The sequence below is a fragment of the Terrisporobacter hibernicus genome (assembly GCF_020809405.1).
GTDB classification, from domain to species: Bacteria; Bacillota; Clostridia; order Peptostreptococcales; family Peptostreptococcaceae; genus Terrisporobacter; species Terrisporobacter petrolearius.
In genome coordinates this window covers 1,326,443-1,557,128 of the sequence record NZ_CP081135.1, presented here as the reverse complement: position 1 = coordinate 1,557,128, position 230,686 = coordinate 1,326,443, and the positions used below count along the sequence as shown (strand labels likewise).

Annotated in this window: 227 protein-coding genes, 1 other RNA gene, 2 pseudogenes, 2 riboswitches and 1 other annotated feature (2 of these 233 cut by a window edge); of the genes and pseudogenes, 186 read left to right on the top strand and 44 right to left on the bottom strand. The window is 28.3% G+C overall.

What is annotated here, in order from left to right; genetic code table 11:
• The 5 genes from JW646_RS07500 to hpt form a co-directional block, all read left to right on the top strand.
• Nucleotides 1-401, top strand: partial view of a single-stranded DNA-binding protein gene (locus JW646_RS07500; protein ID WP_074919563.1) — the 3' portion only. Its footprint begins 238 nt before the window's first position; 401 of the gene's 639 nt are visible here — the last part of the coding sequence; its start codon lies beyond the left edge, outside the window; its stop codon occupies nt 399-401.
• 102 nt (nt 402-503) lie between these two features.
• Entirely contained in the window at nt 504-1,073 is a 570-nt protein-coding gene (locus JW646_RS07495) for a class I SAM-dependent methyltransferase (protein ID WP_206925169.1), read from the top strand.
• Between the two features lie 245 nt (nt 1,074-1,318).
• Nucleotides 1,319-3,091 carry a sigma-54 interaction domain-containing protein gene (locus JW646_RS07490; protein WP_148557067.1) on the top strand — a complete coding sequence of 591 codons (1,773 nt, stop codon included), beginning with the start codon at nt 1,319-1,321 and terminating at the stop codon, nt 3,089-3,091.
• Nucleotides 3,092-3,306: 215 nt separating this feature from the next.
• Nucleotides 3,307-4,620 carry an L-cysteine desulfidase family protein gene (locus JW646_RS07485; RefSeq protein ID WP_228417149.1) on the top strand — a complete coding sequence of 438 codons (1,314 nt, stop codon included), beginning with the start codon at nt 3,307-3,309 and terminating at the stop codon, nt 4,618-4,620.
• A 69-nt stretch (nt 4,621-4,689) separates the two neighbouring features.
• Nucleotides 4,690-5,229 carry a hypoxanthine phosphoribosyltransferase gene (hpt, locus tag JW646_RS07480; protein ID WP_148557069.1) on the top strand — a complete coding sequence of 180 codons (540 nt, stop codon included), beginning with the start codon at nt 4,690-4,692 and terminating at the stop codon, nt 5,227-5,229.
• 83 nt (nt 5,230-5,312) lie between these two features.
• Here the strand turns inward: hpt and JW646_RS07475 are convergent, their stop codons facing one another.
• Nucleotides 5,313-5,933 (bottom strand): DUF488 domain-containing protein, encoded by a 621-nt coding sequence (locus JW646_RS07475; RefSeq protein ID WP_148557070.1) that lies wholly within the window; start codon nt 5,931-5,933, stop codon nt 5,313-5,315.
• Between the two features lie 245 nt (nt 5,934-6,178).
• Nucleotides 6,179-6,424: a binding site (T-box leader), on the top strand.
• Nucleotides 6,425-6,491: 67 nt separating this feature from the next.
• Between JW646_RS07475 and trpS the strand changes: the two genes are divergently transcribed.
• From trpS to JW646_RS07455, 4 genes are all read left to right on the top strand, one after another.
• A complete protein-coding gene (trpS, locus tag JW646_RS07470) occupies nt 6,492-7,511 on the top strand; it encodes a tryptophan--tRNA ligase (RefSeq protein ID WP_074919557.1) in 1,020 nt (339 codons plus the stop codon).
• Nucleotides 7,512-7,709: 198 nt separating this feature from the next.
• Entirely contained in the window at nt 7,710-8,105 is a 396-nt protein-coding gene (locus JW646_RS07465) for a CidA/LrgA family protein (protein ID WP_074919556.1), read from the top strand.
• Nucleotides 8,106-8,126: 21 nt separating this feature from the next.
• Nucleotides 8,127-8,819, top strand: a complete 693-nt coding sequence (locus JW646_RS07460; RefSeq protein WP_074919555.1) for an LrgB family protein — start codon at nt 8,127-8,129, stop codon at nt 8,817-8,819.
• Between the two features lie 409 nt (nt 8,820-9,228).
• Nucleotides 9,229-9,837: an Ltp family lipoprotein gene (locus JW646_RS07455; RefSeq protein WP_228417147.1), complete on the top strand. Its 609-nt coding sequence runs from the start codon at nt 9,229-9,231 to the stop codon at nt 9,835-9,837.
• A 99-nt stretch (nt 9,838-9,936) separates the two neighbouring features.
• Here the strand turns inward: JW646_RS07455 and dapD are convergent, their stop codons facing one another.
• The 4 genes from dapD to JW646_RS07435 form a co-directional block, all read right to left on the bottom strand.
• Entirely contained in the window at nt 9,937-10,650 is a 714-nt protein-coding gene (dapD, locus tag JW646_RS07450; RefSeq protein WP_228417145.1) for a 2,3,4,5-tetrahydropyridine-2,6-dicarboxylate N-acetyltransferase, read from the bottom strand.
• A gap of 26 nt (nt 10,651-10,676) precedes the next feature.
• The gene (gene dapB / locus JW646_RS07445) at nt 10,677-11,420 is read right to left on the bottom strand and encodes a 4-hydroxy-tetrahydrodipicolinate reductase (RefSeq protein WP_228417143.1); all 744 of its coding nucleotides are present in this window, start codon (nt 11,418-11,420) and stop codon (nt 10,677-10,679) included.
• Nucleotides 11,414-12,313, bottom strand: coding sequence for a 4-hydroxy-tetrahydrodipicolinate synthase (gene dapA / locus JW646_RS07440; RefSeq protein ID WP_074919552.1), 900 nt, complete (start codon nt 12,311-12,313; stop codon nt 11,414-11,416). The genes dapB and dapA overlap by 7 nt, the downstream gene beginning before the upstream one ends.
• Before the next feature lie 65 nt (nt 12,314-12,378).
• Nucleotides 12,379-13,377, bottom strand: coding sequence for an aspartate-semialdehyde dehydrogenase (locus JW646_RS07435; RefSeq protein WP_228417141.1), 999 nt, complete (start codon nt 13,375-13,377; stop codon nt 12,379-12,381).
• A 134-nt stretch (nt 13,378-13,511) separates the two neighbouring features.
• A riboswitch (Lysine riboswitch) is annotated at nt 13,512-13,682 on the bottom strand.
• A 267-nt stretch (nt 13,683-13,949) separates the two neighbouring features.
• Here JW646_RS07435 and JW646_RS07430 point away from each other — a divergent pair.
• From JW646_RS07430 to JW646_RS07270, 33 genes are all read left to right on the top strand, one after another.
• Complete coding sequence (locus JW646_RS07430) at nt 13,950-15,143, top strand: L-serine ammonia-lyase, iron-sulfur-dependent, subunit alpha (RefSeq protein WP_148557074.1); 1,194 nt, start codon at nt 13,950-13,952, stop codon at nt 15,141-15,143.
• A gap of 242 nt (nt 15,144-15,385) precedes the next feature.
• Complete coding sequence (locus JW646_RS07425; protein ID WP_228417140.1) at nt 15,386-17,836, top strand: ABC transporter permease; 2,451 nt, start codon at nt 15,386-15,388, stop codon at nt 17,834-17,836.
• 12 nt (nt 17,837-17,848) lie between these two features.
• Complete coding sequence (locus JW646_RS07420; protein ID WP_228417139.1) at nt 17,849-18,514, top strand: ABC transporter ATP-binding protein; 666 nt, start codon at nt 17,849-17,851, stop codon at nt 18,512-18,514.
• Between the two features lie 177 nt (nt 18,515-18,691).
• Nucleotides 18,692-19,165, top strand: a complete 474-nt coding sequence (locus JW646_RS07415; protein ID WP_228417137.1) for a hypothetical protein — start codon at nt 18,692-18,694, stop codon at nt 19,163-19,165.
• Between the two features lie 217 nt (nt 19,166-19,382).
• Nucleotides 19,383-20,078 carry a response regulator transcription factor gene (locus tag JW646_RS07410; RefSeq protein ID WP_148557078.1) on the top strand — a complete coding sequence of 232 codons (696 nt, stop codon included), beginning with the start codon at nt 19,383-19,385 and terminating at the stop codon, nt 20,076-20,078.
• Entirely contained in the window at nt 20,068-21,360 is a 1,293-nt protein-coding gene (locus JW646_RS07405; RefSeq protein ID WP_228417135.1) for a sensor histidine kinase, read from the top strand. The genes JW646_RS07410 and JW646_RS07405 overlap by 11 nt, the downstream gene beginning before the upstream one ends.
• 390 nt (nt 21,361-21,750) lie before the next feature.
• On the top strand, nt 21,751-22,323 hold the full coding sequence (locus JW646_RS07400; RefSeq protein WP_228417133.1) for a hypothetical protein: 573 nt from the start codon (nt 21,751-21,753) through the stop codon (nt 22,321-22,323).
• Between the two features lie 102 nt (nt 22,324-22,425).
• On the top strand, nt 22,426-23,544 hold the full coding sequence (locus JW646_RS07395; protein ID WP_228417131.1) for an amidohydrolase: 1,119 nt from the start codon (nt 22,426-22,428) through the stop codon (nt 23,542-23,544).
• Between the two features lie 167 nt (nt 23,545-23,711).
• Nucleotides 23,712-23,981: a small, acid-soluble spore protein, alpha/beta type gene (locus JW646_RS07390; RefSeq protein ID WP_074919545.1), complete on the top strand. Its 270-nt coding sequence runs from the start codon at nt 23,712-23,714 to the stop codon at nt 23,979-23,981.
• On the top strand, nt 23,968-24,714 hold the full coding sequence (locus JW646_RS07385; protein ID WP_074919544.1) for a class I SAM-dependent DNA methyltransferase: 747 nt from the start codon (nt 23,968-23,970) through the stop codon (nt 24,712-24,714). Before JW646_RS07390 ends, JW646_RS07385 begins: the two co-directional genes overlap by 14 nt.
• A 20-nt stretch (nt 24,715-24,734) precedes the next feature.
• Entirely contained in the window at nt 24,735-25,619 is an 885-nt protein-coding gene (gene hslO / locus JW646_RS07380) for an Hsp33 family molecular chaperone HslO (protein ID WP_074919543.1), read from the top strand.
• 202 nt (nt 25,620-25,821) lie between these two features.
• A complete protein-coding gene (locus JW646_RS07375) occupies nt 25,822-26,181 on the top strand; it encodes a GntR family transcriptional regulator (protein ID WP_228417129.1) in 360 nt (119 codons plus the stop codon).
• A gap of 29 nt (nt 26,182-26,210) precedes the next feature.
• A complete protein-coding gene (locus JW646_RS07370) occupies nt 26,211-26,903 on the top strand; it encodes an ABC transporter ATP-binding protein (RefSeq protein WP_228417127.1) in 693 nt (230 codons plus the stop codon).
• Nucleotides 26,893-27,726 carry a hypothetical protein gene (locus JW646_RS07365; RefSeq protein WP_228417125.1) on the top strand — a complete coding sequence of 278 codons (834 nt, stop codon included), beginning with the start codon at nt 26,893-26,895 and terminating at the stop codon, nt 27,724-27,726. The genes JW646_RS07370 and JW646_RS07365 overlap by 11 nt, the downstream gene beginning before the upstream one ends.
• Before the next feature lie 11 nt (nt 27,727-27,737).
• On the top strand, nt 27,738-28,982 hold the full coding sequence (locus tag JW646_RS07360; protein ID WP_228417123.1) for a hypothetical protein: 1,245 nt from the start codon (nt 27,738-27,740) through the stop codon (nt 28,980-28,982).
• Nucleotides 28,983-29,225: 243 nt separating this feature from the next.
• Nucleotides 29,226-29,378 (top strand): hypothetical protein, encoded by a 153-nt coding sequence (locus JW646_RS20340; RefSeq protein ID WP_408647780.1) that lies wholly within the window; start codon nt 29,226-29,228, stop codon nt 29,376-29,378.
• The gene (locus JW646_RS07350; protein ID WP_228417121.1) at nt 29,375-29,689 is read left to right on the top strand and encodes a hypothetical protein; all 315 of its coding nucleotides are present in this window, start codon (nt 29,375-29,377) and stop codon (nt 29,687-29,689) included. The genes JW646_RS20340 and JW646_RS07350 overlap by 4 nt, the downstream gene beginning before the upstream one ends.
• Before the next feature lie 20 nt (nt 29,690-29,709).
• On the top strand, nt 29,710-30,093 hold the full coding sequence (locus JW646_RS07345; RefSeq protein WP_228417119.1) for a DUF2750 domain-containing protein: 384 nt from the start codon (nt 29,710-29,712) through the stop codon (nt 30,091-30,093).
• A 366-nt stretch (nt 30,094-30,459) separates the two neighbouring features.
• Nucleotides 30,460-30,987 carry a HEAT repeat domain-containing protein gene (locus JW646_RS07340; protein WP_228417118.1) on the top strand — a complete coding sequence of 176 codons (528 nt, stop codon included), beginning with the start codon at nt 30,460-30,462 and terminating at the stop codon, nt 30,985-30,987.
• Nucleotides 30,988-31,137: 150 nt separating this feature from the next.
• Nucleotides 31,138-31,467 carry a hypothetical protein gene (locus JW646_RS07335; protein WP_228417117.1) on the top strand — a complete coding sequence of 110 codons (330 nt, stop codon included), beginning with the start codon at nt 31,138-31,140 and terminating at the stop codon, nt 31,465-31,467.
• 178 nt (nt 31,468-31,645) lie between these two features.
• Complete coding sequence (locus tag JW646_RS07330) at nt 31,646-32,317, top strand: hypothetical protein (RefSeq protein ID WP_228417116.1); 672 nt, start codon at nt 31,646-31,648, stop codon at nt 32,315-32,317.
• 545 nt (nt 32,318-32,862) lie between these two features.
• Nucleotides 32,863-33,096, top strand: coding sequence for a CPCC family cysteine-rich protein (locus JW646_RS07325; protein WP_228417114.1), 234 nt, complete (start codon nt 32,863-32,865; stop codon nt 33,094-33,096).
• A 547-nt stretch (nt 33,097-33,643) separates the two neighbouring features.
• Nucleotides 33,644-33,868: an HNH/ENDO VII family nuclease gene (locus JW646_RS07320; protein ID WP_228417112.1), complete on the top strand. Its 225-nt coding sequence runs from the start codon at nt 33,644-33,646 to the stop codon at nt 33,866-33,868.
• A gap of 11 nt (nt 33,869-33,879) precedes the next feature.
• A complete protein-coding gene (locus tag JW646_RS07315) occupies nt 33,880-34,407 on the top strand; it encodes a hypothetical protein (protein ID WP_228417110.1) in 528 nt (175 codons plus the stop codon).
• A 35-nt stretch (nt 34,408-34,442) separates the two neighbouring features.
• The gene (locus tag JW646_RS07310; protein WP_228417378.1) at nt 34,443-34,658 is read left to right on the top strand and encodes a DUF2185 domain-containing protein; all 216 of its coding nucleotides are present in this window, start codon (nt 34,443-34,445) and stop codon (nt 34,656-34,658) included.
• A 264-nt stretch (nt 34,659-34,922) separates the two neighbouring features.
• A complete protein-coding gene (locus tag JW646_RS07305; protein ID WP_228417108.1) occupies nt 34,923-35,489 on the top strand; it encodes an imm11 family protein in 567 nt (188 codons plus the stop codon).
• A 55-nt stretch (nt 35,490-35,544) separates the two neighbouring features.
• Nucleotides 35,545-35,922 (top strand): hypothetical protein, encoded by a 378-nt coding sequence (locus JW646_RS07300; RefSeq protein ID WP_228417106.1) that lies wholly within the window; start codon nt 35,545-35,547, stop codon nt 35,920-35,922.
• Between the two features lie 654 nt (nt 35,923-36,576).
• Nucleotides 36,577-37,818: a peptidoglycan-binding protein gene (locus JW646_RS07295; RefSeq protein ID WP_228417105.1), complete on the top strand. Its 1,242-nt coding sequence runs from the start codon at nt 36,577-36,579 to the stop codon at nt 37,816-37,818.
• Nucleotides 37,819-38,016: 198 nt separating this feature from the next.
• Nucleotides 38,017-39,186: a MalY/PatB family protein gene (locus JW646_RS07290; protein ID WP_228417103.1), complete on the top strand. Its 1,170-nt coding sequence runs from the start codon at nt 38,017-38,019 to the stop codon at nt 39,184-39,186.
• A 192-nt stretch (nt 39,187-39,378) separates the two neighbouring features.
• The gene (locus JW646_RS07285) at nt 39,379-40,194 is read left to right on the top strand and encodes a transporter substrate-binding domain-containing protein (protein ID WP_228417101.1); all 816 of its coding nucleotides are present in this window, start codon (nt 39,379-39,381) and stop codon (nt 40,192-40,194) included.
• 11 nt (nt 40,195-40,205) lie between these two features.
• A complete protein-coding gene (locus JW646_RS07280) occupies nt 40,206-40,874 on the top strand; it encodes an amino acid ABC transporter permease (protein ID WP_228417099.1) in 669 nt (222 codons plus the stop codon).
• A 14-nt stretch (nt 40,875-40,888) separates the two neighbouring features.
• Nucleotides 40,889-41,620, top strand: coding sequence for an amino acid ABC transporter ATP-binding protein (locus JW646_RS07275; RefSeq protein WP_074919535.1), 732 nt, complete (start codon nt 40,889-40,891; stop codon nt 41,618-41,620).
• Nucleotides 41,621-42,097: 477 nt separating this feature from the next.
• The gene (locus JW646_RS07270) at nt 42,098-43,492 is read left to right on the top strand and encodes an alanine/glycine:cation symporter family protein (protein ID WP_148557093.1); all 1,395 of its coding nucleotides are present in this window, start codon (nt 42,098-42,100) and stop codon (nt 43,490-43,492) included.
• 119 nt (nt 43,493-43,611) lie between these two features.
• Here JW646_RS07270 and JW646_RS07265 read toward each other — a convergent pair whose 3' ends face one another.
• Complete coding sequence (locus tag JW646_RS07265; protein ID WP_228417097.1) at nt 43,612-44,349, bottom strand: glycerophosphodiester phosphodiesterase; 738 nt, start codon at nt 44,347-44,349, stop codon at nt 43,612-43,614.
• Between the two features lie 218 nt (nt 44,350-44,567).
• Here JW646_RS07265 and JW646_RS07260 point away from each other — a divergent pair, with 218 nt between their 5' ends.
• From JW646_RS07260 to JW646_RS07170, 19 genes and pseudogenes are all read left to right on the top strand, one after another.
• Complete coding sequence (locus JW646_RS07260; RefSeq protein WP_083399418.1) at nt 44,568-45,119, top strand: glycerol-3-phosphate responsive antiterminator; 552 nt, start codon at nt 44,568-44,570, stop codon at nt 45,117-45,119.
• A gap of 197 nt (nt 45,120-45,316) precedes the next feature.
• On the top strand, nt 45,317-46,786 hold the full coding sequence (locus JW646_RS07255; RefSeq protein WP_228417095.1) for an NAD(P)/FAD-dependent oxidoreductase: 1,470 nt from the start codon (nt 45,317-45,319) through the stop codon (nt 46,784-46,786).
• The gene (locus JW646_RS07250) at nt 46,773-48,044 is read left to right on the top strand and encodes an NAD(P)/FAD-dependent oxidoreductase (protein WP_334302572.1); all 1,272 of its coding nucleotides are present in this window, start codon (nt 46,773-46,775) and stop codon (nt 48,042-48,044) included. Before JW646_RS07255 ends, JW646_RS07250 begins: the two co-directional genes overlap by 14 nt.
• A gap of 2 nt (nt 48,045-48,046) precedes the next feature.
• Nucleotides 48,047-48,445 (top strand): DUF1667 domain-containing protein, encoded by a 399-nt coding sequence (locus tag JW646_RS07245; protein ID WP_074919529.1) that lies wholly within the window; start codon nt 48,047-48,049, stop codon nt 48,443-48,445.
• Between the two features lie 369 nt (nt 48,446-48,814).
• A complete protein-coding gene (locus JW646_RS07240; RefSeq protein WP_074919528.1) occupies nt 48,815-49,846 on the top strand; it encodes a sugar-binding transcriptional regulator in 1,032 nt (343 codons plus the stop codon).
• 52 nt (nt 49,847-49,898) lie between these two features.
• On the top strand, nt 49,899-50,906 hold the full coding sequence (gene gap / locus JW646_RS07235) for a type I glyceraldehyde-3-phosphate dehydrogenase (RefSeq protein ID WP_018591752.1): 1,008 nt from the start codon (nt 49,899-49,901) through the stop codon (nt 50,904-50,906).
• A gap of 237 nt (nt 50,907-51,143) precedes the next feature.
• Nucleotides 51,144-52,346: a phosphoglycerate kinase gene (locus JW646_RS07230; RefSeq protein ID WP_228417091.1), complete on the top strand. Its 1,203-nt coding sequence runs from the start codon at nt 51,144-51,146 to the stop codon at nt 52,344-52,346.
• Between the two features lie 22 nt (nt 52,347-52,368).
• Nucleotides 52,369-53,124 carry a triose-phosphate isomerase gene (gene tpiA, locus JW646_RS07225; RefSeq protein ID WP_228417089.1) on the top strand — a complete coding sequence of 252 codons (756 nt, stop codon included), beginning with the start codon at nt 52,369-52,371 and terminating at the stop codon, nt 53,122-53,124.
• Between the two features lie 3 nt (nt 53,125-53,127).
• Entirely contained in the window at nt 53,128-54,657 is a 1,530-nt protein-coding gene (gpmI, locus tag JW646_RS07220) for a 2,3-bisphosphoglycerate-independent phosphoglycerate mutase (protein ID WP_228417087.1), read from the top strand.
• A gap of 259 nt (nt 54,658-54,916) precedes the next feature.
• Nucleotides 54,917-56,209: a phosphopyruvate hydratase gene (eno, locus tag JW646_RS07215; RefSeq protein ID WP_018591748.1), complete on the top strand. Its 1,293-nt coding sequence runs from the start codon at nt 54,917-54,919 to the stop codon at nt 56,207-56,209.
• A 227-nt stretch (nt 56,210-56,436) separates the two neighbouring features.
• Nucleotides 56,437-57,858, top strand: a pseudogene (gene pyk, locus JW646_RS07210) (pyruvate kinase); the annotation flags it as partial.
• 224 nt (nt 57,859-58,082) lie between these two features.
• On the top strand, nt 58,083-59,153 hold the full coding sequence (locus JW646_RS07205) for a LacI family DNA-binding transcriptional regulator (protein ID WP_228417085.1): 1,071 nt from the start codon (nt 58,083-58,085) through the stop codon (nt 59,151-59,153).
• A 601-nt stretch (nt 59,154-59,754) separates the two neighbouring features.
• Nucleotides 59,755-60,900 (top strand): acyl-CoA dehydrogenase family protein, encoded by a 1,146-nt coding sequence (locus tag JW646_RS07200; protein ID WP_228417083.1) that lies wholly within the window; start codon nt 59,755-59,757, stop codon nt 60,898-60,900.
• 33 nt (nt 60,901-60,933) lie between these two features.
• Nucleotides 60,934-61,719 carry an electron transfer flavoprotein subunit beta/FixA family protein gene (locus tag JW646_RS07195; protein WP_074919521.1) on the top strand — a complete coding sequence of 262 codons (786 nt, stop codon included), beginning with the start codon at nt 60,934-60,936 and terminating at the stop codon, nt 61,717-61,719.
• 19 nt (nt 61,720-61,738) lie between these two features.
• Nucleotides 61,739-62,761: an electron transfer flavoprotein subunit alpha/FixB family protein gene (locus JW646_RS07190; RefSeq protein ID WP_148557102.1), complete on the top strand. Its 1,023-nt coding sequence runs from the start codon at nt 61,739-61,741 to the stop codon at nt 62,759-62,761.
• A gap of 136 nt (nt 62,762-62,897) precedes the next feature.
• Complete coding sequence (gene kal, locus JW646_RS07185; RefSeq protein ID WP_018591742.1) at nt 62,898-63,302, top strand: 3-aminobutyryl-CoA ammonia lyase; 405 nt, start codon at nt 62,898-62,900, stop codon at nt 63,300-63,302.
• A 187-nt stretch (nt 63,303-63,489) separates the two neighbouring features.
• Entirely contained in the window at nt 63,490-64,413 is a 924-nt protein-coding gene (gene msrA / locus JW646_RS07180) for a peptide-methionine (S)-S-oxide reductase MsrA (protein WP_228417082.1), read from the top strand.
• Between the two features lie 92 nt (nt 64,414-64,505).
• Nucleotides 64,506-64,739 carry a preprotein translocase subunit SecG gene (gene secG / locus JW646_RS07175; protein ID WP_083399417.1) on the top strand — a complete coding sequence of 78 codons (234 nt, stop codon included), beginning with the start codon at nt 64,506-64,508 and terminating at the stop codon, nt 64,737-64,739.
• Nucleotides 64,740-65,045: 306 nt separating this feature from the next.
• A complete protein-coding gene (locus JW646_RS07170; protein WP_074919517.1) occupies nt 65,046-65,417 on the top strand; it encodes a PH domain-containing protein in 372 nt (123 codons plus the stop codon).
• A gap of 73 nt (nt 65,418-65,490) precedes the next feature.
• On the opposite strand, the gene JW646_RS07165 is transcribed toward JW646_RS07170, so the two are convergent.
• Entirely contained in the window at nt 65,491-66,429 is a 939-nt protein-coding gene (locus JW646_RS07165; RefSeq protein ID WP_148557106.1) for an AEC family transporter, read from the bottom strand.
• Nucleotides 66,430-66,649: 220 nt separating this feature from the next.
• Here JW646_RS07165 and rnr point away from each other — a divergent pair, with 220 nt between their 5' ends.
• Entirely contained in the window at nt 66,650-68,809 is a 2,160-nt protein-coding gene (gene rnr, locus JW646_RS07160) for a ribonuclease R (RefSeq protein ID WP_228417080.1), read from the top strand.
• Nucleotides 68,810-69,014: 205 nt separating this feature from the next.
• Nucleotides 69,015-69,410 carry a hypothetical protein gene (locus tag JW646_RS07155; protein ID WP_228417078.1) on the top strand — a complete coding sequence of 132 codons (396 nt, stop codon included), beginning with the start codon at nt 69,015-69,017 and terminating at the stop codon, nt 69,408-69,410.
• Between the two features lie 99 nt (nt 69,411-69,509).
• Here JW646_RS07155 and hcp read toward each other — a convergent pair whose 3' ends face one another.
• Nucleotides 69,510-71,234 (bottom strand): hydroxylamine reductase, encoded by a 1,725-nt coding sequence (hcp, locus tag JW646_RS07150; protein ID WP_228417076.1) that lies wholly within the window; start codon nt 71,232-71,234, stop codon nt 69,510-69,512.
• A 250-nt stretch (nt 71,235-71,484) separates the two neighbouring features.
• Here hcp and JW646_RS07145 point away from each other — a divergent pair, with 250 nt between their 5' ends.
• The 4 genes from JW646_RS07145 (at nt 71,485) to JW646_RS07130 (ending at nt 75,640) form a co-directional block, all read left to right on the top strand.
• The gene (locus JW646_RS07145) at nt 71,485-72,180 is read left to right on the top strand and encodes a M15 family metallopeptidase (RefSeq protein ID WP_228417074.1); all 696 of its coding nucleotides are present in this window, start codon (nt 71,485-71,487) and stop codon (nt 72,178-72,180) included.
• 24 nt (nt 72,181-72,204) lie between these two features.
• Complete coding sequence (locus tag JW646_RS07140) at nt 72,205-72,900, top strand: response regulator transcription factor (RefSeq protein ID WP_148557112.1); 696 nt, start codon at nt 72,205-72,207, stop codon at nt 72,898-72,900.
• On the top strand, nt 72,890-74,014 hold the full coding sequence (locus JW646_RS07135; protein ID WP_228417072.1) for a sensor histidine kinase: 1,125 nt from the start codon (nt 72,890-72,892) through the stop codon (nt 74,012-74,014). Before JW646_RS07140 ends, JW646_RS07135 begins: the two co-directional genes overlap by 11 nt.
• Nucleotides 74,015-74,143: 129 nt before the next feature.
• The gene (locus tag JW646_RS07130) at nt 74,144-75,640 is read left to right on the top strand and encodes a protein adenylyltransferase SelO (protein ID WP_228417070.1); all 1,497 of its coding nucleotides are present in this window, start codon (nt 74,144-74,146) and stop codon (nt 75,638-75,640) included.
• A 54-nt stretch (nt 75,641-75,694) separates the two neighbouring features.
• On the opposite strand, the gene JW646_RS07125 is transcribed toward JW646_RS07130, so the two are convergent.
• Nucleotides 75,695-77,932, bottom strand: coding sequence for an SH3 domain-containing protein (locus JW646_RS07125; RefSeq protein ID WP_228417069.1), 2,238 nt, complete (start codon nt 77,930-77,932; stop codon nt 75,695-75,697).
• A 307-nt stretch (nt 77,933-78,239) separates the two neighbouring features.
• On the opposite strand from JW646_RS07125, the gene JW646_RS07120 reads away from it, so the two are divergent.
• The 10 genes from JW646_RS07120 to JW646_RS07075 all read left to right on the top strand — a co-directional run bounded on the left by JW646_RS07120 (nt 78,240) and on the right by JW646_RS07075 (nt 88,997).
• On the top strand, nt 78,240-79,007 hold the full coding sequence (locus JW646_RS07120; RefSeq protein WP_148557115.1) for an ABC transporter ATP-binding protein: 768 nt from the start codon (nt 78,240-78,242) through the stop codon (nt 79,005-79,007).
• Entirely contained in the window at nt 78,997-80,994 is a 1,998-nt protein-coding gene (locus JW646_RS07115) for an ABC transporter permease (protein ID WP_228417067.1), read from the top strand. Before JW646_RS07120 ends, JW646_RS07115 begins: the two co-directional genes overlap by 11 nt.
• Nucleotides 80,995-81,128: 134 nt before the next feature.
• Nucleotides 81,129-81,800, top strand: coding sequence for a response regulator transcription factor (locus JW646_RS07110; RefSeq protein ID WP_228417065.1), 672 nt, complete (start codon nt 81,129-81,131; stop codon nt 81,798-81,800).
• The gene (locus JW646_RS07105; protein ID WP_228417063.1) at nt 81,797-82,810 is read left to right on the top strand and encodes a sensor histidine kinase; all 1,014 of its coding nucleotides are present in this window, start codon (nt 81,797-81,799) and stop codon (nt 82,808-82,810) included. The genes JW646_RS07110 and JW646_RS07105 overlap by 4 nt, the downstream gene beginning before the upstream one ends.
• 186 nt (nt 82,811-82,996) lie before the next feature.
• A complete protein-coding gene (locus JW646_RS07100; protein ID WP_228417062.1) occupies nt 82,997-83,938 on the top strand; it encodes an ABC transporter permease in 942 nt (313 codons plus the stop codon).
• Nucleotides 83,928-84,839: an ABC transporter permease gene (locus JW646_RS07095; RefSeq protein ID WP_228417061.1), complete on the top strand. Its 912-nt coding sequence runs from the start codon at nt 83,928-83,930 to the stop codon at nt 84,837-84,839. Before JW646_RS07100 ends, JW646_RS07095 begins: the two co-directional genes overlap by 11 nt.
• Nucleotides 84,840-84,857: 18 nt before the next feature.
• Nucleotides 84,858-85,661, top strand: coding sequence for an ABC transporter ATP-binding protein (locus JW646_RS07090; RefSeq protein WP_228417059.1), 804 nt, complete (start codon nt 84,858-84,860; stop codon nt 85,659-85,661).
• Nucleotides 85,639-86,397, top strand: coding sequence for an ABC transporter ATP-binding protein (locus JW646_RS07085; RefSeq protein ID WP_228417057.1), 759 nt, complete (start codon nt 85,639-85,641; stop codon nt 86,395-86,397). Before JW646_RS07090 ends, JW646_RS07085 begins: the two co-directional genes overlap by 23 nt.
• A 95-nt stretch (nt 86,398-86,492) precedes the next feature.
• Nucleotides 86,493-88,082, top strand: a complete 1,590-nt coding sequence (locus JW646_RS07080) for an ABC transporter substrate-binding protein (protein ID WP_228417055.1) — start codon at nt 86,493-86,495, stop codon at nt 88,080-88,082.
• An 81-nt stretch (nt 88,083-88,163) separates the two neighbouring features.
• Nucleotides 88,164-88,997, top strand: coding sequence for a class I SAM-dependent methyltransferase (locus JW646_RS07075; RefSeq protein WP_228417053.1), 834 nt, complete (start codon nt 88,164-88,166; stop codon nt 88,995-88,997).
• 59 nt (nt 88,998-89,056) lie between these two features.
• Here the strand turns inward: JW646_RS07075 and ytaF are convergent, their stop codons facing one another.
• Nucleotides 89,057-89,707 carry a sporulation membrane protein YtaF gene (ytaF, locus tag JW646_RS07070; RefSeq protein WP_074919499.1) on the bottom strand — a complete coding sequence of 217 codons (651 nt, stop codon included), beginning with the start codon at nt 89,705-89,707 and terminating at the stop codon, nt 89,057-89,059.
• Between the two features lie 163 nt (nt 89,708-89,870).
• On the opposite strand from ytaF, the gene JW646_RS07065 reads away from it, so the two are divergent.
• From JW646_RS07065 to JW646_RS07030, 8 genes are all read left to right on the top strand, one after another.
• Nucleotides 89,871-90,767 (top strand): potassium channel family protein, encoded by an 897-nt coding sequence (locus JW646_RS07065; RefSeq protein WP_228417051.1) that lies wholly within the window; start codon nt 89,871-89,873, stop codon nt 90,765-90,767.
• A 58-nt stretch (nt 90,768-90,825) separates the two neighbouring features.
• A complete protein-coding gene (locus tag JW646_RS07060; protein ID WP_228417050.1) occupies nt 90,826-91,479 on the top strand; it encodes a DUF998 domain-containing protein in 654 nt (217 codons plus the stop codon).
• An 88-nt stretch (nt 91,480-91,567) separates the two neighbouring features.
• Nucleotides 91,568-92,029: an SsrA-binding protein SmpB gene (smpB, locus tag JW646_RS07055; protein WP_074919497.1), complete on the top strand. Its 462-nt coding sequence runs from the start codon at nt 91,568-91,570 to the stop codon at nt 92,027-92,029.
• A gap of 231 nt (nt 92,030-92,260) precedes the next feature.
• Nucleotides 92,261-92,610, top strand: a transfer-messenger RNA (tmRNA) gene (ssrA, locus tag JW646_RS07050).
• Between the two features lie 253 nt (nt 92,611-92,863).
• A complete protein-coding gene (locus JW646_RS07045) occupies nt 92,864-93,100 on the top strand; it encodes a hypothetical protein (RefSeq protein WP_228417049.1) in 237 nt (78 codons plus the stop codon).
• On the top strand, nt 93,090-93,701 hold the full coding sequence (locus JW646_RS07040; protein WP_228417048.1) for a hypothetical protein: 612 nt from the start codon (nt 93,090-93,092) through the stop codon (nt 93,699-93,701). The genes JW646_RS07045 and JW646_RS07040 overlap by 11 nt, the downstream gene beginning before the upstream one ends.
• Nucleotides 93,698-93,928, top strand: a complete 231-nt coding sequence (locus tag JW646_RS07035; RefSeq protein ID WP_228417047.1) for an ABC-three component system middle component 6 — start codon at nt 93,698-93,700, stop codon at nt 93,926-93,928. The genes JW646_RS07040 and JW646_RS07035 overlap by 4 nt, the downstream gene beginning before the upstream one ends.
• Nucleotides 93,919-95,622 (top strand): DUF2326 domain-containing protein, encoded by a 1,704-nt coding sequence (locus JW646_RS07030; RefSeq protein ID WP_228417046.1) that lies wholly within the window; start codon nt 93,919-93,921, stop codon nt 95,620-95,622. The genes JW646_RS07035 and JW646_RS07030 overlap by 10 nt, the downstream gene beginning before the upstream one ends.
• Nucleotides 95,623-95,745: 123 nt before the next feature.
• On the opposite strand, the gene JW646_RS07025 is transcribed toward JW646_RS07030, so the two are convergent.
• Entirely contained in the window at nt 95,746-96,918 is a 1,173-nt protein-coding gene (locus JW646_RS07025) for a tyrosine-type recombinase/integrase (protein WP_228417045.1), read from the bottom strand.
• Between the two features lie 29 nt (nt 96,919-96,947).
• Nucleotides 96,948-97,490 (bottom strand): helix-turn-helix domain-containing protein, encoded by a 543-nt coding sequence (locus tag JW646_RS07020; protein ID WP_228417044.1) that lies wholly within the window; start codon nt 97,488-97,490, stop codon nt 96,948-96,950.
• Nucleotides 97,491-97,664: 174 nt separating this feature from the next.
• Between JW646_RS07020 and JW646_RS07015 the strand changes: the two genes are divergently transcribed.
• The 12 genes and pseudogenes from JW646_RS07015 (at nt 97,665) to JW646_RS06965 (ending at nt 111,182) form a co-directional block, all read left to right on the top strand.
• Nucleotides 97,665-97,967 (top strand): helix-turn-helix domain-containing protein, encoded by a 303-nt coding sequence (locus JW646_RS07015; protein ID WP_228417043.1) that lies wholly within the window; start codon nt 97,665-97,667, stop codon nt 97,965-97,967.
• 44 nt (nt 97,968-98,011) lie between these two features.
• Nucleotides 98,012-98,923: a hypothetical protein gene (locus JW646_RS07010; RefSeq protein ID WP_228417042.1), complete on the top strand. Its 912-nt coding sequence runs from the start codon at nt 98,012-98,014 to the stop codon at nt 98,921-98,923.
• A 1,362-nt stretch (nt 98,924-100,285) separates the two neighbouring features.
• Nucleotides 100,286-102,322: a leucine-rich repeat domain-containing protein gene (locus tag JW646_RS07005; RefSeq protein WP_228417041.1), complete on the top strand. Its 2,037-nt coding sequence runs from the start codon at nt 100,286-100,288 to the stop codon at nt 102,320-102,322.
• A gap of 194 nt (nt 102,323-102,516) precedes the next feature.
• Nucleotides 102,517-102,639, top strand: a complete 123-nt coding sequence (locus JW646_RS20125) for a hypothetical protein (RefSeq protein WP_255701561.1) — start codon at nt 102,517-102,519, stop codon at nt 102,637-102,639.
• A gap of 87 nt (nt 102,640-102,726) precedes the next feature.
• Nucleotides 102,727-103,248, top strand: coding sequence for a host-nuclease inhibitor Gam family protein (locus tag JW646_RS07000; protein ID WP_228417040.1), 522 nt, complete (start codon nt 102,727-102,729; stop codon nt 103,246-103,248).
• Nucleotides 103,249-103,301: 53 nt separating this feature from the next.
• Nucleotides 103,302-104,117 carry a Rad52/Rad22 family DNA repair protein gene (locus tag JW646_RS06995; RefSeq protein WP_228417039.1) on the top strand — a complete coding sequence of 272 codons (816 nt, stop codon included), beginning with the start codon at nt 103,302-103,304 and terminating at the stop codon, nt 104,115-104,117.
• 64 nt (nt 104,118-104,181) lie between these two features.
• On the top strand, nt 104,182-104,625 hold the full coding sequence (gene radC, locus JW646_RS06990; protein WP_228417038.1) for a RadC family protein: 444 nt from the start codon (nt 104,182-104,184) through the stop codon (nt 104,623-104,625).
• A 623-nt stretch (nt 104,626-105,248) separates the two neighbouring features.
• Nucleotides 105,249-106,265 (top strand): hypothetical protein, encoded by a 1,017-nt coding sequence (locus tag JW646_RS06985; protein ID WP_228417037.1) that lies wholly within the window; start codon nt 105,249-105,251, stop codon nt 106,263-106,265.
• A gap of 11 nt (nt 106,266-106,276) precedes the next feature.
• Nucleotides 106,277-106,924 (top strand): hypothetical protein, encoded by a 648-nt coding sequence (locus JW646_RS06980; RefSeq protein WP_228417036.1) that lies wholly within the window; start codon nt 106,277-106,279, stop codon nt 106,922-106,924.
• Nucleotides 106,925-107,098: 174 nt separating this feature from the next.
• The gene (locus JW646_RS06975) at nt 107,099-109,060 is read left to right on the top strand and encodes a leucine-rich repeat protein (RefSeq protein ID WP_228417035.1); all 1,962 of its coding nucleotides are present in this window, start codon (nt 107,099-107,101) and stop codon (nt 109,058-109,060) included.
• 66 nt (nt 109,061-109,126) lie between these two features.
• Nucleotides 109,127-109,445, top strand: a pseudogene (locus JW646_RS06970) (JAB domain-containing protein).
• Between the two features lie 681 nt (nt 109,446-110,126).
• On the top strand, nt 110,127-111,182 hold the full coding sequence (locus JW646_RS06965; protein WP_228417034.1) for a hypothetical protein: 1,056 nt from the start codon (nt 110,127-110,129) through the stop codon (nt 111,180-111,182).
• A 90-nt stretch (nt 111,183-111,272) separates the two neighbouring features.
• Here the strand turns inward: JW646_RS06965 and JW646_RS06960 are convergent, their stop codons facing one another.
• Nucleotides 111,273-112,847: a hypothetical protein gene (locus tag JW646_RS06960; protein WP_228417033.1), complete on the bottom strand. Its 1,575-nt coding sequence runs from the start codon at nt 112,845-112,847 to the stop codon at nt 111,273-111,275.
• Nucleotides 112,848-113,182: 335 nt separating this feature from the next.
• Here JW646_RS06960 and JW646_RS06955 point away from each other — a divergent pair, with 335 nt between their 5' ends.
• The 3 genes from JW646_RS06955 to JW646_RS06945 are packed head-to-tail and all read left to right on the top strand — an operon-like array spanning nt 113,183 to nt 115,468.
• Nucleotides 113,183-115,066, top strand: a complete 1,884-nt coding sequence (locus tag JW646_RS06955) for a phage/plasmid primase, P4 family (RefSeq protein ID WP_228417032.1) — start codon at nt 113,183-113,185, stop codon at nt 115,064-115,066.
• Between the two features lie 25 nt (nt 115,067-115,091).
• A complete protein-coding gene (locus tag JW646_RS06950; RefSeq protein WP_228417031.1) occupies nt 115,092-115,268 on the top strand; it encodes a hypothetical protein in 177 nt (58 codons plus the stop codon).
• The gene (locus JW646_RS06945) at nt 115,265-115,468 is read left to right on the top strand and encodes an RNase H1/viroplasmin domain-containing protein (protein WP_228417030.1); all 204 of its coding nucleotides are present in this window, start codon (nt 115,265-115,267) and stop codon (nt 115,466-115,468) included. Before JW646_RS06950 ends, JW646_RS06945 begins: the two co-directional genes overlap by 4 nt.
• A 160-nt stretch (nt 115,469-115,628) precedes the next feature.
• Here the strand turns inward: JW646_RS06945 and JW646_RS06940 are convergent, their stop codons facing one another.
• Entirely contained in the window at nt 115,629-115,772 is a 144-nt protein-coding gene (locus JW646_RS06940; RefSeq protein WP_228417029.1) for a hypothetical protein, read from the bottom strand.
• Nucleotides 115,773-116,481: 709 nt separating this feature from the next.
• Here JW646_RS06940 and JW646_RS06935 point away from each other — a divergent pair.
• Nucleotides 116,482-117,564: a hypothetical protein gene (locus JW646_RS06935; RefSeq protein WP_228417028.1), complete on the top strand. Its 1,083-nt coding sequence runs from the start codon at nt 116,482-116,484 to the stop codon at nt 117,562-117,564.
• Between the two features lie 231 nt (nt 117,565-117,795).
• On the opposite strand, the gene JW646_RS06930 is transcribed toward JW646_RS06935, so the two are convergent.
• The 4 genes from JW646_RS06930 to JW646_RS06915 all read right to left on the bottom strand — a co-directional run bounded on the left by JW646_RS06930 (nt 117,796) and on the right by JW646_RS06915 (nt 120,223).
• Nucleotides 117,796-117,960: a hypothetical protein gene (locus tag JW646_RS06930; protein WP_228417027.1), complete on the bottom strand. Its 165-nt coding sequence runs from the start codon at nt 117,958-117,960 to the stop codon at nt 117,796-117,798.
• A gap of 238 nt (nt 117,961-118,198) precedes the next feature.
• Nucleotides 118,199-118,357: a hypothetical protein gene (locus JW646_RS06925; protein ID WP_228417026.1), complete on the bottom strand. Its 159-nt coding sequence runs from the start codon at nt 118,355-118,357 to the stop codon at nt 118,199-118,201.
• Between the two features lie 46 nt (nt 118,358-118,403).
• Nucleotides 118,404-118,559 carry a hypothetical protein gene (locus tag JW646_RS06920; protein ID WP_228417025.1) on the bottom strand — a complete coding sequence of 52 codons (156 nt, stop codon included), beginning with the start codon at nt 118,557-118,559 and terminating at the stop codon, nt 118,404-118,406.
• Between the two features lie 539 nt (nt 118,560-119,098).
• Nucleotides 119,099-120,223, bottom strand: a complete 1,125-nt coding sequence (locus tag JW646_RS06915; RefSeq protein WP_228417024.1) for a hypothetical protein — start codon at nt 120,221-120,223, stop codon at nt 119,099-119,101.
• Nucleotides 120,224-121,748: 1,525 nt separating this feature from the next.
• Between JW646_RS06915 and JW646_RS06910 the strand changes: the two genes are divergently transcribed.
• From JW646_RS06910 to JW646_RS06890, 5 genes are all read left to right on the top strand, one after another.
• Nucleotides 121,749-123,995: a leucine-rich repeat protein gene (locus tag JW646_RS06910; protein ID WP_228417023.1), complete on the top strand. Its 2,247-nt coding sequence runs from the start codon at nt 121,749-121,751 to the stop codon at nt 123,993-123,995.
• A 262-nt stretch (nt 123,996-124,257) separates the two neighbouring features.
• Nucleotides 124,258-125,037 (top strand): toll/interleukin-1 receptor domain-containing protein, encoded by a 780-nt coding sequence (locus JW646_RS06905; protein WP_228417022.1) that lies wholly within the window; start codon nt 124,258-124,260, stop codon nt 125,035-125,037.
• Between the two features lie 307 nt (nt 125,038-125,344).
• Nucleotides 125,345-126,553, top strand: a complete 1,209-nt coding sequence (locus tag JW646_RS06900) for a TRAFs-binding domain-containing protein (RefSeq protein WP_228417021.1) — start codon at nt 125,345-125,347, stop codon at nt 126,551-126,553.
• 13 nt (nt 126,554-126,566) lie between these two features.
• Nucleotides 126,567-126,971, top strand: coding sequence for a TIR domain-containing protein (locus JW646_RS06895; protein ID WP_228417020.1), 405 nt, complete (start codon nt 126,567-126,569; stop codon nt 126,969-126,971).
• 79 nt (nt 126,972-127,050) lie between these two features.
• Nucleotides 127,051-127,485, top strand: a complete 435-nt coding sequence (locus tag JW646_RS06890) for a DUF4231 domain-containing protein (RefSeq protein ID WP_331478082.1) — start codon at nt 127,051-127,053, stop codon at nt 127,483-127,485.
• Between the two features lie 321 nt (nt 127,486-127,806).
• On the opposite strand, the gene JW646_RS06885 is transcribed toward JW646_RS06890, so the two are convergent.
• A complete protein-coding gene (locus JW646_RS06885) occupies nt 127,807-128,853 on the bottom strand; it encodes an Ig-like domain-containing protein (protein ID WP_228417019.1) in 1,047 nt (348 codons plus the stop codon).
• 495 nt (nt 128,854-129,348) lie between these two features.
• A riboswitch (purine riboswitch) is annotated at nt 129,349-129,447 on the top strand.
• Nucleotides 129,448-129,551: 104 nt separating this feature from the next.
• Here JW646_RS06885 and JW646_RS06880 point away from each other — a divergent pair.
• The 8 genes from JW646_RS06880 to JW646_RS06845 all read left to right on the top strand — a co-directional run bounded on the left by JW646_RS06880 (nt 129,552) and on the right by JW646_RS06845 (nt 137,351).
• The gene (locus tag JW646_RS06880; protein WP_228417018.1) at nt 129,552-130,853 is read left to right on the top strand and encodes an NCS2 family permease; all 1,302 of its coding nucleotides are present in this window, start codon (nt 129,552-129,554) and stop codon (nt 130,851-130,853) included.
• A gap of 524 nt (nt 130,854-131,377) precedes the next feature.
• Nucleotides 131,378-131,896 (top strand): hypothetical protein, encoded by a 519-nt coding sequence (locus JW646_RS06875; protein WP_228417017.1) that lies wholly within the window; start codon nt 131,378-131,380, stop codon nt 131,894-131,896.
• Between the two features lie 116 nt (nt 131,897-132,012).
• Nucleotides 132,013-132,876: an AraC family transcriptional regulator gene (locus JW646_RS06870; RefSeq protein WP_228417016.1), complete on the top strand. Its 864-nt coding sequence runs from the start codon at nt 132,013-132,015 to the stop codon at nt 132,874-132,876.
• A 105-nt stretch (nt 132,877-132,981) separates the two neighbouring features.
• Nucleotides 132,982-133,182: a hypothetical protein gene (locus JW646_RS06865; RefSeq protein WP_148557162.1), complete on the top strand. Its 201-nt coding sequence runs from the start codon at nt 132,982-132,984 to the stop codon at nt 133,180-133,182.
• Between the two features lie 171 nt (nt 133,183-133,353).
• Nucleotides 133,354-134,025, top strand: coding sequence for a response regulator transcription factor (locus tag JW646_RS06860; protein WP_228417015.1), 672 nt, complete (start codon nt 133,354-133,356; stop codon nt 134,023-134,025).
• Entirely contained in the window at nt 134,013-135,149 is a 1,137-nt protein-coding gene (locus tag JW646_RS06855) for a sensor histidine kinase (protein ID WP_228417014.1), read from the top strand. The genes JW646_RS06860 and JW646_RS06855 overlap by 13 nt, the downstream gene beginning before the upstream one ends.
• An 84-nt stretch (nt 135,150-135,233) precedes the next feature.
• Nucleotides 135,234-136,634 (top strand): ABC transporter permease, encoded by a 1,401-nt coding sequence (locus JW646_RS06850; protein WP_228417013.1) that lies wholly within the window; start codon nt 135,234-135,236, stop codon nt 136,632-136,634.
• Between the two features lie 12 nt (nt 136,635-136,646).
• Nucleotides 136,647-137,351, top strand: a complete 705-nt coding sequence (locus JW646_RS06845; protein ID WP_074919471.1) for an ABC transporter ATP-binding protein — start codon at nt 136,647-136,649, stop codon at nt 137,349-137,351.
• An 82-nt stretch (nt 137,352-137,433) separates the two neighbouring features.
• On the opposite strand, the gene JW646_RS06840 is transcribed toward JW646_RS06845, so the two are convergent.
• From JW646_RS06840 to agaV, 3 genes are read right to left on the bottom strand one after another with little or no spacing between them, the layout of a single operon-like run.
• Nucleotides 137,434-138,285 (bottom strand): PTS system mannose/fructose/sorbose family transporter subunit IID, encoded by an 852-nt coding sequence (locus tag JW646_RS06840; protein ID WP_330490404.1) that lies wholly within the window; start codon nt 138,283-138,285, stop codon nt 137,434-137,436.
• Nucleotides 138,266-139,081 carry a PTS mannose/fructose/sorbose/N-acetylgalactosamine transporter subunit IIC gene (locus tag JW646_RS06835; protein ID WP_228417012.1) on the bottom strand — a complete coding sequence of 272 codons (816 nt, stop codon included), beginning with the start codon at nt 139,079-139,081 and terminating at the stop codon, nt 138,266-138,268. Before JW646_RS06835 ends, JW646_RS06840 begins: the two co-directional genes overlap by 20 nt.
• Nucleotides 139,082-139,102: 21 nt before the next feature.
• The gene (agaV, locus tag JW646_RS06830) at nt 139,103-139,579 is read right to left on the bottom strand and encodes a PTS N-acetylgalactosamine transporter subunit IIB (protein WP_228417011.1); all 477 of its coding nucleotides are present in this window, start codon (nt 139,577-139,579) and stop codon (nt 139,103-139,105) included.
• 266 nt (nt 139,580-139,845) lie between these two features.
• Here agaV and JW646_RS06825 point away from each other — a divergent pair, with 266 nt between their 5' ends.
• Nucleotides 139,846-141,012, top strand: a complete 1,167-nt coding sequence (locus JW646_RS06825) for an AraC family transcriptional regulator (protein WP_148557169.1) — start codon at nt 139,846-139,848, stop codon at nt 141,010-141,012.
• Nucleotides 141,013-141,075: 63 nt separating this feature from the next.
• Here JW646_RS06825 and yajC read toward each other — a convergent pair whose 3' ends face one another.
• The 3 genes from yajC to JW646_RS06810 form a co-directional block, all read right to left on the bottom strand.
• Nucleotides 141,076-141,354, bottom strand: coding sequence for a preprotein translocase subunit YajC (yajC, locus tag JW646_RS06820; protein WP_175487700.1), 279 nt, complete (start codon nt 141,352-141,354; stop codon nt 141,076-141,078).
• A gap of 2 nt (nt 141,355-141,356) precedes the next feature.
• The gene (agaF, locus tag JW646_RS06815; RefSeq protein ID WP_228417010.1) at nt 141,357-141,788 is read right to left on the bottom strand and encodes a PTS galactosamine/N-acetylgalactosamine transporter subunit IIA; all 432 of its coding nucleotides are present in this window, start codon (nt 141,786-141,788) and stop codon (nt 141,357-141,359) included.
• A gap of 70 nt (nt 141,789-141,858) precedes the next feature.
• On the bottom strand, nt 141,859-143,037 hold the full coding sequence (locus JW646_RS06810) for an SIS domain-containing protein (RefSeq protein WP_228417009.1): 1,179 nt from the start codon (nt 143,035-143,037) through the stop codon (nt 141,859-141,861).
• A gap of 190 nt (nt 143,038-143,227) precedes the next feature.
• On the opposite strand from JW646_RS06810, the gene nagA reads away from it, so the two are divergent.
• From nagA to JW646_RS06770, 8 genes are all read left to right on the top strand, one after another.
• The gene (gene nagA, locus JW646_RS06805) at nt 143,228-144,367 is read left to right on the top strand and encodes an N-acetylglucosamine-6-phosphate deacetylase (protein ID WP_074919464.1); all 1,140 of its coding nucleotides are present in this window, start codon (nt 143,228-143,230) and stop codon (nt 144,365-144,367) included.
• Complete coding sequence (locus JW646_RS06800; protein WP_228417008.1) at nt 144,367-144,891, top strand: hypothetical protein; 525 nt, start codon at nt 144,367-144,369, stop codon at nt 144,889-144,891. The genes nagA and JW646_RS06800 overlap by 1 nt, the downstream gene beginning before the upstream one ends.
• 55 nt (nt 144,892-144,946) lie before the next feature.
• Nucleotides 144,947-145,795, top strand: coding sequence for a class II fructose-1,6-bisphosphate aldolase (gene fba / locus JW646_RS06795; protein ID WP_228417007.1), 849 nt, complete (start codon nt 144,947-144,949; stop codon nt 145,793-145,795).
• Between the two features lie 112 nt (nt 145,796-145,907).
• Nucleotides 145,908-146,840: a 1-phosphofructokinase gene (gene pfkB, locus JW646_RS06790; protein WP_228417006.1), complete on the top strand. Its 933-nt coding sequence runs from the start codon at nt 145,908-145,910 to the stop codon at nt 146,838-146,840.
• A gap of 372 nt (nt 146,841-147,212) precedes the next feature.
• On the top strand, nt 147,213-148,058 hold the full coding sequence (locus tag JW646_RS06785; protein ID WP_148557174.1) for a methionine ABC transporter ATP-binding protein: 846 nt from the start codon (nt 147,213-147,215) through the stop codon (nt 148,056-148,058).
• Nucleotides 148,048-148,713: a methionine ABC transporter permease gene (locus JW646_RS06780; protein WP_206925271.1), complete on the top strand. Its 666-nt coding sequence runs from the start codon at nt 148,048-148,050 to the stop codon at nt 148,711-148,713. Before JW646_RS06785 ends, JW646_RS06780 begins: the two co-directional genes overlap by 11 nt.
• A gap of 15 nt (nt 148,714-148,728) precedes the next feature.
• Nucleotides 148,729-149,559 (top strand): MetQ/NlpA family ABC transporter substrate-binding protein, encoded by an 831-nt coding sequence (locus JW646_RS06775; protein WP_228417005.1) that lies wholly within the window; start codon nt 148,729-148,731, stop codon nt 149,557-149,559.
• A 5-nt stretch (nt 149,560-149,564) separates the two neighbouring features.
• Nucleotides 149,565-150,347, top strand: coding sequence for a DUF169 domain-containing protein (locus JW646_RS06770; RefSeq protein WP_228417004.1), 783 nt, complete (start codon nt 149,565-149,567; stop codon nt 150,345-150,347).
• A gap of 146 nt (nt 150,348-150,493) precedes the next feature.
• Here JW646_RS06770 and JW646_RS06765 read toward each other — a convergent pair whose 3' ends face one another.
• Nucleotides 150,494-151,630 (bottom strand): SLC13 family permease, encoded by a 1,137-nt coding sequence (locus JW646_RS06765; RefSeq protein WP_228417003.1) that lies wholly within the window; start codon nt 151,628-151,630, stop codon nt 150,494-150,496.
• A gap of 211 nt (nt 151,631-151,841) precedes the next feature.
• On the opposite strand from JW646_RS06765, the gene JW646_RS06760 reads away from it, so the two are divergent.
• Complete coding sequence (locus JW646_RS06760; protein ID WP_228417002.1) at nt 151,842-152,369, top strand: hypothetical protein; 528 nt, start codon at nt 151,842-151,844, stop codon at nt 152,367-152,369.
• A gap of 146 nt (nt 152,370-152,515) precedes the next feature.
• Here the strand turns inward: JW646_RS06760 and JW646_RS06755 are convergent, their stop codons facing one another.
• On the bottom strand, nt 152,516-153,190 hold the full coding sequence (locus JW646_RS06755; protein ID WP_074919454.1) for a beta/alpha barrel domain-containing protein: 675 nt from the start codon (nt 153,188-153,190) through the stop codon (nt 152,516-152,518).
• A gap of 312 nt (nt 153,191-153,502) precedes the next feature.
• Between JW646_RS06755 and JW646_RS06750 the strand changes: the two genes are divergently transcribed.
• The 3 genes from JW646_RS06750 to JW646_RS06740 all read left to right on the top strand — a co-directional run bounded on the left by JW646_RS06750 (nt 153,503) and on the right by JW646_RS06740 (nt 158,069).
• Nucleotides 153,503-154,912: a hypothetical protein gene (locus JW646_RS06750; RefSeq protein WP_228417001.1), complete on the top strand. Its 1,410-nt coding sequence runs from the start codon at nt 153,503-153,505 to the stop codon at nt 154,910-154,912.
• Between the two features lie 132 nt (nt 154,913-155,044).
• Nucleotides 155,045-155,476 (top strand): N-acetyltransferase, encoded by a 432-nt coding sequence (locus JW646_RS06745; protein WP_228417000.1) that lies wholly within the window; start codon nt 155,045-155,047, stop codon nt 155,474-155,476.
• A gap of 598 nt (nt 155,477-156,074) precedes the next feature.
• Entirely contained in the window at nt 156,075-158,069 is a 1,995-nt protein-coding gene (locus tag JW646_RS06740; RefSeq protein ID WP_228416999.1) for a leucine-rich repeat domain-containing protein, read from the top strand.
• A gap of 116 nt (nt 158,070-158,185) precedes the next feature.
• Here JW646_RS06740 and JW646_RS06735 read toward each other — a convergent pair whose 3' ends face one another.
• Entirely contained in the window at nt 158,186-158,746 is a 561-nt protein-coding gene (locus tag JW646_RS06735) for a DUF6143 family protein (protein ID WP_228416998.1), read from the bottom strand.
• Between the two features lie 131 nt (nt 158,747-158,877).
• Between JW646_RS06735 and JW646_RS06730 the strand changes: the two genes are divergently transcribed.
• Together JW646_RS06730 and JW646_RS06725 are read left to right on the top strand one after the other, a co-directional pair.
• The gene (locus JW646_RS06730) at nt 158,878-159,807 is read left to right on the top strand and encodes a DUF362 domain-containing protein (protein ID WP_148557182.1); all 930 of its coding nucleotides are present in this window, start codon (nt 158,878-158,880) and stop codon (nt 159,805-159,807) included.
• Between the two features lie 122 nt (nt 159,808-159,929).
• Nucleotides 159,930-160,241: a phage holin, LLH family gene (locus tag JW646_RS06725; protein ID WP_148557183.1), complete on the top strand. Its 312-nt coding sequence runs from the start codon at nt 159,930-159,932 to the stop codon at nt 160,239-160,241.
• Between the two features lie 231 nt (nt 160,242-160,472).
• Here JW646_RS06725 and JW646_RS06720 read toward each other — a convergent pair whose 3' ends face one another.
• Together JW646_RS06720 and JW646_RS06715 are read right to left on the bottom strand one after the other, a co-directional pair.
• A complete protein-coding gene (locus tag JW646_RS06720; RefSeq protein WP_148557184.1) occupies nt 160,473-161,840 on the bottom strand; it encodes a YjiH family protein in 1,368 nt (455 codons plus the stop codon).
• 13 nt (nt 161,841-161,853) lie between these two features.
• The gene (locus JW646_RS06715; protein WP_148557185.1) at nt 161,854-162,789 is read right to left on the bottom strand and encodes an L-lactate dehydrogenase; all 936 of its coding nucleotides are present in this window, start codon (nt 162,787-162,789) and stop codon (nt 161,854-161,856) included.
• 178 nt (nt 162,790-162,967) lie between these two features.
• Here JW646_RS06715 and JW646_RS06710 point away from each other — a divergent pair, with 178 nt between their 5' ends.
• The 16 genes from JW646_RS06710 to JW646_RS06635 all read left to right on the top strand — a co-directional run bounded on the left by JW646_RS06710 (nt 162,968) and on the right by JW646_RS06635 (nt 179,221).
• Nucleotides 162,968-163,750 carry an IclR family transcriptional regulator gene (locus tag JW646_RS06710; protein ID WP_148557186.1) on the top strand — a complete coding sequence of 261 codons (783 nt, stop codon included), beginning with the start codon at nt 162,968-162,970 and terminating at the stop codon, nt 163,748-163,750.
• 435 nt (nt 163,751-164,185) lie between these two features.
• Complete coding sequence (locus tag JW646_RS06705) at nt 164,186-164,569, top strand: VOC family protein (protein ID WP_148557187.1); 384 nt, start codon at nt 164,186-164,188, stop codon at nt 164,567-164,569.
• A 25-nt stretch (nt 164,570-164,594) separates the two neighbouring features.
• Nucleotides 164,595-165,053, top strand: a complete 459-nt coding sequence (locus JW646_RS06700) for a YdeI/OmpD-associated family protein (RefSeq protein WP_228416997.1) — start codon at nt 164,595-164,597, stop codon at nt 165,051-165,053.
• Nucleotides 165,054-165,374: 321 nt separating this feature from the next.
• Complete coding sequence (locus JW646_RS06695) at nt 165,375-167,243, top strand: sensor histidine kinase (RefSeq protein ID WP_228416996.1); 1,869 nt, start codon at nt 165,375-165,377, stop codon at nt 167,241-167,243.
• Between the two features lie 256 nt (nt 167,244-167,499).
• Entirely contained in the window at nt 167,500-169,458 is a 1,959-nt protein-coding gene (locus tag JW646_RS06690) for an SHOCT domain-containing protein (protein ID WP_228416995.1), read from the top strand.
• A 184-nt stretch (nt 169,459-169,642) separates the two neighbouring features.
• Nucleotides 169,643-170,074, top strand: a complete 432-nt coding sequence (locus tag JW646_RS06685) for a MarR family winged helix-turn-helix transcriptional regulator (protein WP_074919438.1) — start codon at nt 169,643-169,645, stop codon at nt 170,072-170,074.
• A 113-nt stretch (nt 170,075-170,187) separates the two neighbouring features.
• The gene (locus tag JW646_RS06680; RefSeq protein WP_228416994.1) at nt 170,188-170,664 is read left to right on the top strand and encodes a glutathione peroxidase; all 477 of its coding nucleotides are present in this window, start codon (nt 170,188-170,190) and stop codon (nt 170,662-170,664) included.
• A gap of 15 nt (nt 170,665-170,679) precedes the next feature.
• Nucleotides 170,680-171,552, top strand: coding sequence for an NAD(P)/FAD-dependent oxidoreductase (locus JW646_RS06675; RefSeq protein ID WP_228416993.1), 873 nt, complete (start codon nt 170,680-170,682; stop codon nt 171,550-171,552).
• A 26-nt stretch (nt 171,553-171,578) separates the two neighbouring features.
• Complete coding sequence (gene trxA, locus JW646_RS06670) at nt 171,579-171,893, top strand: thioredoxin (protein ID WP_074919435.1); 315 nt, start codon at nt 171,579-171,581, stop codon at nt 171,891-171,893.
• Nucleotides 171,894-172,128: 235 nt separating this feature from the next.
• Nucleotides 172,129-172,848: a response regulator transcription factor gene (locus JW646_RS06665; RefSeq protein WP_228416992.1), complete on the top strand. Its 720-nt coding sequence runs from the start codon at nt 172,129-172,131 to the stop codon at nt 172,846-172,848.
• 2 nt (nt 172,849-172,850) lie between these two features.
• The gene (locus JW646_RS06660; RefSeq protein ID WP_228416991.1) at nt 172,851-174,248 is read left to right on the top strand and encodes a sensor histidine kinase; all 1,398 of its coding nucleotides are present in this window, start codon (nt 172,851-172,853) and stop codon (nt 174,246-174,248) included.
• Between the two features lie 199 nt (nt 174,249-174,447).
• Nucleotides 174,448-175,269, top strand: coding sequence for a MetQ/NlpA family ABC transporter substrate-binding protein (locus tag JW646_RS06655; RefSeq protein WP_148557197.1), 822 nt, complete (start codon nt 174,448-174,450; stop codon nt 175,267-175,269).
• A gap of 72 nt (nt 175,270-175,341) precedes the next feature.
• Entirely contained in the window at nt 175,342-176,304 is a 963-nt protein-coding gene (locus JW646_RS06650) for a methionine ABC transporter ATP-binding protein (RefSeq protein ID WP_228416990.1), read from the top strand.
• A 12-nt stretch (nt 176,305-176,316) separates the two neighbouring features.
• Nucleotides 176,317-176,997 carry a methionine ABC transporter permease gene (locus tag JW646_RS06645; protein ID WP_228416989.1) on the top strand — a complete coding sequence of 227 codons (681 nt, stop codon included), beginning with the start codon at nt 176,317-176,319 and terminating at the stop codon, nt 176,995-176,997.
• A 4-nt stretch (nt 176,998-177,001) separates the two neighbouring features.
• Nucleotides 177,002-178,045, top strand: a complete 1,044-nt coding sequence (locus tag JW646_RS06640) for a uroporphyrinogen decarboxylase family protein (RefSeq protein WP_228416988.1) — start codon at nt 177,002-177,004, stop codon at nt 178,043-178,045.
• A 150-nt stretch (nt 178,046-178,195) separates the two neighbouring features.
• Nucleotides 178,196-179,221: a helveticin J family class III bacteriocin gene (locus tag JW646_RS06635; protein ID WP_228416987.1), complete on the top strand. Its 1,026-nt coding sequence runs from the start codon at nt 178,196-178,198 to the stop codon at nt 179,219-179,221.
• Nucleotides 179,222-179,423: 202 nt separating this feature from the next.
• Here the strand turns inward: JW646_RS06635 and JW646_RS06630 are convergent, their stop codons facing one another.
• Nucleotides 179,424-179,933, bottom strand: a complete 510-nt coding sequence (locus JW646_RS06630) for an L-threonylcarbamoyladenylate synthase (RefSeq protein WP_148557202.1) — start codon at nt 179,931-179,933, stop codon at nt 179,424-179,426.
• Nucleotides 179,934-179,991: 58 nt separating this feature from the next.
• Nucleotides 179,992-180,132 carry a hypothetical protein gene (locus tag JW646_RS06625; RefSeq protein ID WP_187359247.1) on the bottom strand — a complete coding sequence of 47 codons (141 nt, stop codon included), beginning with the start codon at nt 180,130-180,132 and terminating at the stop codon, nt 179,992-179,994.
• A gap of 96 nt (nt 180,133-180,228) precedes the next feature.
• On the opposite strand from JW646_RS06625, the gene JW646_RS06620 reads away from it, so the two are divergent.
• Nucleotides 180,229-180,534 carry a DUF1540 domain-containing protein gene (locus tag JW646_RS06620; RefSeq protein WP_148557203.1) on the top strand — a complete coding sequence of 102 codons (306 nt, stop codon included), beginning with the start codon at nt 180,229-180,231 and terminating at the stop codon, nt 180,532-180,534.
• A gap of 99 nt (nt 180,535-180,633) precedes the next feature.
• Here the strand turns inward: JW646_RS06620 and JW646_RS06615 are convergent, their stop codons facing one another.
• Complete coding sequence (locus JW646_RS06615) at nt 180,634-181,314, bottom strand: Crp/Fnr family transcriptional regulator (protein WP_148557204.1); 681 nt, start codon at nt 181,312-181,314, stop codon at nt 180,634-180,636.
• Between the two features lie 431 nt (nt 181,315-181,745).
• Here JW646_RS06615 and JW646_RS06610 point away from each other — a divergent pair, with 431 nt between their 5' ends.
• From JW646_RS06610 to JW646_RS06525, 18 genes are all read left to right on the top strand, one after another.
• A complete protein-coding gene (locus tag JW646_RS06610) occupies nt 181,746-182,558 on the top strand; it encodes a class I SAM-dependent methyltransferase (protein ID WP_228416986.1) in 813 nt (270 codons plus the stop codon).
• A gap of 11 nt (nt 182,559-182,569) precedes the next feature.
• Nucleotides 182,570-183,094: an FmdE family protein gene (locus tag JW646_RS06605; protein WP_228416985.1), complete on the top strand. Its 525-nt coding sequence runs from the start codon at nt 182,570-182,572 to the stop codon at nt 183,092-183,094.
• 43 nt (nt 183,095-183,137) lie between these two features.
• Nucleotides 183,138-184,235 carry an iron ABC transporter substrate-binding protein gene (locus JW646_RS06600; RefSeq protein ID WP_228416984.1) on the top strand — a complete coding sequence of 366 codons (1,098 nt, stop codon included), beginning with the start codon at nt 183,138-183,140 and terminating at the stop codon, nt 184,233-184,235.
• Between the two features lie 4 nt (nt 184,236-184,239).
• Nucleotides 184,240-185,310 carry a FecCD family ABC transporter permease gene (locus JW646_RS06595; protein ID WP_228416983.1) on the top strand — a complete coding sequence of 357 codons (1,071 nt, stop codon included), beginning with the start codon at nt 184,240-184,242 and terminating at the stop codon, nt 185,308-185,310.
• On the top strand, nt 185,310-186,065 hold the full coding sequence (locus JW646_RS06590) for an ABC transporter ATP-binding protein (protein WP_207647258.1): 756 nt from the start codon (nt 185,310-185,312) through the stop codon (nt 186,063-186,065). Before JW646_RS06595 ends, JW646_RS06590 begins: the two co-directional genes overlap by 1 nt.
• 655 nt (nt 186,066-186,720) lie before the next feature.
• Nucleotides 186,721-189,393 (top strand): bifunctional acetaldehyde-CoA/alcohol dehydrogenase, encoded by a 2,673-nt coding sequence (adhE, locus tag JW646_RS06585; protein WP_083399405.1) that lies wholly within the window; start codon nt 186,721-186,723, stop codon nt 189,391-189,393.
• 198 nt (nt 189,394-189,591) lie between these two features.
• Nucleotides 189,592-189,975 carry a holo-ACP synthase gene (acpS, locus tag JW646_RS06580; RefSeq protein ID WP_074919424.1) on the top strand — a complete coding sequence of 128 codons (384 nt, stop codon included), beginning with the start codon at nt 189,592-189,594 and terminating at the stop codon, nt 189,973-189,975.
• A gap of 180 nt (nt 189,976-190,155) precedes the next feature.
• A complete protein-coding gene (locus tag JW646_RS06575) occupies nt 190,156-191,133 on the top strand; it encodes a beta-ketoacyl-ACP synthase III (RefSeq protein WP_228416982.1) in 978 nt (325 codons plus the stop codon).
• 142 nt (nt 191,134-191,275) lie between these two features.
• Nucleotides 191,276-191,497: an acyl carrier protein gene (locus JW646_RS06570; RefSeq protein ID WP_074919422.1), complete on the top strand. Its 222-nt coding sequence runs from the start codon at nt 191,276-191,278 to the stop codon at nt 191,495-191,497.
• Nucleotides 191,498-191,521: 24 nt separating this feature from the next.
• A complete protein-coding gene (gene fabK, locus JW646_RS06565; RefSeq protein ID WP_074919421.1) occupies nt 191,522-192,457 on the top strand; it encodes an enoyl-[acyl-carrier-protein] reductase FabK in 936 nt (311 codons plus the stop codon).
• Nucleotides 192,450-193,400 carry an ACP S-malonyltransferase gene (gene fabD / locus JW646_RS06560; protein ID WP_228416981.1) on the top strand — a complete coding sequence of 317 codons (951 nt, stop codon included), beginning with the start codon at nt 192,450-192,452 and terminating at the stop codon, nt 193,398-193,400. Before fabK ends, fabD begins: the two co-directional genes overlap by 8 nt.
• Before the next feature lie 25 nt (nt 193,401-193,425).
• The gene (gene fabG, locus JW646_RS06555; protein ID WP_074919419.1) at nt 193,426-194,166 is read left to right on the top strand and encodes a 3-oxoacyl-[acyl-carrier-protein] reductase; all 741 of its coding nucleotides are present in this window, start codon (nt 193,426-193,428) and stop codon (nt 194,164-194,166) included.
• Between the two features lie 9 nt (nt 194,167-194,175).
• On the top strand, nt 194,176-195,411 hold the full coding sequence (fabF, locus tag JW646_RS06550) for a beta-ketoacyl-ACP synthase II (protein ID WP_148557209.1): 1,236 nt from the start codon (nt 194,176-194,178) through the stop codon (nt 195,409-195,411).
• Nucleotides 195,412-195,424: 13 nt separating this feature from the next.
• The gene (gene accB, locus JW646_RS06545) at nt 195,425-195,928 is read left to right on the top strand and encodes an acetyl-CoA carboxylase biotin carboxyl carrier protein (protein WP_228416980.1); all 504 of its coding nucleotides are present in this window, start codon (nt 195,425-195,427) and stop codon (nt 195,926-195,928) included.
• The gene (gene fabZ, locus JW646_RS06540; protein ID WP_074919416.1) at nt 195,929-196,351 is read left to right on the top strand and encodes a 3-hydroxyacyl-ACP dehydratase FabZ; all 423 of its coding nucleotides are present in this window, start codon (nt 195,929-195,931) and stop codon (nt 196,349-196,351) included.
• Between the two features lie 8 nt (nt 196,352-196,359).
• Nucleotides 196,360-197,712, top strand: coding sequence for an acetyl-CoA carboxylase biotin carboxylase subunit (locus JW646_RS06535; RefSeq protein WP_148557211.1), 1,353 nt, complete (start codon nt 196,360-196,362; stop codon nt 197,710-197,712).
• Nucleotides 197,705-198,577, top strand: a complete 873-nt coding sequence (gene accD / locus JW646_RS06530) for an acetyl-CoA carboxylase, carboxyltransferase subunit beta (RefSeq protein WP_148557212.1) — start codon at nt 197,705-197,707, stop codon at nt 198,575-198,577. The genes JW646_RS06535 and accD overlap by 8 nt, the downstream gene beginning before the upstream one ends.
• Entirely contained in the window at nt 198,567-199,367 is an 801-nt protein-coding gene (locus JW646_RS06525) for an acetyl-CoA carboxylase carboxyltransferase subunit alpha (RefSeq protein WP_228416979.1), read from the top strand. Before accD ends, JW646_RS06525 begins: the two co-directional genes overlap by 11 nt.
• 176 nt (nt 199,368-199,543) lie before the next feature.
• Here the strand turns inward: JW646_RS06525 and JW646_RS06520 are convergent, their stop codons facing one another.
• The gene (locus tag JW646_RS06520; protein WP_206925323.1) at nt 199,544-200,599 is read right to left on the bottom strand and encodes an NAD(P)H-dependent flavin oxidoreductase; all 1,056 of its coding nucleotides are present in this window, start codon (nt 200,597-200,599) and stop codon (nt 199,544-199,546) included.
• A gap of 172 nt (nt 200,600-200,771) precedes the next feature.
• Here JW646_RS06520 and JW646_RS06515 point away from each other — a divergent pair, with 172 nt between their 5' ends.
• The 4 genes from JW646_RS06515 to JW646_RS06500 all read left to right on the top strand — a co-directional run bounded on the left by JW646_RS06515 (nt 200,772) and on the right by JW646_RS06500 (nt 204,304).
• Nucleotides 200,772-201,194: a DUF1284 domain-containing protein gene (locus JW646_RS06515; RefSeq protein WP_228416978.1), complete on the top strand. Its 423-nt coding sequence runs from the start codon at nt 200,772-200,774 to the stop codon at nt 201,192-201,194.
• A 220-nt stretch (nt 201,195-201,414) separates the two neighbouring features.
• Complete coding sequence (locus JW646_RS06510; protein WP_148557216.1) at nt 201,415-201,729, top strand: hypothetical protein; 315 nt, start codon at nt 201,415-201,417, stop codon at nt 201,727-201,729.
• Between the two features lie 128 nt (nt 201,730-201,857).
• Nucleotides 201,858-202,997, top strand: coding sequence for a DUF362 domain-containing protein (locus JW646_RS06505; protein WP_228416977.1), 1,140 nt, complete (start codon nt 201,858-201,860; stop codon nt 202,995-202,997).
• Between the two features lie 179 nt (nt 202,998-203,176).
• Entirely contained in the window at nt 203,177-204,304 is a 1,128-nt protein-coding gene (locus JW646_RS06500; RefSeq protein ID WP_228416976.1) for a DUF1648 domain-containing protein, read from the top strand.
• 91 nt (nt 204,305-204,395) lie between these two features.
• On the opposite strand, the gene JW646_RS06495 is transcribed toward JW646_RS06500, so the two are convergent.
• The gene (locus JW646_RS06495; protein ID WP_228416975.1) at nt 204,396-205,970 is read right to left on the bottom strand and encodes a BCCT family transporter; all 1,575 of its coding nucleotides are present in this window, start codon (nt 205,968-205,970) and stop codon (nt 204,396-204,398) included.
• A 284-nt stretch (nt 205,971-206,254) separates the two neighbouring features.
• Here JW646_RS06495 and JW646_RS06490 point away from each other — a divergent pair, with 284 nt between their 5' ends.
• Nucleotides 206,255-207,496: a serine hydroxymethyltransferase gene (locus JW646_RS06490; protein WP_074919407.1), complete on the top strand. Its 1,242-nt coding sequence runs from the start codon at nt 206,255-206,257 to the stop codon at nt 207,494-207,496.
• Between the two features lie 80 nt (nt 207,497-207,576).
• On the opposite strand, the gene JW646_RS06485 is transcribed toward JW646_RS06490, so the two are convergent.
• Nucleotides 207,577-208,263, bottom strand: coding sequence for a lysoplasmalogenase (locus JW646_RS06485; protein ID WP_228416974.1), 687 nt, complete (start codon nt 208,261-208,263; stop codon nt 207,577-207,579).
• Nucleotides 208,264-208,329: 66 nt separating this feature from the next.
• On the bottom strand, nt 208,330-208,947 hold the full coding sequence (locus JW646_RS06480; protein ID WP_074919405.1) for a GNAT family N-acetyltransferase: 618 nt from the start codon (nt 208,945-208,947) through the stop codon (nt 208,330-208,332).
• A gap of 228 nt (nt 208,948-209,175) precedes the next feature.
• Between JW646_RS06480 and JW646_RS06475 the strand changes: the two genes are divergently transcribed.
• From JW646_RS06475 to JW646_RS06465, 3 genes are read left to right on the top strand one after another with little or no spacing between them, the layout of a single operon-like run.
• Entirely contained in the window at nt 209,176-209,991 is an 816-nt protein-coding gene (locus JW646_RS06475) for a hypothetical protein (RefSeq protein ID WP_228416973.1), read from the top strand.
• A gap of 12 nt (nt 209,992-210,003) precedes the next feature.
• Nucleotides 210,004-211,131, top strand: coding sequence for an ATP-binding protein (locus JW646_RS06470; RefSeq protein WP_206925330.1), 1,128 nt, complete (start codon nt 210,004-210,006; stop codon nt 211,129-211,131).
• Nucleotides 211,132-211,133: 2 nt separating this feature from the next.
• Entirely contained in the window at nt 211,134-212,537 is a 1,404-nt protein-coding gene (locus JW646_RS06465) for a vWA domain-containing protein (RefSeq protein ID WP_228416972.1), read from the top strand.
• A gap of 62 nt (nt 212,538-212,599) precedes the next feature.
• Here the strand turns inward: JW646_RS06465 and JW646_RS06460 are convergent, their stop codons facing one another.
• Entirely contained in the window at nt 212,600-213,814 is a 1,215-nt protein-coding gene (locus tag JW646_RS06460) for an MFS transporter (protein WP_228416971.1), read from the bottom strand.
• 143 nt (nt 213,815-213,957) lie between these two features.
• Here JW646_RS06460 and JW646_RS06455 point away from each other — a divergent pair, with 143 nt between their 5' ends.
• Genes JW646_RS06455 through JW646_RS06445 form a run of 3 tightly spaced genes read left to right on the top strand, consistent with a single transcriptional unit; the run spans nt 213,958 to nt 216,299 of the window.
• Nucleotides 213,958-214,605, top strand: a complete 648-nt coding sequence (locus JW646_RS06455; protein ID WP_209006085.1) for an ABC transporter permease — start codon at nt 213,958-213,960, stop codon at nt 214,603-214,605.
• A 31-nt stretch (nt 214,606-214,636) separates the two neighbouring features.
• A complete protein-coding gene (locus JW646_RS06450; RefSeq protein WP_228416970.1) occupies nt 214,637-215,554 on the top strand; it encodes a glycine betaine ABC transporter substrate-binding protein in 918 nt (305 codons plus the stop codon).
• A 13-nt stretch (nt 215,555-215,567) separates the two neighbouring features.
• On the top strand, nt 215,568-216,299 hold the full coding sequence (locus tag JW646_RS06445; RefSeq protein WP_228416969.1) for an ATP-binding cassette domain-containing protein: 732 nt from the start codon (nt 215,568-215,570) through the stop codon (nt 216,297-216,299).
• A 144-nt stretch (nt 216,300-216,443) separates the two neighbouring features.
• Here JW646_RS06445 and JW646_RS06440 read toward each other — a convergent pair whose 3' ends face one another.
• Nucleotides 216,444-216,839, bottom strand: coding sequence for an RrF2 family transcriptional regulator (locus JW646_RS06440; protein ID WP_074919398.1), 396 nt, complete (start codon nt 216,837-216,839; stop codon nt 216,444-216,446).
• Between the two features lie 435 nt (nt 216,840-217,274).
• Here JW646_RS06440 and JW646_RS06435 point away from each other — a divergent pair, with 435 nt between their 5' ends.
• The 6 genes from JW646_RS06435 to JW646_RS06410 all read left to right on the top strand — a co-directional run bounded on the left by JW646_RS06435 (nt 217,275) and on the right by JW646_RS06410 (nt 222,576).
• Nucleotides 217,275-217,826 carry an NADH peroxidase gene (locus tag JW646_RS06435; RefSeq protein ID WP_074919397.1) on the top strand — a complete coding sequence of 184 codons (552 nt, stop codon included), beginning with the start codon at nt 217,275-217,277 and terminating at the stop codon, nt 217,824-217,826.
• A 197-nt stretch (nt 217,827-218,023) separates the two neighbouring features.
• The gene (locus JW646_RS06430; RefSeq protein WP_074919396.1) at nt 218,024-218,479 is read left to right on the top strand and encodes a LytTR family DNA-binding domain-containing protein; all 456 of its coding nucleotides are present in this window, start codon (nt 218,024-218,026) and stop codon (nt 218,477-218,479) included.
• Between the two features lies 1 nt (nt 218,480).
• Nucleotides 218,481-219,185, top strand: coding sequence for a LiaF transmembrane domain-containing protein (locus tag JW646_RS06425; RefSeq protein WP_206925335.1), 705 nt, complete (start codon nt 218,481-218,483; stop codon nt 219,183-219,185).
• Between the two features lie 177 nt (nt 219,186-219,362).
• Nucleotides 219,363-220,736: an MATE family efflux transporter gene (locus JW646_RS06420; protein WP_228416968.1), complete on the top strand. Its 1,374-nt coding sequence runs from the start codon at nt 219,363-219,365 to the stop codon at nt 220,734-220,736.
• A gap of 111 nt (nt 220,737-220,847) precedes the next feature.
• Complete coding sequence (trhA, locus tag JW646_RS06415) at nt 220,848-221,495, top strand: PAQR family membrane homeostasis protein TrhA (protein WP_074919393.1); 648 nt, start codon at nt 220,848-220,850, stop codon at nt 221,493-221,495.
• A gap of 148 nt (nt 221,496-221,643) precedes the next feature.
• Nucleotides 221,644-222,576: a hypothetical protein gene (locus JW646_RS06410; RefSeq protein WP_228416967.1), complete on the top strand. Its 933-nt coding sequence runs from the start codon at nt 221,644-221,646 to the stop codon at nt 222,574-222,576.
• A 58-nt stretch (nt 222,577-222,634) separates the two neighbouring features.
• Here JW646_RS06410 and JW646_RS06405 read toward each other — a convergent pair whose 3' ends face one another.
• From JW646_RS06405 to JW646_RS06395, 3 genes are all read right to left on the bottom strand, one after another.
• Nucleotides 222,635-223,051, bottom strand: a complete 417-nt coding sequence (locus tag JW646_RS06405) for a DUF2871 domain-containing protein (protein ID WP_206925338.1) — start codon at nt 223,049-223,051, stop codon at nt 222,635-222,637.
• A gap of 84 nt (nt 223,052-223,135) precedes the next feature.
• Complete coding sequence (locus JW646_RS06400; protein ID WP_228416966.1) at nt 223,136-224,368, bottom strand: aminotransferase class I/II-fold pyridoxal phosphate-dependent enzyme; 1,233 nt, start codon at nt 224,366-224,368, stop codon at nt 223,136-223,138.
• Between the two features lie 212 nt (nt 224,369-224,580).
• Complete coding sequence (locus JW646_RS06395; protein WP_228416965.1) at nt 224,581-225,060, bottom strand: NADH-quinone oxidoreductase subunit NuoE family protein; 480 nt, start codon at nt 225,058-225,060, stop codon at nt 224,581-224,583.
• Nucleotides 225,061-225,229: 169 nt separating this feature from the next.
• Between JW646_RS06395 and JW646_RS06390 the strand changes: the two genes are divergently transcribed.
• The 3 genes from JW646_RS06390 (at nt 225,230) to JW646_RS06380 (ending at nt 226,892) form a co-directional block, all read left to right on the top strand.
• On the top strand, nt 225,230-225,790 hold the full coding sequence (locus JW646_RS06390; RefSeq protein WP_228416964.1) for a CDP-alcohol phosphatidyltransferase family protein: 561 nt from the start codon (nt 225,230-225,232) through the stop codon (nt 225,788-225,790).
• A gap of 71 nt (nt 225,791-225,861) precedes the next feature.
• Nucleotides 225,862-226,341 carry a permease gene (locus JW646_RS06385; RefSeq protein ID WP_228416963.1) on the top strand — a complete coding sequence of 160 codons (480 nt, stop codon included), beginning with the start codon at nt 225,862-225,864 and terminating at the stop codon, nt 226,339-226,341.
• Nucleotides 226,338-226,892 (top strand): permease, encoded by a 555-nt coding sequence (locus JW646_RS06380; RefSeq protein ID WP_228416962.1) that lies wholly within the window; start codon nt 226,338-226,340, stop codon nt 226,890-226,892. The genes JW646_RS06385 and JW646_RS06380 overlap by 4 nt, the downstream gene beginning before the upstream one ends.
• Nucleotides 226,893-227,018: 126 nt before the next feature.
• Here the strand turns inward: JW646_RS06380 and JW646_RS06375 are convergent, their stop codons facing one another.
• Nucleotides 227,019-228,794, bottom strand: a complete 1,776-nt coding sequence (locus JW646_RS06375) for a MutS-related protein (RefSeq protein WP_228416961.1) — start codon at nt 228,792-228,794, stop codon at nt 227,019-227,021.
• Between the two features lie 217 nt (nt 228,795-229,011).
• Between JW646_RS06375 and JW646_RS06370 the strand changes: the two genes are divergently transcribed.
• Nucleotides 229,012-229,743 carry a MerR family transcriptional regulator gene (locus JW646_RS06370; RefSeq protein WP_228416960.1) on the top strand — a complete coding sequence of 244 codons (732 nt, stop codon included), beginning with the start codon at nt 229,012-229,014 and terminating at the stop codon, nt 229,741-229,743.
• 74 nt (nt 229,744-229,817) lie between these two features.
• On the opposite strand, the gene JW646_RS06365 is transcribed toward JW646_RS06370, so the two are convergent.
• Nucleotides 229,818-230,339, bottom strand: coding sequence for a cob(I)yrinic acid a,c-diamide adenosyltransferase (locus tag JW646_RS06365; protein WP_228416959.1), 522 nt, complete (start codon nt 230,337-230,339; stop codon nt 229,818-229,820).
• Nucleotides 230,340-230,537: 198 nt separating this feature from the next.
• Here JW646_RS06365 and JW646_RS06360 point away from each other — a divergent pair, with 198 nt between their 5' ends.
• Nucleotides 230,538-230,686, top strand: the 5' portion of a protein-coding gene (locus JW646_RS06360; RefSeq protein ID WP_228416958.1) for an Mrp/NBP35 family ATP-binding protein. 676 nt of this gene lie beyond the right edge of the window; only the first 149 of its 825 coding nucleotides appear in the window; it begins with the start codon at nt 230,538-230,540; its stop codon lies off the right edge, out of view.

Here is a 230,686-nt window from a genome sequence, read left to right as displayed (position 1 = left end):
AGAATATTGATAATAAAAATAAACTTGTTTTGACAGTATTTGTTCGCGAAATAAAAGCAATACCAGAAATTGATACAAAGGATCCTAATAGCATTTTCTTAGATGGATATATATGTAAATCACCAATATATAGAAAAACACCGCTGGGAAGAGAAATAACAGATTTGCTAGTTGCAATTAATAGACCTTATAATAAATCAGACTACATCCCATCTATAGTGTGGGGAAGAAATGCTAAATTTGCAAAAAGTCTTAACGTTGGAGATAGAATCCAAATGTGGGGAAGAGTGCAAAGTAGAGTGTATGAGAAAAAGGTAGAAGGTGGTGATTCTGTCAAAAGAACGGCCTATGAAGTTTCTGTATCAAAAATAAAAAAATTTACATTAGGTGACGAAGAATAAAGAATATTACAAATTATAATATATGTATTGAATACTTAATTAGGATTTATTATAATCTAATAATGACTGGAATTATACGAAAAGCTTTATAGGGAGGATAACGTGGAAAGTTTACTATATAATAAATACGAATCATGTTCGGGATTACTTGAATTTTCCGAAGAAGTGCTATCATTTTTAAATAATATAAAACATGATATCGGAAGCAAAGTCTTATTAGTAGGTAAAGTTGGTGAACTAGGCAAGAGGATAAGAGCATTTGGTGTTCAGGTAACTATTTTAGAACATAACAATAGAGAAGAAATTTGCTTTTCTCATGTAATGAATGAGAATTGTACAGTAGTAAGTGGACAGCTAGAACATATGCCTTTCAATGACAATTATTTTGATAAAATTATAGTATTAGATTATTTAAATCATACAGCAAATTGTAATAAGTCTGTAGGAGAAATCAACAGGGTTCTTAAAAACAACGGAGAAGTAATAGTAGAAGATTTAAACTTAAAAGATATAAAAGTAAAATTAAAATATTTTAAACATAGGATTTGTGGAGATAATATACATTATAATTATCCTATTGAAGTACAAGATATATTCAAAAAATTTAACTTTGAAGGAAAGTTAAAAGAAATAGAAAATAAAAGATATATTTATATAGGAAAAAAAAAGTAAAAGAGCTAGAATATAATTAAATAATATAATAAAAGACTAGGTTAACCTAGTCTTTTATTATACTCTAAGAAAATCTACTAATAAGGAGAGATAAAAGTGAAACTGGGCATTAATTTTACAATTGTGGGGGCTGTAATGTTATTTGTAATTCTTATAACTATTCAAATAACATTAAATAGAATATATGTTGTTTTAAAAGAAATAAAATCTTTGTTAAATATAAAAAAAATTAAGGATTGATGAAAATGAATGGTCTAAAAGATATAAAAGATGATATTCAAAATATAGCTGAAGCAATGCTTTCAGTTTTAAATATTGATGTTACTATAGTAGATGAAGAGTTAGTAAGAATAGCTGGAACAGGAATTTATTTAGATAAGATTGGCGAAAGGGTAAATGGATACTCTGCTTTTAAAAAATGCTTAGAAGAACAAGTATTAATTTATATTGATGATTCGGAGCAAAATGATATTTGTAAAATATGTTCTAACAACGGGAACTGCAAAGAGTATGCAGAAGTATGTTGTCCAATTACTCTAGATGGATATTCCTATGGAGTTGTAGGCCTTATAGCATTTAATGAAGAGCAGTCTTCAATAATAACTGATAATGCAAAGGATCTAACTAACTTTTTGGGGAAAATGGCAGACTTAATATCTAATAAATTAAAGGCTCAAAACAAAACAGAAGAATTAGAACTGGAAAAGAAAAAATTAGAGATATTGCTAAATGGTATGAACAAAGCTGTAGTATCTATAGATACTAGAGGTAATATTGATAAGTATAATGTTAAATTTAGAGAAAGCTTTAATATAGATGATGAAAAGTTGGAAAGTGGAAACATTTTTGATCTACTAGACTTTATAAAAAAACCATCAACTTTAGATTTTGAAAAATATAAAACTGGAATTTTCTATTACAAGAAACTAGGAAGAAATTTAAAAGGAATATATAATATTAGCCAAATAGTAGTTAAAAATAAATTAAAAGGATACGTTATTGATTTTATTGAAAACAAAGAAGCAATTAAAAACTATAATAAAATTAATAAAGATTATAAAATAACATTAGATAATATTGTTGGTAGTAGTGAAATAATGGAACATACAAAGCAAAAAGCCTTAATTGCAGCCAAATCAAATTCTACAGTACTAATTACAGGTGAAAGTGGCACAGGAAAGGAACTTTTTGCTAGAGCTATTCATAATCATAGTGATAGAACAGATTATCCTTTTGTAGCGGTTAACTGTGCAGCTATACCAGACAACCTATTGGAAAGTGAATTATTTGGGTATGAGGAAGGCGCATTTACAGGAGCTAAAAAAGGTGGAAAACTAGGTAAATTTGAACTGGCTCATAATGGTACTATATTTTTAGATGAAATAGGAGATATGAGTCTTCACTTACAAGGAAAACTTTTAAGAGTACTACAAGAAAGAGAGCTAGATAAAATTGGAGGAAAGTCCAATATATTTATTGATGTTAGAGTTATTGCAGCTACTAATAAAAATTTAGAAGAGTTAGTAAGAAATGGACAGTTTAGAGAAGATTTATATTATAGATTAAAAGTAATTCCTATAACTTTGCCAACTTTAAGAGAACGTAAAAGTGATATTCCTTTACTAATTGATTATATGATAAAAGAATATGCTCGCAAGCTAAATAAAGATGTAATAGGCATAGAAGAAGATGCTAGTAAGACATTGGTTGATTATACATGGCCAGGCAATGTTAGAGAGTTACAAAACATAATTGAATATAGCATAAATATGTCAAACTCAACCTTGTTAACTTTAGATATTATACCTAACAATATAAAATCAACATATTATGATGAAAAATCACATAAAGAAGAGGAAATAAGAACTTTAGAAGATTTAGAAAAAGAAGAAATAAGAAAAGCCTTTAATAAATATAAACATTATAAAAAGGACAAAGAATTAGTGGCAAAGGCCTTGGGTATATCTAGGGCTACATTATATAGAAAACTTGAAAAATATAACCTAATCTCAAAATGATACAAAAATCTCACTTTGAGATTTTTTTTGCTTATTTTGAGATTTATATAATTGTTTATAATTACATAACCTATAAAAGTATATAAATTTGGCTTGTTAATCTCATTTTTTTATTTTATTGAATTTTAAAAAAGTTGGCACGTAAATTGCTATATTATAATTTGAGAACAATATGAAAATAATAATTTATTTTAAATTACTAGGAGGATTATAAAATGAGAGATTTAAGAACGAATTTAGTTGATATATTAAAGGCTGAAGTAAAACCAGCAGTAGGGTGTACAGAGCCAGTTGCCGTAGCATTAGCTTGTGCAAAAGCAAAAGAGTTATTAGGAGAAGAAGTAGTAAAACATAAAGTATTAGTTAGCCCAAATGTTTACAAAAATGCAATGTGCGTTGGAATACCAGGAACTGATAGATTAGGATTAAAAATAGCTGTTGCTATGGGATTTGTTGGAGGAAAATCTGAGGACGGATTAACTTTATTAGAAGGATTAACTGATGAGCAAGTTAAAGAATCAGAAAGATATGTAGATGAAAATCCAATAAGTATAGAGCCTTTAGAGACTAAGGAAAAGGTTGTTATAGAAGTAAGATTAGAAGGAAAGAACAATACATCAAGAGTTATAATAAAAACTAAGCATGATAACTTTGTATTCTTACAAGCAAACGGCTTAGTATTATTAGATGAAGTGGACGGATTTGCAGAAAAAGCTGAAGCACAAACTACAGAGAAAAAAGAAAACATAATGGACACTATAACTATACAAGAAATAGTTGAAAATGTTGAAAATCTGAATTTAGAAGATATTAAATTCTTATTAGATGGTGTAACAATGAATATGGATATGGCAAAATACGGATTAGAAAATGAAATCGGTATAGGTGTTGGTAGAGGTATAAAAGAATCTATGGAAGAAGGATTATTAGGAGACGGAATAATGACAGAAGCTATGCTTTTAACAGCTGCAGCATCTGATGCAAGAATGGGTGGAGCAAAACTTCCTGTTATGAGTTCAAATGGATCTGGAAACCATGGATTAACAGCAATACTTCCAATAGTTGCTTATAGCTCAAAGTATCCACAAAGTGATGAAAAATTAGCAAAAGCTCTTGCAATATCTCACTTAGTAACTGCATATGTTAAAAACTTTACTGGAAGATTATCTGCTGTATGTGGATGTGGTGTAGCTGCATCAACTGGAGCAAGTGCAGGTATAGCTTGGTTAATGGACGGAAAGATTAATCATATATACGGAGCTATAGAAAATATGATAGCTGACTTAAGTGGTATGATTTGTGATGGTGCAAAAGCAGGATGCGCATTAAAATTATCTTCAGCAGCATCAGCAGCAGTTCAAAGTGCTGTTATAGCTAAACAAGGATATGCAGTACCACCACTAAATGGTATAGTTGGTACACAAGTTGAGCAATCTATACAAAACTTAGGTAGAGTTAGTGATAAAGGAATGCAAATAACAGACGAAATAATATTAAATGTAATGAATGATATGAATAAAGTTGACTAAAACTATCTTGCAAAAGAAGTTAATCTTTTATAAAATGGAAATATCATCATTTATTTAGGAGGTTAATCAATGGATATTGATAAAAAAGTATGGGAAGTTCTATGCTCGGAAGAACAATTAAAAGATAGAATCAAAGAATTAGGTAAAGAACTTTCAAAAGATTACCAAGGCAAGAAATTAATGGTTGTATCTCTATTAAAAGGTAGCTTCATTTTCTGCTCAGATTTAGTTAGAGCTTTAGATGTACCGGTAAGAATAGAATTTATGACAACTTCAAGTTATGGACATGGAACTGCTTCAAGTGGAAGAGTTCAAATCGTTAATGACATAAAGTCTGATTTAGAGGGATATGATGTATTAGTTGTTGATGATATAACAGATTCAGCACATACTATGAACCATGTAATGAATCATTTAAAATCTAAAAATCCAGCAAGTATAAAATGTTGTGTATTATTAGATAAACCAAGTAGAAGAGAAGTAGATTTAGTACCTGATTACTGCGGATTTACAATTGAAGATAAATTTGTTGTAGGTTACGGATTAAACTATGGTGACTATTATAGAAATATACCATATGTATTTGTAGTAACAGATAAAGATAGATAGTAAGATGAAAGGGTGTAACAAAAATGTTACACCCTTGAATTTTGTCTAAATTTGTTAATGATAGGTCAATGTGTTTGAAGGATTTATTTAGTGTCTAATTTTTCTATTCTATAACCAATTTCTTTATTGGCAAGCTTATAACTTTCTTTAATCATATTGTCAGTGTCCATATGATTATCAAATAAAACATCTATGGTAAGTTGATTCCTTTGGTGAAAATATTTTTCTAGTAGAAGTTCTTCCAAGTATTTTTGCGTTTTTAAATTACCTTCGTGCATTATATGTTTTACATCAAATCCCTCTTTAAGTAATTCTTTTCCAACTAATATGCCACGAGGGCATCTTATAGGTTCTTGCATGGCACCAAGTAAGACTATTTTATAACCTTTGATGCAACCTATTTTTAATCTTTGTATACCTTTCTTAAAATCATCTTCTAATATAACTTTAGCAAAATCTGCATATCCTTCATTGTTATAACTTGCTCTAGTTTTTCTCCTAGCACCAAACTCATCAGCCATATAGATATAGGTATAGCCTAACCTTTTTAAGTTTGTTTGAAAAAAGTCTTTGTTATATTGAGTATTGTACTTTGAATATGGGATAGCTCTTATATCAACTACACAATCTATATTGTATTTCTTTAATATTTCTATAAATTTATCAAAAGGGTAATTAGAATGACCTAATGTATATATTTCCATTTCAATCACTTCCTTGTTATGTATTTAGTTATATAAAATTATAATACCCTAATTTTAATGTGATACGTAATATAATATTTAAGTTATAAAGTTAATGAAGAGCAATTTTAACCTAATATATTTATGAAATACAAAAAAATGAATTTTTATTGTAAACAATGGAAATACTGATTAATAATATATAATAAGTAAATTTATTGACATTTAAATTAAAAGATAATAAGATTAAGATAGAAAACCATATAATAAATCCCATGATAAGGAAGAGTAGTTAAATTAAGATTCGATATAGAGAGTTGAGGATGGTGGAATCTCAACAAGAAAGATTTGATGAATGGACCTTTTAGGAGTAAATTGAAATCAGTTGAGAGTAGACTTTACCGTGAATTGCACGTTACAGCAGTTGAGGTATGCTAGTACCAAGAATTAAGAGGTGTATTTTATAGTACACAATTTAGGTGGCAACGCGGATATAACACTCCGTCCTATAGTTTTAGGACGGAGTTTTTTAATTATAGAGAATACTGAAAACTATAAATATCATAAGGAGATGAAGAAATGAGTAAAAAAATAATATTAACAGGAGATAGACCTACAGGAAAACTTCATTTAGGTCATTATACAGGTTCATTAAAAAACAGGGTAGCATTACAAAATTCAGGACTATACGATATGTTTGTTATGATAGCTGACCAACAAGCTTTAACAGATAATGCAAAAAATCCAGAAAAAATAATAAATAGTGTGATGGAAGTTACTAAGGACTACTTAGCAGTAGGATTAGACCCAGAGAAAACAAATATATTTATACAATCACAAATACCGGAGTTAGCAGAGCTTACAGTGTATTACTTAAACTTAGTTACAGTAGCAAGACTTAGTAGAAATCCTACAGTTAAGGATGAAATAAAACAAAAAGGATTTGGAGAAGGAATACCAGCAGGATTTTTCGTTTACCCAGTGAGTCAGGTAGCTGATATAACAGCTTTTAAAGCTGATTTAGTTCCAGTAGGTAACGATCAAAAACCAATGATAGAGCAAACTAGAGAGATTGTAAGAAGCTTTAACAACACATATGGTGAATTGTTAGTTGAACCAGAAGGAATGTATCCAGAAGGAATAGAAGGAAGAATGCCAGGAATAGATGGTAAGGCTAAAATGAGTAAATCATTAGGAAATGCAATATATTTAAGTGATGACGAAGAAACAGTTAAAAAGAAAGTTATGAGTATGTTTACAGATCCTAATCATATAAGAGTTGAAGATCCAGGATGCGTTGAAAATAATACAGTTTTCACTTATTTAGACGCTTTCTGTACAGATAAGGCTTACGTAGAAGAGTTAAAAGCCCACTACACAAGAGGTGGTCTTGGAGATGTTAAAGTAAAAAGATACTTAAACGAAGTGCTTCAAGCTGAGTTAGCTCCAATAAGAGCGAGAAGAGCTGAACTGGAAAAAGACAAAGCATATTTATATGAAGTATTAAAAAAAGGTAGCGAAAATGCTAGAGAAGTAGCGGCTCAGACTTTAAAAGAAGTAAGAGAAGCTATGGGAATAGAATACTTTAAAGGTTTATAAGAATAGATAAAAAGGCGTTGTTTATTAGCAATGCCTTTTATTTTTTTGTAATTACGTCCTTCATTATGATAATATAAGTATAGTGGAAATATTAAATATAATGTTAAATTATAAAAAATAAAGTTTATATATTCATATTTATATAAATGAAATCATATTGTATAATTTTTATATTAAATAAAAAAAGAGGAAGGTAGTATGAAAATATTTAATCAATTAGGAATAATATTTGGAATATGGGCAGGAGGAGAATTAATAAGCTCTTTATGTAGTGATTTTATTAAAATACCTGGAACAATAGTAGGAATGATCATTTTATTTCTATTGCTTCAATTTAAAATAATAAAAGAAGAAACAATTAAAGAAGTATCAGATTTTTTACTTAATAACATGGCTCTATTTTTTGTGCCAGCAGGTGTATCTCTTATAAACTCTTTAGGTTTAATAGGAGAAAATATGGTTGTTTTATTATTGAGCGTAACTGCTGCAACTATGATTATTATGTTTGTAACGGGTAAAACGGTAGATATTATGATTCATAAAAAGCAAGTTGGAGTAGAGGAAGAAGAATCAGACGAGGAAAGATTCGCATAGTAGAGGGATAGGAGATAATCAATGGAGCAGATATTAAATACACAATTATTTGGACTTGTAACAATTTTAGCTTTTTATAATATAGGTTTATTTATACAGAAAAAAGCAAAAAAACCTATATTTAATGGTTTATTAATATGCATAATACTAATTATATTATTTTTAAAAATTACAAATATACCTTATGAAAGCTTTAAGATAGGTGCAGATATAATGAATTTTATGTTAGGGCCTGTTACAGTGGTTTTAGCAGTACCACTTTACAGACAGTTTGATTTATTTAAAAAGCATTTTAAAGAAATTCTTATTGGAATTGTAGTAGGAGTAGTAACTTCTTTTATAATAATAACTATTATAGGAAAATTAACTTTAACAAATAACGAGATAGTTTACTCTATTTTACCAAAATCAATTACAACACCAATGGGAATATCATTAGTCAATGCACTAGGTGGAGTGGAATCTATAACTGTTGTTTGTATAATTGCAACAGGTATATTTGGAAATATATTAGGGGATTTAGTATTAAAAATAGGTAAGATAAAGCACCCTGTGTCAAAAGGAATAGCGCTAGGTACGGCAGCTCATGCTATGGGTACAAGTAAGGCTCTAGAAATGGGCGAGGTGGAAGGTGCTATGTCATCTCTATCTATAGGTATTTGTGGTGTTTTAACAGTTATGTTAGTACCTATATTAATGAATTTTGCAGGATAAGATTATATTTAAAGTGTTTTAATTTGGATATAAAAAGGAATAAGTTGAAAGATCAATAAGCATAGAATTTTGGTTAAATAAAAGCCCCTTTATGGCAACGGTTAAAATATAATCGTAGTCGAAAGGTGCTTTTTTTATATAGCAAATATTTATCTTCTAATTTTGTTTAAAGTACCATTAGCACTACTATTTGCATATCTATACACAACTTACCAATCTATTATGACTAATCAAATTTTTTAGGTTTTCATTATACTATATGACTTATTTAGATTAATTCCCAGGTGAATATTATAAAAGCTAAAAATGCAGCATTTGTTATCACAAAATGATAAATTTCGACAAGGGTTATATATTATACTTTATATTGTAGAAATCATATTATTAATAAATAGAGGAGAATTGAGCAATGTCAAAAATGATACAATGTAAATCTTGTTCTAAAGAAGTAGCATCTAATGAAAAGTTTTGCCCAGGATGTGGAGCAAAAAATAAGAAACCAATATATAAAAGACCTTGGTTTATAGTAATAGCATTCTTTGTAATAGTTGGAGCAATAGGTTCAGCAGGTGGTGGAGATTCAACTAAAACAAATAGTGTGACAACTGGAACTGAACAGAAAATTAGTAAGAATCAAAAAACAGAAGAAAATGCTTCAGTAGAAGAAAAAACAAAAGAAGATGCTTCAGTAGAAGAAAAAGTGGAAGAAGATGTTCCAACAGAATATAAGTCTGCATTGGAAAAAGCCAAAATATATAGTGATACTATGAATATGTCTAAGGCTGGATTATATGACCAACTAACATCAGAGTATGGAGAAAAGTTTTCAAAAAAAGCTGCTAAATATGCTATAGATAATGTAGACGCAAATTGGAAGGAAAATGCATTGAAAAAAGCAAAAACATATCAAGAAAGCATGGCTATGTCTCCAAAAGCAATTTATGACCAATTAACATCAGAATATGGAGAAAAATTTACAAAAAAACAAGCCAAGTATGCTATAGACAATCTGGAGTAATATATTGTAAAAAAGAACTTAAGCACCTAGTATAAAAACTAGGTGCTTTTTGTAGTATTATAAATAACTATTAAATCTTTTATTAAATTTATTTTTAGATTAATCTAGTTTTCTTAAATCTTCCATAACCTTTGTTTTATCAGCAGTTTTTTCATCTTTATTCTTAATTATTCTAGCAGGAGAGCCAGCTACTACAACACCTGGAGGAACATCTTTTGTAACAACAGAACCTGCAGCAACAACAGAACCTTTACCAACTCTGACGCCTTCAAGAATAACTGAATTTGCGCCTATTAATACATCATCTTCGATTATAACAGGAGTAGCAGAAGGTGGCTCAAGAACACCAGCAACAACAGAACAAGCCCCAAGGTGTACATTTCTACCAAGCATTCCCCTAGCACCTATTACAGCATTCATGTCTACCATAGACCCTTCTCCAACAACGGCACCTATGTTTATTACAGCACCCATCATGATTACAGCATTTTTTTCTATTGTAACCATATCTCTTATTAGTGCACCTGGCTCAATTCTAGCTTCTGCATGTAAGAAATTATAAAGAGGGATAGCTGAATTTCTTCTATCGTATTCTATATGAATATCATCCACAGAAGATTTAAAGTTTTCCGCATCTTTCATTATAGTTTTATAATCACCAATTAAAATATAAGAACCTTCTTGACCAAACACTTTGTAGTTATCATTTTTTTCTATTTTTATATTACCAGAAACATAAACTTTTACAGGTGTTTGTTTTTCAGCATCTTTTATATATTTAGCTATTTCATACGCATCATTTAAGTTAACCATAGTTTTCCTCCAAATTTTGTCTAGTTTTAGTCTAACATATTGTTCATATTGTAATATCCAGCTTCTTTATTTACTAAGAATTTTGCAGCAGCAATAGCCCCTTTTGCAAAAATATCCTTAGATTGAGCTGTATGTTTTATTTCTACAACTTCATCATGGCCGGCAAATATAGTAGTATGTTCTCCTACTATAGTTCCACCCCTTATGGCGTGAATACCGACTTCAGTAGGCTTTCTCTTTTCACTGCGACCATATCTTCCATAGATACATTCACTACCTGGCAGAACCTCTTTAATTCCATTAGCTATCATAACAGCTGTACCACTAGGTGAATCTAGTTTTTTATTATGGTGTTTTTCTATTATTTCTATATCAAACCCATTAAGAGCTTTGGCAGCATCTTTAACTAATTTAACTAGAACATTCACACCTAGAGACATATTAGAAGAGTGGAAAATAGGAATAATAGCCGAAGCTTTTTCTATTTCACCTAATTCTTCATCATTAAATCCTGTAGTTGCTATTACTAAAGGTGTTTTTGTTTTTGTAGCATAGTCCAAAACATCATATATAGCACAGTGATTAGAAAAATCAATAATAATATCAGCATTTTCCTCTACTTCACTCATTTTATGATAAGTTTTGAAAGTCACATCTAATTCATCTCTAGATACACCACAAACAAGTTGTAGCTCACTATCTTCATTAACACATTTAGTTAAAACTTTACCCATACTACCGCTATAACCATTTATAATTACTCTTAACATGTTGCCTCCTGTATTTTTAGTCCCCAATTAACTAATTCTCTTTTTAAAACTTCTAAATTTTGTTCTTCCATTTCAGCTAGAGGAAGTCTTAAGTCTCCCACATTAAATCCTAATAAATTAACAGCAGTTTTTACTGGTATAGGATTTACTTCTATAAATAAAGCATCTATTAAAGGTTTCATGCCTAATTGTAATTCTCTAGAACCTTCTACATCACCTTCCATAAACTTTGCTACTAAATCATGAGTTTCCTGTGGGCAAATATTAGCTAGAACTGATATAACTCCAGACCCTCCTAGAGAAAGTAGGGGTAGTATGGAGTCATCGTTACCAGAATACACAGCGAAGCCTTCTGGAACTAACCTGCAAACTTCAGCTACTTGAGCTAAATCTCCACAAGCTTCTTTAAGAGCTACAATGTTATCCACATTTTTAGCTAAATCAGCAACAAGTGAAGGAGGGATATTAACCTTTGTACGTGAAGGAACATTGTATAAAATTATAGGAAGTTTAACACTATTTGCAATAGATACAAAGTGTTTTCTAAGTCCTGATTTATTAGCCTTGTTATAGTAAGGAGTTATAATTAAAAGAGCATCTGCACCTAATTTTTCAGCTTCTTGACTCATATAGATAGAGTGAGCAGTGTCATTTCCACCTGTGCCAGCTATTACAGGAACCCTTTTATCAACAGCATCAACAATAGTTTTGATTGCTAATAAATGTTCTTCGTCATTCATAGTGCTGGCTTCACCAGTAGTACCACAAGCAACTATAGCATCAGTGCCATTTTCAATTTGAAAATCCACTAATTCTTTTATCTTTTTAACATTAACCTTTCCATTTTCATCAAATGGCGTAACTAAAGCAACTGCAGAACCTTTAAAAATCATAAACAAACCTCTCCTTTTTACCTTAAATTTAATCTCTATTAATTAATATTTATTAAAGTTCATTTTTATACTAAATCATATTTTAATAATAATTCAGCTATTTGAACTGCATTAGTAGCAGCCCCTTTTCTTATGTTGTCAGCAACAACCCACATATTAACACCATTATCCACACTGAAGTCTCTTCTGATTCTTCCTACGTAAACCTCATCATGACCCTCAGCATCAACTGCTAGAGGATATTCGTTGTTAGCAGGATTATCAACTATAACTATACCTTCAGTATTTTTTAGAGTACTAAATACGTCTTCTAACTCAAATGGTTTATTAAACTCTAAGTTTATAGACTCACTGTGAGCACCTCTTACTGGAACCCTTACAGTAGTAGCAGTAACTTTAATATTATAGTCTTCTAAGATTTTCATAGTTTCATTTACCATTTTCATTTCTTCTTTTGTATATCCGTTTTCTTCGAAAACATCTATATGAGGAAGACAGTTAAAGGCTATAGGATGAGGGTAGAAAGTGTTTGGTTTTCCATGGATTCCATCCTCCAAGTCTTGAACTCCTCTAACTCCAGAACCTGATACGGCTTGGTAAGTTGAGTAAACAACTCTTTTTAAACCATATTTATCATGTAATGGTTTAAGAGGAACCATAGCTTGTATAGTAGAGCAGTTTGGGTTTGCAATTATTCCCTTATGATTTTTTACTGCTTCTGGGTTAACCTCTGGAACAACGAGTGGAACGTTAGGATCCATTCTCCATTGGCTTGAATTATCAACAACAATTACTCCTTTAGAAGCTGCTATTGGTGCGTATTTTTGGCTTATTCCTCCACCAGCAGAAAATAGAGCTATTTGTATATCTCTATCAAAAGAATTTTCATTTAATTCCTCTACAACCACATCTTTGTTTGCAAATTTAACAGTTGTACCTGCAGATTTTGCAGAAGAGAACATATAGATATTATCTATTGGAAAATTTCTTTCTTCTAAAATTTTTATAAAAGTTCTTCCCACCATACCAGTGGCACCAACTAAAGCAACATTAATTTTTTTCATTTTTAATCACCCCGTAATATATTTTAGATTTAACATTAATAACATAGAGAAAATTTAAGGGAGAGCTTTATATTTATATATATAAAAAAACGTACAAAGGTATACTTTGTACGTTTAAAACGACATGTCAAAGTAAACCTTGTAGCTCACCACTTAAAAATAAGTGACAGTGTTATACATATTATGCATAACCCCAAAAATAATCTTTGCCAAGATTACCTTTTCGGCAATGGTTCCTTTCTTTGAATATTAACGTCTGCCGACTACTTTCAAATACTTTTAACCACTGCACCTCTACCCTAGGTTAAGATAGTTTTTTTAAATTATTAATAATAGTAGTACAAAAAAATGAAAAAATCAATAAAAATGTAAAAAATTACCTCAAACAACATCTAGATTTTTTGTCGCATTTTAGGTAAAATGTTTTATATGTTATTTAATATTTATAAAAATATTTTTTAGAGGTAAATAATTCTTAAATTACTATTATTATTGGAAATATATAATTTTAATTGGGAATATGTTTTCTTATTAAAATAAAAAGAATATCTAAATCCCCGAGGAGGAACAAAATGGAATCACTAAAAGAACTTTACAAAATAGGTAATGGACCTTCCAGCTCACATACAATGGGACCACAAAGAGCTGCTGAACAATTTAAGAACAAATACCCAGAAGCTGTTAGCTATAAAGCTCACTTATACGGAAGCTTAGCTGCAACAGGAGAAGGGCATTTAACTGATTATATAATCAAGAAAACGCTTGAGCCAAAAGAAGTTGAAATACTTTGGAGAGAAGATATAGTTAAACCATATCATCCAAATGGTATGATGTTAGAAGCTATAGATGCAGACGGAAACGTAATGGGAGATTGGACTATCTACTCTGTTGGTGGAGGTACAATAGCTGAAGAAGGAATGAGAAATGCAGGTGGAAACGACACTTACCCTCATTCAACTATGGAAGAAATAATAGCTTGGTGTAACCAAAATAATAAAAACTTCGTAGACTACGTAAAAACTTACGACGATGCTGATATAATGGATTACTTAGTAACTATTAAAGATGCTATGAAAAAATCAGTAGAAGACGGTTTAAAAGCTACAGAAGTTATACCAGGTAAATTAAATCTAGAAAGAAAAGCTGGATATTTCTATAAGCAATATCTTGCTAAGAAGCAATTAAATACATTAGTTTATGCTTATGCTTTAGCTGCTTCAGAGCAAAATGCATCAGGATACGTTATAGTAACTGCTCCAACATGTGGTTCTGCAGGTGTTTTACCAGGAATATTCTTCGCAATGAAAGACTATGAAGGATACACTGATGAGCAATTAGTTGAAGCTTTAGCTGTAGCAGGTATAGTTGGTGTTCTTGTTAAGAGAAACGGATCTGTTTCAGGTGCTGAAGTTGGATGTCAAGGTGAAGTAGGAGTTGCTTGTGCAATGGCTGCTGCTGCAATAGCTTACTTAAAAGGTGGATCATTAAGACAAATAGAATATGCTGCGGAAATCGGTTTAGAACATCACTTAGGAATGACTTGTGACCCAGCTTACGGATACGTTCAAATACCATGTATAGAAAGAAATGCAATGGGTGCTCAAAGAGCATTAGATGCTGCTAACTATTCATTATTAACTGATGGAGAACATCAAGTTACTTTTGACCAAATAGTTAAAATAATGGACGAAACTGGTAGAGACATGATGGATAAATACAGAGAAACTTCAAAAGGTGGAATAGCTAAATTATTCTTCACTTGCTAGTTTTTAAATATTAAAATATTTATATTGAAATAGATAAAAGAAACAGGAATTTTCCTGTTTCTTTTTTTTTACAAATTTATAACGAAAGCTGTTTTTTATTAAATCTTTATAACAAAGAGAGCACAATCTTATAAAATATAATATTTTTATGATTTTTTTAGATATAGTTAGATATAAGAAAAATTAATATATGGAGGGGAAGCAATTATAAAAATACAATCGACGATAAAGGGAGGAAAAGAATGAAGGGTGTTTTAAAATTAGCTTTTTATTATTTGAAAAATCAAAAAGGAAGAAGTTTTTCTATAGTAATAGCAATAGGGTTAGCTACGTTGATATCATTTTCTAATATTGTACAAAAACAAACAAATATAAAATTAGGAACAGAAAAGCTACATAACACATTTGGAACTTATGACTATGAATATAGTGATATTGATGATGAAGCATTGCAAAAAATATTAAATGATGATACAAGGGATGATACATATACAATAATCAATTTAGGTAGCATTGTTTATAAAAATGGTGTTAAGAGCACTCTTAATACGTATAGTCCAGACTATTTAAAACAAAGTGAATATACACTTATAAATGGAAGGGCACCCAAAAATGAAAACGAGATAGTTTTAGATAATAAAGCTATAGAGGAAATGAATTTAGAAAATAAATTAGGTGAAGACATAGATTTTAACATAGTTAAAAAATATAAAAGTCATGATGGAAATGATGAAATATACAATAAAAATTATAAATTTAAACTAGTTGGAATAGTCAGCAGACCTAAGAACTACTACGAAGAATATAAAGAATATACACTTAAAGCTTTTACAGGTGGATATAAAAATTTAATACCAGAAAATCTTATTACTAATGATGGTATTTTAAATGTAGAAAATGAAGATTCTACAATGGATAATATGTATAAACGAATGGAAAAATACGGCCTTACAGAAGATAAATTCTTTATGAATATCGGCTTAATTCAAGGGCTAAACTCTCTTGGTGTTGGTGAAGAAGCAACAACCTATGAAATAAGAAATATGTTATTACCTATAGCTGTATCGGCGCTTTTAATATGCAATATTTTTGTAATGACTTTATTTGATATGAAAAAATCAATAGGGATGTTAAGAGCCATAGGTGCTAAAAGGCACCAAATATGTTCTATGATTTTTATACAAAGTTTAATATTGGTAACCATTGGTATATCCTCTGGATTCTTAATTGGCGGAGCGTATGTGTATAATTATATATCTAAAATGTACCCTCAAAATCCAAGCCTTTATATAACTAAAGAAGCAATATTGATACCCATATTAATAGCAATTATTACGGTGTTTATTTCAAATATAGTTCCCATATACAAGGCTACTAGAATATCTCCAGTAGAAGGAATGAGAGATAACGGTTTTAGTGACAGAAAGTTTAAAAATAGATTTTATTATAAATGGATAAGAAAAGTATTTAATATAACTGGAGAGATGGCATATAAAAATGTATTTAGATTTAGGACAAGAACCATTCTTTGTATATTATCTATGGGATTAGTTGGGTCTATGTATATAACTGCATTATCAAATTACAACAAAATTGGTATGGATGTAATGCATATGCCAAGTCAAAATATTGATGAATATGATATAAAACTAAATAAAGACGATTATAATGTGGAAAATGCTCTAGGAATGTATAGTAATAGTGATGTAGAAAAAATTAAAAATATAGATGATGTAGACTATGTAGATGGAAAATTAGTGTTGTCTGGGTCTATGAATAAGAAAGAATCATATTTAGAAGTTAGGGGTTATACAGAAAAAGATCTGAAAAAATTAGATAAAAACATAGAAGAAAAAAGTGATGAGAAAAATAGTGAATATATAAATGTTTTGGTAAATAATCATACTGATGGAACCAATGAACCAATAGATAAGGATTTAAAAATTGGGGAAATAATTGAAATTAAAATACCATCAGTAAATGATGGAAAGCTAAGTTATAAAGTGGAAAAAGTTAGAATCGCTGGTTTCTTAAACAGAAAATGGATTTTAAATAATTTCTATGGAAGAATGATAACGGTAATAATGCCAATAGAGGAATTATCTAAATTGACTAATATAAATGATGTCAATGTAATAGGAGTAAAAGCTTCTAGTGGAAAAGAAAAGGAAGTTGAAAATAAAATAGAAAAAATGATTGGAAATAAGGATTATAACAATATAGAAAGTAGAGGGAGATATAAAGCAGAACAAGAAAAATTACAGGCAATGGATAAGATGCAAAGTATGTTTTTATTATTGCTTATGTCTGTAGTAGCATCTTTAAATATTTACTACACTATAAAAACAGGAATACTAATTAGAACTAGAGAGCTATCAACATTAAGAAGTATTGGTATGAGTATGAAAAAGATAAGAAGTATGCTTATTAAGGAGTCTTTAATTTATGCTCTTATTAGCTGCATGCTAGGGTCTGCTCATGCTATATATAAAGGATACAAGGATGTATCTATGGTTAATGAAATTATGGAAACTGGATTTGGTGCTAAGAATCTAGAAAAATTTGAAGTGCCTTTTAATGAAATAGTAATATTTACTTTTTTAGTAATAGTAGTTTGTATTATATCGGTGTACTTGTCTAAGAAAAAACTAGAAAAAATGAGTATATCAGAAGGAATTAATAGGAATGAATAGGGGGGAATCAGTATGGCCATATTAAAAATAGAAAATTTAAACAAGATTTATGGTAAAAAAGAAAATAAGTTGCATGTTTTAAAGAATATAAATTTAGACATAGAAGAAAATAAATTTATTACTGTAGTAGGTGCTAGTGGGTCTGGAAAAAGTACATTATTGAATTGTATGGCAGGTCTTGATAAACCAACTGATGGAAGTATTTATTACAATAATGAGGAAATAAGTAATATGCCAGATGGAAAATTAGCTCATATAAGAATAAATAACTTTGGATTTGTGTTTCAGAACTTTAATTTAATACCAGTTGTTAATGTATACGAAAACATAACAATGCCTTCATTATTAGAAAATAGGAAAATAGATGAAAAATATCTAGAAGAATTGTTAGATAGGTTACAAATAAAAGATAAAATAAAGAAATTTCCTAATGAATTATCTGGAGGACAACAACAAAGAGTAGCAATTGCTAGAGCTCTTATAAACAAACCTAAAATAATATTTGCTGATGAGCCTACTGGAAATTTAGATACAAAATCAACAGAAGAAGTTATGAATATACTAAGAGAATGTGTAAATGATTACAATCAGACATTAATAATGATTACTCATAATGAAAATATAGCTAAAGAAGCTGATATTTGCATAAAGATAAAGGATGGACAAGTATTAAGTTAACTTAATAAAACCTAAAATAGACCTTAGAAATAATCATGAACTTAGTATTAATGTATAGAGAGAGCGTAAAAAAGAACAAGAATTAATCTTGTTCTTTTTTTATAAAAATATTATAAGTTTATAATAGAAATGCTATTATTTATTATAAGAAGTTACGATAAATTAGGGGGTACTCTTATGGATAAAAATAATAAATGCAAACTTAATGATATTTCAAACTATTTGGTAGAAAAGCTAAAAGCAAAAGAAATGACAGTAGAAGAATTTTTAAGTATGAATAGTAACATATCTGCAGAGGAACTCAACAATAATTCAAAGATTTTTAAGATAAATGATTGCAATTTAATAAAGTCACTACTAAGTGAAAATGAAAAATCAGAATTAGAAATAACTATGGATCATCTAAATAAAGATTTGGACCATATAGATAAATCATCTTATGAATATAGGATAAGTACAGGAAATTTGGTAGTAATAATTTTAGAAAGTGAAGATGGAGAGTATTTATCAGGTTTTATTATGGATGGGAACGGAGAATTATTATTTAACTCTTTATTAGAATTAATAGGAAACGACTTTGAAAAAAGCAATAACACATTAGAATATATGATCGAAGAATTAAGACGATTTAAACCTTATGGCACAATTTAATAAAGTTTATAGATTTATATAGGTTCTGTTAATAGAACGTAGATGAAAAAATCCAGTAGATTTAAACACTACTGGATTTTTATTGTTGTATAAAACTTAATAGAATCTTAATAAATTATGGTCTAAATCTTAAAATTTAATTTTTATAATAATGTTAATTAATGATTTAACATAAGTTTTGAAGAATATGTTACATTAAGAAATGAGGTGAATGAATATGAAAGAATATAATATATTATTAGTTGATGATGATAAAGATATAGTTAATTCTATGGAAATACACTTAAAAAATGAGGGGCTAAATGTTTATAGGGCATACAATGGAATGGAAGCTTTAGATGTTTTATTAGAAAAAGAGGTTCATTTAATAATTATGGATATAATGATGCCAAAATTAGATGGACTAAATGCAACATTAAAAATAAGAGAAGAAAATAATATACCTATCATACTTATATCAGCCAAAACACAAGATACTGATAAAATAATTGGGCTTAATATGGGTGCAGATGATTATGTAACAAAGCCTTTTAACCCTTTGGAATTAGTTGCCAGAGCAAAGTCTCATTTAAGAAGGTATACAAAACTTGGCGCTCGTAAGGAAGAAGACAGTGAAATTTTAATAAATCAAGGATTAAAACTTGATAACATAAAAAAAGAAGTATCTGTAGATGGAGAAGTAGTTAAATTAACACCAATAGAATATAAAATATTAGAACTTTTCCTTAAAAACCAAGGCAGAGTATTTTCGTCAAGACAAGTGTATGAAATAATTTGGGATGAACCTGGATTTAATTGTGATAGAACAGTAGCAGTTCATATAAGAAGAATAAGGGAGAAGATAGAAATTAATCCTAAAGAACCGAAGTACATAAAGGTGGTGTGGGGAGTGGGATATAAAATTGATAAATAATAAAAAAGAAAGATCTTTGGAAATGCAGATATTATTAGTAATAACATCAATATTTTTTACACTACTGTTTTTACGACGTATTATGAGTATACCATTCTTGATACTTACAATAATTGAAATATTTGAATTAGTAAATATGTTTAAAAAGTGTAAATCTAAAGAAGATATTTTAAAGAAGAGCATAATATTCAAGGTGATATTTAACAAAAATATAAATATGGATAATAAAATAGTATTAATAAAAGCAGTAATAATTATTATAGTATTTATGATTGTACAAGTTGTTATTGCTAGTGGATTGAATTATATGAATATAGATTATTACACAATGATGGACAATATTTTTCCTGATTTAAATTTGTACAGAGGAAATAACTTTATAAGTGCTTTAATAGGAATTATATTGTGCGATTTGATTATGGCATTATTTATTATAAAAAAATTAAATAAACTTGTAGATATACAGTTTGGTGTAGCGGAGTTAAAAAAAGGTAACTTTGATTATAAAATAGACACGACAAAAGATGATATGTTTGGGAAATTAGCAATGGATATAAATAATTTAGGAGATAACATGAGTTTGGAAGTTGAGGAAAGACTGAAAAGTGAAAGAATGAAGACTGATTTAATAACTAATGTATCTCATGATTTAAAAACTCCCCTTACAGCTATTATAAATTATATTGAATTAATCAAAAAAGAAAATACTGATTTAGTTGTAAAAGACTATGTGGAAATATTAGATAAAAGATCTCAAAGGTTAAAAGTTTTAATTGAAGATTTATTTGAAGCATCAAAAGTAAGTAGCAATGATTTAGAACTTAATTTAGAAAAAAATGATATAAATCAACTTTTGATGCAAAGTATAGTTGAGATGGATGAAGCTATTGAAAATTCACAACTTGATTTTATTATAAATGTGCCTGAAGAAGAGGTTTATATATTAGCAGATGGTAGAAAAACATTTAGAGTATTTGAAAATCTTATTTACAATATACTGAAGTACTCATTAGAAGGAACTAGGGTATATATAGATTTGATGATAAAAGAGAATAAGGTAAATATTTGCTTGAAAAATATATCTAAATACCCATTGAACTTCGATGCAAAGGAAATTACAGAGAGATTTACTAGAGGCGATTTGTCTAGAAATATAGAGGGATCAGGGCTAGGACTTGCCATAGCAAAAGGATTAGTAGAAGCTCAAGGTGGAAGCTTAGAAATTGATATACTTGGAGATTTGTTTATAGCTACAATTGAATTTGATTTGATAAATGAGTAGAAGGAATAATAAGTTAGTTTATATATTAAATTATAAAATGTTATAGAAAGGAATCATTATTATGGATTATGGTTTGCTGAATATTGGAAGCTTTGTATTTGGATTAATTGCTTGTATACTTCCTGTTATTAATATTATATTTCGTAACAAGTTGGGTAATAAGAATTGGATTATTTTTTCTGAGGTTAGTACTAGCGCTTGTATCGTATCATTGTGGATGCAAATTTTTTATATCAATCACCTTGTAAACATAGAAGATTGGACAGCTATTATGGATACTTCAAATGCAATAGTATATATTTCAAGCTTACTATTATTAGTTACCATTACACTTAATGTTATTTCATACATTTTAAACAATAATAAAAGATAAAAATATTGGGAGATACAATGAAAATGAGAAAAAAATATTTAATTATGATAATAATAACTTTTGTTGTTTTTGTTTGTGGTTGTAGTAGGTCTAACACAAATATTGACAAATATCTTAAGAGCGGAGAGATTATTGATTCTTATGCAAAAGAATTTATGCCTTCTATTGAAGAATTGCCCAAATATAAAGATATTTCCTATAAATATAATAAAGAATCTGTACTATGGTATACATCAGATGCTATGACACTTGTTGTAGAGTATGACGATGAAACATATAAAAGTGAAAAAGAAAAATTATCAAAGAGATATACTTTTTTAAGTGAAAAAATTCCTTTTGATGAGGAAGGTTTATACATTATTCCAGAATATGAATTTTCCATAAATAGTTATGATTTTAAAGTTATAGAAGAAAGTGATAATGATGATACTTATTATCCAAAATCATTTGGTATGATAGGAACATCTGATGATAAAAAAAGTATAGCGTACTTATATTTCTATGATTTTGACTTAGATTATATAGGAGATAAAGGTGAACAGTTGTCTATGGCTAACTTTGTAAAGGAATATTTCAAATATGATTTTTAATATTAAATTTAAATAAGGAAATTTATAGAATGATTAATAGTTATTCAAGTAGATAAATCTCCTCATTGTAGTTATAATTTACAAATAAAGGGGGATTTTTCTATGAAAATAACATATTTAGAGGACAGAGTAAAAAGTCACAGGTATAACTTGCATAACTTAGCAGAACTTTCTCACGTGGAATTTAATACAGCAAAGTATATTAGAGACTACTTAGAAAAACTAGGCGTGGAATATGAAATATATTTAGAAACAGCAACAGTGGGAATTATAAAAGGGAAAAATCCTAAAAAAACAATTGCTTTTAGGTCAGATATAGATGCACTACCTAGTCCTAAAGGGGCTGAGCACTTATGTGGACATGATGGACATATGAGCATACTTCTTGGGCTAATAGAATATATAGTTGATAATAAAAATAAGCTAAATGATAATATAGTGTTTGTATTCCAACCAGCAGAAGAAGATACTGGTGGAGCAGAAAGACTTATGGACGCTGGTGTATTCAAGAAATACAAAGTAGATGAAGTTTATGGACTACATATACATCCTGATTTTCCAGAAGGATATGTGGCTTGTAGACCAGGCTATTTAATGGCTCAAAACGGTGAAATAAACATAGATATAATTGGTAAAGGTGGCCATGGAGCCATGCCACAAAATACGAAGGATGCAGTTTTAATAGCATCAGAATTTGTTACAAGTTTACAAAGTATAATATCTAGAAATATTAATCCTATAGAAGGGGCTGTTATAACTATAGGTAAAATAACTGGAGGCAGTGTTAGAAATATTATTGCTGAAGAAGTGAGATTAGAAGGAACTATTAGATGTTTTAACCCTTCTGTTTATTATACTATGGTAAATAGAATAAGAGAGTTTATTAAAGGATTTGAAATATCTTACGGTTGTAAAATAAATGCTGAAATTGTACATGGATATTTGGCAGTGAACAATGATAAAAATTTGTATAATGAATTTGTGAATGCTATTGGAAAAGATATGATAATAGAAACGGATCCCCTTATGATTTCAGAAGATTTTTCTTATTATCAAAGAGAGGTACCAGGGCTGTTCTTTATGTTAGGTGCTAGAAATGAAGAAAAAGGCTTTGTAAACAGCCTTCATAATTTTAACTTTAATTTTAATGAAGATATATTAATGGGTGGCTTAAATATATATAAGCAACTGTTGGAGTATAAAAATTCACTAGGTTCATAGCGCCAAGGATATATCCTTGCTCCGCTTGGGATAAATCCGTTGCTTAGAATTCACTGGGATATTAGTGGTAAGGAGTTAATTTTCTTTAGTTAATAATATATACCCCTTAGTTTTTGTATAAATTTTTGTCTAGATGACAAAACTACAAAAAAAGAAGGGGTGTTTTTATGGATAAAAATAAATTAACTAAAGAATTCATTTATAAATGTGAAAAACAAAGAAAGAAAAATGAAAAAAAGGTAAAACCATTGACACAAGATGATATAATGAAATATGAGATAGCGGGAGAATTAGGCCTGCTTGATAAAGTTGATGAAAAAGGATGGGCTGGTCTTACTGCTAAGGAAGCGGGAAGAATAGGTGGAATCCTCACATCACGAAAAAAACAATTAAAAAAGAAAGCTGAAGAAGAGGATAAAAAGGATGAATCAGTATAGTGATTTTGCCTTTGTTTATGATGAACTTATGAACGAAGTTGATTATAACAATTGGGTTAAATACATTGAAGATATAATAAAAAATGAAAATGTTGAAGTACAAAATATATTAGAACTAGCTTGTGGTACAGGAAATTTAACTATACCACTTACTAAAAAAAATTATGATATTGCAGGAATAGATATTTCAGAAGAAATGCTACAAGTTGCCCGAGAAAAAGGAGAAAGAGAAAATGTTGAGTTAGTATTATTAGAACAAGACATCGTAGAACTTGATTTTGATGTGACTAACTTAGACTGTATCCTTTGTGGGTGTGATGGATTTAACTACATAACTTATGACGAAGATTTAGAAGGTGTATTTTCTAAATGCCATGAGTTACTAAAAGATAATGGAATTTTTATATTTGATATAAGTTCTTATTACAAATTATCAAAAGTTCTAGGAAACAATATGTATGGTGAAAACAGAGAAAATGTGGCATACATGTGGCAAAACTATTTCGATGATTACGAAAATTTAGTAGAAATGGACCTTGCATTCTTTGTTAAAGGAGAAGATGGTAGATTTGATAAATTTGAAGAAAACCACTTACAAAGAGCTTATAAAAATGAGGAAATAATCCAATTACTAAAAAATGCAGGATTTGAGTATATAAAAACTTATGGAGATTTTAAATTAGAAGCTCCAAAAGAAGACAGCGAAAGAGTATTTTTTGTTTGTAAAAAATAGGCATAAATGGAGGGAAAACAATGAAGGATTACGTTATAAAAGCAACTAGCACAAATGGACAAGTAAGAGCTTATGTTGGTATAACTAAAAACTTAGTTCAAACTGCTAGAGATAATCATAATACAATAAAAGTTGCAACTGCTGCACTTGGAAGAACATTAACAGCTACAGCTATGATGGGCTTAATGATGAAAAATGATAAAGATGAGTTAAGTGTAATCATAAAAGGTGGAGGACCTATAGGGACTATACTTACAACTGCTGACTCAAAAGGAAATGTTAAAGGATATGTACAATACCCAGACTTAAACGGTGTAGAAGTACAGGACTATCCAAATGGAAAACTAAACGTTGCTGGAGCAGTAGGAAATGAGGGCTATGTTAAAGTAATAAAAGACTTAGGACTTAGAGAGCCTTATGTTGGTTCTTATCCATTAGTAAGTGGAGAAATCGCAGAAGACTTCACTCACTACTTTGCATTATCTGAGCAAACTCCATCAGTAGTTTCTTTAGGTGTTCTTACAACAGAAACAGAAGTTCAACAAGCTGGAGGATTAATAGTTCAATTAATGCCAGATGCAACAGAAGAAACTATAGCTACTTTAGAACAAAATGTAGGTAAGTTAAAATCAGTTACTACAATGTTAAGTGAAGGAATGACTCCAGATGACATATTAAATTTAGTGTTAGAAGGATTAGATCCAAAGATACTAGATATATGTGATGTTAAATTTGACTGTAACTGTTCAAAAGATAGAATAAAGAAAGTTTTAATATCATTAGGAAGAGAAACTTTAACTGAAATAATAGAAGAAGATAAGCAAGCTGAAATAAGTTGCCACTTCTGTAATAGTGCGTATCACTATGATGAAGAGGAATTAAGAGAAATATTAAACGAGATGTAGTTAATAGAGAGAGTTGTCGTGAGACAGCTCTTTTTTTGATAGAAATAAATAATAGCTATCGTATAAGAAAAATAGCATTAATTTACGGTAGCTATTTTAGTTGTTATTATATGGAAAAATAATAATTGACTTTTTTGGTGTATTAATAATATAATACACTTGGCGGAAAATAATTTTAAATAATTAAGAAAGGAGAAATACCTTGAAATTTACAGTAAATGATAGAGAGCCAGTTTATATTCAAATTATCAGAAATATAAAACAGAAAATAGTCACTGGGGAAATACAAAAGGGAGAGAGACTACCTTCTAGAAGAGAAATGGCAGTTAATATAAATGTAAATCCAAATACAGTTCAAAAAGCTTATAAGGAGATGGAAGAAATGGGGATAATCAATACAATCAAAAATAATCAAAGTACAATTACTGAAGATGATAATATAATAAGACAAATAAGAAAAGATTTAATAAGTGAAGCGACAGATGTTTTTATAAAGCAAATGAAAGCAATTAATGTACCAATAGAAGAAGTTAAGGATATTATTACTAAGAAATATATATAAGTAAGGGAAATATATAGGGGAGGAAAATAATGATTGAAGTTAAACATGTGAAAAAGAAATACAAGAAAGTAAAAGCTTTAGATGATGTTTCCTTTAACATAGAAGAAGGAAAAATCACTTGCATACTGGGTGTTAACGGCGTTGGAAAATCAACTATTCTAAAAGTTATAGCAGGACTAGTAAAACCAAATAGTGGAGAAATTTTAATTGATGGGAAGAAATTTAGTCAACAAACTTATAATAAACTAGCTTTTGTGACAGATATAGATATTCATTTTAATCATCTTAATATAAAAGAAACTTTTGATTTAATGAAGTTATTTTATAAAAATTGGGATGAAGACAGAGCTTATGAAATGCTTAGTATGTTCTCTTTAACTGATGATAAAAAAATAAGTGAACTGTCTAAGGGTAATAAGGCAAGAGTAAAGATTATAATTGGATTTGCTCAGAGGGCCAAATATATTTTACTTGATGAGCCATTTTCAGGTATAGATATTTTTAAAAGAGAAGAGTTTATAAATGCAATGCTAACATTAATGGAAGATGACGAAAGTATTGTAATAACGACTCATGAAATTGGTGAAATAGAGCAAATAGTAGATGATGTAATAATTCTAAATAAGGGAAAAATTGAACAGATATTTAATGCAGAAGAAGTTAGACAAAATGAAGGAAAATCAATACTAGATAAAATGAGGGAGGTATATAATGGGGAGTAAGATATTAACACTTTTTGATATAGAGTTTAGAAGAGTGCAGAAGATATTTTTCGCTGTAATTTCATTGATAACACTAGGTAATGTAGGGATTTTTATTTTAGGAATATATAGAGTACTTGAAGATGTACGAGTAGAAACTGGTGTAGCACAACAAATATCAGTATTAAAAACTAATATAGGAAAGCATATGTTTTTAGAACTTCAGCTACCTAACTTTATATATTATTTATCAAATTTGCTGATGTTTTTAGCTTTGATAGGATGTGCATTTTACTGTGTATTAATATGGCAAAGAGATTTTTCTAGTAAATCAAAAACAATATATACATTTTTTATGTTGCCGGAAAATAGATTTATCATATTTATTTCAAAATTAATAACAATGCTTACTTTAATTTATACCATAATATTTGTGCAATACTTCTTATGGGGAATAGAAGCTTTTATAGTTAGTAAATATGCAAATATACCGATAATAAACATGATTAATAGTATAAATAATATAAATGCTATGGAAGGAATTACTCGTTTAATATTAATGCCAATCTATCCTATGGAATTTTTAATGATATTTATAATAGGACCAATAGTTGCTGTAACATCTATATTTACAGCAGTTCTTATGTCTAAATCAATAAAAAAAGTGGGCGGAATTATAGGAATTGCATCTATTGTTACTTTATTCATAGCATATTTTGTAATAATAGTAGATCATAAATACTCTGACTGTATTTTAAGAAATAATATGATTTTCTACATAGTAGTATTTTTCTTATCAATATTTGTATCTTATAATTTATTAAAAAATAAAATGTATGATTAGGGGGGGATATCATGAAAGTAAAATTATCAAAAATAATATTAATAATATCAGTAGTGGGAACTATAATAGTTGGTATTTCTCTAGCTAATATATATCAAACAGATATAGTGGTAAAAGATGTACACGGTAAAAGATCTGCTTTAGGAGATATGAATATATTACTACAAAAAACAGGAGGAGTATTTCAAACAGATGAGATTATTATAAATAAAAACAGTACTACAACGAAGAAACTTGTAAAACAAAGAGATACACTTTTTAACTTAACAAAAGAAAATTTAGATAATAGGGATTTGTTTCAATTTCAATATGATAAAAATATTTTGTTTGAAGACAAAAACACTGTTGGTACAGCTGAGATATCTGGATGTGAAGTAGCTGGTAATAAGCAAAGAATGATGGCTTATATTGAAACAAAAGATAAGAAAAATAATAAAATAGAATCTTATAAGATTGATATGGGTGAAGATATAGATACTAACGAAAATTATACTTATGCATCAATACCTGTAAAAAAAGAAGGAGATATTCTTTATGTAGCAACTATGTATTCGTATGGTGATGTTTCGGATGATTCATCTGACGAAGAGTATGTAGATGATTCTACATTAGCAGATCCATGTTATAAAATTACAAATCTGAGTCTATATAAATTAAATTTATCTAATAAAACTTCTAAATGTATAGTTAGTAAAGATTATGAAGGGAAAGATTTAAGTATAAAACAATCAGGATTTAGTAATGGAAATAAAGCATATTTTATAGTTAATAAGAAAAATAATAAATCAGATGATTATAGTACGAATTTATTTGAATTAGATATAAATCTAAAAGAAGTAAATTTAATAGATCTAAAAACAAAGGATGATTATATTGAAACATCTTATAATATAGAAAATGATGAAATATTATTATTATCTATGCCATCAATAGATGAAATGAATAGTGAGATAAGTGAAAATGTAGATGGTATTTTAGTAAATCTAAAAGATAGAGATTTAAAATATAAATATAAATTAGATATAAACTATAATGTAGATTTCACATCTGGAGATAGAGTAAGAAGAGATAATGGGAAAATATATGTAGCATCAGCTACCTATGTTAAGACAGATAAGTATGAAAATAATTATCAAACACCATATAATTTCTATGTGTTTGATGAGAAAGATGGTGAGATGCTGTATGAAGGAAGTACAACAATTAATTCTAGTGATAAAGTAAATATGGGAATTGTTAAGAATGATGAGATTTAGTAATTAAACATATATGTAGATAAATCCTCCTTTTATGTATAAAAAAATGGAGGATTTTTTGTTGTTAGCAAGTTAAGTTATTTCAATGACTTGACTATAATGCCAAGGGGTTAGGTTTTTGACAGTTTATGTAAAGATAATGCCATAACTAATTCTCAAGACCTTGCAGTATTAATTAAGGATCTTGGTGACGGTTCTATAAATCCAATAACTACAGCAACAAAGTATAACTCAAAAGATAATGTGGTTAAAGAAACAAACACAGAAGGAAATTACAAAACTTATGAGTATGATATAGACGATAACATAACAGATGTAACATATCCTTCCTCTACATCTAGTGATGTAAAAGGACTAAAGTTCACTTATAATAGTGATAAGTGGTTACATAAATGAGTGAATATTTATATAATAACTACACTAGTACAACTCAGCGTGACGAAGATTCACCTAGCACAATAGTAGATGAACTACGTGAATGTGAATACGACAAACTTGGAAGACTTACAGAAACAAATATAAGTGATAATGTGTCAAATTCAATAAGCAACACTGTTTATACTTATGACAAAGTAGGTAACAGAGTAAAAGAAGTCAAAGATGGAAAAACAACTTTCTATTACATTATTTTGGATGGAAAAAGGTACTTAAATGTTAACATAGAAAAATTTCTTAGTGACTTAGAAGATGAGATGAATAATTATTAAATTAGAGAGGGAAACAAATTATGAAACAAATTTTAAATCTAAAAATAAATTCGGAAAAAAGATACAAAAAATTTATTGATGATGTAATTGAAAATAAAATTGTATGGGGATTGAAGTTAAAGAATGAAGATGGATGGGCCGTGGCTATATCTAATGAATATGAAGATACAGAGGTTATGACTTTCTGGTCAAATAAAATTTATGCCAAAGCATGTTTAAAAGAAGAGTGGGATAATTATGAAATATGTTCCATTACATTAGATGATTTTTTAAACCATTGGCTAACAGGGCTAAATGAAGACGAATTATTGGTAGGTGTAAATTGGGATATGAATTTAATAGGACTAGAAGTGGAACCCCTAGATTTATTGGATGATATTTTAAAATTAAAAATAAGTAATTAATTACTTGTATAAAACTAATAAACAAAAATAAAATAAGATTAGAGGATAAATGTAGAAATAAGGACTTCATCCTTGTATGACCCTCAGAGGTAAAAATTATGTAGAAAAGCTTAATATTAAAATTTTGTGCCTTGGTAGATAGGCACAGCACATAGGCACAAGGCATGAATAATAATAAAAAATAATGATAATGCACTTGATGGAAATGGCAAAAAATAGATTGCTATATGACAAAAATATTAATAAATTAAAATTAGAATAGTATACTACCAAAGTCAAGTACGTTAAAAAACTATGGACTTGATAAAAACTTAATATATTTATTAGGTTGATTTTAATTATAACTAATTAAGAGGGAGATGGATTATGGACTATAATGAAATTTTAGATTTTCTAAAAGAAAACCAACCTTTTCCAGATGATGAAAACATAAAAGAATATGAAATAGATATGTATGCAGATGCTGTAAAATATTTAGACGAAGTATATTCTGATGAAAAATGTATACCGTTACTATTAAATTGTTTTGGAGATTGGTTTACATATGATATAAATAAACATGTAGAATTTATCATATGCAAATTTGATAAAGAATTAGTGTTGCCACATTTAAGACAAGCATTAAGAAGCAATAATAAATATGTGAGGTACTGGGCATGTCAATATGCTATGTCATTCCCAGATAAAAGCCTGATAGATGGTTTAAAAGAAATCATAAAAAATAAAAAAGAAAATGATAATGATACAAGATTGTCAGCAGTTACAGCATTAACACTTATAAATAATTCAGATGTTAAATTTTATTTAGAAAAAATGGATTTAAGATGTGAAGATAATGAATTTATTGAACAATTTATGGAAATTTTAGATGAAGAAGGTTTTTCTCATATTTAATATAAACGTAGGTTTATTTCTAATATAAAATTTAGTGTTAAAAAATATGTTTAAGATGCTAAAGGTAGTCTATTCAAAAAAGGTAGAGATGGATTTCATTTTAATGTATATTTAGGTGGTAAAATCACACATAAATAGGAGGTAGAGGATTTGTTTATTAGAGCATTTATATATTCAAACAGTAATGACGAAGCTCAGAATGTTTTTGAAAGCCTTATTGAATCGGTCAAAGATAGTATAAAGAGTAAAGAATGCATAGATAATAAACCATATTGGAAAATAAAGGGTATATATGTTGTAGAAGTAAAAATTGTATTTGATAGTAAATTTAATGAAGATTTTAATGATAAGCTACTTGAAAGCATATGTGACAAATGGATAACCTTTGGAAACCCCATTGAAGAAGTATTAGCATGTGATGATAATGAAGGGTGTAACTTTATAAAAAATGGATTAAAAATGATTAATATAGTTTATTGAGTATTTAGATTGAAAATGTGATGTAAATGAAACAACTTTAAATAATAAAAATAATTATATAATGAGTGAATATTTTCTCAAAGTCAAAAGGTAAAAGTAATAGCTATAGTAATGCACAGGTTCTGTATCGTAATCTAAATAGACAAAAATGAAATAAATAGTATAGGAGAGATATTCAATGATTCAAAAAATAGAAGAAATAAAGTTAGATAAGTTAAAAGAAGGATGCTTATTAGCATCAATTGCTCATGCAGTAATGGTTGGAAAGTATCCAGAATTATCAAATCAGCATTCATGGGATGGCATAAATTATAGTACACAAGATTCTGCTGGATGCAGAGGAACAATAACTTTTTTTCATGATAAAGTGGTTGCAGTATTTCAAGATTATAATGAAATTAATTATAATAGTTATACAGAAGAATTAATATTTAAAAATTTTGAAGGAGCAGACGAATTAATTATAGAAATTGCACAGAAAGAAGCATTACAATATGTATTAGAAGATGTAAACGGAAAGGTAATGCCATACATATCAACTGCTTTTTGGGGAGACAAAGGACAAATATGGTCAAATAGTGACTACGAAAATTTTATGAAAAAGAGTGGGCATATAATTGAGAATCATCTGCTAAGCTTGAATGAGGGCTTAGATGCTTGGAAAGAATATTATGACATGTCACAAGAACAGAGAAATTTAGTAGAGTCATTATTTAATAAAAAAGATTTAATAGGTGACAAAGATATAGTACTTACGAAAGAGGAAGTAAAGAAATTAGTAGACTTTTTTGGAGAAGATATATGTGAATGTGAAGAGTCGTTAAATGAACTCTCAATATATCTAAAATAGTATTTTAAAATTTTCTAATTAGTATATAATTATTTTAATTAAAATAAAAGAAAGTAAATTTGTCAGTATTGACATATTTACAAATATTAATTATTTGAGTTTTAGTTTTTATAAAAAAATTTGCATAAAAGCGCTAGAATAGTTCAAATAGCGTAAGTAAAAGTTTAAACTATTAAATTGATTTATTATATTTTTAATAAGGTATAGTGTTAATATTACAAATTAAAAATATTTAAAATTTAACTATTGTATATCATATAGAATTGTTGTGCAATAGCTATTTATTTTATAGAATAAAATTACATCCAAACTTTTGTAAAAGAAACAGATACAATACTTTATACTAAAGTAGCTGGAGAAGTTATTGAAGCTACTGAGCAACGAAAATATCTCGCTGGCTATATGAGCGTAGCGAATTGTTATATAGATAATGTTGGTTGGATACCCACAAATCTAATTGAAGAGGGAGTTTTTCAGTCAGGTCAAAAAGCTATCGTAAAGGAATTATTAGAACTTACTTTGAACCTAAAGCTGGTATTAAATATTTGAAAGACAATAAATTAGAGGAAAGAAAAGAGATAATGATAAAATATGCATGTCCATGTTGTGGAAATTTAAGTTTAGATGAAAAACCACCAGGTACATTTGAAATATGTAAGATATGTGGCTGGGAAGATGACGAAGTTCAATATAATGAACCAGATTATGAAGGTGGTGCAAATGAAATAAGTTTAAATAAAGCAAGAGAGTTGTATAAAGAGAATAAATTAATGTTGTAAATTAAAAGTATTTAAAATTTAGCTATTGCATATCATGTAGAATTGTTTTGCAATAGCTATTTATTTTTTAGAATAGAATTAGTTAAAAAATAAAAACAACCACATCACATATAATTGATTAAATCCGTTGATTTCAAGTTGATTTTGGTGATTTTCTTTTACAACTAGTTACTGAATAGTAAGTCAATTTTAAAAATTATATTTACTAATAATATAAAATAGTATCCTGATTATAAAATCTTTTCTATTATTTAATGTCACATAATAGCAGAATGAGCCGATTGAAACTAATTGGCTCATTAATATTTTGAGATGTTATGATTAGAATATAATTCTACTAAACTACTGTAATGTTAAGTGTAAAATAACTAAATATTAAAGTAGCTGGAGAAGTTATTGAAGCTACTGAACAGCATGTATTTGAAACGGAGTTGCCTGAAATTTCATAGCGCCCACACAGTGGCTTAAAGCGATAGCGAAGGAATCTCGTTGGCGATATGAATGTAGCGAATTTTATATTGATAATGTAGGCTGGATACCAACAAGTATGATTGAGGAAGGGGACGTAGTAGTTCTTCAGTCAGGTTATAAGTCTACAGTTGAGAAGATAGATAAAGTAGTTTATAATAAATGTCCTAAAAAGAAACCCTATATTAAAAGTAGGCTAAGGCATGAAAAAGAACAGATTGGAAAAGTATGGGAAAATGATAAAGAACCTAAAAATTATAGGCCAGAATTACCAAGTACAAATAGAAGTAATAAGTATGAATAAAAGGAGTAAATATGAACATAAATAAAGCAGATTATTTCACAATAGCTCAATTTGGAAATTTATCTACGCTTCTGAGAAAGATAGATTTAGAAAAAAAAACGTTGGATCAAGTTAAAAATTTATGTGATAAGAATGGAATGAGTTTATTGCAACACTCATTAGCAAATAGGAAATTTGATATATCAGAATATTTAATTGAAAATGAAGTTGAGGTAAATCATATCTCTAATGAAGTATGTAATGAGTTACACTATCTAGCTGCAAATATAAACTCAGATGGTGCCATTAAAATAGCTAATAAACTGTTTGATATGAAAGTAGATATAACATTAAAGAATAAAAAATATAAAAATTCTCCTTTGTGGCACTTATGCCAAGAGGTGTTAAAAAAAAATTCAGAAGAAGGAAATCAATTAATTATAAAATGTTTAAGAAAAAAAACAGACATTACATTATGTAATGTAGCTGGATTGTCAGTTAAACAATTAATTGAACAAAGAGGTACTGATGAAATGAAAGAAGAAATGAGAAATTCGTAAATAAGCTTGATAATGGATGGAGGTTTTTATCTGATATAGACACAGATGAATTCTTAGAAGATCCTTTAAATATGTTAGTTTGTGATTGGGTGACAATATTAGAAATAGAACTAGAAATATTTGGTATATTTGATATGCCTGTAGGAACGGAAATTACTTTAATGCACGAAAATGGGAATAAATATTTTGTATTTACAGATACTGGAGAAATATTAGGAACAGTTAGGCACAGCAAGGCACAGAAAATTTGATAGAAATACTGTGCCTTTGGAGATAGGCACAGACATAGGCACAAGCTAGATGTTAGTATACAACAGTGTTTAAAGGAGTGTGTGCCTAGTGTGCCTATAAAAAGCTCTAGTTATTTAATAATCATAAAATAATAAGAAATAATGGCGCATATGTGTGCGCACGCGTGTATAGGTTTTGGGAATGCATGGATAATAATAAAAATTAATGATATAGATGTGTTTTGGGATGGTATTGGAATAAAAAATAGGTGGTAGGAGATCAAAATGAAATATTATGAATTAATGTATAACCATAGAAATTCACATAACTGTATTAGTTGTGAAAAAGGAAATTTAGATAAAATAAATGAATATATAGTTACTATAGGTCAATATATATATAATTGGGAAGATCATATTGAATTTAAGTATAATCCAAATAACGGAGAATTATTTACTGATTATTTATTTAATATTTATGGGTGGTTGGTTGTATCAGATAAATTTATTGGTTTATGTGATGAATATATTAATGCTAAAGTTCAATATCTGAACATAAATATAAAAAATGAATTAGATAATAGTATTACATCATCATATAAAGTTATTAATATATTAGACATTGTAGATGCAATTGAATTAGAGCATTCAGATTATAGTGAATTTGAATTAGATAATGAAAAATTTATATCAATTACTAAATATGCAATAAACAGTGAAAAGGTAAATGGACATCATATTTTTAGATTAAAAAATAGTACTATACCAATATTTATTTCTGAAAAAATTAAGTCTATTATTGAACAAAATAATCTGACAGGATTTGATTTTTTAGAAATAAAGAGTGTATAAAAATAAAATAGATATAATTGTGTTTAATATTAATATAATAGGAGAAATAGTTATAATGCTTAGAAAAAAGTTTTATGTTTGGTTAAATGATCACTTAGAAAAAATGCCATTAAATGTTATTGCTGTAAACTTTAATTTATATGAGGGTGAATACAAGACATATGATATTGAATTAATTGGATCAGCTATATTTAATGTAGAAGATGATGATTGGGCATGTGAGAAAATATTTTCCACAGAAGAGAGTTTATTTTCTATACCAATATATGATGATATATCAGATTGGAGAGAGAGTATGACATTTATAAAAGAAATGATAGAAGAGTACATGAAAGTAGGAGAATACTCTAATAAGCTAATCCAATTACAGGCAGTTGGATTAGGATTTGTTGATGGAGATATTGAATTAATATACTTAAACAACAATAAATAGTGAATGCTTTAGATATACATAAAAATCAGGAAGTAAAATACAAAAGATAAGAATCCTGAATCTCAATTCAAATACTATTAAGTAAAAAAATATGGAGAATATGTGTAACTATATTTAGTTTTGCATATTCTCCTTTATTTAATTGGAAAGTCAAGTTATTTGTTAATTTGACAAATACTTCGGGCTTAATCGTTAATTAGCTTGTGAATTATGTCATTATTTAAATTATATAAAATCATATAAAAGATTATAGAGATTGAAAGAAGATTCGAAGCACATCTAGGAACAGTTAGGAACACCTAGGAACAGCAAATTTGATATAAATTTTGTTCCTAGGTAGATCGGAACACCATAGGAACAGACATAGGAACAAGCTAGGTGTTAGTAAACAACAGTGTTTGAAGGCGGTGTGTTCCCATGTTCCGATAAAAAGCCCTAGTTATTTAATAATCATAAAATAATAAGAAATAATGGCGTGTATGTGCATGTGCGCGCGTATAGGGTTTTTGGAGCATAGGAACGGAACTTTGGAACAGGGCATGATAATAACCCATGGAAAATGTATTAATAGTCCATAAACTTATAGTACAACTCACCTTTAAGGTTTTTTTTAATACTATATATAATAATCTAAATTTTATAGGGGTGATTATTTTGTATAAGGGGTACTTAACAATAAAAATTACTGATGAAGAAACTAATTTTCCTATTGAAGGTGCGAGAATTAAAATATCTACAATATCTAAAGATGAATGTGAAAAAAATAAAATTCTATACAATAACTTACTTACTAATGATTCTGGTCAGGTAAAAAAAGTATTACTGGATGCTCCTAATTTTATGTATTCCCAAGTACCTAATTCTCCTAGAGCATACAGTACTTATATACTTGAAGTTGAAAAGGAGGGCTATGACACAGTAATAATAGAAGGTGTTCAAATATTGCCCTGTATAGAAGCTATTCAAAATATGTCATTATCCAAGGTTTCTAATCTAACAAAATCAAATGTAAAAGTTTATACTATAGGAAAGCATTCTTTATACGGACCTTACGAAGCAAAAATATTAGAGCCTTCTTTAAAGGTTGTACCCTATGTTTTACCTAGCGTTGTAGTTCCTGAATATATAATAGTTCACGACGGATTACCAAGTAATAAAAATGCTCCAAACTATTGGATACCATTTAGAGATTATATAAAAAATGTTGCAAGTTCTGAAATTTACGCAACATGGCCAACTCAAACTATATATGCAAATGTTATTGCCATAGTTTCCTTTACCTTAAATAGAGTTTATACAGAATGGTATAGAAATATGGGGTATAATTTCACTATCACTTCAAGTACACAATATGATCACAAATTTATTTATAACAGAAATATTTTTGATACTATAAGTATTGTTGTTGATAATGTATTTAATGTTTTTATACAAAGACCTAAGGGCGCTAGTCAGCCTCTTTTGGCACAATATTGCGACGGAATACAAACACAATGTCCTGGAAAAATGACTCAGTGGGGTAGTAAATATTTAGGAGATCAGGGATACAAATTTGAAGACATCCTAAAATATTACTATGGAGATAATATAGCACTTAAGGGAACAGATATAATAAAAGGAGTTCCATCATCATTTCCTGGGTATACACTTTCCCTTGGATCAAGTGGAGACAGTGTAAAAGTAATTCAAAATCAATTAAATGCAATATCAAATGCATATCCAGCATTGCCTAAAGTTGCAGTTGATGGTATATATGGCCCAGCAACTAGAAACAGTGTACTAAAATTCCAGGAAATTTTTAGAATGAATCAAAGTGGCGTAGTTGATTTTGCAACTTGGTATGCCATATCCAAAATTTATGTAGCAGTTACTAAAATAGCAGCATTTAATCAATAAATATATAAAAAATGATTATAACTTAGTTATAATCATTTTTTATATATTTCATAGTAAAGAATGAGTAAAAAGGTAATTAAAATCACATTGTGGAAATAATTTTTATTTGTAGTATAATCACTATTGTAAGATGCATATAATTCAAATCAAGAAAAAATTATATAGAAATGACAACAGATTATATTAAGGGGGACAAATATGAAATACAATTTTGATAAGAAAATAGACAGAAGAAACAATAATTCTACTAAATGGTCAGGTATGAAAGGGGGATTCATATCAAACGATTTACTACCATTTTGGATAGCAGATATGGATTTTGAAATATGTCCTAATATAAGTGAATCTATGAAAAAAGTCTTAGATCAAAACATATTTGGATATGTAAACAGGGAGAAAAGTTATTTTGAAAGTGCATGTAATTGGACAGAGAAAAGATATGGATATAGCATAAATCCAGAAACTTTAGTACATACTTCGGGAGTGGTATTATCCTTAGTTTTAGCAGTGGAGTTATTAACATGTGAAGATGATAATATTATGATTAGCTCGCCAGCATATCCTCCATTTTATGATTGTGTACTAGACAATAACAGAAAGCTATTTTTAAATGAACTAATAATTAAAGACAATAAATATGTAATTGATTTTGAAGATTTTGAAAAGCAAATTGTAGAAAATAATATAAAGTGGTACATATTATGCAATCCTCACAACCCTACAGGAAGAGTATGGACAAGAAATGAACTGAAAAAAATAGCTGATTTATGCTTAAAACATAATGTAAGAGTGATAAGTGATGAGGTGTGGAGAGATTTAGTGTTTAAAGATTATAAATATACTCCTTTTGCATCTTTGTCAAAAGAGGTTGAAGAAATAACAATAACATGTTTCTCTGCAAGTAAGACTTTTAACTTAGCTGGATTACAAGCATCATTTATTTCCATACCAAAAGAAAATGAGCGAGAAAAATTTAAAAAAGAATTGGCAAAATACCATATTGCAAGAAATAATTCTTTTAGTGTGGCAGCTGTAGAAACTGCATTTAATGAAGGGGAAGAGTGGCTAAGTCAATTATTAGATTATCTAGAAAGTAATTTAAATTACTTAAGTGATTTTATACAGGAAAATTTACCAAAGATTAAATTTATCAGACCTGAAGGAACTTATGTGGTTTGGCTAGATTTTTCAGAGTACAAAATAGATGACATTAACTTATATTTACAAGAAAATGCTAAAGTAGCATTAAACAAAGGAGAAGCCTTTGACAAGAACTGTAAAGACTTTGCAAGAATTAATATAGCTTGCCCACGATATCAGTTAGAAGATGGTTTAAACAGAATAAAAGAAGCTTTAAATAGACTATAAATTACGGAAAAAGATGCTTAATGCATCTTTTTTTACGCTTAAAAAATATATATAAATCATGTTATAGAAAAACATAATAATTTGTATTTGTATATAAAAAAACACAATAGGACAGGCAATTACAACTATGTTAAAATTGACTTTGGAAAAGGGTATCATAAAAATATTTTAGATTGCAAGGAGAAAAAGGGAATGGGTGTAAAAATTAAAAAAATTATTACAGTTTTATCAAGTTTAATGATTGGTGTAACAATGTTAGTTGGATGTAGTGGCTCAAATGATAAGTCACAAGATTCATCAAATAAGGATTCTAAAGAAAAATTAGTAGTGGGGGTTTCTACAGAATATTATCCATGGTGTTTCAAAGAAAATGATGAGAATAAAGGTTTTGAAGTTGATGTATGGAAGGAAATAGGAAAAAGAACAGGATATGACATAGAATTCCAAACAGCTAAATTCAGTGGTCTAGTGGGAATGTTAGATGCTGAAAAAATAGATACAGTTGCTCATCAAATGTCAACAACAGAAGAAAGAAGAGAAAAATACGATTTTACTGAAACATATGCTTATAGCAAATATAAGTTTATAGTTCCAGAAAACAGTAAAATAAGCAAAATGGAAGATGTAAAGGGTATGAAAGTTGGTTGTGTATTAGGTGGAAATGGTGAAAAGACTATAAAAGACCTTAATGAAAAACATAAATTAGGTTTAGATATAGTTACATATGACGGGGTACCTATGGAACAAGACGTAGTAGACGGAAGAATAGATGTTGCTTGGTTATCAGAAATTAAGGCAAAAACTACAATTGAACAAGGTAAACTACCTTTAAAAATAGCCGATATAGATACAAGCGTTTATGAAATAAATCAATATCCATTTAGAAAAGAAGAAGCAAGTAAAGATAGAATAGCAAAAGTTAATGAAGCTATAAAAGCAATGCATGAAGATGGAACATTTACTGAACTATCAAAAAAATGGTTTGGGATAGATACAACTAAAGAATAAAAGGTGGAAAAATGCAAATATTTGATTTTGAATTTGTAGCAAACTTAATACCAATAATGATTAAATACCTAGGAGTGACTTTTAAAATGTCATTATTGGCATTAATATTAGGTATTGTAGTAGCTATGGTTATAGCATTGGTTGTTGATGCTGATATACCTGTGCTTAAGAGACTATCTAAAATATATATTTCTTTTTTTAGGGGAACTCCCTTAGTAGCTCAATTATTTTTTATATATTTTGGACTAATAAAAATAATACCATCTCTTAAAGAGTTAAGTGCTTTTAATGCAGCCGTAATTGTACTAGGTCTTAACTCATCAGCATACTTTGCTGAAAGTTTGAGAGGGGCCATATCATCAGTAGATAAAGGACAAGCTGAGGCGTGTTATGCTTTTGGTATGACTTATACTCAGGCCATGGTGAGAATTATTTTGCCACAGGCTATTAGAGTTGCCATACCAGCCATGACAAATACTTTTGCAGATATTATAAAAGGGTCTTCCTTAGCTTTTACAATAGGTGTTACTGAAATAATGGCTACAGCTCAATCAGAAGCGGCAGCAACATATAAATATTTAGAGGCATTTACTTGCGTAGTAATTATCTATTGGCTTATAAATTTAGCAGTTGTATATGTTCAAAATAAGCTGGAGAAAAAGTTGAGTGAAGCGTATTAAATGGAGAAGTACTTATGTTAAAAATAAATAGTTTAAGTAAAAAGTTTGACCAAAATATTGTATTAAAAAATATTGATTTAGAGGTCAAAAAAGGTGAAGTGGTTGTTTTAATAGGACCATCAGGCACAGGAAAATCAACTTTGCTAAGATGTATAAATATCTTAGAAAAAGCTGATAGTGGTAGTTTAACTATAGGAGATTTAAATGTAGATTTAGCAAATTTACATAAAAAAGACATACTAAAAATAAGAAGAAAAACAGCTATGGTTTTTCAAAATTATAATTTATTTAATAATAAAACAGTAATTGAAAATATAACTGAACCACTAATTGTAGTGAAAAAAATAGACAAAGAAAGTGCAAATAAAATAGCTCTAGAAAAGCTTAAATTAGTAGGGATAGAGGAGAAAAAAGATGAGTATCCATCTAGACTATCTGGAGGACAAAAACAAAGGGTTGCCATAGCGAGAGCTTTGGCTGTAGACCCAGAAGTAATACTAATGGATGAGCCAACTTCAGCCCTTGACCCAGAGTTAGTTGGGGAGGTCTTAGATGTTATAAGATCTTTGGCAAAAGCTCATATGACTATGATAATAGTAAGTCATGAAATGAAGTTTGCTAGAGAGATAGCAGATAGAATTATATTTATGGAAAATGGTGTTATAGAAGAAGAAGGAAGTCCATCAGAGCTATTTAGAGAAAATAAAAATACACGTATAAATCAATTTGCTAAAATAATTGTATAGATTTAACCTAAATGAGAGGGAGTTGTCATAAGGCAACTCCCTTATTGTTTGAACCATATATTTTAAATAATATCATTACAAAATTTTGGGAAAACGATTGACAGATATTTCAAAATATTATACCATTTAAATAACAATGATATAGTATTTTGTCATCAGGTTGTTAAAGATATGACTCCTGATTATGATTATATAATTTTTATATAAAGATTTATAATATTAAAAATGTTAAGTATTGCATTTTTATAAGATGTAAAAGTAGGCAACTTTATAAAATAAACTTTTTTTTATAGATACATACAACTTGTGTCGAACGTGCAAATTGTATGTATGGTTTTTGAGAAAATATTAGCAGTACTAAATGCAGTCAATTTTACATCTACATCAATTAGGAGTTGAAATTTGCATACAATATATTTAAAACACATGAAATTATAAGAGTAATATAAGAAATTACAGATTTTAGGAGGAAGATTGATGGTTGAATTTATAAACAAAATAAATGGTCCAATTAACAGCTTTGTATGGGGGCCAGTAATGTTATTATTATTAGTTGGTTTTGGTATATACATGAGTACTAGGACAGGATTTTTTCAGATTAGAAAATGCAACACAATAGTAAAAAATACTATAGGTTCTATAAATAAAAATAAAGATGCAGCAAAAGATGGTGTTTCACCTTATTCAGCTATGTCAGCAGCTGTGGCAAGTAGTGTTGGAGTTGGGAGTATAGCTGGTGTTGCAACTGCCATAGTTGCAGGTGGACCAGGGGCAGTATTTTGGATGTGGATGTCAGCAATATTTGGAATGATGACAAAATACTCAGAGGTTGTACTGGCTGTATATTATAGAAGTAAAAATGAAAAAGGCCTTTATTATGGTGGGCCAATGTATTACATGGAAAAAGGATTAAAAAGTAAAGGATTAGCAACGTTATTTGCTATATTTGCTGGTGTTGCTTGCTTTGGAACAGGTAATTTAACTCAATCAAACTCAATAGCAACAGCACTACAAGGTTCATTTTCCATACCTACTTATGTTACAGGACTAGTACTTGCAGTATTAACAGGTTTAGTTATATTTGGTGGTGTTTCTCGTATAACAAAAACTGCTGAAACTTTAGTTCCAGTTATGGCAGTATTCTATATTTTAGGATCTCTTATAGTTATATTTGTACATGCAGACACAATACCAGCTGTTATGTCTTCAATATTTGCGGATGCTTTTAGTTTCAAATCTGCAGGTGGAGGTATAATGGGATACACAATAATGAGAGCTATGAGATTTGGGGTAGCAAGAGGTGTATTCTCAAATGAAGCAGGACTTGGATCAGCTCCAATGCTTCACTCAACAGCATCTACAGATAATCCAGTAAAACAAGGTATGTGGGGGATTTTTGAAGTATTTATAACAACAATTTGTATTTGTTCTATGACAGCCTTAGTTATACTTACTACAGGTGTGGTAGATTCTGGATTGACTGGACCAATTCTTACAGCAGAAGCTTTTGGTACAGTATTTGGTTCATTTGGAGGAGCATTTGTATCTATAGCAATTACTTTCTTTGCCTTTACATCAATATTAGGATGGTCATATTATGGAGAGTGTAGCTGGGGTTATATTTTCAAAGACAAACAACAACTAGTTTCAAAAATGATAAAATTATTATGGATACCTACAGCATTTATAGGTTCAGTAGGAAGTCTTGATTTAATATGGAATGTTTCGGATACATTTAATGGACTTATGATAATACCAAATATCATTGCATTATTTGGACTTTCAGGAGTAGTAATAAAGCTTACAAAGTCATATATTAAAGATCCAGATTCAGTAAGAATGGAAGAAGAAGATGAAGAAGGTGTAGTATAAGAAAGAAATATATTATAATTAAATATATACTAAAAAAGATGGCTTTTGTATAAAATAAAAGCCATCTTTTTTAATTACTAGAAAATTATAATGATTTTAAAACTGTGAAAAATTCTAAATTAAATTATTTCCTTTAATATTTCATTCATTAAATCTGGATAATCTGAAAATACACCATCCACATTAAGAGCTATCATTTTTCTCATTACATTAGGTTTATTAACAGTATAAACAAATACTTTTATATTATTTTTGTGAGCCAAATCTACTACTTCCTTTGAAACTAATTGCTTTGAAATATTAATACTATATACCTTTAATTTTTTTGCATGCTCAACAACATTAGCTTCTGGAGAATAGTCTTTTTTATATTCATAAAGAGCACCGTACTTAAATCTATTGTCTAAGTTTTGTAAAATATTTAAGCACTTATGATTAAAAGAAGATATAAAAATTTTATCTTCAATACCATATTCTTTGATTAAATCCAAAAGATCTTGTTCTAAATCATAGTGTATTAAATCAGTTTTTGCTTCCACATTTAAAATAATATTTTCATTTTTAATTAGCTCAAAAACTTCTCTTAGTGTGGGTATTTTACAATCTTCATTTTCAATAAACTCAAACTTTCTACACAAAAAACTTTTGATTTCATCCAAAGTATAATCTTTTATAAGTCCCCTACCTTTAAAAGTTCTTTGAACATCTTCATCATGTATAACAACTAATTGTCCATCTTTACTTTTATGAACATCCAACTCAATTCCATCTACACCTATTGATAAAGCTTTTGAAAAAGCTAACATAGTATTTTCGGGATAGTCACCACTGGCTCCCCTATGAGCAAAAATTTTCATTTTACATCCTCCCTTGTGAAAAAACCAATCAAATTTAGTATAGTGTTTAAGAATGGAACATGTCAACGCTTGACATCTATTTCATATACTTTCTACAATTTAGATATGATGATTGTTATCACCTTGTTTTCACAATTATTATTGCAGATTTTCATGTATAATGAATTTAGAAAAAGAAAATACTAGTTGGGTTTTAGGAAGGGATAAATTAAATAATTATGAGAGAATTATTAGAGTGTAATCCTATAATAGGAGCTATAAAAGATGACGTAGATTTAGAGAAAGTTATAAATTCCGATTGCAATGTTGTATTTTTACTAAATGGGGACATTTTAACATTGAAGGAAAAAGTAAATAAGCTTAAGTTAAATAACAAAAGTGTATTTGTTCATTTAGATATGATAGGAGGGATTTCTAGCAACCCTGTAATTGTAAAATACTTAAAGAATGAATTTCACATAGACGGAATAATAACAACAAAGATAAGTTTGGTAAAAAAGGCATTGGAAGAAGATATAAATGTGGTACAAAGAATATTTTTATTAGATTCCATATCATTACAAACTTCTATGGAAAATATAAGAAGGGTAAAACCAAGCGCAATTGAAATTATGCCTGGTGTAATTACGAAAGCAGTTAAAAGACTACATAAAGAGTTTCCTGATTTACCTATAATTTGTGGTGGACTAATTGATGACAAACAAGAAATTATTGATGTGCTAAAATATGGGGCTATGGCAGTATCTACTACAAAAAAAGAATTATGGTAATATTATCATAAAAATAGTGACAAAAGGATTTCATTTGAATATAATGATTAGTATATAAGGAAATTTTCAATAAAAAACAATAAAAGTTAATATATATGGCGGGAGAACAGAGAGCCTTTTCTATAAGTAATTATAGGGGAGGCTCTCTGTTTTTTTGAGCAAATTAAATTTTGTGAGCCAAAAAAGGAGGCAGTAAAATGTTTGATGTAGCAATTATAGGAGCTGGAATTACAGGAAGCGCAGTAGCTAGACAGCTATCAAGATATGATTTGAAAATAGTAGTTTTAGAAAAAGGCGTAGAGGTTTGTCAAGGCACAACAAAGGCAAACAGTGCCATAGTGCATGGTGGATTTGATGCAAAAGAAGGAACTTTAAAGGCTAAACTAAATGTTCTAGGTTGTAAAATGTATCCAAGCATTTGTAAAGAATTAAGTGTTGAATATAAAAACAATGGATCACTTGTTTTAGCTTTCAATGAAAATGATATGAAACATATACATGAGCTATATGAAAGAGGGATAAAAAATGGGGCAAAAGATATTGAAATAATAAATGGAGAAAAGGTGAAAGAAATAGAGCCTAATGTTAATGATGATGTGGTTGGAGCACTTTGGTGTAAAAGTTCTGGAATAGTTTGTCCATTTAATTTAAATATAGCTCTTATGGAAAATGCCATTACAAACGGTGTTAAATTAAGACTGGAAAGTGAAGTTTTAGATATAAAGAAAATAGAAGATAATTGTTTTCAAATAAAAACAAAGAAAGAAATTATAAAATCAAAATATATAATAAATGCAGCAGGAGTATATTCAGACAAAATTAATAACCTTATTGGAGGTAATGAGTTTTATATTATACCAAGAAAAGGAGAATACAAGGTTTTAGATAAATCTGAAGGATATAAAGCAAGTCATACCTTGTTCACTTGTCCTACAGAAAAAGGAAAAGGAGTACTAGTAACTAAAACAGTTCATGGAAATTTATTAGTAGGACCAAATGCCAAAGTGGTGGAAAAAGATGATATAACTACAAGTAAATCTGGGTTAAAAGAAATTATGGATGGTGGTAGAAAATCCATTCCTAACATAGATTTTTCAAAAACAATAACATCTTTTGCTGGAGTGAGAGCTACACCAAATACAGGAGATTTTATGATATTTAAGTCAAAGGTAGCCAAAGGATTTATAAATGTGGCAGGGATAGAATCACCAGGACTAGCATCAGCTCCAGCCATAGCATTGTATGTAGAAGATTTATTAAAAGAAGTAATGCATGAAGATAATAAAAAACTAGAGCTAAACAAAAGCTTCAATCCAATAAGACTAAAAAACAAGGCTTTTATGGAAATGAGCTTAGAGGATCAAAAAGAAATTTTAAATAAAGATGAAAGATATAAAACTATAATCTGTAGGTGTGAAAACATTACAGAAGGAGAAATAGTTGATGCTATAAACAGACCTTGTGGAGCGAAAACTGTAGATGGTGTAAAAAGAAGAGTTAGACCTGGAATGGGAAGATGCCAAGGCGGGTTTTGTGGGCCAAAGGTTGTTGAAATTTTAGCAAGAGAATTAAATATTACACCGCAAGAAGTGCTAAAAGACTATGAAAATTCAAAGATGCTAGTTGGAAAAGCAAAGGAAGTAAGGGGTGAGACTGTTGAAATATAACGTGATTGTAATTGGAGGCGGTCCAGCAGGACTTGGAGCAGCTGTTGAGGCAAAGAAAAGTGGAGCACAAAAAGTATTAATAGTAGAAAGAGATAGAGAGCTAGGTGGAATCTTAAATCAATGTATCCACAATGGATTTGGATTACACGAGTTCAAAGAAGAATTAACAGGGCCAGAGTACGCAGGTAGATTCATTCAAATGGCAAAGGAAAACAATATAGACCATGTGTTAAATACAATGGTTCTTAGTATAAATGATGATGGAGAAGACAAAGTAGTAAGAACTTTAGGTGAAAATGGCTTAGAAGAAATAAAAGCGGATGCAGTAATCCTTGCAATGGGATGCAGAGAAAGAACTAGAGGAGCAATAGATATTCCAGGATACAGACCAGCAGGAATTTATAATGCAGGAGCAGCCCAAAGATACATTAATATGGAAGGCTATATGGTAGGTAAAAAAGTCGTTATCTATGGTTCGGGAGATATAGGGTTAATAATGGCAAGACGTATGACTTTGGAAGGTGCAGAAGTTAAATGTGTTGTGGAAATAAATCCTCACTCCAGTGGACTAACTAGAAACATAGTTCAATGTTTAGACGACTTTCATATTCCTTTAAAATTAGAAACATGTATAAACTACATACATGGAAAAAATAGAGTGGAAGGGGTAACTTTAGCTAAACTAGATGAAAATAGACAAGTTATACCAGGAAGTGAAGAATTTATTGAATGTGACACTTTACTTCTTTCTGTAGGATTAATCCCAGAAAATGAACTTTCTACTAATGTGGGAGTAGAACTAGACAGAAAAACTAGTGGACCAATTGTGGATAGTAGCATGTCTACTAATATAGAAGGAATTTTTGCCTGTGGGAATGTGGTTCATGTTCATGACTTGGTGGACTTTGTTACAAAAGAAAGTAGAATAGCAGGAAGAGAAGCTGCCCTATATGTAAAAAACAAAAATGAAAAACTAAATATACTAGGCCATAAAAAAATAAAAACTGTGGCAGGAGATGAAATATCCTACATTGTGCCACAAAGTTTAAATATAGACTTAAATGAAGATATAAATCTATTTATGAGAGTGAGAAATATTTGTAACAATAAGAAGCTAGTTGTTAGAAGTGGAGATAAAGTTATATTAGAAAAGAAAAGACCTCATATGATACCATCAGAAATGGAAACTTTAAAAATAGACAAAGAAAAGTTATCTAATATAAAAGAAGATATAAGAATTTGCGTGGAGGATGTTTAATTATGAAAAGAGAAATTACTTGCATAGTATGTCCTAAGGGATGTCAAATGATAGTTAATAATATAGATGGACAATATATAGTAGAAGGAAATAGTTGCATTAGAGGTGCAAAATATGGAGTGGATGAAGTTACCAACCCAAAAAGAATGGTAACTACTACAGTAAGATTAGAAGGAGCTTATTTAAATATGCTTCCAGTAAAAACATCATCATCTGTGGCAAAAGACTTAGTTTTTGAAGTGATGAAGGTATTATCAACAATAAAAATCACTGCCCCAGTAAAAGTTGGAGATATAATAGTAAAAAATATATTAAACACAGGAGTAGATATAATAAGTACTAAAACAATAAATAATATATATGAGTCTTATGGAAAAGAAGAATTAAGAAAAATTTTATAAAAAATAAAAAAAATAACTAATATAAGCCTATAAATCTTATAAAAAAATTTAAGATTTATAGGCTTATTTTTATTTTATTTTTATAAAAACCTCATTGTTAATAAATAAACTTAGATATAATAAAAAAATTGTAAAAAGGTAAAATACACATATTTATAAAAAAGGATAAAATACTTTTTAAAAGGATAAAATAAGTTACATGAATAGAAGACGTTTTTTGTCAAAAGATAAAATAAATTTACTTTAAAAAATACAAAAAATCACTTGAAAAATGGTTTTCATTAGAGTACAATAAAAATATCTTGTGGGACACAAAATAAGTATAAGGGACATAAAAAGTCCCGATTATTAAATCAAGAGGATGTAATAATGAAAAATTTATTAAAAATTCAGCAAAAACTAATTCCTGAAGTTATTGACATTATGACAAAGAGATATTTGATCTTAAGAGAAATATCTTTAAGCGAACCAATAGGAAGACGAGCTTTAGCAACAAATCTCCAAAGTGGAGAAAGAATCATAAGATCAGAAACAGAACTTCTAAAAAAACAAGGTCTTATAGATGTAAATTTAAAAGGTATGACTATTACCGAAGAAGGAAAAGAAATATTAAATGCTCTAAAAGACAGCATGAATGATGTAATAGGACTTAATACCCTTCAAGAAGAACTTAGACACGTTCTAGGAATCAAAAAAGTCTTGCTAATACCTGGTAGCTATGAAAAAAATAAAAGTTTACTAAAAGATATTGGGAAACAAGCTTCAAAATATTTTTTAAGTGTACTTAAAGATGATGACATAGTTTCAATTGCTGGTGGAAGTACAATGCTTGAATTTGCTAAATCAATTAAATGTGATAAAAAATTTAGCTCTACAGTAGTAGTTCCAGCAAGAGGTAGTGTTGGTCTCGATGTTGAGACACAATCAAACAATGTAGTAGCAGAAGTAAGTAAGAATATACATTCAACTTACAAATTACTAAACATACCAGATGAGCTTGGTGAAGAGTCAATAAAAACTCTTACACAAGAACCAGAAATAAATAAAACATTGAAATTAATACAAAATTCCAATGTACTAGTATTTAGTATTGGTAGAGCTGATGAAATGGTAAAAAGAAGAAAATTATCAGATGAAAAAGCAAAAGAGATAATGGACAAAGACGCCATAGGTGAAGCTTTTGGTCATTACTTTAATAAAAAAGGGGAAATTGTTCATAAGTTAAATACAGTGGGGATTGATATAGAATCTTTCAAAAACAAAAGAGAAACTATAGCTGTATTTGCGGGGAGAAAAAAAGCAGAAGCTTTTATTCCAATTTCCAAACTAAACAAGAATATAGTTCTTGTTACAGATGAAGATAGTGCAAAGAGAATTCTTGAACTAACTGTAAATAACTAGCTTAGCTAGTAAAAAATATAATGAAAATTACACCACGTAGGAGGTATATGAAATGGTTAAAGTAGCAATCAATGGATTTGGTAGAATAGGTAGATTAGCATTAAGAAAATTAATGGAGCAAACTGAGGAGTTTGAAGTTGTTGCAATAAACGACTTAACAGACGCTAAAACATTAGCTCATTTATTCAAATATGATACAGCTCAAGGTAGATTCAACGGTGAAATAGTTGTTGAAGATGGTGCTTTCGTAGTAAACGGACACAAAATAAAAGTTACAGCTGAAAGAAACCCAGCTGACTTACCATGGGCAGAACTTGGAGTAGATATAGTATTAGAGTGTACAGGATTCTTTACTTCTCAAGAAAAAGCTGGTCTTCACTTAGAAGCAGGAGCTAAAAAAGTTGTTGTATCTGCACCAGCAACTGGAGATGTTAAAACTGTAGTTTTCAACACTAACCAAGATATATTAGATGGATCTGAAACAGTTATATCAGGAGCTTCTTGTACAACTAACTGTTTAGCACCAATGGCTAAAACTTTAAATGACAAATTCGGTATAGAAAAAGGTCTTATGACTACTATACATGCATATACAAATGACCAAAATACTTTAGATGGCCCTCATCCAAAAGGTGACTTAAGAAGAGCTAGAGCTGCAGCAGGAAACATAGTTCCTAACACTACAGGAGCTGCAAAAGCTATAGGTTTAGTTATACCAGAATTAAAAGGTAAATTAGACGGAGCTGCTCAAAGAGTTCCAGTTGTAACTGGTTCATTAACTGAGTTAGTTTGCACATTAAAGAAAAACGTAACAGTTGAAGAAATAAATGCTGCAATGAAAGAAGCTGCTAACGAATCATTTGGATACACTGAAGAATACTTAGTATCTTCTGACATAATAGGAATAAGCTATGGTTCATTATTTGATGCAACTCAAACAAGAGTTATGGAAGTTGACGGAAAACAATTAGTTAAGACTGTTTCTTGGTACGACAATGAAATGTCTTATACTTCTCAATTAATAAGAACATTAGGATACTTTGCCAAATTAGCTAAATAGTATGACATAAAGTCCGGGTTTGTAGTTTTATGCTACGGGCTCCGGACTTTTTTAACAGTGAATAGTATAAAGATCGAGAATAAAGAGTAAAGAATAAATTTAATAATACAAAAATGATATACCAAAAGGGGAATAGTGTAACATAATGTATGCAAATATACACATATAGTATGTACAAATCAGTGGGGAAAGATATATAATAGATACGGAGTAATAATAACGAAAGGAGATTGTATTATGTCAATGTTAAACAAAAAAACAATCGAAGATATAAATGTAGACGGAAAAAAAGTATTAGTAAGATGTGATTTCAATGTTCCATTACAAGACGGAAAAATAACTGATGAAAATAGATTAAATGGAGCGCTTCCAACTATAAAATACTTAATAGAAAATGGAGCTAAAGTTATACTTTGCTCACATATGGGAAAACCAAAAGGAGAAGCTAAACCAGAATTATCTTTAGCACCTGTAGCTGATAGATTATCTGAAATGTTAGGTAAAGAAGTAGTATTTGCTGCAGATGACAATGTTGTTGGGGAAAAGGCAAGAGCGGCAGTAGAAAAAATGGAAAATGGTGATGTAGTATTACTACAAAACACTAGATATAGAAAAGAAGAAACTAAAAACGAAGAAAACTTCTCTAAAGAATTAGCTTCATTAGCTGAAATATTCGTAAATGATGCTTTTGGTACTGCTCACAGAGCTCACTGCTCAACAGTAGGTGCTGGAGAATTCTTAAATGAAAGAGCTTGTGGATACCTAATCCAAAAAGAATTAAAATTCTTAGGAGAAGCAGTAGCTACTCCTGTAAGACCTTTCACAGCTATACTTGGAGGATCAAAAGTATCTGACAAAATAGCAGTTATAAACCAATTATTAGACAAAGTTGATAACATAATAATCGGTGGAGGAATGGCTTATACATTCTTAAAAGCTCAGGGATACGAAATAGGAACTTCTTTATGTGAAGAAGACAAAGTAGACTACGCAAAAGAAATGTTAGAAAAAGCTAAAGAAAAAGGTGTTAACTTCTTATTACCAGTTGACTCAAGAGCAGCTGCTAAATTTGCTGCAGATGCAGAGGTTGTTGTAACAGAGGATCAAAACATACCTGCAGGTCACATGGGACTAGATATAGGACCTAAATCAGAAGCTAAATTCGTAGATGTTGTAAATAATTCTAAAACAATAGTATGGAATGGACCAATGGGAGTATTCGAATTTGAATCTTTCGCAAAAGGAACACTTGCAATAGCAAAAGCTATGGCAGAGCTAGAAGAGGCTACTACTGTAATAGGTGGTGGAGATAGTGCTGCAGCTGTTAACCAACTAGGATTCGGAGACAAAATGACTCACGTTTCAACTGGTGGTGGAGCATCATTAGAGTTCTTAGAAGGAAAAGAATTACCAGGAATAGTTGCTTTAGATAACAAATAATATTGAAGGTGGAGGAATAACCATGAGAAAACCTATTATTGCGGGAAACTGGAAAATGAACAAAACAATAGCTGAAGCTGTTGAATTTGTTAATGATATAAAGGGAAAATTAAATGATGAAAGTGTAGATGCTGTAATATGCGCTCCTTTCACTATGTTAAAAGACCTAAAAGAAGCTACAAAAGGTACTAATGTAAAAATTGGTGCTCAAAATATGCACTTTGCAGACAATGGAGCATTTACAGGAGAAGTATCTCCAGCAATGCTTAAAGAATTAGATATGGACTATGTTGTAATAGGCCACTCAGAAAGAAGAGAATACTTCAACGAAACTAATGAAACTTGCAACAAAAAAGTATTAAAAGCTTTAGAAGTTGGAATAGATCCAATACTTTGCTGTGGTGAAACATTAGAAGAAAGAGAAACTGATAAAACTAAAGACGTTGTAAAAACTCAAGTAGTTGCAGGTCTTGCTAATGTGAAAGCTGAAGATTTAGCTAAAGTTGTTGTAGCTTATGAGCCAATCTGGGCTATAGGAACTGGAAAAACTGCTACTGCAGAGCAAGCTAACGATGTTATAGCTTATATAAGAGAAGTAATAGCTTCTTTATATGGCGAATTAGCTAATGAAGTTAGAATACAATATGGTGGAAGTGTTAAACCAGGAAATGTAGTAGAAATAATGGGACAAAGCGACATAGACGGTGCATTAGTTGGTGGAGCTTCTTTACAACCAGCTGACTATATGGCACTTGTAAATTATCAAGGAGTGAAATAGTTAATGAAAAAACCAGTAGCTTTAATCATCATGGATGGATTTGGACACACTACTAAAGTAGAAGGTAGTGCTATAGACAAAGCTAACACACCTAACATAAAAAAATTAGTAGACGAGTATCCAAATACATTAATAAATGCTAGTGGTCTTGATGTTGGACTTCCAAACGGACAAATGGGTAACTCAGAAGTTGGGCATACTAACATTGGTGCAGGAAGAATAGTATATCAAGATTTAACTAGAATAACAAAATCAATAGAAGATGGCGATTTCTTTACAAACGAAGTATTATGCCAAGCTATGGAAAATGGAAAGCAAAAAGCATTACACATCATGGGATTATTATCTGATGGTGGAGTACATTCACATATAGATCACCTAAAAGCCTTATTAAAAATGGCTGATGATAAAGGTGTAAAAAAAGTTTATGTTCATGCATTTACTGATGGTAGAGATACAGATCCTCAAAGTGCTATACACTATGTAAGAGAAATAGAAGATTACATGGATGAGATAGAATGCGGTGAGTTTGCTACTGTAAACGGTAGATACTATGCAATGGACAGAGATAAAAGATGGGAAAGAGTTGAAAAAGCATACAATGCTATGACTTTAGGAGAAGGAGAAACTGCTTCTTCTGCAAGTGAGGCTGTTGCAAACTCTTACAAATCAGGAAATAATGATGAATTCATATTACCAACTGTTATAACTAAAAACAACGAACCAGTTGGGAAAATATGTGATGGAGATTCTGTTGTATTCTTCAACTTTAGACCTGATAGAGCTAGAGAAATAACTAGAGCTATAGTAAGTGACGAATTTAGCGGATTTGAAAAATCTCCTATAAAATGTTTCTTCGTATGCTTAACAGAATACGATATAACTATACCAAATGTTCACATAGCATTTTGTCCAGCATCATTAACGAACACTTTAGGTGAGTACTTAGCTAAAAACAAAAAGACTCAACTTAGAGCTGCTGAAACAGAAAAATATGCTCATGTTACATTCTTCTTCAACGGTGGTGTTGAACAACCAAATGAAGGGGAAGATAGATTATTAGTACCTTCTCCAAAGGTTGCAACTTATGATTTACAACCAGAAATGTCTGCACCAGAATTAGTTGAAAAAGTTATGGCAAAAATAGATGAAGATAAATACGACTTTATAGTAGTTAACTTCGCAAATCCTGATATGGTTGGTCATACAGGAGTTATGGAAGCCGCTATTAAAGCTGTTGAAACAGTGGATGATTGTGTTGGTAAATTAGTGGATAAGTTAAACTCAGTAGGTGGTAGCGCAATAATAACTGCAGACCATGGTAATGCTGAACTTATGATAGACTTAGAAACTAAAAAAGTTATAACAGCTCATTCAACAAATCCTGTTCCACTTATAGTAACAGGTGAAGAGTTCAAAAGCGCAAGATTATTAAGTGGTGGTAGACTATCAGATCTAGCTCCAACTATACTTGATATGATGCAATTAGAGAAACCAGAAGAAATGACTGGACACTCATTAATAAGTAAATAATTTTCAAAGATTAGGTGTTCATCACCTAATCTTGAGAATTTATATAATAATGAATTAACCTAATTTATTAAAAAATAAAAAAGATTATAAAAAGGTTGCTAATTTAGAAAAAAATTATATTTATAATAAAAATTTAAAATAATAATAAAGAAATTTATGAACTTACCCATCAATAAGTATAATAAATTTTAAATTAAGCATTTTAAATTTGAAATTGCAAGTTAGCAAATAAATTATTTAAATCGAAGGGAGAAATACCATGTCAGTAATAGAATCAGTATACGCAAGAGAAGTCCTAGACTCAAGAGGAAATCCAACTGTAGAAGTTGAAGTAGTTTTAGAATCAGGTGCAGAAGGTAGAGCTATAGTTCCATCTGGAGCATCTACAGGAGCTTTCGAAGCTGTTGAATTAAGAGACGGTGACAAAGGAAGATACTTAGGAAAAGGAACTCAAACTGCTGTTGATAACGTAAACAACATAATAGCTGAAGAATTAGAAGGAATGGAGTCAACTGATCAACCAGGTGTTGATGCATTATTAATAGAATTAGACGGAACTCACAACAAAGGTAAATTAGGAGCTAACGCTATACTTGGTGTATCTATGGCTGTTGCTAGAGCATCTGCTGAAGAATTAGGATTACCATTATTCCAATACATAGGTGGAGTAAACGCTAAGCAATTACCAGTTCCAATGATGAACATATTAAACGGTGGAGAACATGCTGATAACAACGTTGACGTTCAAGAATTCATGATATTACCAGTTGGTGCTCCTTCATTTAAAGAAGGTTTAAGAATGGGTGCAGAAGTATTCCATTCATTAAAGAAAGTTCTTGGAGAAAAGGGACTTGCTTGTGGTGTAGGTGACGAAGGTGGATTCGCTCCAAACTTAGGATCAAACAGAGAAGCATTAGAATTAATAGTTGATGCTATAGCTAAAGCTGGATACGAGCCAGGAAAAGACGTTATGTTAGGATTAGACGTAGCTGCTACAGAAATGTACAACAAAGAAACTAAAAAATATGTTTTAGCTGGAGAAGGAAAAGAATTAACAGCTGAGCAAATGGTTGAATTATACGAAGATTGGGCTAACAACTTCCCAATAATAACTATAGAAGACGGTCTTGACGAAGAAGATTGGGATGGATGGAAAGTTCTTACTGAAAGATTAGGAAACAAATTACAATTAGTTGGAGACGACTTATTCGTTACTAACACTGAAAGACTTGAAAGAGGTATAGAAGCTGGTGTTGCTAACTCTATACTAATAAAAGTTAACCAAATAGGTACTATAACTGAAACTTTAGATGCTATAGAAATGGCTAAAAGAGCTGGATACACTGCAGTAATATCTCATAGATCAGGAGAAACTGAAGATACTACTATAGCTGACTTAGCTGTAGCTGTAAATGCAGGACAAATAAAAACTGGTGCTCCATCAAGAACTGATAGAGTTGCTAAGTACAACCAATTATTAAGAATAGAAGAAATGGTTGGGGACTGCGCTAGATACTGTGGATTAAACTCTTTCTACAACTTAAAGAAATAGGTTATAAAATAAAGAGATTAATATAATTAAAAATCCTGGCCACTTGCGGTACTAATTACTGTATGGCTGGGATTTTTTTAACCTAATATAATAAAAAAGTTGCACATTGTATACAAATCATGTGTATAAGAGAATATATATGGGAAAACGTATTTTTATCGAAGGTGAATTGAAAATATAAGACAAAATGATAGATTGATGAAATCTATAAGATATGGAGAGGAACTATTATGAATAAGACAAAAAGAACTAAAATCGTTTGTACATTAGGACCAGCTAGTGAAACTGAGGAAATATTAAGAGATCTTATAAACAACGGATTAAATGTATGTAGAATGAACTTCTCTCATGGTTCTCATGAAGAGCATAAAGTGAGAATGGATTTAGTTAAAAAAGTTAGAGAAGAGTTAGGACAACCTACTGCCATACTTTTAGATACTAAAGGACCAGAAATAAGAACAGGAAACTTTGCAGACCCAGAAGTTCTTCTTGAAGAAGGGCAAACTTTCACAATAACAATGAAAGATGTTATGGGAAATAAAGAAATATGTACAGTAAGTTACAAAGGATTAGTTCATGATGTTAAACCAGGAAACACTATATTAATCGATGATGGTTTAGTAGGACTTACTGTTAAAGAAATAAAAGGTGATGATATAGTTTGTGAAGTACAAAACTCAGGAATAGTTAAAAATCACAAAGGTGTTAACGTACCAGGAGTTAAAGTAAATTTACCGGCTATAACTGAAAAAGATAGAAGTGATATAGAGTTTGGTATAGAACAAGGAATAGACTTCATAGCAGCATCTTTTGTAAGAAAGGTTTCTGATATTTTAGCAATAAGAGAAATATTAGAAGAAAAGAATGCAACTGATATAAAGATAATATCTAAAATAGAAAATCAAGAAGGTGTTGATAATCTAGATGAAATCATAGCCATATCTGACGGAATAATGGTAGCTAGAGGAGATCTAGGTGTGGAAATACCAACACAAGAGATACCAATTGTTCAAAAACTAATGATTAAAAAATGTAACGATGCAGGAAAGCCAGTTATAACAGCTACTCAAATGCTTGATTCTATGATAAGAAATCCAAGACCAACTAGAGCAGAAGTTACAGACGTTGCCAATGCTATCTACGATGGAACAGATGCAATAATGTTATCAGGAGAAACTGCAGCAGGTAAATATCCAGTAGAAGCAGTAAAAACAATGGCTCAAATAGCTAAAAGAACAGAAGAAAGTATAAACTATAATGAACTTTTAATGTGCAAAGCTAACAAAGCTAAAAATGTGGCAGATGCTATAAGTTATGCAACTTGTACAACTGCTATGAATTTAGACGCAAAAGCAATTCTTACTTCAACATCTTCTGGTCACACAGCTAGAATGGTATCTAAGTTCAGACCAGATTGCCAAATAGTTGCTACAACAAGTCATGATAGAGTTATGAGACAACTTTCATTATCTTGGGGTGTAATGCCATTAATAAGATCATCATCAAAAACTACAGATGAGGTTATAGAAAATGCTATAGTATCTGCTAAAAATGCTAAGTATATCAATAAAGAAGATTTAGTTGTTGTAACTGCTGGTGTTGCAAGAGGAGTAAGTGGAACAACTAACTTAATAAAAGTAGAAACAGTTTAATCAAAGAGATGCTAAAATCTATAAGTTGATAAATTTGTCTTAGATAAAAAAATTAATTAAATATATGAGAGCCTTAGAAATTTTTCTAAGGCTCTTTTTTTTCAGGGGGGTATCAAAATTGTGCATACCTTTAAAAGCTATGACTATGATAGATGTGGCAGGTAATAGGATTGGAGTTAGAATATATAAAAAATATTATTTATAAAAATAAAAGGAAATATATGAAAAATATAGAATGGAATATGAAAGTAAGAAGAAGATTATGTATGGAGGTTGTAAATATGGATATACGCCAAATTGCCCAAAAAGCTGGGGTTTCTGTTGCTACAGTATCTAGAGTACAAAATCATCCAGAAACAGTAGCGCCAGCTACACTAGAAAAAGTACAGGCTATTATTGAAGAATATCAATATACGCCTAATTGGTTTGCAAGGGGAATGAACTTAGGAAAAGGAGATACCATAGGTTTAATTGTTCCAGATATACTAAATCCAAGCTACATGGAGATAGTTAAAGGAATAGAAGAAATAGTATATAAACATGGATATATTACGCTTATGTGTAATGGAGATGGTGATTCAAAACAAGAAAGTGACTCTATTGATAATCTGTTAAAAAGAAGTGTAGACGGATTGATTGTACTTTCAACAGCTCTGGAAAAAGAAAAACTAATTTCCATTAGACAAAAAGGCATTCCTATAGTATCTATAGGGGAAAGTAATGCAGGTTCTGAAATAGATACAGTTAAAATAGACTATAGAGAAGCAACTCATAATGCTATAAAACATTTAGTTGGTATGGGGTATAGAAGTGTGGCAATTATTAACGGACCTATTAGTAAAATAGAAAACCAATTAAGGTTAAAAGGATATGAAGAAATACTAGAATCAGCTGGAATATCAATTGATAAAAAGTATATAATTTCATCTAAAATTTCTATGGAAAATGGATATATTCAGGCTAAAAAATTATTAAAATTAGATAAATTACCGCGAGCTATATTTGCTACAGATGATGTAATAGCAATGGGAGTTATGGCAGCCCTAAGGGATGAAGGAATAAGAGTACCAGAAGATATTGCAATTGTTGGATTTGATAATATTAATATTATCAAAATGATGGAATCTAAGCTTACTACAGTAGAAAATCCTTTATATAGGCAAGGTATAGAGGGTGCGAAGCTTTTATTGGAGCTTATCGAAAGTGGAAATACAAAAGAATGTGTTCCTAAAGAAATTTTATTAAAAACTAAACTTAAAATACGTAAATCCTGTGGATATAAAACTAAATAATATTTAGAATAAAACCTAGTACTTATGAATAAAATAAAATACATAGTCAAATATAACCCTCTACTTTACATGAAAACCCAATTAATAATATGCAAAATAATGCAAAATAACAGATATAAACATGAAAATATACATAAAAAAAAATACATATAATTAATTATTATTTAATATAAAAAAATAATACAAAATAGATTGACAATAATAAAACAGGTTACTATAATTAGAAATATAAATAAAGATTTTTAAAAAAATAAAATATTATAAATAAAACAAATATATATCTATAAAAATTCATAATACCAAATCTAAAAATACATAACTTTTAATATTCATTAAAAACACCCACAAAATAAAACCAAAACTATTAAAACAAAATAGAGTTACCATAATAAATTATCAAAATATATATTACTATATTGATTTATATGAAAGCATAGAAACTAATATTTTTAAAATGTAAACGGTTACATTAAGGATTTAATTTCTCACTTCTTTTCTTATAGAGAGTGTATCTTATGGAAGATTCACTGTAAACAACTTGGGAGTTGAGATTTAAATATAAATAAGTTAATAGAAAGATTGTTTATTAGGAGGAGTATCTATGGAGGGTTTTAAATTAACAAAAGAACAATTGCTACAAAAGGAATTGTTTTACAGATTTTCAGAGAATGAAATTAGACCAATAGCTAGAGATATGGACGAAGCAGAAGAGTATTCTCAAGAATTAATTAAAAAACTACAAAAAGCTGGTATGTTTGGAATTCCTTACTCTCGTGAGTATGGAGGACAAGGATCAGATGTTTTAACTTATGCACTATGCATGGAAGAAGTTTCAAAAATAGATGCAAGTACAGGGATAACAATATCTGTTCATACATCTCTGGCTTGTGCATGTATAAATGAATTTGGCTCAGAAGAGCAAAAACAAAAGCATTTAAGACCATTAGTTGATGGAAGTAAGATCGGGTGCTTTGGTCTTACAGAACCCAATGCAGGAACTGATGCATCTGGAGTTCAAACAGAAGCAGTTTTAGATGGAGATGAATATGTACTTAGTGGTTCAAAAATATTTACTACAAATTCTGGTTTTGCTGATACTTTTGTAATATTTGCCTTAACAGATAAATCTAAAGGACCTAAAGGAATGTCTGCATTTATAGTAGATAGAAATTCAAAAGGGCTTTCAATAGGAAAAAATATACCTCGTATGGGAATAAGAGCTGCTTCAAACTGTGAAGTTGCTATAGAAAATGTTCGTGTCCCTAAAGAGAATTTATTAGGTAAAGAAGGTCAAGGATACAAGATAGCTATGACTGCCCTTGGTGGAGGGCGTATAGGAATAGGTGCCCAAGCTGTTGGTATAGCTCAAGGATGTATAAATGAAACTGTAAAATATGTAAAAGAAAGAAAGCAATTTAATCAAAGAATATCACAATTCCAAAACACACAATTCAAACTTGCTGAATTACAAACAAAGGTTGATGCTGCAAGGTTAATGGTGTGGAGAGCTGCTGTGGCAAAAGATAATAAGGAAAATTATGCTCCTCTTGCTGCAATGTGTAAACTATATGCTTCAGGAGTAGCAAATGATGTAGCCAGAGATTGTGTTCAACTATTTGGAGGATACGGTTATTCTAGAGAATATCCAGTAGAGAGAGCTTTAAGAGATGCTAAGATAACAGAAATATACGAAGGTACATCAGAAGCTATGAAAATGATAATTTCTGGTTCAATGAAAATAAAATAAATAGCATATAGGGATAAAAGGGGGAGTTTTGCAATGAAAATTGTTGTATGTATAAAACAAGTTCCAGATACAACAGAAGTAAAATTAGATCAAAAAACAAATACTCTTATAAGAGATGGAGTTCCAAGTATAATAAATCCAGATGATAAGGCTGGTATAGAAACTGCATTAAGATTAAAAGAAAGTTTAGATGCAACAGTTACAGTTGTTTGTATGGGACCTCCACAAGCAGAAGTAGCATTAAGAGAAGCTTTGGCTATGGGATGTGATGATGCAGTATTATTATCAGATAGAAAATTTGGTGGATCTGATACCTTTGCAACAGCAACTATAATAGCTGCAGGACTTAAGTCCATAGATTATGACTTAATAATAACTGGTCGCCAAGCTATAGATGGGGATACAGCTCAAGTTGGACCTCAAATTGCTGAACAATTACAAATACCTCAAGTAACATATGCTGAAGAGGTAAAACAAGAAGAAGGAAAATTAATAATAAAAAGACAGTTTGAAGATAGATATCATATGATAAGAGTTTCAACTCCTTGTTTAATAACTACATTAGCTGAAACTACTAAACCTAGATATATGTCAGTTAGAGGAATAGTAGAAGCTCATGAAAAGCAAATAAAAGTCTTAGGATTTGAAGAGCTTAAAGAAAATTTCAATCCTGATAATATAGGATTAACAGGATCTCCAACTAATGTTTATAAATCTTTTACTAAGCCATCAAAACAACCGGGTGTAATAGTTAATAAATCAGCAGATGAAGCTGTTACAGCAATAATGGAAAAATTAGTAGAAAAGCACGTTTTATAAATAATAGGAGGAGAGTAATATGAGTAAAAATATTTATGTATTCATAGAACAAAGAGATGGAAAAATTCAAAAGGTTGGATATGAACTTATTGGAGAATCAACAAGACTGGCTAAGGATTTAGATCAAAAAGTAGTGGGAGTTTTATTAGGGCACAATATAGCTGATAAAGCTGAAATGATAATAAAGCATGGAGCAGATGAGGTAGTGGTAGTGGATAATCCTATATTAGAAGAATATAGTACAGAACCATATACAAAAGCTTTATCTAAAGTTATCAATGATTTAGAACCAGAAATAGTATTGTTTGGAGCTACTTCAATAGGAAGAGATCTTGCACCAAGAATTGCAGGTAGAGTTCATACAGGTCTAACAGCAGACTGTACATCTTTATCTATAGATGAAGAATCCAAGCTATTATTAATGACTCGCCCAGCTTTCGGTGGGAATATAATGGCTACTATAGTTTGCAAAAAACATAGACCACAAATGGCCACAATAAGACCAGGTGTTATGTCTACACTTGATATAGATATGGATAAAGAGGGAGAAATAAAATTATTTAATGTTGAATTTACAGATACAGATAGAAATGTAGAAATACTTGAAGTTGTAAAAGAAAATAAAAAAGCTACTGATATAACAGCAGCAAAAGTTTTAGTTTCTGGAGGTCGTGGAATAGGTGGACCAGAAGGATTCAATATACTTAGAGAAGTTGCTAGTGAGTTAGGTGGGGAAGTGTCTTCTTCTAGAGCGTGTGTTGATGCTGGTTGGATAGAGTCTAGTAGACAAGTAGGACAAACAGGCAAAACTGTAAGACCAAACTTATATCTAGCTTGTGGTATATCTGGAGCAATACAACACGTTGCAGGTATGGAAGAATCTGATTGTATAATATCTATAAATAAAAATGATACGTCTGCAATATTTAATACATCAGATTTAGGAGTTGTAGGAGATTTAAAAGTTATACTACCTAAATTACTAAATGCAATCAAAGAGTACAAAAATAAGGATAAAGAAACTGTAGATAGTTTGGTATAACTTACAATACGCATTTATATAATTAAGGATTATTAAATTGGTTTATTAGAGTAAATAAGTTAAAAAGTACATATTTCTCTTAAAAAAACTAAGTAATAATAAATAAATAATATAAAAAATTAAGGGGGACTTTGAAATGGAAAAAATAACATCAACAATAAGATTAAGAATGGCTGCTCATGATGCACATTATGGCGGAAACTTAGTAGATGGGGCTAGAATGGTTCAATTATTTGGGGATATAGCAACAGAAATAATGATAAAATGTGATGGCGATGAAGGCTTATTTAGAGCATACGATAATGTAGAATTTTTAGCTCCAGTATATGCAGGAGATTTTATAGAAGCTTATGGTGAGTTAGAAAAATGCGGTAATACTTCAAGAATAATGAAAATGGAAGCTAGAAAAGTAATAGCTCCTAGAAGTGATATTAGTGATTCAGCTGCAGATTTCTTAGAAGAGAGCGTAGTAGTTGCTAGAGCTCATGCAACTTGCGTAGTAAAAAAAGAATGTCAAAGAAGAACTGTAGAAAACGCATAATTAATTAAACGAATATAAATTGTATAATAAGCTCATATTGATAAAGTTGCACTTAATCAATATGAGCTTATTTTTTAACTAATTTTATTAATATATAAATAAAATATAAATGAAAATTTGTAGATTACATCAAACTATTTAGGGAATAAAAATAATAAAGATAGATTCACAGGGAAGGAGAATTGTTATGAAAAAGTTAGCAACATTTGCAGGAGGATGTTTTTGGTGTATGGTAAAACCTTTTGATGAATATGAAGGTGTAGAATCTGTAATTTCAGGTTATACTGGTGGATATACGCAAAATCCTACTTACGAAGATGTATGCACTGACTTAACAGGACATATTGAAGCTATACAAATTACATTTGATGATGAAATAATAAGCTATAAAGAACTATTAGATATATATTGGAGTGTTATAGATCCTACTCAAGTGGGAGGACAATTTGCTGATAGGGGACATCATTACAAGACAGTGATTTTTTATCATGATGAAAGTCAAAGAGAAGAAGCAGAAAAATCTAAGGAGGAATTAGGACAAAGTGGATTATACAACAAGCCAATAGCAACAGAAATTAGAAAAGCAGAAACTTTTTATGAAGCAGAAGATTATCATCAATATTATTACAAGAAAAACCCAGAGCATTATAATAGATACTACCAAGGCTCAGGAAGAGCAAAACATATTAAGAAAATATGGGCAAAGAAAAATCTTACACCACTTCAATATGAAGTAACTCAAAATTCTGCCACAGAACCACCTTTTGACAATGAATATCACAATAATTTTGAAGAAGGAGTTTATGTGGATATTATAAGTGGAGAACCTTTATTTACATCTAAGGATAAGTTTGAGTCAGGTTGTGGATGGCCAAGTTTTGCAAAACCACTGGGAAAAGGAATACTAAGTTTTTATGAAGATTATTCTCACAACATGGAAAGAATAGAAGTTAAGGGAAATAAAAGTGGAGCTCATATGGGACACGTATTTGAAGATGGACCAGAAGAAATGGGAGGACTTAGATTTTGCATTAATTCTGCATCTTTAAGATTTATTCCAAAAGAAAAAATGAAAGAAGAAGGATATGAACAATATTTGAAATACTTATAGATAAATGCCAAGTCTATTCGTTGTAAAATACACCATATTATGATAAACTAAAGGTTGAATATTTATTAATATCATAAATAGGAGGTTACATTATGATAAATAATGTATTAATGGGGATACAACTTGTTTTAGCCGTATTCTTAATGTTAGTTATCATGCCACAAGAGGGCAAAGATAACTTTAAATCAGATTTTAGCGGTTCAGAAGAAGGCTCACAAGCTTACTTCAAACCAAAAGGAAAACAAGCATTTCTTTTAAAATCAACTAAGATAGTATCAGTACTATTTTTCATAAATGCATTAGCATTATTAATAGTAAACAAATAATATTAAATAAATGGCCAAATTTAATATTCAGAAAGTTAAAGATTAAATTTAATTTTTAAATGAAGAAGATGATTATGCAAAAGCATAGTCATTTTTGCATGTTAGGTAATTATAGTTGAATTTACGATGTTGATAAGATCTGGAATTAAGTTATATAAACTCATTTAGAAAATGCAAAAATGTATTATTGAGCAACGGAGTTGCCTGAAGCGGTAGCGAAGGCATCTCGTTGGCGATATGAGCGAAGCGAATTTTTTGTTATAATATTAATATAATACTAAATTTATAATAAAAAGGGAGAATATCATGGCTGATATAGATAATATTTTTGAATGGGTATTTATTTCAAAATGTAGAATACCAGAAGATATAGTAGATGTGCTAGCACCAGGGGAAGTGGCAGTTACAGCCTACAGAACTTTAAGGGACAGTGCAACATTTACAGACAAAAGAATAATAATAAGAGATGTTCAAGGGTTAACAGGCAAGAAAGTTGAGATTTATTCTATACCATATTCATCAATAAATATGTGGTCAACAGAGACAGCAGGATTGTTGTTTGATTTAACTGCAGAAGTAGAGGTTTGGACAAAAGCAGGTCATATAAAAATAACATTACAAAAAGGTGTAGATGTGAGAGAATTTGATAGACTTATTGCTCACTGTGTTTTAAGATAGATAATTTTTAAGCTGATAAATTATTTTAATTTATCAGCTTTTTTAGTAAGTAAAAACATATACTTATATTGAACTAAATCAAAGCCAGCTCTTTTAAAATAAAAATCCAGCAAAAAACTGTTACAATGGAAAATGCAGAAGTAAATACAACTATCTGGCTAGCTAAGTCACTGTCACCATCCATTTGAATTGCCATTTGAAAACTAGATATGGCAGTAGGCGAGGCAAACATAATCATAAGAGATAGAAGGGATACTCCTCTAAATCCACAGTAATAGGAAATTAAAATAAAAATAAGTGGAGTAATAATTAGCTTTCCTATAACAACTATGATTGTTTCTCTTAAATATTTCTTTATATTAGAGAAAGAAAAAGATGCACCAAGTAATGTTAAAGACAAAGGTGTTGCCATTTTTGATATATCTTTAATAGTGCTTACAATAAATACTGGAAGTTTAATATTAAGAATCAACAATAATAAGCCTAAAAAAGCACCTATAATAAGAGGGTTTGTAACTATACCACGAATAATTTTTTTTATATTAATACTTCCTCCACGAAAAGTTTCTAAGCAAACAACAGCTAAGAAGTTAAACAAAGGAACTATAACTCCTATTAGAAGGGCAGTTGTTCCTACTTTTCCTTCCCCAACTAAGGAAGTAGCAACGGGAATTCCAAATAGTACGAAGTTACTACGAAATATACCCTGAATCATAACACCTCTTTTGCTGTTATCTTTTTCAATTATGGGTATAAATAAAAATAAAACTCCAAATAAAACTATAATAGATATGGCAGCAAAGATCATTAATTTAGGATCAAAAACACTACCTAAGTCCGTTGTATAAATATTATAAAATAATAAAGTTGGCAAAAATACTTTAAATGTAGCATTGTTCATTACCTTTACTGAATTCTTATCAAGTATTTTTATGTATTTAAGAAAATAACCAAGTGCCATTACTAAACACAATGGTGCTACCACATTAAAGGATAAAATTAGATTTTTCACATATGTCACTCCTTTTTTCTAGAATAATAAAAGTATAAAGAAAGAGTAATAAAAAAGCAAACATTACAAAAATTAGACAAACTAGAAAATTTTAGATAAAATGAGTAGACGGCAAATTTTTATAGAGTTATTTTAATTAAAAAACATAACAAATTTAATATGGAATTAATAATAGAAATATAATAAAAATGGATATAATAAATATAATAGGAGGGATTATATGACAGATAAATTAAAAGAATCATTACTAGGCCTAATTAGTGATAACCATTACAATCCTCTTAAAAAGGAAGAATTAGCGCTGATTTTTAATATACACCCAGCAGAAATGCCAATGTTCTATAACTTTTTAGATGAATTAGAAGAAGACGGTTACATAGTTAGAACAAAAAAAGGAAGAATCATGTCTCCAAATCAAATGGGACTATTTGTGGGGAAATTTGTTTCTCACAGAAAAGGTTTCGGATTTGTTGAGTCTGACGAAGAATTTAAACAAGATTTATTTATTCCAAAAGACGATATAAATGGAGCACTTCACAATGATAGAGTTATGGCAGAGGTTGTAACACCTGCTACAGATGACAGAAGAGCTGAAGGAAAAGTTATTAAAATAATAAAAAGAGAAGTAACTAGAGTTGTTGGTTTATTCCAAGAAAACAAGAGCTTTGGTTTTGTTGTGCCTGATGACAAGAAATTTAACCAAGATATATTTATACCAAAGAGAGTTTTCTCTGGAGCAAAAAATGACGACAAAGTAGTTTGTGAAATTACAGTTTGGCCACAAGAAAACAGAAAGCCAGAAGGTAAAATAATAGAAGTACTTGGTCAAAAGGGTGAAATAGGAGTAGAAATTGACTCAATAATTAGAGCTCATGGACTTCCAGAAGAATTCCCTAAAAAAGTCATAGAAGAAGCTAACTATGTGGCTGACCAAGATCTAGGCGATGAAATGGGAAGAAGAGTTGACTTGAGAGATCTTAACATATTCACAATAGATGGTGAAGATGCTAAAGACTTAGATGATGCTATTTCTATAGAAGTATTGCCAAATGGTAACTACAAACTAGGAGTACATATTGCCGATGTTACTCACTATGTAAAAGAAAAGAATAAGTTAGACAAAGAAGCTTTAAAAAGAGCAACATCTGTTTACTTAGTAGATAAAGTAATACCAATGTTACCAAAACAATTATCAAACGGTGTTTGTTCACTAAATCCATTTGAAGATAAGTTAACTTTATCTTGTATAATGGAAATTGATAGTCATGGTAAAGTTGTTAATTCTGAAATTGCTGAAACAGTTATTAACTCAAAAGCTAGAATGACTTACACAGAAGTATCAGACATACTAGAAAAAGACGATGAAAAATTAAAGAAAACATTCGCTGCTCAAGTGGATGATTTTATAAAAGCTGAAAAATTAGCTAGAATTTTAATGGAAAGAAGAAGAATAAGAGGAGCAATAGACTTTGATTTCCCAGAAGCCAAAATAATATTAAATGGTAATGGTGAAGTTGCTGATATAAAACACTACGAAAGAAGAATATCAAACAAAATGATAGAAGAGTTCATGCTTATAGCTAACGAAACTGTGGCAGAGCATTTCTATTGGTTACAGCTACCTTTTGTTTATAGAATTCATGAGACTCCATCAGCAGAAAAGATGGAAGACCTTAAGAAGTTTATAGCCACATTTGGATACACTATAAAAGGTGACTTAGAAAATGTTCACCCAAAAGAAATCCAAGGAATAGTGGAAAAAATAAAAGGAACTAAGGAAGAAGAATCTATAAGTACAATAGCTCTACGTTCTATGAAACAAGCCAAATATTCACCACAATGCGTAGGTCACTTTGGGCTGGCAGCAAAATACTACTGTCACTTTACTTCTCCAATAAGAAGATACCCAGACTTACAAATTCATAGAATAATAAAAGAGCAATTAAACAATAAAATTAATAATAAGAGACAAGAACAACTAGCTCATATAGTTGAATATGCATCTACTCAATCCTCAGAAAGAGAAAGAGCTGCAGAACTTGCTGAAAGAGATGTTCACGACTACTACAAAGCATGCTATATGGCTGACAAAGTTGGTCAAGAATTTGACGGTACTGTATCAAGTGTAACTTCATTTGGTATGTTTATAGAATTAGAAAATACAGTAGAGGGTCTTATAAGACTTGCTAATATGAGAGATGATTATTATATTTATAATCAAGAAACTTACACAATAATGGGTGAGAGAACTCACAAAACATTTAAGATTGGTGATACTGTAAGAATAAAAGTTGACAATGTAAATGTGGACTTTAGAGAAATAGATTTTGCACTTGTATCTAAGCTAGAAGAAAGCCATATTGAAGAAGATTTAAAATAAGAATAAATAAAAAAGAGAGGATTATATCCTCTCTTTTTTATTTAAGTCACCTATTAACTTTTAATTGTTAAGTTTGTAGAATTATGTATTAATAATTTAAAATAAAGTAAGGTTATTTAACCTCAATGTAACACATTTCGCGAAATATTAAGTTACAATTATCTTAAGATATTTCAAAATTAAAAATAATTGGAGTGTTGTTGTTATGCTTAAGGTTATTAATTCTATTGGGAGTAATATTAAAACTAGTGATGGAAAAAGTGCAAGTAGGTGTAATAAAGCAGCAGGAGCAGAAAAGGTCTATGAAAGAAAAGAGTATATTATTTTAAAGGTTAAAAAAGGCTACATAGTATATAACACAAAAAAAGTATTTGAAAATGGTCATACCCATCTTCAAAGTTTTGAAATGTCAAAGACGATTATTGACAATAGTATAAGAAAGAAAAGACCAAAAACTAATAATATTTATTTAATAGAAAGTCATATTCGTGTTACTAATGACAGTAAGTATAAGCAAACATTAGAAGAGTTAGTAGAAGCTAAAAAAGATAAAACTAAAGACAACAAATATCATAATAGAAGTTATTTTAATGCTTGTTAAATAAAAAAAGAACCACCAATGGAAAACCCATTGGTGGTTCTTATCTCTATACTGAAGGGGGTATAGAAAAGGGGAGTATTTTATAATTTTATTGGGGTTTTATTGCTCTAAAAACATTTTTAAATCATCTTCAACATTTGTTATTCCACCAATTCCAAAGTTTTCAACTAAAACATTAGTAACATTTGGTGATAAGAAAGCTGGTAGAGTTGGTCCTAGGTGTATATTTTTTACTCCTAAGTATAGTAATGATAACAATACTATTACAGCTTTTTGCTCATACCAAGCTATGTTGAAAGCTATTGGCAATTCATTTATATCTTGTAATTTAAATACTTCTTTTAATTTTAAGGCTATTAAAGCTAATGAGTAAGAGTCGTTACATTGACCAGCATCTAAAACTCTTGGTATTCCATTTATGTCTCCAAGATTTAATTTATTGTATTTGTATTTTGCACAACCTGCTGTTAATATTACAGTATCCTTTGGTAAAGCTTTTGCAAAATCAGTGTAATAATTTCTTGATTTGGCTCTTCCGTCACATCCTGCCATTACGAAGAATTTCTTGATTGCTCCAGATTTAACAGCATCTACTACAGCATCAGCTAAAGCAAATACTTGATTATGAGCAAATCCTCCTACTATTTCTCCTCTTTCTATTTCTGTTGGAGGAGCACACTTTTTAGCTTGCTCTATTATTTGAGAGAAGTCTTTGTTGTCTTCACTTTCTCCTTTTATATGCTTAACTCCTACAAAACCTGCTGCACCCGTAGTGTATATTCTATCTTTGTAGCTATCTTTTGGTGGTACTATACAGTTTGTAGTCATTAATATTGGTCCATTGAAAGATTCAAATTCTTCTTTTTGCTTCCACCAAGCATTTCCGTAATTTCCTGCAAAGTGAGAATATTTTTTAAATGCTGGATAGTAGTGAGCTGGCAACATTTCAGAGTGAGTATAAACATCTACACCAGAACCCTCTGTTTGCTTTAATAATAATTCTAAGTCTTTTAGATCATGTCCAGATACAAGTATACCTGGATTATTTCTTACACCTATATTAACTTTAGTTATTTCTGGGTGTCCGTAAGTTCCAGTATTTGCACTATCTAAAAGTGCCATTCCATCAACACCAACTTTACCAGTTTCTAAAGTTAAAGCTATTAACTCATCAATAGTTAAACTATCATCTAAAGTTTTTGCTAACGTACTTTGCATAAATGCATTTACTTCTTCATTGTCATACCCTAATGCATTTGCATGTTTCATATATGCTGACAGACCTTTTAATCCATAGATTATAAGTTCTCTTAAACTTCTTATATCTTCATCCTTAGTTGCAAGTACTCCAACTTTAGTTGATTTTTCATCTAATACTGTGTCTATATTAGTTACTTTTTTTCCACTTCCAAGAACTGCATATTTTATTTTACTTAATAAATTTACCTTAGTTTCTATTTCAGCATTTGAACTTGCATTCCATAATGCTGCTTCTGATAAATTATTTTTGTTTTTTAAATTAGATAATAAAGATTCTTTAGTAATTAAAGTTTCCTTAACTCTTTCATAGAATATTGCATCATCAAAGTTAGCATTTGTTATTGTAGTAAATAAGTTTATAGTTATTAAGTGATTAACCTCTCCGCTTACTTTTTTACCTTCCGATCTAAGTCTTGTTGTTACTTCTGATAATCCTTTTGTTGTATATATTAATAAATCCTGCATTCTTGATAAATCAGGTGATTTACCACATACTCCAAATTTTGTACATCCTGTGCATCCTGCCGTTTCTTGACATTGGAAACAAAACATTTTATTTTCCATTTGTACATCTCCTTTTAAATGTGTATTTTATTTACCCTTTTAAGATAAAACATAATCATTTTTACTATTTCTTAATTAATATAATCAAATTATATCTGAAATATTTTATAAATGATGTAACATATGTTACGAACATATAAATATTTAATTTTTTTGTATATGAATGTAAATCTTAACAAAAGTTAAGAATTACTTATTAGGGCCTTAATATTTGTTTTTTATTATGTAATAGAAAAGGAGATGATATATTATGAAATTAAAAAACAAATTAGTAGGAATTATAGCTATTTTAGGAATAGCAATATTTGTAGGAGGAATTAATCCTTTAGCAGGATTATCAAATCACAAGAATTCTTACATAAGTGAAAATAGTGCAAATGCAAGTACAAAGAATAGTAAATATCTTATGTTAGTTAATAAGAAAAAGCCATTAAATCTTGATTATGAGCCGGAAAATTTAGTTAAACCAAATGTGAAATTTCTAAGTAGTACTAGTGAAGAATCTAGACAAATGGATGAAACTGCAGCAAAAGCTTTGGAGGAATTATTCCAAGGAGCTAAAGAAGAAAATATAACTCTTTTAGGATCTTCAGCATATAGATCATACAAAAGTCAGGTTAGGGTTCTTAATGATGAGATTAGCTCAAAGGGTGTAAACTATGCTAATAAATATGTGGCTAAGCCAGGCAAAAGTGAACACCAAAGTGGATTAGCAATAGATGTAACAAATGAGGCCAGATGTTTTGACAAAACAAGTCCAGAAGCACAGTGGTTAGCAAATAATGCTCACAGGTTTGGTTTTATATTACGTTATTTAGAAGGAAAAGAAAATATTACAGGATATAATTATGAGCCATGGCATATTAGATATGTGGGTAAAGATGCAGCAAAAGAGATTCACGAAAGAAACATTACTTTAGAGGAGTATTTGAATCATATGGTATAATAAGGTAAATGTAAGGAGGGAGTTATGGCTAGTAAAATTCTTGTAGTAGATGATGAAAAAGAAATTAGAAATTTAATTGAAATATATTTGAAAAATGAAGGTTACACTGTAATAAAAGCCAGTAATGGAGAGGAAGCTCTTAAAGTATTGGAAAAAGAAGAAATACAACTTATGATACTAGATATAATGATGCCAAAAATGGATGGAATGGAAGTATGCAGAAGAGTTAGAGAACATTTAAATATTCCTATCCCTATTCTTATGCTTAGTGCTAAGTCTGAGGATATGGACAAGATTGCAGGTATTATGACTGGTGCAGACGATTATTTAACAAAACCTTTTAATCCATTGGAACTATCAGTTAGAGTGAAGGCACTTCTTAGAAGAGCTTATTATTTCAATAACATGAACAAAGAAGACCATATTATAAATATTGAAACTTTGACTATAGATAAAAACAATAGAACAGTTAAAGTTGGAGATACTGAAATACCATTTACAGCTAGAGAGTTCGACATTTTATATTTACTAGGTAGTAATAGGGGAAGAGTTTATAGCTCAGAAGAAATATTTACTAAGGTGTGGAAAGAAGATTACTTTGGTTCAAACAATACTGTTATGGTTCACATGAGTAGAATAAGAGAAAAGTTGGAAAAATATATAGAAGGAAATAAAATAATTCAAACTGTATGGGGAGTTGGTTATAAAATTGAAAAATAAAAGAAGAATTTTTAAATATATAATAATCAGTGCATTAGAATTAGCCATAAGTGCAATATTGAGTTTAGCTGTTTTTGTCACATTATATAAAGTTATTTATAATTTATATATTAATTATCAAACTCCAATATTAAATGTAGTAATTAAAGCTTTGTTTAGATTGAACGATAATTTTTTTGCAGGAAATATATACGCCATTATAGCAATTTTAATTTTCCTTTTAATATATTCTCTTATTACTTATAAAAAGTTTAAAAATGTATCCTTACTTGTGGATAATGTGGAAGAAATGTCAAAAGGAAATTTGGACAAGAAGATTGAATTAAAATCAAGAGGAGATATTAATCAAGTAGCACAAAATATTAACAGTATAGTTGAACAGTTGAAAGATATAACTGTGGAAGAAAGAAAAGCACAACAAACTAAGACAGACTTGATTACAAATGTTTCTCACGATTTAAGAACACCTTTAACTTCAGTTATAGGATATTTAAATCTTATTGAAGAGGGAAGATACAAAGATGAAGTGGAGCTTATGTACTACGTGGATATAGCTTACGAAAAGTCTTTAAACTTAAACATACTTATTAATGATTTGTTTGAACTTACTAAAATGCAAAATCGAGTTGTTAATTTTAACAAGGTTGAGTTGAATTTAGTAGAGCTAATAGGGCAGTTAATTTCTCAGCTTGAAATACAATTTAGACAAGAAAATATGAATTGTAGAATAGACTTTTCTGTGGACAAACTTATAATAAATGCTGACCCAATTAAGCTAGTAAGAGCTTTTGAAAATCTTATTACAAATGCCATGAGATATGGAAGTGATGGGCATTATGTGGATATAAAAGTAATTACAGAAGGAGAAATGGCAGTAGTACAGGTAATAAATTACGGAGAGCCTATTCCATTAGTAGATTTACCTCATATATTTGATAGATTTTATAGAGTAGAAAAATCAAGAAATACATTCCAAGGTGGCTCAGGTTTAGGTCTTGCTATTACAAAAAATATTATAGAAGCCCATGATGGAAGTATTTGTGCTATTAGTAATAATGAAAGTACGACTTTTGAAGTTAAAATACCATATATAGATGAAGATAAAACTCTCTAAGTAAACAGAATAATCTGTGTCTTGGAGAGTTTTTTATTTTGTTTAGGGTATAAATAATTTATAACAAATTACACAATCTATGAGAAGTAAGGTTTTACATAGAAAATATAAATGAAAAGAGGTGGAAGAATGGTACAGGAAAATAAAAATAATAATATGGGTTGGAATTTTGATAATAGTTATAAAAATTTACCCAAGTCTTTTTATAGTGAAATAGATTTAAATCCAGTGAGAAAACCACAGCTAGTTGTTTTTAATGAGCATTTAGCAGAAGAATTAAGATTGAATGCACAATCATTGAAAAGTGAAGAAGGTTTACAAGTTTTAGCTGGAAATAAAAAAGTTGAAGGCGGTGCATATATTGCACAGGCTTATAGTGGTCATCAGTTTGGTAATTTCACAATGTTAGGTGACGGAAGAGCAGTACTAATTGGTGAACAAAAACTAGAAAACAAAACTTCAGTGACAGGTTTTGATTCAAATAGATATGATATCCAGTTAAAAGGAAGTGGAAAAACACCCTATTCTCGTGGTGGTGATGGAAGAGCAGTGCTTGGGCCAATGCTTCGTGAATATATAATTAGTGAAGCTATGTATAATCTTAAAATACCAACAACTCGTAGCTTATCAGTAGTAAAAACAGGAGAAAAAGTTTATAGAGAGTATGTGAAGGAAGGAGCCATACTTACTAGAGTTGCAACAAGTCATCTTAGATTTGGTACTTTTGAATATGCTTTTAATTACTTGGGAAAAGAAGAAGTGAAAAAACTAGCTGACTATGCAATAGATAGACATTATCCCTATGTGAAAAATGACGAAAATAAATATTTAAGTTTTCTAAAAGAAGTAATAAAAGCCCATGCTAAGTTAACTGCAAAATGGCTATGTATTGGTTTTATTCATGGAGTAATGAATACGGACAATATGACTATTAGTGGAGAGACTATTGATTATGGACCTTGTGCATTTATGGATGTTTATAATCCAGACACTGTATTTAGTTCTATTGATTTTCATGGAAGATATGCTTACAAAAACCAGCCAAACATGGCATCTTGGAATATTTGTAGATTTGCAGAAACACTGTTACCTTTAATAAGTGAAGATGCAGACACTGGCATAGATTTGGCACAAAAGGCTATATTTGAGTTTTCTGATTTGCATTTTGAACATTGGTTCTCACAAATGAGAACCAAGCTAGGATTATTTAATGAAGAAGCTATGGATAAGGCTATAATAGAAGATTTATTGACTATGATGGAAAAACACAAAGAAGATTATACAAACACTTTCGTATCATTAACTTATAGAAAAAACATGAATAGAGGAATGTTCCTTACAGCTGAATTTACAAACTGGTATAAAAATTGGCAAGAAAGATTGGAAAGACAAGAAGAGTCTATAGAGGAAGCTTATGAGCTTATGAAAGAGTCAAATCCAGTAGTTATACCAAGAAATCACAGAGTGGAAGAAGCACTAGATGCAGCAGATAATGGTGATTTTACAGTAATGAAGGATTTACTTATTGTTCTTAGTAATCCTTATGAATACAAATTAGAGTGTGAAAAATACTTTGATTTACCACAACCTTCAGATTTACCTTACAGAACCTATTGTGGAACATAAGAATAACCCTATATAAGTGATCACTTATATAGGGTATTTATATATTTAATGTAATTATATTTTCATATAACTTCCAACCACATATCCAGTATAACTTTTATACTTAACTTTATACCATCCAGATGATAGCTTACTAACAATCTCAACAGTAGTGTTTTTAGGAATAGTAGTTATAATATTAGAAGAAGTAGAAGCACTTTTTCTAAGGTTGAGATTAGCAGAAGTAACACCTTTATTTGAAGAAGATGTATTAGAATTACTGCCATTTAATTTAACATAATCTTTAGAAACATATCCAGTATTACCTTTGTACTTAACCTTATACCACTTAGAGTTAGACTTACTAACAATCTCGATAGTAGTATTTTTAGGAATAGTAGCTATAATACTAGAAGAAGTAGAAGCACTTTTTCTAAAGTTAACATTTGCAGAAGTAACACCTTTTTCAGAAGAAGGTGTACTAGGAGTTTCATTATTACTACTACTGCCGTTTAATTTAACATAGTCCTTAGAAACATATCCAGTATTACCTTTGTACTTAACCTTATACCACTTAGAGTTAGACTTACTAACAATCTCGATAGTAGTATTTTTAGGAATAGTAGCTATAATACTAGAAGAAGTAGAAGCACTTTTTCTAAGGTTAAGGTTAGCAGTAGTAGCTCCTTTTTCAGAAGAAGAAGGAGGAGTATTATCATCACTGCCACTACCATTTAACTTCACATAGTCCTTAGAAACATATCCAGTATTACCTTTGTATTTAACCTTATACCAACCAGAAGTGGATTTATCAATAACCTCAACAGTAGTATTTTTAGGAATAGTTTCTATAATACTAGAAGAAGTAGAAGCACTTTTTCTAAGGTTAAGGTTAGCAGTAGTAGTTCCTTTCTCAGAAGAAGAAGGAGGAGGAGTATTATCATCACTGCCACTACCATTCAGCTTGACATAGTCCTTAGAAACATAGCCAGTATTACCTTTGTATTTAACCTTATACCAACCAGAAGTAGATTTATCAACAACTTCAACAGTAGTATTTTTAGGAATAGTTTCTATAATACTAGAAGAAGTAGAAGCACTTTTTCTAAAGTTAACATTGGCAGTAGTGACACCTTGATTTTCAGAAGGTGTACTTGGCTCTTCACTACCTGAGCTACCACCAAAAGTTTTCAAGCAAGTGTAATTCATATCTACATATCCACTTATACCAGGCACAGAACCTTTTTCTGAGTATTGCCACATGGAATAGGGCTTTCCGAAAGTATTAGTTGAAGAATATTGAGCCACCCACATATTATTAGAACTAATAAGGTCGGAAGTAAAGTATGTGCTACTAAAATCTTTATTAGTATATATACCTGAAGTATATCCTTTTGACTCAACTTGATTAAGAAATGAAGTGGCCATTCTAGAGGCTAGATCCCTTGTTACTTTTACGCCATTGTTATTTGCATATCTGACACTATCATATTCAAAATCGAAGAAGACTGGGTATGTAACGCTACTCTTATAAGGTGATATAGCATTTAAGCATGCTTGAGCTTCAATAGCAGCATTATTTGGAGTAGTGGCATAACTAAACCAGTACACACCTATTTTAAGTCCAACACTTTTTGCACCCTCAATATAAGTTTTGAATTTTGGGTCTATAGTAGATGTTCCATATCCACCCCTTATAATAACGTAATCAACACCAGAATTTTTTACACTTCTCCAATTTATGTTTCCGTTCCATTTACTTACATCTATGCCTTTTTCAATTGGGTTTAACCTTAAATAAGATGCTTGTACATATCCTTGTTTACCTTTGAAATCAACTTTGTACCAATCACTGCTTTTACCTAGTATTTCAACAGTTTCATTAATTCTTAATGTACCAATTACACCATTTGAAGTTGATGGTCCACTTCTTACACTTAGAGAACTTGTTGTTACACTTCCGCTACCTATAGCCTTTGAGTTAGACAAAGTTGCCTTTTGAGGAGAAAGAGCACTCCTATTAGACATAAAAGCTTGAGTAGACATAGAAGATCTAGAAGTAGTTTCTCCCATGCTACCCATACTATAAGTTTTGTTTGCTTTAGGGTCTGGTTGATACTTAGGTGATTCTTTGGTATCTTTGTTTTGAGAATTTGAACCTACTTTTATTTGGAAATCATCATCTGATAAAATAGTAACGTCCATATCTGATTTTGATTTAATTGAATCTGCATTTGCTATTGTCATTAGATTTTGAGAAGTTATAACAATACCTAAGGACACGGCTAAAAGAGATTTGTCTTTTTTATTCATATTAATATTTCCCCCTTTCGTTTAAAATAAATTACCATAAATGTAAAATATATATATAAAATATATAATAAAAGTATATGGTTTTGTCTAAATAGTTCAAAAGTTAACTTTTTATTTTTGTACCTATTTTATTTTACGGATGTTTTAGGTATTATTTTAGCGAATAACTATATTTTATAGATTGTATACTTTATATTTTCTACATTACAAAAACGTAATGATAATGAAATATACATACATATTTAAAAAAACAAAAGGTGTATATAATAAAAGACATGAAAGATAAATCGAGGAGGGTTACTAAAGGATGAAAAATATATTAAATGTTGAAAAAATAGAAAAATACTATGGAAATAAAGATAATGTTACAAAAGCCATAGACAATATAAGTTTTAAAGTTAATGAAGGAGAATTTGTTGGAATAATGGGGCCTAGTGGAAGTGGTAAAACAACACTTCTTAACTGTATCTCAACAATAGATACTGTTACAACAGGAAGCATAATAATAAATGATAAAGATATTACAAGATTAAAGTCTAAAAACTTAGATACGTTTAGACAAAACGAATTAGGATTCATATTCCAAGACTTTAACTTATTAGATACATTAACTGCTTATGAAAATATAGCATTGGCGTTAACAATAAAAGGAGAAAAAACTTCTGAAATAGATGGAAAAATAAAAGAGGTAGCAAAATATTTAGAAATTGAAAAAATATTAAACAAATACCCTTACCAAATGTCTGGTGGACAAAAACAAAGGGTAGCATCTGCTAGAGCAATAGTTACAGATCCATCATTAATACTTGCAGATGAACCAACAGGAGCACTTGACTCAAAATCTGCAAGACTATTATTAGAAAGACTAGAAAGTCTTAATCAAGAGTTAAATGCAACTATATTGATGGTTACTCATGATGCTTTTACAGCAAGTTACGCTCACAGAATTTTATTTATAAAGGACGGAAAAATTTTCACAGAATTAGTAAGAGGCAAAGATTCAAGAAAAGAGTTCTTTAATAGAATAATGGAAGTTATTACTCTAATAGGAGGGGATGACAATAATGTATTCTAAGATAGCATTTAAAAATGTTAGGAAAAGTTTTAAAGACTATAGCATATACTTTTTAACTTTAACACTGGCAGTTTGTATATTTTATAGTTTTAACTCTATTGAATCTCAAAAAGCCATGGTGGAAATTTCTTCATCTAGTGCAAACTTTATAGATACTCTTACTAGATTAATTTCAGGAGTATCAATATTTATAGCATTTATTTTAGGTAGTTTAATTCTTTATGCTAATAATTTCTTAATAAAAAAGAGAAACAAAGAGCTTGGAATTTACATGACCCTTGGTATGTCAAAAAATAAAATTTCTAAAATATTAATATTAGAAACAGTAATTGTAGGTGTATTTTCACTTATAAGTGGGTTAATTATAGGTCTTATAGCATCACAAGGATTATCAGTACTTGTAGCTAAACTATTTGACTTTAAAATGTCTGGTTATAGTTTTATAATTTCAATGCCAGCAATAATAAAAACAATTATATACTTTGGGATAATGTTTGTTCTTGTTATGCTATTTAACTCTTTTGTAATATCAAAATATAAAATAATAGATTTACTAACAGTAGGAAGAAAGACACAAGAAATAAAATTCAAAAATCCATTTGTATATTTAATTACGTTTATTTTATGTATTGCTTCTTTAGGAACTGCATATAAGCTAGTTTTAGATGTAGGACTAAACATAACAGACTCTAGATTCCTTATATCTATAGGGCTTGGTATAGTTGGAACAGTTTTATTCTTCTTCTCTTTAGCTGGATTTATTTTATATGTGGTTAAAAAGAATAAAAACGTATATTTCAAAGGTTTAAATATATTTGTTGTAAAACAAATTAACAGTAAGGTAAATACAAACTTTATATCTATGTCAGTAATTTGTCTAATGTTATTTTTAACAATAGGAGTATTATCAACAGGATTTAGTTTGAAAAATGCCATAGAATCAGGACTTAAAGGGGCTACACCATTTGACGCTACTGGACAGATGTATGTGAATGAAGGCGACAAAATGAAAGATATAAAAAAATCTTTTGATTCTATGGGAATTAAATTAGGAAAAGATGACAAAGTAGTTTATTACAATGAATATATTGATAAAACATTAATATCAGATGTTATACCTTTAAATAAAGATGTTAAAGAAATAAATCCTGAAGTATCATATGTGAAAATTTCAGATTACAATAACATTAGAAAATTGAATAATGAAGATCCAATAAATTTAAAAGAAAATGAAGTATTAATAATGTCAAACTTTTCAAAAATGGTTCCTTCCATAGAAAAATATATGGAAAGTAATGATACTATTAAAATAAAAGGAAAAGAATACAATATAAAAGATAAAGAAATAATAAAAGAAAACTTACAAACATCATATATGCAAAATAATCTTTTTACTATAGTGGTAAATGACAATCTTTGTAATAACAAAGCTATATCTTCAAGCAATGTAAATATAAATTTTGCAAAAGATAATGCACAACAAGGTGAAGAAAAGTTTTTAAAGGCTTTGGATAAATATAATGGTTCAAATGTAGATTATGGCAAAGTAGGATATGTACGAGGATATACTAGAGACTCTATTTATAAAGAAAGTAAAGGGATAACAACTACAATATTATTCATAGGAATTTATATAGGAATAGTATTTTTAATCAGTAGTATGGCAGTTCTTGCACTTCAACAATTAAGTGAGGCAAGTGATAGTATAGAAAGATATGTATCATTAAAAAGACTGGGAGCAAGTACAAAGAGCATAAACAAAACAATATTTGTGCAAACTCTTGTTTACTTTAGTATACCTGTGGGACTAGCTTTAGTTCATTCAGTTGTAGGTATACAAGTAGCAAATACATTTATTTCAATGTACAATCAGCCAGATATTGGAGGATCATCTCTTGTAACAGCAGGAATATTCTTTATTGTATATGCAATTTACTTCTATATAACTTATAGTGGATACAAAAACATAGTAAAAAATAATATATAAATCTAAAAAAATCTATTTGAAGTAAAAAAATCTACTTTGAATAGATTTTTTGGTATAATTATACAAATAATAAATAATGAGAAATTTATATATTTGTATAAAATAAGTATATAAACTAAGGAGGGATAAAACCTATGGAAAAAATAATAATTATTGAAGATGAAGAAATAATTAGAGAAGAACTGAAAAACTTCTTAGGTAGATATGGATATGAAGTAGTAGCACCTACATCTTTTGACAATGTGGTGGAATTTATTATACAGGAAAATGCCAACTTAGTTTTGCTAGATATAAATTTACCAGTTTATGATGGATATTACATATGCAGAGAAGTGAGAAAAGAATCTGATGTACCTATAATAATTGTAACAAGTAGAGATAGTGACATGGACGAGCTTATGAGTATGAACTTAGGAGCAGACGATTTTGTTACAAAGCCTTATAATACACAAATATTACTGGCAAGAATATCAGCATTACTAAAAAGAAGTGGGTCAATAGCAGCAAGTAGCAGCATTTTAACATATGGAGACTTTCAACTAAATCTATCAAATGCAACTATTACCTACAATAATAAAGAAATAGAACTTACTAAAAATGAGGTAAAAATACTTTCATATTTAATAAATCACAAGGGAGAAATAGTATCTAGAGAATTACTAATGGAGTACTTGTGGAGCACGGACTATTTTGTAGATGATAGTACTTTGACTGTGAATGTAACAAGACTTCGTAAAAAATTAGAAGAGATAGGAATAGAAAACGTAATAGAAACAAGAAGAGGATTGGGGTATATAATGCCATGAAAATGATTGATTACATAAAAGATAAGGTACTTTTTTTAGCTGTAAATCTAATGTTTTTTATACTGATTTCATTGTTTATGGGTTTTGCTAAGGCTGCTCCAGTTATAGTTTTTCTTTTATTTTGTATATGGTTTTTCCCATTAATAACGTATATGTTGCTGGAGTATATAAAATATAGAAAGTACTTTAAAAATATAGAAACTACTTTGGAAAACTTAGACAGGAAGTATTTATTGCCTGAAGTAATAGATGATGCAAACTTTATGGTAGGAGAAAAAGTAAACGATATCTTAAAAGAACTAAGTAGAGATATGCATGAAAATGTTAAGTACTATAAAAACATTCAAGAAGAATACAGAGAATACATAGAAATATGGGTTCATGAAATTAAAACACCAATAGCATCTTCAAAACTATTAATAGAAAACAATAATAATGAAATCACAAGAAAAATTAATATACAAATGGATAGAATAGAAAACTTTGTGGAACAAGTTTTATATTATTCAAGAAGTGACGAAGTAGGCAAGGATTATATTATAAAGAAAATAGAATTATCTCAAGTTATAAAAAATGTAATTAAAAAAAATCAAAGAGATTTTATAAGCAAAAGAATAAGCTTACAACTAGATGATATTAATGAAATTATTTATTCTGATACAAAATGGGTTGAGTTTATATTAAATCAAATAGTAGGAAATGCTATTAAATACTCAAAAGGAAAAGAAGATAAAATAACAATTAAAGCTAAAAAACTGGGAAGTTCAGTAGTGCTAACAGTGCAAGATAACGGTGTTGGAATTGTTGAACAAGATATAAATAGAGTGTTTGAAAAAGGATTTACAGGAGAAAATGGTAGGAAGTTTGGAAAGAGTACAGGTATAGGTCTGTATTTATGCAAAAAACTATGTGTGAAACTTGGACTAGGTTTGCAGATAGATTCTAATATAAATGAAGGCACAAAAGTAAGCATAATTTTCCCAAAAACTGAAAACTTAGTAGAAAAATAATAAAAGTTATCTAAGAATTAATTCATAAAGAAAAATTTGAAAAGATTCCACGTTTATTGACGATAAAAAGTACCCATGCTACAATTACTAATAAAGATAAACAAGGAAAATTAATATCTGAAGATATTAAAAAGGTCAGAAGGCTTTGCTTTCTGATCTTTTTTTGTGCAAATTTAGGGGGTTGGAATGATTAAATTTTTTATAAAGAAATTAAGATATATGATTTTAATACTTATAGGTGTATCAATACTAACATTCTCCCTAGGAAGGTTAGCTCCTGGTGATCCAGTGCAAAGTATTTTGGCAGATATTGATAAGCCTTTAACTGAGGAAGTTATTGATGATGCAAGGGAGAAAATGGGTTTAAATAAAAGCATTCCACAGCAGTATTTTATATGGTTAAGTGGAATTTTGAAGGGGGATTTTGGAACATGTATTAAGTCAGGTCAGAAAGTCACTTATGAAATTTCAAGAAGAATTGGACCTACTATAGAGCTTACTTTAGCTTCTACTATAATTATGCTTCTTATATCATTTCCTCTAGGAATATTATCAGCTATATTTAAAGACAGAATTCCAGATAGAATTATTAAATTCCTTAATACGGTAAATATATCTTTTCCCACATTTTGTATAGGAATAATACTTATTTTAGTATTAGGAGTTAGAATGAAGTTGTTTCCAGTTATGGGTAGAGAGGGACTAAAAAGCTTAGTCTTGCCATCTCTTACTTTGGGAATTTCTATGAGTGGAGGACTAATTAGACTTATTAGAAATGAGCTACTAAAAAACATGGAAAAGGATTATGTGCAAACTGCAGTTGTTCTTGGAGTAAAAAAAACTAGTGTAGTTATAAATAATGTTATTTTGAACTCTATGACTGCTATTGTAACTAATGTAGGTCTTTATATAGGGGCATTACTTGGAGGATCTACTATAATTGAGAACTTATTTGGATGGCCAGGCCTTGGAAATTTTATGATCCAGTCTATTTATAATAGGGATTATGCGGTTATTCAGGCCTATGCAATTTTCATGGCAGTTATTTATGTGGTTATAAATATGTTGGTGGATATGATTTGTTATAATTTAAATCCTAAAATGAAAGGAGATTCTTATGGAAAATAGTGAATGCCTTTCAAATAAAAAAGAAGATAACCTGGATAATATAAAAGTTAATTCTCATAAATTGGCTAAGATAAACAAGTTAAGAAATCAGTATAGATTCAAAAATATGTTATTTATAATAGGGATAGTTCTTGTAACTCTTATTGTGATTATTTGTGTAGGTGCACCACTTATATCTCCCAATGACCCACTAAAAGTAGATTTGGGAAAAGCTTTTCTGAGTTCTACTAATAAATATCCTCTAGGAACTGATCAGATGGGAAGATGTATTTTGTCTAGAATTTTATATGGAGGAAGAACTTCTATATTTATTGCATTGTTATCTTTGTCCTTAACTGTAACCATAGGAACATTTATTGGAATTTTATCAGCTGTATCACCCAAAATAGTAGATAGTTTTTTTATGGGTATTTGTGAGATCACCTTAGCATTTCCAGGGATACTTTTAGCTATTGTTATTGTAGGTTTTTTAGGGCCTTCTATTGTAAATGTAATGGTGGCTATTTCCTTTGTTTCTTGGGCAAAGTATGCCAGGGTAAGTAGAAATTTAGTACTTTCTATTAGAGAGTCTGGTTTTATTAAGGCAGCAAAGGTTTGTGGTACAAGTCATCTTAACATTATAAGATATCATATTATTCCTAATATATTTTCTACTATTTTAACTATTATGGTGACAGACATTGGTTCAACTATACTTAGACTAGCAACCCTATCATTTATTGGTCTAGGGGCTCAACATCCTACTCCTGAGTGGGGAGTAATGATTAATGAGGCTAGAGAGTATATTGACTATGCTCCAAATATGATAGTTTATCCAATTATTATGATTTTCTTAACGGTGGCATCTTTCAACCTAATTGGAGACAGCTTAAGAGATAGGTATGATGGAGATACCTATTAAATTAAGGGGGTTATAGCCATGGCTATTTTAGAAGTAAGAAATTTAAATATTGATTATATTAGTGTAAAAGGTGTTGATTATAGTATATCGGACATTAATTTTAAACTGGAAGAGTCAAAAGCAATAGGAATTATAGGTGAGAGTGGTTGTGGAAAGAGTACTATAGCCAAATGTATTTTAAATATACTTCCCCAAAATGTATATACTCAGGGAGAAGTTTTATTGGACGGAGTTAATATTTTAAATATTAGCGAAAAAGAAATGGAAAATATTAGAGGAAGTCAAATATCCATGATATTTCAGGAACCTATGCAAGCACTAAATCCTATCAGAAGAATCAAAAATCAGTTTTATGATTTGCTTTATACATATAGAAAAATAAATGGAAAAGTCAAAACCCATAATCTTATTGTAAGCAGACTGGAAGATGTTAATTTAAAGGATATTGATAAGATACTAAATAGTTACCCCTTTGAATTAAGTGGAGGTATGGCCCAAAGAGTTATGATAGCAATGGCTCTAATAAAAAATCCAAGGGTATTAATCGCCGATGAACCTACTTCTTCTATTGATGCTATTAATAGAAAAGAAATACTAAATGAAATAAAAAATTTGAAGGATCTATCTGTAGTAATTATTTCTCACAACTTAAGTGAAGTTTATGATATGTGTGATGAGATATTAGTCATGAAGGATGGAGTAGTTGTGGAGCAAGGATATACTAAGGATATTTTCCAAAATCCTAATCATGAGTATACTAAATTACTATTACAAAATGAAGGGATAAGTAAAAGAAGCTATGAAAAAAGAGTGTCTTGTTAAAATTGAAAATTTATATAAGAGCTATGAAAAACATGACAGATTCAAAATTCATAAAAAAGAAGTATTAGCAGGAATAAATATTAATATACAAAAGGAAGAAATTTTTGGACTAGTTGGAGAAAGTGGTTGTGGAAAGAGTACTATTTGCAACTTGATACTAGGTCTTGATAAGTGTGATAGGGGAAAAATTATCTTTGATAATGTGGATATAACTAATATGAAGGAAAAAGATATGAGGCCTATTAGAAAAAACCTGCAAGCAGTATTTCAAGATAGCAAGTCGTCATTGAATCCGAAGATGAAGGTTTATGATATTTTAAATGAACCATTGAAAAATTATAATTTGGAAAACTCACATAGGATAAAGGAGTTAGTAGAACTAGTTGGTTTAGACGAAAATAGTTTAAAAAAATATCCACATGAGTTTAGTGGAGGTCAAAGACAACGAATTTCTATTGCTAGAAGTCTTGCTTTAAATCCAAAATTTATTATTTTAGACGAGTCTACATCAAATTTAGACACTATAACTTTAAACAGGATTTTGGAATTGCTTAAAGATTTAAAAAGGATGTTTTCCATGACTTATCTTGTAGTATCCCATGATATAGATATTATAAAAAAATTCTGTGATAGGGTGGCTATTATGGAAGATGGAAAGATTGTAGAAGTTTTACAAAAGGATGATATGGAAAATGCAAAACATCCTTATACAAGAAAGCTACTACATATAATGTAGATTATAAAAGTGGATTTACTATATATAATTAAGAATAAATTTGTTGTATTATATGTAGTTTTATACAAAATATTATTTAAAAAGGGGAAGAGGTTATGAAATTTAAAAAATTATCATCCATGATGATGGTAGCAATTTTATCAGTAGGCCTGTTAAGTGGGTGCTCTAATTCATCAGGCAAAGATAATGAGACTTCTAGTGGAGGAAGTGATAAGCCAAAGGTACTAACAATAGCAACAGGCAGAAGTTTCTATCAAGGGGAAGGAACAGATATTTTTGTCCATGGATCTACTAATGTGTGGGAGAGTTTAGTCAAACTTCAAGATGACATGACACCAGCTTGTGACTTAGCTGAATCTATTGAACCATCTGAAGACTATATGAGCTGGACTATTAAAGTCAAAAAGGGGATTAAGTTTCATGATGGAACTGAACTTAATGCAAAAGCTGTAAAATACAATTTGGATAGACTATATCATTTTAGTGATGTTGATAAAAAGTATGATAAAAAAACTGAAAATGTAGACGATTATGGAAAAATTAAAAGTATAGAATTAGTAGATGATTATACAGTTAAAGTAACTCATAAAGAACCAACAGTAGACTTTATGGCAAGACTTTCATATGCTGCTGGAGCTATGTTTAGTTTAGAGTCGTTTAATGATGATGGACAAATTGTAAAGCCTTATGGGACAGGTCCTTTTAAATTAAAAGATTATGATGAAACTAGTGATGTTTTAACTTTAGAAAAATTTGCTGACTATAGAAATGGTAAAGCTAAATTAGATGAAGTTGTTTTCAAAAAAATAGAAGATGCTTCAACTAGATTATCAGCACTTCAAACAGGTGAAATTGACGTAGTAGCAGATGTAGGGGCAATTATGCCACAACAAGCTGATAAAGTTAAGTCAGATGATAAATTAGAACTAAAAGAACAATTAGTTACTACTACTCATTATATGAACCTAAATAAAAGCAAAGGCAAATTATTTAACAATAATGATTTAGCACAAGCAGTAAGCTATGCAGTAAGTTCAGAGTCAATTGTAAAGGATTTGTTACAAGGATATGGAAAAGAAGCAAAAAGTGTTATAACTTCTGTTAGTAAAAAATATTCAAAAGACTGTGGATATGAATATAATATGGACAAAGCTAAAGAATTAAAAGAAAAATCTATTGGTGATAAAAAAGAAAGTATAGATATTATAATAAATTCAGCATTAACTGGTCGTTGGCCTTATGAAAATGTTGCCATGTTAATTCAGTCTCAACTAGAAAAAATAGATATAAAATCTAATATAGAAGTAGTAGATGCAGCAGTATGGTCTGAAAGATTAAAAAAAGGTGATTATGACATGACTTTAGCTCCTTATACAATTTCAACTGGAGAGCCATCTTTCTATTTTGAGCCACATATGAAATCTGATGGAGCTATAAATGTAAGTAGAAGCTATGGATACAAAAACAGCAAAACTGATAAACTTATAGCTAAGGCAGCTACTGAAACAGATGAGCAAAAAAGAGTTAAGGATTATCAAGAGTTACAAGAGATAGCAAGAAAAGAAGGACCTACTATTCCTCTTTGGGAAGATGTTACTTTATATGCAGTGAACAAAAAAGTTAAAGATTTCAACTTGAATTTGCTATTCTGGTCAGATCTATCTGTAGTAGATATTGAGAAATAATGTTTTAAGGAGTTGGGGCATAAGTTGTTATGCTCAACTCCTTTTTACTATTAAAAAAATTATGTTGGAGGAGAAATTCATATGGATGATTTAAACTATTGGAAAGATAAATGGATAGAAGCTGGTAGGGACTATATTTTAAATAAAAAAACAACTAAAGAAACTATAGCAGTTTGGGATGAAAGTTCAAAGACTTATGATGAAACTGTTAGCAATAGTAGAATTAATATTATTTATAAATTAAAGGAAGATTACATAAATGAAAATAGTATAGTTCTTGATTTAGGATGTGGAACGGGAGCCTATTCTATGGAATTGAGCAAAATATGCAAAGAAGTTCATGCTATGGATTATTCTGATGGTATGCTGAATATCCTAAAAGCAAAAATATCTGAAAATAATATTAAAAATATAAAAGTAATAAAAAATGATTGGAATAACTTAGACTTAAAAGCAGAAGGTATGGACAAAAAATATGATTTTGTAATTTCTAGTCTTAATCCAGGTTGCTATAACCCTTCTAGTTTAATGAAGATAAATGAAGCGTCTAAAGGAGGGTGTTGTTATATAGGGACAGATGGAAAAGGACAAAATAAACTTTTAAACAAGGCTGATGAGGAGATTTTAGGAGAGAGGATTAAAGGGTGTGACATTAGTAATATAATTTATCCTTTTAATATATTATACTTTAGCGGATATAATCCAAGTGTATTTTATATTCCTTGTAATTGGGAAGGAAGAAATACTTATGAAAAAGGAGTTAGCAAGTTAATAAATAGATATAAGGATTTAATAGAAATCAATTATAATGTAGAGGAAAAAATTAAACACTTTGTAAAATCTCATATGGATGGAGATTTGTTTATAGATAAAAGTGAAAATAATTTGGGAATTATATTATGGAGAACTATATAGAAACAAAACACCCCAATTGTTAGAAGTATTGTCAAACAACTGGGGTATCATATAAATTTTTATTTTAATTTTAAAAAAGCTAACAAAATAAGAGTTACTCCGCTTAACCATGAAAGATTAAGTTCACTTTTCTGTGCAACTTTGTTACCTAAAAAGCAACCAAGCAATACAGCAACCATATTTATTACAAGTGAAAATATTATAATTTCCACATAATTTGTTACCATAAGCCCTGTACTAAAACCAGCTGCCAGACCATCAAGAGAAAGAGCCACTGCCAAAGAAAAAGACTCCTTAGGAGAAAGTTCGTAAGAATGATCCACGTCTGCCTCTGTGCCATCTAAGCAAACCCTAAGAAAAAACTTAAAATCAAATAGTTTAAATGATAAATCACGACTTAGAGTGCCACTTTTAATTAGAATAGCTTTCAAAGTACTATCAAATAATTTAGCCATGCCTAACATTAATAACACTGTAACACATATGCTAGTTGTAAAAGCGCTAGGAATATATTTGCTTATAATACTACCCATAAAAAGGGCAATAGCCAAAATAGTAGAGCAGACTAAGTTAATTGTCATAGCTGATTTAAAGGGAATTTTTATTTTACTTGTTCCATAAGCAAAACTTGCCACAAATGCGTCCATGGAAAGGGCAGAAACAAGCAAAACTGCATCTAGTGTGGATAAGGAATTTAGTGCATGAAACATAGATGACCCCCTATTTTTATAGATTAGAAAATCACAAAGTAATACGTCAAAAGCAAATGATTGCTTTGTATTAACAATATATTGTAAAAGGAGTACTTATGTTACAATTTAAGATAGAAATATAAATGAACACTATCATCACAGATGTTTAATGGAGGAAGAAATGGTCAGAGTAGCTTTTTTACTTATTACTTTATTAGCAATAATAGTTGTAACTTACAAAAGAATAAGTCAAAAACAGTTTCAAAGTGGAAAGAAACTAATTAAGGAAATAAACAATCAATATAGGGCATTATTTAAAGAAAGAAGTTCAACATTCAAAATAGGTCAATCAATAACCGTATTATTCTCACAAGGATTTTTGATATTTGCCATAGTAATAGGAGTATTCAGATTACTACCTGAAGATCTGGACAATAGCTACAATATTACTTTAAAAATCTTATCTATAGTCATGACTTTTATATTTATGTATTTTGTTGTGGGGTATTTGTTACTATCTATTTCAAGAGTATACAAATATCTATATAAAATTGAAGATAAGAACACAAAAACAGATTTATTAATAAGCTATTTCATAATAAGTATGTATATGACAATTTTAATAATATTTCCCGAGCAATTTGGCGAAAACTATAAAATAGGATTGATAGGAGTAGGAATAAGTTATTTATTAACACTAAAAGTTTTACTAAATATAATAAGAAGCCCTAAAATTATAAAATATCATGAACATGACACAGAATTGGATTACATAGACGAAAATGAACGCCATAGAAATATTACTACAATTTCAGGCATAATCTTGATTATGGTGATTTTAAGTTTGGGACTGGCTGTATGTTTTGTTAGTAACAGCAGCGTGGGAGCTTATAGTAACAACCCAAGTTATTTTGATTTATTTTACTACACAGTAATTACCTTTGCCACAATAGGTTATGGAGACATAAGCCCTGTTTCAACTGGAGCGAAACTAATGGCAGTAATTATTTCAATAACAAGTATATTATGTCTTACAATATTTTTATCTTCAGTAATGTCTTATAAAAACGAAGAATAGATTTTATATAAATAACTTATATAAAAGAAGGGTTATTTATGAAAAAGGGGGATTTTTCATGGAAGAAAATAAAAGTTTGAGCAGCAAAGGGAAGATAGAAAAATATCTTATGCCACTGGGCATGATTGGTGTTGTATTTTATATGGCTCATACTATACTTGGGAATATATTGTGGTCAGAATATAACCCTATAACTATGGATATTAGTTCATTAACTGCAGATGGCGCGCCAAACCAAGATCTACTTAGAATTTTCACAACTATTTATGGAGTGTGCATGATTTTATTTATTATAGGAATGATTGTCAAATCAAATAGAAAATATAATCTGGCAACACGTACAGGATATGTGATTCTTTTGGGAATGGAAGTAATATCATTATTTGGATATGCAGCATTTCCACTTGTGGGAGACAAAACAGTAATGAACTCCCAAAATATAATGCATTTGGCAGTTACTGTTGCCGTAGTTGCAACAACCATAACATCAGCATTTATTTTAGCTTATGGTTATATTGCACAGGAGAAAATGAAAGAACTGGGTAATTTTATTTTAATAATGGCAATAATAATAACGTTATGTGGAATGATGAACCCAATTTCCATGAAAATAGGACTGAATATGCTAGGACTAACAGAAAGACTAGTTATCTATTCATTGCAAATTTTAATATTTGTTCTATCTTTTTATTACACAAAATGTGATAAATAGAAAGAATTAGCAATAATCTTGAGATTTTTTTCATCATATGATATACTAATGCTTATTAAAATGAAATAATAATAAAGAAGGTGAGAGTATGGCAGTAGGAGAAAAAACATTAGCTACAAACAAAAAAGCTAGACATGAATATTTCATAGAAGACACTTACGAATGTGGAATAGAATTAAAAGGAACAGAAGTTAAATCAATCAGAGCAGGGAAAGTCAACTTAAAAGAAGGCTTCGCATCTGTAGATAACTCTGAAGTTTTTCTAAAACAAGTTCATATAAGTCCATACGACCAAGGGAACTCTTTTTACAAAGCAGATCCTCTTAGAGTTAGAAAATTATTACTTCATAAATACGAAATCAGAAAGCTAATAGGGGCCACTACTATAAAAGGTTACTCTTTAGTTCCACTGAGAATGTATCTGAAAAATGGTAAGGTAAAACTTGAGCTAGGTTTAGCAAAAGGTAAAAAACTTTATGACAAACGTCAAGACCTTGCTAAGAAAGATGCACAAAGAAGAATAGAAAGAGAAATGACTGGTAAATACTAAGAAGATTAGTAAATTAATTCTAGTTGATTTTTATCTTAAAAAGATATATATTATATATACAGTACAGCTAGTTAATAGCAGATGCTGCTAAAGGGGGTAACAAAAATGTTACTACCTTGTAAAAATAGTAAATAAGGGTGTAACAATTTTGTGTACCCCTTCATATAAAATTTAATATTGAATTGGTGAAAGTTTGCAAATTGAGCAGTCTCAATGACTTTAAACTCCTATGGGGGTGTAAAGGTTTCGACGTGGGTTCGGAACTTGGGGCAGCGTGTCGTGTTACTCTGGGTCACGTAAAAACTGGGGAACTTAAAACAAACGCAAACGATAATTACGCTTTAGCAGCTTAATGCTGCTTGTCCCGCCTGAGCCCTCCTGCCGGCTAGGCCTGGACATCATTTATGCAGGGAACTACTATTAGGGTGTCTCGACTATTAGTGGATTAATTGGGACTGGCCAAAGCTAGAGTTTGTCACTGGACGCTAGCTAAGGCGAGATACTAAAACAGCTGACTACACACGTAGACGCAACGAGGAAAAAGCTTGCGGACAGGGGTTCGACTCCCCTCATCTCCACCAATACGTAATAATAAAGAAACAAGATGTTAGAACTGCTATGTTATAATACATAGCAGTTCTATTTTTATTTCGCAAATAATTGATATTACTCCAACTATACCCCAACTATACCCCAACTATTAACTATATTAAAAATATAAAGTAAAAATATAGAATATATTACCAAATGAAATGTTAAAAAATGTTAAAGTTGATGATATAATTAGTGTAGAATATTACAAAATAAAAAGAAATAGTGATTTAGGGGGGTATGATGAAGATAGAATTAATAATAAGTTTAGTATCTATGGTAGCAACAGTTGGATCATTCTATATAGCTTTAAAAGCAAAATCAGATGTGAAGAAATTAGAACAAAAAATTATTAGGATAGAAAATAATTTTGCTAATCAGATATATAGAAGTAGTAATAATACTAACAATACTAATTATGGTACTAATAGTGGAGTAATGTCAGGAAATGTTACAGGAGGCGTATCAATTGGTAAGTAATTATGGTGCTAATAGTGGAGTAATCGCTAATGAAATTAACGGATCAGTAGTTGTTAAAGTGGATAATGGTATAACAAAATTGCCTGCAATAATGCCTAAATTTATAGAAGTCTTAGCAGAATTAGTAGATGAAAAAGATGAGTACATCGTAAATGGAAGTGTAGAAAATATTTATGAGACTTATGAGATTGATAAAAAGATAGATTATAATAAGTTGTCTGTATATAAAGAAATTGTTGATGAATATGGAGAATACCATTATGTATGTAATACAGCGCTTGAAAATGTAAATCAAGCGTATAAAAGTGGAAAAAAGAAAATATTAAGAGAAATTTCAGAAATGTATAAGTCTGAAAGAAGATTTTTATTAGCTAATAGTAAAAGTGAAGCAGAGGCAATAGAGATAATAAGGGTTAATGCAGATAGTATAATAGATAAAATAAAACAGACATTAATAAATAAAACAAGAATATTATATAATCAGGAGAACTTATTGGAAGAAGACTTAAATTATTGTGCTAGCATATTTGTGTGTTACTGCTTTGTTGAGTGTAAAATTTTAGAAAAACCTCCCAAGTTTTATGAGGAGAATTTAGGATGATATTATTTGAAAATGAAGATCCGAGAGTAAGTATATATTATGTATCAGCAATAGTTATAGCAATATTAAATAAATGTGAAGAAATAGAATTTGATTTATTATATGAAGAAATAGAAAAACAGACAGATTATAAAATAAATGTTGATGATTTATATTATAGCCTAGATTGGTTATATTTATTGTCATTGGTAGATGTAGGAAATAATAAGGTGAGATTATGTTTATAAAAGAACTTATTGTACAAAAAACAAGGCCACAGAAAGAAATTATAAGGAAAATAGAATTTAAATTAAAAGGTTTAAATTTAATTGTAGATGATACCGAGGATATACCTGATCAAACAGGTAATAGCGTAGGGAAAACAACAGTTATAAAAATAATTGATTTATGTCTAGGAGCAAGTAAAGTTAATAATTTATATAGAGATAAAGATACTAAAACAGAAAATACAGAAGTAAAAAATTTATTAGAACAATTTAAAGTTGAAGCAGATTTAATTTTAACAGATGGAGAGAATGATTTTAAAGTTACGAGAGCACTTTATAGCAGAGGGAAAAGAAAAATAAATGATGAAGTGCTAACTGAAGACGAATATGCATTGCAGTTAAAAAAAATTATATTCAATTCAATGGAGGATAAGCCTACATTAAGACAGCTGATACCTAGATTTGTAAGGATTGAAGAGAAGCAGTTAGATAATATAATTAACTATTTAACCATGACAAGTAATGAAACCTATGAGCTAATAAATTTATTTTTATTAAAAGTAGAAGATGAAAAACTATTAAGTGAAAAAAATGTATTAGAAGAAGAATTAAGACGTTTAAATAATAAATTTTATATGCTTATGAAAGATGAAAATATTTCATCATTAGACTTTTTAAATCAAAGAAAAAGCATAGTTGAAAAAGATCTAAATAAATTAACAAAACAAAGATCAAAAATTGATTATGTAGAAATATATAAAGAAGAAATTAATAAAAAGTCTCAGATTTTAGAAGAAATAGAACTATTAAATAGTGAAATAGAGTTACTGAATTTTAAGAAAAAAATGATAAATAAAAGTATATCAGAACTTGAAAGCGAAAAATTCAATATTGATGTATCAAAAATAAATGAGATATATAGACAAGCTAAAATATATAATAGTAATTTAGAAAAAACATTTGATGATGTTGTTAACTTTCATAATTCAATGATAGAAAATAGGGTGAAGTTCATAAAAATAAACTTAAAATCTGTCGAAAAAATTATTTCAGAAAAGTTAATATGCCGTGATATATTAATATCAGAAAAATTAAAAATAAGCTTGGATATTATAGATGAAGGATTGCTAGGAAAATTAGAAAAAATTAATATGGATATAGATGTATTAAATGTTGAAAAGGGAGAGATCTTAAAGTCAATAAAAATACTAGAAGACATAAATAAAAAAATTTTAAAGTTAAAGGGTGAAATAGAAGATATCGATAATGCAATGATACAAAATACAGAAGATGAAAAATTTGCAAAATTTAATGAGTATTTTGTTGAATATTCTAGTATGTTATACAATGAAAAATATATATTTGTACATAATAAAAATTGGAGAAATGTAAAAAATGAAGGTCCATTTACAGTTGGAAACTTAAAAGGAAGTTTAGGTACTGGTAAAAAGAGAGGGCTAATAATGGCATTTGACTTGGCGTATTTGAAGTATACTGATTATTATGATATTAAAGCACCTAAATTTATTATACATGATAGATTAGAAAACACACATATTAATCAATTAAGAACAATTTTTGAGTTATGTTCACATATAAATGGACAATATATTGTACCTATATTAAGAGAAAGAGTATCTTCTATTGATGTAGACATAATAGAAGAATCAAAAGTTTTGGAGTTGGGAGAAAACAATAAATTTTTTAGAATATGATACTAATTGAAGTATGTATTTTTATTATTATATACGGGCTATAAATATAATTAGTAAAAGAGTCTGTTAAGTTTTATTTTTATAAAAACATATTAATCAAATATTAAAAATAGGAAGCTAGCATTAGCTTCCTATTTTTAATATTTGATTAAGTTGTTCTACTGCTTCAACCTTTTGATTTTCCATAACATGAGTATAAATATCCATTGTAATAGAAATATCATAATGTCCCATTAACATTTGCACAATTTTAGGACTTACATTAACTTCAAATAATCTAGTGGCATAAGTATGTCTAAGAGCATGGAACTTTATAGGCTCAATATTTAATTTTTTTAGTATAGATTTAAGGTTTCTACCTGGTTTTTTATCATCAATAGGATATCCTATTTCATTTGTAAATACATAGTCATTGTCTGAGTATAAACTTCCGGATAGTAGCTTAGATTCATTTTGTAGGCTTTTATGTAGTTTAAGTTTTTTTATAACATCATCTGGAAGAGGTATAGTTCTAGATGAATTTTTACTTTTAGGTGTTTGCTCAATTATTTTACTATGTCTATTACCTTCTCTTGTAATTTCAGTTATTCTTTGTAGAGATCTATTTACTTTAAGATTTTTTTCAGTAAAGTCGATATCTTGCCACTTAAGTCCCAGTAATTCTCCAAGTCTAAGACCAGTACCTAAAGCTAGTAGAAATAAAGTTTCAAGAGGATGACCTTTTATAGCTTCAACAAACAAATCTTGTTCTTCTTTAGTAAGTACTTTGATTTCTTTGGCATTTCTGTCTTTGGGAAGAGTAACAAGTTTACACCAATTTTTTTGAATATAGCCTTGTTTTTCAGCTTCTGTAAGACAAGTTTTTAGTTTTGTATTTAAAGATTTTATAGTAGATGTAGGTTTATTATCCACATCAAGTAATTTATTATAATATCTTTGAATATGACTAGAATTTAAGTCTGTTAATTTAACTCTACCTATATCTGAATTTAATATGTAGTTTCTATAAATACCTTCATATCTTTGAAAGCTTTTTTCTTTTAAATCTCTTTTACGAAAATCCCAAAGCCAAGTATAAAACCATTCTTCTAGCGTGATTTTATCATTAGTAGGTATTATTCCATTGCTAATTAACTTTTTATATTCATCTAACTTTTTCTTTACTTCTTTTTGAGTTTTACCATAGAATTCTTTTCTGACAGGCTTACCACTGTTATCGTATCCTACCATTAGACGAGATCTCCAACCATTTTTATATTTACTTATAGAACCTTCACCATTTGCTCTTTTTGACATAAAATATATCCCTCCTAGTAAAAATATATTTATTTAATAAAGTTAATAAAATCTAACTCATTCTTTGTGTTCCAAAGAATCCTTTTGTATAATAATTCAAACTGTTCTAAGGATAATTCGTATAAAGTTTTATTGTTATCATTTTTTAATTGTATAAAATATGAATTATTTTTATTAATTACTGATAGTGAAATATTAAGGTCATTAAATATTTGTTTTGTTTTTTTTATATTTTCTAATTTAAATTTTATTTCTTCAGGTATATTAGAAAATTTATCAGAGTCATTTAATATTAATTCATCAGAATTATGATTAAACAAATTATTAATAAAGGTATCGTTTAGGTATAATGTATTATTAATATCAGTTATATTCTTAGTATCATCTACTAAATAAGATGGTGATATATTAAATAAGTTTGATAGTTGATTTATTACATCTATAGGTGGAACTATAGATTGAGATTCGTACTTCCTTATAGTTATAGTAGATTTATTTATTTTATCTGCTAATTCTTTTTGGGTAAGTTTATTTTTCACTCTTAAATTTCTTATTTTTTCTCCAATATTCATATTAATCTCCTTGAAATTTTGTTGACAGATATTTAAAATATCCATATAATATATCGTATACATATTTTAAGTAACTGTCAAGCGATATTGTATATATCTTTATAAAGTCTAGCGAATTTATTAATACGACATAATGTGATATGACAAAATTAATAATATAAAGGGGGAAATATAATGGGCTTTGCGAAAATAGACATGGAAACAATTGAAGAATTTAAAGAAATAATTGGGAATTTAAGTGGTAATAATGCAAAAAATAATATTTTAGAAGTAGATAAATTTAAAAGAGATAAAGCAACATTGATAACTTGCAAAGAAGCAGCTAAGCTATATCCAATAGGGGAAGCTAAATTTCGTCAGTTATGTCATTCAAAATGTAAAAATTTTCCTTATTTAAAAATTGGATGTAGGATATATATAGTTAAAGAAAAATTGGATAAGTGGTTTATTGAAAATGCCAATGGAATAGAAATATAAATTTTAAATAATTAAAGAGTATTTATTATTAGGGAGAAACTTACATGGAGAAAATGATTAATGGATACAATTTATGTTTTACAGATGAGGTTATAAAAGAACATTGTAAAATAATAAATGAAAGGATAGTTAGATATTATAAGCTTAGAGATATGTATTGTGACTATATAGAAATAATACATGATAAAAATATGTTAACTATTACAGTAAGTTATGAATATGGAGGATATTACAATAGAACAATAAATGAGCTAACTCAAAAATTTTGTAGTGTAGGTAAAGTAAGTATAGATAAATATAATGCTAATATAATACATATTGACTTAGATGTAATAAAAATATATTTATTAAATTCAAAGAGAGTATTTTCTTACTTAAAGATAAATGAATGCGATAGTAAAGAAGAGATATATTCAGATATAGAATATATTTTAGCATTAGGAATAGATAAAAATAATATAATATTCGATATAGAAAAGAGTAGAGAACATTTATATGAATTAATATCAAATATAAATAGGAATGATTTGATTATAATAAATAATATAGTGAAAGGCTTTGATGATGAACTAGAGGTATTGGATTTGATCCATATAGCATATAATAAAAAATTTACTTTAATAGTGGAAGACTATGTTTTTGATATAAATACAGATATAAACCCACAATGCATTTGCGAAAAGATAAAGGCAGTTCAAGAATTGTATATATCAAAAAAGAAATCTTTAAAAATAAAAAAAGGTATGGAATGTAGTAAGAATTATAATACTAGTATTGGTAGACCGAAAAGTAATATTTCAACAATACCAGAAACATTTCTAGAAAATTACAAATTACTAATACAAGGTAAAATAAATATGTCACAACTAGCTCAAATAAGTGGAATATCAAGACCAACAGCTTATAAATATAAAAACTTAATAGAATCATATAATTATTCATTATATGAAGTTTAATATGATGAAATAAGGAATGAAATAGAACTATATGCCAAGCTAGTTGCAAATAAAAATATTGGAAATATATATGGGATAGGTTTATTATTAGCATTCATATTGCAAAGTATATTATGGTTTATATATGCTAAGTTAACTAACGATACGTTTGCAATTGGTGTAGGGGAATTTGTTATTCCTCTAATTATTTAGTTAACTAATATTTATTTCAAGAAGAAGAAAAAAGATTTATCAGTTGTAATTATAAAAGAAGAATGTAAGAGATATCATATTATAAATTGAAGTTAATAGAATATACTTTAATGAAAATTGAAAATAATAAAAAGATAAGTAATATACTAAAAGTAATATCTAGTATGTCAAGAGAATTCATATAAGGATTTAGGTGATTACGTATAACTAATAGAATTTTTAGAAGATATATAATTATTAAAAAACGGAATACTATAAGGTTTAGTAGAAGAATATAGTGATGAAGTATGCATTATTGAAAATGGAGATGTACATAATTCGAGACTATACATCGCAGCATCAGATTATAATACTATGATAATTACAAGAAATGAAGTGACTGATGAATTATTAAAATAAGCATTAATACTGACGAGTATTGATGCTTATTCTTATTTATGAGAAATGTTTTTAGGTAAAGAAGTCCAATGATATAGAGTAGACCCTACGGAATAGATTTTATGAAGTTGTTTTAGACCTGTGAAATTATTTGAATTTTATTTAGATACTTTTTCAGTGGCCTCGCATTTTAGATTTAGTTTTTTATTTAAATTAAATATATAATTATAAGTACTGTGGAAAATGATGGCATAATTAATAATAATCTAAAGATCAAATTAAATAGAAATATATGATGTATAACAAAAAATTACAAAAAATAAAATTCTTAACTATATTAGTCATATATAAATATAGTTAAGAGAATGAAGAATGTATTATTAAAATACTTTAAACTAGTTTATTTTATTATTATCTAAAAATAGATAAACGTATATTATGTAGTTTATAAAAATATTAATATGGCTATGATTTTGTTAAATTACTTTATTTTTTATATTTATGATTGACGAATAAAATTATTGAAATAAATACCTATAATGCATATACTTTAAATATAGCTAAATAGTAAATATATCCAAAATACGCCATAGTGATAAAGAGTTAATATGGATTTTTTTATTTATTAAAATAGATAATGCTAAACAAGGGTCATTTAAATAGTTCTCGTTTAGATTAGTAAAAATAGATTATGATACAACTAAAACAGAAAGATATGAATTAAATACTTAGGAATATAAGGGATTATATATAATTATAGATTTATCGTATACAAGGAGGAATGAAACTATTATGGGATTTTTTTCCACATTATTTGGTTCGCAAGAAAAATATATAGAAGATTTTTTAGGGGTAGTGTATACACGTATTTCAAGGGAATTTAATATACCTAGTGGTGTAACCATAATTAGTAATAATGATTTTACTGGGTTTCCTAGCAGTAAGTCTGGTAAGTTAAGACTTTATGCAGATCATAATGAGGATGATAACTTAGAGCGCATTTTTATATCAGATACAGTAAAAAAAATAGAAGATAATCCTTTCTGTTCTTGCTATAAATTGAAAAAAATAGAAATTGATGATGATAATAAACACTTTATGGTTAATAATGACGTACTATTTACAAAACCATTATCCAAATTGATATCATATCCAAAAAACAAGGAATGTAGTAACTATTCAGTACCTAAAGGGGTAAATGCTATTGGAGATGGAGCTTTTAGTCAATGTATTAAATTAAGAAATATTGATTTACCCAATTCATTAGTATCTATTGAAAAATATGCATTTTTTGGTTGTATTAACATTAATAAAATTAATATTCCTAATTATGTAACGCATATAGGTGAATATACATTTTACAAATGTGATAATTTAGAGAATATAAATTTATCAAATAGATTAGAAGTGATTCAAGATTACGCATTTAAAGAATGTAAAAAATTAACTAATATTATTATACCTAAAGGTATTAAACAATTAGGAAAATATACATTTAGTGAAAATAAAAATTTATTATATGTAAAAATATCAGAAGGCTTAAGAGATCTAGAAGAAGGAGTTTTTTATCGTTGTTACAAACTTAAAGATGTACTATTACCTGATACATTAATGAGTATAGGTTCATATACTTTTTATCAATGTAAAAATATTGAAAAGATAGTATTACCTAAAGATTTAACTAAGATAGGGGATAGGGCCTTTGAAGAGTGTTATAAATTAAAAGACATTAACATACCTAAAAGTTTGAATGAAATTGGACGCAATGCTTTTAGAAATTGTAAAAGCTTAACAAGTATTAGTATATCTAACAGTATTAAAGTGATATATTCACGTACATTTGAAGGATGTGTTAACTTAGCGAATATTGTTATACCTAATAGTGTTACAGAGATATATTCTTATGCATTTAAAGATTGCAAACGTTTTACGAGTATTACTATACCTAGTAGTGTTACAGAGATACATTCCTATGCATTTGAAGGATGTGTTAACTTAACAGAGATCATTATTCCTAAAAGTGTAATTAGTATTAAAGATCATACATTTGACGAATGTGAAAATTTAACTATATATGGATATAAAGATTCTTGTGCACAGGAGTTCGCTAGAAAGGATCAAATACCATTTGAGGTTATTAAAGAAGAGTTAAATCAAAATAAATTTAAATTTGATAACAGTAATGAAGACTTAGAAATGTTAGGATATAACTTATATAACAGTATTGAGAGTGGTAACAATGTTTTAAAAAATAGTGTAGAAAATAATTTAGATAAAAATATGTATATTGTATTCACAAATTATACTGATTTGTATCCTAGGTTTTTAGAAAGATATAACTTAAAAACACGCTGTATAAATGATAATAGTAAAGCTACTGCGGTATTTTTACTGATATTGGGGCATGTTTTTGCAGACTCGAATAAGGCTATTAGTGAATGTGTATACTCAAAATTAATAGAATTTGCAGAATACAATATAGGTTTTGGAGATTTAGTGAAATGTACTCACTATACGCAGGAATTAATAGGAATGAGTGATAGTTTTTATAATGCATTATTGGACTATATTGCATCAGCTTTAAGAATTGAAAGGCAAGAAGAAAAAAAAGATAAAAGTATGTCTTCTACAATAATGGATATAGTTGGATATAATGAAGAAAGTAGGATAAAAATAATAGCTCAACAATGGATAGGAGTTTTTTATGGTGATAAAGTAATGAGTGATTTTCAAATGAATTCATTTATTATAGCTTGCAATGATGCAAATGTTAACTCAAAAGATGTTGTTAACAAAATTAATGAAATGTTTGAAAATGGTTATTATTAAAAGCTATATAGTAGTAATTTTAATAATGCATCCTTCTATATGATATTAAGTTAAAGTCAATTTTTATAATTATATATTATATAAATAATTACAGGTATATAACTTGTGGTTAAAAGACTATAGAGAGATCTATAGTCTTTTTATTTAGCTGAATTATGAAAGCATATAAAAATAAAATATAAGGAGATATTGCTATGAAAATGAGGATATCAACACTACAGTTACTGGTTAAGATATTTGGAGGAAATACTAGAGTTAATGATGTTATTGAATTAATCAAAAAGACAAGAAATAAAACTTGGAATGCTGATATTTAGTAAATACCATTATACGCCCTTTAGATTTAATTCAAAAAATAAGTAGTAAAATGTTACAATCTATATATTAAAAGGTGGGAGATTTGTATGAATGTATATGAAGAAAATTTAATAGATGAAATTATTAATGAAAATATAAATAATGATTTGGAGATAACAGATAAAGAAATAGCAACAAGTATCATGAAAAGATTAAAATATGTAAATATGTTAAAAGAGCAAAATGAATCTATAGCAAAATCTGAAATAGATAAAATTAACTTATGGAAGGATGAAGCGAATAAAGAGCTTAATGAAAAGGTTAAATATTATGAAGAGGTTATAGTAGAATTCTATAAGAAACAATTAGAATCTAACTCTAAGTATAAATTAAATACACCTTATGGAAAAGTAAGTAAAAGAAGTAATAAAAAATGGATTTATGAGGAAGAAAAGATAATAGAATTTTTAGAAGAAAATATGCATGTAAATATGATAGATATAGAAAAATCTATAAAGAAGTCTGAAATTAAAAAAGCATTTCCAAATGGTATAGATCAAAGTACAGGAGAAGTTATTGAAGGTATTCAAATAGTTGAGGAGACTAACTTTAGTATAAAACTTGTATAAAGCACTAGCTTAAATGCTAGTGCTATTATTTTGTAAAAACAGGAGGTATGATTATGGATATTGATAAGATAACTAAAGAGTTACAAAAACCATTCAAAGAAGACGAAATTGAATGGAGAGTAGGAGCTACAAATAAAGAAAAGACAATGGGGTTGGCACTACCTTATGTGACTAATAAAGCTATACAGAATAGATTAGACGAAGTATTTGGGGTATTTGGATGGAAGAATGAATTCAAACAATGGAAGCAAAATTCACAGTTATGTGGTATTAGTGTATGGGATGATGATAAGAATGAATGGATTACTAAGTACGATGGAGCTGATGATACTAATATGGAAGCTACTAAAGGTGGATTATCAGATTCAATGAAAAGAGCATCCACTCAATTTGGAATAGGGAGATATTTGTATAAGCTTGATCCAGTATGGTGTCCATTAAAAGATGGAAAATATTTAGAGTACACTCCACCACTTCCATTTTGGGCTTTACCAGATAATGAAAATAACAAAGGTGATAAAGAAATCATACAAAATAAACCAGTAAATCTTAGAGGAGAAGTAAGTGACGGTTTTGAAAAAAATGATAATGAATTGCATGTAAACAGTCACATAAAGTCTTATGATGTACATAGTAACTTTAAAGGAGATAATAAAGTTAAAGATAACAAACTTAAAGAAAATATTGAAAGACAATCAAATTTAATAACAGATAAACAAATAAATCTATTTAATATAAGAGCAAAGGATAAGAATAGAAACAAAGTATATGAGCTTTTGAGTAACTTTGGATATGACAATGTAGAAGGAATATCGAAAAAAGACTTTAATAGTATTTTATATTACATAGATCAATTACGAGCTATATAAATTTAAGACAACCATAGCATTAGCTATGGCTGATATTTTGAAAAAAGGGGGGATAGATAATAAAATGAGTTCAAAAAGAGTTGATATAGTAAGTATAAAAATGATAAAAGAATCATCTATAAAATATGAAAATAGAAAGATAAATAATCCTTGGGATGGATTTAAATTACTTAGAGATATGCTTGAAGATTGCGATAGAGAGAATATGGTAGTAGTATGCTTAAATACTAAAAATGAGCCTATAAATATATCTGTAGTAAGTGTTGGAACGTTAAATTCATCATTGGTGCATCCGAGGGAAATTTTTAAAACAGCGATTTTATCTAATAGTAATAAGATACTTATTGCACATAATCACCCGTCCGGTAAAGTAGATCCAAGTAATGAAGATAATAAAATAACAAAAAGATTAAAAGAATCTGGAGAATTATTAGGAATAGAAGTATTAGACCATCTCATAATAGGAGATGGTCTTTACTTTTCATATAAAGAAAATATGAAAATATAAATAATAAACATGTTAAAATGCATGTTTAAATAATGTACACGAAAATAATAAAAAAGAGGTGATCAAGATGAAAGAAGTTTTGAGAATAGTTATAAGTATTTTCTTAAAAGTAAAGTAATTTCAATGAATCTAAATATATAGGAGGTATAATATGAGAAATTTAATAAATTCTTGGCATACATTGAGTAAATGCTTACACTGTAAAAAAGGATTTGGATCACATTGTATATTTTGTGTAATAATAAGCTACTAAATAAGAGTAATAATAAAATAGTTAGCTATAGATATAGTATCTATAACTAACTATTTTATTTATATACAAATATCAATAACTATAAAAAATAATATATGGTAAAGGATTTAGACAATAGTTATAGAAATTTATATAAATATGACGAATTATAAGAGATTATATTTCATGACAAATTCAAACGTAATTATAAAAAATGAATTAAGCAAATAATTCATTTTATTTATTTTTAGTAATAAAATGCGAATATTTATAAAATTAAAGTATTTATATAATGCATATATATTAGAGTGAAATTTAAAAGGTAAATATATTATCATATGGTAATATATGTAGGATTTCTATGTTCCTACAAAGGGGGGAAGTTGATTAAATGAAAAAGAAAGCTGGAATATCATTATTAGTGTTATTAGTATGTATGGTATGTGAATTTTACTTGGCATTTTCTTCTAATGAGCCAAGTGGTTTACAAACATTTTTATTTATAGTTTTATTGATACCAATATTGGTATCAGTGTATAACATTCTATCATTTCAAATACATCATCCTAAAGGAATAATAATTACAGAAGTGGTAGCAGTTATAATATTTGGTTCATTATATTTAACGAATATAGTAATGACTAGATCAGATAACATAGAATCAGTTAAGAATGCTACATTATATGGTCTTGAAGGAATGACTATTGGGGAAGCTTTTTCTAATGGGATATCGAATGGTGAATGGTCGAATGGTAAAAAACAAGAAGTAATATATATAGCTACTTCAGTTGATGATCAGTCTAATAAATGTATCATTAAATTTAATGTGAAAGATACTGGAGAAATATTTATATCTAGTGTTTCATTAAATGATAAAAATAAAAATGGGTATGATTTATATTCAACTATAGTAGGTATATATGAAAATGCTAAATACAAATCATCTAATGGATTTAGTAGATTATATGAAAACTATCTAGTATCAGGGCGAATATCAACTCATAAAGATGATAATTATCAAGAAAATTCTGCACAAGAATCAACAGATGTACCAGAAGATAGTAGTGTAGAAGAAACAGAGAGTAGTTTAAATTCAACTTTATCAGAAGATGATAGAGAGATAGCTATAGATACAGTAATGCAAAGTACATTTTTTGAAGGTGGTTTAACATATGATCAAATTATATTAGGTGGAAGTGATTACACAGACTATTCATATGATGTTTCAGACGATTGTAGAGAAGTTACATTAACTACTACAGGTAACGATAAAATGGATTATTATTTTACTATATTAAAAGATAATGTAGTTGAATTAAGATTTGTTGATAAGAATGGAATCACCATAGGAGATTCTGAAGCTATTGAATTAATGAAAAAATATATGAAAAATTATACTAATAATTAGGGGGTATAAAAATGGAAGAAAATAATGAAAGCAAAAATATAGACGAAAAAGATAAAATGAAAGAAGAAAGTCAGAATATAACAGATTCTTCGGATACCGTTACTGAATTAAAGGAAGGTATAGAATATATTAAAGATGATATTAAAAGCATGACTATGGCAGATAAATTAAAAATGTTAGGTCAATGGATAATAATAGCATTTATAGTTATAGGAGTTATAATATATTTTGGTAATAAAAATTCACCTTCAAAAGCTATACAAGAATCAACTTGGCATGATTCCAAACTTACAATCGGAGAGTCATTTGATAATTATTTTAGTAATGGTAAATGGGAAGAAGTTGATGATAATAAAGTTGTATTTACAGGAACAGGTTATTATAGTGGTATTGAAAATGCAAATGTAAAAATTACATTAGAGTACAATGATAAAGAATTTAGATTTTCAAATTTAGAAGTTAATGGTGTAGAACAGGAGATTCTATTATTAAGTGCATATGCATTTCAAATAATGGGTGTTTATGATGAATATCTTAATCCTACACCAGGTTTAGGATCATCAGAAGTATATACACCAGAAGAAGCTCCAGATGATCAAGAAGGTGTTAATATTTATGGAGATGCTCCAATAGAAGATATGTCAGAATATAATAAATAAATTATAATAATAAATTAGGTAATTGCAGAATAGAAAAGTACAAAATGTTAAAATATAGAAAATATCCTCTGGATAAAAAAGTTTTAAAGAGAATATCAACATTTAAATTTTTAATATTTATAGAGCTCTGCAACTAGCTAGATTAATAATATAATCAGGGGGATGATAAAAGTTATGGAATTGAAGAAAAAAATAATAACAAGAGTTTTTATGGTATTTTTTTTAACAGTAATATTCTGGAGTATAAGGGGTGGAGTTTTTTCATTTGCCGATACAATAAAAGAGGATGGGATAGAGTATTCTATTTTAAATGGTGAAGCTTCTATAACTAAATATAATGGAGATAAATCTGAATTGTATATACCAAGTGAAATAAAAGGATATGCAGTTACATCAATTGGTGAAGCGGCATTTTGTAATTGTAGCGATAATTTAAAAAGTGTAATTATACCAAATAGTGTGACAATAATTAGAACTCAAGCATTTGAGAGCTGCAGCAGTCTAGAAAATATTATTATACCAAATAGTGTAAAGATAATTGAAGAATATGCATTTAATTCTTGTAGTAGTTTAAAAAATATAAGATTATCAGAGAACTTAAGTTTAATAGATAATGGTGTTTTTCAATCTTGTAGTAGTTTAGAAAATATAACAATACCAAATAACGTAACTTTAATTAATGAATTTGCATTTAGTTCTTGCAATAGCTTAAAGAGTATAACAATACCAGATAATGTAATAACAATTGGTCGATGTGCTTTTGATGATTGTAAGAATTTAAAGAGTATAGCGATATCAAGCAGTGTAACAACAATAGGAGAAAGTGCTTTTGAGCAATGTAGTAGTTTAGAGAATATAACAATGCCAAATAGTATAATAAAAATAGGAAAAGGTGCTTTTTCGTTTTGTAGTAGTTTAGAAAATATAACAATTCCAAGTAGTGTAACAACTATCGAAGAAGATTTGTTTAAGGCTTGTAGTAAATTAGAAAATATAACAATTTCAAATAGTATAACAACAATAGGAAAATATGCTTTTTCGTTTTGTAGTAGTTTAGAAAATATAACAATTCCAAATAGTGTAACAACAATAGGAGAAAGTGCTTTCTGGGAGTGTAGTAGTTTAAAAAATATAACGATTTCAAATAGTGTAACAGAAATTGGTAAGTATGCATTTATGGATTGTAGTAGTTTAGAAAGTATATTAATTCCAAGTAGCGTAACAAGTATTGGACAAAATATTTTTGCTCGCCATAATACTAACTTAGTAGTAACAGTAGAAAGAGGATCTCATGCACAAATTTATGCAAAGAAGAATAGAATTGCTTTTCATATTACAAATCCTATGGATATAAAACAACTTACTATAGAAAATTTATCTAATCGAGAATATACAGACAAGGAAATTAAACCTAAATTAATAATAAAAGAAGGTAATAAATTAATAAAAGAAGGATATGATTACACATTATCATATAAAAATAATAAAAATATAGGATTAGCGACCATATTAATTCAAGGTAAAGATAATTATTATGGACAGAGAACAATTACATTTAAAATAGTTCCTAAAACTATAACTAAAATATCACAAACTTATAGTTCAGCTAATAGAATAGAATTATCTTGGAACAAAATAAGTGGAGTTAGTGGATATAGAATATATAGATCAACTAGCAAAAATGGAGCTTATACAAATGTTGGTGCAGTAAAAGGATCTGGTACTACTAGCTATATAAATTCGGGATTGTCTAGTGGGAAAATATACTATTATAAAGTAAGAGCATATAAAACAGTAGGAAAGACAAATTACTATAGTAACTATTCATCGTCTTTAATAGCAAGTACAAAATGTTCAACACCATCAATAACTGTAAAGTCTCCAAAAACTAAAGTAGCAAAAGTAAGTTGGAAAAAGGTTTCTGGGGCTAGTGGATATAGAATATATAGAGCAACTAGCAAGAAGGGAACATATGAATATGTAAAAAATATAGCTAGTGGATCTACTTCAAGTTATACAAACATAGGACTTAAAAAGGGAAAAACTTATTATTATAAAATACAAGCATATAAAACTGTAAATGGAAGCAAAGTATATAGCTATTATAGTTCGTTAAAATATATAAAAGTAAAATAATGCTATTGATATATTGAAAATAGAAAGATAAATAATCCTTGGGATGGATTTAAATTACTTAGAGATATGCTTGAAGATTGCGATAGAGAGAATATGGTAGTAGTATGCTTAAATACTAAAAATGAGCCTATAAATATATCTGTAGTAAGTGTTGGAACGTTAAATTCATCATTGGTGCATCCGAGGGAAATTTTTAAAACAGCGATTTTATCTAATAGTAATAAGATACTTATTGCACATAATCACCCGTCCGGTAAAGTAGAGCCAAGTAATGAAGATAATAAAATAACAAAAAGCTGGAGAATTATTAGGAATAGAAGTGTTAGACCATCTCATAATAGGAGATGGTCTTTATTTTTCATATAAAGAAAATATGAAAATATAAAGAAAATATGAAAATATAAAGAAAATATGAAAATATAAAGAAAATATGAAAATATAAAGAAAATATGAAAATATAAATAATAAACATGTAAAAATAAATGTTTAAATAATGTACATGAAAATAATAAAAAAGAGGTGATTAAGATGAAAGAAGTTTTGAGAATAGTTATAAGTATTTTCTTAAAAGTAAAGTAATTTCAATGAATCTAAATATATAGGAGGTATAATATGAGTAATTTAATAGATTCTTGGTATACATTTAGTAAATGCTTACACTGTAAAAAAGGATTTGGGTCACATTGTTAAGCTACTAAATAAGAGTAATAATAAAATAGTTAGCTATAGATATAGTATCTATAACTAACTATTTTATTTATATACAAATATCAATAACTATAAAAAATAATATATGGTAAAGGATTTAGACAATAGTTATAGAAATTTATATAAATATGACGAATTATAAGAGATTATATTTCATGACAAATTCAAACGTAATTATAAAAAATGAATTAAGCAAATAATTCATTTTATTTATTTTTAGTAATAAAATGCGAATATTTATAAAATTAAAGTATTTATATAATGCATATATATTAGAGTGAAATTTAAAAGGTAAATATATTATCATATGGTAATATATGTAGGATTTCTATGTTCCTACAGGGGAGAGATTAAAGAAATGAAAAAACTTGTAAAATTAATTGTAACGCTAATCATCTATTTACTTATATATTTATTCATAATTGATGATATGACAGAAGGTGTATTAAGAAATATTATTATGGTATTAGGATTAATACCATTCTTTATCATAATATATCAAATTGGGACTGCACAATTTAAAGAAAAAAGAGGGTTAATATATACTGAAGTAATATTTGCTGTAATATTTATATTGCTATTTGGAATTAGTAGTCTAATAACTAGATCAGATAATATAAAATCAGTTAAGAATGCTACATTATATGGTCTTGAAGGAATGACTATTGGGGAAGCTTTTTCTAATGGGATATCGAATGGTGAATGGTCGAATGGTAAAAAACAAGAAGTAATATATATAGCTACTTCAGTTGATGATCAGTCTAATAAATGTATCATTAAATTTAATGTGAAAGATACTGGAGAAATATTTATATCTAGTGTTTCATTAAATGATAAAAATAAAAATGGGTATGATTTATATTCAACTATAGTAGGTATATATGAAAATGCTAAATATAATTCATCTGGTGGATTTAGTAAATTATATGGAAACTATCTAGTATCAGGGCGAATATCAACTCATAAAGATGATAGATATCAAGAAAATTCTGAACAAGAATCAACAGATGTATCAGAAGAAGAACAATCTCAAGAAGTTGATAAAGAACAAGAAGGTGTTAACGTACATGGTGATGCTAATATAGGGGAAGACTATTTGAAATTAGTATTAAGTAAAGTTGCATATGAAAATGGTAATGAAATATTATCATATGAAAATCTTATATTAGAATCAGGTGGATATGATGATTACAATTATGAACTTCTGAATGATTATCACAATTTAAATCTTACTACAGAATGTAGTGATGGTTCATCAGTTGTATATCAATTTCAAATAAATGAAAATGGTGAAACATTTCTAATAGCTATTACAACGTATGATCAAGGACAGAAACGTGATTATAATAGCAAACATCAAATAAAAACATTTATGGAAGAATTAGTTGATAGATATCACAATGTAAATAAATAAAAATAAAAGAATAAAACTAATTAAATAGTTTAGAATGTAAAAATTAAAATAGCTATTTTACTAAAAATGTAAGATAGCTATTTTAATGAATTAATTAAGGCATTTTTCAGAAGTATGTAAGTGAGAAATATTTATTTTTATATTTTCAGATATATTGAAAATTTGTTTTACAGTTTTATTATTCGAAATTTCTTTAATATCAGAGAAGTTTATAGACATATAAACTTCATCTAGTATGGATTTGTTATTGTAAATTAATAAAAATACATCTATAAATTTCGTTGACTCATTAGTACAATTATTTTTTATTGATTTTATTTCATTGCTGTTTAAAAGATCATAAATAATTTTATAATTAATAGATATACCCGGATATTTAGAATTAAAAATGGCTAAATCGCTGTTATTTACATTTAGGTTTAATATAGATTTAACCATAAAATTTATGAGATATTTGAAATATTTAAATTCTAGTGTATTTAGTTTATTAGAATAATATATTTTTCTTTCAAAATATTTTTTAACTAAATCTATTTTTTTTAATGTATTCATTGATATATCATAGTATGTATTGTATATAGCTTTAGTATCACTCTCTTCTACAGAACAAAGTGAATTTTTTAGTTGTTCAAGACAATTCTTTTTATAAAGATTTATGAAATCTGTTAAATTAAGATAATCTAAACTATCTATATTTATAATTTCTTCTTCAGTTTTTTTTGGATATAAGCATGAAAATAATTCATCTTTATCAATAAAAAATATATCATGTCTTTTAGATGACTTAGTTAGTTCATATATGTTTTCATTATGTTTAATGTGAGGACTATTAGTTTTACCAGTACAAGTACATAATTTGTTAAATTTATCGTCTTTAATAGAATGATTTAGTTTTTTACTACAAGCAACCATATTATGAAATTCTTCTTTTAATAGATTATCTAAAAGCAATTTGTTTTGTATAGAATTATAAGAATAAATTTCTTGTTCAATTTCATTTTCACGGTCATTAAGTTCTATATAATGTATATCAACTTCATCACTCATATCATCAAATTTTTTTCTTGATTTTATATTATTAATTTCTTTATGAACTTCTTCATATTCATATTTTAAATTATCCAATTTATTGTTTTCTTTTTTTAATAAATCTAAAATATCATTTAAGTGACATAATATATCACATATTTTATCCTCATTTATTAAGATATTAAAAGACATAACTAAATTTAAAATTTCGTTGATTTTACTTATGAATGTATTTAAGTACTCAGTAGTAATAAAATTGTATTCGTAAGTTGGTGAATCCATAATTTGTAATGATAAATCAAACGGTAAATCATCAATTTTTCCTAATAAAGATTTATTATAGTTTAAAAATGTATTTAAGGGAAATTGTGTTAGGTCTGAATTATTATTTTTTATTTTATTTTCAACTATATTTTCAATCATTAACGTTAAAAGTGGTTCTGATAACTTATGTATTCTATAAAAAGCTTTTTCTATAGAACCAGAATCAGTAGGGTTTTTTTTCTTTATACTGCTTATATCTAATCCATAGTATTTTCTTGCATTTTCTATATTATTATAAAATTTATTGATATTTATATTATTATCTTTACAAAACTCTCCACATGTTTTGCAAAATACTTTTTCAGCTTCCATTATTATATCCTCCTTATAATCCAATATACATATATTGTATTCCAAAAAAATAAGAATTTAGTAGAAAATATTTTTTTTAACACCATTAATTTTACATAATAAGATAATATGTAAAATTAATGGTGTTAAATTTAGAAATATTTAAATTTTTTTCAAAGAATTTTGGAATAGCAAATTATAATGAGAGTTAATTCATAGTAATTAAAATGAATCTATAAATTACTTAGTTAAGTTATATATATATACGAGAAACTTTAACGAAATTTGATGATCATATACTATATAGATAAATCTAAAAAACAAATAGCAGTTAGTAAAAAGGAGGTATATTGATAATGACTAATAATTACAATGAAAAGGATCTTAATTATCAGAATGGTTTTAGAGAAGAACAAGTAAAAAATAAAAAACCAAGGCTAAGATATCCAAATGGAAAGGCAAATGAAGTTAATAATGTAGACTTAGCTAAAGAAAATGTAAGTTATAAAGAAGAACAAGTAGAAAATAAACAACCAATGTTAAGATATCCAAATGGAAGGATAAATGAGGAAAGTCATATAGACCTAGTTAAAGAAAATGTAAATTATCAAGAAAAACAAGTAGAAAATAAACAACCAATGTTAAGATATCCAAATAGGATGGTTAATGAAGTAGTAAAAATAAACTCAATAAATGTAGGCACAAGTTGTTGTAATGCTAATAAAAAAGTAGAAGAACAAATTGTAATAGGACAAAATACTACAGAAAAAATTGATAAAAATATTATAGAAAGTAATACTACCACTGAAAAAAAAGTTAAGCCTATGCGTGATGAAATATTAGAAAAAATCGATCAATTAATAGAGGGAAAAGTAAAAGAAGGTAAGGGGGAAAAAAATGAGCTCAAAGATTTAAATTTATATAATTTTTTATTAGAAAATCTTCTACGTACAGGTTTATTTATAAATATTGAGAATTCAATGCTTTATTATTATGATTCTCAAATAGGTATATATATACTTGTTGAAGGTAATGCAGGAATATCTCTATTAAAAAAAATTTGTAGAGTATTTTATGAAAAACGAATAAAAGATGATATATATAGGAGCATAATACAATCTCTAATTACAGAACCAGATATAAGAGTAAGTGCAAAAGATTTTTTTTGTATGAACAATTATTTTATGAATTTTACTAATGGTATATACAGTATAGAAGATAATAAAATATATATAGATAAAAATATGTATAGAAATAAGTATTTTAATACTTGTATACCTATAAATTACATTGATTGTAATTTTAAAAATTATGATGAGGCAAAAAAAACATTAGCATGTAAAATGCCACATTTTTCGAATTATTTAAGTACCAGTTTAGATAATAATGCTATTAGAGAAAGACTACTATTTGAAATAATAGGATATTGTTTAAGTAATATAAAACCACATAAAAAGATAATTATTTTACAAGGATTAAACAGTAGCGGGAAGTCAGTTTTACTTAAGTTCATAACATCTTTATTGAGTGAATATAATTCACAAGCTGTTTGTAATATGAGTTTAAAGCAATTAGGTAATAAATTTACAAATAGTATGATAGAAACAGCTAAGTTAGTATGTAGTGGAGAGCTCGATAGTAGCAATAAATTAGATATGTCTATCATTAAAAAGATTTCAGGCGGTGATGATCTTGTGGTAGAAAAAAAATATGAAAGTCCACGTGTTATTAATTCAAATGTTAAGATGATATTTTGCAGCAATCAATCCTTATCAATAAAAGGCGAAACAACTGAAGCAATGATTAAACGCTTACACACATTGTATTTTCCAAATGAAATAAAAGAAGAGCAACAAAATCCTGATTTAATACAAAATATTTTAAATGAAAGAGATTACATAGTTTCTATATCAATGTTAGCACTAAGAGAAATGATATTTAGGGGGAGGTTTACTAATGATCCATATAGTGAGGAGCTGTGTTTGCAATATAGAACACAAATACCAGAGCTTTTGGTAGATGAGTTCATATCAGATTGTTTAGAGATAGATGAACGTAGTTTTATAGATAATGAAACTTTAGATTTACATTATAGACACTTTTGTAATATTAACTCGTATCCAATATTATCTATGCAAAAGTTAAAAAGAGAACTTAAAAAGAGATTAAATGTTTGTGCAAGTAAAAAAAGTATTAATGGTATGACAAAAAATATATTAATTGGTGTAAAAATAAAATAATTTTATTTATATGGGGGGAAAATAGATGATTGAATATAAATATAATTCTAGAGAAGAAGCTTTAGAGGCTGTTAAAGTTATAATGAAAACAAGAAATATAGATTTTAACATGGCAAGAGCAATGTTATGTAATATTTGTAGTAATTGTGAAAAAAATAACATATGTATATTAGAAGAAAATAATAAAGGTGGAAGAGAATGAATATGAGAAAGAATTACTATGCTGTAGCTACAGGGAATAAAATTGGTATATTTTCTAATTATCATAGATGTTTGCATCAAACATATGGGTATTCAAATAGCAAATTTAAAGGGTTTATAGATTTTGAAGATGCTAGGGATTATGTTTATGAAGAGACAGGTATACTCATTAATGAGTGGGAAGTAGATAAGGAAATATAAAAAACTTATAAACTATAAACTAACATAATAATAAGAGGAGAATACTGGTTCTCCTCTTATTAATTTTATTAATCTAGTTAATTTGAATTAAAAAATATAGGTTACTGATTGAAGATAGAGACTCCGTATATATTTATACTTAAAATAATTTATGACACAATTATCCTATCCAGTCGCCATTTTCATCCCAATTTCTTTCATCATCTGAAGAAATACCATCTCTCATATCATCTTGCCATTGTTCATATTCTTCATCTGTCATGTTCCACCCTTTTTCATACTCTTCCATAAAATCATAACACATAATAAATACCTCCCTTAATATACCTATAGTAAAATTAGTTTATAATCTTGTTTAAACAGTATAATTATATTTACAATATATGCCAATATCACCCCTGAAGCTTATATTTTATTTTAAATTTTCTAATCAAATTTAAAATAAATCGTACATAAAGGTATACCTTTTTAAACGCTCTGTATTGTATTTATTAAAAATAAATTTGACCTAAACTTAATTTTTCATAAAAACTACTCGATATATATTTTAGAAATATAAAAGGAGGTCTTAAAAATGAAAATAAATATCAATATAAAACTAAAAACTATGATTATAAAATTAAAATTTTCCATAGATAAGAATGATTAAATAAAAATACTAATATTTAAGAATACTAAGGCAAATGGAAATAGTAGATAAAATTATATTAATTTAAATTTGCTATACTAAAAAAAATTAACTTTAAAAACAATGATGAGTTTAATATACCTTTAAATAACTAATTCTTAGACAGAACTTAAAATATGATATTATTAATACTATAAATACTAAACCCGTTGGAAACAGCAGATTAGTTTGTCTTAACATATAAAATCCTCATTTTCCTGACGCTACCCATATAATACACAATACTTTTAATACTACATATTACTACACCAATTATGACACAGAGAGTGTTACAATTATATATAATATGTATACTTAGAAAGTTTATTTAGAAAGGAGTAACATAATGGTTTTTTTTAGTAAGTTATTTAGTTTTAACAAAGAAGATAATAAATCTAATATTAAGTCGGAAAATAATACCAATTCAATAGAAGATGATAAATTTGAATTACTGACTAAATTAAATGGTTTTCCAAAAAATTTTAGGGACTTAATTTCAAGCAAAAATGGTTTATACTTTGCTGTATATAATCAGGAACACAATGTAAAACAAGAAATAATCCTTTATAAGTGCAATTTACAACTAAAAAAGTGTGAAATTATTTTCAAAGATGAATTACCTTTTAAAGACACTTTTGGATGTGAATTACATTGTGGATTTGATTTAAATAATAATTATTTAGTTTATTACATTGATAAAGAAATTAAAATTCTAGATATCTGTAAAATGAGTACAAGTTCTACAAAGATGAATTTGGAAGTAAATGGATTGAAATTAGCTAATACAAAAAATATAGTTGCTATACATAGTATTAATGTAGTTTATAAGGATGATTACGATGCATTAATTGAAAATTACATTGAGTTTTATACTCTAGAAGAAACTAGACTAACCAAAACTTTAAAAGAAATTAAAATTTTAAGAGAAACAAAAATTAAAACTTTAATAGAAACTAAACGCTCAAATTATTTTAAAATGTTCTTTTCATATAATGATGATTATTTTATTTATAATGAAAGGATAACATCTGTGTATAAAATGGATACACTTGAATGTATATATAGTCTATATGGCAATTTTAAAATTATCCTAAGCAATAATTCAGATACAATGGTTTTAATCTATGAAATTCGCAAAAAAAATGGTAAATATTCACACACAGATAAATATTTACAAAACTTAGAAAATAATAACTATGTAAAACTAGATGATAAATATCTTAAAATAATAGATAATAAATATCTTAAAATAGATGAAGAATATTTTAAAGATAGATTAAGGTATATTTCTAATCCTTTTGATTATTATAATGGTGGGATTACTAAAAATGATAATAATCAAAAGGATGAATATTTTGAAGAAATATGGACAGAACGTGATTTAAATGAGTATTATACTGGTGACCCTGATAATTTTGATTGGGATTAATGGTTACAGGTAAAAAATTAGCTATGTCAAGTCCTGAATGCTACGATAGAGTTGAAGTAAATGAATCAGATAGTCAAATGGTGCTTTACGGATACCTTTTCAAAAAACAAATTAAAAAAGAGAAAGTATGGAAACATTAAGCAAAATATAAAGTTACATAGTCTAAAAATGAATATTTTCATATCTTTCTACATTAAAAAAGCAGCTACAAAGCTGCTCTATTTTTATTTATTACATTTGTCTCTGATTGCCTTCCCATTCATCATAATCAGTATCATATTTATCAAGATTGCCGTCTCTTTCATAATATTCGTTTATGTCTGGACATGAATCGTAATCCCAATCACCATTTGGGTCATCTGGATGATTATCATAGCAATTTAATTCTATAAACATAATAAATACCTCCCTATATATCTATAATAAAATTAGTTTCTAGTTCTGTTTAAATTTAATATAAACTTATATATAGTATACGTCAATATTATAATTAAATTTATTGTAATACTTCATATAAATGGATATTTTAAAAATAATTTGCATGTAAAGATATACTTTTATAGACTTTTTAAATTTGTTGATATTGCTAACTTTTGAAACCTAATAAAAAAATATGATTAATTGTCTTTTTTTATTAATTAATAATTGGGTTAATCATAATAAATTTCATTTCAACTTTCATCAATATATCTATGGTAACCTTCATAATTTTCCCAATCAAAGCCATAACCATTAACATAATTGCTATTATTATAATCATCTGAAGAACTATCTGAATTATCTTGAGAATCATTATGATATTTTTTACGCTCTTTTTCTCGTGTTCTTCTTAGACATCCTTAACAATATCCCTTGTAATATCCATTCTCATATGTGATTTCCTCGTTATCATAACTATACATATTATTATACTCTGTGTCAGTATATCTTTTTTTGTAACCCTTATCATATGATCTATTGTATTCTAAAAACTCTTCTATTCTCTCTTTAAACATCTTTGCTGATTTATTAGCTGATGTGTATTTTCCATGGATAATAAGTCTTCACATAGTTTTAGAGATTCTTTTATATGATTTTCTAAAAATCTTCCTATACGTATTTGTAATCAATCTGGTATAAATGACATCTACTTCACTCATTTTTTTAGCTTGATTATATACTTCAATAATTTCACTATCTTCTTTTATCTTTATAGGCTCCTAATACTTGTCTATCACTTGAGTAAATTTCTCTTCTTTTAATATTCTTCTGCTATTTCAATAGATTCATTAAATTTATAATTTGAATATGCTGATATAATTGATATTATTATTGATATTGAACCTTTATTACCATAATTAAAATTCATTTCTCTATAAACGGTACCATTACTAGTAAGATTATTTATTATAATTTTTATATTATTTAAAGTAAACTTTTGATTATACTTAATGTATGTTATCTTTATACCATTCTATTTAAGTAAAAGGGCCTTTTTTTAACCTAGACATATTTTATGTCTAGATCTTGGTATTAATTAAAATTTTAAATTACATTAATTTTGCTTATATTCATCATATGATATGTTTGCCTTTTCTAAAGCTAGTGTAGCATCTTCCATCATTGTTGTAATTATAGATTCTTCTTCTTGGCTGTAGTTGTCTAAAGAATTTAAAGCTCTATTATATGCTTTATAATGCTTATCAAATGCTGTTATATACATATTAATTATTTCTTTTAATTCATTATCATTGATATCTTTAATGTGTTTATTAATTTTACTTATAGAGCTTTTAGCCAACCTTGAAATATTCGTATATTGTTCGACAACATCGTTGTATTCTTTTTCATATATTGCATAATTAAGATTATCAACTTCTGTTAAAACAGATACCATAATATCACTATTATTTGATTTTACAGAAAATCCACTGCTTGTATTATCTATGAAAGTATCTTGTTGTTTATAATGTTCTGAAACTGTAGATTCTATGTTTTTAGTATTCTTATATTCTGCATTTATTAAATAGTTTGCAATATAGTAATCAGATATATTAAGTTTCTTCATTAAATCATTCCTGTACTCTAAAAATCCTTTTTCAGAGACTACTTTACCTTCAACCAAATCACCTGTCATAAAATGCCTAAATTGCCCAAAGTTAGATTGAAGTAAAAAACAAAAATTATTAAACAGCATTTCTTTTAATTCATTAGGAATATTTCGGCTTTGCTTAATGTTTTCTAGATTATTTTTAGTTGGTTTTAAAATCTTATTATATGCATTTTCTATTTTATCTAATGATTCTATCATTTGTACATGCTCATATACATATTCATCAGGTACTTTGTAATCATCATATAGTTTTTTATATTCCTTATTCAGTTGAGATACTTCACTATTTAAATAAATATACTTATCTACACTCTCTTCAAGATAATTTATAGTATCATTAAAACTTTCTTCATAGTATAATTGATTTAAATCAAATGATTTATCTATTCTTTCACATAGTTCTTTTGTTAATAAGTCTATTTTCTCAATATATTCTTTATCTAAACTTTCAATCTTAGATTTATAATCCTTCTTCTGTTTTTCAATCTTTACTGCGCTGAAAATAGAAAAACTCAATAAAACTACACTTATACATGCTATTGTTAAAACTAGTCTCTTTTTATTCATATTAAATCCCCCACATATAATTTTGGAATATATACAAATTATAACAATTTAACTATGTTTTGTAATTAAATTGTTATAATTATAATGTAAGATAATAGATTTTTTGATATTTATACGTAAAAACTAATCATTTATAATAAAGAGCTGTATATTCTAAATATACAGCTCTTTATTATATTTTTATAAAAACGTATTGTAACATCATAATTAAGAAATATATTCCTATTAAAACTACAACACATATTACAGAATTAAACATACCCCTTCTTAAATATATTCGTATAAAAATCTCATTTTAACTTATTTTATTCTCCTATCTAAACCATTTTGTGTAGCTAATCTAGGTACTTTAGAAGAAATTTCTTCGTATGTATACGCTGGTTTATTGGACACAGTAAATCTAGGTGTTGTTAAATCATGTAATATATTTCTTGTTTATAATTTCGTTAATAGCGCTTGTGTTTCATTTTAAAATTTATTAAAATCACTATAATTTGTATTAATTTTTTCAGTTAATTTATAAAATGTATTTGTTTTTTCCAATATTTAATTCATCCTATATAATTTTATATTTATATTACTTATCTATTGAAATAAAATATTTTGATATCTATTAACTATTTAACTGAATTAGATAAATCAAAGGATATAAAATATACATAATAATGAAATATGTTTCATCTTATTAAAAAATACTTTATAATTATACAGTGAATTATATTTGGAATAAAAAGGGGATTTATATGATTAAAAAATAGCAATAATTTTACTTCTTGGGATTATAAATATTAATATTATTGAAAACACACTATAAAAATTATTATTAAGTTAATTATGTATGGATTAATCTAAGTTGTTTTAGCCAGGCTATCAATTTTAGAGAGTTTCTAAACAAATTACTAAATAAAAGAACAAGTCAATCGTTTATATTATTTAAAAAGAAAAGAAAGAGATAAGATGTGCTAAGAAACATTTTAAACTATTAGAATTTGGAGTACGTTATGACGTAGCAACTGATTTTGATGAAATAAAGGACAATATATAGGTAATATATTAAACAAAAATTCCCCCAATGATACCCCAATAGCTTAATTATATTGGGTAGATTTTTAAAATTAAATACAGAGTAAGTATGATAATATATGTATATTATTTGGATTTGAGCATAGTTGAAATTTAATAAAAACTCAACATTCGACTCCCCTCATCTCCACCATTCAAACCCTCGAAAAAGAGGATAAGGAACTACTAAGTTTATGGCTTAGTAGTTTTTTTATTGACTAAATAAACTATACTTAAATTTAATATTTCTTAATTTGCATATTTATCAAGTTTTATTATATTAATATAAATTTCATTGTATATTACTATAAACTTTAAAAGTATAATATGACTTAGTATAAGAGTAGAACTAACCAAAGTTGAATAAATATTATATATTTAATAATTTATATATAATTGAACCTAATTTACAAATAATGTAAAATAAAATATGGTAAGTAAACTTAAGTTAAGGAGGAGTTAGATGAGGGATAAAAGTAAATATAGGTTAATAAAGTTAATGCTAGCATTTTTAGTTGGAATTTTTATGATTTATCATTCGGGTGATTATGCAAAAGCAGACACTACAACAAACGAGGGAGTATATCAAATAGGAGATAATGTGTATGTAACATTTGAAGGAGATACGGCTACAATTTCTGGACAAGGAGCTACTTGGGATTATTGTTACGATGGATATGATATTACAGGAGGTTATTTTAATCCATTTTCAAATAATTCACCTAAAAATATTATAGTTGAAGAAGGTATAACAGATCTAGGTGATTATATATTTAAAGATAAATGCGATTCAATTAAATTGCCGAATAGCTTAATAACAATCGGTAAAAATGCTTTTTCAGGATCTTCTAATCTTACAGAAATAGATTTGCCAAGTAGCTTAATAAGCATAGGATCAAGTGCTTTTTTAGAATGTTCTAATCTTACGGAAATAGATTTGCCAAAGAGCTTAAAAAGTATAGGAGGAAGTGCTTTTTTTGAATGTTCTAATCTTACAGAAATAGATATACCTGAAGGAGTAAAAAAATTAGAAGATAATTTATTTAATGGATGTGTAGAATTAAATCGTATAAGTCTTTCAAAATCTATAACTAAAATTGGTGTTGGAACATTTAGAAGATGTAAATCATTAGAAGATATAACTATACCAGATTCTGTGAAAGAAATTGGTGAAGGAGCATTTATTGATTGTAGAAAATTACAAAAAATAAGAATACCAGAAGGTATTACAGAAATAAATGCAGAGACTTTTTACTACTGTGAATCAATTAAACAAATAGAATTACCTAAAAGTATTAAGTCAATTGGAGATTCTGCTTTTGCATATTGTTCTGACTTAGAAAAAATACAATTACCAGAAAATATAGAAGTTATAGGATATAGTTCTTTTGAGGATTGTACAAGTTTGAGAAGTATTGTACTACCATCTAGATTAACAATATTACAAGGTGCTAATTTTAGAGGTTGTTCAAGGTTAAATGAAATTATACTTCCTGAAAATATTGAGTATATAGGTTATAATTGCTTTAAAAATTGTATTAGATTAGCTAATATATATGTTCCTAGAAGTGCTAATTATATCTCTGATGATGCTTTTTTGTATTGTGATAATACAACTATTAATGCACCAAAGGGTTCTTATAGTGAAATGTATGCAATAAATAATAATATAGCATATTCTGAAATTTGTACAATTAAAAATGTGGAAGGCGTACCAACGGTCTTTTCTTCTCATAATATTAAAATAGATTCATTATTTAATCCTACTTGTACAGAAACAGGCTTAACAGAAGGAAGTCACTGTGAAGTATGTAATGAAATAATAAAAAAACAAGAAATAATACCAGCCAAAGGACATAATTGGAATGAAGGAATAATAGAAAAAGAGTCTACATGTACAGAAGAAGGAATAAAAACATATAAGTGTACAGATTGTGATGAAGTAAAAAGAGAAAAGATAGAAACTTTAGGACATGAATATAGCAAGGAATGGACGATAGATAAAGAAGCAACATGTACAACAGAAGGAAGTAAATCACATCATTGTACAAGATGTGATGAAAAAACAGATATAACAACTATTAAAGCTCTGGGTCACTCAGGAAAGAAAAGTATAATAAAAGCAACTGTATCAAAAGATGGAAAAATAGCTACAACTTGTACAAAGTGTAACAAAGTTACTTCAAGTAGTATTATTTCTAAAATATCAGATGTTAAACTTTCTACAACATCATATGTATACAATGGAAAAGTTAAAACACCAACAATTATCATAAAAGATAAATTTGGAAATGTGTTGAAGAAAAATACAGACTATACTGTGACATATGCAAGTGGAAGAAAAAATGTTGGAAAGTATACAGTAAAAGTTACTTTCAAAGGTAATTATTCAGGAACAAAATCACTAAATTTTACTATAAAACCTAAAGGAGTAAGTTTATCAAGTGTAACTTCAAAATCAAAAGGATTCGTAGTGAAATGGAAAAAACAATCAATACAAACTACTGGATATGAAATTCAATATAGTACATCTTCAAAATTTAGTAATTCAAAGTCAATTAAGATTAAAAAGAATAGTTCAACATCATCTACTATTTCAAAATTAACTAAGAAGAAGAAATATTATATAAGAATAAGAACATATAAAAACGTTGGAAATACAGTTATTTATTCATCATGGAGTGGATCTAAAAGTATAATAACAAAATAGTGGATTTGATTGTTGTGAATCATCTCCACCATTCAAACCCTCGGAAACGAGGATAAGGAACTACTAAGTTTATGGCTTAGTAGTTTTTTTATGTTGAGGAATAATGGATATAGAAAAGTATAAATTTGATAAAAAGAAACAAATTTTTAAATTTATTTTTTGTTATATTAAATAAAATGTAATTAAAATAAATCACTAGACATATCATGTCACATTATATACATTTAATATTAAATATAGTAAAAATAACGAGGTGATTGAGATGGTTTTTATTAGTTATAATCATAAAGATGAAGCGTTAGTAGATATGGTGGCACGTAGATTGGAATTAGAGTTTGGAAGAGATAATATATTCTATGATAAGTGGTCAATCCAACCAGGAGATAGCATAATTGGTAAAATGAATGAGGGACTTGAAAAATTTACGACATTATTTTATTTTTTATCACCAAATAGCCTTAATAGTAAAATGGTAACAAAAGAGTGGCAGAATGCTTTAATGAAATCAATAAATGAAAATTTAAAATTTGTGCCTATTAGAATTGCTGAATGTAAACCACCAGCAATTTTGACTGACTCATTGTATATTGATCTTTATGGTTCTGGTTTGGATGATGCTGTTGCTAAAATGAAATGTGTAGTGAATGGAGAAAATACATATACAGCATTAAATGATGTTGATAATGTAACCGCTATAATCAAAGAGATAAAAGTAAATGAAATTCAGTTAGAGATTAAAGCTAAGATGTATAGTGAAAATGATGCCAATTTTGCTTTTGTTTGTAGTAATGAGATTGATGAATTCGATGTTACTACAGAAGATCCTATACATTACTCTAGTACAGGAGAAATGATTGGTTATAATAATGGAGTACAGGTTCCATTAAAAATGAAGACAATAAAATTGTATAGACCTTTAACTACAAGTAATCCAATGAGGGTTAAAATTAAGGGAGCTAATAATGTAAAACTAAATTTTATTGGAATAATGCAGGTATTCTCTAATACTTCAGGGAAGATTATACAAGTGTTAAGAGAATAGTAAAAAATAAACTTAATTACTTTATTAGATATAGATATGCACCAAAGTATAAAAGTGTTAATATAACTATGAAACATTATCTAGTTGAAAAGATACGAGAGCCAATTGCTAATAAAGTTAAAGTTAGACCAAAATAGAATTAGAATAAGTTGTAAAATCAAAATGTAAGTAATTTAATAAATATACAAAAAATGTATTGATTTAATAATCAATACATTTTTTGTTGATTTTAATAGAATATATCATGAAAAAATGTAAAAAAATGGTATAATAATTGATAGTAAAATAAAAAAGGGTAGGGATAATTATGAAAAAAATGTGTTTTGTTGTAATGGGATATGGTCAAAAAGTAGATTATAAGACGGGAAGAACTTTGGATCTAGATAAAACTTATAATAATATTTTAAAACCTATGATTGAGGAATTAGGTATGGATTGTATAAGATCAGATGAAATTATTCATTCTGGAATAATAGACAAAACTATGTTTAATCAACTAATAAGTGCAGATATTGTTATTGCTGATGTATCTACATATAATCCAAATTCATTTTATGAACTTGGGGTTAGGCATGCTTTAAAACCATACACAACGATAATAATATCTGAAGATAAGTTAGAGTATCCTTTTGATATACAGCATTCAGTTATTTATAAGTATGAACATTTAGGAAAAGATATTGGATATTCAGAGGTGATTAGATTTAAAAATAAATTAAAAGAATCTATAGAGAATATATTATCTAATCCAGAAATTGATAGTCCTGTGTACACATATCTGGAGAACTTAAATCCGCCTATATTAAAGAATGTAAAGCTAAACAATTATACTGGTGAAGATACTTTGAGATGTATGATTAATAGTGGAGAAGAATCTATAAGATTATCTAATTTTTATGAGGCAAAATCTTTTTTTAAAAAGGCTTTAGAGATGGATAAAAATAATTTATATATACTACAAAGGTTAGTTCTGTCTACTTATAAATCAAAGTATCCAACAGAAAAGGATTCTCTTATTGAATCATTACAAATTATAGAATGTTTATCACTTGATACTTCTAATGATCCAGAAATATTAGGTTTAGCTAGCTCAATAAATAAAAGATTATGGGAGATAAATAAAGATAATTCATTACTAAGTAAGGCTATAGCATATTCTGAAAGAGCATTTTATATAAGTAATGATTATTATAATGGTATCAATCTGGCTTTTTTATTTGATTTAAGGGCTAGTATTACTAATAGAGATGATAGTATAGCAGATCGAGTGATTGCAAGAAGAATAAGAGAAAAAGTAATATCAATATGCTTAAAAATTATAGATAAAAATTTTGAGGAAAGAAATGATTGTTATTGGGTAGTAGCAACTTTAGAAGAAGCATACTTTGGAATAAACAATGTAGAAAAGTATTTAGAATATAAAAATAAAGCAGTAGAATATTTGAAAGAGGGTTGGCAATTAGAGTCTACAGAAGAACAATTAAAGAAACTTGAAAATTTATTATCAAAACATTAGGAGGTATTATAAAATGGGGAAGGTATATAATGTATTTGTTAGTCATTCATGGAGCCATGTAGCTGATTTGGTAAAATTAAGGGAATTATTGAAGAAAAGAGGATACTTTAATATTGAATTTAAAGAGGTACCACCGATGGATCCTATTAATTCTGAAAATGCAAGCTATATAAAAAGTATACTTAGAAAAAAAATAAATGAATCAGATGTTATTATAGGTATGGCAGGAATTTATGCTTCATATAGCGATTGGATGGATTGGGAAATGAGCGTAGCTGATGATTATGGTATAAAAATAATAGGTGTTGTGCCTAGAGGTAATACAAATATATCGCAAACTGTTAGAAATCATGCAATTGATATTGTTAGATGGAATACAGAAAGTATAGTAGATGCTATTAGAAGATATAGTAAATAATGAAGTAGTAAATTAGAGGATATATTAATGCATATATTTAACTTTGAAATTATAAAAAAAAAATGAAGGTACCAATAAAATAGAAAATATTGATAGAAATAGTTATATAGAGAAAAGACTCAATCAACAAATTAGATGGTATAAAATTCGTTCAAAGAATATGAAATATAAATTTTGTGGTTTATCATTAATTACAATAATTGTTAATGCGATTATACCAATATTTGTTTTAATGTCAGAAGAGTTTGATTTTAAATTTAAAGTAATAGTTATACTATTATCATCAATTGCAAGTATTAGTACAGCTGTTTTGCAACTATTTAAGTATCAAGAACTATGGATAAAATATAGAATAACATCCAAACTTTTAGAAAAAGAAAAGGTCAGCTATGAAACACAGGTTAAAAAGTATAAAAAAAATGAAGAAGCATTAGAACTATTAATAGAAACATGTGAGGATATTATGGGAAGGGAGAATGAAAAGTGGGAGTTACTTTATGATAATAAAGTTTAAAAATATTTAAACAAATTAATCATAATTAGTTGGTTTGAATAATGATATAGGGATTTATTAGTTCTTCATATAAACTATCAAAAATTTTATAAATGGTAAATTTAAAAAATATAGTTTATTTCTTGCTAAAAAACATTGTAAGTAAAAAACTATATCCAATAGTATAAAATAAATTTGTGGGTATGATTGTTGTGAATCATCTCCACCATTCAAACCCTCGGAAACGAGGAAATAAAAAACTACTAAGTTTATGGCTTAGTAGTTTTTTATTGCAGTTATAAACTTATTTTCATTTTCGTCATAAGCATAAATTATTTTACATTACTTTAATAATTTATCTTTTATAACAGAATCTGTAACTGCATATGAGTTGAATACACTTACAGATTTAAGTCCTTTTTCATAAGGCGCAATTGAACTGCTGTATTTTGACATAGTAACTTTTTTATTATTTATATAATATTTGTATTGAAAGTTTCCATTAGAACTGAATTCTCCAATTGCACTAGAAGACATTATTGTTGAAAGTTTAGATCCACTCCATTTGTAATAAGTATTGTGAGAATTTCCGTTACCAAACCAAGAACTACGAATAACTCCCTTTTTCTCTTGGTATTCAAATCCACCCCATTCGCCAAATTCGCTAACATATTTTACTTTTCCGCTGACATAAGCATATACTTTTCCTCCTGCTGAATGGTTATCTCCATCGAAAACCACAAGCTCAGGAATATTATCATTATTTATATATGCTAGATTGAATCCACGAGTAGAACGATCAGAAGTAAATTTATAAGATTTTAAGAAGTTATAATATGCTTTTAGTGCTGTACTTTTACTTGAACTTTTAACAGTTACTGAACATTTATATGTTCTTTTTTGTGTATCTGTTAAAGTAATAGTACAAGTACCGGCTTTTTTAGCTGTAATTTTACCAGATGAATTAACAGTTGCAATACTTGTATTGCTGCTTTTTGAAGATTTTAGAGTAGCACCAGTTAATTTAAGTGTTGTTGTTTGACCAACATTAAGACTTGTACTAGTTTTACTAATTGTTGGTTTTTTTACTGTTACTTTGCACCTTAAGTTTTTGTTATTTGCTTTGCCAGTAATAGTAACAGTACCAGAAGACTTTGCAGAAACAGTTCCTTTAGACGAAACGGTTGCTATTTTCTTGTTAGAAGTAGACCAAGTAACTTTTTTACTTGTACCACTTACTTTTAGTGTACTGGTTTTTCCAGTATAAATTGTTAGGCTAGTTTTGTTTAGTTTTATGCTTGATGCTTCTACAACATCTGTTGAAGTTACCATTGAAACACATACTAATGCAAGTACTAAACCAATTAATAAAGATTTAAATTTTTTCATATTAGAATACCCTCCCCTTACATTTTTTTCCGTGATAATAATATCATATTATTATCAATAAGGAAATAAATTACCACTGATTAACTTTAAATTAAATAAATGGTATATTAAAGCATAAAAAAAGTCTATCAAACTAAGCAATTAGTATGATAGTACACAAATTAATGTAACTAGTGATAGGTTTGAACCAGGAGATTATATAACGTGGAAAACAAATTAGTTTATACCTAGAGATTGAGGGAGCTTTTCTTAATATATAGAATAGTGGGTTTGATTGTTGCGAATCATCTCCACCATTCAAATACTCGAAAACGAGGATAAAGAACTACTAGGTTTATGGCTTAGTAGTTTTTTATTGCATAAATACTATAATTCAATAAATAGTCTATCAAAAGAAAGTCACATATCAAAAACAACTATATCAATATTATTAAAAAATTTTATAGTGCAATTTAATAAAAAAAATATGGTGTTTATTTATAAATCATGTTAGAATAAGTGAAACAAAATAGCTATCGTATAAAGTTGATATAATGGATCAACGGTTTCTACCAAATCACCAATGGTTTGACTACGATAAGGTATATTTTTGCATTCAAATAGATTACATTTGCGCTAATTAAGCTAAATAAATCTATCTAAAAATATTTCCATTATCCTTTATACATAGTTTGACAAAAGTATTAAGGAGACACATTATGAATTTCATTTCTAATTATTTTGAATTCGAGAAAAAAGGAACAAATTTAAAAACTGAAATACTAGGAGGAGCAACTACTTTCTTAACGATGGCATATATCTTATTTGTTGTACCAGGAGTTTTATCTCAAGTAGGAATGCCAAAAGAAAGTGTATTTGCAGCTACAGCAATAGCAAGTGCTGTGGGAACTTTTATAATAGGAGCAATAGCGAAATTCCCAATGGTTTTAGCACCAGGAATGGGACTTAATGCATTCTTTGCATTTGGGGTTTGTATGGGTATGGGGATACCATGGCAAAGTACTATCTCAGCAACTTTATTATCAGGAATTATATTTTTAATTATATCTATTACAGGATTGAGAGAACTTGTAATAAAAGCAATACCAAATGATATGAAATATGCAGTTAGTGCAGGAATCGGACTTTTTATAGCATTTATAGGTTTAAAAAATGCAGGAATAGTAGTAGCAAATCCAGCTACATTTGTTGCTTTAGGAAATTTATCTGATAAATCAGTATTAATATCATTATTTGGACTTGCCGTAATTTCAATATTAATGGTAAGAGGAGTTAACATAGCAATATTTTTAGGAATAATTATAACAGTTATAGCTGGAGTAGTTAGCGGAGTTGTAGATGCTCCAACTGCAATTGTATCAATGCCTCCATCAATGGCACCAACTTTTGGTGTAGCAATCGCTCATCTAAAAGATGTATTAAATCCTCAAATGATGTTAGTTGTATTTACTTTCTTATTTATGGATTTCTTTGATACAGCGGGAACTTTAGTGGCAGTTGGTTCAAAAATAGGTTTAATAAGAGAAGATGGGACTGTGGAAAATGGTTCAAAAGCATTACTTGCTGATTCTGTAGCAACTTGTATAGGAGCTATATTTGGGACAACTAATACAACTTCTTGCATGGAGTCTTTATCAGGAATAGGTCTTGGGGCTAAAACAGGTTTTTCAAGTGTAGTAGCATCTGGATTATTTATATTAAGTTTATTCTTTTCACCATTATTAAGTGTAGTAACTACTCAAGTTACAGCACCAGCCTTAATAATAGTCGGATCACTTTTATGTATGTCATTTGCAGAAATAGACTGGAGTAAGTCAGAAGTAGCTATACCAGCATTTTTAACAATAATACTAATGCCTCTAACATATAGTGTAGGAGAAGGAATTGCCTTTGGACTTTTAGCTTATGTTGTATTAATGGCATGTAAAGGTGAAATAAAGAAAGTTCACCCTGTAATGTGTGGATTAAGTGTATTATTTTTAGTATACTTTATGATTTAATAACAAGAAGAATTGGAACTACTAGACTTTATAGTTTGGTAGTTCCTTTTATTTTGTATTTTATCACACAATCAGAAAAATAGACTGAAATAATTATAATGAATAGTAGTGAACCATATCGCAAGTAACGGAGCTTAAGATAAAAAATAGTGAAAAGTATATTGATAAATGTTACAAATCATATTACTATTTATAATACAAAGAGGGGGGATTGATGATGAATCCAGTAGTAACTATAAACTGGGAACTACTATTACAAGTTATTATTACTATAGCTTTGTTATTATATATAATAATTAAAATAGCAAAACACATATTAAGATAGTAAATTTATAGAATAAATTTGATTTACTATTTTAATCTATTACGAACTAGAATGGTAGGAGCAGAGCTTCTACTTTTTTACATGTTAGGAAATTATAGAAATAAAATTTAAAATCATATAGTATATTCTTAAATATGTGTAAGGTCTCATATAGAATTAAGAACAGCATCTCAAACAAATTAGTGAAAAGGATGATAATATGAAAGCTAAAAAATACATAAATATTTATATTTTATTAATCATGATTTTTTTAAGTGGATGTAAATCAAATAATTTACAAGGATATGTTGATGAAGGTGTTTATAAAAATGATTATTTGGGATTTACTGTATTAGAAAAACTCACATATGAGTTTGAAGATATTAGCCAAGATGATGCAAAATTAAATTCATTTACAGCAAAACCTTTATTTAAGCTAGTTGATCAAGAGAGCAAAGATACAATAGAAGCCTACTGCTTTAGTGAAAAAGAGTCAATTGAAAGTTTTGTAGAAGATTACCTTTCTAAGGAACTAAATAAAGATAATGTAGTAGAAATACCTTGTAAAGATAAAGAAGCTGGATACATTGCAAGGGAGTTTAAAGATGATAAAAAATCATATAAACTTTATTTTAAAGAGAGTAAGGGACATTATATAATGTTTAAAACTACATATAAAAAAGAACGAGAGAAGGATATAAGAACACATTATGTAACTACTATTTATATTGAAAATTAGTTACTAATTCTTTCTAAAAAATAAAATCATATAAGGTACAGACAAAACTTCCCTCAAAAAGTCGGGAATGGTGAATTTCAATGAGATAGAATGAAATCAAAGAAGAGGTGATAGAAATGGAATGGATAGAAAGCATAAGTAAAGCAATTGAATATATTGAAACCCATATTACTGAAGATCTGACAACTAGTGATATCGCAAAAGAAGTTTGCATATCCTCCTTCTATTTTCAAAAAGGATTTTCAATGCTCTGTGGATTTACAGTTGCAGAATATATTAGACAACGTAGGCTCACACTTGCCGGCAGTGAGCTTGTATCCACAGACAATAAAATTATTGATATAGCAATGAAATATGGATATGATTCACCAGATAGCTTTACAAAAGCATTCACTCGTTTTCATGGGTCTACACCAACAGCTGTTCGCAGAGATGGTGCAATGATGAGGTCATTTGCTTCTTTAAAAATTAATATCTCATTGAAAGGTGGTTATACTATGGATTACAAAATTATTGAAAAAGAGGCTTTCACTGTGTTGGCATCAGGAAACAGATTTGAATATGAATCATGCAAAGAAGAGATTCCAAAGTTTTGGCAGGAGCATTATGAGTCTGGAAAAGGCAATGTAGTATGTGGAATGTATGGAGTTAATATTGATAAGAGCATGGGAAATAGTGATGAGTTTGAATATTTAATTGCAGATGATTATAAAACAGGAAGCGATATACCTGAAGGATTTGCCACAAGAGTAATTCCAAAGCATACATGGGCAGTATTTTCCTGTAAAGGAGCTATGCCAAAGGCAATGATAGATGTGAATCAGAAGATTTTCTCTGAATGGCTTCCTAACTGTAAAGACTATGAAATTGCTGAAGGATATAATATAGAAACTTATACAGACATCAATGATTATCCTAAGGGAAATCAGGACGAAAACTATTATAGTGAATTGTGGATTCCTGTGAAGAAAAAAGCATAACTGTATATAAAATAGCTACTAGGTTATACTCACTAATTAGATTGATAAAATTCATAATAAAAGTTAAACTAAAGTATGCATACATTAATATAAAGAGGTGTAAAAATGACTAAAGAAGAAAGAATTGCCAATATAGTAGCAGACTTAGAAGGATGGGAAATCAAATCAGATGATAGTGGGTCATATCTAGAAGTAGAGTGTGGAGAGTTTTTGTTGGAAATGGACTTATGTGATATAGCAAATCTTGAAACTCTAACAAAGGAAGAACTAGCAACAATAATATTTGATAAATATTTGGAACAATAAATAAATTTATATTAAAATAGTATAAAATAAAAGCCATATTGATGAAAATCAATATGGTTTTTGTTTTTGTAATTTACATTGCATAAGATGTTAACATTGGATAAACATTAAATATGATAAAGTATAATGATATAAAATTTTTCAGTTACTGAATTATAAGGAGAACTAAAAATGAGAGTATTAGTTATAGAAGATAATATAGAATTAGCTAATTCAATGAGAAAAGGATTAGAAAAAATGAACTTTAAAGTAGATATTTCTAATACAGGAGAAGAAGGTGAGGAAAAAGCCAGCATTAATGAATATGATGCTGTTCTTTTAGATTTAAATCTTCCAGATATTGATGGAATAGAAGTATTAAGATGTTTACGAAAAAAATCATTAAATACACCCATAATTATAATAACAGCTAGAGATGATGTGTCAGATTTAGCAATAGGATTAGACAATGGAGCAGATGATTATATAACAAAGCCATTTCAACTATTAGAAGTTAGAGCTAGAATACATGCAGTAATAAGAAGATTTCATGGACGTACAAACCCAGTTATTAATATTGGAAAGTTAAAACTTAATCCTATAAATCGTACTGTATATATAGAAGATAAAGAAGTAATACTTGCAATAAAGGAGTTTGATATATTAGAGTACATCTGCTATAAACACCCTGCTGTTGTTTCCAGTGAAGAAATTTTAGAGCATATATACGATGAAAACTTTGACCCATTTTCATCAGTACTAAGAGTACATATATCAAGATTAAAAAATAAGTTAAGTAGTATTTATGGACAAGAAGTCTTAATTAATGTGAGAGGGAAGGGATACTATTTATGCGTAGAGTAAATTTTAAAAGTGGACTAGTTATAATAATGTACTCTTTAATATTATCATTAGTCCTAGGAGTAGGGTTGTACAAAATAAAAGGTTCTTTCAGTAATATAGAAAATATAGAATCTAAAATGAATGTGAAAAATGCTAAAGCTATTATTTTAAGTGAAAATGTGCAAACACAAGATAATCTATTACAGAGGAATTTATATGAAGAAAATATAGGTACTAGAAGCAGTAAAACTCTAGAATCACAAATGGTTGTAGATATGGATGAAATAGGAAAAATATATTTAAAAACTGGATTTGAAGATATATTAAGTATAATTTTAATATTTTTCTTTATTTTAATATTGGCATCTTTAATATTATGGATAGTATTAAATAAAATTCATGATAAAGAAATTGAAAATATTGTAAAAAATTTAAATGAAATAGATGACAACTTTAATCCATATTCAGTAAGTAAAACCTTTGGAATTGCTTATTGTAATATAAAGGAAAAATTTAAACAACATTTAGAGGATTATAAAAAATTAAATTCATATTTATCTCATGAACAAAAAAATGCAATTGCTATACTTAGAACCAATCTAGAAATAGACGATAACAAAGAATATATTAAATTTATAGACAACATAGCCAATAGTATAGACGATATATTAACTCTAAGTGACTTAAAATCTGATGATGAAATGAAAGAGGTAGATGTTTCTTTAGTATGTGCAAGTGTTTGTGATATGTACAGAAAAACTTACAATAATATTGAGTTTGACTTTGATGAAGATAGCAAGACGACTATTTTGGCAAAAGAAAGATGGATATATAGGGCAGTAAGCAACTTAGTTGATAATGCTGTAAAGTATGGTGAAAATAAAAAAGTAAGAGTGGCTGTGAGAAATAAGTATAACAGTGTAATTATTAAAGTAGAAGACAACGGCATAGGTATGGAGAAAAGTTTTATAGATAATATATTTAACAATAAATATAGAATCAATGATTTAAAGAAAGATGGATATGGTATAGGGTTAAGCTTGGTATCTCATGTGTGTGATCTATGTAATGGAGTAGCAGTAGTAGATAGTGAAATAAATAAAGGCTCTTGTTTTTATTTATCCTTTTCTCAGTACACAGGTTAATAATTTAAATGTAGGTTAACATTGAGTTAACAGTTGATTTATTATAATTTGCTTATAATTAAATCTAAGGAAAAGGAGAACGGTATGTATATTTTTAAAAATGCATTAAAAAATTTAGTAAGGAACAAGGAAAGAAATATACTGTTAGGAATTATAATGACAGCAATACTTTCTTGTACAGCAATATCTATTATTATTAACACTACGTCTAATGAGATAATAAAGGATTATAAAAATAGATTTGGAGCAGAAGTTTTTATCCAATCAAATATGGAGAAAACACAAGAAAAAATAAACGCAGGGAAAATGGATGAATTAAATAAAGGTGTACCTAATAATGTTAAAGAAAAGATTTCTAAATCTAAATATGTTAAAGAAGCAATATTTAGCTTTAACTTTAGAGGATATAGTAAAGATATAAAAGCACTAGACCAACAAGAGGGTTCACAAGATTCAAATTTAGGGGGGGTAATCTCTATTGGTGGTCAATCAAATCTTACTAAAGTGCCAAACTTGAATATTTTAGGTGGACTTAGTGCAGATGGAAATAAGGAGTTTAAAACTGGCACAAGGAAAATCATAAAAGGAAAAATGCCTAAGGAAAATAATGAAGCTATAGTAAGTGAGGAGTTTGCAAAGCTAAACAACTTAAAGGTTGGAGATAAGATGAAAATCCAAAATCCTCAAGATCCAGAAAAATATGAGCCACTAGAATTATCTATATCAGGTATATATTATGATGGAGCAAAATCTAATGATAATTTTGGAATGAAACACCCTATGTTAAATAGAAGCAACGAGATTATTACAACAACAGAAACTTTAAAATTATATGATGCAAAATCTGATGATGGTTCAGTTAGCATGGATGCAAAATATTATTTAAAAGATCCAGATTTAGTAGATGATTTTAATAAAGAAGCACACAAACTGGGATTAAGTGATTTATTTGATTTATCTGTGGATTCAAATAGCTATAACAACATAGTAAAACCTGTAGAAGGACTAAAAGAAATTTCAAAAATATTTATGACCTTAGTTTTAGGTTTTGGTGGAAGTGTATTAGTTTTAATATCTATATTAGCCATTCGTGAAAGAAAATACGAAATAGGTGTTTTAAGAGCTATGGGTATGAAAAAAGGTAAAGTTGCTTTAGGATTGGTATTTGAGACATTATCAATGATTGTTATTTCATTAAGTTTAGGCTTAACTATTGGAAGTATATCAGCCCAACCTATTTCAGACATGCTTTTACAAGGACAAATAGAAGCTCAAAAACAAGCAGAGTCAATGAGTATGACTATTGGTATGAGTGGTGCTAGTGAATCAGTACCAGCCCTAGAAAAATTAAACGTATTTTTAAGTAGTGAAGCTATCTTAAATATTACACTAATAGCACTATTGATAGGAGCAGTATCTGCTTGTATAGGAATTTTATATATAAATAGATATGAACCAAGAAAAATACTAACAGAAAGGGACTAAGGAGAGAATATTATGAAGGTATTAAGTTTAAAAGATGTGAGTTATAGATATGAAGGATCCGAAAAAGATGTTTTTAATGATATAAATATAAATTTTGAGCAAGGAAAAGTTTATGGGATAATAGGAAAATCAGGTGCTGGGAAAAGTACTCTATTGTCTTTAATATCAGGTCTTGATACATGTAAAAGTGGGGAAATTTTATATAAAAATAAAAACCTAAAAACAATAGATAGAGATTTATATAGGTCAAAGGATATAGGGGTTATATTCCAAGGATATAATCTATTATTAAATGCTACAGCTAAAGAAAATATATTATTATCCATGAATATAAGTAATTCTAACCAAAAAGATAAGGATAAATATGTATATGATTTATTACAAGATGTAGGGATTGATTCTGATAAAGCAAATAGAAAGATTTTGAATTTATCCGGTGGGGAGCAACAAAGAATAGGAATAGCGAGAGCCTTATCCCACAATCCAGACATAATAATTGCTGATGAGCCAACAGGAAATTTAGATAATGAGACAGAAGAGAAGATAATGGAGATTCTAATATCATTAGCTCATGAACACCATAAGTGTGTTATTATTGTAACTCACTCAAAAAAAGTATGCGCATATATTGATGAGATCTGGGGATTAAAATCTGGAAAATTATTATTTATAAAAGATGAAAATATAAAAGTTAGAGCTGAAAATAAGGTAAAATAAACTTACAACAAAAATAACCACCTTTAGAAAACTAAAGGTGGTTATTATATAATTTAATGTAATTTAAGAATTTATAAAAATTCTATGCCCACATTTTGAATCCGAACATATGACCAATCCAAGCACCAACAATACCTATTGCAAGTAATAAACCTATACATGTAACTGGCTTCCAGTTTTTCTTCTTAAGTAAGAAGTATAATAATAGAGTTAAACCTAAAGGAATTATATTAGGTAAAACGCCGTCTAATATAGCTTGGATATCTATTGGAGCGTCACCATTAGGTATTACTATACCTAATTTAGTTGCACCGTAGTTAGAAGTTAAAGCACCAACTATAAATACACCTAACATAGAAGCAGAACGAGTAAACTCTTTAGCATTTTTAGTTAATATATCTATAGCTTTAGAACCTAAGTTATATGACCAGTACATTAGGAAGTATCTCAATCCAAACTGAACACCATTGAAAATCAATAGGAACAATATTGGACCAAGTAAAGATCCACCAATAGCCATGTTAGCAGTTATACCAGCAGTTATTGGAACTAAAGTAAACCAGAATATAGCATCCCCAATACCACCTAAAGGACCCATTGCAGCAACACGGACAGCTCTTATTGTGTTAGTATCTGATTTTTGTTGCTCTAATGAAAGTATTATACCCATAACGAAAGTAACAAGGAATGGGTGAGTATTAAAGAACTCAAGGTTGTGTTTCATAGACTTAGATAAGTCTTCTTTATTAGTATGAATTTTTTCAAGTCCTGGTAATATACCATATAACCATCCTGCAGCTTGCATTCTTTCATAGTTGAATGAAGCTTGTAAGAATAGTGAACGCCAAACCATTTTGTTTAAAGTTTTTTTGTCTAGCGGTTTAGCTGGAGTTAAATCATTATATTGATTTGAATTAAATTCCATCTTCATCATCTCCTCCCCCTACTGGTGCATAAGCAGTAGCAGCTTTCATTTTTACATTAGTTTGGAAGTCATAAATAGCTACAGCTATTCCGATGAACGCTATTATTAATAAAGCTGAACCACTTAATCCTTCTATCTTACTTACTATTGTAGCTAAAGCAAAACCAGCGAAGTAAACTCCCCAAAGGTCTTTAGATAACATTATACGAAGAAGTATTGCAAAACCTACATAACGCATCATTCCACCAGCAACACCAAGTCCAGCCATGAACCAGTCGAATCTTTCAGAAAGAGCAGTTAATTGAGCACCAGCAGCACTACCACCTATTAACCCTATAACAACTACTATTGCAAAACATGATCCTAAAGCAGCCATTGCTAAGTAGTTTAACTTAACTATACCTTTTGGGTTAGCGTCTTCAGCGTATTTATCAGCTTTAGACATTAAAGCTGACATTATTGTGAATAAGAAAGTTACAAAATATTGTCCTATTAATGCGAATGGAACTGCTAGACCAACAGCGGCAGCAGGATCCAATTTAGAAGATACGGCAAATACTACCGCCATAATTCCACCTATAACTGCATTTGGAGGTTGTGCTCCTCCTACTGGCATGTTACCAATTGTCATTAATTGATAAGTACCCCCTACAATAAGTCCAGTTTGTAGATCACCAAGTATAGCACCTACAACAGCACCAGATACAATTGGTTGATACAAAGACTCTAAAAAACTAAATTGATCGATAGCAGCAATGAATGCAAATACTGCAACCAATAAAACCTGAATGAAATTGAAATCCATGTTTAAAATCTCCTTTTTTTATTATTTAAAAAGTTTTTCGATTTTTTCAGAACTTTCAGTAGGAACTCTTCTTATTTCAAGTTCTACACCAAGTTCTTGTAATTTTCTAAATGCTTCAACATCCTTGTCATCTACAGCTACAGATCCAGCAACTTGACGCTTACCATCAGCCATATGCATATTTCCAATATTAACTTTCTTTATTGGAACGCCACCTTCAACAAGTTTTAAAACATCAGTTGGGTTGTCACAAACGATGAATATTAATTGTTTAGCACTAGCTTTATGAATAGTATTAATTGTTTTCTCTATTGTCCAATAACGTGTAGTTGCATAACTTGGAGCGGCCATGTCCATTAAGCCTTGTCTAAGTTTATCCTCTGCAACAACGTCATTTGCAACTAAAATTAAGTTAGCTCCAATAGCTCCACACCATTGTGTAGCAACTTGTCCATGAATCAATCTGTTATCGATTCTTGTTAGAATAATATTTGGCATTGTATACCATCCTCCTCAGAATTTTTAAATATGTTCTTTACTAAGAAATTAATTTTGTAATATCATTATAAAGGGAATGTGGATTATAATCTTTAGAATAATTGGTTTTTTATTTGTTATTTTTAAAAAAACGTTTTCAAAATGTGCAACTAAAATGTACAAAATTGACAATGTATTTAGATATAGTAAAATATAAATTAACAATGATTTTTAATCATAAGTGATATATATAAATGAAGGAAACTTACAAGGGGGAATGACTTAATATGAATGAAAAGACAAGTAGTTTTCAATTTAGTAAATATGGTTTTGTATATGAAGAGTCTAAACAAATAGATAGGGAAAACTTAATATCAAAAAATATTATCACTAGTGATACAGTAATATCAAGCGTATACAATTTTTCAGAGCCAGTATATATTGAAGTTCTAGACGGAATGGCAGGTATATTAATTAGCAATGATATAAATGGAGGGTTCGAATTATTTAATATACATAGACATGTAGAAGTTAAACCTAATATGTATTTTAATATAATTTCAATGATAGATAAGGTTAGATATAAATTAATAATTCCTAAAAATTATAGTTTAAAATTGGAGTTTTTAGATGCACCATATGTATATAGTAAAATGCAATCTACAATAAATATTCCCAAAATAATAGCCTGTTATTACAATATAAAAAGTCCAAACTATAAATTTAAAGGTGAAAGTCATAATGTATATGAATTAACATTTGTAGACAACGGCACATTAGATACAACTGTTGATGGAATAGAGTATAAGTTAGAAGCATATGACCTAATTATTTATGGGAGAAATAAATTCCATACTCAACAAGTAAATGTGGATTCCTCTTGTTCCTATTTGACTGTCATATTTGAAATGGAATGTGAAGATGTGGAGAATATATGTAATAGGATTTTCCATTGTAGAAAAGATTTATATAGAGTATTAAAGAACTTTTCTCAAAATATGTCCTCAGATATACCATATGCTAGAACTTTGGTTTTAAATAATTTACATGAGATACTTATTAGACTATTGCAATATGATTATTTGGATGTAGAAGAAAGTAAATTACCAAAAGAATCATATCAACATTTTCAAAATGAACTATTAGAGAATATAGTAACATATATAGGTAACATGATTTATGAGCCAATTACAGTGGAGGATATTTGTAATAAATTTGCTATATCTAGATCTTCACTGCAAACGTTATTTAAAAATAATCTAAATACAACACCTAAAAAATATATAAGTGATTTAAAGTTAGCTAAAAGTAAACTTATAATAAAGGAAAATAAATATACAATTAGTGAAATTGCATTTATGCTAGGTTTTAGTTCCATTCATTATTTTTCAAGGGCATTTACTCAACATTTTGATATAAGTCCTAGCGAATATGCACAAAAAGTTTTTAAGTAGTTAATTTTGGAGTAAGATAAAGGAGCTAATCTCTATATTGAGATAGCTCCTTTTTGATTTTATTTAGTCAACACTTTGGATAGCATATCTAGATACTGAAACAACAACATTTTTCGCTATTTCAACTTCAACGATATCGCCCTTTATCTTAGTTACTTTGCCGTAAATAGCTCCACAGAACATGACTTTCATACCAGTTTTTAACTCTAAGTGAAGGTCTTTTAGTTCAGAAGTTTTCTTTTTTATATTCTTTGATGATATAAATATTAAGATTAATGCTCCTATACCCAATAGTACAGCCACAGTTATACATGTCCAAGTAACAACTTCCCAATTTATCATGATTAAATACCATCCTCACAATCTTCGTCCATGTGTTCTACAAGTTCAAACTTTAAAATACCATTTTTACCTACTTCTAAAGCTGTTCCTGATAACATAGATAAATCTTCTACAAAATCTTTAGCCATAGAAATTTCAAGTATCATAGGAAGGTTAGTTCCACCTACTACTTCTAATGGTTTTTCAACTTCAGCTTTTAATTCAACCAAAGTCTTAAATGGTGAACCTCCAACTAAATCAGTTAAAGCTAAAATATCATTGCAATTGCTTAAATTGCTTATAGCATTCATGTATTTTTCTTTTAAAGTATCAATAGTATCTGATTCAACAAAATCAACATATTCTATATTAGCAGGGCTACCTGCAATTAAATTTAAAGATGAACGCAGTCCTGTTGCGAAATTTCCGTGGCCACTAATTATTATTCCTACCATATCTAAGAAGCTCCTTTTTATAAGTATTAATATATTGTTACTAACTTCCTCATTTTGAGCGAAGCGTATTTTATTTACAACTATATTTATATAATGTTACACCTTCAACAACACGGTTAACTTCACCAGTTGGACAAGGATTGTCAGGTGTTATATCCATTGATAAAGATTTTAAAACTGAAAGTGCTTGAGCAAATGTTACATAAGCTAGACCTAACTCTACATTATTTGGGTTAACGTTAGTATCATAAGCATAAATGTAATCAGCTAATTCACTTAACTCATCAGATGGTTTATCTGTTACAACAGCTAGTTTATTGTTTTTTCTTTGAGAACTTATTTCCTTTATAAAGTCTAATTCATATTTATAAGTGTACTCATCATTACTCACATAAACAACTACTAATGTAGAATCATCTATTATTGATTTTGGACCATGTCTAAAACCAAGTGGAGTGTCAAATAGAGCAACTGTATTTCCTGCTGTTAATTCAAGTATTTTTAAAGATGACTCTTGTGAAATACCTTTTAAAGTGTTACTACCTAGATAAACTATTCTTTGGAAATTAAAATCATTTATTATTTTTTCTACTACTTTAAATCCTCCATCTAAGAAGTTTTCAGCAGATGAGCAAATAGCAGATATTATCTCTGATTTTTCACCTAATTTATCAAGATTAAAGCAAAGATAAGTAGCTAAGTACATATTAGAAAAACTTGATGTCATAGCAAATCCTTGATCATGAGTTTCTTCAGTAAGATTTATTGCATAGCAGTTATCTAATTTATCAGCCATTTTAGAAAGTGCACCTTCATGATTGCAAGTAACAAATAAATGATATATGTTATTGCACACTTCGTTAGCAACTTCAACAGCACCAATTGATTCAGGTGAATTTCCAGAACGACCAAAACTTACTAATAATGTTGGTTTAGTTCTAGATAAGTAATTTTCAGGAGTAGCTACTAAATCAGTTGTTGCATAAGACTTAACTTTGTGATTAAGTACCTTATTTAGCTCTGAGTAAAGAGAGTTACCAACAAATTCACTAGTACCTGCACCAGTTAGTATTACGTCGAAATCTTCATTTTTTATAACCTTGTTTATAAATTCTCCTATGGAATCTTTATTATTTTCTATTTGAGTTAATGTTTTTAACCATGTTTTAGGTTGTTGATATATTTCGTTTAAAGTAAAAGATGACTTAGTGTCTTTCCTTTGGTTTTCAGTAATATTAAAAATATTCATAAATTCTATGTCCCCCATCCGTATATATTAATATATTAATTAAAATCTTGCTTAACTCTAATTATAGTAAAGAGATGTATAAATACAATGGATGTATTAAAAGGTATAATATTTGTGTTAAAAAGTGCAAATATTATCTAAAAAATGTTATGTATAATTGAGATATCTTAATAATGTATGGAGGGCTATCATGTTAATACAAAGTAAGAGAGTTTGGATTGCGGATCAATTTATTCCAGCCCAAATAGAAATTGATGATAATAAAATAGTAAATATTTATAAATATAATGAAAAGGAAGGAGCTTCTGATTATGGGAAGAAAAGGATAGTTCCAGGATTTATAGATATTCATAGTCATGGGGCGTATGGTTTTGATACCAATGATGCTAACGAAGAAGGATTAAAAAACTGGACTAAAAGAATACCTGGTGAAGGGGTTACAGCATTTCTTCCAACTACTATAACTCAAAGTAGAGAAGTTTTAACTAAGGCTTTAGCCAATGTGGCAAAAGTTGCTGAAGAAGGATATCAAGGAGCAGAAATATTAGGAATACATTTTGAAGGACCTTATTTAGATATGAAATATAAAGGTGCTCAGCCACAGGAATATATAGCAAAGCCTACTATTGAAGAATTCAAAGAATATCAAAAGGCGGCAAAAGGATTAATAAAATATGTAACTATGGCTACAGAATTAGATGAAGATTATGAGCTAACTAAATATTTATATGAGAATGATATTGTTGTAAGTATAGGTCATTCAGCATCTACTTATGAAGAAGCTGTATATGCTTTTGCCAATGGAGCCAGATCTCAAACTCATGTTTATAATGGGATGACAGCTTTTAATCATAGAGAAAATGGATTAGTTGGATTTAGTTTAAGAGTTAAAGATATGTATGGTGAGATTATATGTGATGGAAGTCATTCAACTCCAATAGCACTATACAATTTCTTTAAAGCTAAGGGACCTCACTATGGAATTATGGTTACAGATGCACTAATGGCAAAAGGATTTGAGCCAGGTTCAAAATTTATTTTTGGTGGAAATGAAATTGAAATATATGAAGATGGTAGTGCACATTTAGTAGGAACAAAAGGCTTAGCTGGTTCAACATTAAAAATGAATCAGGGGTTAAAAATATTAGTGGAAGATGCTATGGTTCCATTTAATTACGCTATTAATTCGTGTACTATAAACCCTGCAAGATGTCTAGGAATAGATACTCATAAAGGTAGAATAGGCGTTGGATATGATAGTGATTTAGTAGTTCTTAATGATGATTATTCAGTACATCAAACTTATTGTTTAGGAAAGGAAATGATGTAATGAACAAAAAAAATATAGATTTAGCAGGAATGAATATTTATCTAAATACATCTGGAAATACAGTTTATTATAATGTCTTTGACAAAAAAGGATATATTGTAGGACATAAAATAGAACATAAATTTAGATTATTTTATTATAGATATTTTATGATAATAACACTGATGGTTTTATTAGGTGATTACTTCAAAAGTTTTGAGAATACATTATTAGTAGGTGGTGTTGCAGCTATTGTAGCAGAAGTTTACTTTAGAGGGGTATTTTTGAAACAGTTAAAATCTATAGATAATTTTAAAAGAGATAAAAAAGTCAATAAATTAGAAATGATTATTAAGAATAGTGAAAAAGAAAAAACTATTATGAATGCTTGTGCTTATGCACTTCTAAGCATACTAATAGTTATTAATGCCATACAACAAAATTATAATTTAGTTTTTATGGCTTTAAGTGGAATGATTTCAATATATGGAGTTTATTCAGTCCTATTAAGCGGAATGGCTCTTAGAAAAATGAATATTAAATAAAATAATTAATTTGCAGATAATACAAAGTTTAATATAAATAAGGGGGAGAATTATTATGGAATTAGTTACTACAAAAGATATATTAAAAAAAGCTCAAGAAGGAAAATATGCAGTAGGTGCTTTTAATGTAGAGAATATGGAGATGGTAATGGCAGTTATAAGTGCAGCAGAAGAAATGAATTCACCTGTAATTATGCAAACTACACCATCAACAGTTAAATACGCTGGTCTTGATTATTTCTTAGCAAATGTGAAGGTTGCAGCTAGTCGTGCAAAAGTTCCTGTAGTTATGCATTTGGATCATGGTTCTAGTTTTGAACTTGCATCAGAAGCATTTAGAGCGGGATATACTTCAATTATGATAGATGGATCTCATAGTAGTTTTGAAGACAATATAAAAATATCAAAGGCAGTTGTTGATATGTGTAAATCATCAGGTATTGCAGTTGAAGCTGAACTTGGTAAAGTTGGGGGAAAAGAAGATGACCTAGATGGCGGAGATGGAGGATTTACAGATCCTAAAGAAGCTAAGTTATTTGTAGAGAAAACAGGCGTAGATTCTCTAGCTGTAGCAATAGGTACAGCTCATGGTCTGTATAAAGGTGAACCTAAATTAGATTTAGATAGATTATCACAAATAAAAGAAGTAGTATCTATACCTCTTGTGTTACACGGGGGATCAGGAATACCAGATTTAAAAGTACAAGAATCTATCAAAAGAGGTATATGCAAAGTAAATTATGCTACAGAGCTTAGAATAGCATTTACAAAAGGAGTTACTAAGTATTTAGAAGAAAATAAAGATACAATAGACCCTAAAAAATACAATAAGTCTGGTATGGAAGAAGTTAAACAGTTTGTAAAAGAAAAAATAAAAGTTTGTGGTTGTGAAAATAGAGCATAATAAATATCCCCTAAGAGAAAAGTTTAGTTTTTTTCTTGGGGGTAATTTCTTTAATCAATAAGCAAAGTGAAAAATATTAAGTATATAAAAATGGGTTATAAGGAGAAAACACATGATTACAACTGTAACGTTAAATGTATCTATTGATAAGGCATATAAAATAAAAGGATGCGTAGAGTCTGGAAAAGTTATTAGAGTATTAGAATGTAATAATACTGCTGGTGGAAAAGGACTAAATGTATCTAGAGTAGCTTCTCTTTGTGGGGAAGAAGTTTTGGCTACTGGATTTGTAGGTGGACATTGCGGTGCATTAGCAGAAGAATTACTGGAAAAGGATAATATAAAAAATAAGTTTACTCATGTTAAAAGTGAAACAAGAAGTTGCATAAATATATTAGATGAGAATAATATATCAACAGAGTTTTTAGAAAAAGGTGAGTCTATTAGTGATGAAGAAATAAACGCATTTTTAGATGATTTTGATAAAATAATAGAAGATAGTAATGTTATCACAATATCTGGTAGTGCACCTAAAGGTGTACCAACTAATATTTATACAACTTTAATAAATATGATAAAGGCTAAAAACAAAAAAGTTATTTTAGATGCATCAGGGGATTTATTAAAAGAGGGTATAAAAGCTTTACCTACAATGATAAAACCTAATAGTGAAGAAATGGAAAATTTACTTAATGTTAGCATAAATAATGAAGAGGAAGTAATTAAAAATGCTATTAAGCTTCATGAAAGTGGAATAGAGTTAGTTGTCGTATCACTTGGAAGTGACGGGGCATTATTAGTTTGTAAAGAGGGGGTTTACCATGGAAAGCCTCCTAAAATTGAAGTTGTTAATACAGTTGGATGTGGAGATTCTATGGTGGCTGCATTTGCAGTTGCAATGGAAAGGGGATACTCAAATATAGATAGTCTAAAATATGCTATATCTATTTCAGCAGCTAATGCAATGACTTTTTCTACAGGAAGTTTCAACTCAGAAGATGTAGATAATATATTTGAAAATACACAGATTAACAAAATTTATTAGGTAGCAAACTAAGGGACAAGCTATTTGATCAATATATGGTGGGCATGATTGTTATGAATTACATGCACCATTCAAAACCTTGTAAAAAAAGATAAAGAACTACTAAGTTTATAGCTTAGTAGTTTTTTTATTTATTAACATAAGGATGTTCTACTCACTAAGGGCAAATAATTTACAAGTAGAAGTAAACAAAAATTGTAAATTAAAAAGGAATTATAGAAAAAATTAATATTAACGTGCTATATATAGATATAAACCATAGGGTAAAATGGCGAAAAATAGTGAAATATTTCATAATTTGTAATATAATTACCAATGTTGCTTAAAAAGTATTTTATTTCTAAATAATATATAATATGAAAGGTAGAAAATATGATTGAAATAAAAAAATTAAATAAATCATATGGAGAACACAAGGTTTTAGAGGATATTAATCTGACAGTTAACGAAGGAGAAGTATATGGATTTATTGGTTCAAGTGGAGTTGGAAAGTCTACACTACTTGATTGTATAAATGGATTAGAAGAGTATCAAACAGGTTCAATTACTGTAGGAGATGTAAAAGTAGAGAACTTATGCGAGGAAGATTTAAGAAAGTTAAGAAAAAATATGGGGATGATTTTTCAAAATTTTTCTTTGTTGAAAAGAAAAAATGTATATAAAAATATAGCATTGCCTATGGAATGTTGGGGATATTCAAAAGAAGAAATAGATAAAAAGGTTAAATCATTAGCATCATTAGTAGGTCTAAGTGATAAATTATATGTCCGCCCAGATAAGCTAAGTGGTGGTCAAAAACAAAGAGTTGCCATAGCAAGGGCACTGGCTTTGGAACCTAAATATTTACTATGTGATGAATGTACATCAGCCTTAGATCCAAGAACAACCTTATCAATTTTAGAATTATTAAAAAATATCAATAAAAATTTAGGAATAACTATTATAATAGTTACTCACGAAATGAAAGTTGTAAAGTATATATGCGATAGAGTGGCAATTTTAGCTGATGGAAAAATTGCAGAGCAAGGTTATGTAGAAGAATTATTTACAAATAAGTCATATACATTAAAAAAATTACTAGGGGAAGAAGATATAGATTTTGATAGTGAATTTTTATCCTTAAAATTAGATAAAAAACAAAAAGTTTTAGTTGAGAAGTTTTTAAAATCTCAAAAAATATCTTACAGTATAGAAGGAGAAGAAAGCCATGTTTACTAATACGAGTCTAAAACAATACTTACCAACAGTGATTATGCCTGCAATAGGAGTTACAATTAAAATCATAGTTTTTTCAGCGTTATTTTCTATAATTATAGGAATGATATTGGGAATTGTTTTAATTATAACTGACGCTGATGGGTTACACCCTAACAAACTAATTCATACCGTATTAGATAAGGTAACTGATATTATACGTTCATTTCCTACGATGATTTTAATTTTAGCTATTGCTCCCATAACTAGAATAGTAATAGGAACTACAATAGGTGCAAACGCTGCCATATTTGCAATAACAATAGGGTGTATACCTTTTGCTACTAGAATGACAGAATCAGCATTACAGACTGTTGATAAACAATTGATAAAAGCAACTAAATCTTTTGGAGCATCAAAAACTCAAATTATTATTAAGGTGATGCTGGTAGAAGCATTACCAGTAATGGTTTCTAACTTTACAATAATGTTAATAAATATGTTGAATATGTCAGCAATTGCAGGAGCTGTTGGAGCAGGTGGTTTAGGTGCCGTTGCATTAACATACGGATATCAGCGATTTGACTATGCTATCATGTATTTTGTTGTATGTATTTTGATTATATTTGTTCTTCTAATTCAAGCTTTAGGGAAATTAATATATAAAAAAATAGTATAAAATAAGGAGAGAGAAATGTTAAAAAAAATATTAGGTATAATGTCTGCAATAATAATGACGGTAGGTTTTGCTACAGGATGTAGTAAATCAAGTACGGAAGTTGAAAAAGATAAAAAACATATAGTTGTAGGAGGAACTTCTATATCTGAAGTTACATATCAAGCTATAAAAGAAAAATATGAAAATATGGGATATACAACTGAATTTGTCAGTTTTGATTCTAATCCAGTTGTATTAGAAGCTTGTAATAATGGGGAAGTTGATATATCACTTGGACAACATAAGAAATTTGTATCAAGTTATAATGAAAGCAACAATGGTGATTTAGATATGGTTAAACCATATGGTTATTATACAGGTATAGGTTTATATTCAGAAAAATACTCATCAGTAGATGAAATTCCTAAAAATGCTAAAATAGCAATAATGAATGATGCTATGAATATGGATATAGCCCTTAGAATACTAGAGGATGTAGGTTTAATTAAAATAGATGAATCTGTTAAAAATGCAACTGTAGCAGATATAGTAGAAAATCCGAAAAATATATCAGTAGTAGATATGGATCAAGCTCAAACTGTAACTTCTTTAAAAGATATGGATGCTGCTTGTGTATTTTTCACACATATGTCTAATGCAAAAAAAGACCCTGCAAAATATATAGCTAGAGATAATAAAATGATCGATTACCCAATGGGAGTAATAGTTAAAAAAGAAAATAGTAATGCAGATTGGTCAGTTGATTTTGCAAAATGTTTTAGAGAAAAGGATGTTCAAAAAGAAATAAATGATGCGTTTCCAGGGGTATTTGAATTCTATACAGACGACAATCAAGTGAAGGAATAATAGCAATGGAGAATAATTGGCATGAAACCGTAAAAAAAATATATTCATCATTAGATTTAGATAGAAAAGTAGTTGGAATTAAATTATTTAAAAATGAAGATGAGTTCAACAATGAAGAATCATTGCTTCCAGCAAAAAAAATGAATTACTGCTTAGCAGTTGCAAGTGCATCAAAAGGATATTCTATTAAATTAGAAAAAAGTAAGTTTTTGTGTAAGAGTGGATCTAGGGTTTTAGGTATAGATAAAACAGACTTGAAAAACTCAAATGGAGAAAATTGGTCAAGGTTAGGGTTATATTGTAACAGTCAAATAAGCTATTCTGTTAGGGAAGAACTTAGTTATGTACAAGAAGATATTATTGGTGTTACAGTTAAACCAATAGAAGAGTATGAAACTATTCCAGATGTTATAATATGTATTTCCAATCCATACAATATAATGAGATTGGTTCAAGGTTATGCATATTATTATGGAATGCCTAAAAACATCAATATGATAGGAAATCAAGGAGTTTGTTTAGAGTGCACAGCAAGACCCTATGTAAAGCAAGATATTAATGTGTCTCTTTTATGTATAGGAACTCGCCATAAGACAAATTGGAAAGATGGAGAGTTAGCCATAGGAATTCCTAAAGAACAAATTACTAACACTATTGATGGTATTTATAAGACGATAAATATAATGGAAAGCAATCATAATAAAGAACAGATTATAAAAAAATTTGATGATGAAGATATAGAGAACCCTAGTATACAGTATAATTACAATTATTACACAGAATGTTAAAAGAATAGTAAAAATCAAAGTTATATGAAACCAACATACTCATACTGTAATTTAAAACAGGAGTAGATAACATCAACTTTTGGATATGAATTAATGAGAATAAAATATAGAAATTGCCGTAGCATCATGCGACGGCAATTTTTATATTAAAACTTGGATATTAAACCATAAACAAGGGGAACAAAAACAGCCAAACCTAAAACATTATAAAAAGTAAAAGACTTCATATAATTATCATTTCCAAACTCACTAGTATAAATCTTATAAGAAATAACACTAGCAAGAGAAGCTATCAAAGTACCCATGCCACCAATATTTACTCCCAAAAGCAATTCTTTAAACTGATCTGTAAATCCAGATAAAAGCATAGTGGCAGGAACGTTACTAATAAATTGGCTAGATATAACAGAAGACAAAAACGTAGACTGAGGACTACCTAAAATACCATCCATAAAGTTTTTAACGACATCCATAGTTGACATATTACCTACAAATATGAAAAAACCAACAAAGGTAACTAATAATGAATAATCAACTTGGGAAAATAAGTTTTTATTTAAAATAAAAACTGTAATTATAGTTATTAAAAAAGTAAATCTATAATCAATAACATGAAAAACTGATAATAAGATTATCAAAAATAATAAACTAAATAAGTAAACATCTCTTTTGTTGTTAATTTTAACATCTTCTAAATCTAGACTTAAATCCATTTTCTTATCTTTAAAAATAAGGAATACTAAAAATAATATGGATAAAACAACTACAGGTAAAGTTATCTTAAAAAAATCCATAGGACTTAAATCATAAAAAGAATAAATAAATAAGTTCTGAGGATTACCCATAGGAGTAAAGCTACTGCCAAGATTGGCGGCTAATGTTTGTAGTACAACTACTTTTAACACGTTAATATTAGCTTTTCTTCCAACAACTATACTAAGAGGAACAAATGTAATAAGTGCAACATCATTAGTAACAATCATAGAAGATACAAAAGTTATAAATACCAATGCTAATGATATGGAAGTGTAAGTATTACACTTTTTTAGTAAATTTACAGCTATATTATCTAGCACCTTTAATTCTTTAAAAGCAGCAACAACTATCATAAGATTAAACAATAGTATAAGTACTTTAAAGTCAATGTAAGACATTTTAGGTGCGGAAACAAAAGAACTAATTATAGCAAGGGTAAGGGCTATAGCTAGAACACATTCTTTTTTTATAAACTCAATAAATGAGTATTTTAATTTTAATTCTTGTGTTTGAATATTTTGACTCATATTTTTCTCCAAATAATAAATTTTTGCCATGAAAATTTTACACTATTATATAGAATAAATCAAATGATTAAAAATAAATCTTTTGTAATAAAAAATATTCAAATAAAGATGTAGTGTGGTCTTTGTTTATGCAACACAAACAAGAACCATTGCCCCATATTTACATATGATATATAGAACAATATTTATATCACTAAAAGGAGAATCAACAATGGACAGAAATTACTGGAAAGAATATTGGGATAATTATTACAACTTTATGGCTTTATATCTTAGAGAGGTACAAGAAACATATCCAAATGTGGATATTAAAAGCGAATACACAGAAGTTGCGAGCTTGTTTGAACCGTCTATGCCTTTTGAAGAATACGAAACTTATGAGCCATATGACAATGAGGGAGGGGATAACAATCCAGAAACAGACGACGATCCACCGTTTTTATTACCTGGTGGTGGGCCGTCTGCTGCGCCTTTTGCAGTTCCTGGTGGAGGACAAAATCCTCAGCCTTTCATATCACCAGGTGGCGGTCAATTCACTATAAATAACTGTAGGAGAATGGCAATAGTTAGAATAGAAATGAGAAGAGGTTTTAGCCCTTCTAACTTTTTTATGATAGTAGATAGAGCTGACAGAAGAAGCATTCAAGGATTTAGAATAGCTTGCGAAGGTAGCAGAATTAGATTTGTGCCAATGGCTGTAGAATATAGAAATATTAACCGTATCGAATGTGCATTTTAGTTAAGTAACTTATACTGAAGGAAAAATGATTTAGCCACATGGGGGATACAATCAAAAATATAAATTAAAAAATAAAAGGGATACTATATATGATAAATATAGTATCCTCTTTGTGTTTGTACAATTTTAGTTATGAAAGGAAAACACTAATGTGCATCCAAATTTTCTCTATAAGAACTCATTACATCTTTAAATAATTGAGCCACAGAAGGTGGCGTCCAAGTAATTGCATTTGCACCAGCAGTTATTGTTCTTCTTATACTTTCCTCAGTAGGTCCACCTGTAGCGATTATAGGAAAATCAGGATAAGCCTGTCTAATTTTTGCAACTATTCTAGGTGTATCAACAGAAGCTGAAACGTTGAAAATAGTAGCACCAGCATCTATCCTAGCTTGAATATCTGTATCATCGTTTACAATAGTAACAACAACGGGTATGTCTAGTGAGTCAGATAAAGTTCTAACCACATCGTTTGTTGTTGGAGCATTAACAACTACTCCAATAGCACCTTGTAGTTCTGCATTAGTGCCTAGAACAACTGAACGAATACCTTTTGTAAGACCTCCACCAACTCCTGCGAAAACTGGAATATCAGAAGCCATAATAATGGATTGTGTAATTATTGGTTGAGGTGTAAATGGATATACAGCAATTACTGCGTCTGCATTTACATTTCTTATAATGGCTAAGTCAGTTGAAAACACAAGGGATTTAATTCGTTTTCCGAAAATATTTATACCACTGCATTCTCTAATGACTTCAGGAACACGTAAAAATGATTTTCTAAGTGTACCGTCTATTGATTTTGGTCTTTGCTTCATAGATAAAAGCCTCCTTAAAAATTTTATATTTATAATATTTGTACATTTGATTTTAAAGTTTATTTAAAACATTTTTATATTTAATTATAAATCAGAAGTGTTAAATTTCCTATATTTTTATTGTTAAATATTATTTTTATTTTCTAATTCACACAAGCTTTTTTATTTTAAAAAAATGTGATGTAAATAAGCATTTCATATGAGTGAAAATATTTATATTTAGTCAACATATTTATCAGTATTGCAAAAAATGTAATAAATGATAACATATCTACAAGTAGGGTGATTTGACATGAAAGTGGGGGCAAGTATATGAGAAAATCTTTAAAACCATATTTAGGACAAGAGATAACTGTAAGGGCGATAGTAAGTAAAATAGAAAATAATAGTAATGAAAAAAATAGGGTATTGCTTACTAATATTACAAATAGGGAAGATAATAGATTTTTAACAGATCATTTATGGTATCAAAAATCAAAATTTAACTTAGTGGACTCATTACAAGTAGGGGACATGATTGAAATAAAAGGAAAAGTAGCTGTGTATTTAAGAGCTTTAAATAATAAACATATAGCCAATAAATTTGACTATCATATAGATTTTGAACCAAATAACTTGAGAAAAATAATTCATCAAAAGTATGAAAAAAGAGCAGAACTTTGTACAAATACATGCAAAAGTAAAGTTATAGTAAATTATTATTTCACTATATCGGATTTAAAAAACATCTATTATACTTTAGAAAATAAAGATTATTTATATATTAAATTTATAAAAGATATAGTGAGAGCAAGGCTTTTAAATAACCCAGATTATGAGTCTATATTAATAATAAACAACAAAGGAACTATATACACTAAAAATAAAAAATATGAGGAGCCAATAAATTTAAAAGCTAATGAAATGGTTCTTTGTAAATTTGGTAAAAAACTTTCAAGGGTTGGCAAAATATATAATGATTATGCTTTAATTTTAGAAAAACAAGGTAAGGATAATAGCTTTGATGAAATAAATAGATGGCATGATTTACCCAATAATGATAAAAATAAAATGAAAATTGTATCTGATAATATGGACTATATATCACGAGAATATATATATTCAGTAGAGAAACTAAAAAGATATATTTACATTGAAATACAAAATAATTGCAATAAAGATTATAAAATTACATGGAATCATATTGAATCTATTGAAAATTTCATATTAATAAAAACCTCACTGGTGAAAAATAGAGTACACAAAAACTATTATTTTAAGAAGAACGACTTAGAAGTTATCTATAGAAGTCTTATTAAAAAAAGGTTTAGTATAATGATGAAAATTTTTTATATAATTAAGGAGTATTTAAATAATAATATAGACTATGATAGTATTTTAGTTATAAATAATAAAGGACAAATATACTTTATAGAAGTAGATAGGTGGAATGTAAATCGAAGTAACTATTTGGAAACATGTGAAATAGAAATTTGTAGGTTTGGAAAAAACACAATAAGGAAGAGTAACATCTATGAGGACTATTCTAAAGTATTAAAAAAAGAGTGGGGTAATATAGATGATTTAGATATATGGGATCAATGGTATAACTTAGATAATGAAAATAGTATTAAAAAAAATATAGTTGAAAATAATTTTCAAATAAGGAAAAAAGTATATATAATTTATTATAATGTTTTAGTAAAAGCAATAGAAAAAGAGATAGAAGAAAAATATAAATAAAAATACTATAATGTTTTATAAAAAACAAAATTAAAGTCTTGATTTAATTTTAAATTTTTTCAATGAAAAAAATATTGTAATAAATAATATAGGTGAAATTCAAAAACAATCAGATAATAAGGAGGAATTTATATGATAAGAAATATAGAAAATAAGGATATAGATAAAATAATGGATATCTGGCTAAAAAGTACTATTAAAGCTCATGATTTTATAGACGAAGAATACTGGAATAAGAACTATGATACTGTAAAAAATGTTTATATACCAATGTCAGATACATTTGTGTATGAAGATAAAGAAAACCTAAAAGGCTTTATAAGTATAATAAATAATGAATTTATAGGCGCATTATTTGTTGCTATAGACTGCCAAGGCAATGGTGTAGGCAAAAAATTAATAGATTATGTAATGAATAAATATAAAAAACTAAATTTAGCAGTATATAAGGATAATAAAAAATCAGTAGATTTTTATATGAATAGAGGCTTTAAGATAGTAAAAGAACAAAAAAATGAAGATTCAGGATACGCAGAATATATAATGGAAATGCATTATAATTAAAATTTATAACTCATAACTCATAAAATTAGTAACAGAGGCTTTTATTGTATAAAAAACCACCTGATATTAGGTGGTTTACATAAAAATACTAATTATAACAGCAATGAGACTCACAACAAGATTTATTTATTCTTTCTTCCCACCAACCAAATGCAAAAATAGCACTATCAAATTCTACTGGCAAATACCCACCCCAATAACCAAAATTATATAAATTTTATAATTTTGGTTATTACTAAACATAAACAATACAAAAATAATGTTTGTATAGAAAATATTAATAAATATTATTAATATATAGAAAAAAACAATATCCATAAATTAGTTTTTGAATTGTAATAAAAAAATATAGATGATATACTATCAATGCAAAATATGACAAAAATTACCATAGTTTTTAGAGATGAGAGTTATTTAGATTATAAAAACTCGCTAATACTTGATGACAATGATTTAAATATATTCAAAATTTAAAAGATGGTGTGACAATGGACGAATATGTACTAGCTAAACAATGAATTGGGTACAAAAACGGATGTCTTAAAATAATTTTGAATGTTTTTGTATTTGAATAAAAGAATAAGGGGAGAAAATCAATATGAGGAAAAAAGTATTTACAGCATTGACAATAGGTATATTATGCTTAGGATCAACAGGAGTTTTTAGTAATGCAGAGGAAGTAAAAAATGAATCAGATAAATCTATACATGTTGGGGCAGAAGAACAATCTGAGAAGATATTTAAAAATGATACATTAAGAAAAGAAGTAGTATACTCCTTAAATCAAAAAGAAAATAGAATACCAGGTTCTGATTGGGAAAAAAAGGATACTAAAACTTATAATCCAACAATTGAGGATATGAAACTATTAAGAAGAATATCCATAACAGATGGATTAGGTGAAAGTGTAGATACAATTGAAGGAATAAAATATGCTGACAATCTTGAAGAATTGAATGTTATGTTTATAGATATAAAGGATTATAGTGATCTAAAACATTTTAAAAATATTAGAGATTTGTCAATTTCGTATTCTAAACTTAGTGACTTAACAAGTATAGGCAAACTAACTGGAATTGAAGAATTAAGACTCTCAAATAATGAGATAAATGATATATCACCATTAAATAACTTGGTAAATTTAAAAAAGTTAAAACTAGATAAAAATAATATAAATGATATTAGTGCATTATCTAATTTATCAAAATTAAAGGAGTTATCATTATCCTCTAATGAAATAGATGCATTGTATGGATTTGATGAAAATACTTATGAGAAATATTCTTTCTTAGACAAATTAACTAATCTAGAAAGATTAGACTTGTCAAATAACCAATTAGTAAGTGATTATGGACTACAATGTTTAACTAATTTAAAAATTTTAAATTTAAGTGAAAATAGGGAATTAAAACAAATAAATCACTTAAAGAATTTGAAAAATCTTGTAATGTTAGAAGCAATAGAAAATCAACTTAATGACCTTGAGCCAATAGCTAATTTAACAAACTTAAGATTTTTAACTGTAAGAGGAAACGATATAAAGGATGTAACACCTCTTGAAAATCTAACTAATCTAGAATATTTACATATATACGATAATAAGGTTAAAGATTTAGGACCACTTAAAAATTTAACTAAGTTAATAGAATTTAATTTCAGTAAGAACTTAGTTTCAGATTTAGAACCATTAAAGGATATGGATAAATTAAAGGTATTATATGGATACCAAAACAATGTACAAGATTTAAAACCTTTAAATAATTTAAAAAAATTGCGCATAGTAAATTTAGCGCAAAATAATATAACAAACCTTAGCTCTATAAAGGCCAAAGTAGAGGATGATTTGAATCTAGTAGTTGAAAATGAGATTGTTAAAAAGAACATAGGGAATAAAGATATTAAGTTTTCTGAAAAAAATGGAAAAGTTATTATAACAATAAAAAATCCTATAGTTGGTCTAAATGGTGAATATTTATCAATTGATAATACTAAAAAGTTAGATTTACTTACTGACTGGGATGACGAAATGATAGAGTTTAAAAATAATCAAATAAATACATATAATGATAATAATAATAATCAAGTTAATAATGGTACATTAGTAAAAACAATAAAAACAAAAGTTGAAAATGATACAATTGAGTTTAAAATAGATAAAGATAAATTTAAATATGGAAGCGAAAATAGATTAAAAGTATATTTTTTAAATCCTAATATGATAGAATCTAAAAAATGGGAAGATGATTTCGTAGATTTTACTAAAGATATTATAAATGGGGAACCGGTTCAAGTTGGTTACAAGGAAGGAAATAGTCAAGTAGAGTTATATAATTTTGGAGGTACAATTCAATTAAATTTAGATAATAAGAATAATGATGCAACAACTAACCCAGAAGAAAAACCAGGAACAGAAGAAAAACCAGGAACAGAAGAAAAACCAGAAACAGAAGAAAAACCAGAAACAGAAGAAAAAACGATAAATAATAAAGAAAATGCGCCTGAAACGGGTGATAGTATGAATTTATCTGTATGGGCAGGTATGGTAATTTCATCAGTAGCAGGTTTAGTATTTATAAATAGAAAAAATAAATAATTAAATTGAAAATAGTGGTGTATTATTTTAACATAAACACCACTATTTTTACTTTAATATTATTATCAATTAAAGTAAAGCATACCTTGAATGTATAAACAAATATCTATAAAAAACTAGCGACAGAAGTAAGAATACTCATGACAACACTTATTTATTCTTTCTTCCCACCAACCAAAAGCAACAATAGCACTATCAAATTCTACTGGTAAATACCCACCAAGATAAACAAGAATACATGAATTTGGAGGTATAATTATTTGCCCACCATCTATTACTGTTGTGGAAAATCCAGGAGCTATTCTAGAAAATATTGATACACCATTAGACGGTGGATTAGTAACTGTATTATTAAATTTTATTTGTCCATTTGGTTTAGGAGGCGGAACAATAGTAACATTTGTGCAGCTAACATAAGGACTAGGCTCGCTTTTAAGAGGAGTAGATCTAAGATAAATTTCTGCAGAAAGATTTTTATCAGAAATATTTGTTACAGTTATAGCATTTAAATAAATATTTACATTTGATATTTTTGGATTTACTAAAGCTGCTATAGCCTGAGAATTTGGTCCTGTTAGTATTGGCGTTTGACCTATAAAATAATGTCCCTTTTGAGATTGAGATAAAGGATATTCAATTGATATTTCTGTATTTAAATTTCCATCCTTTGATAACATAATAATCACCTAACTTATAAGTTTTGGAAATAAATATTTCCTATCATATAATATTCGCAGAAAAAAATAATGTTCTAAATATCTACATTAAATGACTATAAATGCAAACACTTATATAAAGAGGTGATATCATGAGAGAAAATCGTAAAATAAAAGAACCTATAGTCGCCATAACAAAGGCATTAACAGAAGGAAAATCCTTAGAAAAAGCCTTAGACTTACTACCTATTGATAAAATCATACAAAAAGGAGACAAGGTAATAATCACACCAAACTGGGTAAAAGACAAAGGGGCAAAAGATGGCGTTGTAGTTGGGCCTAAAACTTTACAAAGACTTATACAATACGTAAAAACAAAAGAACCATCAGCAATATACATAGCCACAGGATCTGGAGGAACAGAAACCACTGAGGTTATGACGAGTGTGGGGTATGATAAAGTAATAAAAGAAGAAGATGTAGAATTTATAGATATGAATTATGGACCATTTATTGAGCTAAAATTAGATCATGACATAATCAAAACCACACCAATAAACAAAATAGTAGATGAAGTAGATGTAATAATATCATTTACTCAGCTAAAATATCACGAAGAAGCAACTGTTACAGCTAGTATTAAAAATGTTGCCATGGGCTATCCTCCTGCAAGTGTTCATGGATTTCCTAAAAAACAAACAGGAATACATGAAGACTTACATGGATTTATAAGAAGTTTTGCAAAGAAAGTTCCCATAGACTTAGCAATAATAAGTTTGGACAAAGCAATGATAGGTACAGGGCCAATATTTGGTCAGGCAGTGGATACACCTGGGCTTATAATAGCAAGTACAGATCCTGTTGCAGCAGATAGTATTGGAGCTAGACTACTTGGATTTTTACCACAAGGTGTGGCTTATTTGTATGGACTTTACAAGGATGGACTTGGAGAAGCTAACCCTATAAATATGACTATAAAAGGTCTTGATTTAATAGAAGCAGAAAAAATATTTAGCAAAGCTGCTTATGGAAATAAGGAAAGTATAGTAGATAGAGAAAATCTAAAAGATATTCACGGTTAAGAACCTTTTTATTAAAAGTACAGGGTTATAGTAAACTTCTGTTAACTTATATCATATCTTAGATTAATACAATATTATTTATAAAAATGTTGTATTAATTCAAAATAGAAAGAAGACATATTATGAATGCTGACTTATTTAATGCTTTGTTAAGCATAGTAACTGCAGTGATAACTATAAGTGGAGGAGTTGTAATTAATTATTTGAAGAAAAAAATAAATAATGAAAAATTAACAACTTATTATAATTTATCAAAACAAGTAGTTATGTATGTTGAACAAACAAACCCAGATTTATTAGGAAGTGCAAAAAAAGAATTAGCAGTTTCTAAAATATTAGAGTTAACAAACAATAGGATTACTAAAACACAAGCTGAGACACTTATAGAATCAGCTGTATACGAAATAAAAAAACTTATTAACACAACCAACTAATATTAAATTAAACTTAGGATAAAGACTAATTTTATTAGAAAAATATAAGAGGAGTATATTTTACTATTATTAGTGAGATATACTCTTCTTATGTTTAATATGAAATTATTGATTTTAAATGCCTTGTAGTTACTTCTAAATTATTAGGGGTAACTACCTTGCTCAGTTAATTTAGATGGATATATACCAACAGTAGAAATCTTTGAAATATCTACTCTAGAATTGTTATTATTATCTAAATATAAGCTTTGATACTAATATTACTATTGGAAGTGATATTAGTGTTCTTTGTAAAAATATTATTAAAATATCTTTAAATTTTGTAACTATATTATTTGAAATCAATAATGCACCTATTTCAGACATAAATATAAGTTGAAGTATACTCATTGCACCTACAATAAATCTAACTTCAGTAGAAGCAAGTCCTTTAGCTAATATTACAGGTAAATAATTATCTGCAAATCCAGATAATATGGCTGGAGCTGCAACAAAAGCATCTGGTACATTAAGTATATTCATGATTACACCTATTGGGTAAGATAGCCACTCTAATATAGGTGTATAACAAGATAATATAAGTGCTACTGTTCCCCAACAAATAATAATTGGTTGAAGAGAAATAACATAAGATAAAGCATTTGGAATTTTATTCGTAAAATTCTTATATGAAACAATTGATGCTCTGTCACAAGCTAAATCTATAGCTTTATCAAAATTTGATTTGGAAGCTAAATCAGATTTAGGATTTTTATCTTGAGTTGATCCATCTACATATACATTTGGAATTTTGCTTATTGGTCTTAGCCTAACTGTGATGAAAGCTACAATTGCACCCGTTGCGCAAATTGTAAAGTAAAACAAACCAAAAACATCCATAAGACCTAAAACATTAGCAACTAAAACAACCCAACCTATACTTGATATAGAGAATGATGTAGATATTATTGCAACTTCACGGAAAGTAAAGAATCCTTCCTCAAATAGTTGCTTTGTTCCTATGATAGCAGCATTACCTGGTCCAACCCAAGCACTTATAATGTTAACTGCAGCAAATTCTGAAAGTTTGAATAAAGGTTTTACTATAAATCCAAATAAACATCCCACAAACTCCATTATTCCAAATTCAAGTATTAATACTTGTAAAAATAACATTGGAGGAATAAGTATGGATAACTGAGTAGATAAATCAAGCATAGTACCACCAGTATCTAATGAAATTATAAACTCTGGACCCAGATTGAAGAAACATAATATAGCAATTAAGCCACCAATTAATCTATTAGCTACATAAAATGGTGTTGTTGAAAACAAAGACTTTAACGTTTTATTTTCCAGTATAAATTTAGGTTTAAATAGTAAAGTAATAAGTGAAACTATACCACTTAGTGCAACTACAGAAACTACAGTAAATGTTAGTACATTTCCTAAGGATGATTTTAATAGTTTTAAATAATAAAATGATATTGTATCTACAGTACCATGAAAATTAAAAGGTATTACTACTAATAAAAATCCAAGTATTGTTGCTATAGAAAATTTTAATATATTTACTAAATTTGTATTACTTTTTGTTGCTGTATTTTTAGCTGCATACATAAATATAATCCCCCTATATATTTAGTTGATCTATTAAAGATTTCATAATAGATGCAGAATTTTTAAAACCATTAAGTTCATTATCTCCAAGAGGAAGATCTAAAACTTTTTTAACCCCATTTTTACCTAAGATAGATGGTAGACTTAAAGAAACATCTTTAATACCATATTCTCCTTCAATAATTGTTGAAATAGGTAATATAGTTTGCTCATTTCTTAATATAGCCTCTGCAACAGTTTTTATAGCATTAGCAACACAGAAACAATTTGGTCCTTTCATTTCCCAAACATCAAAAGCTGTTTGTTTAACTTGAGCCTCTATATTATCTTTAAAATCATCAGATAACTCATATCCAATAGTATTGCAGTATTCTTCTATAGATCCACCTGCTATAGAAGTTTTACTCCAAGCAGCAATTTGAGAATCACCATGCTCCCCAATCATATATCCATTTATACATCTACCATCTAGATTAAACTCTTTACCAAGTAAATATTTGAACCTAGAGCTATCTAAAACTGTTCCTAGTCCGATAACCTTAGATTTAGGTAAATTAGATATTTTATAAGCTACATATGTAAGTATATCAACTGGATTACTAACCATTAATATTTGTGTATTAGGACTGTACTTCAAAAGCTGAGGTATTACACCTTTTAATATATCTGTATTTTTTTGTAATGGTATTAATCTAGATTCTCCTACTACTTCTGGAACACCAACAGTTATTACAACTATATCCGAATTTTTAGTATCCTCGTAATCACCAGCATAAATATTAACAGGTTTTAATAATGGAAGACCATGTGCAATATCTAGTGCATTACCTAAAGATTTATTTTTATTAATATCAACTATAACTATTTCATCTGCGATAGCGTTTTCCGCCAATGAAAATGCAGCTGTAGATCCAACTGATCCTGCTCCTACGATTGTAATTTTACTCATTTTTAAATTTCCTCCCTATTTACTAATATGAAACGGTGTTTCATTTGATAATATTGTATCAATAGGATTAATTCATGTAAAGTATTTTTTGAAATTAAATAAAACTATTTTATTTAAATAAAAAAATGGGTTAATATAGTTACAATAAACTTAAAATAAGATTTAAGGAGTGTTGATTATGGATAAAAATTTAAAAGTTGCAGAAAGGGATACAAGCTATATAACGATGGTTGATAGAGCGTTTGCTATATTAGACTACATATACAAATGTGGAAGAAGTGTAGGAATATCAGAAATATCAAGAGAATTAGATATTCCTAAAGCAAATACATTTAGAATAATAAAAACTTTAGAAAAATGGAGTGCTGTAGAAAGAGATGAAGATGAAAAACTATTTTTAGGGAAAATATTAATAAAATATGGTGATAAATCTAAAGAATCGATAGATATTATAAGTAGCTGTACGCCATACATGAGATCTCTAGCTAATGAAATAGGTGAGACTGTAAATTTGGGTATAAAGCATGAAAATAATATTCTTATTATTCATACTGAAGAAGGAGAAGCTTCTATATTAGTATCAAGATTAGTTCCAATATCCCCAATGTACTGTTCTTCTATTGGAAAAACTTTTCTTGCTAATATGGATAATAATGATATTTGTATGTACTTTGAAAATGAAATTTTAAATGCTAGGACGATAAACACTATTACAACTAAAGAACAATTTATGAAAGAAAAAGAAAATATACTTAACTCAAACATTGCTTATGATAATGAGGAATATGAGTATGGATTAATGTGTTTAAGCTCTCCTATTTACAATAAAGAGAAAGATGTAATTGCTGGTCTTAGTATATCAGGACCCAAGAGTCGTTTGGAATTTAAAGGTTTAGAAAAAATAGAAAAGCATTTGATTGATGCAACTAAAAATATTACTAATAGCTTAGAAATATTATAATAACATGTTGGTTCGATATTATTAAACGATATTGTATCTAATAATATCGAATCATCATTGCAAATAGAAATGACAAAAAAATAACAATGTAAAAGGGGTGGTCATATGAGTTTAGAGCTAATATAAAAACAAACTAGTAAAACGAAGAAATTTAAATTGAAGTAAATTTTTATGTTTCTTATTTTTTTATTAATTTGAGTAGTATTATTTTTACTTCCTCCTAAAATATGATGATAGGAGTAATAACAGCATTTATAATTGCTACATTATTATCAACATTATAAACTCAATTAAATAAGACCTTTGAATAAACTTGTTACATAATAGATGATATAGATAAGATTGTCTTAAATTTTAATGATAACAAGAAAATTAGAGAATATTTAAATCAGTACTGTAAAAAACTAGTAGTAAGTAAATTTTAGGAGGTAAACAATGATAAACAAAATCGGAAAAATAACAATATATGTAAATAATCAAGAAGAAGCCAAAGAGTTCTGGACTAAAAAGATGAACTTTGTTATAAAATTAGAACAACCAATGGGCCCAAATTTGACATGGTTAGAAGTTGGACCTAGTGAAGACGAGTTTACTTCTTTTGTAATATATGAAAAACAATTAATGTTAGCTCAAAAACCAGATGCGAATGTAACTCACCCAAACATAATACTAAGTACCAATGATATAGAAACTACTTATAATGAATTAAAATCAAAAGGTGTTAATGTAAAAAAATTAATGATAATGCCATATGGAAAGATGTTTAATTTTGAAGACCAAGACAAGAATGAGTATTTAGTTAGAGAAGATAAATATTAAAAAATTATAATTAGAGGAGTACAACATGAGTTACAAATTTGAAGCCGTAATAAAAAAAGTACCAGATAAAGATGCAGCCTTTATTGAAATTCCGTTTGATGTAGAAAAAGAATTGGGAGCAAAGAGGGTAAAGGTAAAAGTTAAGTTTGATAATATTGATTATAGAGGCTCTATCGTAACAATGGGGAAAGAGTGCTATATGATAGGCATAACTAAAGACATAAGAAATCAAATGGGGAAAGGTCCATGTGATAAAATATTTGTCCAAGTAGAAAAAGATGAAGACGTTAGAGAAGTTGAACTACCACAAGATATTAAAAAAGAATTGGATCAAAATGAAAAAGCATTAAAGTTTTATAATAGCTTATCATATTCAGCCAAGCGAAAATATTTTCAATGGATAACAAGTGCTAAAAAAGAAGAAACAAGAAGAAAAAGAATTTCTGATGCAATTTTAAAGTTAGAATCTAATACTAAATTGTAAGCAAACTAAAAGAAATTTGTCACAATCAATTAATAATTATAAAAGCCTATTCTGAAAACGACAGATTAGGCTTTTTTTATCAAAAAAATTGCAATATAGTTATTTATTTTTGTTTTATATTTTAGAAATTTGAATTAAAATAAAGATAAGGAAATAATATTAAAATTTAATAAAAAACTTTAATTATTAAGACATTTAAATTAAAAGTAATAGCCTGAGTCAATTTAGGTTATTACTTTTATTTGATATAAATTCAAAATACAAACGCATTAACCGTAATAGGGTGGAGGAAATATATTAATTTATGGTATGGAGGAGTATATGGTGGAGGAAATATATAGGGATATAATTGAAGGTAGTCAAGATGCATATGTTTGTTTTGAAGTTAAAAATAGTAATGAAATGCTAGACAAAATAAAAATTATAGACATGAACAAATCCTATAAAAAATTGTCAGAACAGTATGAAATAAATATATTAGACCTATTGCCGTGGGAATGTAGGTCCATTATAGATTCTGGTAAAACGTTTGACAAATCTAGTTTAAGTAAAAAATACTCATACGAACACTACATTGGTAAAAATGAATTGTTCATAAATATAGACTTATATAATGGTGAGAATGATAGGTTTTACTTAAAGTTTAGGATATTAAGAACATTAAATATAGGAGAAGTAAGAGTTTCAGATATTATTAGAACTGCACCATTTTTTGCATGGATAAAAGATAAAGATGGCAAATATGTTGATGTAAATAATAAATTTATAGTGTCAACTAAACTAACATATAAACACATAATAGGAAAAGGGGACTATGATATTTGGCCTAAAGATACGGCACATAAGTTTATACAGGAAGATAAAGAAGTAATTGAAAAAGAGAAAAAATGTGATTTTGAAAGTCAGGTTATATTGGCAGAAAATAAAGTACAATATCTTCAAACTGTAAAGTGGCCTATTATAGGTGAAAATGGAGAAATTAAAGGAACTATAGGCTTGGGGTTAGATATAAATGAAAAAGTACAGCTAAGAGATGATATAAAAAAGAATGAACAGTTTTTTCAAGAAATATCCAATAATATAGATGATGCAATAGTAATAAGAAATAAAGAAAAGTGTATTTATATAAGTAATTCGTTTGAAAAAATATTTGGATTTAATCCAGAGCGTTTATATGAAGATATAACTTTATGGCATGACGAGTGGGAAAATATTGAATTAATAGATGGAAGTGCAGACTACAACAATTTAGAAATTACTTCAAATATAGCTAGAGTTAGAAATGGTAAATTTGATAAATGGATACAAAGTAGATTTGTACCTGTATTAGGTGGCAGCGGTCAAATAGTTGAAAAAATAGGAATAATAAGTGATATAACTGCACGTAAGAAACTGGAAGAGAAACTAGAATCCTTACGAATGGATTTTTTTGCAAATGTATCCCATGAAATAAGAACACCAGTCACCTTAATACTAAGTTGCATACAATTACTATCAACAAGAATTAATATGTTAGAGAGTGAAGATCAACAATACTTTTGTAGATACACAAATATTATGAAGCAAAATAGTTATAGGTTATTAAAATTAGTAAATAATTTAATAGATACAACCAAAATTGATAGTGGTAACTTTACATATAATCCACAAAATCACGATATTATTAGCTTTGTTGAGAATATATGCATGTCTGTAGCACAGTTTGTGAATATGAATAATATGAATATAATTTTTGATACAGATACGGAAGAAAAAATAATTAGTTTTGATCTAGATAATATGGAGAGGATTATCCTTAATTTACTATCTAATGCTATAAAATATAACAAAGCTAATGGAAATATTGAAGTGAATATAAGTTGTAAGGAAAATATAAAAATAAGTATAAAAGATAATGGAATCGGAATACCTAAATCAAAACAGAATCGAGTGTTTGAAAGGTTTGGACAGGTAAAGAATAAAATGAAAACAGAACATGAGGGAAGTGGAATAGGTCTCTTCTTAGTAAAATCATTAGTTGAATTGAATGGTGGGAAAATAAGTCTTAAGAGTGAGTTAAGTAAAGGTAGTGAATTTGTAATAAGTTTGCCAGATAGGATGGAAAATGATGAAGTAGCTGCTACAAAAACGAATTTTACTCAAGCTAAAATAGACAGAATGAATATTGAATTCTCAGACATATATGTATAAATAATTTGTAATAGTAATAAAAAGTGAGTATCTAAAAAACTATCAAGTTCGTTGCTTGATAGTTTTTTTACAATAAATATCAAATAATACATAAAAAAATACTTAAACAACTAAATTCGACAGTACAAGACAAGGGAAAATGCTATTATTTAAAGAAGATGAATCAAATATTAGAATACAAATAGTTAAAATATAAACTATTATAAAGATTCTAGTAGAATACAAATAATTGTATTAAAATGAAGGAGTTATCAGCATGGATTATAAAAAAAATGTTATAAAAACAATCAGCTACTTATGGATAATAGTTGCGTTTGTTTTTTGTGCTATAAATCATTTATTTGAATTTAGGATAATGAACGAGTTTATTATAAATGCTTTTATGCTAAAAATATTGATAGTTATGATTATAATACCAATAATTATTTTATTAAAAACAATGATTAAAGAAGAACTAGAAAAGAGGGAAAAAGAAAAAGATTTTAAGTTGAAAATTGGAGTTGTAATTACAATCATATCTTTAATTAGTTTTATATTTATATCTACATCATATTATGAATGGAGTCATGGAGGCTCAGGTATCTCAACCTATGGAATGAATTTTATGGGGATGCTGTGTGTAACTGTCTTTACTATAGGAATAATCTTAATTAAATCACCAATTAAAAAATTAAATAGTAAGTTAAAAACAATAATATTAAAAGAAGAAGAACAGGCTAAGTTTGAAGAAAATCAAGCTTCTTGGTATGGTGTAGAGAAATTAAAAAACTGTTGTCAAATGGAAATAGACCGGATAGCTAAAACTAGAAGCTTGTCTTCAGATATTGAATATAATCAAAAAGAATATATAAAACAAGAAGATGAAAGACAAAGTTTAAATAATGATAAAACAAATTTAAGTTGGGATTTAATTGAAAATGAAAAGCGTTTTAAAAAATTGCAGAGTGAATTATCAAAAGCTGTAATTTCAAATGTAATTCCAAAAGAAGAAATTTTTAGTAGTATGGAAATAACACAAACAAAATTAAAAATTAGTGAAACAGGAGCTATAGAAATAACTGTAAAAGTAAAAAATAATACAACATATCATATAGACGGAAGTATAAGGGCTATTTTCTATGATGAAAATAATAAAAAAATAGGGATTGCCAATTTAGTTTTGCCATATTTAGGTATAGTAGATGAAGGATATGTAAAGGGGATTTGTATAGACACTGAGGAAAATCAGAAATATAGTGTTAAATATGAGGTAAATAATTTATGGGTAATCCAGTCACTGCCTAATGTTGATGATGAAAATTTAATGGAAGTTTTAAGAAAATTAAAAACTAAAAAGATAGATTTATCTTGGGCTAAAATTAAAGATACTAAAAATCTTAAAAAAATTATAGATGAAGATACAAACATATACTATGATAATATAGTTGATTTAGGCAATGTGGAATACTCAAACGATTTAATTAAAATATTTAAAAATATAGAATTAGTTGATTTAGACAGTGATTATGATATGAGAAGAGAATTGGCAAATATATTAGAAATTAGTGATATCAACTTTTCAACTGCATACAATCAATTAAAAAAATCTAGCGCTATTAAAATTGAAGATGGATTTATAAAAGTAGTTAAATGGGATATAGAAATGACTGAAGAAGATTTCTATAATCTAAAAAGTAAAATAAAATCTATGAGTTATGAAAAATTAGCAAAATTAAATAATAAAATGAGAAAAATGCGTGACCGAACAGGATCAAAATACAAATCAGGTAGACGAAAGTATGATTTAATTAGGTTTAATTATATTGGTAAGAAAATACAATTATCAGATAAATATGGAGTGCCAAATAAAAATGGTGTTTATGAAATAAACCAAAAATCTAGTTTAATTAATTATTTAAATAAGGAGGTTACTGATGGTGATAGTCTCTACTTCTTTTTAGAAAGAATAAAGTCCAATGGTATTGGTGTCAGACTAGCTCCAGAAGTAGTTAAATTAAGAAAGGAAATAATTGAAGGTTCAATGACATCACAGGAGGAACAAATTAAAATAGATGAAATAATGATGAAGTTTAATTTTAAACAAATACCAAAAGTAAATGAAAATAATAACTATGAGAAAGCTAGTCAACAACAATTGAGAAACCTTAAATCATTATTAGATGAGGGGATAATAACACAAGAGGAATTTAATAATAAGAAAAAAGCATTACTATAAGAATAGTACTTATATGTAGTTATTTACGAAGGAGCTGTGCTGCAATTTATATAAAATTGTTTTTACAGCTTTTTTATTTTATATAAAATTAATAAAGAACCTTGACACACAGAAAATATGAATATATAATAAAAACATAAATTGATTGAGTTAAATTAAATTGATATAAATTGGAGTTGGTGATTTGGATAAATATGAATCAATAAAATTAGATAATCAACTATGTTTTTCTCTATATGCATTATCAAGAGAAGTTATAAAACGATATAAACCATTACTTGATAAGCATGGACTAACTTATACACAATATGTGGCAATGTTAGTAATGTGGGAAGATGAGAAAATAGGATTTAAAGAATTAGGCAAGAGATTACATCTAGATTCTGGGACACTTACACCTGTAGTTAAAAAATTAGAATCCATGGATTTAGTGAGAAAATATAGAAATAAAGAAGATGATAGAGTCGTTACAGTAGAGTTAACAGAAAAGGGAAGATCAATGAAAGAAGAAATACTTCATGTTCCAGAGGAAATATACGCTCTATGTTGTGGGAAAGACCTAGATTTATCTTGTGTAAAAACACAAATAGATAAAATGTTAAATATGTTAGACTAAAATTACTAAAAATAATAGTGAGTTAAATTCAAAAAAGAATTTAACTCTAAAATATAAAATAATTGATTGAACTAAATTAAATTTGGGTAAATTACAAATAGGAGAAATTAATAATGGAATTTTACAATTTTAAAGCAAATAAAATGAATGGGCAAGAAGTAAGTATGAGTGATTATAAAGGAAAGGTTGTATTGGTTGTAAATACAGCAAGTAAATGTGGATTAACTCAACAGTTTGAAGGTTTAGAAGCATTATACAAAGAGTATAAAGATCAAGGATTAGAAATTTTAGGATTTCCTTGTAATCAATTTGCAAACCAAGAAAAAGGTAGTAATGAAGAAATACACGAATTTTGTCAATTAAATTATGGAGTAAGTTTTACAATGTTTGAAAAAATAGATGTAAATGGTAAGAATGCACATCCTTTATATAAATACTTAAAAAATGAAGCAAAAGGACTTTTAAGTAAAGAAATAAAATGGAATTTTACAAAGTTCTTAATAGATTCAGAAGGTAATATAGTAAAAAGATATGCACCAACAGTAGAACCATTAAAGATCAAAGATGATATAGAAAACTTATTAAAATAATCAGGAGGTACAAAAATGAGCGATAGAATAGATATAGCAATAATAGGAAGTGGGCCAGCAGGTGTATCTGCAGCTTTGAATGCAAGTATAAGAAAAAAAACATTTAAAATATTTGGTAGCAAAGAAATAAGTCAAAAACTAGTAAAGGCTCATAAAGTTAATAACTACCTAGGATTTTATGGAAAAAGTGGATTAGAAATAAGAGATGAGTTTGCCAAACACTTAGAATTAATGGACATAGATATAACAGAAGATAAAATAAATAACATATATTCAATGGGCGATTATTTTGCTCTAATGGGAACAAACAATAACTATGAAGCAAAGACTGTAATACTAGCAACAGGAGTAAACTTTGGGAAACCTTTAAAAGGAGAAGAAGAGTTTTTAGGTAGAGGGGTAGGATACTGTGCAACATGTGATGCTCCTTTATACAAAGACAAAGTAGTTACTATAATTTCTTATAATAAACATGAAGAGTCAGAAGCCAACTTTATAGCTCAAGTAGCCTCAAAGGTATACTACATACCTATGTACAAAGAAGAAGTAGAGGTAGATTCTTCCATAGAAGTGATAAAAGACACTCCAGTAGAAATAGTAGGAGAGAAATTCGTAGAAAAACTAGTATTAAAAGATAGAGAAATAGAAACTGATGGTATATTTATACTTAGAGATAGTATATCTCCAGGTCAATTAGTACCAGGTTTACAATTAGATGGAAATCATATAGACGTAGATAGAAAAATGAGTACAAATTTAAAAGGGTGTTTTGCAGCAGGAGATATAGTTGGTACACCATATCAATATATAAAAGCGGCAGGAGAAGGTAATATAGCAGCCCTTTCTGCAGTATCATATTTAGATGAACTAAGAAGAAATAATAAATAATAAATAATAAATGGGAGAGATGAAAAATGGCTAAAATAGTTAACTCAAATGAATTTAAGGAAACAATAAAAGAAGAAGGAGTAGTAGTAGTAGATTTCTTTGCAAATTGGTGTGGACCTTGCAAAATGCTAGCACCAATATTTGAAGAATTATCAAATGAAATGGAAGGAAAAACACAATTTATAAAAGTTGATGTGGATCAAAGTGTGGATATTGCAAGTGAGTATGGAATCCAATCAATACCAACAATGGCTATAATAAAAAATGGACAGCCAGTAGAAACAATGGTTGGTTTCTTACCTAAAGATGTAATAAAATCAAATATAGAAAATTATCTATAAAATTAGAATATGCCCCCAAAAGATTTTAACCCCCTTTTTAAAATCTTAATATATATAAAAACTACTAAGTTGATACCTTAGTAGTTTTTTTTAAGAATTACATTTGTATTCACAGTGGTTCTTTACATTTTAACTAAAAAAAGATTTTTAAATGAAATATAATATAGAAGAGAAAAGTTTTTGGTTTTCTCTTTTTTGGTATACTAAATATAATAAAAATACTGTGGAGGGCAAAATGGATAAAAATATAAAAAATAGCAAAATACTTATAGTAGATGATGAAGTTGAAATATTAAACTTACTAAAAATGGTCTTAATAAAAGAAGGTTTTGAAGAAATATATACTGCAGAAAGTGGTAAAAGTGCTATAAATCTTTATGAAGAGATTAATCCAGATTTAGCTATACTAGATGTTATGTTACCAGATATGGAAGGTTACGATATTTGTAAAACAATAAGAAAAACATCTAATATGCCTATATTATTTTTATCAGCAAAGGGAGAAGAATTGGATAGAATAATGGGTCTTGCCATAGGTGCAGACGACTATATTACTAAGCCATTTAGTCCAAAAGAAGTAGCTCTTAGAGTAAAAATTCAGCTTACAAAAAACATGATGATAAATAGTAGTAAGCCTTATAGGTATGAGAAAATAACGGAGCCACCTTTTGAAATAGACGAAGAAAAAATGGAAGTAAAGAAAAATGGAGAGCAAGTAGATTTAAAACCTAAGGAATATAAAATGTTTTTATATATGATAAAGCACAAAAACCAAATAATAAGTAAAGAAAGATTTTGTGATGAAGTATGGGGAGAAGATTTTATAGGATTTGATAATACAATTATGGTCCATATAAGAAAACTTAGAGAGAAGTTAGAAGAAAATCCATCTAAGCCAGAATATATTCTAAATGTAAAAGGATTAGGTTACAAACTTCAAATAAAGGATAAATAACTATGAAAATAAAATTAACTTTTAGATATGTTTTAAGTATAGTAATAGTTGCAATTTCAGTAGTTTTGATTAATATTATTGTACTTCTTACATTATTATTTAATAAAAATATTACTACACCAAGCAATTATCATATATCAGAATTTGTTAGGAATTTTCAGCAATATATTGAGATAGAAGATAATGCTCATCCACATATAAGTAAAAATGGCCAAAAACTATTAAATGGAAAAGATGCATGGATACAAATATTAAATGAAAATAATAAAGAAGTATACAGTTATGACAAGCCTGAAGAGATAAAAGATAAATATAATACTATAGAAGTAATAAATGGATACAAGTATGCCGGTGGATTAGGAGATCAGTCTCAAATATTAGCTGGATCTAAAAACATAAACAATACTACATATACATATTTAATAGGATTTCCTAGGAAAAACATTCAGAAATATATTTTAATAACAGAAACAGATACTATGATAAATTATATAAAATATGCAATGATAGTAGTGTTAGTAGTGGATCTTATAATGGCAATAATTTTTGGATATATTTTTAGCAAATTACTTACAAAACCGGTAAATAATATTATTGATGCAGTAGACGATTTGCATAAAAATAATTACGAAGTTAACTACACTGAAAAAGGGTTGTATTCCAATGTTTTAAAAAAACTAAATAGTTTATCAGATAAGCTTAATGAAAATGAATTGGAAAGAAAGAAAATAGATAAAATGAAAGAAGATTGGATTGCAAATATTTCTCATGATATAAAAACACCTCTTTCATCAATAAAAGGATATGCAGAGTTTTTAGAAGAAGATTATAATTTTTCTAAGGAAGATATAAAATCTTATGCTGGTATTATAAACAATAAAGCAGAATATATAAAAGAGCTTGTAGATGATTTAAACTTAAATATAAAGCTAAAAAATAGTAAATCCATATTAAAAAAAGAAAACGTAAATATAGTTAGTTTAGTCAAAAATTTAGTTATAGATATATTAAATGACTCAAAATATAGTGAAAGATATATTGAGTTTGAAAGTAAAGATGAAACAATAATTATGAATCTAGATAAATTACTTATGCAAAGAGTAATAAATAACTTATTATACAATGCTTTAGTTCATAATGATGAAGATGTTAAGATTTTAGTTAAAATATTCAAAGAAGATAAAACTCATATAGTAATCAGCGATAATGGTAAGGGAATAAGTGAAAAAGACTTAAAACATGTTTTTGACAGATATTATAGAGGAACTAATACAGGAGAAAATCACAAGGGATCAGGTTTAGGAATGGCAATTGCCAAGGAAGTGATAAATGCACACGACGGTGAGATTACAATTAATAGTAGATTAGACAAGGGAACATATATAGAGATTATAATATAAATTATTTATTTACAAAATAAGTACTCAAAAATGTCACATTTAAATTAATAATAAATATTTGTATATATTGTAAATTTTGTATAGGAAATATCTATATAAAATTTACATTATGGAAATTATCAATTAGACATACCTAAAGTACGATGATACAATTTGTTTTGGATTTACATTTTAAAATAAATTTAAAGCGGGGGAGATTATGTTGAAAAAAAGAATTTTAGGTATTTTATTAGTAGTATTTATGGTTGGAGTTTTTTCTGTCGGGTGTGCAAAAGATAACCAACAAACAAGTAACGATGATAAAAAAACAATTAAAATTGGAACAAGCTCTGTATCAAAAGATTTAGCTGAATCTGGTAAGAGTTCCCTTGAAAAAATGGGATATGAAGTAGAGATAGTAGTTTTTGATGATTATGTATTGCCTAACGATGCTTTAGTAGAAGGAACACTAGATGCTAATCTTTATCAACATGAGCCATACATGGAAAATTATAATGAGTCTAAGGGTGCTAAAATTGTTATGTTAGAACCTAAATTATATGACTATTATACTGGTTTATATTCAGTGAAGGCAGACAGTTTAGATTCACTACCAGATGGAGGAGCTATTGGTATCGCAGAAGATGCTTCAAATATGAGCTTACAGTTAGAGCAGTTACAAGAAGCAGGTATTATTAAATTAAATAAAAAACCTTCTGATGGAGAATTCTTTACAGTGGCAGATATAAAAGAAAATCCTCATAACTATGAATTTGTGCAAGGGGATCACATGAAATACAAAAACATGGATGATTATGCTATTGTTATAGGTACATCTAATACAATGGCTGAAGCAGGGGTAGATCCAACAAAAAATATTTTGAAGAAATTTGTTGATAGCAAATATACAGAAGGCATTTGTGTAACTGAAGAAAATGTAAATACACAATGGGCAAAAGATATAATAGCTGCTTATACATCAGATGAAGCGGTAGAAAAAGTACCTGCATCATCTGGATTTGACTACGCAGGAAAAAAATAGGATTATTGATAAATAAAAATGCAACAAATGTAATTTGTTGTATTTTTTTATGAAAGGAATAGAGATAGATAAATGATAGAAATTAGAAATTTACAAAAATCATTTGGATCATTAAATGTTTTTGAAAATATCAATTTAACAGTTGAAGATGGAGAGATATATGGATTAGTTGGCAAAAGTGGTGCTGGAAAATCTACATTATTAAGATGTATAAATGGGCTAGAATCTTATTCATCGGGAAGTATTTTAGTAGATGGGTTAGAAGTTAATTCTTTAGATAAAAATGATTTACAAAATTATAGAAAAGATATTGCTATGATATTTCAACATTTTCCTATGATGAGTAGAAAAACTGTTTATGATAATATAGCATTTCCAATGAAATGCTGGAAATATGATAAAAAAGAGATTGATGAAAGAGTAAAGGAGCTAGCTGAGATTGTAGGCATTTCTCATAAATTAAATAAAAACCCTAGAGTATTATCTGGTGGCGAAAAACAAAGAGTTGCCATAGCAAGAGCATTAACAATGAAGCCTAAAATATTATTATGTGATGAAGCCACTTCTGCACTAGATCCTACAACTACACAATCAATATTACAATTACTAAAAGAAATCAATGAAAAATTAAATATTACTATTATTGTGGTGACTCATCAAATGGAAGTAATTAGACATATATGTGAAAAAATATCATTAATGGAAAGTGGTCGTATTGTAACGCATGGAGAAGTAGATAAGATTTTTCTAAATCAAAGTGAAGAAGTTAAAAGCTTTTTAGGTCATGATGAAACTTTTGATACATCTGAAGGCACTAATTTAAAAATTATGTTACTAGAAAATGATGATTCAAAAAGAATTCTTAGTAAAATGGCTCGAAAGCTAGATGTTGATTTTTCTATATTGGGAGGTAAAATGGAAAAATATAGAGATAAACATTTAGGCGATTTAATTATTAATTTTAATGATAATGACATAGAAAAAGTTAAAAAGTACTTAGATGAAGAAGAAATAATATGGCATTTATATAAATAGGGAGGTGATAATATGCTTAATTTTTTGCCAGAAGGTCAACGTAGTTTTTGGGAAATGATAATGATTCCTGCTCTTAGATCAACTATGCAAATACTTATAATTGCAACAATTTTAGCTACAATACTAGGTTTTTTAATTGCAGTTATTCTTATTGTAACTTGCAAAGATGGAATTCGTCCTAACAAAGTCATATATGGAAGTGTTGATTTTGTAGTAAATGTTATTCGTTCATTTCCATTTATTATTTTAATGGTTTTTTTATTGCCATTTACAAAGAGTATCGTAGGAACATCCTTTGGTGTGAAGGCTGCACTTGTTCCGATTACAGTTTCTGCAACAGCTTTTATAGCTAAACTTATTGAAGGTGCTATGAAAGAGGTTGATCCACAGTTAGTAGAAGCGATGAGATCCTTTGGTATATCTGATTTTCATCTGATATTTGGTGTAATGCTTTCGGAAGCTCTACCAGCTATTATTTCAGGGGTAATTATTGCAACAATTGCAATACTTGGTTCTACAGCTATGGCAGGGACTATGGGAGCAGGAGGAATAGGATCAGTTGCCGTAACATATGGATACCAAAGTTTTAATAAGAAAGTAATGCTTACAACAACCATAATACTTATATTTATGGTTCAAAGTATTCAGTTAATAGGTAATTATGTGTATAAAAAAATGAAAAAGGATGTGTAATAAAATGCATATAATTGATTATTTGTATCAGTATGAAAAGCGAATAGTTAGTCCAATATGTGAAAGGAAAAAGCATTTTGATTTTTTATGCTTAGGATACTTAGAAATTGCTGAATCACTAGGGTTTTCAACTTATCAAGCCACTACTAAGTTAAGAATGGTTGAAGAAAATACAATCGTAACGGATGAGGATTTAGAATCTTGGATTAGTAGCTATTCCTTTGATTATTCTTATTTTTATAAAGAAGTTGAAAAACTAATTGAAATGAAAGCTAATAATTTAGCACTAACTGGAGGAGGATGCTTTGGTCCATTAACAGTAGCATCTTCAATTTTAGGAACGGAAAGACTACTAAAGTACATTGTTAAGAAACCAGATTTTGTTAAAAAGTTTGTAGATATTATTACAAATCATATAATAGAATTGGCAAATTTAGAAAGAGAAAAAATTGATTTCTTCTGGGTGGCAGAGCCTATTGCATCTCTGTTGTCACCAAAACGTTTTTGGGAGTTTTCAGGTGTTTATTTAAAGAAAATTTTTAATAGTACTTTAATTCCAGGTATTTTACATGTATGTGGAAAAACTTTATATCATACAAAATATTTGGTTATGACGGGAGCTGAAGTTTTAAGTATAGATTACTTAACAGATATGTTATCTTGCTTGCGAATGGTTGATGAAAAAACTGTGATAATGGGTAATATAAGTCCAATAAATTTAAAAGAAGGAACTTATGAAGAGATTAAAGCTGAAATATTAGGATTAAATGAAGAATGCAAAAATTATAAAAATATTATAATTAGCACAGGTTGCTCTGTTATTGAAGGAACCCCAGAAGAAAATTTCCAAGGTATTTTTGATATAACTCATGATTACCAATGTAGAAGCAATAAAGAGTTTTATATTATTAGACGAATGATTGATTTTCTAGATAAGGATATGAATGAAGAACTATTGAAGTTTATTGAGGAAAATTCTATATCAGATGATTTAATTTCAACAGCAAAATATGAAAGCAAATGCAGAAAAGAACTACTTAATTTATAATTTAGTAGTTCTTTTTTATTAGATTGTTTATAGTTCAAGTTATAATTTCACATTCAGAATAAATAATTAAATCATAAATAGAACAAAATACATATAAATCTAAATTCGGTGATTTATATGTATTTTAAAATCTGTATTCAGAGGTGAATTATGACAAAATTAAAAAATAATATCTATACTACAATAATAGTTGTTATAGGATTTTTTATATATTTGATAATGCTTACTAATAACATATATTCTCATACAGTTAATAATAAAACTGTAGATAAAGTATTTGAAATATCAGGATTTGTTAGCAAAAAGGCTTTGCAAAACTTTGATTTTGGGAATAAAAATGAGGTATTTGTAACTCAAAGAGAAAAACAACATACATATCTTTCTAGATGTATAATATCTGGAAAAAAAGCATATGTGAAGGATTATATAATTTTAGAAAACTACGGACACGGTGAGTCCATTGAAGTAATAACAGATAAAAGTAAAACTTATATATGGATAGGCAATACAGTAAATAAAAGATCAAATGCAAATGGAAAAATTTATTATTGGTCCAAGGATATATCGAGAATAGAATACATAGTAGACTCTAGTTGCCCAACAGGAGCAAGGGTTGGTGAAATAAAAACTATAACAAATATAGAAAATATTTCAACAAAACAAAAAGGAAAAGCATTTAGAAGTGCTGTAGCAATCTCGGATAAGAGTAATCGAATTTGTTTTAGAACGCAGATAGATGATTTTAATAAAACTACTTATTATGGTGTATATAAACTTGATGAAATTAATCATAGATTAAATTCAACGTCAATTGATAAAATGGATATAAATAATTTTAAATCATCTCAAGTAACTTATTTTACAGATTTGCAATGTCCTAATGGATCTTTTCAAGGATTTGATATTACAGAATTAAACTCACATTATATATATATTTATGGCGGGGCTGAAGGAGAAACACCTACCATTTATAAATACTCATATACTAATAATGGAGATTATAATCATGAAAGAACTATAAAAATAAAAGATGATTATGTTGGAAAACTTGAAGCAGAGGGAATAAAGGTTAGAAGTAATCCTAATGGTAATGAAAATAAAATATATATAAGCTTTAAACCGTCAAAAGATTATAATAAAAAACTTAAGCCTTTCGGAATATATTTATGTGAATAACATTATATGAGGATAGAAAACTAGGTCTTAGCTGTAATAATAATGCAAACATATTAGTTAATAAAATTGATTTATGCACATAAATACATAATTTTACCATTGATATTGGGGATAAATAAACAATAGAAAAAATATGACTTGTGGATAACGTTATCCTGGATAACTAAACAAAGAATAAGCACTAAGATTATAAACTTAGTGCTTATTCTTTGTTTAGCTGATTTTCAACCCATAATAACATATAATCCCCAAGAGATTTGTTTGTATAATAATATTGTAAAGATTTACTTTCAGAAGAAGAATCAGTAGCTTCTAGAACTGATAACAAATATGAAAGTGACATACTATAAAAATTTAATGAATTTAAAAGTGCTAGTGATATAGGATTTTTTTCTATATCTCCACTTTCTGTTTTATGATAATCTGATAACTCTAGTCTTAATTCTTTAATCTGAGATTTTATAAAAGAAGCATCTTTTACAAGGGGAGTTTTATTTTCATTATTAGTTATTTTGTCCAATGTGTTCGTAGCAAGTATATCTAATTGGCTAGAAATACTTTGTAGCTGAGTTAAATATTTTTTTTCTTTATCAACTGGTTGTTGATTACTAGATTTAAGTATAAGATTTTGACCATAAACTTTATTAAAGTTAAACCCCATACTCGTAAAAGTTATAGAAAAAATAAGCAGACATATAATTGCTTTTCTCATTGTTAATCCTCCATGGTTAATAAGTCTATTATTAATATTATTCATAATAATAGACTTATTAACCATGTATAAATTTACCTTTTAATATTAAAGAAGTTTCTATAATAGCAGCATGGTTAAGTGACCATCCTGGAAACTCAACTTCATCAAGTATTTTATCAATAGTATTTTGAGTTATTAAATCCCACCAGCTAATCATGATTATTTTATGTGACCAGAGTATTACATTTGAATTAGAATTTTCTTTTGATTTTTTGGAAATAATATAAAAAAATAGTTCTAAGGAGGTAAAAGAATGCAGAGTGGAGATTTAAGCTGTAATGTAACAAATTGTGCACATAATTTTGGCTATGAATGTAAGGCGGGAGCCATAAATGTAGGCGGACGTAGTGCAGTAGAAAATTTAGATACTACTTGTACAACTTTTGTAGATAAAGCCAAAAGTAGCTTTGTGAATAGTATAGATGCTCTAAATACAGATGTATGTAATATAAAATGTGAGGCACATAACTGTGTACATAATGAAAATAAAGGTTGTCATGCAGATAATGTTCAAATAGATGTTCAAAATGCATGTTGTAATACATTTGAATGTGAGTAACAAAATAAAAGTATTATCAATTCTATTATTGATAATACTTTTATTTTGTTAACATAAGTTTATAATATATTTAATATTTATTAAATGATAAACAAGTAACTATTTTAAAATAGTAAAAGTTTTATTATTTAACTCAATTAATCCATCAATCTTCATATTAGATAATTCTCTCATTAGTGAAGATCTATTTACCCCCAAATAATCAGCAAATTTTGATTTGCTAAATGGAATTTGAACTTTGCTAGAATTACACTTTTCTGATTCATTAATTAGAAATGTCATTATTTTTTCACGAATACTTTTCTTTGATAAAACTTCAAGTTTATTTATAAATAATAGATTATTTTCAGCAATTTGGTTGAGTAAGTTCTCTCTAAACAAAACTCTACACTCACAAGTATTTTTACAATTATTAGTGCTATATTTTTTATGAAAAGGAAGACATAAAATTTTACATTTTGTAGAGCATTTATAAGTGTAGGGACTTATGGAAGGTGTGTCTAGAACCATTTGTTCACCGAAAAAATTCCCTGAATAAAAATCTAGCATATATGTATTATTTCCAAAGATATCTACTTTTTCTATGGAAACACTTCCTGAGATTATTATGCATAGAAAATTTATTTCATCCCCTTGAAAATAAATAACTTCATTTTTTTCATAGCATTTATAATATGCGCCACAGCAGTTTAAAAGATGTTCTAACTGATCTAATGGAAATTTTGAAAATATATTAAATTTAGTCATCAAATTTATATCTTTACATACATCAATCATCATATTCACCACCTATTCGATTAAATGCCTTACTAATTTAAATCTTATATTAATTTTCGTTAAAAAACATCAATTTTTTTGAAAAAATGATAAAAGTGTTACATTTGCAACACATAAACTTAAATAGTTAAATTATTATTAATATTGAATGATGTTATTTAAAAGAATAATGAAAAAATTTAATGATGAGATAATCTTTAGCCTGAAGGCTAAAAAAATGTTATGAAGACGCTAATTTAATGGCGTCTTTTTTTACATATTAGGAAATTATAGTTGAATTTACGCTGTTAATAAACTCTGGAATTAAGCTATATCAACTTATTTAGAAAGTGTAAAAAATGTATTTTTGAGCAACGGAGTTGCCTGAAGCGATAGCGAAGGCATCTCGTTGGCGACATGAGCGAAGCGAATTTTTTATTATATGGAGGGGTTAAATGGAATTAGATAATATTCGTAATAAATGGAAAAACAGCGATTTTAACAAAAAGGCAAGTGTGGATTTGTGGAATTGTATGGCACCAAGTTTTAATAAGTTTACAGTACCTACAGTAGAAGATAGCCAATTTCTAAAGTTAATATTAGACAATAATATGATAAATTCTAGTTTTCAAGTTTTAGATGTGGGTTGTGGTAGTGGAAAGTATTCCATGGCTTTATCCAATTTATGTGAAAGTATTATAGGAATTGATTTATCACCAAAGATGATTGAAAATGCAAACAAAAATAAAGAAATATATAAAGCAAGCAATGCGAAGTTTTACTGCGAAGACTGGAGTAACTTTGATTTATCAAAGCATGGATTTAACACTAAGTTTGATTTAGTTTTTGCTCATATGACACCAGCTATAAATAGTGCAGAAACTTTTGAAAAGCTATCAAAGGCTAGTAAAAAATACTGTGTATTGTGTAAGCCTACAAGAAGAAATGATCCAGTGTCTGAAAAAGTAAAAGAACTTGTAGGTATAAATAAAAACAAAGAAAGTTGTGATATGGACATTGCCTATGCATTTGAGATGTTATGGCTACAAGGATATGAGCCAAAGGTGGAATATGAAAAACAAGTATGGAATATGGAAAAAACACTTGAAGAAGCTTTTGGATTATATATAAACAGAGTTAAATCATACAAGGACATCACTTTAGAGGAAGAAAAAATTATAAAAAAATATTTAGAGTCAATATGTAAAGATGGACTGGTTGTTGAAAAAGTAAACACAACTATAGCAACTATATATTGGCAAGTATAGGAGGATATAAGATGAAGAAAGAATTATGGGAAAAAGCAGTAGGTTTTCATGGACATGAGTGTCCAGGTCTTGCAATAGGAGTAAGAGCGTGTGATGCAGCAATGGAAAAAATGGGTATTGGATGTGCGCAAGATGAGGAAATAGTTTGTATTACAGAAAATGATGCTTGTGGTGTAGACGCAATTCAATCTTTATTAGGGTGTTCCATAGGTAAAGGAAACTTGATTTATAGAGGAACAGGAAAACAAGCATTTTCATTTTTTAATAGAAGAAATGGTGAAAAATTACGTCTTTATTTTAAAGGAGTAAGTCATACAGATGACAGACAAGAAAAGCAAAAATTTATTTTAGAGGGACCTATAGATGAAGTATTTGATTTTTCTGTACCCAAATTTGATTTACCAGAACAAGCACGTATTTTTACTAGTGTAGAATGTGAATGCTGTAAAGAAAAAGCACCAGAGCATAAAATGCATTTACAAGGTGGTAAAACAGTGTGTGAAGATTGCTTTAATTCATATAACAGAGGATGGTAAAAGTTAAAATATACAAACAAAAGAGATAAATGGGGGGAGAAAAATGAAAATTATTAAACGTATTTTACCTATGTTACTTATATTAATGTTGTCAATAACAGGATGCAGTCAGACTTCCAATGAAAAAGAAAAAGATGAGGCTAAAACAAAAAAAGTAACAGATGTTTTAGGAAGAGAAGTTGAAATACCTAGTGAATCAGATTCTATTATAGCGTTAGGTGCGGGAGCCCTAAGAATGGTAAGTTATATGCAAGGAACTGATAAGGTAGTAGGAGTAGAAAATTTAGAAGGTGAAGTTAGTATAGCTAGACCATATAGTTATGTTTATCCAGAACTTGCTAAATTACCTGTAGTAGGTGAAGGAGGAAGTAATGGTAGCACTGCCTATCAAGAAGAAATAATAAAAGCAAAACCAGATGTAATTATAGCTGCTTATGATAAAGATATGGCACAAGATCTTACTGAAAAAACTGGAGTTCCTGTAGTTACAGTTTCTTATAACGGTATATTTGATAAAAACATGGATAAATCATTGGAACTAATAGGTGAAGTTATTGGCAAACAAGATAGAGCTAAAGAATTAATTACATATATGGATGAATTAGAAAAAGATTTAGATGATAGAACTAAAGATATAAATGATAAAAATAAACCAACAGTATACACTGGTGCAGTAAGTTTTAGAGGAGAGCATGGATTTGAAGGAACTTACGGAAAATATCCTCCTTTTGAGGCAATAAATGCAAAAAATGTAGTAGATGAAACTAAGAAAGAGGGTGCTTTATTGATGGATTTAGAAAAAGTATCTACATGGAATCCAGATATAATATTTTTAAATCCTCAAAATATGAAATTAGTAAATAAAGATTATAAGAAAAATCCTGATTTTTATAATTCTTTAAGTGCTATAAAAAATAAGAAAGTTTATTCTCAACCATCTTATAATTGGTATACAACTAATGTGGAAATTGCCATTGCAGATGCTTACTATGCAGGTTCTATAATATATCCAGAACAATTTAAAGATGTAAATGTTAAAGAAAAAGCTGATGAAATCTACCAAAAGTTCTTAGGTAAAAAGTTATATAGTGATTTTGAAAAAGAAGGATTAGGATTTGGGCCTATTACTATTGGAGAGTGATTAGATGTTAGCAATTAAACAACATCGAGTATTAAATGACTATAATCAGTATGTTTATAAAAAAAGGTTAATATTATTTATTATATTTTTACTTACTGCTGGAATGGGACTATATGCAATTAGTGTTGGTTCATCTAATTTGTCTGTAATTGAAGTAATTAAAACTCTTATAGGACAAGGTAGCAAACAGAGCAAGATGCTTTTATTTAATATAAGATTACCAAGAGTAGCTATGGCGATAGTATCAGGAATAGGATTGGCTATTACAGGATGTGTAATGCAAAGTATTCTAAAAAATCCTTTAGCATCAGCGTCAACATTAGGAGTATCTCAAGGTGCAGCCTTTGGAGCAGCTTTGGCTATTGTATATTTTGGAGCAGGTTCTATACAAAGTAATACAGCAGATGCTGTAGCAATAAGTAATCCTTATATGACAAGCATATGTGCTTTTATAGGATCTATGGGAGCCACAGTTGTTATTTTACTACTCTCTAGATTTAAAAAAGTAACACCTGAAACAATGGTACTTGCAGGAGTTGCCATAAGTTCATTATTTTCTGGAGCTACAGCTTTAATTCAGTATTTCGCCAATGATGTTCAAGTTGCAGCCATAGTATTTTGGACTTTTGGAGATTTAGGTAGGGCTTCCTGGAGAGAAATATTAATTGTAACAGTAGTATCTGGGCTGGCACTTATATATTTTATGTACAATCGCTGGAACTATAATGCGTTAGAAAGTGGAGAACAAACAGCAAAAGGATTAGGAGTAAATGTATCAACTATGAGAATTGTAGGTATGGTAATAAGTTCTTTAACAGCATCAGTTATTGTATCTTTTGTCGGAATAATTAACTTTATAGGTTTAATAGCCCCTCATATAATGAGAAAATTTGTAGGAAACGACTATAGATATTTAATACCTGCATCAGCCATATTGGGATCATTCTTATTGTTATTTAGTGATACTATAGCTAGGATGGTTATATCTCCAATTATTTTACCAATAGGAACTATAACATCCTTTATGGGAGCTCCACTATTTTTATATATTTTATTTAAAGGAGTTGAAAAATAATGATGAAAATAGATTCCTTAAAATTTTCATATAAAAATAATGCTAATATTTTAGATGACATAAAATTTGATGTGGAACATGGAGAGTGCATAGCAGTACTTGGCAATAATGGAGCAGGAAAAAGCACTATGTTAAAATGTTTAAACAGAATTATTTCTCCACAACATGGAAGTGTTTATGTGGAAGGTGAAGATGTGCTTCAGTTAAAACAAGGAGATATTGCGAAGAAGATAGCCTATGTAGCTCAAAAAAATGAAGCCACTAAATTTACTGTATTTGATGCTATATTATTGGGGAGAAAGCCCTATATAAAAGTTAGTGAAACTAAAGAAGATATAAAGATTGTTGAAGATATAATAAAGAGAATGGGATTAGAAAATTTTTCATTGAGATATTTAGATGAGCTTAGTGGAGGAGAGTTACAAAAAGTAATGCTAGCTAGAGCTTTAGCACAACAACCTAAAGTATTATTACTAGATGAGCCAACAAGTAACTTAGATTTAAAAAATCAACTTGAAGTATTAAAGACGGTTAATGAGATTGCCCATGAAAATAATATATCCGTAATAATTGTAATACATGATTTAAATTTAGCTTTAAGATATTGTGATAAATTCATATTTTTGAAAGACAGAAAAATATACAACTATGGAGGAATAGAGATAATGTCTCCTAAAAATATTGAAGAGGTATATAAGGTACCTGTAGAAGTAAAGACATATAATAATAAAAGTATAGTGATACCTTTAATATAAAAGTTAAAATTTAATTATTTTATATGTAAAATAGTAAATGGAAATAAGCTGAAGGGTTATGCCTTTGGCTTTTTTTTATGAAACAAAAAATAAATTAGAGGAATTCTATAAGAAAATAATAAAAATAAAAATATATCTAAATAAACATCTTATAATAATGTTAAATTTTATTTACAAAGTTGTTAATTGATATAAATTTATTATGAATAACATCAAAGATTTTATTAAGATGTATACAATATAATCTTTTTTTTAACTAGCAAAATAGAAAAATATAAACAAGATAAAACACGAAGTAGTGTGTAGGTTTTATATGTAGTTATATAAATAAACTAATGAAAGTATATTACATAAACTAGAAAAATGAATAAAACTAAATTAATTATTCAAATTACTTAATATTTAATATATATGATTAATATAATTTAAAAAGATTTTGCCCATATATCTAACATGAATTTTATCTAATAAATGTTAAATATTTATTAATACATATAATTTATTATTTATAAAACATAATGACAAAATATATTAGATTGTTAAATAATAGTCCTAAAAAATTGTTTTGATTAGGTTGAAATTATGCTAATATCAAATTATCAGCAATAAATTAATCAACAAGAGCCAAAAAAAATAAAAGGAGAGTTTTTAATTTATGGTGGTAAATAATGTTGAAACATTAAAAGAAAAAATGGAGCAAGTAAGGAAAGCTCAAGCACAATTTTCACTGTTTACTCAAGAGCAAGTTGACAAAATATTTTTTGAAGCTGCGATGGAAGCGAATAAACAAAGAATACATCTTGCAAAAATGGCAGTTAAAGAAACTGGAATAGGTGTTGCAGAAGATAAGGTTATAAAAAATCATTATGCATCTGAGTATATTTACAACGCTTATAAAAATACCCAAACTTGTGGAGTAATAGAAAAAAATGAAGGTTTTGGGATTACAAAGATTTATGAACCAGTAGGAGTATTAGCGGGTATAATTCCAACTACAAACCCTACATCTACAGCAATATTTAAAAGCTTAATAGCCTTAAAAAGTAGAAATGGGATAGTGTTTTCTCCACATCCAAGAGCAAAAAATTGTACAATTGAGGCTGCTAAAATTGTACTAAATGCAGCTGTGAAAGCTGGAGCACCAGAAAATATAATAGGCTGGATTGATGAACCATCAGTAGAGTTATCTGGAGAAATAATGAAAGAAGCAGACATGATATTAGCTACAGGAGGACCAGGAATGGTTAAAGCAGCTTATTCTTCAGGAAAACCAGCTATAGGGGTTGGCTCGGGTAACACACCAATAATACTTGACTCTTCTTGTGACATAAAAATGGCAGTGTCTTCTATAATACATTCCAAAACATTCGACAATGGCACAATATGTGCATCAGAACAATCAGTTATAGTTGATTCATCAATATATGATGAGGTTAAAAATGAATTCATAGCTAGAAAAGCTTATATACCTGAAAATAAAGAATTAGAACAATTAAAGGAAATAGTACTTGGACCAGCTGGAACTATGAATGCTAAGTTGGTAGGTAGGCCAGCTACAGAAGTGGCTGAAGAAGCAGGATTTGAATTACCTGGAGATACAAAACTAATTATAGGAGAAGCTACATCAACAGACATATCGGAACCATTATCCCATGAAAAATTATTCCCACTATTAACAATGTATAAAGCAAAAGATTTTGACGATGCAGTACAAAAAGCAGATGATCTTGTAAAAGGTGGAGGTATAGGCCATACAGCAGGAATTTATTTAGACGTTGTAAACAACAAAGAAAAACTTGAAAAATTCCAACGAGAAATGAAAACTTGTCGTATATTAGTTAATACTCCATCATCTCAAGGTGGTATAGGAGATTTATATAACTTTAAACTAGCTCCATCATTAACATTAGGCTGTGGTTCTTGGGGAAATAACTCTTTCTCTGGGCAAGTTGGGCCACTTCAACTACTAAATACTAAAACAGTGGCTGAAAGGAGAGAAAATATGCTTTGGTTTAGAACACCAGCCAAAACTTATATTAAAAAAGGATGCTTAGGTGTGGCTATACAAGAACTTGGAAAACAATATTATGATTGTAAAAAAGTATTTATAGTAACAGATGAATTCTTATATGGTAATGGATATACAAAACCAGTAACAGATGAATTAGATGCTATGGGTATTAAGCACACAACTTTTTATGAAGTTAAACCAGACCCAACATTAAGCACAGCTAAAAAGGGTGCTGAACAATTACAAGCATTTGTTCCAGACTGTATAATTGCAATTGGCGGAGGATCAGCAATGGATGCAGCTAAAATTATGTGGGTTATGTATGAACATCCTGAAATAGATTTCATGGATTTGGCGATGAGGTTTATGGATATAAGAAAAAGAGTATATGAATTCCCTAAAATGGGTCAAAAGGCTATGATGGTATCAATACCAACTTCTTCAGGGACTGGGTCAGAAGTTACTCCATTTGCAGTTATAACAGATGACACAACAGGCCACAAATATCCACTTGCAGATTATGAGTTAATGCCAACTATGGCTATAGTAGATGCAGATATGATGATGAATCAACCAAAGGGATTAACTGCAGCCTCGGGGATAGATGCTCTAACACATTCACTAGAGGCTTATGCAGCTATGCTTCAAACTGAATTTACAGATGGATTAGCCCTACAAGCAACTAAATCTATATTTGAATATTTGCCAAGAGCCTATGAAAATGGTGCTAGTGATCCTAAGGCAAGAGAAAAAATGGCTCATGCTTCAACAATGGCAGGTATGGCATTTGCAAATGCATTTTTAGGTGTTTGTCACTCCCTTGCTCATAAATTAGGAGCATTCCATCATATACCACATGGTGTAGCAAATGCATTATTAATAAATTTAGTATTAGACTTTAATGTTAACTCAGCACCAAGAAAAATGGGTACATTCCCACAATATGAATATCCAAATATGTTAAAAAGATATGCTGAGGTAGCTACCTTTATAGGAATAGAAGGAAAAGATGATGAAGAAAAATTTGATAAATTACAATTAAAAATAAAAGAACTAAAAGCTAAGGTAAATATACCAGAAACTATAAAAGAGTTTGGTATAGATGAAAAAGCATTTCTAGAAAACTTGGATCTAATGGTAGAACAGGCATTTGATGATCAATGTACAGGTGCTAACCCAAGATATCCTTTATTCTCAGAAATAAAAGAAATGTACTTAAAGGCTTATTATGGTGAAGTTTCATACTCTAAATTAAAAAATGATGAAGATATATTAGAGGATATAGAAAAGCAAGTAGCAGAAACTTGTGAAGAATAAATTTCTAATTACTAGATAACATATAGAAGGCTATCTTAAATGATTAAAAATATTTTAAGATAGCTTTCTTTTTAGTTAGAAACTCAATCTTTATTATAATAATTTATAGTTTGTGGAAATTTAATGTTAAAATGTATAATTATAAATAAAAAAATAGATAATTATAAATTATAAAGATGTATATATACGGAGGAAATTATGAATATTTTAGATATAGGAATAGATATTATAGAAATCGAAAGAATAAAAAAAGCATTAGTAAAAAGAGAAACCTTCTTAAAAAAGCTATTTACAGATAAAGAAATAGAATTATTTGAATCAAAAGGATATAGAGCAGAAACTATAGCTGGAAATTTCGCAGCAAAAGAAGCGATTAGTAAATCTTTGGGATTAGGTATAAGGGGATACAATTTAAAAGATATAGAAGTACTAAGAGATGAATTAGGAAAGCCTATAGTAAAAACACATAACAACTTAGAACAAATATGTAAAAATCATGATGTTTTAGAAATAAAGGTATCAATATCTCATGGCAAAGATTACGCTATTGCCAACGCTATGACTATAATAAGAGAAAAATAACAATTAATTACAAGAGAAAAATTTATGTAAAAGAGGTTGACTTATTCATTTGGATGTAATATAGTTTGAATATCAAAATAAAGCTAAATTATTAATTTATAAATAACTTTAGATTATTTTGAATATTATATTTTGACAATCAAGATATTTTAAATTCAAAGATAAAAGAAGGAGAAATCTATGAAAGAGGTAATTATAGAAGGTTTAGGAAAATACACACCTTCCAATTTAGTTACTAATGATCAGTTAAGTGAAATCATTGATACTAGTGACGAATGGATTTATTCACGAACTGGCATAAAAAGTAGATATATTTCTAAAGGCGAGAATACATCTGATATGGCAGCAAAAGCTGGTGAAAAAGCTTTGGAAAATGCAAATATAAGTCCATTGGATGTGGATTTGTTAATAGTTGCAACTTGTACACCAGATATGTTTACTCCATCTACTGCATGCATAGTTCAAAGTATTATAGGTGCAGATAATGCCCTTGCCTTTGATATAAGCGCTGCTTGTTCTGGATTTATATATGGATTAGATGTGGCAAAAGCTATGATAGGATCAAATAATTACAAACACGCTCTAGTTATAGGCGCTGAAAATCTTTCAAAGTCACTTGACTGGGAAGATAGATCTACGTGTGTATTATTTGGTGATGGTGCAGGAGCAGCTGTTTTATCAAAAAGTGATAACATAGGACTTATAAGCTCTTTTTGCAAATCAGTAGGAGAAAAATATGAATGTTTAACAATTGGAGGTAATGATGTAGATAGTCCATTTGTAGAAAGCAAAATCATTAGAGATTCTAAATTAAGAATGGACGGTGGTGAAATATTTAAGTTTGCTATCTCTGTTATAGTAAATTCAATTAATAAAATACTGGAAGAAAATAATTTAGATATTAATGATATTGATTATATAATTCCGCATCAAGCAAATGTAAGAATTATTCAATATGCTGCTAAAAAGTTAAAAGTAGATATAGATAAGTTTTATATGAATATGGAGGAGTATGGAAATACTTCAGGAGCATCTATACCAATTGCACTTAGTGATATGAATGAAAAAGGATTATTAAAAAAAGATAGTAAAATTATATTAGTCGGATTTGGTGCAGGCCTTACTTATGGAGCAACTTTAATAAATTGGGCTATTTAATTTGAAAATAAATTAAAATTTAGGAAATTTAAAATTAACAAGATTAACTAAGATTAAAGAACTAACTAAGATAACTAAAGTAAGAAAGTAAATTAAGATTACGAAAATAATAAAAATTATTAAATTTATGGAGGATAAAAAAATGATATTTGAAAAATTACAAGGAATAATGGAAGAAAACTTATCAATAGAGAGAGATGAAATAAAATTAGACAGTACTTTTGCATCTTTAGGAATAGACTCATTAGACACATTCCAATTAATAATAGAAATAGAAGAAGAATTTGGAATAGAAGTAGAAGCACCAGAAAGTATGAAAACTATAAAGGACGTAGTTAACTATATAGAAGAAAAGACAAAATAATAAGATATGGTTACAGGAGGAAATATGAAAACTTCAAGGATAACAGAATTACTAAATATAAAATATCCAATAATTCAAGGCGGTATGGCTTGGATATCAGATGCTACTTTAGCAGCAGCGGTTAGTGAAGCAGGAGGCCTAGGAATTATAAGTGGAGTAGGGGATACAGAAGACGTTAGAGCTGAAATCAAAAAAACTAAATCACTTACTAAAAAGCCTTTTGGCATAAACATAATGCTTATGAGAGACAATATTGACGAAATTGCAAAGTTAGTATGTGATGAACAAGTTGCTGTAGTAACAACTGGGGCAGGAAGTCCTGGAAAATACATTGAAAATTGGAAAAAGCACAATGTGAAAGTAATACCTGTTGTCCCTTCTGTAGCAATTGCAAAAAGAATGGAAAAATTCGGCGCAGATGCAGTTATAGTAGAAGGGATGGAAGCAGGAGGTCATATTGGTCAATTGACAACTATGAGTTTAGTACCACAAGTTGTGGATGCAGTGGATATCCCTGTAATAGCAGCAGGAGGTATAGGTGATGGAAGAGGTATAGCAGCATCATTTATGCTTGGAGCTTGTGGAGTCCAAATGGGAACTAGATTTTTAGTATCAAAAGAATGCAAGGTTCATGAAAATTATAAAGATAGAGTTTTAAACGCAAAAGATATAGATACTGAAGTTACAGGAACAAGTACATCTCATCCAGTTAGAGTTTTAAGAAATAAACTTACTAGAGAGTATATAAAACTTGAAAAAACTAATGCTAACCCAGAAGAAATAGAAGCTTTAGGAAAAGGAGCTCTAAGAAAAGCTGTAGTAGATGGTGATGTTAATAACGGTAGTGTTATGGCAGGTCAAATAGCAGGGCTTGTTAGTAAAAAGCAAACTTGTAAAGAAATTATAGATGAATTAATAAGTGAGCTAGACTTAGTACTTGGGAGGGTTTGCAATGAGTAATAAAATAGCATTTCTTTTTCCCGGCCAAGGTTCCCAATATATAAATATGGGAAAAGATTTATATGAAAACATAGAAAGTTGCAAAAACATATTTGATAAAGGTGAAGAAATTCTAGATATGCCTATAAAGGATTTAATTTTCAATGGTTTTATTGAAGAATTAACTAGAACTAAAAATAGCCAGCCTGCAATAATGCTAACATCTCTAGCCTGCCAAAAAGCTTTGGAGGAGTCAGGGGTTGAAGCTGACTATGCTTTAGGATTATCTTTAGGAGAATATGGAGCTTTAGTATATGGTGGAATGCTTTCTTTTGAAGATGGGATGAAACTTATAAAAACAAGAGCACAGATTATGGATTCAGAGGTAAGCCCAGAAGAAGGAACGATGGCAGCGGTACTAAAGCTTGATAATGACAAAGTTGAAGAACTTATAAAAAAAGCTAGTGAGTTTGGACTTGTGGAAGGTGCAAACTATAACTGTCCTGGTCAAGTTGTAATATCAGGGGAGCACAAGGCAATAAAAGCTAGCATAAAAATAGGAAAAGAACTAAAAGGAATGGTAGTACCTTTAAAAGTAAGTGGACCTTTCCACAGTTCTATATATGAAAAAGCTAGTTATAAGTTTTATGAAGAATTACAAAAAGCAAATATAAATAAATTTAAAAAGACAGTTTACTCTAATGTAAAGGGAAGCCCTTATGAAGAAGGTGATGATGTTAAGGAGTTATTAAGACAACAAATAATGTCATCAGTACTTTTTGAAAAAAGTATAAAAGATTTAATTGACAGAGGAGTTAATACTTTTATAGAAGTAGGTCCAGGTAAAACTTTAACTGGATTTGTAAAGAAAATAAATAAAGATGTAAAAATCTATAATGTAGAAGATTTGAAATCTTTAAGAGAAACAGTTGAAAGTTTAAAGCTTGATAAAATTAATGCTTAAGCTTTGAATAACAGGAGGTAAGTTAATGTTACAAGGAAAATGTGCAGTAATTACAGGTGCTTCTAGAGGTATAGGTAGAGAAATTGCTATAAAATATGCCAAAGAAGGCGCTAATATAGTGCTTAATTATAGAAATAGTGAAACAGAAGCTCTTCAGTTAAAAGAAGAATTAGATAAACTAGGATCTGATACTTTGATTGTCAAAGCAAACGTAAGTAATTTTGAAGAAGCTGAGAAATTAATAAAAGAAGCTAAAGAAGTTTTTGGAAGAGTAGATATACTAGTTAATAATGCTGGTATAACAAAAGATAATTTAATAATGAGAATGAAAGAGGAAGATTTTGATAGTGTTATAGATGTTAATTTAAAAGGAGCATTTAACTGTTTAAAAGCAGTGACTCCAATAATGATAAGACAAAAATCTGGAAAGATAATAAATATGTCTTCAGTAGTTGGTGTTATAGGTAATGCAGGACAAGTGAATTACTGTGCATCAAAAGCAGGTCTTATTGGAATGACAAAATCTTTAGCACGTGAAATTGGAGGCAAAAATATAAATGTAAATGCCATTGCTCCAGGGTTTATAGATACTGATATGACAAAAGTATTAAGTGAAGACCAAAAGAAAAACATAATGTCTCAAGTGCCTCTTAAAAGATTAGGTCAAGCAGAGGATATTGCTAATTTAGCATTATTTTTAGCTAGTAATCAATCGGATTATATAACAGGTCAAGTCATCCATGTGGATGGCGGCATGGCAATGTAGGAGGTTTTTATGAATAAAAGAGTAGTTATTACAGGAATAGGTGCTGTTACTCCAATTGGAAATAGCGCTGAAGAATTTTGGACTAATGCTAAAAATGGAAAATTAGGAATCGACTTTATTAAGTCAATGGACGTTGAAAATCTAGATGTAAAAATTGCTGGAGAAGTCAAAGACTTAAAAATAGAAGATTATTTAGATAAAAAAGAATGTAGAAGACTTGATAAGTTTACACAATATGCACTTATAGCAAGTGAAGAAGCCATAAAACAGTCAGGTATTAATATGGATGAAATAGATAAAAATAGAGTTGGTGTAATGGTTGGTTCAGGTATAGGAGGTTTCCATACTCATGAAAATGAATTTGGAAATTTATATAAAAAAGGACCTAAAAGAATATCTCCAATGTATATCCCTATGACTATAATCAATGCAGGTGCTGCTAATATTGCTATTAAATATGGTGCGAAAGGAACTTGTACATCAGCTGTAACAGCTTGTGCTACAGGAACTAATAATATAGGTGATGCATTTAGACATATAAAACATGGATATGCAGATGTAATGATAAGTGGAGGATGTGAAGCGTCTATTACAACTATAGCTATAGCTGGATTTAGTAATATGAAAGCTTTAAACTCTAAAAATATACCTGAAAGAGCATCTATACCATTTGACAAAGATAGAAGTGGATTTGTTATGGGAGAAGGTGCAGGTATATTAGTTATGGAAAGTTTAGATCATGCACTGAAAAGGGGAGCAAATATACTATGCGAAATAGTAGGATATGGGTCAACTTGTGATGCCTATCATATAACTTCTCCAGATCCAGAGGGTATAAGTGCATCAAAAGCAATGAAAGATGCCATTGACGAAGCTGGTATAAGCCCAAGTGAAGTTTCTTATATAAATGCTCATGGTACATCAACACCGTATAATGATTTATTTGAAACTAGAGCGATTAAAAAAGTATTTGAAAAAGATGCAAAAAATATTCCTATTTCTTCAACTAAATCTATGACAGGTCACTTGTTAGGAGCAGCTGGAGCAATAGAATCTATAGTTTGTATAAAATCTTTACAAGAAGGATTTATACATCCAACTATAGGTTATAGTGAAGGTGAAGAGGAATTAGATTTAGACTATGTTCCTAATGTGGGACGAGAAAAAGAGCTTAAATATGCTTTAAGTAACTCATTAGGATTTGGTGGTCATAATGCCACACTTTTATTCAAAAAGTGGGACTAAATAGGAGGGAAATATGAGATTTGATGAAGTAAAAGAACTTATTGAACTTATTAACAGCTCCAATTTATCTTATTTTGAAATGAGAGATGAAAAAGAGTTTATAAAAATGGATAAATCAATTACAAGAAATTATTCATCTAATAATAATGATTTGTGTGATAATAATTCAAAGAAGATAGACGTTAATAATTCTAGTAATGATGCTGATATAAAAACAGAATTTAAAGAAAATGTTGAAGAAAATAATGTTTCTCAAAACAATGATGATGCTACTGATATGGAAGTAATATCTTCACCAATAGTGGGAACATTTTATGAAGCTATGTCACCAGATGATGGTCCTTTTGTAAGTATAGGCCAAAAAATAAGCAAAGGTGAAGTAGTCTGTATTGTTGAAGCTATGAAACTTATGAATGAAATTAGTGCAGAATTTGATTGTGAAATAGTTAGTGTATTAAGTGAAAATGGGAAAATGGTTCAATACGGAGAGCCATTATTCAAAGTAAGGAGAGTATAAATGTTAACTGTTAAAGAAATAAAAGATATTTTACCTCATAGATATCCATTTTTAATGATAGATAGAGTTGAAGAAGTAGTAGAAGGAAAAAGTGCAAAAGGATATAAAAATGTAACTATAAATGAGAACTTTTTCAATGGACATTTTCCAGACTATCCTGTAATGCCAGGAGTATTAATTTTAGAAGCATTGGCTCAAATGGGAGCAATCTGCATACTGTCACAAGAAGAGTTCAAAGGTAAAATAGGATTTTTGGTTGGAGCAGATAAAGTAAGATGGAAAAAGCAAGTAACACCAGGAGACAAACTAAATCTAGAAATAGAAATAGTAAAGTTAAGAGGAAGTATTGGTGTAGGAAAAGGTAAAGCTACTGTAGATGGAAGTATAGTTTGTGAAGGCGAAATAATGTTTGCTATTGGGTAGGTGATATTATGTTAAAGAAAATTCTTATAGCTAACAGAGGTGAAATTGCAGTAAGAATAATTAGGGCTTGTAGAGAGCTTAATATAAGAACTGTGGCTATTTATTCTGAGCAAGATAAAGATGCCCTTCATACACAAATGGCAGATGAAGCTGTTTGTGTAGGAGGACCGCTTAGTAAAGATAGTTATTTAAATATGACAAATATTTTAAGTGCATGTGTTTTAACAGGATGTGAAGGTATACATCCTGGTTTTGGATTTTTATCAGAAAATCCAAAGTTTGCAAAAATGTGCAAAGAATGCAATATAAAATTTATTGGACCAGATTATGAAACTATTGAGCTAATGGGCGATAAAGCAAGAGCTAGAGAAATAATGAAAAAAGCACATGTTCCTGTTGTACCAGGATATGAAGGTGAAATACTTTCTTATGATCATGCCCTAGATTTAGCTAAAAATATAGGATTTCCACTGATGATAAAAGCCGCTGCTGGTGGTGGAGGCAAGGGAATAAGAATAGTAAGAGATATTAAAGAATTTAAACGTAATTTTGAAGCTGCCAAATTAGAATCAAAAGCTTGTTTTGGCGAAGATAAGGTATATATTGAAAAATTTATAGAAAATCCAAGACATATTGAATTCCAAATATTGGCTGATGAGCATGGGAATGTAATTCATTTAGGTGAAAGAGAATGTTCAATGCAAAGAAATAACCAAAAAGTTTTAGAGGAGGCCCCATCTGTTTTTCTAAATGATGATCTAAGAGAAAAAATGGGGAAAGTTGCAGTTAAAGCAGCTCAGGCTGTTGATTATAAAAATGCAGGAACTATAGAATTCTTAGTAGATGATAGTGGTGAATTTTACTTTATGGAAATGAATACAAGAATTCAAGTTGAGCATCCTATTACAGAAATGGTTACAAATATAGATATAGTAAAACAACAGTTAAAGATAGCCTCAGGTATGAAGATGGAAATTGGGCAAGAAGATATAAAAATATCTGGCCATGCTATAGAGTGTAGAATAAATGCAGAGGATCCAAAGAATAATTTTAGACCATGTCCAGGTGTAATAACAGAATTATATACTCCATCAGGTTTAGGAGTTAGGGTTGATAGTGCTATTTATTGTGGATATGAAATTCCACCATATTATGATTCAATGATAGGAAAGCTTATAACTTTCGGAGATGACAGAGAAACTGCCATAATTAAAATGAAAAGAGCCCTAGATGAATTTGCCATAGGTGGGGTTACAACAAATATAGATTTTCAATATGAAATACTGGAACATGAAGATTTTATAAATGGAAATTATAATACTTCTTTTATAGAGAATAAGTTGGTGAATAATAATGCTTAAAAATTTATTTAGAAAAAGAGAATATGTGACAGTAAGCACTAGAAACTTAGAAGATAGTTCCCATACTCCAAATATACCTAATGGAAAATGGACTAATTGCCCTAAATGTAAAAACATACTTTATAAAGAAGATTTAGATAGAAACTACAAGGTATGTATAGGATGTGGGCATCATTTTAGTATTTCTGCAAAGAATAGAATAAATCAAATATTTGATAAAAATACATTTGTGGAACTATTTAAAGAGATAGAAACTAAAAACCCTTTAAGTTTTGAAGGATATGAAGACAAATTAGAACTAAATCAAGCCAAATCTGGCCTAAAAGAAGCTGTCATAACAGGAACTGGAGAAATTAATTCTCTAAAGGTAGCAACTGCCATTATGGATAGTAACTTTATGATGGGTAGTATGGGATGTGCTGTAGGGGAAAAAATAACATGTATTGTAGAGTATGCAACAAAGAATAGACTTCCTCTTATTATTTTTACAGCATCTGGTGGAGCTAGAATGCAAGAAGGAATATTTTCACTTATGCAAATGGCCAAAACTTCTTTAGCAATATCAAAACATAATGAGGCAGGACTTTTATATATTAGTGTAATAACTCATCCTACAACAGGTGGTGTTACAGCTAGTTTTGCCATGGAAGGTGATATAATCATAAGTGAGCCAAATGCAGTAATTGGATTTGCAGGAAGAAGGGTAATAGAAAATACTATAAATGAAAAGCTACCAGAAGATTTCCAAAGTGCAGAGTTTGCTTTGGAAAAAGGATTTATAGATTCTATTGTTAAAAGAAGGGATTTAAGAAACTATTTATACAAAGTTTTAAAATTACATGGGGTGAGAGAAAATGCAAAATAATGAAAACATAATATGGGATAAGGTTAATCTTGCAAGACATAAAGATAGACCAAATGCTAAATTTTATATAGAAAACATATTTGATGAATTTATTGAACTTCATGGTGATAGATCTTTTAGAGATGATAGGGCTGTAATTGGTGGAATTGGTAGTATAAATGATATAAATGTAACAGTTATTGGAATTAACAAAGGAAAAACCACAAAAGAAAATATAGATATGAACTTCGGTATGGTCCATCCAGAAGGTTATAAAAAAGCATTAAGGCTAATGAAGCAAGCAGAAAAATTTAAAAGGCCTGTAATTTGTTTTATAGATACTCCTGGAGCATTTTGTGGTATAGGAGCGGAAGAAAGAGGCCAAGGTCATGCTATAGCTCAAAACTTACTAGAAATGAGTAGTTTGAAAACTCCTGTAATATCAATAATTATAGGAGAAGGAGGTAGTGGTGGAGCATTAGCTCTTGCTCTAGGTGATAAAGTATATATGATGGAAAACTCAATTTATTCCATTTTATCTCCAGAAGGATTTGCATCTATACTATGGAAAGATGTAAGTAAGGCAAAAAAGGCGGCTTTAGCCATGAAGATAACTTCTCATGACTTAAAAGATTTTAGCATAATAGATGACATTATTATGGAGCCAGAAAATGGTGCTCAAGCAAACCCACTTCAGGCAGCTGAAAATATAAAAGGATATATATTGAAGGATTTAGAGAATTTAATTCATATAGATTCTCATGAATTATTAAATAACAGATATGACAAATTTAGAAAAATGGGAAATTAAAATAATAAAAATGGAGGGGATACGATATAATCAGTAGATCCTTCATTTTTTATTGTTTAAAATTATTGATACAATACATTTATTAAGCAATTAAAAATAGGAGGTAAAATAATAAATTACGTTCAATAAAAACTGGCTAATTCCAATAGAGTTAGCCAGTTTTTATTATTTATGGTTTATATGTTATAAGTTAATTCATCAATAACTTCTTTTACTGATTTTAATTCATTTATTTTGTATGCGTCTGCTCCACAAAACAATAGAGCATCATCCACATTGCCTTTTACTGCATTTATCAAAGCAGTTGAAATACAATAAGGTGTGTCCTTAGGATTACAAGGGATCAAACAATTATAGCACTTTGTAATTTTAGGTCTTGAACATGATACCTTATCAATAAATTTATTTTTTATTGCTCTTCCAGGAAGTCCAACAGGACTTTTAACTATTTGAATATCTTCTTCCTTGGCATTAACAAAAGTTTGTTTAAAGTTATCATGTGCATCACATTCATGAGTAGCAACAAATCTAGTACCTACTTGAACACCACTAGCACCTAAATCTAAATATTTTTTCACATCAAGTCCGCAAGATATTCCGCCAGCAGCAATTACTGGTATTTTTTTATTGTATTTTTCTTCATATGTTTTTGTGATATCTAGAATTTTAATAAATTCATCATCATAATTAATTGATTTTATATCATCTAATTCATCATTACTAAAACCTAAATGACCACCAGCTTTAGGACCTTCCACAATTATTAAATCAGCTGTTGTCTTATCCTTTTTATCCCACATTTTTAGGATAACTTGTGCTGCTTTAGATGATGATACAATAGGAGCTATTTTAGTTGCACTATTTTTTACTAGTTTAGGCAGCTGTAAAGGTAGCCCAGCTCCAGAAATTATTAAATCACAGCCAGATTCTATTGCTGTTTTTACATGTTCTTCGTAATAATTCATAGCTACCATTAAATTAACACCAATAATACCATTATTGGATTTTTCTTTAGCTATTTTAAGGTGCTTTTTTAAAGCTCTTAAATTTGCTTGTAAAGTGTTATTTTCAAAATCATCTTCGTCATACCCAATGTTAACACCTGATATAACCCCGATTCCACCAGCATTACTAACGGCAGATGCTAAAGATGATCTAGACACACCAATACCCATTCCGCCTTGTATTACAGGTACTTTTGCAATTAAATTTCCTATTACTAATTCTTTCATAAATTTCCTCCTATATAATGGGGAAATTTAAAATTAAAACTAACTAAGATTACTTAATATTATACTATAAAACTTAGTATTTTCATACTATAATAATCTTATGAGTGCCTGGAAAATACAAGGTTTTGCATATATAAATTTGAATTTTGAAAGGAGGTCTAAAAGTAAATCTATGTTAAGAATAAGGCCACATCATTTGCTTTGTATGAGAGCTTACAGTGGAAATGGATACAGTGAAGATTTTAAGGTAAAAATGGAAAATATTATAAAAAAAATTAAAGCTTATAATCAATTTCTTAAAGTAGAAAATATAAGGCAAGAAATAAATGAAGTAGAATTGGTTTTTTATACAGATAGTATTTGTGAAAAATGTCCGAATAAATTAGATGAAAATCTTTGCTCATCTCAATACAAAGTAAAATTGCTTGACTTAAAGGTTGCCAGATATTTTAATTTAAAAGAGAGATTTTACAATTATAGTGAATTAGAAGCATTAGTATATGATAATATGACAGAAGATATATTTGATGATATTTGTAGAGAATGTGAGTGGTATGGAGTTACTAATTGTAAAGATTATATAATTAATAAGTAGTGTTGAAAATACGGAGAAAATGTCGTTGAAAATAGATTGTATGTGATGTGTAAATCACATATAATGTATTTAATGCTAGAGTGAAAAATGTAAAAATAATAAAATCTAATAGCAATGTATATAAATCATGAATTTTTATATTAATTAAAATAATTAATGTATCTTCATGGTTTTTGTTTAATTTGGACTAATCTTTTAAGCTTTTATTTTTATAATTTTATTGAAAAACTATAATATTATGGAAGTTGGTGTACCTATGGAAGAAATAAAGATGATAAGTAATGTAGGATATGATATTGGAGAAAAAGCTGAGTTACATGAATTAGAAATATTAAAATTACTTGAAATGATTAAATATGATCAGTATCATGATTTTTATAATAGAATTTTAGTTATTGCTAAATCTGTACAAGTTACTTTGCCAGATGAGCTATTTAAACATGATTATGATACATTTGAGATTTATATAAATGCATTATGGGAAGGCATAATGAAAAGCTGCCCTACTTTTAAAAATCAAAATATACTAAATTAGATATTAAAACTTCTGAGAAATAAAAAACATCTATTTCTCAGGAGTTTTTTATTTTATAACCCGTTATCATGAAATGATATAATTAATTAAGTAGTTAAAAAAGGAATATTATAAAAAGGAGATATAACATGAAAGAAGTGTCACTAAGAAGTTGTGATAGTTATAAATATGAAGAAGTAAAATCCCAATTAAAAAAATTGTTACATGATTTAGGTGGACTTGAAAAGTATGTAAAGAAAAATAGTACAGTATTTATAAAAATGAATCTTGTTGCAAAAAAATTGCCAGAAGAAATGGCAACTACTCATCCTATGATATTAAAAATTATGGCTGAACAACTTTTGGAGCTTGGATGCAAGGTAATAGTTGGGGATAGTCCAGGAGGACCTTACACAAAATCATCTTTAAAAGGTGTATACAAAGCTTGTGGGATAGAAAAAGTATGTGAAGAACTTAATATTAAATTGAATTATGATACTTCAGAAATAAAAGTAGAAAATAACAATGGAAAAATACTAAAATATATGACAGTAATAAAACCTATAGTTGAAGTAGATCATGTTATAAATATTTGCAAATTAAAAACTCATGCCATGGCAACTTTTACAGGAGGGGTAAAAAACTTATTTGGAGTAATACCTGGAGTGAAAAAGGCTGAGTATCATTTTAAAATGCCTGAAGTTAAGGATTTTACAGAATCATTAGTTGATATATGTGCTTTTGTATCACCAACTCTTACTATTATGGACGGCGTAGTTGGCATGGAAGGTGAAGGTCCAACTGCAGGTGTGCCTAGAAAAATAGGTGTATTACTAGCCTCTCCTAGCCCATATGCTATAGATGTTATTGCCTGTAAACTTATAAATTTAGATCCACTTAAGGTTCCAACAGTACAAAGATCCGTTGAACGAAACTTAATAGAAAAAGACTTTTCGGATATTTGTTTATTAGGAGAAGAATTAGAAGATAAAGTAATTAAGGATTTTAAAATACCTTTAAATAAAAGTATTAGTTTTCTAAGAGGTAAAGTACCTAGAAATATTGAGATTTTTATAAATAAAAAATTGGCAGGGAAACCAGTAATAAATTACAAAGAATGCGTAAAGTGTGGAGTATGTAGCAGGGTTTGTCCTCCTAAAGTTATAGACATGAAAGAAAACGGTCCTAATATAAATTTAGATAATTGCATAAGATGTTTTTGTTGTCATGAACTATGTCCTAAAAAGGCTGTGGATTTGAAAAGGCCTTTTATTTTTAGATTTTTATAAGAAGACCTAAATGTAACTTATGCATAAAAAACCATACTTTAGGAAAAGTAATTGATATTTTATTTCAAGTTCCTATAATATAAAACATATAAACAGAAAATTTAAATATTCATATTCTATTTATATACAAGTTTTTTGGACAGTAAAATATAATTAGCATAAAGACGGAGGGGGAGCTTATGTTTTTTCTAAACTATATAGTATTTATACTTATAATATTATTTACACATTTAATAGCTTTAAGTACACAATCATTAAGTAGTAGGAAATACTTTTTTGGAGTATACATAAACGAAATAATTATAGAAGAAGATTTAAAAGTTAAGATAACTAAAGATTTTAAAAGAAAATTAAATGTATCACTGTTTTTAAGTATCATGGTATATTTAATCCTAAAAACTATATTTGATTTAAATATAGGTGCTAATATTATAATTTGTAATATCATATATCTTACTTTATTCTTTTTAATTTTAACAATAGAATATAAAAAAGTTAAATATGTAAAAGATGCTTATTTAGCTAATTTACAGCTATATAATAACGATAATAAAGAACAAGTACCTATAAGAGTAATCATAAAAGAAGATGAAATTCTTGCAACGGAAAAGAAAAAAATAATAAAGAAATTTAAAATACTATTTGGAATGTGTATAATATTATCTCTTGTATCATTTGTATACGTATTATTAAGCTATAAAAATATGCCAGATACTATAATCACACATTGGGGAGCATATGGTAAACCAGATGGATACTCTGAAAAAAATATACTAAACGTGTTTTTTACTAGTTTTATAGATATATCCATGGTACTATTATTTGCTGTAATAGGCATAGGAAGTGTAGCTGGAAATACTTATATAGACAATGAAAATTTAGAAGTAAATAGAAAGAAAGCTGTAAAATACTTAAATGGCATAGGATACTCTTTTCTTGTTTTAACTCTTAGTATTCAGTCTATTACATCTACAATACCAATATTTATGGTACAAGAAAAAGACATGCCCATGTGGCTAACTATAGGATCATGTATAATCCCAATTTTTATAGTAGTTCCTGTAATATATTTTTATCTTATGCTAAGCAGTATAAAACCCAAGAGTAGAAATATATATACAATTGAAAATGACGATGAAAAGTGGATCTATGGTTTTATTTATTATAACAAAGAAGATCCAAAACTTATGGTAGAAAAAAGATTAGGTATGGGGTGGAGTATTAATATGGCTCATACTTTAGGAAAAGTGATTACAATTATACTTGTGCTAATAACAGTTGGAAGTTTATTAATCAGTTTTATATAAAAATCATATTTTTAATAAAATAAAAAAGTAGTTACTAATCCTAAATGGCTAGTAACTACTTTTTAAAGTATATACTAGAAAGTTAATTTTATTAGCATATTTCTTTAAACTCATTATTATCTGATTTTAATTTATTCAAGTACATTTCTTTTGTATTTATATTATTTTTTGAAGGTTTTTCATTATTAACTGATTTTTTATTACTAAATTCTTCGCTTAATGCTTTTTTAATAGATACAATACTAATAAGCATTACGATTGCAAAAGGGAATGCAGATACTATAGACACCATTTGTAATGTTTCTAATCCACCGGATATAATTAAAGCTATTGCTAATAAGGCTTGAATTATTCCCCATGCAATTTTGTTTTTGTTACTAGGATTCAAATCACCGTTAGATGTAAACATTCCTAATACATAGGTAGCTGAGTCGGCAGAAGAAACAAAGAAGGTACATAAAAGTATCATAGCTATTACAGATAATACTCCTCCCATATTATAATTTGCTAAGACTTTAAATAATGCTGTCTCAGTAACTTTAATTGAACTTGTAGCAAAATCCATACCTAAATCCATACCTAATGTTCCAAATACTGAAAACCAAATCATACATGCTAATGCAGGTACGATTGTTACACCAATTATAAATTCTCTTATTGTTCTACCTTTTGATATTCTGGCTATAAAAATACCAACAAAAGGAATCCATGCTATCCATAATGCCCAATAAAAGACCCTCCAGTTAGCTATCCATGTTCCATTTTTATCTATAAACAAACTTTGCGTAATAAATGTTTCTAGATATAAACCAGTTCCATTTAAAAAATTTTTCATCATATTAGATTGAGAACCAATTAGTATTGCTCCACATAAAAATAAAAATGACAAAGTTAAGTTAATATTTGATAATAATTTAATTCCTTTATCTAAACCACTTGTAGAACTTTTTATATATAAAAAAGTAGCTATAGTAATTATAAGTATTTGTATCAAAATAGTGTTTTTAATATTAAATAAATATTCTAATCCACCAGCTATTTGCATAGTACCCATACCTAAAGAGGTGGCAATACCAGTAACTGTAGTGAATACTGCTAAAATATCAATAAACTTACCTATTGGACCTTTTACACCATCTTCACCTATGATAGGTAAAAATATACTACTTATTAATCCTGGTGCACCTTTTCTAAACTGAAAATATGCAAGAGCAAGTCCCATTAATGAATAGGCTGCCCAAGGGGTTATACCCCAATGCATAAAGGATTGTTGCATTGCAAAATTTATTGCTTCAGTGCTTCCTGGTTGAGAATTAATAGGATTCACAAAATGTTTCATGGGTTCAACTGCACTGAAAAATATTAAACCTATACCCATTCCTGCTCCAAATAACATGGAGAACCAAGATAAATTATTAAATTCAGGCCTGTCATTATCTTTACCGAGCCTTATATCACCATATTTACTAAAAATCAAAAACAATGTAAAAATAACTATTAAAAACATTACTACTAAGTAAAACCAATTGAAGTTAATAATTACTATATTATATAAGTTTCTAGATATCTGTTTAAATAAGTTTGGGGCTATTAAGCCAAATGCAATTATTAAACTAGTGAACATTATAGAGATTATAAAGACACTATTTTTATTTTTTATATTCATAATATATCCTCCTAACTAAGTTATGATATACAAACAACTTATAAAAATAAATAAGTTGTTTTGCAACAACCTGATTATAACATGATGTTGTCACTTTTGCAAATTCATGTATTTATACATAAACTAGATATTATAGGGAATTTAGAGATTATACAGATGAAGTATTTTTATAAGTTGCAAAATTTATATATTATATTATGTGGAAAAAATGCTATATTTATAGTAGGGGAAATTACAGATTTATGATTTGTCAACAGTAGGTTATAAATGAAAGGATGATGAGTATGTTTGAAAATTTAAAACAAGCTGACATGGAAGTTTATAACAGTATGAAGAAAGAACTACTTAGACAACAAAGAAATATAGAGCTAATAGCATCGGAAAATATAGTATCAATGCCAGTAATGGAAACTATGGGGAGCCATTTGACTAACAAATATGCAGAGGGATACTCCGGTAACAGATACTATGGAGGATGTGTACATATTGACGAAGTTGAGACTTTGGCAATAGAAAGATTGAAGAAAATCTTTGGAGCAGAACATGCCAATGTACAACCTCACTCTGGAGCAAATGCAAATATAGCAGTTTACTTTGCTATATTAAAACCAGGAGATAAAGTAATGGGAATGAATTTATCTCAAGGCGGTCATTTAACTCATGGTTCTCCAGCAAATATATCTGGACAATATTTTGAATTCCATGAATATGGAGTAAATAAAGATGGATTTATTGACTATGATAATGTAAAAAAAGTTGCTCATGAAGTGAAACCTAAGCTAATTGTGGCAGGGGCAAGTGCTTATCCTAGAGCGATTGACTTTAAAAAGTTCAGAGAAATAGCTGACGAAGTAGGAGCATTGTTAATGGTTGATATGGCTCATATTGCAGGTTTAGTAGCAGCGGGACTTCATGAAAATCCTTGCGAAGTGGCAGATTTTGTAACAAGTACAACTCATAAAACTTTAAGAGGACCTCGTGGAGGAATAATTCTTTGTAAAGAAAAATATGCAAAAGCTATAGATAAAGCTATATTTCCAGGGACTCAAGGAGGACCATTAGAACATATAATTGCCTCCAAAGCTGTTTGTTTTAAAGAAGCATTAAGTGATGAGTTTAAAGAATATCAAAATCAAGTTGTGAAAAATTGCAAGAAATTAGCTGAAGAACTAATGAAAAGAGATTTTAAATTATTAACTGGAGGTACAGATAATCATTTAATATTACTTGATTTGACTAATAAAAAAATAACAGGAAAAGAAGCTGAAAAGAGATTAGATGAAGCTTATATCACTACAAATAAAAATGCAATTCCTTTTGATCCAAATGGAGCAAATGTAACTAGTGGAATAAGGGTAGGTAGTGCAGCAGTTACAACTAGAGGAATGAAAGAAGAGGACATGGTAGTTATAGCAGAGGCTATAGACTTATGTTTAACTTATGATTTAGAAGATAAGGCTAAAAATCTAGTTACAGGACTTACAGAAAAATATCCGTTATATGAAGAATATAATTTGATGGACTAATAATTTTAAGATAATATTAGGAAGTTATAATATTGAAGGGACATATCAATAAAGATATGTCCCTTGTTATGTTCAAAATATTAAAAGAACAACAAAGTTGAAGCGATGAGAAATTGACCAGTATAATAAGTAATTAAGTTTACTGCAGATAAATACTTTTTATGATGTTTATTAAATAATATAAAAGATAAGACTATATCTGAGAATATGAATAACAAGGCACCAACTAGCAGTAAACATGTTCCCATATTAAATTTTAATAAAAATACTAGTTTTATAGATTCAAAAGTCATTAAGCAAATAATAAAAGAATAAATACTTGCTGGTACTAGCATATTTTTAAAGTCTATATTTTTATTGGATTTTAATACTGAAATAGCAACAAAGGCTAAAAGTAAAGCTACTAGTAAATCAATAAAATTAAAGAAACTTAGATGAACAAAAGCAATGATATACATTATATGAGTTAGTGAAAAACTAAGAACTCCATAAAGGAAGTACTTGTTCAAAGAACCATCTTTATGATTAATTTTAAGTGCAAGGAACATATCTCCAAATAAAGAAAAAATCAGACCAATAATTATTAATACAAAATAATAATTATCTCCTGGTGACTTCATATGACATATTATCCCTGTAGAGATAAACAAAATACTAGTAATAGTTTTAAAAATAAATGCGTAATTCTTCTTTGGTTTGTAGATGAAGTAAATTAGTGTAAATAATGATATGAAAAATAATATTAAATTTATATAATAAGTTAACATGATACTTATTCCCCCTTTAATATTATTATAATATGATTTGCTATGATAAATACTTATTTAATTGTATCAATAAAATCCTTTTACTAATTTAGGCAAATATTCTTTCTTCAATTTCAAATAATCTGATTTTGTTAGTTCAAACCTATGAGATATTTGGAGGTTTCTTTTAGGCTTGTATGTCTTAACATATTTAAATCCTAAGTTGTTTAGAGATTTTGGTGTATACTTATTTTCAGAATATGTTAATGCCACCAATTTATCCAAATCTAATAGTTCAAAGCCTGTAATCAGAGTTATTACTGTCAATTCTGTAGAATAATCATTACCCCAATATTTAGGATTTATACAAATTCCTATTTCACCTTCTTTTGATTTAGTCCTTATATTGTTAATCCCTATATTTCCAATTACTTTTTTATCACTTTTGTGATAAATAACATAATTACCTACTTTACCTTGTTTATAATTATTTATAAAAAATACCTGAACAAATCTTTTTGTGTCATTAATAGTTTTATGTGCATTGAAAGGTAGATATTGTACTACTTTCTCATTGCAAAGATATTCATAAATATCAGGAACGTCTTGTAATGTTGCCGGTCTAAGTATAAATCTAGGCGTTTCAATAATTTTCATTTGTGGATATTGAGAATTTGAAATTTTATAACCAAATATATTATTCATAATTTTAACCCCTTGATTTTAGATTTACTATAGATTATGAATTATAGTATAAATATGTTAAATTCACAAAGTTTATAATTATAAAAGTTAAAATTTAAATTAGTTATTTTTTCTAGTTATTTCCATAATTATACTGTTTAAATTGACACAAAAAGTATATAAACTATAATGAAAAGTAATTATGATTTTAAATAACTAAAAAAATGATAATAGATGGGGAGGTACCATATGGAAGAATCAAGATTTATTGAAATGATAAAGAGAAATCCTTCTATTATAACAACTATAAATGATCCAACGGATGAAATGAAATTATTAGCCTTAGAAAGAAACGGACTTTTATTAAAAGGTATAAAAAATCCAACTAATGAGATGAAAGAAGTTGCTTTAGAAAATAATGTAAGAGCAATTCAATATATAGATGAGCCAAGTGAGAAAATGATGATGAAGGCTGTAAATGAAGGATGGAGTATTTTAGATTATATAAAAAAACCTACTGACAAAGTAATAAGACTAGCTATAGGCAAGTCAGGATGGGCAATTCAGTATATAAAAAATCCTAGTGAGGAATTACAACTACTTGCAGTAAGAAAAAATTATGATTCAATAAAATATATACAAAATCCAAGTGAAAAAGTGCAAGAAGAATCAGTGAAAATTAGTTATGATGCACTAAGATATATTAAATCACCAAGCTTTAATGCTCAGTTATTAGCTGTTAAAAATAATGAGTCAGCAGTAAGGCTTATGCATGATATAAATAGGAATAAAGCTATTGAATTTTTAAAAATAAATATTTTAGTAATCAAACATATACCAAGGGATATACAAAAAGAAATAAATTTAGAAGATTTACAAGATATACTAAAAGAAGTACTAAGCAGTGAAAATGTTAAAGAAAAATACGTTAGAGATTTTCTAAGCTGTACTGTTATAGACAGAAATAGTGATACTTATGCAATGGACAAGGTTTTATTTATTTATAAATATGGAAGTAAAAAAGCAAAGAAAATAGCTGTAGATGAAAAGTTAAAGATAATGTAGGAGAGAGAGACTATGAATTTTATAGATACATTAAAAAGTGTTGAGTTGGTATTATCTACTGGAGAAGTTCCTTTAGTAGTAGGAGAAAGTGGAATAGGAAAAACGGCTTTAGCTAAAAAGCTTGCAAAGGATAATGGCTGGACATTAGTTACTATTGATGGAAACCTTCTTAAAGAAGGTGAGATAGGAGGACTTCCAACAGTTGAATCTTATGAGAGTATAGACGCTAATGGAAACAAAATTGAAAAGAAAACTACTATTTATGCTATTCACAACAAATTAAGAGAAATTGATGAAGAAATAAATAATGGAAGAAGTGTGCTTTTATTTATAGATGAAATAAACCGTTGTGAACATACTGTTCAGCAAGAACTTATGAATTTAATTTTAAATAGAGAAATAAACGGATATAAATTGCCTGAAAATGTGAAGATACTAGCAGCAATGAACCCATCAAGCAAATATGGCTCAGATTTTGATTATCAAGTTGTTGATATGGACGCAGCACAAGAAAATAGATTTGTTTGGTTAAATATGGACCCAGATCATAATGGATGGATAAAATGGGCTATAGGTGCAGGAATAGAGACTAAGGTTATAGAGTTTATTTCCACATTCCCAGAGTATTTACACAAAATAAATGATGAGGATGTTAGAGCAACTCCAAGAAGTTATGAAAGAGTTTCAAAAACTTATAAAATGTATAAAGAACAACAAGACACTATACCAAGATCAGTATTTGTAAATGTTATAAAAGGTAATGTGGGAAAAGTTATTGCAGAAGAATTTGTAAGTTTTGTTGAGTCTAATTGCAGTCCATTAATATCCTTTGATGATGTTTTTTCTAAAGAAAATCTAGATGAAAATGTAATAGAAAGAATAGAAAATGAAAGTCACACAAGACTTTATATAACTGCCATGAATATATTAAAAACACTAGAAAATAAAATAATAGAAGATGAAAATGATACATTTCTTGTAAATAGATTTGTGGAGTTTTTAGGCAAATATCCAATAGATTTAATGGTGGGGATTATGAAGGATATGAAAATTAGCTATAATGGGGTATACCAAAAAGCTATTGAAAATGAAAATTTTGTGGACGTATATTTTCAAGCTTATAATTCAATAAGGAGCTAATTATGGGAACTTATTTTGAAAAAGAAAGAAAATACCTTTATGGAAAAGCTATGGAGGTAGTTAATGCAACTGAAATGCTAAAAGCTTACCGCAAGGGTGAAAAATATGAAGTTACAATGGAAGAAGAATACAATCGGGAGTTCTTTGCTCTTGTTAACAAGGTAAATTTAAGTCTAATGGAAGATAAAGATAATTTTTATGGTTACTTTTTATTTAAAATGGAAAAAATCATAAGATTTGATATGACAAGTGCAACTTCTGTTAGCTTTAAGGGTGCAAAATATGTAATTTACTTTAATCCAATTATTTTCTTGGAACTTAATATAAAACAAATGGAGACTACCATAAAACATGAAATACTTCATATAGTATCTCAACATCTAATTAGAGGAAAAGATTTAAAAAATAAATACACTACTTTGGCAATTAATATGGCAATGGATGTGGTTGTAAATCAGTACTTGAATTACCTGCCACCCTATGCAATTACATTAGAATATATAAATATGAAATATAACTTAAAGCTGGATCCTTATAAAACTTTTGAGTACTATTTGGAAAAAATTCAAACGGAACTAGATTTGCAGGAAGAAGATGATGAAGGTGAAGAAATAGACAGTAATGAAAATGTGGCTGTAGAGTTTGATATAGAAAAAACTCACGACTCTTGGAATGAGTCTGATGAAATAGATGAGAAAACTTTAAAAGAATTCACAGAAAAAATAGCTGACAATTCACAAAAAGGAAGTATTCCAAGTTACTTGGAAGGAATGATAAAATCTTTAAAAAGTAATAAAGGAGAACTTCCTTGGAATTTGTACTTAAAAAAACTAATGGGAACAGTGGAAGCTAATAAAAAGAAGACTATAACAAGAAGAAATAGAAGACAACCTAATAGACTGGATCTTAGGGGAGAACTTAGAGGTCATAGGGCAGAAATTGCTGTTGCTATTGATATAAGTGGAAGTATAAGTGATGAAGAATTTAAACAAGCAATTAAAGAAGTTCTTAGCATCGTTAAAAATTATAATCAAGAAATTACCATAATAGAATGTGACAAAGAAATCAGAAGAACATATAAAGTAAAATCAGTAAAAGATGTTAAAGACAGGATAGCTACAGGTGGAGGAACGGAATTTTCACCAGTTTTTCAATATGCAAATAATAAAAGCATAAACTTATTAGTGTATTTTACTGATGGAAAAGGCGAAGAAAGACTTAAAGTAGTGCCAAAAGGATATAATATTTTATGGGTCATATCTGGCAGAGGAGATAAGCTTTCTGTACTTAAACCTTATGGAGCTGTGAAAAAATTAAGTAAAGTTGAAGTGAAAGAAGAAATCATAGATATAAGTGATATTAGAAGTGATGGATACTCTATGAATAATCAACAGCCAATATTATAAACAATAAATAGGATGTTTTAAAATACTTGATAGTTTAAAACATCTTATTTTTGTTGGAATTTTTAAAAATTAGCTTTTCTATGAAAAATAAAGTATATTAGAGAAACAATAAGAGATACTCCCAGTAAACTTAAAAATAGAAAAGAATGATTTATATTATATATAAATGCAGACACTAAAGGCCCAACGGCATATCCTAAAGATTCACATCCTCCTACAAAACCAAAAACAATTCCTTTTATTTTAGGAGAATTTCCAAATTCACTTATAGAGCTTTGAAGAGCTGCATTTAAGAAAGTAGCACCTAAAAAATATACGATAATTACTAAGGTAAAAATAGGTACATTTTTAATAAAACTAAGACCTAATAAAGTTATGTTCATAACAAAAAATGATAGAATAAGTTGTTTATTATTGCCTATTTTATCTGCAATAAAACCAGCTATAGGTGCACCAATACCAAAAACTACTAAGTAGATTGAAATAATAGCAGAGGAGTAAGCTATAGAGGTATTAAGTACACTCTTTGCATAAAAATGAATTAACGCTATAACACATCCATAAATATAATCACCTAAAAAAGCTATGCTACCAAGAACTAAAATTTTGTAGTATAGTTTATATTTTTTAATTTCATGAAGCATATCTTTGAACTTTATTTTATTTGTAGTAGTTTTATTTTTGCTTTTTAAACATCTTTTATTTTCACCTTTAATTTTAAAAATTATATAAATGGCAGTTAAAAATATTCCAGCAGAAGATAAGTAAAAAGCTAGATTGTAATTATTAAATTTAGTAACAATAAAACCACCAATAGCACTACCTATACCTCCTCCTAATGTGAAAACAGCGGCTGCAAGGCCTGTACATTCACCTCTTTTTTTCTCATCAAGAGAACGAGATAATATTGAATAAGTAGCAGGTGCTGCCATGCCAAGTACGCCACCTTGAATTATATAAAGATAGCTTGCAGCTTGTCCTGTTTTAAATAGAGTATAAGCAAAAGGTATTGAAGACATTAAAAAAATAGCTAATACCAAGGTGAATTTATCTCCAAATTTATCAGAAATTACCCCAAAAGGCATTTGAATTAATGTTTTTGCTACTCCATATAGAGACAAAACAGTTCCTACCATAACAGTGGCAATTCCAAATGAATTTAAGTAAAGTGGGATAATGGGAATCATAACAGAGTAAAATATCCCAAATAATAGTCTGTATGTACAAAAAGATTTCAATTCCTTCTTCGTAAAAAGAACGCTTTTATCAAATATCATAAGTTTCTCCTATAAAAAAATAATAAGTATAAATTATAACTAAACATAGTTTTCAACTAAATATCAAATCTATTCATCATATCTATATGAAAAAACTCATAAGATTATGTATGAGATGATGCTAAATACTAAAGTAGGTGGTGATGAAAATATTAAAAGAAGTATTTCAGTTATATATAAATAAAAGTGATTTTTTTCTAGAAATTCTTTTACAACATATGATGATTTGTGGAATAGCTATTGTAATAGCCTCAATTATAGGAATTTTACTTGGAATAATTATTAGTGAATTCAAAAAGACTACATCTCCTGTTCTTTCCTTAGTAAATTTTATTTATACAATTCCATCTATAGCTTTACTAGGATTTTTTATACCTATATCAGGCATAGGAGATAAAACGGCTGTTATAGCCTTAACAATATATGCCTTACTTCCTATGGTTAGAAGTACATATACAGGAATTGAGACTATAGATCCAGCAATAATAGAATCTGCAAAGGGTATGGGAAGTACAGATTATCAAATTTTGTATAAGATAAAACTTCCTCTAGCTACAACAGTTATACTGTCTGGTCTTAGAAATATGGTTGTTATGACGATTGCACTGGGAGGGATTGCATCATTTATTGGTGCAGGAGGACTAGGAGTAGCTATATATAGAGGAATTACAACTAATAATGCAGCATTGACTGTGGCAGGAAGTTTATTAATTGCAGTATTAGCACTAGTAGTGGACTTAATTATTGGGCTAATAGAAAAATTTATAAAAAGAAAATGGAAATTAAATTAAAAAGATATAAATTCAAAGTTGGGAGGAAAAAATGAAAGTTAATAAATATTTGAAAAAAATATCTATGGTTTTAATGGTTTTTGCCATAAGCATTACTACAGGTATATCTTGCACTAAAAAAGAAAAATCTGAAGGTACTATAAAAATAGCTACCAAGCCAATGACAGAGCAGTTTATTTTAAGCGAGATGATAGGTTTGTTAATAGAAGAAGATACAGACTTAAAAGTGGAAATTACTAAAGGTATAGGTGGAGGGACAAGTAATATTCAGCCAGCTATGGAAAAGGGAGAATTTGATTTGTATCCAGAATATACTGGAACAGGATGGAGTTTTGTACTTAAAGAAAAAGAAATTCCAGATGATGAAGTTTTGTTTAAAGAATTGCAAAAAAAGTACAAAGAAAAATATAATTTTAAATGGGTGGGACTATACGGATTTAATAATACTTTTGGATTAGTAATAAGAAAAGACTTAGCAGAAAAATATGATATTAAGACCTACTCAGATTTAGCTAAATATGCGACAAAACTTAACTTTGGAGCTGAATATGATTTCTATGAAAGAGACGATGGATATGATGCTTTGTGTGAAACTTATGGATTGAAATTTAAAGATGCCAAAGACATGGATATAGGATTAAAATATGATGCAATAAATTCAAAAGAAATAGATGTAATGAACATGTTTACAACAGATGGTCAACTATCAGTTTCAGATGTTACTGTTTTAGATGATGATAAACATTTCTACAATAATTATTATTGCTCCACTGTTGTAAGAGAAGAAGCTCTAGAAAAATATCCTGGATTAGAAAAAGTGTTGATGAAAATGGATAATATTATTGATGAGGATGAAATGGCTAAATTAAATTATGAAGTAGAAGGAAAAAATAGAGATGAAAAAGAAGTAGCCAAGGAGTTCTTACAAGAAAAAGGACTTATAGAATAGGCGGTGGAGTTCTATGGAAGATAATATTATAAAATTTGAAAATGTAAGTAAAATATATAAAGATAAAGTTGTGTTAGAAAACTTTAATTTAGATATAAAAAAGGGCGAATTTTTAACAATAATAGGTAGTTCAGGATGTGGAAAAACTACAGTGCTTAAATTAATAAATGGTCTCATATATGCTGAAAAAGGAAAGGTAATCGTTAATGGTAATGATATTTTGCAGACTAATCAGATTCAACTAAGAAGAAATATAGGATATGTAATCCAAGATATAGGGCTTTTCCCTCACATGACTGTAGAAAGAAATATATCCTATGTGTTAAACTTGTCAAAAATAAAAAATAAGGAATTAATTAAAGATAAGGTAGATACAATTATAAAAGTAGTTGGTATGGATTATGATATATTAAAAAGATATCCCAGTGAATTATCAGGAGGACAAAAACAAAGAGTAGGTATAGCTAGAGCCTTAGTTTCAAGTCCTAAAATTTTGTTAATGGATGAACCATTTTGTTCAGTAGATGAAATTACAAGAAGAATATTACAAGAGGCAATAATTGATATTTATAAAAATTTAGGTGTTACCATAATTTTTATTACTCATGACATAAAAGAAGCCTTAAAATTAGGAACAAAAGTAGCCGTTATGAATGAAGGCAAAATAATTCAATATTCCTCGCCTTGTTATATTAAGGAAAAACCAAAAACCGATTTTGTTAGAGATTTGGTAAAAGGTTATTAACTAAAATGTAGTTACTAAGTGTATGAGCTTGGTAGCTACATTTTTTAGGTATGATTATGGAAATGTAAATGATAAACAATATAAATTATATGAAGACATTTCGATGTAGAAAAAGGATGGATAGCCAATAGGTAATCCATCCTTTTAAAGTATGTCTGCTAAAGTATATTCACTTAAAGTAAGTATAAATGAATTCAGAGCATCATTTATAATAGGTTTTAGTTTACAAGAATCATTTATAGAGCAAGTATTACTCTCAATAGAAAAACATTCCAGAATATTTAAGTTGTCCTCAGTTGTTTCAAGAAGCTTACCTAAGTTTATATCCTTAGGATCCATACCCAATTTTATACCACCATTTCTTCCTTTTGATGATGATATATAATTATTTTTAGATAATTTATATACTATTTTCTTTATATGATGAGTTGACAAACCTAAAATGGATGATAGTTCATCAACAGTAGAAAGATTATCTGGATGATTACCTAAATACATTAGTATTCGAAAGCTATAGTCTGTAAATTTTGATAAATACATTATAATCTCCTTTTATAAGATAGTTTATATATGTATTATTATATAAACTCCTAAGTATTAAACACAAGGCAAATAATAAATTTCCAGATTAAAAGTTTAAATTAATTAAAAAAGTATATCCAACTCAGAATAATTATTACAAATATTTTGAAGAAAATTTTCATATCTATATAAAATCATAAATAATAGGACATTACAACAACTTATTATACATAAATGGCATGTATTAGGGTGTTAGCAAGAGCTTGTTTTATAAGTTTGATGCTTCACATAATGGAAAATTTTATGTTAAAATTAAGATAGGGTAAAAAAATAATAAATTTCAAAAAAACTGTTTAAGGTTAAAAATACGTGGTATTAATATAGTACAATTAAAAATTAAATTTAAACAGTATATAATATTTAGTTTATATAAAAATTAGGGAGGAATATAAGATGAAAAAATTTGTTTGTACAGTATGTGGTTATATATATGAAGGAGAAGCTGCTCCAGAGGTATGTCCAGTATGTAAAGTAGGAGCTGAAAAGTTCCAAGAAATGAAAGGTGAAATGAATTGGGCTGACGAGCACAGAATAGGTGTGGCTCAAGGAGTTGATGAAGAAATAGTTGAAGGACTTAGAGCTAACTTCACAGGAGAATGTACAGAAGTAGGAATGTACTTAGCTATGTCAAGACAAGCTGATAGAGAAGGACATCCAGAAGTTGCAGAAGCTTACAAAAGAATAGCTTTCGAAGAAGCAGAACATGCTGCTAAATTTGCTGAGTTACTAGGTGAAGTAGTAGTTGCTGATACTAAGAAAAACTTAGAAGCTAGAGTTGATGCTGAGTATGGCGCTACTGAAGGAAAATTAAAAATAGCTAAGAGAGCTAAAGAATTAGGATTAGATGCTATACATGATACAGTTCATGAAATGTGTAAAGATGAAGCTAGACATGGTAAAGCATTCTTAGGGCTATTAGAAAGATACTTTGGGAAGCAAGCTTAATTAATATAAAAATAATAATTTAAAAGGGCTGTATTACACTTAATAAAAGGTGTAATACAGCTTTTTATTTTTAAAATAAAATGTTTGTAACTAATAATTAAAAATCTACCTCTTACAAAGATAAATTAACCACTTACTCTAAATTCGTTTACAAAGAAATCCTAATGACTATAATTGATAATGTGGAGAGTGAAGATATGAAAATACGAATTGAAGTTGATGAAAGAATTGAAGAAGATGAAGTAATAGTTAGGTGCAGTCAATTAAATGAAGAAGTGAGTAATATTCAAAAAGCCATAACTGAAATAATAGCACAAAAAACACAAATTACTTTTTATAAAGATAATGTGGAATACTATATATCATTGGTAGAAATATTGTTCTTTGAAACTGAAGAGGCCAATATTAGCGCTCATACAAGTGATAATATTTATCAGGTTAAGTACAAGCTTTATGAACTGGAAGAGATTTTACCAAATAATTTTATTAGAATATCAAAATCTACTATATTAAATATAAATCACATTTACTCCATAACACGAAACCTAACATCGTCAAGTATCGTTGAATTCCAAAATACACATAAACAAGTGTATGTTTCAAGACATTATTATAAACCACTAAAATTTAAGTTATTAGAAAAGAGGAGATAAAATGAAAAAAGAAAGAATTTTTTGGGGCATTTTACTTGTATTAGGAAGTGTTGCTTTAATAGTTAATAAACTTGGTTACTTTTCTCATATAAATGTATTTAGTGTATTATTAACAGTATTTCTTTTGGGAATTATGATAAAAAGTACACTTAGAAGAAGCTTTCCAGGAATATTATTCCCATTAGCTTTTATTTGCATTATATTTGATGATCAGCTAGGTATTACAGCAATTACACCATGGACGGTGTTAATAGCAGCGGCTCTTGGTAGTTTTGGTCTATCAATGATTTTTTATAATGGTCCTAGGTGGCATAATTATAAACATAAACATGATTGGAAATATGATGATTATGAAACTATTAATATTGAAGATGAGGGACATATAAAATTAGATACTAGTTTTGGAGGAAGTATTAAATATATTAATACAGACAAATTTGAACAAGCAGATTTGGATTGTAGTTTTGGTTCAATGAAGGTGTATTTTGATAATACTAAACTAAATAATGGACGTGGACTAGTTAGAATAGATGCATCATTTTCTGGAGTAGAGTTATATATACCTAAGACTTGGACTGTGGAAAATAGGGTTAATACATCCTTTGCAGGTGTAGATGAGAAAAACAGAAACATGGGAAATTCAGATAATATTTTAACTATGATAGGAAGTGCTAGTTTTGCAGGCATAGAAATAGTTTATGTATAAAAAATATAAATAAGCTAAAGATATTTCAATAATGCACTGTACCCCAATTGTTGGATCAAAATTCCAACGATTGGGGTGTTTTTTATATGGTCAAAATATTAAAAAAATGTGATATTATTAAGAGGTATATGTAAAAATATAAGTGTATTAAGTAATAAAGAAAAATGAGGTGAAACTTTGCAATACATATTTAAATTAGACAAAGAAAATAAAATATTTTATAAGACCTTGCTTACATTATGTATTCCAATAATAATTCAGAATTTATTATCAACTTTAATAAATATGGTGGATACAATTATGGTTGGAGGGCTGGGAGAGGTATCAGTGGCAGCAATTGGTATAGCTAATCAATACTTCTTTTTATACAATATGGCTTTATCCGGAATCATAGGAGGAGCAGGATTATTTATTGCTCAATTTTTTGGGAAAAATGATAAAGCAAATATAAGAAAAATTACAGCCTTAGGAGCATTATCTGCTATAACTTTAGGAATAATATTTGGCACACTGGCAATTTTATCTCCAAAGTTTATAATTCACTTCTTTTCTCTTGATGAAAGTGTAATTGAAATTGCAGCAAACTATTTTTTAATAATAGGATTTTGTTATCCTATTATTGCAATTAGTAATGTATTTAGCATGGGATCAAGAAGTATTAGAAATCCAAAGCTTGGTATGATTTGCAGTTCTATATCCTTAGGACTAAATATAATTCTAAACTATATATTTATATTTGGGAAATTTGGAATGCCGGCCTTAGGTGCTAGTGGTGCGGCCTTGGCAACAGTTATATCAAGAATTGTTGAGTTAATATTGTTAGTTAGTTATGTTTATTTTATTAAAAGTGATTATGAATTAAGATTTACTTTTAAAGATATAAAACTAATTAATAAAGATTTGTTTAAGGCGTTTATATCTAAAACAATACCTGTATTTTTTAATGATACTTTATGGGCATTTGGAACAGTTTTATATGCAGTGGCTTATTCTAAAGCGGGAACATCAGCTATTGCAGCCAGCCAAATTGCATCAAGTACAGGAAATTTCTTTATAATGACATCGGTATGTATAGCTATTGGCTCATCTATTATGATAGGAAATGAATTAGGGGCGGATCATATAGAAAAGGCAGTTAGCTATTCAAAAAAATTTGCCATACTAGTATGTTTAGTAGGATTAGTTTTTGGTGGATTACTAATTTTATCAATTCCGGCACTTCTAAAAGTTTTTAGTGTAAGCTCAGGTCTTGCACCAGATATAAAAAAGATATTTATTATAATGGGAGTACTAATGGCATTAAAGACATTTAATACTTTTATAATAATAGGAGTGCTTAGAAGTGGTGGAGATACTAAATATGCTTTAACTTTAGAAATGGGATGTATGTGGTTTGTATCATTGCCTTTAACATTCTTTGCTGCTTACAAAGGTGTTCCAATCTATGTTTTAGTTGCTTTAACTTATACAGAGGAAATTGCAAAATTCATATTTGGTGTACCAAGAGCCTTGTCTAAGAAATGGGCAAATAATATTGTAAAAGATATTTAAAAAGGTTAATATCATGTTAAAACTTATTTACTAAGTTGACTTTTTTTTATATTAGAGTTACAATCAAACTATTATCGGTCGATTGACCGACAATGAATAAGGAGGTATTTCATGGGAACATATATTAGGGAACCTATTAATGGATTTACTCATTTAGGTGGAGCAATTCTTTCTTTTGTAGGTCTCTTAGCATTAGTAATAAAAACTACACTAACAAGTGCATCTGCTATAGACCTAACTGCAGTAATCATATTTGGAATAAGTATGATTTTACTTTATGCAGCATCAGCTACATATCATTTAGTAATGGCACCAGACAAGGTAATTGCATTTTTAAGAAAATTAGATCATTCTATGATTTTTATACTTATAGCGGGATCATATACTCCATTTTGTTTAATTGCATTAAAAGAGCACAAAGGTTGGATCTTATTTACAGTTGTTGCTACAATAGCAGTTTGTGGAGTTCTATTCAAAATGATTTGGTTTAATTGTCCTAGATGGATATCAACTTGTATATATATAGGTATGGGATGGATATCAGTATTTATGATAAAACCACTTTATAGCTCTATTCCATTTGGAGGAATACTTTTATTACTTATGGGAGGTATATTTTATACCATAGGAGCAGTAATATATGGACTTAAACCACCTGCACTTAAATTTAGAAATTTAGGATTTCATGAGATATTTCATATATTTATTCTTTTAGGAAGTTTATGTCACTTTATCTCAGTGTTTGAATATGTAATATAAAACTATAATCACCCACTCTATTTATTAGGATGGGTGATTTTTATTTTGAAAATTTGTAAATAAATATGAATGAAATATAAAAATAATAAAAAGATTATATGGATACAAATGGTATATAATATAGTCAATATGTAATAAGGGGGATATTATGTTAAAGGATATAAATGTAAAAATAAACCAAATAAAGGAGCAGGTTGCAGAGAAAAAAGTATTAGAAGAAAAGCTTGATAGTTTGAATAAAGAAATTTCTATGTATGAGTGTGAATTGAGAAATTTAGAAGAAATGTTAAAGAATGAGTTACATGATGTAGAGAAATTAAAGAAGGTATCTTTATCAAGTATTATATGTACAATTACGAGAAATAAAAAAGAAAAGATTGAAAAAGAAGAAAAGGAATATTTAATAGCAAAATTTAAATATGATGACTGCTTTTCTAGAGTTGATTCAGCGAAAAACAGTAAGTTAAGAATAGAAGATAGATTAAACTCATTAGCGAATTGCGAAAATAGGTATGCTGAATTATTAGATACAAAATTAGCTTTAATAAATATATATGGAGATGCAAATGAGAAAAATAGAATTCTAAACATGGAAAAAGAATTAGACCATTATTTTAAAGAGCTTAAGGAAATGGAAGATTCTATAGAAGCTGGAAATACTTTATATGAAGAAATTGCATATGCAAAAGAAATATTACAGTCTGCAAAAAACTGGGGAACTATTGATTTACTTGGAGGAGACTTTATTTCTTCCATAGCAAAGCATGAAAAAGTTGACCAAGCTCAAAATCAGTTTATAAGAATTTCAAATTTATTATCTAATTTTAATAAGGAATTAAAAGATGTTAATATAAATAGCTTAAATTTTTCTAATACCATGAAAACTTTTGATATATTTTTTGATAATATATTTACAGATATATCTGTAAACAGTCAGATAAGTAATTCTTATGAAGATATTTGTAAATTACAAAGAGATGTTGATATTATTCTAAAAAAATTAAAAGATAGCAAAGTCAGTTTACATGAAATTATAGATGACAAGAAAGATGAATATGATAAATTTATAAATAGTCTTTAATCTAAAAAGGTATTACTAGATGAAAGTTAAAAACTTACATCTAATAATACCTTAATTTTTATGAAATTTTGTCTTCATAATTTTTTATTGATTTATTAACTATAACAACAAACCATACTAAAGCTACACCTAAAATAGCATGGCCAAGACCTGATATATGGCTAAGACCAGCAAAATCACTATTATTAACTTGTAATATGCCTCTATAAACTAATGTAGAAATTAAATATATAAGACCTATATTGTAAGTTATAATCCATGATTTAAAACCTTTTATTTTAGATATGTTAAAGTTTTTTTCTAGTAGCAATACAATTATAAAAAATATAAATCCAAGCATTAATGTATGTGCATGAGTTACACTTAATGAGGTCACTCCAGTGAAATTATTTATTCTTGTAAACTCTCTATAAAAAACTCCTAATGCTAATCCTAAAATTAAATAAAATATTGAAATTTTAAAATATTTTTGCATATCCTACCTCCAGCAAAATAATTAATAATATACATATACCTAAAAAGGTTCCCACTGAAACAAAAAGAAGTAGGATTAATTTATTTAAAATTTTAAATCAAGAGATTTGAGTCTATTATAAATTTCATTCATAAGGCTAATTTCATCTTCTTTACTATAAGCCTCATAAGTAACGGAAAGTCTTAAATAAGCGCCGCAATCATCCCAAGGAACAGTGGATATCATGGCATTATTTAAAATATAAGCAAATGCATCTTCTGCACTATTAAATACTACATCACCAGCACCTTTAGGAATAGGTACATAAAGATAAAATCCACCTTTAGGCTTTTCCACTTTGAATCCAACTTTTCTTAGAACATCAATCAGCAAATCAAAACGTCTAGAATATCTTTCTATATTTTCTGAAATAAATTTTTCATAGTGATCAAGAGCGAAGGAAGCTGCTTTTTGTATAGGAATAAATTGACCAGAGTCAGTGTGACCCTTAATAGTTGAATAAAGTTTAATAGTTTTAGGAGATCCTACAACAAAAGCTATTCTAAAACCAGTCATATTAAAACTTTTAGATAAAGAGTGAATTTCCAAACAAAGATCCATAGCACCATCAACGCTTAAAATACTTAGAGGTTTATGACCACCATAAGTCAAAGCACCATAAGCCATATCAGAGATTATAAAAATCTTATTTTTTCTGCAAAAGTCAACTAAATATTCATAATACTCTTTAGTGGCAATTTGTCCAGTTGGATTGTTAGGGTAATTAATATAAATAAGTTTAGCTCTATTTAAAATATCTTTAGGAATATTTTCTAGGTCAGGGAAGAAGTTACTTTCCTCACAAAGGGGTAGATTGTAGACTTCTCCACCTAAAAATTTAGTATAAGTACCCATAATTGGATATCCGGGCACAGTCATTAGACAAACATCACCTGGATTTATAAAACCTGTAGGAATCATAGCTAAAATAGATTTTGAGCCTATGCCATGCATAACATTATCACAAGTTAAATTGTCTATATGATATACATTTTTCATAAATCTACAAGCTGCTTCTTGAAACTCTAATATGCCATTATCTGCATAAAATCTATTTTCATTCTTATGTGATTCTCTACATAAAACATCAATAATTGAAGAGTGGGCTATTTTATCAGGTTCACCAACTCCCATATTGATAAGTGGTATATCAGGATTATTTATTTTAGCATCATTAGTCAATTTTTTTAGTTTTTCAAATTTGTATAATCGTGTAGCTGTATTAAAGAAAGATAAATCGCCCAGTCTTTCTGAAATCATACTGTCTATAAAATCCATTTTTAATCCTCCAAAAGTGTCAAGATACTTTATATTATGAAAAATTATTAAAAATGGGACGACTTTATTATTTTTGTTGATTTTTATATATAAAATTAATTACATGTAAATCCAGGAAAATGTGTATATTCATTACATTTAAAAATATTGGACAGATAATGACTGTTGGACAAATAAAATTCAAAAGGCCGCTATAAAGCAGCCTTTAATTATTAATTACAATTTTCTAAGATTGAAGGAATATCTTCAACTGTTACACTTTCATAAACTCGTCCGTTTACAGTTATGATAGGCGTTTTACGGCAAAGACCTACACATCCACAAGATTCTAAACTAAATTTCATATCTTTAGTGGTTTCTCCAGATTTAATTCCAATTAATTTTTCAAATTCATGAAGAATACTAGAGCTATCATCCTTGCTACAAGCACTACCAAAGCATACTTTTATCTTGTACTTACCTTTTAGTTCAGTGAAGAAGTAGCTATAAAAATTAACAACACTTTCAACCTGGTTAAAAGGAAGATTTAGCTTTTTTGAAATATGAATCTGTACATCTTTTGGTAAATATCCAAATATACTCTGTGCATGATGTAGTGTATTTATCAGTGTTTTTTCATTATCATGGATTGAATTTATAAATATATCTAACTCATTAAATAATTCTTTATTTTTAGAGATAAAATCACACATATTAGTCTCCTTTATATGTTTAAATATAAACTTTCTAAGGACTATATGATATACCATAATTATTAATAATACAAACTTATTTATATAAAGTAAATGTAAGACAAGTATTACATTAATGTGTGTTATTATTTATAATATATTTGAAAATAAATGAAAGAAGGTGTTAAGGATGAAAATTTCAAAAAAAGAAGCATTTTCAATACCTAATATAATGGGGTATTTTAGGATAATTTTAATACCTGTATTTTTATATGTTTATTATAATGCAACATCAGTGGAGGATTATTATGTTGTAGCAGGTATAGTATGCATTTCTGGAATAACAGACTTTTTAGATGGTTTTATAGCTAGAAAGTTTAATATGATTACTGAGTGGGGAAAGTTTATAGATCCTTTGGCAGATAAGTTAACTCAAGCAGCTCTTGTGTTTGCTTTATCATTTAAATATAAATTAATGTGGTACTTAGTAGGTTTATTTATAGTAAAAGAAGGATTTATGGGAATTATGGGAATTATAATGCTTCGAAAAGGTAAAAAACTAGATGGAGCCAAGTGGTTTGGAAAGCTTTGTACAGCAATATTATACATAGTAATGTTTATGTTAATGTTATTTCAAAAAATGAATAATGATAACGCAAACTTCTTAATATTAGTATGTGGAGTATTTATGTTAATGTCTTTTATACTATATATGCCTGTATTCTATAAGATGCATAAGTCAAATAAATAAGATGTTTTTTGTATAGTATTATATCCTTTATTCATATAGTTATATATAAGCATAAAATCAGGGGGGATTATATGACAACATATATTTTATATGCATTGGCAGCTGTAATGTGCTTTATATCATATTTGAAAAATAAAGAAAAAACAAAAAATGCTTTAATGAAAGCTTGTAAATCTATGGAAAATATTATGCCTCAATTTTTATCTATAATAGTAATTGTAGGGTTAATGCTAGCCTTTGTGGATACCAATACAATTTCAAATTTAATAGGGAATGAATCAGGTTTTTTAGGAGTTTTATTTTCTGCAATTGTGGGATCAATTGTTATGGTTCCAACTTTTGTAGCATTTTCAACTGCAAATACTTTATTAAATAGTGGTGCAGGTTATTCTCAAGTATCAGCGTTAGTGTCCACTCTAACTTTTGTAGGAATAATGACTTTTACTTTAGAATCTAAATATATTGGTAAAAAGGCTGCATTTTATAGGAACTTATTTGCATTTCTATTTTCATTTGTAGTGGCTTTTTTTATGGGAGTGATTTTAGGGTGAGAAAGGAAATTTATTACTTAGCAAATAGATATAAGCTTTTTCTTGTTGTTTTTATTATTCTTGTTTTAGTTTTTATATTTGAAAAAAATATTGGTATAAAGGCATTTAATAGTGCAAAAGATAGTTTTCTACAGATGTTATCAGTGCTACCACCTATTATGATTCTTCTCGGATTAATGGACGAATGGGTATCTAGAGAATCAATGATGAAGTATATGGGTGATGATTCTGGAATCATAGGAATTGCCATTGCCATAACTTTTGCAGCTTTTGCGGCGGGGCCAATGTATGCTGCATTTCCCTTTACAGCTGTCTTACTGAAGAAAGGTGTAAAATTTACTAATGTAATTATTTTTATGAATTCTTGGTGTGTTATAAAAATTTCTACTCTTTTATTTGAAATAAGTTCCTTAGGGTACAAATTTACTTTCTATAGATTATTAATCGATTTTATTGGGGTTATAGCAATGGGATATTTGGTTAATTATTTTGTTATGAAAGTAGGTAAGGAAGATAAAGTTTTAAGTAGTTATATGAAAGAAAATATCTGAAAATAAAATTGAAAGGTATGAATTATTTAAATAATTCATACCTTATTTAAATTCTAATTTGTATAGATTGGCCAACAAATTTTTATGAGGCCAGGTAATTTTTATATAAAAATATAAGTTATTAATTTAAGACAAAATACCAACTTTTCTCAATAAGAATTCAGCATTTGTAGTAAGGGATCTTTCTTTTTTCAACTTGTAATCAAAGTAAATTTCATCATCTATATAGTGCTCATTAAAACTATAGTTTATAATATTAGGATTTTCATATTCTAAATTACAAACATCTAAATCATGAGTTGTAATCATTCCTGAAACATGACATTTACATAATTCCCTTAGGACACCTTGGGCACCTTTAAGTCTATCAATGGAATTTGTTCCCCTAAAAATCTCATCTATCAAAAATAATGTATGGGAGTTAACATGAGACTGATCAATTATTTTTTTTATTCTTTTTAGTTCAGCATAGAATGTTGAAATACCTTCGTTTAAATCATCTCTTATACGCATAGATGTAATTATATTCATTTTAGATGATAACATGTTATTTGCACATACATAACTACCAGAACATGCAAGAACCATGTTAATACCAACAGTCCTCATAAAAGTAGTTTTTCCAGACATATTAGAACCAGAAATAATATAAATATTATTATCTAGATTAAAATCATTGCAAATACGTTTATCATTGGGGATTAAAGGATGTCCCATATTTGTAGCTTCAATGATATTGTTTTTTTCAGTGAAATTAGGAAGACACATATTGTTACAAATTCTAGGAAGATTGGCAAAGCTAATTAAACTTTCCAGTTCTCCTAAAGTATGAAACCAATTTTCCACTGAATGAGAATATTCTTCCTTCCAATTATCTAAATCTATGGCGTTTTTGTAGTCCCATAGTAATAGCGAGTTTAAAATAATACACATAACACCATTATTACGCTGATTTATATTTGAAGCAATTTTTGATAGTTTGTTAACTCCAACTTTAGCCATCTCTACATTGTTCTCAATTTCTTTCAATTTATCGCAAGTAAATTTTGTTTTTGTAATATTATTAATAATATTATCGTATCTACTAATTTTAGGAGCTAACTTTTTAAGAGCTCCAACATAACTATTTGCTTTTAAATAACCAATTACCCATAGTAATAGTTGAAATATAATTAAGCAGTTAAGAATAATAAAACCAATAGTGTTTTTAGTTATTAGAGCATAAATCAAAGCAATACAAGTTACTATACTAGATGCTTTAAATAATAACTTCATAAATTTACTTTCTATAAATCTTTTTTTATCTTGAAGTTGTGAAATTAAATGGGCAAAATCCTCATCTACACCTATAAGAGAAAAATCATATTCTGTTTCAACGCAAAAATCATAGTTTTTGCTTAGTTCAGTAATAGCATCATGACGATTTTTAATTTCTTTATCTGAAAAATTAGGACTTAGTAAGTCTTTTACAAATCTTCTTCTTCCATAATAAGAGCCAGTACTATTAATCATTTGGAATAAAGAGTTTTTTCCTACTATATCCAAGTCCGTTGCATAAGGGTGATCATAATTTATAAATTCTTCACCAATATCTGTGAAATCAGACCATTCACCAGAAACTCTTTTAATATTAGCCTCATCAATTTTTATAATCCCTTCAGCTTTATGTATTTGCTCATAAGTAGTTTTATGAAATAGAGATGCAATAATAAATATAGCTATTTCTACAACTAAAAGTAAAATTAATTTTAAAGGATAATGATTTACATATATTTTGTATATGTTATAGCATATTAAAATAAACAATGCCATTTTGAATACAGAGATTATATTAGCAGTTTTGTTATATTCTAATATACTTGCTTTTCTTTTTTCTATATCATCATTAAATTTTGATTTCATAAGTTTTACCTCCAAATTTATCCTGTAACTTTTATGATAACCAATATTTATAAAAAATCCAACTGATTTGATTAATTAATGTTTAAATTAAATTTTTAATAGTAGTTTGCTTGCTTTTCGTGGTTAAAATAAATATTAAAAATTGCATTGACTCTGACGTTGCGTTATAGAATATAGTTATAAGTGTAATAGGGAATTGAGAAAAGGAGGTTGGAAAATGAAGATAAGCGAAGTAGCAAAATTGACAGGTATAACAGTTAGGACTTTGCATTATTATGATGAAATAGGATTGTTAAAGCCTAGTGAAATTACAGAATCAGGATATAGGTTGTATTCAAAAGATTCTCTTGAAACTTTGCAGCAAATATTGTTTTTTAGAGAATTAGATTTTCCTTTAAATGAAATAAAAGAGATAATGACAAATCCCAATTATAATAAAAGGGAAGCTTTGAATAAGCAAAAAGAATTGCTAGTAAAAAAACGCCAACGAATAGATAGTTTGATTGGTCTTATAAATAATACTATAGAAGGAGATAATAATATGAGCTTTAAAGAATTTGATATGAAAGATATAGAAGAAAGTAAAAAGAAATATGCTAAAGAGGTAAAAGAGCGTTGGGGAAGTACAGATGCATATAAAGAATGTGAAGAAAAAACAAATAACTACACCGAAAATCAATGGGGCGCTATTAATAAAGAAAGTAGTGAAATTTTGAAAGCTTTTGGGCAACATATAGGTTGTGATCCAGGAAGTGCAGAAGTACAAGATTTAGTAGAAAAGTGGAGAAATCACATTTCGTCTAGTTTTTATAATTGCACAAAAGAAATTTTATCAGGTTTAGGTCTAATGTATATAAATGATGAGAGATTTCAAAAAAATATTGATCAAAATGGGGAAGGAACAGCTGAGCTAATGTCAAAAGCCATTGAAATTTACTGTTCTAAATAAAGAAAAATTAATTTATAAAGAAAAAAAGTTAAAAGGCCTCTTAATTTTATAAAGTTGAAATTAAGAGGCTTTTTTTAATATTTAATATATATTAATTCAGACTCATTATATCTAGCAATAGCATAAATTACATCGGAAAGTCTATTTATATATTTCAATAACTGTGGATTAACAGTTTCAACCTTACTAAGAGAAATAATTCTTCTTTCAGCTTTTCTACAAATTGTTCTAGCTATATGTAAGTTAGCAGATAATAAGCTAGTTCCAGGAACTATAAAAGCATCCATTTTATCAATTTTTGAAATATAAGAGTCTATAATTTTTTCCAGTGACACTACATCATCCTCAGTTATAGGTGTTTTATATTTTCCATCTTCCCTCGTTGCTAATTCAGCAGATACAGCAAATAACTTTATTTGTATGCTTCTTAAAATCTCTTTATCTTCGTCTTTGGCATAATTTGTGCAAAGACCTATATAAGAATTTAGTTCGTCCAAGGTTCCGTAAGATTCTACCCTTATATCATCTTTATCAACTCTACTTCCGTCATATAGAGATGTTTTACCTTTATCCCCTGTTTTAGTATATATTTTCATAATTATCCTCCTTATATATTTTTATCAATAATATACCCATGAATTATTAGTATATATTCAAATATTTATTAAAGATTACACATTAAAATAAAAAATTGTGGGTATATACTAATTATAAAACGAAATTATAAAAATTGTTGATGATATAAAAATTAATAAATAATAGACAAATAATTATAATCTATGGAGGAAAATAAAATGGCAAATTGTAATTCATGTCCATCAAAAAATAACTGTAATAAACAAGATACTTGTACAATAGAAAATAATCCAAATAATAAAATAAAAAATATAATAGGTGTTATGAGTGGAAAAGGTGGTGTGGGAAAATCTACAATAACATCACT

What these genes read in the sequence shown, in the direction of transcription:
- JW646_RS07005 (WP_228417041.1), top strand. Translation starts at nt 100,286, where the DNA reads ATGGGATTTTTTTCCACATTATTTGGTTCGCAAGAAAAATATATAGAA.
- JW646_RS07490 (WP_148557067.1), top strand. Translation starts at nt 1,319, where the DNA reads ATGAATGGTCTAAAAGATATAAAAGATGATATTCAAAATATAGCTGAA.
- JW646_RS07080 (WP_228417055.1), top strand. Translation starts at nt 86,493, where the DNA reads ATGAAATTTAAAAAATTATCATCCATGATGATGGTAGCAATTTTATCA.
- JW646_RS07245 (WP_074919529.1), top strand. Translation starts at nt 48,047, where the DNA reads ATGAAAAGAGAAATTACTTGCATAGTATGTCCTAAGGGATGTCAAATG.
- JW646_RS06730 (WP_148557182.1), top strand. Translation starts at nt 158,878, where the DNA reads ATGAGAGAAAATCGTAAAATAAAAGAACCTATAGTCGCCATAACAAAG.
- dapD (WP_228417145.1), bottom strand. Translation starts at nt 10,650, where the DNA reads ATGGTTAACTTAAATGATGCGTATGAAATAGCTAAATATATAAAAGAT.
- acpS (WP_074919424.1), top strand. Translation starts at nt 189,592, where the DNA reads ATGAATATTTTAGATATAGGAATAGATATTATAGAAATCGAAAGAATA.
- JW646_RS06630 (WP_148557202.1), bottom strand. Translation starts at nt 179,933, where the DNA reads ATGAGAAAAGCAATTATATGTCTGCTTATTTTTTCTATAACTTTTACG.
- JW646_RS07275 (WP_074919535.1), top strand. Translation starts at nt 40,889, where the DNA reads ATGTTAAAAATAAATAGTTTAAGTAAAAAGTTTGACCAAAATATTGTA.
- JW646_RS07115 (WP_228417067.1), top strand. Translation starts at nt 78,997, where the DNA reads ATGTATTCTAAGATAGCATTTAAAAATGTTAGGAAAAGTTTTAAAGAC.
- JW646_RS06475 (WP_228416973.1), top strand. Translation starts at nt 209,176, where the DNA reads ATGGAAGAATCAAGATTTATTGAAATGATAAAGAGAAATCCTTCTATT.
- JW646_RS07240 (WP_074919528.1), top strand. Translation starts at nt 48,815, where the DNA reads ATGAAAAATTTATTAAAAATTCAGCAAAAACTAATTCCTGAAGTTATT.
- JW646_RS07280 (WP_228417099.1), top strand. Translation starts at nt 40,206, where the DNA reads ATGCAAATATTTGATTTTGAATTTGTAGCAAACTTAATACCAATAATG.
- JW646_RS07365 (WP_228417125.1), top strand. Translation starts at nt 26,893, where the DNA reads ATGGGGAGTAAGATATTAACACTTTTTGATATAGAGTTTAGAAGAGTG.
- JW646_RS06700 (WP_228416997.1), top strand. Translation starts at nt 164,595, where the DNA reads ATGAGTTACAAATTTGAAGCCGTAATAAAAAAAGTACCAGATAAAGAT.
- JW646_RS06875 (WP_228417017.1), top strand. Translation starts at nt 131,378, where the DNA reads ATGAAAGCTAAAAAATACATAAATATTTATATTTTATTAATCATGATT.
- adhE (WP_083399405.1), top strand. Translation starts at nt 186,721, where the DNA reads ATGGTGGTAAATAATGTTGAAACATTAAAAGAAAAAATGGAGCAAGTA.
- JW646_RS06385 (WP_228416963.1), top strand. Translation starts at nt 225,862, where the DNA reads ATGACAACATATATTTTATATGCATTGGCAGCTGTAATGTGCTTTATA.
- JW646_RS06920 (WP_228417025.1), bottom strand. Translation starts at nt 118,559, where the DNA reads ATGTTTAAAGAGAGAATAGAAGAGTTTTTAGAATACAATAGATCATAT.
- JW646_RS07025 (WP_228417045.1), bottom strand. Translation starts at nt 96,918, where the DNA reads ATGTCAAAAAGAGCAAATGGTGAAGGTTCTATAAGTAAATATAAAAAT.
- JW646_RS06375 (WP_228416961.1), bottom strand. Translation starts at nt 228,794, where the DNA reads ATGAAATCAAAATTTAATGATGATATAGAAAAAAGAAAAGCAAGTATA.
- nagA (WP_074919464.1), top strand. Translation starts at nt 143,228, where the DNA reads ATGTTAATACAAAGTAAGAGAGTTTGGATTGCGGATCAATTTATTCCA.
- JW646_RS06925 (WP_228417026.1), bottom strand. Translation starts at nt 118,357, where the DNA reads ATGATTCTCAAGATAATTCAGATAGTTCTTCAGATGATTATAATAATA.
- JW646_RS06495 (WP_228416975.1), bottom strand. Translation starts at nt 205,970, where the DNA reads ATGAATATAAAAAATAAAAATAGTGTCTTTATAATCTCTATAATGTTC.
- JW646_RS06755 (WP_074919454.1), bottom strand. Translation starts at nt 153,190, where the DNA reads ATGAAGCAAAGACCAAAATCAATAGACGGTACACTTAGAAAATCATTT.
- JW646_RS06485 (WP_228416974.1), bottom strand. Translation starts at nt 208,263, where the DNA reads ATGTTAACTTATTATATAAATTTAATATTATTTTTCATATCATTATTT.
- JW646_RS06465 (WP_228416972.1), top strand. Translation starts at nt 211,134, where the DNA reads ATGGGAACTTATTTTGAAAAAGAAAGAAAATACCTTTATGGAAAAGCT.
- JW646_RS07000 (WP_228417040.1), top strand. Translation starts at nt 102,727, where the DNA reads ATGAATGTATATGAAGAAAATTTAATAGATGAAATTATTAATGAAAAT.
- fabF (WP_148557209.1), top strand. Translation starts at nt 194,176, where the DNA reads ATGAATAAAAGAGTAGTTATTACAGGAATAGGTGCTGTTACTCCAATT.
- JW646_RS06740 (WP_228416999.1), top strand. Translation starts at nt 156,075, where the DNA reads ATGAGGAAAAAAGTATTTACAGCATTGACAATAGGTATATTATGCTTA.
- JW646_RS06880 (WP_228417018.1), top strand. Translation starts at nt 129,552, where the DNA reads ATGAATTTCATTTCTAATTATTTTGAATTCGAGAAAAAAGGAACAAAT.
- JW646_RS07255 (WP_228417095.1), top strand. Translation starts at nt 45,317, where the DNA reads ATGTTTGATGTAGCAATTATAGGAGCTGGAATTACAGGAAGCGCAGTA.
- JW646_RS06945 (WP_228417030.1), top strand. Translation starts at nt 115,265, where the DNA reads ATGAATATGAGAAAGAATTACTATGCTGTAGCTACAGGGAATAAAATT.
- JW646_RS06430 (WP_074919396.1), top strand. Translation starts at nt 218,024, where the DNA reads ATGAAAATACGAATTGAAGTTGATGAAAGAATTGAAGAAGATGAAGTA.
- JW646_RS06910 (WP_228417023.1), top strand. Translation starts at nt 121,749, where the DNA reads ATGAGGGATAAAAGTAAATATAGGTTAATAAAGTTAATGCTAGCATTT.
- JW646_RS07100 (WP_228417062.1), top strand. Translation starts at nt 82,997, where the DNA reads ATGATTAAATTTTTTATAAAGAAATTAAGATATATGATTTTAATACTT.
- JW646_RS07265 (WP_228417097.1), bottom strand. Translation starts at nt 44,349, where the DNA reads ATGAAAATTTTTGCTCATAGGGGAGCCAGTGGTGACTATCCCGAAAAT.
- JW646_RS06720 (WP_148557184.1), bottom strand. Translation starts at nt 161,840, where the DNA reads ATGTATGCAGCTAAAAATACAGCAACAAAAAGTAATACAAATTTAGTA.
- JW646_RS06590 (WP_207647258.1), top strand. Translation starts at nt 185,310, where the DNA reads ATGATGAAAATAGATTCCTTAAAATTTTCATATAAAAATAATGCTAAT.
- JW646_RS06825 (WP_148557169.1), top strand. Translation starts at nt 139,846, where the DNA reads ATGAATGAAAAGACAAGTAGTTTTCAATTTAGTAAATATGGTTTTGTA.
- JW646_RS06690 (WP_228416995.1), top strand. Translation starts at nt 167,500, where the DNA reads ATGGATTATAAAAAAAATGTTATAAAAACAATCAGCTACTTATGGATA.
- JW646_RS07475 (WP_148557070.1), bottom strand. Translation starts at nt 5,933, where the DNA reads ATGGAAATATATACATTAGGTCATTCTAATTACCCTTTTGATAAATTT.
- JW646_RS20125 (WP_255701561.1), top strand. Translation starts at nt 102,517, where the DNA reads ATGAAAATGAGGATATCAACACTACAGTTACTGGTTAAGATATTTGGA.
- JW646_RS07120 (WP_148557115.1), top strand. Translation starts at nt 78,240, where the DNA reads ATGAAAAATATATTAAATGTTGAAAAAATAGAAAAATACTATGGAAAT.
- JW646_RS06900 (WP_228417021.1), top strand. Translation starts at nt 125,345, where the DNA reads ATGAAAAAAATGTGTTTTGTTGTAATGGGATATGGTCAAAAAGTAGAT.
- JW646_RS06845 (WP_074919471.1), top strand. Translation starts at nt 136,647, where the DNA reads ATGAAGGTATTAAGTTTAAAAGATGTGAGTTATAGATATGAAGGATCC.
- JW646_RS06725 (WP_148557183.1), top strand. Translation starts at nt 159,930, where the DNA reads ATGAATGCTGACTTATTTAATGCTTTGTTAAGCATAGTAACTGCAGTG.
- JW646_RS06710 (WP_148557186.1), top strand. Translation starts at nt 162,968, where the DNA reads ATGGATAAAAATTTAAAAGTTGCAGAAAGGGATACAAGCTATATAACG.
- JW646_RS06965 (WP_228417034.1), top strand. Translation starts at nt 110,127, where the DNA reads ATGAAAAAACTTGTAAAATTAATTGTAACGCTAATCATCTATTTACTT.
- JW646_RS06455 (WP_209006085.1), top strand. Translation starts at nt 213,958, where the DNA reads ATGAAAATATTAAAAGAAGTATTTCAGTTATATATAAATAAAAGTGAT.
- hslO (WP_074919543.1), top strand. Translation starts at nt 24,735, where the DNA reads ATGAAGGATTACGTTATAAAAGCAACTAGCACAAATGGACAAGTAAGA.
- JW646_RS06365 (WP_228416959.1), bottom strand. Translation starts at nt 230,339, where the DNA reads ATGAAAATATATACTAAAACAGGGGATAAAGGTAAAACATCTCTATAT.
- JW646_RS07400 (WP_228417133.1), top strand. Translation starts at nt 21,751, where the DNA reads ATGAAAATGAGAAAAAAATATTTAATTATGATAATAATAACTTTTGTT.
- JW646_RS06515 (WP_228416978.1), top strand. Translation starts at nt 200,772, where the DNA reads ATGTTAAGAATAAGGCCACATCATTTGCTTTGTATGAGAGCTTACAGT.
- JW646_RS07095 (WP_228417061.1), top strand. Translation starts at nt 83,928, where the DNA reads ATGGAAAATAGTGAATGCCTTTCAAATAAAAAAGAAGATAACCTGGAT.
- JW646_RS07300 (WP_228417106.1), top strand. Translation starts at nt 35,545, where the DNA reads ATGCTTAGAAAAAAGTTTTATGTTTGGTTAAATGATCACTTAGAAAAA.
- JW646_RS06750 (WP_228417001.1), top strand. Translation starts at nt 153,503, where the DNA reads ATGAGAAAATCTTTAAAACCATATTTAGGACAAGAGATAACTGTAAGG.
- JW646_RS07010 (WP_228417042.1), top strand. Translation starts at nt 98,012, where the DNA reads ATGGAGAAAATGATTAATGGATACAATTTATGTTTTACAGATGAGGTT.
- JW646_RS07155 (WP_228417078.1), top strand. Translation starts at nt 69,015, where the DNA reads ATGCTTAAGGTTATTAATTCTATTGGGAGTAATATTAAAACTAGTGAT.
- JW646_RS07455 (WP_228417147.1), top strand. Translation starts at nt 9,229, where the DNA reads ATGTCAAAAATGATACAATGTAAATCTTGTTCTAAAGAAGTAGCATCT.
- tpiA (WP_228417089.1), top strand. Translation starts at nt 52,369, where the DNA reads ATGAGAAAACCTATTATTGCGGGAAACTGGAAAATGAACAAAACAATA.
- JW646_RS07170 (WP_074919517.1), top strand. Translation starts at nt 65,046, where the DNA reads ATGGCTGATATAGATAATATTTTTGAATGGGTATTTATTTCAAAATGT.
- JW646_RS07315 (WP_228417110.1), top strand. Translation starts at nt 33,880, where the DNA reads ATGAACATAAATAAAGCAGATTATTTCACAATAGCTCAATTTGGAAAT.
- ytaF (WP_074919499.1), bottom strand. Translation starts at nt 89,707, where the DNA reads ATGTTTCATGCACTAAATTCCTTATCCACACTAGATGCAGTTTTGCTT.
- JW646_RS07370 (WP_228417127.1), top strand. Translation starts at nt 26,211, where the DNA reads ATGATTGAAGTTAAACATGTGAAAAAGAAATACAAGAAAGTAAAAGCT.
- JW646_RS06995 (WP_228417039.1), top strand. Translation starts at nt 103,302, where the DNA reads ATGGATATTGATAAGATAACTAAAGAGTTACAAAAACCATTCAAAGAA.
- fabG (WP_074919419.1), top strand. Translation starts at nt 193,426, where the DNA reads ATGTTACAAGGAAAATGTGCAGTAATTACAGGTGCTTCTAGAGGTATA.
- JW646_RS06860 (WP_228417015.1), top strand. Translation starts at nt 133,354, where the DNA reads ATGAGAGTATTAGTTATAGAAGATAATATAGAATTAGCTAATTCAATG.
- hpt (WP_148557069.1), top strand. Translation starts at nt 4,690, where the DNA reads ATGGATATTGATAAAAAAGTATGGGAAGTTCTATGCTCGGAAGAACAA.
- kal (WP_018591742.1), top strand. Translation starts at nt 62,898, where the DNA reads ATGGAAAAAATAACATCAACAATAAGATTAAGAATGGCTGCTCATGAT.
- JW646_RS06595 (WP_228416983.1), top strand. Translation starts at nt 184,240, where the DNA reads ATGTTAGCAATTAAACAACATCGAGTATTAAATGACTATAATCAGTAT.
- JW646_RS06575 (WP_228416982.1), top strand. Translation starts at nt 190,156, where the DNA reads ATGAAAGAGGTAATTATAGAAGGTTTAGGAAAATACACACCTTCCAAT.
- JW646_RS06765 (WP_228417003.1), bottom strand. Translation starts at nt 151,630, where the DNA reads ATGAGTCAAAATATTCAAACACAAGAATTAAAATTAAAATACTCATTT.
- JW646_RS07200 (WP_228417083.1), top strand. Translation starts at nt 59,755, where the DNA reads ATGGAGGGTTTTAAATTAACAAAAGAACAATTGCTACAAAAGGAATTG.
- JW646_RS07075 (WP_228417053.1), top strand. Translation starts at nt 88,164, where the DNA reads ATGGATGATTTAAACTATTGGAAAGATAAATGGATAGAAGCTGGTAGG.
- JW646_RS07260 (WP_083399418.1), top strand. Translation starts at nt 44,568, where the DNA reads ATGAGAGAATTATTAGAGTGTAATCCTATAATAGGAGCTATAAAAGAT.
- smpB (WP_074919497.1), top strand. Translation starts at nt 91,568, where the DNA reads ATGGCAGTAGGAGAAAAAACATTAGCTACAAACAAAAAAGCTAGACAT.
- pfkB (WP_228417006.1), top strand. Translation starts at nt 145,908, where the DNA reads ATGATTACAACTGTAACGTTAAATGTATCTATTGATAAGGCATATAAA.
- JW646_RS06895 (WP_228417020.1), top strand. Translation starts at nt 126,567, where the DNA reads ATGGGGAAGGTATATAATGTATTTGTTAGTCATTCATGGAGCCATGTA.
- JW646_RS06640 (WP_228416988.1), top strand. Translation starts at nt 177,002, where the DNA reads ATGCATATAATTGATTATTTGTATCAGTATGAAAAGCGAATAGTTAGT.
- JW646_RS06500 (WP_228416976.1), top strand. Translation starts at nt 203,177, where the DNA reads ATGTTTTTTCTAAACTATATAGTATTTATACTTATAATATTATTTACA.
- JW646_RS07305 (WP_228417108.1), top strand. Translation starts at nt 34,923, where the DNA reads ATGAAATATTATGAATTAATGTATAACCATAGAAATTCACATAACTGT.
- fba (WP_228417007.1), top strand. Translation starts at nt 144,947, where the DNA reads ATGGAATTAGTTACTACAAAAGATATATTAAAAAAAGCTCAAGAAGGA.
- JW646_RS06785 (WP_148557174.1), top strand. Translation starts at nt 147,213, where the DNA reads ATGATTGAAATAAAAAAATTAAATAAATCATATGGAGAACACAAGGTT.
- JW646_RS07190 (WP_148557102.1), top strand. Translation starts at nt 61,739, where the DNA reads ATGAGTAAAAATATTTATGTATTCATAGAACAAAGAGATGGAAAAATT.
- accD (WP_148557212.1), top strand. Translation starts at nt 197,705, where the DNA reads ATGCTTAAAAATTTATTTAGAAAAAGAGAATATGTGACAGTAAGCACT.
- JW646_RS07230 (WP_228417091.1), top strand. Translation starts at nt 51,144, where the DNA reads ATGTCAATGTTAAACAAAAAAACAATCGAAGATATAAATGTAGACGGA.
- JW646_RS06490 (WP_074919407.1), top strand. Translation starts at nt 206,255, where the DNA reads ATGTTTGAAAATTTAAAACAAGCTGACATGGAAGTTTATAACAGTATG.
- JW646_RS06975 (WP_228417035.1), top strand. Translation starts at nt 107,099, where the DNA reads ATGGAATTGAAGAAAAAAATAATAACAAGAGTTTTTATGGTATTTTTT.
- JW646_RS07340 (WP_228417118.1), top strand. Translation starts at nt 30,460, where the DNA reads ATGGACTATAATGAAATTTTAGATTTTCTAAAAGAAAACCAACCTTTT.
- JW646_RS06915 (WP_228417024.1), bottom strand. Translation starts at nt 120,223, where the DNA reads ATGAATAAAAAGAGACTAGTTTTAACAATAGCATGTATAAGTGTAGTT.
- JW646_RS07090 (WP_228417059.1), top strand. Translation starts at nt 84,858, where the DNA reads ATGGCTATTTTAGAAGTAAGAAATTTAAATATTGATTATATTAGTGTA.
- JW646_RS06885 (WP_228417019.1), bottom strand. Translation starts at nt 128,853, where the DNA reads ATGAAAAAATTTAAATCTTTATTAATTGGTTTAGTACTTGCATTAGTA.
- dapA (WP_074919552.1), bottom strand. Translation starts at nt 12,313, where the DNA reads ATGATTTTTAAAGGTTCTGCAGTTGCTTTAGTTACGCCATTTGATGAA.
- JW646_RS06615 (WP_148557204.1), bottom strand. Translation starts at nt 181,314, where the DNA reads ATGATGATTGATGTATGTAAAGATATAAATTTGATGACTAAATTTAAT.
- JW646_RS06635 (WP_228416987.1), top strand. Translation starts at nt 178,196, where the DNA reads ATGACAAAATTAAAAAATAATATCTATACTACAATAATAGTTGTTATA.
- JW646_RS06450 (WP_228416970.1), top strand. Translation starts at nt 214,637, where the DNA reads ATGAAAGTTAATAAATATTTGAAAAAAATATCTATGGTTTTAATGGTT.
- JW646_RS06645 (WP_228416989.1), top strand. Translation starts at nt 176,317, where the DNA reads ATGCTTAATTTTTTGCCAGAAGGTCAACGTAGTTTTTGGGAAATGATA.
- JW646_RS07045 (WP_228417049.1), top strand. Translation starts at nt 92,864, where the DNA reads ATGAAGATAGAATTAATAATAAGTTTAGTATCTATGGTAGCAACAGTT.
- JW646_RS06480 (WP_074919405.1), bottom strand. Translation starts at nt 208,947, where the DNA reads ATGAATAATATATTTGGTTATAAAATTTCAAATTCTCAATATCCACAA.
- JW646_RS07130 (WP_228417070.1), top strand. Translation starts at nt 74,144, where the DNA reads ATGGTACAGGAAAATAAAAATAATAATATGGGTTGGAATTTTGATAAT.
- JW646_RS06840 (WP_330490404.1), bottom strand. Translation starts at nt 138,285, where the DNA reads ATGATGAAGATGGAATTTAATTCAAATCAATATAATGATTTAACTCCA.
- JW646_RS06605 (WP_228416985.1), top strand. Translation starts at nt 182,570, where the DNA reads ATGAAGAAAGAATTATGGGAAAAAGCAGTAGGTTTTCATGGACATGAG.
- JW646_RS06985 (WP_228417037.1), top strand. Translation starts at nt 105,249, where the DNA reads ATGAAAAAGAAAGCTGGAATATCATTATTAGTGTTATTAGTATGTATG.
- JW646_RS07035 (WP_228417047.1), top strand. Translation starts at nt 93,698, where the DNA reads ATGATATTATTTGAAAATGAAGATCCGAGAGTAAGTATATATTATGTA.
- fabK (WP_074919421.1), top strand. Translation starts at nt 191,522, where the DNA reads ATGAAAACTTCAAGGATAACAGAATTACTAAATATAAAATATCCAATA.
- JW646_RS07085 (WP_228417057.1), top strand. Translation starts at nt 85,639, where the DNA reads ATGAAAAAAGAGTGTCTTGTTAAAATTGAAAATTTATATAAGAGCTAT.
- gap (WP_018591752.1), top strand. Translation starts at nt 49,899, where the DNA reads ATGGTTAAAGTAGCAATCAATGGATTTGGTAGAATAGGTAGATTAGCA.
- JW646_RS06435 (WP_074919397.1), top strand. Translation starts at nt 217,275, where the DNA reads ATGAAAAAATTTGTTTGTACAGTATGTGGTTATATATATGAAGGAGAA.
- JW646_RS06405 (WP_206925338.1), bottom strand. Translation starts at nt 223,051, where the DNA reads ATGCAAAAATATTTTAAAATTTCAATATTTTATTTAATTTTAGGATTA.
- JW646_RS06950 (WP_228417031.1), top strand. Translation starts at nt 115,092, where the DNA reads ATGATTGAATATAAATATAATTCTAGAGAAGAAGCTTTAGAGGCTGTT.
- eno (WP_018591748.1), top strand. Translation starts at nt 54,917, where the DNA reads ATGTCAGTAATAGAATCAGTATACGCAAGAGAAGTCCTAGACTCAAGA.
- JW646_RS06665 (WP_228416992.1), top strand. Translation starts at nt 172,129, where the DNA reads ATGGATAAAAATATAAAAAATAGCAAAATACTTATAGTAGATGATGAA.
- trxA (WP_074919435.1), top strand. Translation starts at nt 171,579, where the DNA reads ATGGCTAAAATAGTTAACTCAAATGAATTTAAGGAAACAATAAAAGAA.
- JW646_RS06800 (WP_228417008.1), top strand. Translation starts at nt 144,367, where the DNA reads ATGAACAAAAAAAATATAGATTTAGCAGGAATGAATATTTATCTAAAT.
- JW646_RS07330 (WP_228417116.1), top strand. Translation starts at nt 31,646, where the DNA reads ATGATTCAAAAAATAGAAGAAATAAAGTTAGATAAGTTAAAAGAAGGA.
- JW646_RS06505 (WP_228416977.1), top strand. Translation starts at nt 201,858, where the DNA reads ATGAAAGAAGTGTCACTAAGAAGTTGTGATAGTTATAAATATGAAGAA.
- JW646_RS06395 (WP_228416965.1), bottom strand. Translation starts at nt 225,060, where the DNA reads ATGTGTGATTTTATCTCTAAAAATAAAGAATTATTTAATGAGTTAGAT.
- fabD (WP_228416981.1), top strand. Translation starts at nt 192,450, where the DNA reads ATGAGTAATAAAATAGCATTTCTTTTTCCCGGCCAAGGTTCCCAATAT.
- JW646_RS06525 (WP_228416979.1), top strand. Translation starts at nt 198,567, where the DNA reads ATGCAAAATAATGAAAACATAATATGGGATAAGGTTAATCTTGCAAGA.
- JW646_RS06735 (WP_228416998.1), bottom strand. Translation starts at nt 158,746, where the DNA reads ATGTTATCAAAGGATGGAAATTTAAATACAGAAATATCAATTGAATAT.
- JW646_RS06780 (WP_206925271.1), top strand. Translation starts at nt 148,048, where the DNA reads ATGTTTACTAATACGAGTCTAAAACAATACTTACCAACAGTGATTATG.
- JW646_RS06570 (WP_074919422.1), top strand. Translation starts at nt 191,276, where the DNA reads ATGATATTTGAAAAATTACAAGGAATAATGGAAGAAAACTTATCAATA.
- JW646_RS07485 (WP_228417149.1), top strand. Translation starts at nt 3,307, where the DNA reads ATGAGAGATTTAAGAACGAATTTAGTTGATATATTAAAGGCTGAAGTA.
- JW646_RS07015 (WP_228417043.1), top strand. Translation starts at nt 97,665, where the DNA reads ATGGGCTTTGCGAAAATAGACATGGAAACAATTGAAGAATTTAAAGAA.
- JW646_RS07460 (WP_074919555.1), top strand. Translation starts at nt 8,127, where the DNA reads ATGGAGCAGATATTAAATACACAATTATTTGGACTTGTAACAATTTTA.
- JW646_RS06370 (WP_228416960.1), top strand. Translation starts at nt 229,012, where the DNA reads ATGAAGATAAGCGAAGTAGCAAAATTGACAGGTATAACAGTTAGGACT.
- JW646_RS06980 (WP_228417036.1), top strand. Translation starts at nt 106,277, where the DNA reads ATGGAAGAAAATAATGAAAGCAAAAATATAGACGAAAAAGATAAAATG.
- JW646_RS07125 (WP_228417069.1), bottom strand. Translation starts at nt 77,932, where the DNA reads ATGAATAAAAAAGACAAATCTCTTTTAGCCGTGTCCTTAGGTATTGTT.
- JW646_RS06410 (WP_228416967.1), top strand. Translation starts at nt 221,644, where the DNA reads ATGTTAAAGGATATAAATGTAAAAATAAACCAAATAAAGGAGCAGGTT.
- JW646_RS06775 (WP_228417005.1), top strand. Translation starts at nt 148,729, where the DNA reads ATGTTAAAAAAAATATTAGGTATAATGTCTGCAATAATAATGACGGTA.
- JW646_RS06445 (WP_228416969.1), top strand. Translation starts at nt 215,568, where the DNA reads ATGGAAGATAATATTATAAAATTTGAAAATGTAAGTAAAATATATAAA.
- JW646_RS06865 (WP_148557162.1), top strand. Translation starts at nt 132,982, where the DNA reads ATGACTAAAGAAGAAAGAATTGCCAATATAGTAGCAGACTTAGAAGGA.
- JW646_RS07065 (WP_228417051.1), top strand. Translation starts at nt 89,871, where the DNA reads ATGGTCAGAGTAGCTTTTTTACTTATTACTTTATTAGCAATAATAGTT.
- JW646_RS07140 (WP_148557112.1), top strand. Translation starts at nt 72,205, where the DNA reads ATGGCTAGTAAAATTCTTGTAGTAGATGATGAAAAAGAAATTAGAAAT.
- JW646_RS06600 (WP_228416984.1), top strand. Translation starts at nt 183,138, where the DNA reads ATGAAAATTATTAAACGTATTTTACCTATGTTACTTATATTAATGTTG.
- JW646_RS06390 (WP_228416964.1), top strand. Translation starts at nt 225,230, where the DNA reads ATGAAAATTTCAAAAAAAGAAGCATTTTCAATACCTAATATAATGGGG.
- JW646_RS06960 (WP_228417033.1), bottom strand. Translation starts at nt 112,847, where the DNA reads ATGGAAGCTGAAAAAGTATTTTGCAAAACATGTGGAGAGTTTTGTAAA.
- JW646_RS06955 (WP_228417032.1), top strand. Translation starts at nt 113,183, where the DNA reads ATGACTAATAATTACAATGAAAAGGATCTTAATTATCAGAATGGTTTT.
- JW646_RS07060 (WP_228417050.1), top strand. Translation starts at nt 90,826, where the DNA reads ATGGAAGAAAATAAAAGTTTGAGCAGCAAAGGGAAGATAGAAAAATAT.
- JW646_RS07420 (WP_228417139.1), top strand. Translation starts at nt 17,849, where the DNA reads ATGGCCATATTAAAAATAGAAAATTTAAACAAGATTTATGGTAAAAAA.
- JW646_RS06675 (WP_228416993.1), top strand. Translation starts at nt 170,680, where the DNA reads ATGAGCGATAGAATAGATATAGCAATAATAGGAAGTGGGCCAGCAGGT.
- dapB (WP_228417143.1), bottom strand. Translation starts at nt 11,420, where the DNA reads ATGTTAAGAGTAATTATAAATGGTTATAGCGGTAGTATGGGTAAAGTT.
- JW646_RS06905 (WP_228417022.1), top strand. Translation starts at nt 124,258, where the DNA reads ATGGTTTTTATTAGTTATAATCATAAAGATGAAGCGTTAGTAGATATG.
- JW646_RS06610 (WP_228416986.1), top strand. Translation starts at nt 181,746, where the DNA reads ATGGAATTAGATAATATTCGTAATAAATGGAAAAACAGCGATTTTAAC.
- JW646_RS06940 (WP_228417029.1), bottom strand. Translation starts at nt 115,772, where the DNA reads ATGTGTTATGATTTTATGGAAGAGTATGAAAAAGGGTGGAACATGACA.
- JW646_RS07320 (WP_228417112.1), top strand. Translation starts at nt 33,644, where the DNA reads ATGATTGAGGAAGGGGACGTAGTAGTTCTTCAGTCAGGTTATAAGTCT.
- JW646_RS06400 (WP_228416966.1), bottom strand. Translation starts at nt 224,368, where the DNA reads ATGGATTTTATAGACAGTATGATTTCAGAAAGACTGGGCGATTTATCT.
- JW646_RS06930 (WP_228417027.1), bottom strand. Translation starts at nt 117,960, where the DNA reads ATGTTTATAGAATTAAATTGCTATGATAATCATCCAGATGACCCAAAT.
- JW646_RS06715 (WP_148557185.1), bottom strand. Translation starts at nt 162,789, where the DNA reads ATGAGTAAAATTACAATCGTAGGAGCAGGATCAGTTGGATCTACAGCT.
- hcp (WP_228417076.1), bottom strand. Translation starts at nt 71,234, where the DNA reads ATGGAAAATAAAATGTTTTGTTTCCAATGTCAAGAAACGGCAGGATGC.
- fabZ (WP_074919416.1), top strand. Translation starts at nt 195,929, where the DNA reads ATGTTAACTGTTAAAGAAATAAAAGATATTTTACCTCATAGATATCCA.
- JW646_RS07105 (WP_228417063.1), top strand. Translation starts at nt 81,797, where the DNA reads ATGAAAATGATTGATTACATAAAAGATAAGGTACTTTTTTTAGCTGTA.
- JW646_RS07430 (WP_148557074.1), top strand. Translation starts at nt 13,950, where the DNA reads ATGGAATCACTAAAAGAACTTTACAAAATAGGTAATGGACCTTCCAGC.
- JW646_RS07345 (WP_228417119.1), top strand. Translation starts at nt 29,710, where the DNA reads ATGAAACAAATTTTAAATCTAAAAATAAATTCGGAAAAAAGATACAAA.
- JW646_RS07385 (WP_074919544.1), top strand. Translation starts at nt 23,968, where the DNA reads ATGAATCAGTATAGTGATTTTGCCTTTGTTTATGATGAACTTATGAAC.
- JW646_RS07390 (WP_074919545.1), top strand. Translation starts at nt 23,712, where the DNA reads ATGGATAAAAATAAATTAACTAAAGAATTCATTTATAAATGTGAAAAA.
- JW646_RS07285 (WP_228417101.1), top strand. Translation starts at nt 39,379, where the DNA reads ATGGGTGTAAAAATTAAAAAAATTATTACAGTTTTATCAAGTTTAATG.
- JW646_RS06855 (WP_228417014.1), top strand. Translation starts at nt 134,013, where the DNA reads ATGCGTAGAGTAAATTTTAAAAGTGGACTAGTTATAATAATGTACTCT.
- JW646_RS06770 (WP_228417004.1), top strand. Translation starts at nt 149,565, where the DNA reads ATGGAGAATAATTGGCATGAAACCGTAAAAAAAATATATTCATCATTA.
- JW646_RS06760 (WP_228417002.1), top strand. Translation starts at nt 151,842, where the DNA reads ATGGACAGAAATTACTGGAAAGAATATTGGGATAATTATTACAACTTT.
- msrA (WP_228417082.1), top strand. Translation starts at nt 63,490, where the DNA reads ATGAAAAAGTTAGCAACATTTGCAGGAGGATGTTTTTGGTGTATGGTA.
- JW646_RS06810 (WP_228417009.1), bottom strand. Translation starts at nt 143,037, where the DNA reads ATGAATATTTTTAATATTACTGAAAACCAAAGGAAAGACACTAAGTCA.
- JW646_RS07435 (WP_228417141.1), bottom strand. Translation starts at nt 13,377, where the DNA reads ATGAAAAAAATTAATGTTGCTTTAGTTGGTGCCACTGGTATGGTGGGA.
- JW646_RS06935 (WP_228417028.1), top strand. Translation starts at nt 116,482, where the DNA reads ATGGTTTTTTTTAGTAAGTTATTTAGTTTTAACAAAGAAGATAATAAA.
- JW646_RS06625 (WP_187359247.1), bottom strand. Translation starts at nt 180,132, where the DNA reads ATGATTAGCTGGTGGGATTTAATAACTCAAAATACTATTGATAAAATA.
- JW646_RS06620 (WP_148557203.1), top strand. Translation starts at nt 180,229, where the DNA reads ATGCAGAGTGGAGATTTAAGCTGTAATGTAACAAATTGTGCACATAAT.
- JW646_RS06695 (WP_228416996.1), top strand. Translation starts at nt 165,375, where the DNA reads ATGGTGGAGGAAATATATAGGGATATAATTGAAGGTAGTCAAGATGCA.
- JW646_RS06870 (WP_228417016.1), top strand. Translation starts at nt 132,013, where the DNA reads ATGGAATGGATAGAAAGCATAAGTAAAGCAATTGAATATATTGAAACC.
- rnr (WP_228417080.1), top strand. Translation starts at nt 66,650, where the DNA reads ATGACAGATAAATTAAAAGAATCATTACTAGGCCTAATTAGTGATAAC.
- agaF (WP_228417010.1), bottom strand. Translation starts at nt 141,788, where the DNA reads ATGGTAGGAATAATAATTAGTGGCCACGGAAATTTCGCAACAGGACTG.
- yajC (WP_175487700.1), bottom strand. Translation starts at nt 141,354, where the DNA reads ATGATAAATTGGGAAGTTGTTACTTGGACATGTATAACTGTGGCTGTA.
- JW646_RS07205 (WP_228417085.1), top strand. Translation starts at nt 58,083, where the DNA reads ATGAAAAATATAGAATGGAATATGAAAGTAAGAAGAAGATTATGTATG.
- trpS (WP_074919557.1), top strand. Translation starts at nt 6,492, where the DNA reads ATGAGTAAAAAAATAATATTAACAGGAGATAGACCTACAGGAAAACTT.
- JW646_RS07350 (WP_228417121.1), top strand. Translation starts at nt 29,375, where the DNA reads ATGAGTGAATATTTATATAATAACTACACTAGTACAACTCAGCGTGAC.
- accB (WP_228416980.1), top strand. Translation starts at nt 195,425, where the DNA reads ATGAGATTTGATGAAGTAAAAGAACTTATTGAACTTATTAACAGCTCC.
- JW646_RS07360 (WP_228417123.1), top strand. Translation starts at nt 27,738, where the DNA reads ATGAAAGTAAAATTATCAAAAATAATATTAATAATATCAGTAGTGGGA.
- JW646_RS06680 (WP_228416994.1), top strand. Translation starts at nt 170,188, where the DNA reads ATGGAATTTTACAATTTTAAAGCAAATAAAATGAATGGGCAAGAAGTA.
- JW646_RS06440 (WP_074919398.1), bottom strand. Translation starts at nt 216,839, where the DNA reads ATGTATTTATCAAAATTTACAGACTATAGCTTTCGAATACTAATGTAT.
- radC (WP_228417038.1), top strand. Translation starts at nt 104,182, where the DNA reads ATGAGTTCAAAAAGAGTTGATATAGTAAGTATAAAAATGATAAAAGAA.
- JW646_RS06650 (WP_228416990.1), top strand. Translation starts at nt 175,342, where the DNA reads ATGATAGAAATTAGAAATTTACAAAAATCATTTGGATCATTAAATGTT.
- JW646_RS06745 (WP_228417000.1), top strand. Translation starts at nt 155,045, where the DNA reads ATGATAAGAAATATAGAAAATAAGGATATAGATAAAATAATGGATATC.
- trhA (WP_074919393.1), top strand. Translation starts at nt 220,848, where the DNA reads ATGGGAACATATATTAGGGAACCTATTAATGGATTTACTCATTTAGGT.
- JW646_RS07020 (WP_228417044.1), bottom strand. Translation starts at nt 97,490, where the DNA reads ATGAATATTGGAGAAAAAATAAGAAATTTAAGAGTGAAAAATAAACTT.
- JW646_RS06460 (WP_228416971.1), bottom strand. Translation starts at nt 213,814, where the DNA reads ATGATATTTGATAAAAGCGTTCTTTTTACGAAGAAGGAATTGAAATCT.
- JW646_RS07270 (WP_148557093.1), top strand. Translation starts at nt 42,098, where the DNA reads ATGGTTGAATTTATAAACAAAATAAATGGTCCAATTAACAGCTTTGTA.
- JW646_RS07290 (WP_228417103.1), top strand. Translation starts at nt 38,017, where the DNA reads ATGAAATACAATTTTGATAAGAAAATAGACAGAAGAAACAATAATTCT.
- JW646_RS07030 (WP_228417046.1), top strand. Translation starts at nt 93,919, where the DNA reads ATGTTTATAAAAGAACTTATTGTACAAAAAACAAGGCCACAGAAAGAA.
- JW646_RS06850 (WP_228417013.1), top strand. Translation starts at nt 135,234, where the DNA reads ATGTATATTTTTAAAAATGCATTAAAAAATTTAGTAAGGAACAAGGAA.
- gpmI (WP_228417087.1), top strand. Translation starts at nt 53,128, where the DNA reads ATGAAAAAACCAGTAGCTTTAATCATCATGGATGGATTTGGACACACT.
- JW646_RS07465 (WP_074919556.1), top strand. Translation starts at nt 7,710, where the DNA reads ATGAAAATATTTAATCAATTAGGAATAATATTTGGAATATGGGCAGGA.
- JW646_RS07415 (WP_228417137.1), top strand. Translation starts at nt 18,692, where the DNA reads ATGGATAAAAATAATAAATGCAAACTTAATGATATTTCAAACTATTTG.
- JW646_RS06660 (WP_228416991.1), top strand. Translation starts at nt 172,851, where the DNA reads ATGAAAATAAAATTAACTTTTAGATATGTTTTAAGTATAGTAATAGTT.
- JW646_RS06705 (WP_148557187.1), top strand. Translation starts at nt 164,186, where the DNA reads ATGATAAACAAAATCGGAAAAATAACAATATATGTAAATAATCAAGAA.
- JW646_RS07110 (WP_228417065.1), top strand. Translation starts at nt 81,129, where the DNA reads ATGGAAAAAATAATAATTATTGAAGATGAAGAAATAATTAGAGAAGAA.
- JW646_RS06535 (WP_148557211.1), top strand. Translation starts at nt 196,360, where the DNA reads ATGTTAAAGAAAATTCTTATAGCTAACAGAGGTGAAATTGCAGTAAGA.
- agaV (WP_228417011.1), bottom strand. Translation starts at nt 139,579, where the DNA reads ATGCCAAATATTATTCTAACAAGAATCGATAACAGATTGATTCATGGA.
- JW646_RS07395 (WP_228417131.1), top strand. Translation starts at nt 22,426, where the DNA reads ATGAAAATAACATATTTAGAGGACAGAGTAAAAAGTCACAGGTATAAC.
- JW646_RS07195 (WP_074919521.1), top strand. Translation starts at nt 60,934, where the DNA reads ATGAAAATTGTTGTATGTATAAAACAAGTTCCAGATACAACAGAAGTA.
- JW646_RS06835 (WP_228417012.1), bottom strand. Translation starts at nt 139,081, where the DNA reads ATGGATTTCAATTTCATTCAGGTTTTATTGGTTGCAGTATTTGCATTC.
- secG (WP_083399417.1), top strand. Translation starts at nt 64,506, where the DNA reads ATGATAAATAATGTATTAATGGGGATACAACTTGTTTTAGCCGTATTC.
- JW646_RS07145 (WP_228417074.1), top strand. Translation starts at nt 71,485, where the DNA reads ATGAAATTAAAAAACAAATTAGTAGGAATTATAGCTATTTTAGGAATA.
- JW646_RS07425 (WP_228417140.1), top strand. Translation starts at nt 15,386, where the DNA reads ATGAAGGGTGTTTTAAAATTAGCTTTTTATTATTTGAAAAATCAAAAA.
- JW646_RS06520 (WP_206925323.1), bottom strand. Translation starts at nt 200,599, where the DNA reads ATGAAAGAATTAGTAATAGGAAATTTAATTGCAAAAGTACCTGTAATA.
- JW646_RS06655 (WP_148557197.1), top strand. Translation starts at nt 174,448, where the DNA reads ATGTTGAAAAAAAGAATTTTAGGTATTTTATTAGTAGTATTTATGGTT.
- JW646_RS07410 (WP_148557078.1), top strand. Translation starts at nt 19,383, where the DNA reads ATGAAAGAATATAATATATTATTAGTTGATGATGATAAAGATATAGTT.
- JW646_RS06470 (WP_206925330.1), top strand. Translation starts at nt 210,004, where the DNA reads ATGAATTTTATAGATACATTAAAAAGTGTTGAGTTGGTATTATCTACT.
- JW646_RS06425 (WP_206925335.1), top strand. Translation starts at nt 218,481, where the DNA reads ATGAAAAAAGAAAGAATTTTTTGGGGCATTTTACTTGTATTAGGAAGT.